Origin of the sequence: Streptomyces cinnabarinus (assembly GCF_027270315.1) — a bacterium.
In the GTDB taxonomy this organism is placed as follows: Bacteria; Actinomycetota; Actinomycetes; order Streptomycetales; family Streptomycetaceae; genus Streptomyces; species Streptomyces cinnabarinus.
Genome location: NZ_CP114413.1, coordinates 4,609,751 through 4,837,849, shown reverse-complemented (window position 1 = coordinate 4,837,849; position 228,099 = coordinate 4,609,751). Strand labels below are relative to the sequence as shown.

The 228,099-nt window shown below is 71.2% G+C and carries 201 protein-coding genes, 3 tRNA genes and 3 pseudogenes (2 of these 207 only partly in view); 81 read left to right on the top strand and 126 right to left on the bottom strand.

What is annotated here, in order from left to right; all coding sequences use genetic code 11:
• Window positions 1–2,564, bottom strand: the 5' portion of a protein-coding gene (gene clpB / locus STRCI_RS21855; protein ID WP_269660643.1) for an ATP-dependent chaperone ClpB. 49 nt of this gene lie to the left of the window's left edge; only the first 2,564 of its 2,613 coding nucleotides appear in the window; its start codon is at window positions 2,562–2,564; the stop codon falls past the left edge of the window.
• 132 nt (window positions 2,565–2,696) lie between these two features.
• Here clpB and STRCI_RS21850 point away from each other — a divergent pair, with 132 nt between their 5' ends.
• A complete protein-coding gene (locus STRCI_RS21850) occupies window positions 2,697–3,107 on the top strand; it encodes a pyridoxamine 5'-phosphate oxidase family protein (RefSeq protein ID WP_269660642.1) in 411 nt (136 codons plus the stop codon).
• 142 nt (window positions 3,108–3,249) lie between these two features.
• Here the strand turns inward: STRCI_RS21850 and STRCI_RS21845 are convergent, their stop codons facing one another.
• Window positions 3,250–3,588, bottom strand: coding sequence for a Rieske (2Fe-2S) protein (locus STRCI_RS21845; RefSeq protein WP_269660641.1), 339 nt, complete (start codon window positions 3,586–3,588; stop codon window positions 3,250–3,252).
• A 393-nt stretch (window positions 3,589–3,981) separates the two neighbouring features.
• Here STRCI_RS21845 and STRCI_RS21840 point away from each other — a divergent pair, with 393 nt between their 5' ends.
• From STRCI_RS21840 to STRCI_RS21830, 3 genes are read left to right on the top strand one after another with little or no spacing between them, the layout of a single operon-like run.
• The gene (locus tag STRCI_RS21840; RefSeq protein WP_269664611.1) at window positions 3,982–4,953 is read left to right on the top strand and encodes a helix-turn-helix transcriptional regulator; all 972 of its coding nucleotides are present in this window, start codon (window positions 3,982–3,984) and stop codon (window positions 4,951–4,953) included.
• Window positions 4,950–5,924, top strand: coding sequence for a helix-turn-helix transcriptional regulator (locus STRCI_RS21835; protein WP_269660640.1), 975 nt, complete (start codon window positions 4,950–4,952; stop codon window positions 5,922–5,924). Before STRCI_RS21840 ends, STRCI_RS21835 begins: the two co-directional genes overlap by 4 nt.
• 4 nt (window positions 5,925–5,928) lie before the next feature.
• A complete protein-coding gene (locus STRCI_RS21830; protein ID WP_269660639.1) occupies window positions 5,929–6,915 on the top strand; it encodes a helix-turn-helix domain-containing protein in 987 nt (328 codons plus the stop codon).
• On the opposite strand, the gene STRCI_RS21825 is transcribed toward STRCI_RS21830, so the two are convergent.
• Both STRCI_RS21825 and STRCI_RS21820 read right to left on the bottom strand, forming a co-directional pair.
• The gene (locus tag STRCI_RS21825) at window positions 6,875–7,918 is read right to left on the bottom strand and encodes a helix-turn-helix transcriptional regulator (protein ID WP_269660638.1); all 1,044 of its coding nucleotides are present in this window, start codon (window positions 7,916–7,918) and stop codon (window positions 6,875–6,877) included. The two genes, STRCI_RS21830 and STRCI_RS21825, sit on opposite strands and share 41 nt — an antisense overlap.
• A 221-nt stretch (window positions 7,919–8,139) precedes the next feature.
• Window positions 8,140–9,246 (bottom strand): substrate-binding domain-containing protein, encoded by a 1,107-nt coding sequence (locus tag STRCI_RS21820; RefSeq protein ID WP_269664610.1) that lies wholly within the window; start codon window positions 9,244–9,246, stop codon window positions 8,140–8,142.
• 260 nt (window positions 9,247–9,506) lie between these two features.
• Between STRCI_RS21820 and STRCI_RS21815 the strand changes: the two genes are divergently transcribed.
• Window positions 9,507–10,901, top strand: coding sequence for a fibronectin type III domain-containing protein (locus STRCI_RS21815; protein WP_269660637.1), 1,395 nt, complete (start codon window positions 9,507–9,509; stop codon window positions 10,899–10,901).
• An 11-nt stretch (window positions 10,902–10,912) separates the two neighbouring features.
• On the opposite strand, the gene STRCI_RS21810 is transcribed toward STRCI_RS21815, so the two are convergent.
• From STRCI_RS21810 to STRCI_RS21785, 6 genes are all read right to left on the bottom strand, one after another.
• Window positions 10,913–14,416 (bottom strand): DNRLRE domain-containing protein, encoded by a 3,504-nt coding sequence (locus STRCI_RS21810; protein WP_269660636.1) that lies wholly within the window; start codon window positions 14,414–14,416, stop codon window positions 10,913–10,915.
• A 163-nt stretch (window positions 14,417–14,579) separates the two neighbouring features.
• Entirely contained in the window at window positions 14,580–15,029 is a 450-nt protein-coding gene (locus tag STRCI_RS21805; RefSeq protein WP_269660635.1) for a heat shock protein transcriptional repressor HspR, read from the bottom strand.
• A 6-nt stretch (window positions 15,030–15,035) separates the two neighbouring features.
• Entirely contained in the window at window positions 15,036–16,217 is a 1,182-nt protein-coding gene (gene dnaJ, locus STRCI_RS21800) for a molecular chaperone DnaJ (RefSeq protein WP_269660634.1), read from the bottom strand.
• A gap of 24 nt (window positions 16,218–16,241) precedes the next feature.
• Complete coding sequence (gene grpE, locus STRCI_RS21795; RefSeq protein ID WP_269660633.1) at window positions 16,242–16,895, bottom strand: nucleotide exchange factor GrpE; 654 nt, start codon at window positions 16,893–16,895, stop codon at window positions 16,242–16,244.
• A complete protein-coding gene (gene dnaK, locus STRCI_RS21790) occupies window positions 16,892–18,736 on the bottom strand; it encodes a molecular chaperone DnaK (protein WP_269660632.1) in 1,845 nt (614 codons plus the stop codon). The genes grpE and dnaK overlap by 4 nt, the downstream gene beginning before the upstream one ends.
• A gap of 94 nt (window positions 18,737–18,830) precedes the next feature.
• Window positions 18,831–19,850 (bottom strand): MraY family glycosyltransferase, encoded by a 1,020-nt coding sequence (locus STRCI_RS21785; RefSeq protein WP_269660631.1) that lies wholly within the window; start codon window positions 19,848–19,850, stop codon window positions 18,831–18,833.
• A gap of 205 nt (window positions 19,851–20,055) precedes the next feature.
• Here STRCI_RS21785 and STRCI_RS21780 point away from each other — a divergent pair, with 205 nt between their 5' ends.
• Both STRCI_RS21780 and STRCI_RS21775 read left to right on the top strand, forming a co-directional pair.
• Window positions 20,056–22,338, top strand: a complete 2,283-nt coding sequence (locus tag STRCI_RS21780) for a (Fe-S)-binding protein (protein WP_269660630.1) — start codon at window positions 20,056–20,058, stop codon at window positions 22,336–22,338.
• A 116-nt stretch (window positions 22,339–22,454) separates the two neighbouring features.
• The gene (locus tag STRCI_RS21775) at window positions 22,455–22,736 is read left to right on the top strand and encodes a zinc-ribbon domain-containing protein (RefSeq protein WP_269660629.1); all 282 of its coding nucleotides are present in this window, start codon (window positions 22,455–22,457) and stop codon (window positions 22,734–22,736) included.
• Window positions 22,737–22,783: 47 nt separating this feature from the next.
• Here STRCI_RS21775 and STRCI_RS21770 read toward each other — a convergent pair whose 3' ends face one another.
• The gene (locus tag STRCI_RS21770) at window positions 22,784–23,134 is read right to left on the bottom strand and encodes an SCO4225 family membrane protein (RefSeq protein WP_269660628.1); all 351 of its coding nucleotides are present in this window, start codon (window positions 23,132–23,134) and stop codon (window positions 22,784–22,786) included.
• 22 nt (window positions 23,135–23,156) lie between these two features.
• On the bottom strand, window positions 23,157–23,492 hold the full coding sequence (locus STRCI_RS21765) for an SCO4225 family membrane protein (RefSeq protein WP_269660627.1): 336 nt from the start codon (window positions 23,490–23,492) through the stop codon (window positions 23,157–23,159).
• 235 nt (window positions 23,493–23,727) lie between these two features.
• Between STRCI_RS21765 and STRCI_RS21760 the strand changes: the two genes are divergently transcribed.
• From STRCI_RS21760 to STRCI_RS21735, 6 genes are all read left to right on the top strand, one after another.
• A complete protein-coding gene (locus tag STRCI_RS21760; RefSeq protein WP_269660626.1) occupies window positions 23,728–25,050 on the top strand; it encodes an FG-GAP repeat domain-containing protein in 1,323 nt (440 codons plus the stop codon).
• 196 nt (window positions 25,051–25,246) lie between these two features.
• Window positions 25,247–26,719 (top strand): FG-GAP and VCBS repeat-containing protein, encoded by a 1,473-nt coding sequence (locus STRCI_RS21755; RefSeq protein ID WP_269660625.1) that lies wholly within the window; start codon window positions 25,247–25,249, stop codon window positions 26,717–26,719.
• 68 nt (window positions 26,720–26,787) lie between these two features.
• Window positions 26,788–28,212 carry an FG-GAP-like repeat-containing protein gene (locus tag STRCI_RS21750; protein WP_269660624.1) on the top strand — a complete coding sequence of 475 codons (1,425 nt, stop codon included), beginning with the start codon at window positions 26,788–26,790 and terminating at the stop codon, window positions 28,210–28,212.
• A gap of 25 nt (window positions 28,213–28,237) precedes the next feature.
• Complete coding sequence (locus STRCI_RS21745) at window positions 28,238–29,560, top strand: FG-GAP and VCBS repeat-containing protein (RefSeq protein WP_269660623.1); 1,323 nt, start codon at window positions 28,238–28,240, stop codon at window positions 29,558–29,560.
• Window positions 29,561–29,632: 72 nt separating this feature from the next.
• Complete coding sequence (locus STRCI_RS21740; protein ID WP_269660622.1) at window positions 29,633–30,589, top strand: Yip1 family protein; 957 nt, start codon at window positions 29,633–29,635, stop codon at window positions 30,587–30,589.
• A 98-nt stretch (window positions 30,590–30,687) separates the two neighbouring features.
• Window positions 30,688–31,014 carry a GYD domain-containing protein gene (locus STRCI_RS21735; RefSeq protein WP_269660621.1) on the top strand — a complete coding sequence of 109 codons (327 nt, stop codon included), beginning with the start codon at window positions 30,688–30,690 and terminating at the stop codon, window positions 31,012–31,014.
• Window positions 31,015–31,034: 20 nt separating this feature from the next.
• Here the strand turns inward: STRCI_RS21735 and STRCI_RS21730 are convergent, their stop codons facing one another.
• Both STRCI_RS21730 and dcd read right to left on the bottom strand, forming a co-directional pair.
• Window positions 31,035–31,544, bottom strand: coding sequence for a phosphoribosyltransferase (locus STRCI_RS21730; protein WP_269660620.1), 510 nt, complete (start codon window positions 31,542–31,544; stop codon window positions 31,035–31,037).
• Window positions 31,541–32,116, bottom strand: coding sequence for a dCTP deaminase (gene dcd, locus STRCI_RS21725; RefSeq protein WP_015658996.1), 576 nt, complete (start codon window positions 32,114–32,116; stop codon window positions 31,541–31,543). Before dcd ends, STRCI_RS21730 begins: the two co-directional genes overlap by 4 nt.
• A 510-nt stretch (window positions 32,117–32,626) precedes the next feature.
• Here dcd and STRCI_RS21720 point away from each other — a divergent pair.
• Window positions 32,627–32,700 (top strand) — tRNA-Gly (locus tag STRCI_RS21720).
• Here the strand turns inward: STRCI_RS21720 and STRCI_RS21715 are convergent.
• The 11 genes and pseudogenes from STRCI_RS21715 to STRCI_RS21665 all read right to left on the bottom strand — a co-directional run.
• A complete protein-coding gene (locus tag STRCI_RS21715) occupies window positions 32,689–33,942 on the bottom strand; it encodes a tyrosine-type recombinase/integrase (RefSeq protein ID WP_269660619.1) in 1,254 nt (417 codons plus the stop codon). The two genes, STRCI_RS21720 and STRCI_RS21715, sit on opposite strands and share 12 nt — an antisense overlap.
• The gene (locus tag STRCI_RS21710) at window positions 33,942–34,157 is read right to left on the bottom strand and encodes an excisionase family DNA-binding protein (protein WP_269660618.1); all 216 of its coding nucleotides are present in this window, start codon (window positions 34,155–34,157) and stop codon (window positions 33,942–33,944) included. Before STRCI_RS21710 ends, STRCI_RS21715 begins: the two co-directional genes overlap by 1 nt.
• The gene (locus tag STRCI_RS21705) at window positions 34,154–35,455 is read right to left on the bottom strand and encodes a replication initiator (RefSeq protein WP_269660617.1); all 1,302 of its coding nucleotides are present in this window, start codon (window positions 35,453–35,455) and stop codon (window positions 34,154–34,156) included. Before STRCI_RS21705 ends, STRCI_RS21710 begins: the two co-directional genes overlap by 4 nt.
• A 131-nt stretch (window positions 35,456–35,586) precedes the next feature.
• Entirely contained in the window at window positions 35,587–35,832 is a 246-nt protein-coding gene (locus STRCI_RS21700; protein ID WP_269660616.1) for a SpdD protein, read from the bottom strand.
• A 14-nt stretch (window positions 35,833–35,846) separates the two neighbouring features.
• Complete coding sequence (locus STRCI_RS21695) at window positions 35,847–36,041, bottom strand: hypothetical protein (protein ID WP_269660615.1); 195 nt, start codon at window positions 36,039–36,041, stop codon at window positions 35,847–35,849.
• 12 nt (window positions 36,042–36,053) lie between these two features.
• Window positions 36,054–36,245, bottom strand: coding sequence for a mobile element transfer protein (locus STRCI_RS21690; protein WP_269660614.1), 192 nt, complete (start codon window positions 36,243–36,245; stop codon window positions 36,054–36,056).
• Entirely contained in the window at window positions 36,245–36,436 is a 192-nt protein-coding gene (locus tag STRCI_RS21685; protein ID WP_269660613.1) for a hypothetical protein, read from the bottom strand. The genes STRCI_RS21690 and STRCI_RS21685 overlap by 1 nt, the downstream gene beginning before the upstream one ends.
• Before the next feature lie 20 nt (window positions 36,437–36,456).
• On the bottom strand, window positions 36,457–37,068 hold the full coding sequence (locus tag STRCI_RS21680; RefSeq protein ID WP_269660612.1) for a DUF2637 domain-containing protein: 612 nt from the start codon (window positions 37,066–37,068) through the stop codon (window positions 36,457–36,459).
• The gene (locus STRCI_RS21675; RefSeq protein ID WP_269660611.1) at window positions 37,068–37,334 is read right to left on the bottom strand and encodes a hypothetical protein; all 267 of its coding nucleotides are present in this window, start codon (window positions 37,332–37,334) and stop codon (window positions 37,068–37,070) included. Before STRCI_RS21675 ends, STRCI_RS21680 begins: the two co-directional genes overlap by 1 nt.
• Before the next feature lie 70 nt (window positions 37,335–37,404).
• A pseudogene (locus STRCI_RS21670) lies at window positions 37,405–38,779 on the bottom strand (FtsK/SpoIIIE domain-containing protein).
• Between the two features lie 5 nt (window positions 38,780–38,784).
• Window positions 38,785–39,021, bottom strand: a pseudogene (locus tag STRCI_RS21665) (SCO3933 family regulatory protein); the annotation flags it as partial.
• A gap of 80 nt (window positions 39,022–39,101) precedes the next feature.
• Here STRCI_RS21665 and STRCI_RS21660 point away from each other — a divergent pair.
• The 6 genes from STRCI_RS21660 to STRCI_RS21635 all read left to right on the top strand — a co-directional run bounded on the left by STRCI_RS21660 (window position 39,102) and on the right by STRCI_RS21635 (window position 46,925).
• Entirely contained in the window at window positions 39,102–40,853 is a 1,752-nt protein-coding gene (locus tag STRCI_RS21660; RefSeq protein ID WP_336298816.1) for an alkaline phosphatase family protein, read from the top strand.
• Between the two features lie 341 nt (window positions 40,854–41,194).
• Window positions 41,195–41,719, top strand: coding sequence for a hypothetical protein (locus STRCI_RS21655; protein ID WP_269660609.1), 525 nt, complete (start codon window positions 41,195–41,197; stop codon window positions 41,717–41,719).
• 1,620 nt (window positions 41,720–43,339) lie between these two features.
• Complete coding sequence (locus STRCI_RS21650) at window positions 43,340–44,194, top strand: caspase family protein (RefSeq protein ID WP_269660608.1); 855 nt, start codon at window positions 43,340–43,342, stop codon at window positions 44,192–44,194.
• Complete coding sequence (locus tag STRCI_RS21645) at window positions 44,095–46,017, top strand: HD domain-containing protein (protein ID WP_418953471.1); 1,923 nt, start codon at window positions 44,095–44,097, stop codon at window positions 46,015–46,017. Before STRCI_RS21650 ends, STRCI_RS21645 begins: the two co-directional genes overlap by 100 nt.
• Complete coding sequence (locus STRCI_RS21640) at window positions 45,995–46,363, top strand: hypothetical protein (protein WP_269660606.1); 369 nt, start codon at window positions 45,995–45,997, stop codon at window positions 46,361–46,363. Before STRCI_RS21645 ends, STRCI_RS21640 begins: the two co-directional genes overlap by 23 nt.
• Window positions 46,296–46,925: a DUF3806 domain-containing protein gene (locus tag STRCI_RS21635; protein WP_269660605.1), complete on the top strand. Its 630-nt coding sequence runs from the start codon at window positions 46,296–46,298 to the stop codon at window positions 46,923–46,925. The genes STRCI_RS21640 and STRCI_RS21635 overlap by 68 nt, the downstream gene beginning before the upstream one ends.
• Window positions 46,926–46,959: 34 nt before the next feature.
• On the opposite strand, the gene STRCI_RS21630 is transcribed toward STRCI_RS21635, so the two are convergent.
• From STRCI_RS21630 to STRCI_RS21620, 3 genes are all read right to left on the bottom strand, one after another.
• A complete protein-coding gene (locus STRCI_RS21630; protein ID WP_269660604.1) occupies window positions 46,960–47,403 on the bottom strand; it encodes a PIN domain-containing protein in 444 nt (147 codons plus the stop codon).
• A complete protein-coding gene (locus tag STRCI_RS21625) occupies window positions 47,400–47,666 on the bottom strand; it encodes a ribbon-helix-helix domain-containing protein (RefSeq protein ID WP_030734427.1) in 267 nt (88 codons plus the stop codon). The genes STRCI_RS21630 and STRCI_RS21625 overlap by 4 nt, the downstream gene beginning before the upstream one ends.
• A 201-nt stretch (window positions 47,667–47,867) precedes the next feature.
• Window positions 47,868–48,272, bottom strand: coding sequence for a MerR family transcriptional regulator (locus STRCI_RS21620; RefSeq protein ID WP_269660603.1), 405 nt, complete (start codon window positions 48,270–48,272; stop codon window positions 47,868–47,870).
• Window positions 48,273–48,631: 359 nt separating this feature from the next.
• Between STRCI_RS21620 and STRCI_RS21615 the strand changes: the two genes are divergently transcribed.
• Window positions 48,632–50,113 (top strand): SulP family inorganic anion transporter, encoded by a 1,482-nt coding sequence (locus STRCI_RS21615; protein WP_269660602.1) that lies wholly within the window; start codon window positions 48,632–48,634, stop codon window positions 50,111–50,113.
• Between the two features lie 21 nt (window positions 50,114–50,134).
• Here the strand turns inward: STRCI_RS21615 and STRCI_RS21610 are convergent, their stop codons facing one another.
• From STRCI_RS21610 to STRCI_RS21570, 9 genes are all read right to left on the bottom strand, one after another.
• Window positions 50,135–51,391: a Na/Pi symporter gene (locus STRCI_RS21610; RefSeq protein ID WP_269660601.1), complete on the bottom strand. Its 1,257-nt coding sequence runs from the start codon at window positions 51,389–51,391 to the stop codon at window positions 50,135–50,137.
• 103 nt (window positions 51,392–51,494) lie between these two features.
• A complete protein-coding gene (locus tag STRCI_RS21605) occupies window positions 51,495–54,221 on the bottom strand; it encodes a cation-translocating P-type ATPase (RefSeq protein WP_269660600.1) in 2,727 nt (908 codons plus the stop codon).
• Between the two features lie 22 nt (window positions 54,222–54,243).
• Window positions 54,244–55,221: a polyphosphate kinase 2 family protein gene (locus STRCI_RS21600; protein WP_269660599.1), complete on the bottom strand. Its 978-nt coding sequence runs from the start codon at window positions 55,219–55,221 to the stop codon at window positions 54,244–54,246.
• The gene (locus tag STRCI_RS21595) at window positions 55,181–55,489 is read right to left on the bottom strand and encodes a three-helix bundle dimerization domain-containing protein (protein ID WP_269660598.1); all 309 of its coding nucleotides are present in this window, start codon (window positions 55,487–55,489) and stop codon (window positions 55,181–55,183) included. Before STRCI_RS21595 ends, STRCI_RS21600 begins: the two co-directional genes overlap by 41 nt.
• 87 nt (window positions 55,490–55,576) lie before the next feature.
• Window positions 55,577–56,119, bottom strand: a complete 543-nt coding sequence (locus STRCI_RS21590) for a hypothetical protein (protein ID WP_269660597.1) — start codon at window positions 56,117–56,119, stop codon at window positions 55,577–55,579.
• A complete protein-coding gene (locus tag STRCI_RS21585; protein WP_269660596.1) occupies window positions 56,116–57,591 on the bottom strand; it encodes a sensor histidine kinase in 1,476 nt (491 codons plus the stop codon). The genes STRCI_RS21590 and STRCI_RS21585 overlap by 4 nt, the downstream gene beginning before the upstream one ends.
• On the bottom strand, window positions 57,588–58,271 hold the full coding sequence (locus STRCI_RS21580; protein WP_015659047.1) for a response regulator transcription factor: 684 nt from the start codon (window positions 58,269–58,271) through the stop codon (window positions 57,588–57,590). The genes STRCI_RS21585 and STRCI_RS21580 overlap by 4 nt, the downstream gene beginning before the upstream one ends.
• Window positions 58,272–58,423: 152 nt before the next feature.
• Window positions 58,424–60,115 carry a murein biosynthesis integral membrane protein MurJ gene (gene murJ / locus STRCI_RS21575; RefSeq protein WP_418953365.1) on the bottom strand — a complete coding sequence of 564 codons (1,692 nt, stop codon included), beginning with the start codon at window positions 60,113–60,115 and terminating at the stop codon, window positions 58,424–58,426.
• Window positions 60,040–61,227 carry a lipid II:glycine glycyltransferase FemX gene (locus tag STRCI_RS21570; RefSeq protein ID WP_269660594.1) on the bottom strand — a complete coding sequence of 396 codons (1,188 nt, stop codon included), beginning with the start codon at window positions 61,225–61,227 and terminating at the stop codon, window positions 60,040–60,042. The genes murJ and STRCI_RS21570 overlap by 76 nt, the downstream gene beginning before the upstream one ends.
• A gap of 206 nt (window positions 61,228–61,433) precedes the next feature.
• Here STRCI_RS21570 and STRCI_RS21565 point away from each other — a divergent pair, with 206 nt between their 5' ends.
• A complete protein-coding gene (locus STRCI_RS21565; RefSeq protein ID WP_269660593.1) occupies window positions 61,434–62,633 on the top strand; it encodes a L,D-transpeptidase in 1,200 nt (399 codons plus the stop codon).
• 36 nt (window positions 62,634–62,669) lie between these two features.
• Here STRCI_RS21565 and STRCI_RS21560 read toward each other — a convergent pair whose 3' ends face one another.
• Window positions 62,670–64,220, bottom strand: coding sequence for a serine/threonine-protein kinase (locus STRCI_RS21560; RefSeq protein ID WP_269660592.1), 1,551 nt, complete (start codon window positions 64,218–64,220; stop codon window positions 62,670–62,672).
• 214 nt (window positions 64,221–64,434) lie between these two features.
• On the opposite strand from STRCI_RS21560, the gene STRCI_RS21555 reads away from it, so the two are divergent.
• Complete coding sequence (locus STRCI_RS21555) at window positions 64,435–65,196, top strand: polysaccharide deacetylase family protein (RefSeq protein ID WP_269660591.1); 762 nt, start codon at window positions 64,435–64,437, stop codon at window positions 65,194–65,196.
• Here STRCI_RS21555 and STRCI_RS21550 read toward each other — a convergent pair.
• From STRCI_RS21550 to STRCI_RS21540, 3 genes are all read right to left on the bottom strand, one after another.
• The gene (locus STRCI_RS21550; RefSeq protein WP_269660590.1) at window positions 65,156–65,662 is read right to left on the bottom strand and encodes a carboxymuconolactone decarboxylase family protein; all 507 of its coding nucleotides are present in this window, start codon (window positions 65,660–65,662) and stop codon (window positions 65,156–65,158) included. The two genes, STRCI_RS21555 and STRCI_RS21550, sit on opposite strands and share 41 nt — an antisense overlap.
• Window positions 65,663–65,664: 2 nt before the next feature.
• The gene (locus STRCI_RS21545; protein ID WP_269660589.1) at window positions 65,665–66,747 is read right to left on the bottom strand and encodes an NAD(P)H-dependent amine dehydrogenase family protein; all 1,083 of its coding nucleotides are present in this window, start codon (window positions 66,745–66,747) and stop codon (window positions 65,665–65,667) included.
• Between the two features lie 64 nt (window positions 66,748–66,811).
• On the bottom strand, window positions 66,812–68,164 hold the full coding sequence (locus STRCI_RS21540) for a DUF5933 domain-containing protein (protein WP_269660588.1): 1,353 nt from the start codon (window positions 68,162–68,164) through the stop codon (window positions 66,812–66,814).
• Window positions 68,165–68,480: 316 nt separating this feature from the next.
• Between STRCI_RS21540 and STRCI_RS21535 the strand changes: the two are divergent.
• Window positions 68,481–68,666, top strand: a pseudogene (locus tag STRCI_RS21535) (glycoside hydrolase family 11 protein); the annotation flags it as partial.
• A 25-nt stretch (window positions 68,667–68,691) separates the two neighbouring features.
• Here the strand turns inward: STRCI_RS21535 and STRCI_RS21530 are convergent.
• The 5 genes from STRCI_RS21530 to STRCI_RS21510 all read right to left on the bottom strand — a co-directional run bounded on the left by STRCI_RS21530 (window position 68,692) and on the right by STRCI_RS21510 (window position 74,693).
• The gene (locus tag STRCI_RS21530; RefSeq protein ID WP_269660587.1) at window positions 68,692–69,639 is read right to left on the bottom strand and encodes a LysR family transcriptional regulator; all 948 of its coding nucleotides are present in this window, start codon (window positions 69,637–69,639) and stop codon (window positions 68,692–68,694) included.
• Between the two features lie 32 nt (window positions 69,640–69,671).
• Window positions 69,672–70,367 (bottom strand): type 1 glutamine amidotransferase domain-containing protein, encoded by a 696-nt coding sequence (locus STRCI_RS21525; RefSeq protein ID WP_269660586.1) that lies wholly within the window; start codon window positions 70,365–70,367, stop codon window positions 69,672–69,674.
• A gap of 100 nt (window positions 70,368–70,467) precedes the next feature.
• The gene (locus STRCI_RS21520; RefSeq protein WP_269660585.1) at window positions 70,468–71,133 is read right to left on the bottom strand and encodes a response regulator transcription factor; all 666 of its coding nucleotides are present in this window, start codon (window positions 71,131–71,133) and stop codon (window positions 70,468–70,470) included.
• Window positions 71,130–72,344 (bottom strand): sensor histidine kinase, encoded by a 1,215-nt coding sequence (locus STRCI_RS21515; protein ID WP_418953470.1) that lies wholly within the window; start codon window positions 72,342–72,344, stop codon window positions 71,130–71,132. Before STRCI_RS21515 ends, STRCI_RS21520 begins: the two co-directional genes overlap by 4 nt.
• A gap of 111 nt (window positions 72,345–72,455) precedes the next feature.
• On the bottom strand, window positions 72,456–74,693 hold the full coding sequence (locus STRCI_RS21510) for an MMPL family transporter (protein ID WP_269660583.1): 2,238 nt from the start codon (window positions 74,691–74,693) through the stop codon (window positions 72,456–72,458).
• Between the two features lie 288 nt (window positions 74,694–74,981).
• On the opposite strand from STRCI_RS21510, the gene STRCI_RS21505 reads away from it, so the two are divergent.
• Window positions 74,982–75,902, top strand: coding sequence for a peptidoglycan-binding protein (locus STRCI_RS21505; protein ID WP_269660582.1), 921 nt, complete (start codon window positions 74,982–74,984; stop codon window positions 75,900–75,902).
• Between the two features lie 130 nt (window positions 75,903–76,032).
• The gene (locus STRCI_RS21500; protein WP_269660581.1) at window positions 76,033–77,358 is read left to right on the top strand and encodes a lipase family protein; all 1,326 of its coding nucleotides are present in this window, start codon (window positions 76,033–76,035) and stop codon (window positions 77,356–77,358) included.
• Window positions 77,359–77,373: 15 nt separating this feature from the next.
• Here the strand turns inward: STRCI_RS21500 and STRCI_RS21495 are convergent, their stop codons facing one another.
• Window positions 77,374–78,132, bottom strand: a complete 759-nt coding sequence (locus tag STRCI_RS21495; RefSeq protein WP_269660580.1) for an MBL fold metallo-hydrolase — start codon at window positions 78,130–78,132, stop codon at window positions 77,374–77,376.
• 81 nt (window positions 78,133–78,213) lie between these two features.
• Between STRCI_RS21495 and STRCI_RS21490 the strand changes: the two genes are divergently transcribed.
• Window positions 78,214–78,816 carry a CGNR zinc finger domain-containing protein gene (locus STRCI_RS21490; RefSeq protein WP_269660579.1) on the top strand — a complete coding sequence of 201 codons (603 nt, stop codon included), beginning with the start codon at window positions 78,214–78,216 and terminating at the stop codon, window positions 78,814–78,816.
• Here the strand turns inward: STRCI_RS21490 and STRCI_RS21485 are convergent.
• The gene (locus STRCI_RS21485) at window positions 78,810–79,268 is read right to left on the bottom strand and encodes an FxLYD domain-containing protein (protein ID WP_269660578.1); all 459 of its coding nucleotides are present in this window, start codon (window positions 79,266–79,268) and stop codon (window positions 78,810–78,812) included. The genes STRCI_RS21490 and STRCI_RS21485 overlap by 7 nt on opposite strands.
• Window positions 79,269–79,454: 186 nt before the next feature.
• Here STRCI_RS21485 and STRCI_RS21480 point away from each other — a divergent pair, with 186 nt between their 5' ends.
• Window positions 79,455–79,982, top strand: coding sequence for a DUF7144 family membrane protein (locus STRCI_RS21480; RefSeq protein WP_269660577.1), 528 nt, complete (start codon window positions 79,455–79,457; stop codon window positions 79,980–79,982).
• Between the two features lie 55 nt (window positions 79,983–80,037).
• Here STRCI_RS21480 and STRCI_RS21475 read toward each other — a convergent pair whose 3' ends face one another.
• Window positions 80,038–80,406 carry a DUF6479 family protein gene (locus tag STRCI_RS21475; protein ID WP_269660576.1) on the bottom strand — a complete coding sequence of 123 codons (369 nt, stop codon included), beginning with the start codon at window positions 80,404–80,406 and terminating at the stop codon, window positions 80,038–80,040.
• 120 nt (window positions 80,407–80,526) lie between these two features.
• Here STRCI_RS21475 and STRCI_RS21470 point away from each other — a divergent pair, with 120 nt between their 5' ends.
• On the top strand, window positions 80,527–81,651 hold the full coding sequence (locus STRCI_RS21470; protein ID WP_269660575.1) for an aminopeptidase P family protein: 1,125 nt from the start codon (window positions 80,527–80,529) through the stop codon (window positions 81,649–81,651).
• 12 nt (window positions 81,652–81,663) lie between these two features.
• Here the strand turns inward: STRCI_RS21470 and STRCI_RS21465 are convergent, their stop codons facing one another.
• The 3 genes from STRCI_RS21465 to STRCI_RS21455 form a co-directional block, all read right to left on the bottom strand.
• A complete protein-coding gene (locus STRCI_RS21465; RefSeq protein ID WP_269660574.1) occupies window positions 81,664–82,383 on the bottom strand; it encodes an Ig-like domain-containing protein in 720 nt (239 codons plus the stop codon).
• Between the two features lie 101 nt (window positions 82,384–82,484).
• Window positions 82,485–84,149, bottom strand: coding sequence for a glycoside hydrolase family 13 protein (locus tag STRCI_RS21460; protein WP_269660573.1), 1,665 nt, complete (start codon window positions 84,147–84,149; stop codon window positions 82,485–82,487).
• Window positions 84,150–84,218: 69 nt separating this feature from the next.
• Complete coding sequence (locus STRCI_RS21455; RefSeq protein WP_269660572.1) at window positions 84,219–85,004, bottom strand: hypothetical protein; 786 nt, start codon at window positions 85,002–85,004, stop codon at window positions 84,219–84,221.
• Between the two features lie 260 nt (window positions 85,005–85,264).
• Between STRCI_RS21455 and thrS the strand changes: the two genes are divergently transcribed.
• Window positions 85,265–86,509, top strand: a complete 1,245-nt coding sequence (thrS, locus tag STRCI_RS21450; protein WP_269664609.1) for a threonine--tRNA ligase — start codon at window positions 85,265–85,267, stop codon at window positions 86,507–86,509.
• A 37-nt stretch (window positions 86,510–86,546) separates the two neighbouring features.
• A complete protein-coding gene (locus STRCI_RS21445) occupies window positions 86,547–87,512 on the top strand; it encodes a nucleoside hydrolase (protein ID WP_269660571.1) in 966 nt (321 codons plus the stop codon).
• Window positions 87,513–87,534: 22 nt separating this feature from the next.
• Here STRCI_RS21445 and STRCI_RS21440 read toward each other — a convergent pair whose 3' ends face one another.
• The 4 genes from STRCI_RS21440 to STRCI_RS21425 all read right to left on the bottom strand — a co-directional run bounded on the left by STRCI_RS21440 (window position 87,535) and on the right by STRCI_RS21425 (window position 91,710).
• Window positions 87,535–88,458, bottom strand: coding sequence for an LAETG motif-containing sortase-dependent surface protein (locus STRCI_RS21440; protein WP_269660570.1), 924 nt, complete (start codon window positions 88,456–88,458; stop codon window positions 87,535–87,537).
• Between the two features lie 239 nt (window positions 88,459–88,697).
• Entirely contained in the window at window positions 88,698–89,393 is a 696-nt protein-coding gene (locus STRCI_RS21435) for a GAF domain-containing protein (protein WP_336298815.1), read from the bottom strand.
• A 72-nt stretch (window positions 89,394–89,465) separates the two neighbouring features.
• On the bottom strand, window positions 89,466–90,809 hold the full coding sequence (locus STRCI_RS21430) for a helix-turn-helix domain-containing protein (protein ID WP_269660569.1): 1,344 nt from the start codon (window positions 90,807–90,809) through the stop codon (window positions 89,466–89,468).
• Between the two features lie 244 nt (window positions 90,810–91,053).
• Window positions 91,054–91,710 carry a Uma2 family endonuclease gene (locus tag STRCI_RS21425; protein WP_269660568.1) on the bottom strand — a complete coding sequence of 219 codons (657 nt, stop codon included), beginning with the start codon at window positions 91,708–91,710 and terminating at the stop codon, window positions 91,054–91,056.
• A gap of 162 nt (window positions 91,711–91,872) precedes the next feature.
• On the opposite strand from STRCI_RS21425, the gene STRCI_RS21420 reads away from it, so the two are divergent.
• The gene (locus tag STRCI_RS21420) at window positions 91,873–93,066 is read left to right on the top strand and encodes an amidohydrolase (RefSeq protein ID WP_269660567.1); all 1,194 of its coding nucleotides are present in this window, start codon (window positions 91,873–91,875) and stop codon (window positions 93,064–93,066) included.
• Between the two features lie 47 nt (window positions 93,067–93,113).
• Window positions 93,114–95,075: an NHL repeat-containing protein gene (locus STRCI_RS21415; RefSeq protein WP_269660566.1), complete on the top strand. Its 1,962-nt coding sequence runs from the start codon at window positions 93,114–93,116 to the stop codon at window positions 95,073–95,075.
• Here STRCI_RS21415 and STRCI_RS21410 read toward each other — a convergent pair.
• Together STRCI_RS21410 and STRCI_RS21405 are read right to left on the bottom strand one after the other, a co-directional pair.
• A complete protein-coding gene (locus STRCI_RS21410) occupies window positions 95,065–96,117 on the bottom strand; it encodes a hypothetical protein (protein WP_269660565.1) in 1,053 nt (350 codons plus the stop codon). The genes STRCI_RS21415 and STRCI_RS21410 overlap by 11 nt on opposite strands.
• Before the next feature lie 90 nt (window positions 96,118–96,207).
• Window positions 96,208–97,383, bottom strand: coding sequence for a PP2C family protein-serine/threonine phosphatase (locus STRCI_RS21405; RefSeq protein WP_269660564.1), 1,176 nt, complete (start codon window positions 97,381–97,383; stop codon window positions 96,208–96,210).
• A 105-nt stretch (window positions 97,384–97,488) separates the two neighbouring features.
• Between STRCI_RS21405 and STRCI_RS21400 the strand changes: the two genes are divergently transcribed.
• On the top strand, window positions 97,489–97,932 hold the full coding sequence (locus tag STRCI_RS21400) for a hypothetical protein (RefSeq protein ID WP_269660563.1): 444 nt from the start codon (window positions 97,489–97,491) through the stop codon (window positions 97,930–97,932).
• A gap of 67 nt (window positions 97,933–97,999) precedes the next feature.
• Here the strand turns inward: STRCI_RS21400 and STRCI_RS21395 are convergent, their stop codons facing one another.
• Window positions 98,000–98,572 (bottom strand): SH3 domain-containing protein, encoded by a 573-nt coding sequence (locus STRCI_RS21395; protein WP_269660562.1) that lies wholly within the window; start codon window positions 98,570–98,572, stop codon window positions 98,000–98,002.
• Window positions 98,573–98,726: 154 nt separating this feature from the next.
• Here STRCI_RS21395 and STRCI_RS21390 point away from each other — a divergent pair, with 154 nt between their 5' ends.
• From STRCI_RS21390 to STRCI_RS21380, 3 genes are read left to right on the top strand one after another with little or no spacing between them, the layout of a single operon-like run.
• On the top strand, window positions 98,727–99,575 hold the full coding sequence (locus STRCI_RS21390) for a hypothetical protein (protein ID WP_269660561.1): 849 nt from the start codon (window positions 98,727–98,729) through the stop codon (window positions 99,573–99,575).
• A gap of 29 nt (window positions 99,576–99,604) precedes the next feature.
• Window positions 99,605–100,588 (top strand): endonuclease/exonuclease/phosphatase family protein, encoded by a 984-nt coding sequence (locus STRCI_RS21385; protein WP_269664607.1) that lies wholly within the window; start codon window positions 99,605–99,607, stop codon window positions 100,586–100,588.
• 22 nt (window positions 100,589–100,610) lie between these two features.
• Window positions 100,611–102,551 (top strand): FUSC family protein, encoded by a 1,941-nt coding sequence (locus STRCI_RS21380; protein ID WP_269660560.1) that lies wholly within the window; start codon window positions 100,611–100,613, stop codon window positions 102,549–102,551.
• Between the two features lie 63 nt (window positions 102,552–102,614).
• Here STRCI_RS21380 and snpA read toward each other — a convergent pair whose 3' ends face one another.
• A complete protein-coding gene (gene snpA, locus STRCI_RS21375; RefSeq protein WP_269660559.1) occupies window positions 102,615–103,286 on the bottom strand; it encodes a snapalysin in 672 nt (223 codons plus the stop codon).
• Window positions 103,287–103,458: 172 nt separating this feature from the next.
• Here snpA and STRCI_RS21370 point away from each other — a divergent pair, with 172 nt between their 5' ends.
• Window positions 103,459–104,487, top strand: coding sequence for a LysR family transcriptional regulator (locus STRCI_RS21370; protein ID WP_269660558.1), 1,029 nt, complete (start codon window positions 103,459–103,461; stop codon window positions 104,485–104,487).
• On the opposite strand, the gene STRCI_RS21365 is transcribed toward STRCI_RS21370, so the two are convergent.
• Window positions 104,427–106,496: a PhoX family protein gene (locus STRCI_RS21365; RefSeq protein ID WP_269660557.1), complete on the bottom strand. Its 2,070-nt coding sequence runs from the start codon at window positions 106,494–106,496 to the stop codon at window positions 104,427–104,429. The genes STRCI_RS21370 and STRCI_RS21365 overlap by 61 nt on opposite strands.
• A gap of 225 nt (window positions 106,497–106,721) precedes the next feature.
• On the opposite strand from STRCI_RS21365, the gene STRCI_RS21360 reads away from it, so the two are divergent.
• The 3 genes from STRCI_RS21360 to STRCI_RS21350 all read left to right on the top strand — a co-directional run bounded on the left by STRCI_RS21360 (window position 106,722) and on the right by STRCI_RS21350 (window position 110,777).
• Window positions 106,722–108,470: a VWA domain-containing protein gene (locus STRCI_RS21360; RefSeq protein WP_269660556.1), complete on the top strand. Its 1,749-nt coding sequence runs from the start codon at window positions 106,722–106,724 to the stop codon at window positions 108,468–108,470.
• 124 nt (window positions 108,471–108,594) lie between these two features.
• A complete protein-coding gene (gene metG / locus STRCI_RS21355; RefSeq protein ID WP_269660555.1) occupies window positions 108,595–110,319 on the top strand; it encodes a methionine--tRNA ligase in 1,725 nt (574 codons plus the stop codon).
• Between the two features lie 92 nt (window positions 110,320–110,411).
• Window positions 110,412–110,777, top strand: coding sequence for a PH domain-containing protein (locus STRCI_RS21350; protein WP_269660554.1), 366 nt, complete (start codon window positions 110,412–110,414; stop codon window positions 110,775–110,777).
• A gap of 44 nt (window positions 110,778–110,821) precedes the next feature.
• Here STRCI_RS21350 and STRCI_RS21345 read toward each other — a convergent pair whose 3' ends face one another.
• Both STRCI_RS21345 and aspS read right to left on the bottom strand, forming a co-directional pair.
• Window positions 110,822–111,751, bottom strand: coding sequence for an intradiol ring-cleavage dioxygenase (locus tag STRCI_RS21345; RefSeq protein ID WP_269660553.1), 930 nt, complete (start codon window positions 111,749–111,751; stop codon window positions 110,822–110,824).
• A gap of 119 nt (window positions 111,752–111,870) precedes the next feature.
• On the bottom strand, window positions 111,871–113,634 hold the full coding sequence (gene aspS / locus STRCI_RS21340) for an aspartate--tRNA ligase (RefSeq protein WP_269660552.1): 1,764 nt from the start codon (window positions 113,632–113,634) through the stop codon (window positions 111,871–111,873).
• A 150-nt stretch (window positions 113,635–113,784) separates the two neighbouring features.
• Here aspS and STRCI_RS21335 point away from each other — a divergent pair, with 150 nt between their 5' ends.
• On the top strand, window positions 113,785–115,929 hold the full coding sequence (locus STRCI_RS21335) for a SpoIIE family protein phosphatase (protein WP_269660551.1): 2,145 nt from the start codon (window positions 113,785–113,787) through the stop codon (window positions 115,927–115,929).
• On the opposite strand, the gene STRCI_RS21330 is transcribed toward STRCI_RS21335, so the two are convergent.
• From STRCI_RS21330 to STRCI_RS21315, 4 genes are all read right to left on the bottom strand, one after another.
• Complete coding sequence (locus STRCI_RS21330; protein ID WP_269660550.1) at window positions 115,902–116,957, bottom strand: AI-2E family transporter; 1,056 nt, start codon at window positions 116,955–116,957, stop codon at window positions 115,902–115,904. The two genes, STRCI_RS21335 and STRCI_RS21330, sit on opposite strands and share 28 nt — an antisense overlap.
• A gap of 76 nt (window positions 116,958–117,033) precedes the next feature.
• Entirely contained in the window at window positions 117,034–118,005 is a 972-nt protein-coding gene (locus tag STRCI_RS21325) for a pirin family protein (protein WP_269660549.1), read from the bottom strand.
• 115 nt (window positions 118,006–118,120) lie between these two features.
• Window positions 118,121–120,067: an NHL repeat-containing protein gene (locus tag STRCI_RS21320; protein ID WP_269660548.1), complete on the bottom strand. Its 1,947-nt coding sequence runs from the start codon at window positions 120,065–120,067 to the stop codon at window positions 118,121–118,123.
• Window positions 120,068–120,256: 189 nt separating this feature from the next.
• Window positions 120,257–120,730, bottom strand: a complete 474-nt coding sequence (locus STRCI_RS21315) for an SseB family protein (RefSeq protein WP_269660547.1) — start codon at window positions 120,728–120,730, stop codon at window positions 120,257–120,259.
• A gap of 96 nt (window positions 120,731–120,826) precedes the next feature.
• On the opposite strand from STRCI_RS21315, the gene STRCI_RS21310 reads away from it, so the two are divergent.
• The 4 genes from STRCI_RS21310 to STRCI_RS21295 all read left to right on the top strand — a co-directional run bounded on the left by STRCI_RS21310 (window position 120,827) and on the right by STRCI_RS21295 (window position 125,259).
• The gene (locus STRCI_RS21310) at window positions 120,827–121,627 is read left to right on the top strand and encodes a dioxygenase family protein (RefSeq protein ID WP_269660546.1); all 801 of its coding nucleotides are present in this window, start codon (window positions 120,827–120,829) and stop codon (window positions 121,625–121,627) included.
• A 128-nt stretch (window positions 121,628–121,755) separates the two neighbouring features.
• Window positions 121,756–123,582 carry an acyl-CoA dehydrogenase gene (locus tag STRCI_RS21305; protein ID WP_269660545.1) on the top strand — a complete coding sequence of 609 codons (1,827 nt, stop codon included), beginning with the start codon at window positions 121,756–121,758 and terminating at the stop codon, window positions 123,580–123,582.
• A gap of 80 nt (window positions 123,583–123,662) precedes the next feature.
• The gene (locus STRCI_RS21300; protein WP_269660544.1) at window positions 123,663–124,955 is read left to right on the top strand and encodes a M18 family aminopeptidase; all 1,293 of its coding nucleotides are present in this window, start codon (window positions 123,663–123,665) and stop codon (window positions 124,953–124,955) included.
• Between the two features lie 61 nt (window positions 124,956–125,016).
• Window positions 125,017–125,259: a DUF6458 family protein gene (locus STRCI_RS21295; protein WP_269660543.1), complete on the top strand. Its 243-nt coding sequence runs from the start codon at window positions 125,017–125,019 to the stop codon at window positions 125,257–125,259.
• 19 nt (window positions 125,260–125,278) lie between these two features.
• Here the strand turns inward: STRCI_RS21295 and STRCI_RS21290 are convergent, their stop codons facing one another.
• Window positions 125,279–125,677: a cupin domain-containing protein gene (locus STRCI_RS21290; RefSeq protein WP_269660542.1), complete on the bottom strand. Its 399-nt coding sequence runs from the start codon at window positions 125,675–125,677 to the stop codon at window positions 125,279–125,281.
• 52 nt (window positions 125,678–125,729) lie between these two features.
• On the opposite strand from STRCI_RS21290, the gene STRCI_RS21285 reads away from it, so the two are divergent.
• On the top strand, window positions 125,730–126,734 hold the full coding sequence (locus tag STRCI_RS21285; protein ID WP_269660541.1) for a GlxA family transcriptional regulator: 1,005 nt from the start codon (window positions 125,730–125,732) through the stop codon (window positions 126,732–126,734).
• On the top strand, window positions 126,731–127,228 hold the full coding sequence (locus STRCI_RS21280; RefSeq protein WP_269660540.1) for an LURP-one-related/scramblase family protein: 498 nt from the start codon (window positions 126,731–126,733) through the stop codon (window positions 127,226–127,228). The genes STRCI_RS21285 and STRCI_RS21280 overlap by 4 nt, the downstream gene beginning before the upstream one ends.
• A 60-nt stretch (window positions 127,229–127,288) precedes the next feature.
• Here STRCI_RS21280 and STRCI_RS21275 read toward each other — a convergent pair whose 3' ends face one another.
• Window positions 127,289–128,062 (bottom strand): carbon-nitrogen family hydrolase, encoded by a 774-nt coding sequence (locus tag STRCI_RS21275; RefSeq protein WP_269660539.1) that lies wholly within the window; start codon window positions 128,060–128,062, stop codon window positions 127,289–127,291.
• Window positions 128,063–128,242: 180 nt separating this feature from the next.
• Here STRCI_RS21275 and STRCI_RS21270 point away from each other — a divergent pair, with 180 nt between their 5' ends.
• Both STRCI_RS21270 and STRCI_RS21265 read left to right on the top strand, forming a co-directional pair.
• Window positions 128,243–129,067, top strand: coding sequence for a maleylpyruvate isomerase family mycothiol-dependent enzyme (locus STRCI_RS21270; RefSeq protein WP_269660538.1), 825 nt, complete (start codon window positions 128,243–128,245; stop codon window positions 129,065–129,067).
• A 66-nt stretch (window positions 129,068–129,133) separates the two neighbouring features.
• Window positions 129,134–129,880, top strand: coding sequence for an SAM-dependent methyltransferase (locus tag STRCI_RS21265; protein ID WP_269660537.1), 747 nt, complete (start codon window positions 129,134–129,136; stop codon window positions 129,878–129,880).
• A gap of 1 nt (window position 129,881) precedes the next feature.
• On the opposite strand, the gene STRCI_RS21260 is transcribed toward STRCI_RS21265, so the two are convergent.
• Both STRCI_RS21260 and STRCI_RS21255 read right to left on the bottom strand, forming a co-directional pair.
• Window positions 129,882–131,177, bottom strand: coding sequence for an MFS transporter (locus STRCI_RS21260; protein WP_269660536.1), 1,296 nt, complete (start codon window positions 131,175–131,177; stop codon window positions 129,882–129,884).
• The gene (locus STRCI_RS21255) at window positions 131,174–131,848 is read right to left on the bottom strand and encodes a GntR family transcriptional regulator (RefSeq protein WP_269660535.1); all 675 of its coding nucleotides are present in this window, start codon (window positions 131,846–131,848) and stop codon (window positions 131,174–131,176) included. Before STRCI_RS21255 ends, STRCI_RS21260 begins: the two co-directional genes overlap by 4 nt.
• Before the next feature lie 223 nt (window positions 131,849–132,071).
• Between STRCI_RS21255 and STRCI_RS21250 the strand changes: the two genes are divergently transcribed.
• Both STRCI_RS21250 and STRCI_RS21245 read left to right on the top strand, forming a co-directional pair.
• Window positions 132,072–132,971 (top strand): D-alanyl-D-alanine carboxypeptidase family protein, encoded by a 900-nt coding sequence (locus STRCI_RS21250; RefSeq protein ID WP_269660534.1) that lies wholly within the window; start codon window positions 132,072–132,074, stop codon window positions 132,969–132,971.
• Between the two features lie 22 nt (window positions 132,972–132,993).
• Entirely contained in the window at window positions 132,994–133,932 is a 939-nt protein-coding gene (locus STRCI_RS21245; RefSeq protein WP_269660533.1) for a D-alanyl-D-alanine carboxypeptidase family protein, read from the top strand.
• Window positions 133,933–134,006: 74 nt separating this feature from the next.
• On the opposite strand, the gene STRCI_RS21240 is transcribed toward STRCI_RS21245, so the two are convergent.
• Genes STRCI_RS21240 through pdhA (STRCI_RS21230) form a run of 3 tightly spaced genes read right to left on the bottom strand, consistent with a single transcriptional unit; the run spans window position 134,007 to window position 137,554 of the window.
• Window positions 134,007–135,398 carry a dihydrolipoamide acetyltransferase family protein gene (locus STRCI_RS21240; protein ID WP_269660532.1) on the bottom strand — a complete coding sequence of 464 codons (1,392 nt, stop codon included), beginning with the start codon at window positions 135,396–135,398 and terminating at the stop codon, window positions 134,007–134,009.
• A gap of 10 nt (window positions 135,399–135,408) precedes the next feature.
• The gene (locus STRCI_RS21235; protein WP_269660531.1) at window positions 135,409–136,401 is read right to left on the bottom strand and encodes an alpha-ketoacid dehydrogenase subunit beta; all 993 of its coding nucleotides are present in this window, start codon (window positions 136,399–136,401) and stop codon (window positions 135,409–135,411) included.
• A 1-nt stretch (window position 136,402) separates the two neighbouring features.
• A complete protein-coding gene (gene pdhA, locus STRCI_RS21230; protein ID WP_269660530.1) occupies window positions 136,403–137,554 on the bottom strand; it encodes a pyruvate dehydrogenase (acetyl-transferring) E1 component subunit alpha in 1,152 nt (383 codons plus the stop codon).
• A 535-nt stretch (window positions 137,555–138,089) separates the two neighbouring features.
• Between pdhA (STRCI_RS21230) and STRCI_RS21225 the strand changes: the two genes are divergently transcribed.
• Window positions 138,090–139,085: a phosphotransferase gene (locus tag STRCI_RS21225; protein ID WP_269660529.1), complete on the top strand. Its 996-nt coding sequence runs from the start codon at window positions 138,090–138,092 to the stop codon at window positions 139,083–139,085.
• A 22-nt stretch (window positions 139,086–139,107) separates the two neighbouring features.
• Here STRCI_RS21225 and STRCI_RS21220 read toward each other — a convergent pair whose 3' ends face one another.
• The gene (locus STRCI_RS21220; RefSeq protein ID WP_269660528.1) at window positions 139,108–140,682 is read right to left on the bottom strand and encodes a protein kinase domain-containing protein; all 1,575 of its coding nucleotides are present in this window, start codon (window positions 140,680–140,682) and stop codon (window positions 139,108–139,110) included.
• A gap of 356 nt (window positions 140,683–141,038) precedes the next feature.
• Between STRCI_RS21220 and STRCI_RS21215 the strand changes: the two genes are divergently transcribed.
• A complete protein-coding gene (locus STRCI_RS21215) occupies window positions 141,039–142,658 on the top strand; it encodes a protein kinase domain-containing protein (protein WP_269660527.1) in 1,620 nt (539 codons plus the stop codon).
• 64 nt (window positions 142,659–142,722) lie between these two features.
• Here the strand turns inward: STRCI_RS21215 and STRCI_RS21210 are convergent, their stop codons facing one another.
• Window positions 142,723–143,268 (bottom strand): bacterial proteasome activator family protein, encoded by a 546-nt coding sequence (locus tag STRCI_RS21210; protein ID WP_015659125.1) that lies wholly within the window; start codon window positions 143,266–143,268, stop codon window positions 142,723–142,725.
• Window positions 143,269–143,403: 135 nt separating this feature from the next.
• Between STRCI_RS21210 and STRCI_RS21205 the strand changes: the two genes are divergently transcribed.
• Entirely contained in the window at window positions 143,404–143,793 is a 390-nt protein-coding gene (locus STRCI_RS21205; protein ID WP_269660526.1) for a hypothetical protein, read from the top strand.
• Between the two features lie 4 nt (window positions 143,794–143,797).
• Here STRCI_RS21205 and STRCI_RS21200 read toward each other — a convergent pair whose 3' ends face one another.
• Window positions 143,798–144,778: an NAD(P)H-quinone oxidoreductase gene (locus STRCI_RS21200; protein ID WP_269660525.1), complete on the bottom strand. Its 981-nt coding sequence runs from the start codon at window positions 144,776–144,778 to the stop codon at window positions 143,798–143,800.
• A gap of 163 nt (window positions 144,779–144,941) precedes the next feature.
• Here STRCI_RS21200 and STRCI_RS21195 point away from each other — a divergent pair, with 163 nt between their 5' ends.
• Both STRCI_RS21195 and STRCI_RS21190 read left to right on the top strand, forming a co-directional pair.
• Complete coding sequence (locus STRCI_RS21195) at window positions 144,942–145,940, top strand: ATP-binding cassette domain-containing protein (RefSeq protein ID WP_269660524.1); 999 nt, start codon at window positions 144,942–144,944, stop codon at window positions 145,938–145,940.
• Window positions 145,937–146,785 (top strand): ABC transporter permease, encoded by an 849-nt coding sequence (locus STRCI_RS21190; RefSeq protein WP_269660523.1) that lies wholly within the window; start codon window positions 145,937–145,939, stop codon window positions 146,783–146,785. Before STRCI_RS21195 ends, STRCI_RS21190 begins: the two co-directional genes overlap by 4 nt.
• A 4-nt stretch (window positions 146,786–146,789) precedes the next feature.
• Here STRCI_RS21190 and STRCI_RS21185 read toward each other — a convergent pair whose 3' ends face one another.
• The 6 genes from STRCI_RS21185 to pdhA (STRCI_RS21160) are packed head-to-tail and all read right to left on the bottom strand — an operon-like array spanning window position 146,790 to window position 153,721.
• Entirely contained in the window at window positions 146,790–147,887 is a 1,098-nt protein-coding gene (locus STRCI_RS21185; RefSeq protein ID WP_269660522.1) for a potassium channel family protein, read from the bottom strand.
• Window positions 147,884–149,248, bottom strand: coding sequence for a molybdopterin molybdotransferase MoeA (locus tag STRCI_RS21180; RefSeq protein ID WP_269660521.1), 1,365 nt, complete (start codon window positions 149,246–149,248; stop codon window positions 147,884–147,886). The genes STRCI_RS21185 and STRCI_RS21180 overlap by 4 nt, the downstream gene beginning before the upstream one ends.
• Window positions 149,245–150,144, bottom strand: a complete 900-nt coding sequence (locus STRCI_RS21175; RefSeq protein ID WP_269660520.1) for an NTP transferase domain-containing protein — start codon at window positions 150,142–150,144, stop codon at window positions 149,245–149,247. The genes STRCI_RS21180 and STRCI_RS21175 overlap by 4 nt, the downstream gene beginning before the upstream one ends.
• 54 nt (window positions 150,145–150,198) lie before the next feature.
• Entirely contained in the window at window positions 150,199–151,590 is a 1,392-nt protein-coding gene (locus tag STRCI_RS21170) for a dihydrolipoamide acetyltransferase family protein (protein WP_269660519.1), read from the bottom strand.
• Window positions 151,590–152,594, bottom strand: a complete 1,005-nt coding sequence (locus tag STRCI_RS21165) for an alpha-ketoacid dehydrogenase subunit beta (protein ID WP_015659134.1) — start codon at window positions 152,592–152,594, stop codon at window positions 151,590–151,592. The genes STRCI_RS21170 and STRCI_RS21165 overlap by 1 nt, the downstream gene beginning before the upstream one ends.
• A complete protein-coding gene (gene pdhA, locus STRCI_RS21160; RefSeq protein WP_269660518.1) occupies window positions 152,591–153,721 on the bottom strand; it encodes a pyruvate dehydrogenase (acetyl-transferring) E1 component subunit alpha in 1,131 nt (376 codons plus the stop codon). Before pdhA (STRCI_RS21160) ends, STRCI_RS21165 begins: the two co-directional genes overlap by 4 nt.
• 190 nt (window positions 153,722–153,911) lie before the next feature.
• Here pdhA (STRCI_RS21160) and STRCI_RS21155 point away from each other — a divergent pair, with 190 nt between their 5' ends.
• Window positions 153,912–154,394, top strand: coding sequence for an Lrp/AsnC family transcriptional regulator (locus tag STRCI_RS21155; protein ID WP_269664606.1), 483 nt, complete (start codon window positions 153,912–153,914; stop codon window positions 154,392–154,394).
• Between the two features lie 2 nt (window positions 154,395–154,396).
• Here STRCI_RS21155 and STRCI_RS21150 read toward each other — a convergent pair whose 3' ends face one another.
• Window positions 154,397–154,987: a TetR/AcrR family transcriptional regulator gene (locus tag STRCI_RS21150; protein WP_269660517.1), complete on the bottom strand. Its 591-nt coding sequence runs from the start codon at window positions 154,985–154,987 to the stop codon at window positions 154,397–154,399.
• A complete protein-coding gene (locus STRCI_RS21145) occupies window positions 154,984–156,510 on the bottom strand; it encodes a 3-hydroxyacyl-CoA dehydrogenase (RefSeq protein WP_269660516.1) in 1,527 nt (508 codons plus the stop codon). Before STRCI_RS21145 ends, STRCI_RS21150 begins: the two co-directional genes overlap by 4 nt.
• 159 nt (window positions 156,511–156,669) lie before the next feature.
• On the opposite strand from STRCI_RS21145, the gene paaN reads away from it, so the two are divergent.
• Window positions 156,670–158,361: a phenylacetic acid degradation protein PaaN gene (paaN, locus tag STRCI_RS21140; RefSeq protein WP_269660515.1), complete on the top strand. Its 1,692-nt coding sequence runs from the start codon at window positions 156,670–156,672 to the stop codon at window positions 158,359–158,361.
• On the opposite strand, the gene STRCI_RS21135 is transcribed toward paaN, so the two are convergent.
• Genes STRCI_RS21135 through STRCI_RS21125 form a run of 3 tightly spaced genes read right to left on the bottom strand, consistent with a single transcriptional unit; the run spans window position 158,358 to window position 161,034 of the window.
• Window positions 158,358–159,101 carry a TrmH family RNA methyltransferase gene (locus STRCI_RS21135; protein ID WP_269660514.1) on the bottom strand — a complete coding sequence of 248 codons (744 nt, stop codon included), beginning with the start codon at window positions 159,099–159,101 and terminating at the stop codon, window positions 158,358–158,360. The two genes, paaN and STRCI_RS21135, sit on opposite strands and share 4 nt — an antisense overlap.
• Window positions 159,098–160,300: an HTTM domain-containing protein gene (locus STRCI_RS21130; RefSeq protein WP_269660513.1), complete on the bottom strand. Its 1,203-nt coding sequence runs from the start codon at window positions 160,298–160,300 to the stop codon at window positions 159,098–159,100. The genes STRCI_RS21135 and STRCI_RS21130 overlap by 4 nt, the downstream gene beginning before the upstream one ends.
• Window positions 160,297–161,034, bottom strand: coding sequence for a DUF5819 family protein (locus STRCI_RS21125; protein WP_269660512.1), 738 nt, complete (start codon window positions 161,032–161,034; stop codon window positions 160,297–160,299). The genes STRCI_RS21130 and STRCI_RS21125 overlap by 4 nt, the downstream gene beginning before the upstream one ends.
• Before the next feature lie 281 nt (window positions 161,035–161,315).
• Here STRCI_RS21125 and STRCI_RS21120 point away from each other — a divergent pair, with 281 nt between their 5' ends.
• Window positions 161,316–162,449 carry an acyl-CoA dehydrogenase family protein gene (locus STRCI_RS21120; RefSeq protein ID WP_269660511.1) on the top strand — a complete coding sequence of 378 codons (1,134 nt, stop codon included), beginning with the start codon at window positions 161,316–161,318 and terminating at the stop codon, window positions 162,447–162,449.
• A 39-nt stretch (window positions 162,450–162,488) separates the two neighbouring features.
• Here STRCI_RS21120 and STRCI_RS21115 read toward each other — a convergent pair whose 3' ends face one another.
• From STRCI_RS21115 to STRCI_RS21005, 23 genes are all read right to left on the bottom strand, one after another.
• Complete coding sequence (locus STRCI_RS21115; protein ID WP_269664605.1) at window positions 162,489–162,818, bottom strand: rhodanese-like domain-containing protein; 330 nt, start codon at window positions 162,816–162,818, stop codon at window positions 162,489–162,491.
• Window positions 162,819–162,883: 65 nt separating this feature from the next.
• The gene (locus STRCI_RS21110; RefSeq protein ID WP_269660510.1) at window positions 162,884–163,684 is read right to left on the bottom strand and encodes a J domain-containing protein; all 801 of its coding nucleotides are present in this window, start codon (window positions 163,682–163,684) and stop codon (window positions 162,884–162,886) included.
• A gap of 123 nt (window positions 163,685–163,807) precedes the next feature.
• Window positions 163,808–165,289 (bottom strand): DUF2252 domain-containing protein, encoded by a 1,482-nt coding sequence (locus STRCI_RS21105; RefSeq protein ID WP_269664604.1) that lies wholly within the window; start codon window positions 165,287–165,289, stop codon window positions 163,808–163,810.
• 74 nt (window positions 165,290–165,363) lie between these two features.
• Window positions 165,364–165,639 (bottom strand): hypothetical protein, encoded by a 276-nt coding sequence (locus STRCI_RS21100; RefSeq protein WP_269660509.1) that lies wholly within the window; start codon window positions 165,637–165,639, stop codon window positions 165,364–165,366.
• Window positions 165,640–165,769: 130 nt separating this feature from the next.
• The gene (locus tag STRCI_RS21095) at window positions 165,770–167,191 is read right to left on the bottom strand and encodes a nitrosuccinate lyase (protein WP_269660508.1); all 1,422 of its coding nucleotides are present in this window, start codon (window positions 167,189–167,191) and stop codon (window positions 165,770–165,772) included.
• A 74-nt stretch (window positions 167,192–167,265) separates the two neighbouring features.
• Window positions 167,266–169,218 (bottom strand): FAD/NAD(P)-binding protein, encoded by a 1,953-nt coding sequence (locus STRCI_RS21090; protein WP_269660507.1) that lies wholly within the window; start codon window positions 169,216–169,218, stop codon window positions 167,266–167,268.
• Window positions 169,219–169,220: 2 nt separating this feature from the next.
• Window positions 169,221–170,012 carry a 4'-phosphopantetheinyl transferase family protein gene (locus tag STRCI_RS21085; protein WP_269660506.1) on the bottom strand — a complete coding sequence of 264 codons (792 nt, stop codon included), beginning with the start codon at window positions 170,010–170,012 and terminating at the stop codon, window positions 169,221–169,223.
• The gene (locus STRCI_RS21080; protein WP_269660505.1) at window positions 170,009–172,222 is read right to left on the bottom strand and encodes an anthranilate synthase component I; all 2,214 of its coding nucleotides are present in this window, start codon (window positions 172,220–172,222) and stop codon (window positions 170,009–170,011) included. The genes STRCI_RS21085 and STRCI_RS21080 overlap by 4 nt, the downstream gene beginning before the upstream one ends.
• A gap of 315 nt (window positions 172,223–172,537) precedes the next feature.
• A complete protein-coding gene (locus STRCI_RS21075) occupies window positions 172,538–174,148 on the bottom strand; it encodes an FAD-dependent monooxygenase (protein WP_269660504.1) in 1,611 nt (536 codons plus the stop codon).
• Window positions 174,145–175,686, bottom strand: coding sequence for a class I adenylate-forming enzyme family protein (locus tag STRCI_RS21070; protein WP_269660503.1), 1,542 nt, complete (start codon window positions 175,684–175,686; stop codon window positions 174,145–174,147). The genes STRCI_RS21075 and STRCI_RS21070 overlap by 4 nt, the downstream gene beginning before the upstream one ends.
• Window positions 175,687–175,691: 5 nt before the next feature.
• Entirely contained in the window at window positions 175,692–175,949 is a 258-nt protein-coding gene (locus tag STRCI_RS21065) for a phosphopantetheine-binding protein (protein ID WP_269660502.1), read from the bottom strand.
• Between the two features lie 83 nt (window positions 175,950–176,032).
• Complete coding sequence (locus tag STRCI_RS21060; protein WP_269660501.1) at window positions 176,033–178,285, bottom strand: MMPL family transporter; 2,253 nt, start codon at window positions 178,283–178,285, stop codon at window positions 176,033–176,035.
• Window positions 178,286–178,351: 66 nt separating this feature from the next.
• Window positions 178,352–179,350: a transglutaminase-like domain-containing protein gene (locus STRCI_RS21055; RefSeq protein ID WP_269660500.1), complete on the bottom strand. Its 999-nt coding sequence runs from the start codon at window positions 179,348–179,350 to the stop codon at window positions 178,352–178,354.
• Entirely contained in the window at window positions 179,347–180,912 is a 1,566-nt protein-coding gene (locus tag STRCI_RS21050; protein WP_269660499.1) for a class I adenylate-forming enzyme family protein, read from the bottom strand. Before STRCI_RS21050 ends, STRCI_RS21055 begins: the two co-directional genes overlap by 4 nt.
• The gene (locus STRCI_RS21045) at window positions 180,912–181,193 is read right to left on the bottom strand and encodes a phosphopantetheine-binding protein (RefSeq protein ID WP_015659158.1); all 282 of its coding nucleotides are present in this window, start codon (window positions 181,191–181,193) and stop codon (window positions 180,912–180,914) included. Before STRCI_RS21045 ends, STRCI_RS21050 begins: the two co-directional genes overlap by 1 nt.
• Window positions 181,194–181,333: 140 nt before the next feature.
• Window positions 181,334–182,479, bottom strand: a complete 1,146-nt coding sequence (locus tag STRCI_RS21040; protein WP_269660498.1) for an SDR family oxidoreductase — start codon at window positions 182,477–182,479, stop codon at window positions 181,334–181,336.
• A gap of 166 nt (window positions 182,480–182,645) precedes the next feature.
• A complete protein-coding gene (locus STRCI_RS21035) occupies window positions 182,646–183,542 on the bottom strand; it encodes an alpha/beta fold hydrolase (RefSeq protein WP_269660497.1) in 897 nt (298 codons plus the stop codon).
• Window positions 183,543–183,708: 166 nt separating this feature from the next.
• Window positions 183,709–185,649 (bottom strand): AfsR/SARP family transcriptional regulator, encoded by a 1,941-nt coding sequence (locus STRCI_RS21030; protein ID WP_269660496.1) that lies wholly within the window; start codon window positions 185,647–185,649, stop codon window positions 183,709–183,711.
• A complete protein-coding gene (locus STRCI_RS21025) occupies window positions 185,646–185,852 on the bottom strand; it encodes a hypothetical protein (RefSeq protein WP_269660495.1) in 207 nt (68 codons plus the stop codon). The genes STRCI_RS21030 and STRCI_RS21025 overlap by 4 nt, the downstream gene beginning before the upstream one ends.
• Window positions 185,849–186,787: a helix-turn-helix domain-containing protein gene (locus tag STRCI_RS21020; protein WP_269660494.1), complete on the bottom strand. Its 939-nt coding sequence runs from the start codon at window positions 186,785–186,787 to the stop codon at window positions 185,849–185,851. Before STRCI_RS21020 ends, STRCI_RS21025 begins: the two co-directional genes overlap by 4 nt.
• Before the next feature lie 177 nt (window positions 186,788–186,964).
• Complete coding sequence (locus tag STRCI_RS21015; RefSeq protein ID WP_269660493.1) at window positions 186,965–188,335, bottom strand: class II 3-deoxy-7-phosphoheptulonate synthase; 1,371 nt, start codon at window positions 188,333–188,335, stop codon at window positions 186,965–186,967.
• A gap of 470 nt (window positions 188,336–188,805) precedes the next feature.
• Window positions 188,806–189,156 carry a LysR family transcriptional regulator gene (locus tag STRCI_RS21010; protein WP_269660492.1) on the bottom strand — a complete coding sequence of 117 codons (351 nt, stop codon included), beginning with the start codon at window positions 189,154–189,156 and terminating at the stop codon, window positions 188,806–188,808.
• A gap of 48 nt (window positions 189,157–189,204) precedes the next feature.
• Window positions 189,205–189,870 carry a ScbR family autoregulator-binding transcription factor gene (locus tag STRCI_RS21005; protein ID WP_269660491.1) on the bottom strand — a complete coding sequence of 222 codons (666 nt, stop codon included), beginning with the start codon at window positions 189,868–189,870 and terminating at the stop codon, window positions 189,205–189,207.
• A gap of 159 nt (window positions 189,871–190,029) precedes the next feature.
• Between STRCI_RS21005 and STRCI_RS21000 the strand changes: the two genes are divergently transcribed.
• On the top strand, window positions 190,030–191,031 hold the full coding sequence (locus tag STRCI_RS21000; protein ID WP_269660490.1) for a ScbA/BarX family gamma-butyrolactone biosynthesis protein: 1,002 nt from the start codon (window positions 190,030–190,032) through the stop codon (window positions 191,029–191,031).
• Between the two features lie 536 nt (window positions 191,032–191,567).
• Here the strand turns inward: STRCI_RS21000 and STRCI_RS20995 are convergent.
• Window positions 191,568–192,332, bottom strand: coding sequence for an SDR family NAD(P)-dependent oxidoreductase (locus STRCI_RS20995; RefSeq protein WP_269660489.1), 765 nt, complete (start codon window positions 192,330–192,332; stop codon window positions 191,568–191,570).
• Window positions 192,333–192,482: 150 nt separating this feature from the next.
• Here STRCI_RS20995 and STRCI_RS20990 point away from each other — a divergent pair, with 150 nt between their 5' ends.
• The 5 genes from STRCI_RS20990 to STRCI_RS20970 all read left to right on the top strand — a co-directional run bounded on the left by STRCI_RS20990 (window position 192,483) and on the right by STRCI_RS20970 (window position 198,957).
• Entirely contained in the window at window positions 192,483–193,460 is a 978-nt protein-coding gene (locus STRCI_RS20990; protein ID WP_269660488.1) for an NAD-dependent epimerase/dehydratase family protein, read from the top strand.
• Between the two features lie 330 nt (window positions 193,461–193,790).
• Window positions 193,791–195,014: a beta-ketoacyl-[acyl-carrier-protein] synthase family protein gene (locus STRCI_RS20985; RefSeq protein WP_269660487.1), complete on the top strand. Its 1,224-nt coding sequence runs from the start codon at window positions 193,791–193,793 to the stop codon at window positions 195,012–195,014.
• Window positions 195,015–195,222: 208 nt separating this feature from the next.
• Window positions 195,223–196,584, top strand: a complete 1,362-nt coding sequence (locus STRCI_RS20980; protein WP_269660486.1) for a streptophobe family protein — start codon at window positions 195,223–195,225, stop codon at window positions 196,582–196,584.
• A gap of 49 nt (window positions 196,585–196,633) precedes the next feature.
• Complete coding sequence (locus STRCI_RS20975; RefSeq protein ID WP_269660485.1) at window positions 196,634–197,320, top strand: response regulator transcription factor; 687 nt, start codon at window positions 196,634–196,636, stop codon at window positions 197,318–197,320.
• Complete coding sequence (locus tag STRCI_RS20970) at window positions 197,317–198,957, top strand: HAMP domain-containing sensor histidine kinase (RefSeq protein ID WP_269660484.1); 1,641 nt, start codon at window positions 197,317–197,319, stop codon at window positions 198,955–198,957. The genes STRCI_RS20975 and STRCI_RS20970 overlap by 4 nt, the downstream gene beginning before the upstream one ends.
• A 54-nt stretch (window positions 198,958–199,011) precedes the next feature.
• Here STRCI_RS20970 and STRCI_RS20965 read toward each other — a convergent pair.
• A tRNA-Leu gene (locus tag STRCI_RS20965) sits at window positions 199,012–199,095 on the bottom strand.
• 452 nt (window positions 199,096–199,547) lie between these two features.
• Between STRCI_RS20965 and STRCI_RS20960 the strand changes: the two genes are divergently transcribed.
• The 7 genes from STRCI_RS20960 to STRCI_RS20930 all read left to right on the top strand — a co-directional run bounded on the left by STRCI_RS20960 (window position 199,548) and on the right by STRCI_RS20930 (window position 208,960).
• Entirely contained in the window at window positions 199,548–200,411 is an 864-nt protein-coding gene (locus STRCI_RS20960) for an FhaA domain-containing protein (RefSeq protein ID WP_269660483.1), read from the top strand.
• Between the two features lie 10 nt (window positions 200,412–200,421).
• On the top strand, window positions 200,422–200,937 hold the full coding sequence (locus tag STRCI_RS20955) for an FHA domain-containing protein FhaB/FipA (protein WP_269660482.1): 516 nt from the start codon (window positions 200,422–200,424) through the stop codon (window positions 200,935–200,937).
• A 98-nt stretch (window positions 200,938–201,035) separates the two neighbouring features.
• Window positions 201,036–202,613 (top strand): Stp1/IreP family PP2C-type Ser/Thr phosphatase, encoded by a 1,578-nt coding sequence (locus tag STRCI_RS20950; RefSeq protein WP_269664603.1) that lies wholly within the window; start codon window positions 201,036–201,038, stop codon window positions 202,611–202,613.
• 27 nt (window positions 202,614–202,640) lie between these two features.
• The gene (locus STRCI_RS20945; protein ID WP_269660481.1) at window positions 202,641–204,083 is read left to right on the top strand and encodes an FtsW/RodA/SpoVE family cell cycle protein; all 1,443 of its coding nucleotides are present in this window, start codon (window positions 202,641–202,643) and stop codon (window positions 204,081–204,083) included.
• Window positions 204,080–205,555, top strand: coding sequence for a peptidoglycan D,D-transpeptidase FtsI family protein (locus STRCI_RS20940; protein WP_269660480.1), 1,476 nt, complete (start codon window positions 204,080–204,082; stop codon window positions 205,553–205,555). Before STRCI_RS20945 ends, STRCI_RS20940 begins: the two co-directional genes overlap by 4 nt.
• A gap of 171 nt (window positions 205,556–205,726) precedes the next feature.
• Entirely contained in the window at window positions 205,727–207,733 is a 2,007-nt protein-coding gene (gene pknB / locus STRCI_RS20935; protein ID WP_269660479.1) for a Stk1 family PASTA domain-containing Ser/Thr kinase, read from the top strand.
• 171 nt (window positions 207,734–207,904) lie between these two features.
• Complete coding sequence (locus STRCI_RS20930; RefSeq protein WP_269660478.1) at window positions 207,905–208,960, top strand: restriction endonuclease; 1,056 nt, start codon at window positions 207,905–207,907, stop codon at window positions 208,958–208,960.
• A 51-nt stretch (window positions 208,961–209,011) separates the two neighbouring features.
• Here STRCI_RS20930 and STRCI_RS20925 read toward each other — a convergent pair whose 3' ends face one another.
• Genes STRCI_RS20925 through STRCI_RS20900 form a run of 6 tightly spaced genes read right to left on the bottom strand, consistent with a single transcriptional unit; the run spans window position 209,012 to window position 213,139 of the window.
• Window positions 209,012–209,755, bottom strand: coding sequence for a class E sortase (locus tag STRCI_RS20925; RefSeq protein ID WP_269660477.1), 744 nt, complete (start codon window positions 209,753–209,755; stop codon window positions 209,012–209,014).
• A 13-nt stretch (window positions 209,756–209,768) separates the two neighbouring features.
• The gene (locus STRCI_RS20920) at window positions 209,769–210,797 is read right to left on the bottom strand and encodes a class E sortase (protein ID WP_269660476.1); all 1,029 of its coding nucleotides are present in this window, start codon (window positions 210,795–210,797) and stop codon (window positions 209,769–209,771) included.
• Window positions 210,794–211,432, bottom strand: a complete 639-nt coding sequence (locus STRCI_RS20915) for an aminodeoxychorismate/anthranilate synthase component II (RefSeq protein WP_269660475.1) — start codon at window positions 211,430–211,432, stop codon at window positions 210,794–210,796. The genes STRCI_RS20920 and STRCI_RS20915 overlap by 4 nt, the downstream gene beginning before the upstream one ends.
• Window positions 211,429–211,590 (bottom strand): hypothetical protein, encoded by a 162-nt coding sequence (locus STRCI_RS20910; RefSeq protein WP_015659211.1) that lies wholly within the window; start codon window positions 211,588–211,590, stop codon window positions 211,429–211,431. Before STRCI_RS20910 ends, STRCI_RS20915 begins: the two co-directional genes overlap by 4 nt.
• A gap of 54 nt (window positions 211,591–211,644) precedes the next feature.
• On the bottom strand, window positions 211,645–212,340 hold the full coding sequence (locus STRCI_RS20905; RefSeq protein WP_269660474.1) for a class E sortase: 696 nt from the start codon (window positions 212,338–212,340) through the stop codon (window positions 211,645–211,647).
• 19 nt (window positions 212,341–212,359) lie between these two features.
• Complete coding sequence (locus STRCI_RS20900) at window positions 212,360–213,139, bottom strand: DUF881 domain-containing protein (protein ID WP_269660473.1); 780 nt, start codon at window positions 213,137–213,139, stop codon at window positions 212,360–212,362.
• Window positions 213,140–213,280: 141 nt separating this feature from the next.
• On the opposite strand from STRCI_RS20900, the gene crgA reads away from it, so the two are divergent.
• Complete coding sequence (gene crgA, locus STRCI_RS20895) at window positions 213,281–213,535, top strand: cell division protein CrgA (RefSeq protein ID WP_269660472.1); 255 nt, start codon at window positions 213,281–213,283, stop codon at window positions 213,533–213,535.
• Between the two features lie 277 nt (window positions 213,536–213,812).
• On the opposite strand, the gene STRCI_RS20890 is transcribed toward crgA, so the two are convergent.
• Both STRCI_RS20890 and STRCI_RS20885 read right to left on the bottom strand, forming a co-directional pair.
• Complete coding sequence (locus tag STRCI_RS20890) at window positions 213,813–214,700, bottom strand: rhomboid family intramembrane serine protease (protein WP_269660471.1); 888 nt, start codon at window positions 214,698–214,700, stop codon at window positions 213,813–213,815.
• A 113-nt stretch (window positions 214,701–214,813) separates the two neighbouring features.
• Window positions 214,814–215,341 carry a peptidylprolyl isomerase gene (locus STRCI_RS20885; protein ID WP_269660470.1) on the bottom strand — a complete coding sequence of 176 codons (528 nt, stop codon included), beginning with the start codon at window positions 215,339–215,341 and terminating at the stop codon, window positions 214,814–214,816.
• Between the two features lie 304 nt (window positions 215,342–215,645).
• Here STRCI_RS20885 and STRCI_RS20880 point away from each other — a divergent pair, with 304 nt between their 5' ends.
• The gene (locus STRCI_RS20880) at window positions 215,646–216,353 is read left to right on the top strand and encodes a DUF5324 family protein (protein ID WP_269660469.1); all 708 of its coding nucleotides are present in this window, start codon (window positions 215,646–215,648) and stop codon (window positions 216,351–216,353) included.
• A 151-nt stretch (window positions 216,354–216,504) separates the two neighbouring features.
• Here STRCI_RS20880 and STRCI_RS20875 read toward each other — a convergent pair.
• A tRNA-Ala gene (locus tag STRCI_RS20875) sits at window positions 216,505–216,577 on the bottom strand.
• A gap of 183 nt (window positions 216,578–216,760) precedes the next feature.
• Here STRCI_RS20875 and STRCI_RS20870 point away from each other — a divergent pair.
• Window positions 216,761–217,309 (top strand): helix-turn-helix domain-containing protein, encoded by a 549-nt coding sequence (locus STRCI_RS20870; RefSeq protein ID WP_015659234.1) that lies wholly within the window; start codon window positions 216,761–216,763, stop codon window positions 217,307–217,309.
• Window positions 217,310–217,484: 175 nt separating this feature from the next.
• On the top strand, window positions 217,485–218,747 hold the full coding sequence (locus STRCI_RS20865; protein ID WP_269660467.1) for a serine/threonine-protein kinase: 1,263 nt from the start codon (window positions 217,485–217,487) through the stop codon (window positions 218,745–218,747).
• 22 nt (window positions 218,748–218,769) lie between these two features.
• On the opposite strand, the gene STRCI_RS20860 is transcribed toward STRCI_RS20865, so the two are convergent.
• Together STRCI_RS20860 and STRCI_RS20855 are read right to left on the bottom strand one after the other, a co-directional pair.
• A complete protein-coding gene (locus tag STRCI_RS20860) occupies window positions 218,770–220,116 on the bottom strand; it encodes a hypothetical protein (RefSeq protein ID WP_269660466.1) in 1,347 nt (448 codons plus the stop codon).
• Between the two features lie 92 nt (window positions 220,117–220,208).
• Complete coding sequence (locus tag STRCI_RS20855) at window positions 220,209–220,337, bottom strand: DLW-39 family protein (RefSeq protein WP_003999697.1); 129 nt, start codon at window positions 220,335–220,337, stop codon at window positions 220,209–220,211.
• A 329-nt stretch (window positions 220,338–220,666) separates the two neighbouring features.
• Between STRCI_RS20855 and STRCI_RS20850 the strand changes: the two genes are divergently transcribed.
• The 3 genes from STRCI_RS20850 to STRCI_RS20840 all read left to right on the top strand — a co-directional run bounded on the left by STRCI_RS20850 (window position 220,667) and on the right by STRCI_RS20840 (window position 222,575).
• Window positions 220,667–221,110, top strand: coding sequence for a DUF6344 domain-containing protein (locus STRCI_RS20850; protein WP_269660465.1), 444 nt, complete (start codon window positions 220,667–220,669; stop codon window positions 221,108–221,110).
• Window positions 221,111–221,232: 122 nt separating this feature from the next.
• Window positions 221,233–221,817: a UTRA domain-containing protein gene (locus tag STRCI_RS20845; protein WP_269660464.1), complete on the top strand. Its 585-nt coding sequence runs from the start codon at window positions 221,233–221,235 to the stop codon at window positions 221,815–221,817.
• Between the two features lie 8 nt (window positions 221,818–221,825).
• Window positions 221,826–222,575 (top strand): glycosyltransferase family 2 protein, encoded by a 750-nt coding sequence (locus STRCI_RS20840; RefSeq protein WP_269660463.1) that lies wholly within the window; start codon window positions 221,826–221,828, stop codon window positions 222,573–222,575.
• Here STRCI_RS20840 and STRCI_RS20835 read toward each other — a convergent pair.
• Window positions 222,563–222,763 carry a ferredoxin gene (locus STRCI_RS20835; protein WP_269660462.1) on the bottom strand — a complete coding sequence of 67 codons (201 nt, stop codon included), beginning with the start codon at window positions 222,761–222,763 and terminating at the stop codon, window positions 222,563–222,565. The genes STRCI_RS20840 and STRCI_RS20835 overlap by 13 nt on opposite strands.
• Window positions 222,764–222,813: 50 nt before the next feature.
• Window positions 222,814–224,028, bottom strand: coding sequence for an amidohydrolase family protein (locus tag STRCI_RS20830; protein ID WP_269660461.1), 1,215 nt, complete (start codon window positions 224,026–224,028; stop codon window positions 222,814–222,816).
• Between the two features lie 431 nt (window positions 224,029–224,459).
• Between STRCI_RS20830 and STRCI_RS20825 the strand changes: the two genes are divergently transcribed.
• A protein-coding gene (locus STRCI_RS20825; protein WP_269660460.1) for a WD40 repeat domain-containing protein crosses the window boundary here: on the top strand, window positions 224,460–228,099 show its 5' portion. Its footprint extends 317 nt past the window's final position; the window shows 3,640 of its 3,957 coding nt (coding positions 1–3,640); its start codon is at window positions 224,460–224,462; the stop codon falls past the right edge of the window.

Here is a 228,099-nt window from a genome sequence, read left to right as displayed (position 1 = left end):
GCGTCGACGCGGACGGTGTCGCCGTCCTTCACCTCGCCGGAGAGGATCTCCCTGGCGAGCCGGTCGCCGATGGCCGTCTGGATCAGCCGGCGCAGCGGCCGGGCGCCGTAGGCCGGATCGTTGCCCTCGTCGGCGAGCCAGGCCAGGGCCTCGTCGGTGATCTCCAGGGTGAGCCGGCGCTCCGCGAGGCGCTTGGCCAGGCGGTCGATCTGGAGCCGGGCGATCCGGCCCAGCTCGTCCTTGGACAGCGCCGAGAAGACGACCAGGTCGTCGAGCCGGTTGAGGAACTCCGGCTTGAAGGCGGCCCGCACCACCTCAAGGACCCGCTCCTTCTTCTCCTGCGCGCCGGCGAGCGGGTCCGCGAGGCTGTGTTCACTCAGGAACTGGCTGCCCAGGTTGGAGGTCAGCACCAGGATCGTGTTGCGGAAGTCGACGGTACGGCCCTGACCGTCCGTCAGCCTGCCGTCGTCCAGCACCTGGAGCAGGATGTCGAAGACCTCCGGGTGCGCCTTCTCGACCTCGTCGAGCAGCACGACGCTGTACGGCCGCCTGCGCACCGCCTCGGTCAGCTGGCCGCCCTCCTCGTAGCCGACATAGCCGGGAGGCGCGCCCACCAGCCGGGCCACGCTGTGCTTCTCGCCGTACTCCGACATGTCGATGCGGACCATGGCCCGCTCGTCGTCGAAGAGGAAGTCGGCCAGGGCCTTGGCGAGTTCGGTCTTGCCGACGCCGGTCGGGCCGAGGAAGAGGAAGGAGCCGGTGGGCCGGTCGGGGTCGGCGATGCCCGCGCGGGTGCGCCGTACCGCGTCCGAGACGGCCTGCACGGCCTCCGCCTGGCCGATCAGCCGGCGGCCCAACTCCTCCTCCATGCGCAGAAGTTTCTGCGTCTCGCCCTCCAGCAGACGCCCGGCCGGGATGCCGGTCCAGGCGGCCACGGTGTCGGCGATGTCGTCGGAGCCGACCTCCTCCTTGACCATGGTGTCCTTGGCGGCCTCCACCTCGGCCTCGGAGGCTTCCTCCAAGTCCCGTTCCAGGGTGGGGATCTCGCCGTAGAGCAGCTTGGAGGCGGTGTCGAAGTCGCCGTCGCGCTGGGCCCGTTCGGCCTGGCCGCGCAGTTCGTCGAGCTTCTCCTTCAGCTCGCCGACCCGGTTCAGGGACTGCTTCTCCTTCTCCCAGCGGGCGGTCAGGCCCCGCAGTTCCTCCTCCTTGTCGGCGAGGTCGCGGCGCAGCCGCTCCAGGCGCTCCCGGGAGGCCGGGTCGGTCTCCTTGCTCAGCGCCAGCTCCTCCATCTTCAACCGGTCGACGGAGCGCTGGAGTTCGTCGATCTCGACCGGGGAGGAGTCGATCTCCATCCGCAGCCGGGAGGCGGCCTCGTCGACCAGGTCGATGGCCTTGTCGGGCAGGAAGCGGGAGGTGATGTAGCGGTCGGAGAGGGTGGCGGCGGCGACCAGCGCGCTGTCGGCGATCTGCACCTTGTGGTGGGCCTCGTACCGGCCCTTCAACCCGCGCAGGATCGCGATGGTGTCCTCGACCGTCGGCTCGGCCACCAGCACCTGCTGGAAGCGCCGCTCCAGGGCGGGGTCCTTCTCGATCCGCTCGCGGTACTCGTCCAGGGTCGTGGCGCCGACCATCCGCAGTTCGCCGCGCGCGAGCATGGGCTTGAGCATGTTCCCGGCGTCCATGGCGGAGTCCCCGCCGGCGCCGGCGCCCACGACGGTGTGCAGCTCGTCGATAAAGGTGATGATCTGCCCGTCGGAGTCCTTGATCTCCGCGAGGACGGTCTTCAGCCGCTCCTCGAACTCGCCCCGGTACTTGGCCCCGGCGACCATCGCGCCCAGGTCCAGCGCGACCAGCCGCTTGTCCTTCAGCGACTCGGGCACGTCCCCCTTCACGATCCGCTGGGCGAGCCCCTCCACGACGGCGGTCTTGCCGACGCCGGGCTCCCCGATCAGGACCGGGTTGTTCTTGGTACGGCGGGACAGCACCTGGACGACCCGGCGGATCTCCTGGTCCCGGCCGATGACCGGGTCGAGCTTGCCCTCGCGCGCGGCGGCCGTGAAGTCGGTGCCGAACTTCTCCAGCGCCTTGTACTGCCCCTCCGGGTCGGCTGTGGTCACCCGGCGTCCTCCCCTTGCTTTCTGGAACGCCTCCAGCAGCTTCTTCGCGGTGGCGCCGTGCTGGGAGAGTACGTCGCCGGCCTGACCGCCCTTCGCGGCGATCCCGATCAGCAGGTGCTCGGTGGAGAGGTATTCGTCGCCGAGCTCCTTGGCCTTGGCGCCCGCCTCGGCGATGACGGCGAGCAGCTCCCGGTTGGGCTGCGGCGGCGCCACGGTGGACCCGGTCACGCTCGGCAGCCCGGCCAGCACCTTCTCGGCCCCGGCGCGGACGGCGGCCTGATCTGCCTCGACGGCGGCCAGCAGGTCGACGATGTTCTCGTTGTCCTGCCCCTGGAGCAGAGCCAGGAGCAGATGGGCGGGCGTGAGGTCCGGATTGCCCTCCGTCAAAGCCCGGTTACTGGCCGCGTTGATGGCGTCCCGGCTCCGGTTGGTCAGCTCTGCGTCCACGTTCGCAATCTCCTCCTGTCGACAGCCGGGCGAGCAGCCCTCATCCACGCTGACTCATCCAACGTACACAAAGTTGAGTCTATTCCACTCAAGTATGTGCTCGGGAGACTCCGGCGGCTAAGTTCCGACGGCATGAGCTACTCCGTGGATCCCGCCGCCCCCGACGCCGCGTATCTCAGCTTCTGGCGGGAACGGCACCTGTGCACCCTGACCACGCCGCGCCCGGACGGGAGCCCGCACGTGGTGCCGGTGGGGGTGACCTACGACCCCGGGGCGGGGCTGGCCCGGGTGATCGCGAACAAGGCGAGCATGAAGGTCGCCCATGTGCTGGCCGCCGGTCCGGACGGGGCCCGGGTGGCGGTGTGCCAGGTGGCCGGGCGGCGCTGGGCGACGCTGGAGGGGCGGGCGCGGGTGCGCACCGAGCCGGAGCGGATCGCGGAGGCCGAGCGGCGGTACGCCGAGCGCTATGAGCGCACTCCCTCGCCGAACCCGGCGCGTGTGGTGATCGAGATCGAACTGGAGCGGGCCATGGGGCGCGGCTGACCGATACTTTTCGGCCAGCGCGGCATCCGGCAGATGCCCGGAAATGTCCCGTAAAACTGCAGCGGCGTCACCGTGTTCAGGTCACGGTGACGCCGCTGCGGGGGGAAGCACCTGAGCGATCTGTTACGACGGGGGAATCGCGTCAGGCACTGCGGGGGGTGGCTGAGACTGTCCGGGGGGCCGGGACCTCCGGGTCCACCAGTTGCTGGTGGTCGCGCTGGTCCAGGTTCACAAAGATCATTCCGTATCGGATGGCACACCGCACGGGCTGTGGCGCCCCGCGGGGCCGCCGCAGGCACCGATAGGCGCGCACGTCCTCGTCCTCGTCCCGCGTGACGACAACCGGCTCTCCGAAGACCGTCACCATGAGCGAGTCACCAGCGTGGGGGATGGCGGTGACCAGATCGATGAAGTGCCAGCCGGATCGGTAGGCGGTGGCCATTTCGCGTCGGAAGGTTCGGTCGTCCGGTGGGGTGGTCATGACTCGGCGACCCAAGTGCTGTCGTCCGTAGACCCACCGCCCGCCGGGTCGGATGCGGCCACCACCCACGTACTGTCGCCAGGCACGGCCGCCGCGGCATTCGTGCGCCAAGTACTGTCCGCCCGGGCGTCGCCCTTCGCCTCCGCCAGGCCACTCAGCACCCCGAAAGCCACAACGGCGGAGAAGGCGGCGGCAAGCGCCGAGCGAAGCATCTTCTTATGCATAGTCGGCTTCGTCCTCATCTGAAGGTCACCTCTCCCCCGTCGATTAAGACGATGGCCCATTCCGGCACGTCATGGCCACACGATCGGTGCATCATGTTCCTGCACGTTCAGGACCCTGGGGGGTGGAGAATTGGCCACGAATGAGACTAAGGGGACACATTCGCACGCGCTGACCGAGCTGTGTGACGAGGGTCGCCGTCTTTATGGGATCGCACTCCGGACGGGACGTATCGCGCGAACGGACGTGGAGACCGCTCCTTGCCTCATGGAGTTCGCCCTTCTTCACCCCGACCCGGATGACGCGAACTGGCTGCGTCCGGTCGCCCCTTCGGTCGCACTGGCTCAGCGGCTCAGCCCGATCGAGCACGAGATCACCCAACGGCGGCGGCTGTCGATCGAACTCGCCGAAGCATTCGAGCCGTTCATGACGCTCAGCGCGCAGGCACCGGCGACCACCCACTCGATCACCGTGCTGGAGGGCATCGACCGGATCAACGCGGCACTCGATCTGGCCACCGCCCAGTGCACGACCGAGATGCTCACGGTCCAGCCGATGCGCCGCCGGCCCGAACACACCCTCGCCCAGGGGCTGGAGCGCGACCGGCCACTGATCGAGCGCGGCTGCCGCATCCGGACCCTCTATCAGCACACGGCCCGCTACAGCCCCGAAACGCTGGCCTACGTCGCCCAGTTCGCCAGCGGCAAGGTGGAGTACCGCACCATCGACGAACTCGTCGAGCGGCTGATCATCTGCGACGAGACCGTCGCCTTCATCCCCACCCGGTCCGACGGCGAGGTCGCTCTCGAACTCCGCCATCCCGGCCTCGTCCGCTACCTGATCAAGGTCTTCGAGTTCATGTGGGGCCGCGCGGTGCCGCTGAGCACGGGCGCCCCCTACGAGACCGACACCGACGGCATCACGGAGATCCAGCACTCCATAGCGAAGCTGCTCGTCGAAGGACACGTCGACGAGGCCATCGCCCGCCGCCTGGGGATGAACGTCCGCACCTGCCGGGCCCACATAGCCAAGCTCGCGACCGCCCTCGGCAGCGGCAGCCGCGCCCAACTCGGCTACCTCATCGCCCAGTCGGGGATCCTGAAGCCCGACCAGCCGATCGCGGGAGGTGACGGCCACCCGTGACCGAGCCGCACACGCACGGAGCGGAGGAACTGTGTGAGGCGGGCCTGAGCCTGTACGCGCGCGCTCTGCGCGAAGGGCGGGTGCCCGCCGAGGCGGCGGACGCGGCGCCGTGCCTGGTCGACCTCGGGCTGCTGCAACCGGACCTCGCGGACCTGCGCCGGCTGCGGCCCGTCACACCGGCCTTCGCGTTCCACCGGCTGCTGCGCGATGTCGAGGACCGCATCGCGGACGAGCGGCGGCGCGAGGCCCGGCTGGCGGACATGTTCGACCCCCTGATGGACATCGCCGGGCAGTACACGGCCATGGCGGACGCTCCGTCGGTCAGCGTGCTGAACGGCGTCGCCCGGATCAACCAGGCCATCGAGGCGGCCCTCGCGAAAGCCTCGGGCGAACTCCTCACCATCCAGCCGTTCACCGGCCAGGACGTCGGGACCCGCCTCGCCGCGTCGCTGAGCCGCGACCAGGCCCTGCTGGACCGCGGCGGCCGTATCCGCACCCTCTACCAGCACACCCTCCGGCACTCCCCCGCCGTGATCGCCCGCTACGAACAGCTCAGCGGCGACGCCGAGGTGCGCACGCTGGACGAGGTCACCGACCGTCTCATCGTCATCGACGGCGTCGTCGCCTTCATCCCGGCCAGCAAGGACCGCACCCTCGCCGTCGAGGTCCGCCATCCCGCCCTGGTCACCTTCTACGTGACCGTGTTCGACCGCTTCTGGCGCCTGGCCACGCCCATGTACCCCGACGCGGTCCGGCAACCGGTCCGCGACGGCATCACGCCCCGCCAGCGCGCCATAGCCGCCCTTCTCGTCGAGGGCCACACCGACACGGTCATCGCCGACCGGCTCGGCCTGAACGTCCGTACCGCCCGTGTCCACATCGCCAAACTCGCCGCCGCCCTCGGCAGCGAGAGCCGCGCCCAACTCGGCTACCTCATCGCGGCATCAGGCATCCTCAATCAGGGGGAGTGACCGAATGATCCCGGCGCCGCACCTGAAGCACGGCCTGGAAGACCTGTGCGAGGCAGCGACCGAGCTGTACGAACGGGCCCTGCGCGAAGGGCAGGTGAGCGTCGCCGATGCCGAGGCCGCGCCCTGCCTGGCCGAACTCGGCCTGCTGCATGCCGGCGTGACGGCCCCCAACCGGCTCGAACCGTTGGCCCCGGCCGTGGCTCTCCACCAGTTGCTGCGCACGGCGGAGGAGCGCATCGCGGACGAACGCCGCCGGGAGGAGCGGCTGGCCGCGATGTTCGAGCCTCTCATGCGGATCCCCGGCCCCGGCGGCGGACCGTCGGACATCCCGTCGGTCACCGTCCTCAGCGGCCTCGACCGCATCGGCAGGACCATCGCCGGGGCCATGTCCGGATCCTCCGAGCTGCTCGCCGTACAGCCGCACGTCACGCACACTCTGGCGCCGCCCAACGTGCACGTCGAGGCCCTGGCCCGGGACCAGGCCCTGCTGGACCGCGGCGGCCGTATCCGCACTCTCTACCAGCACACTCTCCGGCACGCGCCGACCGTCATCGCCCGCTACGAGCGGCTGCGCGGGGACGCGGAGGCCCGCACCCTGGACGAGGTGACGGAGCGTCTCATCGTCATCGACCGCGCGGTGGCCTTCATCCCGGCGAACGCCGACCGCACGCTCGCCCTGGAGGTCCGCCACCCCGCGATCGTCGGTTTCCTCGCCACCGCCTTCGACCGCCTCTGGCGCCTGGCGACCCCCATGTACCCCGAGGCCGTCCAGCAACCCGTCCGCGACGGCGTCACCCCCCGCCAGCGCGCCATAGCCGCCCTGCTCGTCGAAGGGCACACGGACACGGTCATCGCCCACCGCCTCGGCCTGAACGTCCGCACCGCACGCGTCCACATCGCCAAGCTGGCGGCGACGCTGGGCAGCGCCAGCCGGGCCCAGCTCGGCTATCTCATCGGGCGGTCCGGGATCCTCGATCAGGCAGGCTCATAGCCGACGGCGACACATCCGCGGCCCGCGCCGGACCGACCAGGCCCACCTGGGCGATCCGCACGCCCAGTTGAGTGCGGCTCGCCGCGCCCAGCGTCTCCGAGAGCCTGGCGATATGGGCCCGGCAGGTGCGCACGCTGATGCCGAGGCGCTCGGCGATGACCGCGTCCTGGTGCCCCTCGGCGAGCAGCGCGGCGATCGACCGCTCCCGGTAGGAGATGCCCTCGATGCCGGTCTCGGGCAGCGGCGCGGTGAGCGGGATCGCGAGCCGCCACAGCCGCTCGAAGACGGTGACCAGGTAGTTCACGAGCGCGGGATGGCGCAGCTCCAGGGCGAGGGTGCGGTCCGCGTTCGCGGGGATGAAGGCGACCGTACGGTCGAACAGGATCAGGCGGTCGATGACCTCCTCCAGGGTCCGCGCCTCCACCGCGTCGCCCATCAGCTCCAGGTAGTTGAGCAGCCCCTGCCCGTGCCGGGCCACATGCGTGTACAGGTCGCGCATCCGGACCCCGCGGGCGCGCAGCGCCATCGCCCGGTGCAGGCCCTCCGTCAGCTCGTGCTCGGGGCGGATCCCGCCCGGCTGGACGGTGAGCACCTCGGTGGTGCAGGCGTCGGTGGCCGCGTCCATCGCGGCCTGGATCCGGGAGAGCCCGTCCAGGACCCGGATCGCGCTGCCCTCCGCGACGGCGTTCTGCGGCAGCGGGCCGAGTCCGGCGTACCACTCGAAGGCGGCCACCGCCGAGCCCATCCGCCGCTGGCTCGCGCTGACTTCGTCGTACACCCCGCGCAGCAGCCGGGTCATGACCTCCTGCGGGGAGGTCGGCACCAGCCAGGCCATGTCGTCGGGGTCCGGGTGCAGCAGGGCCAGCTCCAGCAGACAGGGCACCGCCTCCGCCTCGGCCCGGGGCACACGGCCGCGCCGTACGGCCCGGGAGTACACCCGATCCCCGGCCTCGCACAGCCGGTCAGCACCGTGTGGATGCCCGTCCGTCCCGCGCCCGGCCATCGCCCATCCCACCCCCGGTTTCCGCGTCTTCCGCAGCGCAACTATGCGCGGACGGGACGTGCTCCGCAACACGCCTCAGGGGCCCGGGAGGCCCGGCTGGCCCTGGTGTGTCCGCTTATGGAACCCGCTCACCCGAACACGGTTTCCGGACACGACGCGGACGCGCCGGAGGGCCCGGTCCGCACGGAACCGAGCCCTCCAGCACACCTGGGCCGTGACCACTACTTGAGCCCGAGCTCCTCGCACGCCGCCTTGTACTTGCCGGCGCAGATCTCGGCGATCTTGTAGATGCCGTCATTGACGACGGTGTCGTTGATGTTCTCCGTCGTCAGCGCGACCACCGGGACGAGCTGGGCGGGGATGTCCTTGGTGGTGGGGCTGTCGACCCGGTCCGCGGTCAGGGAGTCGAACTTGATGTCCTTGCCCTGGACCTTGGCCACCGCCATCTCGGCGGCCGCCTCGGCCTCCTCGGGGTAGGACTTGTAGACGCTCATGTACTGCTCGCCGGCGACGATCCGCTGCACGGCGTCGAGTTCGGCGTCCTGACCGGTGATCGGCGGCAGTTCGGTGACGCCCGCGGCCTCCAGGGCCTTGATGACACCGCCGGCCATTCCGTCGTTGGCGGAGTACACGGCGGCGATGTTGTTGACACCGATGTCTTCGATCGCCGCGGTCATGTTGGCCTCGGCGTTCTCCGGCTTCCAGTCCTTGGTGTCGTAGGTCTTCGCGATCGTCACCTGGCCGTTGAGCTCGGAGAGCGCGCCCGCCTTGAACTGCTTGGCGTTGGGGTCGGTGGGCGAGCCGTTCATCATGACGATCTTCGTCGAGGTGTCGACGTCACCGCCGAGCGCGGACATCAGGGAGCGGCCCTGCACCTCGCCCACGAGCTCGTTGTCGAAGGAGATGTACGCGTCGATCGGGCCCTCGGCGAGACGGTCGTAGGCGATGACCGGGATACCGGCCTCCTTGGCCTTCTCCACCTGGGTCGCGATGGACGTGGAGTCCACGGCGTCCAGCAGGATGACGTCGACGCCGTCGTCGATCATCTTCTCCATCTGGGTGCCCTGCGTACCGGCGCTCGCGTCGGCGTTGGCGTAGACGACCTGACCCTTGTTGTCGGTGAGCTCGGCCACCTTCGCCCGGATGATCGGGTGGTCGAACTTGGCGTACCGGGTGTTCGCCGTCTCCGGCAGGAGCAGCCCCACCGTGATGTCGTTCCCCTTGGTCGGACTCGCGTCGGCGCTGTCTCCCGACACTCCCAGGGCGCCACAGGCGGACAGCGAAAGGGTCATCGAGGACGCGGCCACGCATATGGCGATACGACGCATTGGGGAGCTCACTTCTGGTGCCTTCCGGACGCGGGCGCAGCATTGCGACCCAGGTGACTGAAAAGCCAACGCGGCACCGCCCCCCAGCGTCAAGCGGAATCACTTAACGAACCCGCAACACCACGCTCCGCTTGGCTTGTGAAGGTATGGCGGAATCCCCTCCAAACACCCGTTACGCCCCCTCCGTACAACCAACCCCACCCCTCGCGAGTCGTGATCACGACAGCTTCCCGGCTGTTCCGCACCGCTCAGAGGACCGAATGAACCCAGCCAGAGGCACGGCCGCCGCGGTCGTGCTCGCCACCACGGCCGCATTGCTCACCGCCGTCGCCGCTCCCGCATCCGCCGCGGTCACCTGCACCTCCCCGGTGTTCAAGCGGACGTTCTACGCGAACACCACCTTCTCCGGCACGCCGAGGAAGACCGACTGCGACAGCGCGATCGACCAGAACTGGGGCACCGGCGCCCCGGCCTCGGGGCTGCCGGCCAACGGCTTCGGGGTGCGCTGGACGCTCAACCGGGACTTCGGGTCCGGCGGTCCCTTCACCCTCAGCGCGTCCGGGCTCGACGGCATCCGGGTCTACGTCGACGGCCTGCTGAGGATCAACCTCTGGAAGAACGTCTCCACGACGGTGTCCAAGACCGTCGACCTCGACCTCGCCAAGGGCAAGCACACCCTGCGCGTCGAGTACGTCAACTGGACCGGGTCCGCCAAGGTCAGGTTCGGCTACGCGCCCCGCACCTCGGCCACCGTCGACAAGGTCGCGCCGCTCACCCCGGCGGGCGCCGCCGTCTCCTACGACCAGGCCACCGGCAAGGCGAAGACGGCCTGGGCGAGGAACAAGGAGATGGACCTCGCGGGTTACCGGGTCTACCGGCGGGTGAAGGGCGGCTCGTTCCCCGGCACCCCGCTGGCCACCACGACGTCGACGTCGTACACCGACGGCACCCTCCCGGCCACCGGCGCCGGCTACGAGTACGCCGTCCGCGCCTACGACAAGGCGGGCAACGTGTCCCCGTGGACGGCGGCCCTGCCGGTCACCACGGCGGACCGCACCGCGCCCGGCGTGCCGGCCGGGCTCAGCACCGGCTCCGAGCCGCAGGGGCTGCGGGTCGGCTGGGACGCCGTCGAGGGGGCGTCCTCGTACCGGGTCTACCGGGCGGACACCGCGGACGGGACGTACACCCGGGTCGCGAGCGGCTCCGCGGACTCGTACCTGGACACCACGGCCGCCGAGGGCGCCACCTACCACTACCGGGTGAGCTCGCTCGACGCGGCCGGCAACGAGTCCGCGCGGTCCGCCGCCGTCGGCGGAACGCGCAGGGACCTCACCCCGCCGTCCGCGGTGACCGGCGTCGAGGTCACGCCGACCGAGTACGGCTTCCTGGTGACCTGGGACGCCAACCCGACGCCCGACCTGGCGCGTTACGTGGTGCGCCGGGGCTATCTGTGGGGGGACGAGGAGCAGCGGGTGTGCTCCCTCTCCCCCGGCTACTACGTGAGCGCCGGGACCACGTCCTACGCCTACGAGACCGTCCCGGACGGCGAGGAGTCCTGCTTCATCGTCGACGCCGTCGACGACGACGGGAACTCCGCCTTCGAGGTGACCGGCGAGGCCCAGATCGTCGTCGCGACCGAACTGGACCTCGCCTGATCACATCGGCCTCAGTACCACTTCGGCTGCGGCCGGTAGATCCAGATCTTCATCCTGGGCTCGGCGCTCTTCTGCGCCGCCAGGCTGCGGTACTTGTAGTTCTTGTTGTGCTGGGTGACGTAGATCTTGCCGTTGCTGATCTTGGTGATGATCGAGGCGTGGTTGATGACCCCGTTGTTGTCCCAGTCGTAGAAGATGATGTCGCCCACGTAGGCGTTGCTGGTGTTGCGCTTGGAGTGGAGCATGTTGCGCTCCGTGAACTTCTTGAGCCAGCCCGAGACGACCCAGGTGTACGTCTCGTCCGGGCCCAGGATGCCCTTCTTCCGCCACCAGGCGTCGACGCTGTAGGGACGGTCCCCGATACCGCCCTTCATCTTGACGCTGCCGCCGAAGTGGACGGCCCGGGAGACGAAGTTCGTGCAGTCCTGGGCGTACATGGCGGGCGCGTCCCAGTTGGACACGGCCCAGGTCGCGGCGCCGGTGCGCAGGTACGTGCCCGCCTGGAGGGCCTCGTGGGAGACCGCGGTGGCGCCGGTCTCGGTGCCGTCGTCGGTGGAGTCGCCGTCGAACTCCGAGGGCACGAGGTCGGTGGGTTCGGCGGACTCCTCGTTGATGTCGTTGGCGAAGTCGGCGAACGCGGCCCGGGTCGGCCGCACCACGACCTCCTTGGCGGCCGCGGTGACCGCGGAGAGCAGCACCGGGTCCGCGCCGGCGGAGAAGGTGTAGCGCATCTCCGTCTCGCCGGTCTGGTCCGTCGGGTCGGCGGTGGCGGTGCTCACGTCGGTCACGATGGTGTCCGAGGTGTGCACGGTGGCGCGCAGGGTGACCTGCCGGCCGTCGGCCGACGGGATGGCCAGGACATCGCTGAAGGTGGCGTCGGGCGAGACGTTGTCCGAGTCGTCCGCGGAGCCCGCGACCCGCTCGCGCAGCAGCGCTTCCTGGTCCTTGGCGAGGAGAGAGGCGAACTGGGCGCCGTACGCGCTGTTGGCGGCGGCGTCGCTCGCGTCGACATAGCTGCCCTGGACGAGGCCGCCCCGGGCGAAGTGATAGGCCTGCACGGCGGTCGAGTAGGCGTCCGTGCCGCCCGTCACGGCCACCGGCGCGATCGCGGCGGACGTGGTGGACGGTCCGGTGCCGTAGTCGTTCGTCCCGGTCACCTGGAAGGTGTAGGTGACGTCCCCGGCGTCCGCGGCGAGGTCGTCGAAGACGGCGGACAGGCCGGTGGTCGTCCTGGTGCCGGCGGTCGTGCCGTCGGAGGCGACCGCGGTGACGGTGTAGGTCACCGCGTCGTCCACCTCACCGGTGAACTCCGCCGCCGACCAGGTCACCAGCGCACCGTGCTCGCCGGGCACGGCCCTGAGGTCGGTCACCGCCTCGGGCGCGGTGCCCGTGGTGCCGGAGGACCCGGGCTCCTCGGTCACGTCCGGCGTGAACGACTGGAGCGCGGTGTAGGCGGAGCACACCGCGTCCGCGCAGGCCCGCATCTTCCAGCGGTAGGCGGTGCCGTCGGTGAGCAGGCCCTCCGGGACCTTCACCACGGCCCGGTCGCCGTCCTGGACGGTGGCGGTGAGGGGGGAGCCGACCGCGTTGCCCGCGGTGTCCTGGAGCAGGTACTCGGCGGACACGGCACCCTGGCCCGCGGCCGTGACGACACCGGTCAGCAGCGGCGTGGTGGTCTCGACGGCGCCGGTGGCGAGGTCGAAGGGCACGTCGGGCGCGGGGGCCTTGGCGGTGTCGACCGAGAAGTTCTTCCAGGCGCTCCACGCCGTGGAGTAGTCGGTGCCGTCGTAGGTGCGGGCCCGCATCCGCAGGTGCTTGCCGTCCGGCAGCGACGACTCCTCGGGCACGGCGAGGGCCGCGACCTCGGCGGTGTCCACGTACGGGGTGTCCGTGGTGAGCGCATACGTGGTGTCGTTGTATGCCGGGTCCGGCTCGATGGCGTACTGGACGCGCACCCGCTGCGGGTCGCCGTCGTTCACGAACGTCGACAGCACGGGCGTGCGCGAGGTGACCACCCCGGCGCCGGTGGACGGCGACAGGGAGGTCGCGCCCGGCACCTCGGGGTAGGAGTTGTACGTGATCGTCAGGTGCGGTTCGGTGGAGCCGTCACCGGAGACGTGGTTGGCGGAGTGGAAGCGCCGCCAGGTGTAGGAGTCGGTCTCGTCCACACCGCGGACCATGAGGCCGTAATTGGCGGTGCCGCCGGTCCACGCCCTGACGATGGTGTCGATGTCGAAGTTCATCGTGCCGGCCGGGCAGTCCGCCGAGTAGCCCTTGGCCGCGGTGTTGACGACCTGTCCGGTGGTGGTGGAGGCGGGCGGGTCGGCCCAGGTGATCGTGGACGACGACCAGGACTCGGTGACCCGGCGCACGGCCGTGCCGGTGCCCACCGTGCAGGCGGAGGACCAGTACGAGTACAGCGCCAGGTTGGTGTCGATGACGTGGACGCCCTCGTAGCCCGAGACGTCGAACTTCAGGAACGAACGCGCCACCGTGCTGCCGCCGTTGTACGTGCCCGACTTCAGCTCGGTCGAGGAGACCTGCGAGTCCGGGTAGTTGGTGGCGACCCAGGTGTCCGTGGTGACCGCCAGCGTGCTGGTCGGGTCGACGGTGACCGGGTAGGTCAGGTCCTGCGCGAAGTAGTCGGCGTCCGGGCGCAGTACGAGCGTCTGGGTGCCGTCGGCCGCGGTCTCGATCTCGGTGTCCACGGCGGCGAGATGCTTCGACTCGCCGGACCTCCTGTCCACCGAGGAGTCCCACATCATCGGCGCCGGGGCCTCGGCGACCAGCTTGCCCGCCCCGTTCTTCAGCAGCAGCCGGCCGGAGTCCGTCTCGGAGAGGGTGAGGCCCTTGAGGGAGACCGGCATGCGGTAGACGAGGGCTCCGCCCGGCGCCTCGTCGAGCACCACGTTCTGCGAGAAGCCCTGCTTGAGGGCGGTGACCGTCAGGGTCTGGCCCTCGCCCAGGTCGTAGGAGGCGGTGTCGTCCCGCACCGTCGGCGTGGGCAGGGTGTCCTCCCAGCCCAGCGCCATGGAGACGCCGCCCTGGGAGACGGAGGCCAGCTTCTTGTCGCCGCCGTCCGAGACGGTGATGTCGGCGGCCGCGGCCTCGGGCTCCAACGCGGCGCCCTCGTCGGCGAGTTGGGTGTCGATCGGCTGCCAGGAGCCGTCTTCCCGCTGGACCCGCACGGGGCCCGCGTACGACTCGGCGGTCAGCGTGCCGTCCGGGTTCACGTACACGGTGGAGGTCCCGGTGCGCTGGGAGACCAGCTCGATGCGCCGGTTCTGGATCTTCGCGTTGCGCCGGGCGGCCTCCTCCTCGCTGAGCCCGAGCAGCTTCGCGATGTCCGGGTCGTCGTCGCCGAGGGTGACGGCCTTCGCGGGGCTGTTCACGATGCGGTCGCTCTGCGCGGTGAGCGTGGCCGACGGGTCTCCGGCGAGGGAGGCGGTCAGCGAACCCGCCAGCGTCATCGCCGCGGTGGCCTGTATCCACCGTCTTCGGTTGGTGCGTCGCACTCCAACTCCTTTTCGGGGCCCCCGAGATGGTTCCGGGGGTGGAGTGCGAGATATACAACTGATCTTCGAAATTCAACGGTCATGTGATCAAAAGGTGATCATGACGTGAAGAGGGCCGGGAGGTTCGACCACCTCCCGGCCCTCTTCATGTGCTCGACGTCGCTCAGTCCGACTGCTGCCGCTTGGGCCGCCACACCACCAACGCGCTGGTCTGCTGGACCTCCTGATACGGCACCAGGTCACGGCGGTACGAGGCATGCACCGCCGCCTCCCGCTGCTGCATCGCCGCCGCCGCGCCGTCCAGCGCCGACTGCATCTCGGCGACCCGGGACTGGAGCGCGGCGACCTGGTTCTCCAGCTCGATGATCCGCTTGATGCCGGCCAGGTTGATGCCCTCGTCCTGCGACAACTGCTGGACGGTGCGCAGCAGTTCGATGTCGCGGGCCGAGTAACGGCGGCCCCGTCCGGCGGTGCGGTCCGGAGACACCAGGCCAAGGCGGTCGTACTGGCGCAGTGTCTGCGGGTGCAGGCCGGAGAGCTGGGCCGCCACCGAGATGACGTAGACCGGGGTCTCCTCGGTCAGTTCATACGGATTGCGTCGACGGCCGTCCATCTGGCATCAAGCTCCCTTCGCGGCCTGGAACAGCTCCGCCCGCGGGTCCTCGCCCGCGGTCGCCTCGCGATACGCCTCCAGTGCGTCACGAGCCTTCCCCGTCACGTCCTTCGGGACACTCACCTCGACGGTGACCAGCAGATCCCCGCGGGTGCCGTCCTTGCGGACCGCGCCCTTCCCACGGGCGCGCATGGTGCGGCCGTTGGGCGTGCCCGGGGGCAGCTTCAGCGTGACCGGCGGGCCGCCCAGGGTCGGGACCCTGACCTCACCCCCGAGCGCCGCCTCCGGATACGTCACCGGAACCGTCACCGTCAGGTTGTCGCCCTTGCGGCCGAAGACCGGGTGGGTGTCCACATGCACCGTGACATACAGGTCACCGGAGGGGCCGCCCCGCTCTCCGGGCGCCCCCTTGCCGCGCAGCCGGATCCGCTGACTGTCGCTGACCCCGGCCGGGATGCGCACCTGCATGGTCCGCGAGGACTTGGCCCGGCCGCTGCCCTTGCAGATCTCGCAGGGCTCCTCCGCGATCAGACCGCGGCCCTTGCAGTCCGGGCAGGGGTCAGTCAGCGAGAAGCCGCCGCCGGAGCCCCGGGCGACCTGTCCGGTGCCGACGCAGGTCGGGCAGACCCGGGGGTTGCCGTTCTTGTCGCCGGTGCCGGAACAGGCCTTGCACGGGGCCTGCGAGGACATCCTCAGGGGCACGGTCGCGCCCTCGATCGCCTCGGTGAAGGTGAGCGTGACCTCGGTGTCGATGTCCTGGCCGCGCCTGGGCTGCACCCGGGTGGTACCCGAGCTGCCCCGGTTGAACAGTCCCCCGAAGACGTCACCGATCCCGCCGCCGAAGCCGCCGGAACCCCCGCCGCCGCCCTGGGCGCCGCCTCCGAAGAGGTCGCCCAGGTCGAAGTTGAAGTTGCCGCCGCCCGCGCCCGGCCCCGGGCGGAACCCGCCGTTGCCGAAGAGGGCGCGCGCCTCGTCGTACTCCTTGCGCTTCTTGGGGTCACCGAGGACGTCGTTCGCCTCGGAGATCTCCTTGAAGCGCTCCTCGGCCTTGGCGTTGCCCTTGTTGGCGTCCGGGTGGAACTCGCGGGCGAGCTTCCGGTACGCCTTCTTGATCTCGGCCTCGGTGGCGTCCTTGGGGACGCCGAGGACCTTGTAGAAGTCCTTCTCGATGAAGTCCTTGGTGCTCATCCCCGACGTCCCTCCTTCCCTCGGTCAGGCCCCTTCAGGGCCGTTGTCCTTCTCCTCGCCGGTCTCGGCGGCGTCCTCTGCCTTGACCGTCTGCGCGCCCGGCTGCGGCTCGGCGACGGCCACCCGCGCGGGGCGGATGGTGCGCTCGCCGATGCGATACCCCGGCTGGAGGATCGCGACGCAGGTCGTCTCGGTGACGTCCGGTGCGTAGGAGTGCATCAGGGCCTCGTGGATCGTCGGATCGAAGGGCTCGCCCTCCTTGCCGAACTGCTGCAGACCCATCTTCGCCGCGACGGTCTCCAGCGACTCCGCGACGGACTTGAATCCGCCGACGAGTTCGCCGTGTTCCCGGGCGCGGCCGATGTCGTCGAGCACGGGCAGGAGCTCGGTCAGGAGGTTCGCGATGGCGATCTCCCGCACCGTGATCCGGTCCCGCTCCACGCGGCGGCGGTAGTTCTGGTACTCGGCCTGGAGCCGCTGGAGGTCCGCGGTGCGCTCACCGAGCGCGGTGCGTACCTGGTCCAGCTGGGCGATCAGGCCGGCGTCTGGGGTTACGTCCCCGGCCGGGGCCGCCCCCTCAGTGTTCGACTGGGGTGCGGCCTTCGCCTCGGCGTCGTCGGGGGTGGCGCCGGAGGGGACGTCGGGCTTCTCCTCGAAGCCCGGGGTCTCCTCCGTCACGCGGCACCGTCCTTGCGCTCGTCGTCGACGATCTCGGCGTCGACGACGTCGTCGTCGGCCTTGGGCTGCTCGCCCGCGGCACCGGCGTCACCGGCGGCCTGCGCGCCCTGGGCGTCGGCGTACATCGCCTGGCCGAGCTTCTGCGAGACCGCGGCGACCTTCTCGGTGGCGGTGCGGATCTCGCTGATGTCCTCGCCCTTGAGCGCGGCCTTCAGCTCCTCGACGGACGCCTCGACCTCGGTCTTGATCTCGCCCGGGACCTTGTCCTCGTTGTCCTTGAGGAACTTCTCGGTCTGGTAGACGAGCTGCTCGCCCTGGTTGCGGGTCTCGGCGGCCTCGCGGCGCTTGTGGTCCTCCTCCGCGTACTGCTCGGCCTCCTGGCGCATGCGGTCGACCTCGTCCTTCGGCAGCGAGGAGCCGCCGGTGACGGTCATCTTCTGCTCCTTGCCCGTGCCGAGGTCCTTCGCGGTCACGTGCATGATGCCGTTGGCGTCGATGTCGAAGGCGACCTCGATCTGCGGGACACCGCGCGGGGCCGGCGGCAGACCGGTCAGCTCGAACATCCCGAGCTTCTTGTTGTACGCCGCGATCTCGCGCTCGCCCTGGTAGACCTGGATCTGCACGGAGGGCTGGTTGTCCTCGGCGGTGGTGAAGATCTCCGAACGCTTCGTCGGGATCGTCGTGTTCCGCTCGATGAGCTTGGTCATGATGCCGCCCTTGGTCTCGATACCAAGCGACAGCGGGGTGACGTCGAGGAGCAGGACGTCCTTGACCTCGCCCTTGAGGACACCGGCCTGCAGGGCGGCGCCGATGGCGACGACCTCGTCCGGGTTCACGCCCTTGTTGGCCTCGTTGCCACCGGTCAGCTCCTTGACGAGCTCGGCGACGGCCGGCATACGGGTCGAGCCACCGACGAGAACGACATGGTCGATCTCGGAGAGGGCGATCCCGGCGTCCTTGATGACGTTGTGGAACGGCGTCTTGCAGCGCTCCAGCAGGTCCGCGGTCAGCTGCTGGAACTGGGCGCGGGTGAGCTTCTCGTCGAGGTGCAGGGGGCCCTCGGCGGAGGCCGTGATGTAGGGCAGGTTGATCGAGGTCTCGGTGGACGAGGACAGCTCGATCTTGGCCTTCTCGGCGGCCTCGCGGAGGCGCTGGAGGGCCATCTTGTCCTTGGACAGGTCCACACCGTGGCCGGACATGAACTGCTTGACCAGGTAGTCGACGACGCGCTGGTCCCAGTCGTCACCACCGAGGTGGTTGTCGCCGTTGGTGGCCTTCACCTCGACGACGCCGTCACCGATCTCCAGGAGGGACACGTCGAAGGTGCCGCCACCGAGGTCGAAGACGAGGATCGTCTGGTCGTCCTTGTCGAGGCCGTAGGCGAGCGCGGCCGCGGTGGGCTCGTTGACGATGCGAAGGACGTTGAGACCGGCGATCTCACCGGCTTCCTTGGTCGCCTGGCGCTCGGAGTCGTTGAAGTACGCCGGGACGGTGATGACCGCGTCGGTCACCTTCTCGCCCAGGTAGGACTCCGCGTCGCGCTTCAGCTTCTGAAGGATGAACGCGGACATCTGCTGCGGGTTGAAGGGCTTCCCGTCGAGCTCGACCTTCCAGTCGGTGCCCATGTGGCGCTTCACCGAGCGGATGGTCCGGTCCACGTTCGTGACCGCCTGGCGCTTGGCGACCTCGCCGACCAGCACCTCACCGTTCTTCGCGAAGGCGACGACGGACGGCGTGGTCCTGGCACCCTCGGCGTTGGTGATGACGGTGGGCTCGCCGCCCTCCAGAACGCTGACGACCGAGTTCGTCGTGCCCAGGTCGATGCCGACCGCACGTGCCATGGTTGATTCCTCCAGCTGACTTGAGTGGAACGGACTCAAGTGTGCATGACTCCCCCCGCCCGGTCAACAGACCTGAGTCTGTGAGGCTCAACTCTTATCCGTTCCTTACACGCAACTGGGCCCTGACCTGTACAGAAGCAGTCCGCCGGGGCCGCGCCCGCTTCACCTTCAGGAGCAGGAGTACGGCCGCCAGGGCGCCCGCGCCGACCCACAGCGCCCCCGACGCGGCGATCCACCCGAGGTGCGCCAGCACCCCCACGAGCACCCCGCCGAAGGCCCCGGCGCCGAGCACGACGGTCGCGCCCTGCGGGGTGAGCCCGAGCCGCCGCAGCCGGTGGGCGAGATGATCGGGCCCGCCCCGCAGCAGCGGCCGCCCGCCGAGCCGCCGGGCCAGGACGACCAGCACGACATCGGCGCTCGCGACCGCCGTGAGCGCGAACAGCACACCCGCGCTGGCGCCCCCTTCGTACCCCGTCCGGGTCAGCACGGCCGCCGAGGCGAGGGTGAACCCGGCGAAGAGCGAGCCGCAGGCGCCGAGCCCCACGCGCGCGGGATGCCAGTTGTGCATCAGGAACCCGGTGAGCGCGGCGGCCAGCACGCTCAGCAGCACCGCGAGCCCGTCCATCACCTCCGCCGCCGCACAGGCGCCCACCCCGAAGGCGGTGACCACCCCGACGGTCCCGGCGAGGGCGTCGGCGTGGTCCAGCGCCCGGAAGGCGAGGGTCACGGCCACGATCCAGCAGACGGCGGCGAGCCCGCCCAGCACCCCGGTCTCCTCGTACGGCACCGCGGCGGCCGCCGCCACGGCCGTACCGCCCAGCAGGAACCGGGCCTTGACCCGGCGGACGTCGGCGACCAGGCCGAGGGCGGCGACGGCCGCGCCCGCGACGAGCAGCCGGGGGATGCCCGTACCGAGGGGGGCGAGGCCGGTCCAGTCGCCGGCCGCGGCGATGAGACAGGTGACCACGACGACGGCCGCTCCGCCGCCCAGCGGCAGGGGCCGCTGCCGCCGTCGGTCGAGCAGCCCGAGGCGCAGCGCGGGCGCCCTGACCAGGGCGGTGAGGACGGCGGAGAGGAGCAGGGCGGCGGTGGCGGCGGCGATCCCGTAGAGCACGGATCTAAATTAGTGCTGTATGTACTAATTTGACGTGAATAACACGATCGGTTCTTAAGGCAACCCTCAGCGACACAGATCACCGAGGCGCTGACTACAGTGCGACGGAGGATGAGGGTAGTCTCAGACGGACTGCATAAGTTACCGCTTAGTAATAACGCTAGGCATCTCCCCGAAGAACCTCGCAGGCCCGAGGAGCCCCGAAATGCAACTCGCCGCGATCATCGTGTCGATGGTCACCATGGCAGTCGGCGTCGCCCTGTTCGGCCGAGCCATCCTGCAGATCGTCCGCTTCATGATGCTCGGCCAGCCGATCCCGGCCGGAGCCCGGACCAACGACCCCGTCCTGCGGACCATCACCCTGGCCAAGGAGTTCCTCGGCCACACCCGGATGAACCGCTGGGGCGTCGTCGGTATCGCGCACTGGTTCGTGGCGATCGGCTTCTACACGCTGCTGCTGACCATCGTGAACGCCATCGGCCAGCTCTTCCAGGCCGACTGGCTGCTGCCGATCATCGGCGAGTGGGCGCCGTACAACGTCTTCGTCGAGTTCATCGGCACCATGACCGTGGTCGGCATCCTGGTGCTGATCGCCATCCGGCAGCTGTCGCGGCCGGGCGGGGCGGGCCGCAAGTCCCGCTTCGCTGGCTCCAACACGGGCCAGGCGTACTTCGTCGAGACCGTCATCCTGACCGTCGGCGTCTGCATCTTCATGCTGCACGCGCTGGAGGGCGCCCAGCACCACGTCGACAGCTACGAGGCCTCCTTCTTCATCTCGTACCCGGTCGTCTCGGCGCTGGAGGGCCTGGACCTCTCCACGCTCCAGAACCTCACCTACTTCTTCGCCGGCCTGAAGATCGCGACCTCCTTCACCTGGATGATCGTGGTCGCGCTGAAGACCGACATGGGTGTGGCCTGGCACCGCTTCCTCGGCTTCCCGAACATCTGGTTCAAGCGCAACGCCAACGGCGAGACCTCGCTGGGCGCGCTGCTGCCGATGACCTCGGGCGGCAAGCCGATCGACTTCACCGACCCCGGCGAGGACGACGTCTTCGGTGTCTCCCAGGTCGAGCAGTTCTCCTGGAAGGGCCTGCTGGACTTCTCCACCTGCACCGAGTGCGGCCGCTGCCAGTCGCAGTGCCCCGCCTGGAACACGGGCAAGCCGCTCTCCCCGAAGCTCCTCATCATGTCGCTGCGCGACAACGCGCACGCCAAGGCGCCGTACCTGCTCGCGGGCGGCGGCAAGACGATGGAGGGCGAGGAGAAGGCGTCCGAGGAGCAGCTGGCGGGCGTCCCCGCCGCCGCCCTCGCCGAGGCCGAGCGCCCGCTGATCGGCACCGCCGAGGAGAACGGCGTCATCGACCCGGACGTCCTGTGGTCCTGCACCACCTGCGGCGCCTGTGTCGAGCAGTGCCCGGTGGACATCGAGCACATCGACCACATCGTCGACATGCGCCGCTACCAGGTGATGATCGAGTCCGCGTTCCCGTCCGAGGCGGGCACGATGCTCAAGAACCTGGAGAAGAAGGGCAACCCCTGGGGCCTGGCGAAGAAGCAGCGCCTGGAGTGGCTCAAGGAGGTCGACTTCGAGGTCCCGGTCGTCGGCAAGGACATCGAGGACCTGACCGAGGTCGAGTACCTGTACTGGGTCGGCTGCGCGGGCGCGCTGGAGGACCGCGCCAAGAAGACGACGAAGGCCTTCGCGGAGCTGCTCCACATGGCGGGCGTCAAGTTCGCGATCATGGGCGGCGACGAGAAGTGCACCGGTGACTCCGCCCGCCGCCTCGGCAACGAGCCCCTGTTCCAGGAGCTCGGCATGGAGAACGTCATGTCCCTCAACGCCGCCTTCGGCGAGGAGATGGACGAGGACGGCAAGGTGACGCCGGAGTCGGCGAAGCCGAGGTCCGCGAAGAAGATCGTCGCGACCTGCCCGCACTGCCTCAACACCATCGGCAACGAGTACCCGCAGCTCGGCGGCGACTACGAGGTCATCCACCACACCCAGCTGCTCCAGCACCTGGTGGACGAGGGCAAGCTGGTCCCGGTGACCCCGGTCGAGGGCATCATCACCTACCACGATCCCTGCTACCTGGGCCGCCACAACAAGATCTACACGCCTCCGCGCGAGATCATCGCCAGCGTCCCGGGCATCCGCAACGAGGAGATGCACCGCCACAAGGAGCGCGGCTTCTGCTGTGGCGCCGGTGGCGCGCGGATGTGGATGGAGGAGCGGATCGGCAAGCGCATCAACAACGAGCGCGTCGACGAGGCTCTCTCCCTGAACCCGGACATCGTGTCCACCGCCTGCCCGTTCTGCCTGGTCATGCTGACCGACTCGGTCAACGGCAAGAAGAACGAGGGCAAGGCCAAGGAGTCCATCCAGGTCGTCGACGTCGCCCAGCTCCTGCTGGAGTCCGTGAAGACCCCGGTCGACCCGCAGGGCGCGGCGGAGCCGGAGAACGAGCCGGAGCCGGAGCCGGTGAAGTAGTCCCGCGTACGGCAGTTCCGCGTACGGCGGCACGGATGCCCCCCGCCCCTCCCGGGCGGGGGGCATCCGTCATCCCGGACACTGTGAGGAAGGAACCGACCGGGAGGCAGTGCGAGATGATCATCTTTGGCACCAAGGGGTACCTGTACCAGCTGGCGATCCTCACCCTGGTCTGCGGGCAGTGCGGCAACCCCGCCGCGCACACCCTGCGCAGGCGGGTCACCAAGTTCACGCTGTTCTTCGTGCCGTTGTTCCCGGTGTCGACGAAGTACGCGACGCAGTGCACCTTCTGCGGCGCCGAGCAGAAGGTGACCAAGGAGCAGGCGGAACAGCTCCAGGCGCAGTCCGCCGGGACCGCCCAGCCGTACGGGCAGCCGCAGGGGCAGCCGTATCAGTGACAGCCGTTTTGGTGAGCCCTGTGAGTGAGCCCTGTGAGTGAGCCCTGTCAGTGCGCCGCGGGGCGCGGCTGCGGGGTGCCCAGCCGACGGACCAGCAGGCCCAGCAGCGTGGCGTTGACCAGCCCGGCCGCGGCCGCGCCGACGGTGAAGACCACCGAGCTCAGCCACTCGGCCCCCGGGAGGGGAGCCGCGAGCAGCAGGGCGGCCATGCCGAACGGCGCCGTGGTGATCATGGGCCAGATCGCGGCGAAGCCCGGGTCCGGGGAGAGGTGGACGGCGTACAGGAAGAAGCCGATGGACGCCGTGACCGCCGCGAGGTAGCCGCGCGAGAGCCAGTTGTCCGTGGCCGGTGCCAGCAGGGCCCTCAGGCTGCGGCGGGGGCGGGCAGAACGCTCCATGTCTGTTCCTTTCCTGGGCTGTTCACGCGTGCCGCGCGGCGCGGCTGTCGCGGACGTGGTGGGTGAGGGCACCGAGCGCGGCGGCGTTCACCAGCGCGCTCAGCAGCAGCGGTACGGCCGCGAGGGCCGTGGCGAACACCTCGGCCGCCCCGCCGCCCCCGGTGCCGGGGCCGACCGGAAGGACCATCGCCATGGTGGACAGCGGCGCCGTGAGCAGCAGCGGGGCCGGGGCCAGGGAGCCGTCCGGGAAGGCGAGGGCGGCTCCCACCGAGGCGGTGAGGAGCGCCCAGTAGCCCCGGGCGGGCCAGTTGTCCGTGGCCAGGGCGAGCAGTCGGCGCGGTCGAGAGTCCTTCGGCATCGCGGGTCCCCCTGGTAGTTCGGTCCGTGTCTCGGTGGTCTCCACGATGGACCGGCGGGCGCGGCCGGACATGAGTACCCGTACTCAACGGCGGGACAGGTATCCGGACGCGTCGGTGGGGCAGGTATCCGGACACATCGGCGGGACCCGGTATCCGGAACGGCATCCCCCTGTTGCCCCGTCTCGAACACATGCATCATGTCGAAGTCGTTGCCCGGTGATGCCGACGGAGTGAATGGTGCGCGTGCGAAGCGGTAGGACCTGCTGGGCGGCCGCCCTCGGCTGTTCCGCCCTGCTCCTGTTCACCGCCTGCGGCCCCGGCCCGGACGCCGCGGCCCCCGCCCCTTCGTCCTCCCCCTCCCCCTCGTCCTCGCCCTCGGTGCGGGTCGCCCAGGGTGCCGCCCTGCTCCCCGTCCCCCGGGGCGATGGCAGCAGGACCCCCGACGACTTCAACGGCGACGGCCACCGCGACCTCGTCCTCGACGAACTGGTCAAGGCGCAGGCCCACGCCGACGACCCGGGCATCGGCATCGTCTACGGCGGCCCCCGCGGCCTCACCGGCGCCCGCCAGCTCCTCGGCCCCGAGGAGAACGCCGCCGCCACCGACGGCCAGCTCCCCGCCCTGTTCGAGGCGGAGGCGTCCTGCGACCTCGACGGCGACGGCTTCACCGACCTGCTCGTCTCCACGGATCCGCCCTACGACGGCCAGGGACAGCCCCCGGTCCCGCTCCAGGTCCTCTTCGGCTCGCCCAAGGGCCTGACCGGCAAGGCCGTGCACCTCACCGTCCCCGGCCGGGCCCGCGTCGGCAACGACTGGCCCGACCAGCCGGTGTGCGGCGACTTCGACGGCGACGGCGCGAAGGACCTGGTCCTGCACGCCTCGGGCGGCCGACTGAGCTTCCTGCACGGCCCGTTCAGCCGTAAGGGCGCCCCCCGCTCCGCCGCCGCGCCGGTCGCCTCCCCGGGCAACGTGCCCACGGGCCCCGCCGCCGACGTCGACCGGGACGGCTACGACGACCTGCTCGTACGGACCGCGGAGGGCACCGGCGCCTCCGCCGTCGTGCTCGGCGGTCCCGAAGGACCGACCCGCACCGGGGCCCTGCTGCCCGCCGGGATCGACGTCGCGTTCGGCGCGTTCGGCCGGGGCAAGGCGCTGGACGCCGCCGTCGGAGCCATGGGTGAAACGTCACTGCGCTATGACCTGCCGACCGCCGCCCGCGCCGCTCTCGCCTCCCCCGGCTCGATGCTCGACGCCGCCGACTTCGACGGGGACGGACTGAGCGAGCTCCTCTCCAGCGGCGCCCGGCTGCGCCTCTTCCCCGGCCGCGCGGCGGGCCTGTCGGCCACGGGTCCGGTGACCGTCGAACCGCCCGGGACCGGCACCACCCGGGTGGTGTCCGTGGCCGATCTCGACGGCGACGGACGGGCCGATCTGACGGTGCGGACGTACCGCGGCGAGACGCGGGACATCGTGGCCGTGTACCCGGGGACGAAGCGGGGCCTGGTCGCGCGCGAACCGGTGGTCACCTTCTCCACGGCCGCGTTCCTGAGCCACTGACGCCCCACCGAACCGCCCGGTCGCAGATGGTTCAAAGATTTACCGAACGCACGTACAACCCTTGGACACCAGTACGGGTCTCCTGATCGCCGACCGAGACGTGAAGCCAGGGACAACTCCCGGCGAACACCACCGGACGCACCCCATTGACTGCGGATGCCCCGCCAGGCATCCCGCATGCAGCAGGAGAAACCGCATGCATCAGACGCTGCGACTCACCCTCGCGACGGCCACCGCCGCCGCTCTGACGGGCGGGCTGCTCACCTTCACGGCCACCACCGCGACGGCCGCGGACTCCACCGCCGTGGCCAAGGCCGACTTCAACGGCGACGGCCGTGGCGATGTCGCCTTCTCCGCGGACAGCGCTTACGTCGGCGGCAAGAAGGAGGCCGGCCAGCTCGTCGTCCTCTACGGCTCGGCCTCCGGCGTGTCCTCGACCAACCGCGTCACCATCAGCCAGAACACCACCGGCACTCCGGGCACCGCCGAGAGCGGCGACCACTTCGGCATCGACACCGCCTTCGCCGACTTCAACGGCGACGGCTACGACGACATCGCCGTCGGCTCCCCGGGCGAGGACGTCGGCGGGGACACCGACGGCGGCGGCCTCGCCATCCTGTGGGGCTCGGCCTCCGGCATCACCGGCAAGGGCACGACCGTGGCCGACCCGGCCCCCTCCCAGCACGACTACTGGGGCCAGAACCTCGCGGCCGGCGACTTCGACGGCGACGGCAAGGCCGATCTGGCCGTCGGCACCAACATCGCCACCGTCCACGTCTTCAAGGGCGGCTTCTCCGCCACCGGCACCGCGGGCGGCCGCTACACCGTCAAGCCCCCGATCATGGGCTCGGACGCGGGCGGCCCGCTGAACCTGACCGCCGGTGACGTCAGCGGCGACGGCCGCACCGACCTGGTCGTCGACGGCTACGAGTACCAGACCGAGTACGGCTGGAACAGCAACTACTACATCCCCGGCTCCTCCGGCGGCCTGGCCATGGCCAACATCCGGCAGATCAAGCCCGGCATCATCACCGCCATCGGCGACATCGACCAGGACGGCTTCGGCGACATCGTCAGCGGCGCCTACTGGAACGCCACCACCAGCAACGGCACCCCCATCCCCGACTCCGCCAACGGCGGCAAGGTCTGGGTCACCTACGGCACCGTGGACGGCCCCGGCACGGCCACCGGCATCACCCAGAACACCGGCAACGTCCCCGGCACCGCCGAGGGCAACGACTTCTTCGGCCATGAACTCGACCTCGGCGACATCGACGGCGACGGCTACCTCGACCTGGCCGTCGGCGTCGCGGGCGAGAACATCGGCGCCGCCACCAACACCGGCACGGTCACCGTCCTCTACGGCACCGCGACCGGCCTGGACACCGTCTCCGGCGCCCAGTCGTTCGCCCAGTCCAGCGCGGGCGTGCCCGGCAGCGACGAGGACAACGACTACTTCGGCATGGACGTCAAGCTCGACGACCTCACCGGCGACGGCAAGGCCGACCTGGTCGTCGGCTCCGCCGAGAACGCCGGCAACGGCGCGGTGACCTACCTGCCGTCCAACGGCACGAAGATCACCACGTCCGGCTCCCGCACCATCGCGCCGAGCACCGCGGGCGTCTCGACGACGGGCTCGCCGTACTTCGGCGCGAACTTCGCCGACTGATCCACCGTAGAACCACCCTTCGGGCCCGCACCCACCCGGTGTGCGGGCCCCCTTACCGGAGCCCCGTCTTGAAGCGCACTCTCGTGATCGCCGCCGCCCTCACCACCGGCGTGCTCACCGCCCTGCCCGCCGCCCCCGCCGTCGCCGCGCCCTCGGGCCTGGCGAGCGACTTCAACGGCGACGGCTACCGCGACCTCGCCATCGGCGCGATGGGCGCCGACGTCGGCTCCGCGCACGGCGCCGGTGCCGTGGTCGTGCTGTACGGCTCGGCCTCGGGAGTGCCCGGCACCAAGAAGGCCGTGCTCACCCAGAACTCCACCGGCGTCCCCGGCACCGCCGAGTCCGACGACCGCTTCGGCGCGAGCCTGGCCGCCGGCGACCTGAACGCCGACGGCTACGCCGACCTGGTCGTCGGCTCCGAGTTCGAGTCCATCGGCACCCGCCAGGGCGTCGGCAGCGCCACCGTCCTGTGGGGCGGCTCCGCCGGCCTGACCGGCGGCTCGGCGCTCCCGCAGCCCCCGGCGGAGGAGCTGAACGAGTGGGGCGGCTACTCCCGCGGCGTCGCCACCGGCGACTTCGACGGCGACGGCAAGACCGACGTCACCGTCACCGGCCAGACCTACACCGCGCTCTTCCGCGGCCCCTTCACCCGTACCGGCACCCCCCTGAGCCACACCCGCGTGGGCGAGGTGGGCACCACGTACGAGGTCATCGCGGGCGACCTGACCGGCGACAAGGCGGCCGAGCGGGTGTACCCGCTCGCGCACGACGGCGATCCGGGCGGGGACATCCGGTACTTCCGCCACGACCTGGGCGGCTGGGACGACCACCCCGAGTCCGACTACGCCATGGTCGGCCTGCCCAACGCCGACGGCTCCCTCGGCGCCACCGGCGACATCAACGGCGACGGCTACGGTGACCTGGTCCTCGGCGACTACGCGGGCCCCACGAGCCGCAAGGGCGGCCAGATCACCGTCTGGTACGGCGGCCCGAACGGCCCCGACCCGCAGCAGACGCCCACCGTCGTCCACCAGGACACCCCAGGCGTGCCCGGCGCCGACGAGTCGGCCGATCTGTTCGGCTCCGCCGTCGACGTCGGCGACATCAACGGCGACACGTACGCCGACGTCGTCGTCGGCGCCTGGGGCGAGGACATCGGCTCGGCGCGCGACGCGGGCTCGGTGACCGTGCTGTTCGGCTCGGCCACCGGTCTGCTGACCACCGGCGCCAAGTCGTACTCCCAGAACACCGCGGGCGTCCCCGGCACCGCCGAGAGCGGCGACGCCTTCGGCATGGCCGTGCGCCTGCTCGACCTCGACAAGACCGGCAAGGCCGACCTGGTCATCGGCGCGGGCTACGAGAACCAGAACGGTTCCGTCACCTACCTACGCGGTACCGCGAGCGGCCTGACCATGACCGGCGCCAAGTCCCTCACCGCCGCCGGCGCGGGCCTGAAGGGCAGCGCGGCCTTCGGCTGGGACCTCGCCAAGTGACGTACCGATGGGAGACGACCTCGTCATGACCCGCCGCACCGCCGCCGCACTCGCCGCGACCCTCGTAGCGACCGGCGTCACCCCGCTCCTGCTCACCGCCCCCGCCTCGGCGGCGGTCGCCAAGCACTACGACGACTTCAACGGCGACGGCCACCGCGATGTGGCCTACGGCGGCCAGAACGCCGTAGGCGTGTCGGGCGGCACCGTCACGGTCGTCTACGGCACCGCGACCGGCCTGGACACGGCCCACCCCCGCTCCCTCCACCAGGACACCCCCGGCATCCCCGGCTCCGGCGAGGAGGACGACCAGTTCGGTGCCTCCCTCGCGAGCGCGGATCTCAACAAGGACGGCTACGCCGACCTGGTCGTGGGCAACCCGACCGAGCACGTGGGCAGCAAGCAGTACCGCGGCTCGGTGACCGTCGTCTGGGGCTCGAAGACCGGCCTCTCCGGCGGCACCGACGTGACCCCGAAGGCGGGTGCGCAGAGCCACTTCGGCCGCGATGTCGCCACCGGTGACTTCACCGGCGACGGCTCGCCGGACCTCGCGGTGGTCGGCGGCTCCGAGACCTGGCTGTACCGGGGCGGCTTCACCAAGTCCGGCACGACCGGCACGGTCAGCAAGATCGACAAGGCGGGCGCGGGCTGGTACTCGTACGGCCTCGCCGCCGGGAAGGTCGACGGCGACGCGAAGACCGACCTCGTCGTCCTCGGCGAGCAGTTCGTCGACGGGCAGCCGGTCGAGCGCGCCTGGTACCTCAAGGGCGCCTCGGGCGGCCTGACCTCCGGCCCGTCCAAGACGGTCACCGCCACGACCGCCGCGATCGGCGACTTCGACAAGAACGGCTACGGCGACATCGCCTTCGGCAGGCCCGACTCCCACGACGGCAAGGGCTCGCTCCTGGTCTGGCGCGGCACGTCCGCCGGGCCGAGCGGCTCGGCCATGTACAACCAGGCGAGCTCGGGCGTCTCGGGCAGCCCCGAGGCGGACGACAACTTCGCCTACGCGCTCTCGGCCGGGGACGTCGACGGCGACGGCTACTCGGACCTCGCGGTCGGCGTCCCGCACGAGGACGTCAGCGGCCAGGAGGACCAGGGCGGGGTGCACCTCTTCCGCGGCGGCCCGGGTGGCCTGACCGGCGAGCGCACCTCCTGGATTCCACAGACCGTGACCGGCCCCGCCGAGGAGTACGCCTCCTTCGGCCACACCGTCCGCCTGCGCGATGTGACGAAGGACGGCAAGGCGGACGTGGGCGTGGGCGCGGCCGGCACGTCCGTGATCCTGCGGGGCGCGTCGGGGACGGGCGCGTTCGTGCTGCCGGAGTTCGGCGGAGCGTTCGCGGACTGAGGCGGACTGGGGCCGGCGGACCGAGGTTGAGCGGGAAGCACCCTTGCTCAACCCCCGTTCGTCCCTTAGGGGATGTCACAACTCGACAGCAAAGCCGGGCCCGAACCGCCGGGCCCCGCACGTCACTCTCCGGGACCAGGTACGTTCGAAGACGTGGCTGGATTCAGGATCGGACGAGGCGGCCGGGACAACCGGACCCCGCAAGCACGCCCGCAACAACCCCCGTACGGGCAGCAGGGCCCGTCGTACGGCTACCCCCCGCAGGGCGGTGGCCACGGCGGTCAAGGTGGTGGTGGCTACGGCGGCCATGGCGAGCCGGAGTACTTCGGCGACGGCGGACACCACCCGCACCCGCACGGCCATGGCGGCGCCCCGGACCCGTACGCGGCGAACAACCCGGGCCACACCCAGGCCTTCTCGGTCCACGATGACCCGTACAACCAGGGCCAGACGTACCAGGCGGGCGGGGCCCCGGCGGCCCCGATCGGCCCGCGGCTGCACTGGAAGCCGCTGCTGAGCGGGATCCTCTTCTCCCCCGCCCGGACCTTCCTCCAGATGCGGGACTACGCGATGTGGGGCCCCGCCCTGATCGTGACGTTCCTCTACGGCCTGCTCGCGGTCTTCGGCTTCGACACGGCCCGCGAGGACGCGATCAACGCGACCCTCTCCAACGCGGTCCCGATCGTGCTGACCACGGCCGTGGCGATGGTCCTGTCCTCCTTCGTGCTGGGCGTGGTCACCCACACCCTGGCCCGCCAGCTCGGCGGCAACGGCGCGTGGCAGCCGACGGTCGGCCTCTCCATGCTGATCATGTCCCTCACGGACGCCCCCCGCCTGGTGGTGGCCATGTTCTTCGGCGGCGACGCGTCCTTCGTCCAGCTCCTCGGCTGGGCCACCTGGGTAGCGGCCGGCGCCCTCCTGACGATGATGGTCGCCCGCTCCCACGACCTCCCCTGGCCGAAGGCCCTCGGCGCCTCGGCAATCCAGCTGGTGGCACTGCTGTCGATCGTGAAGCTCGGCACGTTCTGAGCCCCTTGCGGCCGTTCGGGGGATACGCGGGCGGCCGCTGGGGCGTTCCCACCCCGCGAGGGCATCTCTTTGCCGGGACGGGATGAAAGGGAGACGTGATGCCGCTCTATCTGTCGAGGTTCAGCTACACGCCGGAGACCTGGGCCAGGCTCATCAGCCACCCCGAGGACCGCGCGAAGGCCGCTCGGTCGTACATCGAATCCGTCGGCGGCAAGCTGCACGGCTTCTGGTACGCGTTCGGCACCCGCGACGGCTACAACCTGTGGGAGGCCCCCGACAACGTCTCCATGGCCTCGGTCGCCCTGGCGATCAGCGGAGGCGGCGCACTCAGCTCGTTCGAAACGACGGTGCTCCTGACCGTCGACGAGACCCTGGAGGCCCTGAGCAAGGCAGGGCAGATCCAGTACCGGCCTCCCGGCGCGTAGCCGTCAGACAAACGCGCAGGTCAGAGCGCTTCCTTGTTCTCCCTGGGCCCCTCGCCCGACTTGCTCACCGGGGGCAGAACGCTCCACGGGAAGTTGATCCAGTCATCGGTGCGCTTCCACACGTACTCGCACTTCACCAACGAGTGAGACTTCTCGTAGATGACGGCGGAGCGGACCTCGGCGACGTGGTCCAGGCAGAAGTCGTGGACCAGCTTGAGCGTCTTGCCGGTGTCGGCGACGTCGTCGGTGATCAGGACCTTCTTGTCGGAGAAGTCGATGGCGTTGGGGACGGGCGCCAGCATGACCGGCATCTCCAGGGTGGTCCCCACGCCGGTGTAGAACTCCACGTTCACCAGGTGGATGTTCTTGCAGTCCAGGGCATAGGCGAGTCCGCCGGCCACGAAGACGCCGCCGCGGGCGATGGAGAGCACGACGTCGGGCTCGTAACCGTCATCGGCGATCGTCTGGGCGAGCTCGCGGACGGCGGTGCCGAAGCGCTCGTAGGTGAGGTTCTCCCGTACGGCGCTCATACCTGGGTCCGGTGGAAGTTGAGGAAGGAGCGGGAGGCGGTGGGGCCTCGCTGGCCCTGGTAGCGGGATCCGTAGCGCTCACTGCCGTACGGGGACTCGGCCGGCGAGGTGAGGCGGAACATGCACAGCTGGCCGATCTTCATACCCGGCCACAGCTTGATGGGGAGCGTGGCGAGGTTGCTGAGCTCCAGGGTGACGTGCCCGGAGAACCCGGGGTCGATGAAGCCGGCGGTGGAGTGGGTGACCAGTCCGAGGCGGCCCAGGGAGCTCTTGCCCTCAAGCCTCGACGCGAGATCGTCGGGCAGGGAGATGACCTCGTAGGTGGAGGCGAGGACGAACTCACCGGGGTGCAGGATGAACGGCTCGTCCCCCTCGGGCTCCACGAGCCGCGTGAGGTCGGCCTGCTCGATGGAGGGGTCGATGTGGGGGTACCGGTGATTCTCGAACACCCGGAAGAAGCGGTCGAGCCGTACGTCGATGCTCGACGGCTGCACCATGGATTCGTCGTAGGGATCGATCCGTACCCGCCCGGCGTCGATCTCGGCCCGGATGTCCTTGTCTGAGAGAAGCACGTCCCGAGGATACGCAAGGCGCGCGGACCGGCCACCATCGGACGGCACCGCGCGCCTGCTTCCACTCCCTGCCGCTACTGCTGCTTCTCCAAGGTCACCGGCACGACGCTGCGAAGCCGGGCACACCGTGGACACCGGACCAGTCGTCCGGGACCGAGCCGCTCGGCCTGCTGCATCGGGAACGAAGCGGTGCTGAACACGTGCCCATCGGCACATCGGACGACGGTGCGCTCCATCAAGTCCTCTGGATCCCTTCCCCAAGAGCCGCACCCGGCTACTGCCCGCCGGGCGACGAAAGGCCACATTACGGGATGAAAGGGACGGCCCTCCAGGCGGCACTCCGGTCCCGCCCGAACCCTCTCCCAGGCCCCCACCGTACGCCCCAACTCCGGCCGCCCGCAGCCGCATCCCGCCCCTGAAACAGCGTCAGACCCCGCGGTCCGAGCACCGGGGGTCTGCCATGAGGTACAGTGAGCGAGCATTCGACACCGACCGCAGTCGGAGTCTTACGCGGGTGTAGTTTAATGGTAGAACATCAGCTTCCCAAGCTGAGAGCGCGAGTTCGATTCTCGTCACCCGCTCCATGTGAAACCCCCAGGCCAGAGGCCCGGGGGTTCTTTGTTGTCTAGACCGGTGCACGGGGCGCGCACCATAACCGCACCATTAGCTCTCGGCGACCTCTTCATTGTGGTGCGCGGGGTTGCCCTTGTGGTCGCGCGCTCGGCGCGGACCAGGTCATCGAGGCCGGCGGCCACCTCGTGCTGTCGCTCCTGGTCGGAGTGCTGATAGATCAGCGCGGCTTTCTCGGAGGACTGTCCCGCGCGGACCATCGTGTCCTTGAGGGTGGCCCCGGACCGGGTCGAGAGGGTGTGTCCGGTGTGACGAAGGTCGTAGAAGCGAAAGCCGTCTGGGAGACCGGCGGCAGCACGAGCGCGTCGCCACTTCCGGCCGAAGGAGGTTCGACGGAAGGGGGCACCCTTCTCACCGACGAACACCAGGCCATCGGGCCCCTTCTCGGCGTACCAGGCGAGATGCCGCTTCAACTCCTTGTGGAGAAAGGCGGGGAGGACGACGGTACGAACGCCCGCATCGGACTTGGTCTCGCCAGGGGCGCGCTTGCCGTTGGTGCGCTCCGGCTCGGCGACGCGGACGCGGATGACGAGGCTGTCGGCGTCGACGTCTCGGCGACGGAGGCCCGCGAGTTCTTCGGGGCGCATCGGGCCGTAGGCGCCGAGGTAGACCATCAGACGCCAGCGGATGCCGATCGCGTCGGCGAGGGCGTCGACCTGGGCGACGGTGGCGATACGACGTTCGGCGGCTGACTCCTTCCCCGCGCCCTTGATTCGGCACGGATTGCGGCTGATCAGGTCGTCGTCGACGGCCGTCTCCAGGATGCCTTTGAGGAGGCGATACGCCTTGGCGACGGTTGTCTTGGCTTCGGTGGTGCGGAGCCGTTCGGCACGCCACTCGCGGACGCGGGGTGCGGTGATCTCGTCCAGGTCGAGAGGGCCGAAGGTCGGGAGGATGTACAGCCGGAGAAGGTGCTTGTACAGGTCCTCGGTACGAACGGCCAGCTCCCGCTCCTCGACCCACTTCTCGGCGTAGACACCGAAGTTGACTGCTCCAGCGTCGGGAGCGCGCCAGTCTCCTCGGGTGAGATCTGCCTCGACCTGAGACAGCCAGACCTCCGCGTCCTTCTTGGTCTCGAACGTCTCCTCCGCGCGGATGCGCTCACCGTCAGGACCGAGGTACGAAGCCGTCCAACGGCCGGACCGGTACTGCCGAACGGCTCCGAAGCGGCGACGTCTCCCCTTCTTGTTTGCCATCAGGCCACCCGCCGGAGTGCAGTGCGCCGGAGCCTGATCGGCTCGACGGTCCGGGACCGTATGAACTCCTCGACCGCGCTCTCCGGGATGCGCACATGCCGGCCGACCTTCACGTACCGGATGCGCCGCTCCTCGATAAGCCGCCGGGGGAAGCGGGCGGTCGTGCCAAGCAGCTCGGCAACCTGGTCGACCGAGAGATGACGGTCGATGGTCATGTGGTGGGTTCTCCTTCCGTTCCGGGCGCGGGTGCGAGGGAGGCCGCGAGCCAGGTCTCGGCAGCGCTGAGGCCGGTTCCGGCGAACACCCAGTGAGCGAGGACGAGCGTGGCTTCGCCGTCCTGCGGGACGGGCGGGGAGGTCTGGGCACGGCGCCATTCGGCGCGGGCGTCGCGGAGGGCGCCGAGGGTGGTGGAGTAGCGGCGGGACTTGGTGGAGAAGTGGCCGCGGAAGCCGAGCATGTGGGCCCAGGCCCGTAGGCGAAGCTTGGCCAGCTCGGGGCGCGCGCCGAGCTCCCAGGCGGTGCGGATCATCCGTCGGGCGTGGTCGGTGATCCGCGCTTGGGCCAGTTCGGCGAGGAATCGGATCGGCCGGTCCAGGGTGCCCGTCGCCGTCTCCGCGCCCTTGGTGGCGTACTTGGCGACGTACGCCGCTACGGCCCGATCGGTCAGCTCCTGACCGTCGCTGAAGTCGGCGGAACGGATCGGGCGGACATCGATCTGACGGCCGAAGACGAAGCGGTGCGTACGGCCGTCGATCTCCGGTCCGTCGATGCGCGCAGCGGTGGCGGCGGCTTTGATGGCATCGGCGAGCAGTTCGGCGGACGCCCACGGCGGGGGCGTGGTGTCGCCTCCCTCGGGGCCGTCGAGGCGGATGACCGCGTGGAAATGGACCGCCCCGCGCTTCTGGTACTCGGCCACCTTCGCGAAGGAGAGCCTGGCGTGGTGCCGGAACGCCCGCTGCGTGAGGCCAGCGCGCTTTGCGACCTCCCGGCGCAGGTAGATCGAGAAGCGCCGCCACAGGGCACCGGCGTGCGCGTTCCAGAGGACGGCCGCTTCGTAGTCGTAGGTGTCCAGGTCGAGGGGCGAGCCGAGCGCCGGGTCTCCGTCGTCGTGCCGGATGCCGCAGCGACAGTCCCGCCCGCCTGAGGGGCGGTTGTGGACCGGGCCGAAGCTCGGGGCGGTAAAGGTGGCGAAGACGCGTGGGTGGGTGCCGACCTGTTCAGGGGTTCCCTTGCCGCCCCGCAGTCCGGCGGTGATCAGGTGGAAGGTGTCGCGGCGGTACGTCTCGGCGCAGGCCGCGCAGCGCGTGGCACGGCGGTTGTTGCAGCGGATGAGGAGCTGTCCGGCGGGCAGCGTGGCGGAGTCCAGGTGGCGCAGGACGTTGCCGATCTCGCCGGTTGCCGTGTTGACGGCGTACTCCGTGCGATGGCCGTCGAGGCGGACGGGCTGCGTGCAGCCGCCCAGGCCGGAGAGTTGGCGGCCCAGCTCGGGCATGGTGCCGAGGGAGGCCAGCATGGAGAGTTCCGCCAGTGGGGGCGGAGTCTGCCGGGTGATGATGGGAGTTCCTTTCGGCTGTTTCGGCGGTTGGGAGGGACGGCCCCGGGGCGGCGGGATGCTTGGCGGCTTGTTGCCGCCCCGGCGGCCGGTCAGCGCTTGTTCGCGCCGTTGAAGAGGGAGCGCAGGACCACGGAGGCGATGGCCACGGACACGGCCGATATGGCGACGGCCGCCAGGAGCGCGGTGAGCACGACACCGACGACGACCACGGCCGCGACGGCCCCCACGTACGGGGCGACCGGACCTCCGGCGGCAGGAGCCGGGACGTGGTTCTGCGGAACGTGCGTGGTGATGCTCGGGACGTACGGGGTGTCAGGCAGTTTGGGGCGGAACATCACGGGACTCCTTCTCACTTGTTGGTGCCGTTGACGACGTCGACCCCGGAGCGCGTACCGGACTCGATGGCGGGGGCCACGAAGGTGTCGGAGAGCCAGAAGCCGAACAGCGCGATCACGACGGCGACCCAGAGGCGGACGCCGAGGAACTTGATCGCGGTCCAGGTGACGACGCCCAGGACGAAGACGAGCGGGAGCGAGACGGTCACGGCGTTCTCTCCTCAGCGGACGGGGCAGCGGTGGGTGCGGGCGGCCAGCTCGGCGGCGGCGCGGCTGTCGTAGTCCGTGGAGAAGCCGCAGCGCGGGGCGGTGCAGGCGGCGGTGTGTTTCTCGTGGCCCCGGCCGTCGTAGTACGTGCCGACCTGGACGGGGCCGATGCGGACGACGTTGCGGAAACGGCGGTTGGTGGGCATCAGGCGATCTCCTTCTTCGTTTCGCCCGTGAAGTCGGTGATGTGGTCGGCGAGCCAGCGCAAGATCTCGTCGCTCTCGTAGCGGTCGGCGGCGAGGATGACCGGTTCGGCGATCAGTACGGCTTCGGTGAGGCGGTGCTGGCGGGTCAGCTCGGCTGCGCGTTTCAGCGCGCGGAGCGTGGTCGGGCGCATGCGGGGAAAGTCCTCCGGGTTCAGGTGAGTTGTGTGGCGATGGCTTCGGCGAGCGGCATCGGGACGCCGAGCCGGGCGCGAAGCGTCGTGGTGTCGATGGCGGTTCCGGTCCGTGCGCGGTGTTCGTCGGCGACCTTGCGAGCGAGGGCGACAAGTGCCGGCGGGACGGGAGCAATTGAGGGCGGAGCCGATTCCGGCTCCCGAATGGGCAGTTCAGGGACGGAGAGAGACGGGATCGCGTGTTCCTCCACTGCCGGTTTCTCTTGGGGCGTCGCCGGTCCATGAGCGAGGAGCGTTCCGCCGAGGAAGGCGACAGCGGGCCATCCGGCGACGAGGATGCGCAGCCAGGCCGGTACGGCGTCCAGGTCGAGCAGTCCGGCGGTGGCGACGTTGGCGCCCAGAGACGCGGTCAGCGCGACCAGGAACCAGCACCACCCGGCCGCTCTCGCCCCGCCGGAGCGCAGTCGCTGCCAGGCCGCCACCAACAGCAGATCGACGGAGACCGGGTAGGCCCACGCCTTCCATCCGTGCTGACCGGCAGCCGAGGCCAGGTCGTGCAGGTGGGCGAACGACAGCGCGGCGGCGATCAGGGCTTGGACGAGGACAGCGTCGATTCGGACGGGCAGCCTCATTACTGCCCCTCGCCCAGCTCCTGGTCGCCGTCGCCGTCGGACATGGCGGCGGCATAGGTTTCCAGCGCCTTGACGTAGTCGGCGCAGGCGGCGGCCAGCTCTCGGGCAAAGGTCAGGTGATCGGCGATCGGGACGTGGTCGAAGGCCGAGACGGTCAGGGTGTGGTCCTCACCGTCCAGGGCGAGGATCGGGGCATTGCGCGTGCCGTACTTGCTGAGGCGAACGGTGGTGTGGGTGTCCGCGTAGAAGGACATCGAGGCAGTCACGAGGATTCCTCTCCTGTTTCAGGCAAGGCGGAGGTAGGGACTTGGCGGCGGACGGCCGCGAGGCAGTGGGTTACTCGGTGACCGGGCGAGGAGCCGTCAGCGGCCCGGAGTCCTGCGCAGGCATGGGCGGGACGTAGGGCCGGAAGGGCGTGAGAGCCGGTACGTCCGGGGCAAGGTGAGCCGTTTCCCGGCAGATGGCCGCTGCATCGGCGAGGGAGAGATAGGGAGTGCGGATGCGGGACCAGCCGCCGGAGGTGTCGCCGACGACGGCCAATCCGGGCAAGTTGGCGGCGATGGCGCAGGCGGCGTGGACCGCCTCGGGGGCGATGTCGCCGAGCGCCATCTTCGCGGAGGCTTCGTCGTTGACGCGGTGGCAGACGCGGCCGGTCAGCTGCGCGCGGAGCATGGTCGCTCCCTTGCCCAGTTCGGCGCCGAAGCGCTGCCCGCATACCTCCAGGTAGATCCCGGCCGCACGGCCGAGCTGGGCGAGGCGGATGAGCTGAGTGACCATCTCGTCCCGCCGTTCCTCCTCCTTCCTGGTGGCGACGAGGAAGAGTTCGGCCACTTCATCAATGAACAGGACGACGGGAGCCGGTCGTTCGCTCTCGGGGAGCCCCCAGACGTCCGAGGTGATCAGCTCATCGGGCGTACCGGGCGCGATGCCCTGCCGAGCCTTGATGAGGTCGTATCGGTCCTCCATCTCCTTCACGAGGACGGGCAGCAGGTCGGCCGCCTGGTCCGGGTCGGTCGCCAGCGCGGACAGGCGAGGCGCGAACGGCGCCAGTTCGACCCCCCGCTTGCAGTCGATGCCGACCAGGACCACGGGCTGAGCCGCAAGGCCAGTGAGCAGGTTCCGCAGGTACATGGACTTGCCGGACAGGGTGGCGCCGAGGACGAGTTCATGCGGGACGGCGCGGAAGTCGCGTACGACCGCGGTTGCGTCCTCCCGCAGAGCCACGGGTACCCGGAGGTGTCCGCTGTCGGTCCGGCGTGGCATCCGCACCTTCCGCAGGACATCGAAGCCAACGAGCCGGAGTTCGACGACACCGGGCTTGACGTCCCGGACGTACACGGCGTGTACGCCCCAGGCATGCCGGAGCCGCTCGGCCGAGGCCGCCACGTCCGCCGGTTCCTGGCCCGGAGCCAGCCGAAGCCGGATCCGAAGGCCGGTCGCGGTAGGCCGGATCATGCCCCGGCGGGGCGGGACGGGCCGTACGTCACGGCGAGTGGTCGCCTTGACGGCCAGCGCCCGCCAGCGGGACGGCTCGACAGTCAGGCCGCACGCGTCCATCGTCGAGGAGTACGAGGCCACGAGCCGGACCACCGAGACCGGCAGTCCGACCGTGGACCAGTACGCCCGCCGGGTGGGCGTGCCGGGCAAAGGCCGCGCCGCCTAACGCAGCGAGCGCCCCGCCCAGCTCGGCCAACGTCACCAGGTCGGTCATGCCGGTCAGCCCGCCTGAGCCAGCGGGAAGGCACCGGGAGCAATGGCCGTAGCCCGATAAGCGATGCCGTGCCGCTGCTGACCGTTGAACACGCTCTCCCACGGACGGGCAACGAGCCCCGGCAGCGAGACCGGAGCACCGACGGTCAGTCCGTCCGTCACACCGCTCTCGGGAATAGTGACCTGGACCAGCGACGACTCGCCCTCGTCGATGTAGACGACGCCGACGGTCATCAGCGCCTCTGACCGGCAGACCGGTGAGATCGCCAAGGACGCCGTGAGCGGTCAACAGACTGCCCGACGCGCCGGAAGCTTACGGGGCCATGATCACTCGCGCCAAAGCAGCTCCAGTCCAAAGTCGTTCCACCGACCTCTGGGAGAGCGCGCTACTTCGTCCAACATCACCAACTGCGCATGATCCGCGCGATCGCCCACGTTTTGACACCTATGTCTGGGCTGACAACAGTGGAATTGACTTCTCGGGGCGAGTGACGTGCACCGATCGGAGGTCGACGATGCCCACTACCGACCGCAGCCACGCTCTGGATCACGTGGTCGCTCTGATGTTTGAGAACCGGTCGTTCGACAACCTGCTGGGGCAGCTGTATGAGCCGGGCGAGGTGGCCAGCTTCGAAGGGGTCCTCGGGAGGGAGCTGTCGAACCCCATCCCAGACTGGGCCGAGGACCGCTCAGGCCGGCAGGCCATGCCGTTCGGGGTGGCTGACACGATGGACACACCGAACCCGGATCCGGGCGAGGAGTACCAGCACGTCAACACCCAGTTGTTCGGTGTGATCGACCCGGACGGCAATCGGGGAGTACTGGCCGAGCACATGGCCGCCCCCTTCAACGCTCCTCCTCCGGGGCGTACGCCAACGATGGACGGCTTCGTCGCCGACTACATCAGTGCGTTCTGGGCGGAGATGGGCCGTCAGCCGAAGTTCCAGGAGTACGCGCAGATCATGGCCGGGTACACCCCGGATCAGCTGCCTGTGACGTCGACGCTGGCGCGCGGATTTGGCACGTTCGATCACTGGTTCGCGGAGGTGCCCTCGCAGACGTTCACCAACCGATCGTTCTTCCACGCCGCGAGCTCGTCGGGCTTCGTCGTCAACGCCCCATACTCCACGTTCCCGCTGGAGAACACGGCGGAGACGGTCTTCGAGCGGCTGGAGGCCCAGGGCCTGGCCTGGCGGGTCTACGTGGACGCGCCGAGCCCGATCCCGTTCACCGGGCTGATCCACGGCCCACGGCTGCGGGAGCGGTTCGCCACACACTTCGTCACCACGGACCGGTTCCTGGAAGACGCCGCCGCCGGCACACTGCCGACCTACTCGTTCATCGAGCCCAACCTGTGGCACGGCCACAACGACATGCACCCGCCCGAGTCCGCCCTGCTCCAGGGGATCCCCTTCGACGCCCCCTCGTCCCTGCTGGGCGGCGAGGCACTGCTGGACAAGATCTACAACGCGGTCCGTTCGTCGACCTCATCCAACGGGTCGAACGCCTTCAACACGCTGCTGATGGTCGTCTTCGACGAGCACGGCGGCACCTACGACCACGTACCCCCGCCGGCCGCCGTCCCCCCTGCCCCCGGCGCACAGCCCGGGCAGATGGGCTTCACCTTCGACCGGCTCGGAGTCCGCCTGCCCGCAATCGCGATCTCCGCGTGGGTACCTGCTCAGACCGTCGTCAACGGTGTCCACCACCACACGTCCGTGATCCGCACACTCCGCGAACGCTGGAACCTCGGCAGCCCTCTCACGTCCCGGGACGCCGACGCCCCCGACCTGGCCGCCGTCCTGAGCCTCGACCGGCCACGCGACCCGCAGGACTGGCCCGACGTCGCTGCCCAGCCGGTCCCCGAGTTCAATCAGGCCATGGTCCCCCCTGAGGCGCCCCTCAACCCGCTGGCCACCGCCATGTTCCACGGCTACCTCGCACTCGTCGAGCAGCTGGGCGCCACCGTCCCAGCGATCGGCGACGAGGCCCGGCTGAAGGGACGCGAAGCGATGGAGATCGTGCACGAGACCGCACACACGCTCTTCCCCGGCCTCCGGCCATCGACAAGCTGACCAGTCCAGACGGGAACGTCGGAGCCTTCCTTCGGGCCGCCCTCGGGCCGTGGAAGGGTACTCAACGATGACCGGCACCGACAGCCATCGACAGCTCAGCCGCAGGTCAGAGCGTCACCCGGATGCGCAGGCGCAGGTCAGAGACCCGGCTCTTCACTTTTTCGGCTACTGATCGCCCGCGGCGGCACTTGACTCAGACCTTGAGACTCCACCGAGCTACATCCGTCGACTTCCGACTGAGCCATACAGAGCCCATTCACGCACGCCTGAGCCCGCACCGGGGAAGCGTGAACACTTCGCCCGATTTTCAGAATGGTGAGGACTGGGAGACAATCGACCCTATGGCAGACAGCACTCTTTGGGTCGCTGCTATAACAGGCGGAACTGCGGTCGTCGCCAGTTGGATGACTGGACAGTATACGACACGTGCCGCTCGCGAGCAAGCACAGTGCTCCGCAGATGCTCACCGTCAGGAAAAACTCAGAGAGATTCAACGGACGGCATACTTGGATCTAATTCAGCATGCACAATCTCTGGCCCCTATGGAGCGCAACATTTCCGAGCTCATCGAGCTGCCAGCCAGCGAAGAGCGCACGGCGGAGCTGAAGAAGCAGATAGTCGTGGCCCATAAGGCGCGCTTCGATTTTCTGGCCCTCAAGCGTGTGATCTTCCTTGAGGGTGCACCTCAGGTGAAAAAGTGCGCCGATGAACTGGATCACCTTTTTCGTGATTACTGCGTAACCTTGGAGCAAGCAATTAATGGCGATGAAGGCGCGCCATATCGACTGGATCTCCTGTACAAGCAAGGAGATGAGGCACTACAACGCCTCATCCTCGAAGCAGGAAGATCCCTCCACTCCATGTAGTGCTCGCCGGGCCGCCTCTGGGCTGTCCGAGGGCAGCCAACGACCACAGACGACGACAGTTGCCGACCGCTCTCCGCCTACTCAGAGACGGCACGCTGGGTACCGTGGCAGGCGCCAATCCCCGAAGGCAAGCTGAGGAAGTTCACGGGTTCCCCGTGCCACGCCCGTGCCAGATCCAGCGGGGAGCCACGGGGAACGGCAGTGGCCGGCGGGTAACTACCCCTCGATCCGCCCATGTGGACAGTTCGCAGGTCAGAGCAGCAGTCGCCCCACCTCGCTCCTAAAGTGGTTGTCCAGCCCGCTCACCGAGGCCGCACCCATTGGAACTCTTCGGCCGGGATGGTCTCCAGCGGGTCTCAGGGTCGATCGCTTGGTCTGTCAGGAAGCCGTGCTCGTCCTCCAGGTGCTCCCAGCTGCACCGGTGGAGTTGGCCCCCCACCGCTTTGAGACGGTCGGGCCACATGTGCCCGTACGGGGGCGAGCTGTCGCCCGGCATGCGCCGTCTGCTCGTCGATTTGCAAGCCGCCCCGCTCCAGCCCGCGTGAGCAGCCCTCATGCCAAGTCCCCGCCTACGCTGCCGCAGGCGGGGACTCCGCCCTGTGTGTTAGTTCCTCCGGCGACGCCCCTGCGCATAGGGGCCGTGGCGATCATGTTCCCGCCATTCCTCGTCACGGGGGTCGCGGTCTTCGCCGTCCGCGTTGTCTCCCGGAGTCGAAATGTGTTCCCCATTGTTGACCTTGGCCAGCAGCGAGGCGAGGGGATCAGGGGGATCGTCGCTGAAGCGATCGGAGCCGCGCTCGGGCGGCGGCTCCGGCTCTATCCTGTCGTGACGCGACCGTGATGCACCGCTCATGAGCAGCCCCCTCCGGCTCACTGAGATGTACTCGAGATCCTTCCCTGGAAGGTCGCGGGCAACCCGACTTCGACCTTGCCAGTGCTGTGCCATCCTGCCGCAATCCGACCGCCTTTGGACACACTCCAGACCTCAACTGCTGTCCGTACCTTGTGCGTTGGCTTCGCTGGCGAGGCTGGGAATGTGCGCCGTCAACGCCGGAAGGCCTCGCGGTTCCGATTGATCGCGCAGACGCAGCACGAACGACAGCACGGGGTCGTTGTCGAGTAGTCCGTGGCTCAAGGCAGACGTACAGATCGGACGGCCGATCCCGTGCCAGACACGTGCCAGATCGTGCGGGGAACCACGGGGAACGGCGGGGACCATGCCACCGGTCAGTCAGGCCCCGCACCCGCTCCGCCGCAGTTCAGCCAAGCAGCCCCCCACCGAGAACCCAAGCTTCCCAAGCTGAGAGCGCGAGTTCGATTCTCGTCACCCGCTCCACTTCGAACCCCCAGGTCGTCGACCCGGGGGTTTTGTTGTTCCAGACCGGCGGCCGGGATGCGCGCCACAACCGCACCATTGGCTGCCGGTGACCTCCCCGTCGGGGTGCGCGGGTCCCTCGGGACCATCCTCAGGGTGCTTCGCACGCTCTCCATGGGCCCAGTCGTCAAGGCCGACGACTACCTCGCGCTGCCGCTCGTCCGCCGGCCACCCGACCGATCCGCCCCCCGTGGCCCGGTGAGGGTGAAAATATGGGCGACTCGGAAAGGGGAACGAGGGCCGAGTTGGAAGAGAACAGACGCATAGCCCTGCTCATCGGGGTGCGTGAGAATCCGGGAGCGGAGCACCTTCTTCCCTCTCTGGCCGCGGCGGTCGACGCGGATCTGCACGTGCTGGGCGCTTCCCTGGAGGGCAGTGGCTACGGGGTAGAGATCCTCCTGGATCCCACCCGCAACGCGATCACCGAACGTATCTCCGCCCTCTTCGCGAGCGCACCCCCTCACAGCACACTGCTCCTCTACTACACCGGGCACGGCATCCGGATCGGCACCTCCGAGTACTTGGTGCCCTCCGACGCCTGCGCCCATGCCGACCGCACCGACGGCGCGGCCGGGTGGGAGCAGCCCCACGTGCGCGAGTCGCTCCTGGAGGCCGACATCAGCCGTTATCTGGCCAACTGCTCGGCCGGCACCGTGCTGTGGTTGATAGACGCCTGCCGCTGGACCGGGGCCGACCAAGGAGCCGCCTTCGGCAGCAATGTCGTCAAAGGTCCCCCACACAGCGGTTTCGCCATGATGACAAGCCGCGGCCCAGGTGAACACAGCGGCTTCGCAGAGGCAGGCAGCTTCTTCACGTCGGCGCTCGCCCGGGCCTTCGACCCGCTGACCGAGGCCACGACCGTGGCGCAGGTGTACGAGAAGACCAGACGCGATACCCAGGCCCTCGCCCTACGGGCTCAGGCCGACCCGCAGAAGGTCCTGATCCGCTATGGCAACGATCTGGCGGAGCAGACCAGAGCCTCGCCCACTTTCAGGTCTGCCTGTCGGAACTGGCCGCGCAGGCTGCCCGCCACGTCCACCGTGCTCAGGAACGGCTGCCCGATCCATGGGCCGACGAGGACTACGCAGTACGGCTGCTGACCGACCGCCTCCCACAACTCCTGCCCAACGACGCTGAGCTGTCCGCCTTGGAGGTCACCTCGCTGATCGCCGGTGTCCTGCTGCACGAGACGGCCTGGGCCGAGCGGTTGAGCCAGGCCGCCGAGTTCCGTCCGCACGTCGTGCGGCGCTGTGCCGAGGCCGACGACCGGCGACGGCACTACGAACAGATCACCGAGCACTACCCCCAGGTCACCGAGAAGCTCGCGGACTGGTACCTGTGGCTGGCGGACCCCGCGGACGACCGCCACGCCGTCACGCTGTGGCTGGTCCACCGCTGGATCGAGGAACGGTTCTCGACCGATGAGGAAGCCGTGCCCGCGGTGCTGGCCGACGGCTTCGTGGCCCGCCTCCTCGACGTGGCGCCGTCGATGACGGGCCAGCCGCTCGGCGGCCGGGCGGAAGCACTCTCCACGGCGCTGCGCACGGTCGCCGCGGGCCTCGCCGTCGGAGCCCCCGCGGAGGACCAGCGGCTGCCGCCGGACCAACACGTCATCCGCAGAACACCGTGGCACTTACGGGCACGCCCCCTCGCAGCGCTGCTGCGGCGCGCGGGGCTGCTCGCCTTCGACGCGCGTTGTCTCCCGGAAGTCCTCGCCGAGCATCTCGCCGTCTCCGATCCGGTAATGCCGAGCGAAGTGGTCACCGTCCTCCGGGACGCCTTCTGGTACCTCGACCAGGACGGGAGCACTCAGTATCTGCATCTGGACGCGCTCTGCCCTCATCCGGCGATCCACGCGGCGCTCGCCTCGGTCGTCGAGGACGCCGACGACCTCGGGCACCTGCTGCGGGAGTCGGTCCGCCGCCTCCCGCACGATGAGGCCGCGCTGCTGCGCGGACTCCCCGCGCGGCTGTCCGACCACCGTCTCCGGCCCGACCGCGAGCATGGCATGGACGCGTACGACGTTCCGCTCGCCAGGTTCTCGCTGGCGCAGACGGAGATCCGCCGTCTCCTCATGGGCGAGCAGCTGTACGAGGGCGAGCCCGAACTCGCCCTGCGGGAGCTGTACCAGAACGCCATGGACGCCTGCCGCTACCGGGAGATGCGCGTCCGGTACCTACGGGATCTCGGCCGGGAACCGGCGGAGTGGGCCGGCCGGATCCGCATCGAGGTGGGCGAGGACAGCCGCGGTCATTACGTCGAGTGTGTGGACACCGACGGCCACCCCACGCTGCCCTGGGCTGCCACCATCGAACTGGCTGCGGAGTCGGACACGTCCGTGTGGGGGGCCGAGCGCGTTCTCGCCCGCGAGGCGGAGCGCCTCGGAGTGGCCCACCGTCGGCGCTACACCGAGCGCTCCTCCGGACGTGACGTGGTCCCCTCACCCGACACGGGAAACCTCGTACGGTGGCTGCACCAGGAGCACATCCGCCTGGAGGAAGGCGTCTCGCTCCGGGACCTCGCCTGCGTCCGCTCGCACGAGACCTCGTCCGACGAACTGTCCTGGTACCTGGACGAGTTGAGGGAGACCTCGGTCGATCTGCCGGACGCGGCAGAACTGCTGCGCGCCTGGGACGATCTGGCCGACGCCGAGCAGATACGCATTCTCCGGGGAGGACCCCAGCTGGGAAGGTGCCGACTATCCCGTGCCGGCGACCTCAGCCGTGCTGTTCACCGGAAGCCGGCGGCTCCGGCAGCAGTTGTCGGTGCTGTGGAACACCGCGCAGCGGGAAGCCCAGAACCTGGGGTTGGGCGCCGAACTCGTGGCCCCAGGCCCGCCAAAGCTGCTGAGGAAGTTCGTCCCGACGTGGGACGAGGTCGCCGCGCTGGTCGACGAAGGCATGCGCGAGGACGTGGACTATGAGTGGTTCGAGACCGCTCGCTGGATCCCGCTCACCGCGCATCGGCTGGTGGGCTACGCCCGCGCACGCACGCTCGGTGTCCGGGCGGCGTACCGGGCTCTGGCGCCCTTGCGGGCCATTGGCGCTCTCGTACCGGAACTGACCGCCGAGGCAGAGGCGGCACTGCCCGACGAGGTGCCCACCGTGCACGATGCCGTGGCGGTCGACCCGGCGTACCGCGTCTCCGAGCCCGGCACCCCGCTGCTGCCTCTCGACCTGGTCAGCATCGCGGGGCGGCTCGGTGAATCGGTACGACACACCTGGCAACGGCGCATCACGCCGTACCTCTTTTGCCGAACTCGCCCGTGAACTGGAGTTCACCAGGCTTCCGGAACTGCGCAGACAGGCGGAAGGGTGGCGTAACGGCCTCACGGGACTCACAGCCCTGCTCGCGGTCCTCGTACTGCTGAAGGGACGCGACAACCTCGGCGACCTGCCGGGCTCGGCCCGCGCGACCGCCACCGGGCTACTGATGACCGCCTTCGTGCTGTTGGTCACGGGCTCACTCCTGGCCGCGCGAGCCGCCCACGGATCCTTGGAGCGAGAGGTCCTCCTGGGTGGGCAGGCTCTGCGCCGCTGGACCGAACAGGAAGTGGCCCGAGTGACACGAGCACTGGCTTGGGCCCGCCTGTCCTGCATCCTCGGAGTGATCCTCGTCGTCGGCGCGCTCATGGTCGCATGGGTGACGACCCGTGATTCCGGCACGCAACCGGTGGTGGTGCGGACGAACACGGATGTGGTGTGCGGCGAGTTGATCCTGGCAGACCGGCATCACGTGGAGATCAGCTCCGAGACGGACGGCGAAGTCTCCTTGCCATGGGCAGCCGTGGTGAGCATGACACCTGGCAAGACCTGCGACGGAGTCCCGTAGCGTATTGCCGTGAACGCACGAAGAGGGTCCCGCGTCAGAGCGGGAGGTCGTCGGGGAGTACCCGGAACGCCTTGTAACGGCCCAACGGACGTACGACCCGGAAGTCTCGTCGGTCGAGGGTGAGAATCGCGTCCGTGTCGTAATCGGCGGCAAGCGCCACGTTCACCGCGTCGGCGAGGTCGAGGTCAAGCGCGCGATAGCGGACACGGACGGACTGGGCAGCGCCCAGGTGGTCCTCCGTGATCTCCGGCAGGACCACACGACCCCGGCTCATCCAGCGCCGCAGGTCGTCGACCGCGCTGACGGCAGCCTCCCTGCCGAGCTCACGCGTCGCCACGTGATCCAGTTCGGCCAGCAGGAGCGGGGACATGACCAGCAGGCCCGCCGCCATGATGGCCTCGTTCGCCGCCTGGTGTTCCGGGTGAGCCGAGTCCAGGGCTGCCAGAAGGCCGGACGTATCGGCGATGACAATGATCACGCGGCGGATCCGGAGCCCGAGCCTGTCTCACGCCGGACGGCCTCGGCGACCGTGTCACGGACCTCCGACTTGGGCAGCGTGCGCCCCGGCCCCTCAAACGTGCGCGAGAACAGCGGCTCGTCCCACACTCGGTTCGCCATGGCCGCAAGGTGGATGCCCTGGCGGATGATCTCGGCCTCGCTTATGCCTCGGCGCTTGGCGGCCTCCTTGATGATCGCCAGGTCCTCGGGGTCCGCGTAGACATTGGTGCGCTTCATGGACATGTACCAAGAGTAGTCCATGTACCGGATTGATGTATCCGGACAGACGGACAGACGGACAGCCGGAGGCCGAACTGGCAGTCCTCCCGATGTCCGTCGCTCCATCCACGGTCAACAGCGGTGCAATCTGACCCGCACGACCGCCTCAAGGACCGGGTGGCTGCGCTGGTCAGGGCGGCCGAGTCGCTTGCGGGCAGCGGCAGTTCAGGCGATGGGGGACCTCGTCAGGTGTCCGGCGAGCGTGGCTGCGAACTCCTCGGCTCGGGACAGTTGGGTGCGCAGGTCCTCGACCCGGCGCTGGGCGGCCTGTTCGAAGCCGCGGATCCGCTCCAGCAGTTCCGCGCGCTCCTCGGGGGGCAGTTCCAGGCCGGAGTCGAGCCGGTCGGTGGCGTCGAGCAGGGCGCGCATCTCGTCGAGGGTGAAACCGAGCGGCTTCATCCGGCGGATGACCATCAGGCGGGCGACGTCGGACTCGGTGTAGAGGCGGAAGCCGCCCTGGGAGCGGGCGGAGGGGAGGACGAGGCCCGTGTCCTCGTAGTGCCGGATCGTGCGCAGCGACAGCTCGGTCCGTGCGGCGACCTCGCCGATCTGCATGTGCTCGCTGCTCACGCGGGGTGCCTTCCTCGTCTCTCGCCACGGCCGCGGACGGCCGGCGCCGATCTCTACCCTAACGTCAGGGTAGAGTTGCTGGGCGTCGGGTCGCTGCCCCGGCAGCCGTGCCGGGGCCGACGGAGCCCCCAGCGAAGATCCTTGTCCGCGGAGGAGAGCGTGCGCATGTCCGCGATGCCCGGCGTCGCCGCTGTCTGTCCGCCGTGACCGTGAGCCTTCGCCCTGACGCAGCGCCGATTCCCTCGCGGATCGCCTGACCGCTGCGCCCGGACCTCGTGGGGGACTGTCCGGCCCGCCACTCCTTCCCGCGCGCCCGCCGTGATGCCGGGTGTGCCCGAGCACGACAGGTTCTCTTCGTCTTGCCTTCCTCCGCACCGTCCCCGGCCGCCCGGCTGTCCGACCCGAGGGTGCTGCGCACCGAGGTGCTCGCCGGTCTGGTGGTCGCCCTCGCCCTGGTCCCGGAGGCGATCTCGTTCTCGGTGATCGCCGGGGTCGACCCCGCGATCGGCCTGTTCGCCTCGTTCACCATGGCCGTGACCACCGCCGTCGTCGGCGGCCGACCGGCCATGATCTCCGCGGCCACCGGCGCCGTCGCCCTGGTCATCGCCCCCGTGAACCGCGAGCACGGCTTCGGCTACCTGATCGCCACGGTGATCCTGGCCGGTGTCCTCCAGATCGCCCTCGGCGCCCTCGGCGTGGCAAGGCTGCTGCGGTTCGTGCCGCGCAGCGTGATGGTCGGCTTCGTCAACTCCCTCGCCATCCTCGTCTTCATGGCCCAGGTGCCGGAGCTGACGGACGTGCCCTGGCCGGTCTACCCCCTGCTCGCCGCGGGCCTGGCTCTGCTGGTGTTCCTCCCGAGGCTGACCAAGGCGGTCCCGGCGCCCCTGGTGTCGATCGTCGTCCTCACCGTCATCACCGTGGCGGCCGGTATCGCGGTGCCGACCGTGGGCGACCGGGGCGAGCTGCCGTCCGCCCTGCCCGTGCCCGGGCTGCCGGACGTGCCGTTCACCCTGGACACCCTGACGACGATCGCGCCGTACGCGCTGGCGATGGCGCTCGTCGGCCTGATGGAGTCGCTGATGACGGCCAAGCTGGTCGACGACATCACCGACACCCGCTCCTCCAAGACCCGCGAGTCCGTCGGTCAGGGTGTGGCCAACATCGTCACCGGGTTCTTCGGCGGCATGGGCGGCTGCGCCGTGATCGGCCAGACGATGATCAACGTACGGGTCTCCGGCGCCCGGACCCGGCTGTCCACCTTCCTCGCGGGCGCCTTCCTGATGGTGCTGTGCGTCGTCTTCGGACCGGTCGTCTCCGACATCCCCATGGCCGCGCTCGTCGCCGTGATGATCATGGTGTCCTTCGCGGCCTTCGACTGGCACTCCATCGCCCCGAAGACCCTCAGGCGGATGCCGGCCGGAGAGACCACCGTCATGGTCGTCACCGTCGCCTGCGTGGTCCTCACCCACAATCTCGCCGTCGGTGTCGTCGTCGGCTCGATCACCGCGATGGTCGTCTTCGCCAAGCGCGTCGCCCGCTTCGCCGAGGTCACCGCCGTCACCGATCCCGACGGCACCACGGTCGTCTACCGGGTCACGGGCGAGCTGTTCTTCGCCTCCGCCAACGACCTCGTCGGTCAGTTCGGCTACGCCACCGATCCCGACCGGGTCGTCGTCGACCTGTCGGCGGCCCACATCTGGGACGCCTCCTCCGTGGCCGCCCTGGACGCCATCGAGACCAAGTACGCCCAGCGCGGCAAGACCGTCGAGATCATCGGGCTGAACGAACCGAGCGCCCGCATCCACAAGACGCTCAGCGGCGAACTCACCGGCAGCCAGTAGCCCGTCCGCCCGGGGCCGTCGTCAGAGCACGCCCACCAGCACGATGACCAGCGCCGGTACGGCGATGAAGACCGTGCCGATGTAGACCGCCAGGACCCAGCGGTGTTCGGAGGCGACGCGGGCCAGCTTCTCGGCGCAGAACAGGGGGACGGGGCGCAGGAACGGGATCACGTAGATCGCGATGATGGCGAAGAGGTTGTAGATCAGGTGAACGAAGGCCGCCTGGAGGCCGATCTTCGCGTCCTGGCCGACTCCTGCGAACGCCGCGAAGACCACCGTGAAGGTGGTGCCGAGGTTGGAGCCGACGACCACGGGATACACCTGTGCCGGGGTGAGGATGCCCGTTCCGGCGAAGGGGACCAGGACGGATGTGGTGATGGTCGAGGACTGGGTGACGACGGTCACGCCCATGCCCGACGCCATGGCGAGGTAGGCGTTGCGGCCCACGGCCTTGATCAGGATGTCGCGGGCCCTGCCGACCATGAGGAGTTTGAGCAGGGTTCCCAGGTAGCGGACGGCGACCAGGATCAGCAGGGCGCCGATCAGGATGGTGAAGAGGGGGCCCAGTGAGCTGCTGACGTGCGAGGTCGCCTGGATCACTCCGTGTTCCACCGGCCTGGTGGCGGCGCGGACGAAGTTGAAGTGGGCCGGGTTCGGCAGCCAGTCCGTGTCGTACAGCGCATCGGTGAGCGACTCGCTGATGTGCTGCAGCGGATGCCAGATCAGCTCGATCGGGAAGAAGATCAGCAGCGCGAGCCAGTTGTAGAAGTCATGGACGGTCGAGGCGCCCAGCGCCCTGCGGAACTCCGTGCGGTTGCCGATGAAGGTCAGGGCGACCAGGCTCGTCGTCACGGTGGTGCCGACGTTCGCGCCCAGGATGATCGGGATCGCGCCCTCGATGGGCAGCGCGCCCGAGCCCACGGCGGTGACGGCGACGGCCGTCGTCGTGGTCGACGACTGGATCAGGACCGTGCCGAGGATGCCGACGCTCAGGCCGACCCACGGGTGCTCGGCGAAGGCGAACATGGTGTGCGCCGCGTCGCTGCCCAGGCCCGCGAAGCCTCGGCTGATGATGCTCACGGCGCAGATCAGCAGGTAGATCAGGCCGACGACACCGCACCAGCCGAGGGCCTTGGTCCATGCGGGGAGGTGGATGGCTTCGGTGTCGCTCTCGGCCGCGTGGGTCTTGAGCGCCGAGCCGCCGGAAGGAGTTCGCCCGGGTTCGTCTCCCTTGTCGTCCCCGCTGTCCGGCCCGCTGTCGGATGTGGCTTCCGCCATGAACCAAGGCTACGAGCACCTGACCAGGGGCGCGCGCGGCCTGGCGCCGTACGTGTGGGACGACGGCCGGGGTGGCGCACGGGACCGGCGCCCCGGTCACCCGCTAGCTGCCGCGCCTCGCCCCGCGGGCCATGAGCTTGCCGAGTTCCCACAGCACCAGGAGGGCCACGGCGGACAGCAGGGCCCAGCCGAACTGGCGGATGTCGAGCTCGGTCGTGCCGAGGATGCGGCGGAAGCCGTCCATCTGGGTCGCCAGCACCGCGAGCACGAACTGGGCCAGCGCCACCCAGTTCATCTGCTTGCTGTCGAACGTGCTCGGGGTCAGCACCGAGTCGGTCTCGCTGCGGCACTCGAACGCGGCCACGATCAGGCAGAGCGCGAACGCCGTGAACGCCGTCGACTGGCCGATCGCCTCGCTGTCGTAGCGCTCGGTGCCCAGCTCGATCAGGCCGAGCAGGATGAGCGTGATGGCCAGGCCGGCCAGGCCGACCGTCAGCAGCACGGGCCTGGTCAGGACCGATTCGCCCCTCGGGCGCGGGGTGCGGCGCATCAGTCCCGGGCTCTCCTGGTCGAAGCCGAGGGCGAAGCCGAACGAGGCGTTGACCACGAAGTGGATCCACAACACCTGGGGCGGGGTGAAGGGTTCACCGGCCGCGATGTTGAAAATCGTGGCGCCCAGGAAGGTCAGCACGAAGGTGACCAGCAGGAGCAGAACGAAGCGGATGTACTTCGTCAGGTTGTCGTAGAGCTTTCGGCCCTGCTCCACCGCGTACACGATCGTCGCGAAGTTGTCGTCGGAGAGGATCATGCGGCCGGCGTTCTTCGCCACGTCCGTGCCGCTGCCCATGGCGATGCCGATGTCGGCGGACTTGATGGCGGGGGCGTCGTTGACGCCGTCGCCGGTCATCGCCACGACGTCGCCCTTCTTCTTTAGCGTGTCGGCGAGCAGCACCTTGTGCTCCGGCGCGACCCGCCCCACCACCCCTATGCCGTCGATACGGGCCAGTTGCTCGTGCTCCGGGAGCGCGGCGAAGTCGGCGCCCAGGACGGCCTCCCCCGGGATCCCGAGCTGCCGGGCGATGGCGGCGCCGGTGGTGACGTCGTCGCCGGTCACCATGCGGACGCGGATATGGGCGGCCTGGGCGCTCGCCACGGCGGCCCGGGACTCCTCGCGCGGGGGGTCGACCATGCCGACCAGGCTGGTCATCCGCAGGTCGGTGACGTACCCGAGCAGGTCGGCGTCGGGGTCGAAGGCCGCCGGGTCCAGGTCTCTCGTGGCGGCCGCCATCACCCGGCGGCCCTCACCGCCCATGCGTTCGCCGGCCTCGTCGGCGCGCCGCGCCAGGGCGGCGTCCCACGGGACGGTCGCGCCGGCCGAGAGCGCGGTGGTCGCGCGGGCCGTCACCGCCGGGGCCGCGCCCTTGACGAAGCAGCGCACCACCGGCCGGCCGGTGTCGTCGACGGTGGAGTTGAAGGTGGCCATCAGCTTGTAGCCCGGATCGAACGGCAGCGTGGCGAGGCGGGGCAGCCGTTCGCGGGTGGCCTCGATGTCGAGGCCCGCCTTGTGCGCCAGGACGAGGAAGGCGCCCTCGGTGGGGTCGCCCACGACCTCGCCCTCCACCAGCTTGGCGTCGTTGGCGACGAGGTACGGCAGGATCGCGTCCTCGATGCCCGGGGCGGAGCCCGCGGCGTGGTGGACCTTGCCTTCGAGGCCGTAGCCCATGCCCGAGACGGTGTAGCGGTCGGTGGGCGTCAGGACCTCGACCGCCGTCATCTGGTTCATCGTCAGGGTGCCGGTCTTGTCCGAGTTGATCGCCGACGTGAACGCCAGGGTCTCGACCGACGGCAGCTCCTTCACGATGGCGTTGCGCTTGGCCAGGTTGAGGCTGCCGACGGAGAGGATCGCCTGGGTCACCGTCGGCAGGGCCTCGGGAATGGCGGCGATGGCGAGCGAGACCGCGCTGACGAACAGGGCGTCCCACGCCTGGTCGCGGCTGCGGCCGAGCGCGAACATCACGATCATGGTCAGGCCCGCGGCGCCGGTGATCCACAGGGTCAGCCGGTCCAGCTCCCTGGTGAGCGGCGGCTCCTCCTTCTCGGTCGCCGACAGCATCTCCGAGATCTTGCCGAGCTCCGTGTCCCGGCCGGTCCCGGTGATGACGAGGACTCCGCTGCCGTGCGTGACCGGGGTGTGCATGAACGCCATGTTCGACTGGTCCCCGGGGCCCAGCGGGGCGTCCGGCAGCGTCACGGCGTCCTTCGCGGCGGGGACGCTCTCGCCGGTGAGAGCCGACTCGTCGATCTGGAGCGCATGGGCCTCGATGATCCGTCCGTCCGCCGGGACCTGGTCCCCGGCGGAGATGAACACGACATCGCCCGCGACCAGTTGTTCCGCCGGGAGCTCCGCCTCGGCCGCGTCCCGCCGTACCCGGGCCGTCGCCGTCATAAGGGACTTCAGCGCGTTCATCGCGCTTTCGGCCTTGCCCTCCTGGCGCAGGCCCACGATCGCGTTCAGCAGCGTCAGCACGATGAGCAGGATCGCCGTGCTCCACTCCGCGATCAGCAGGGAGACCACGGCCGCCGCCACGAGGACGAGCTGCATGTAGCTGCGGTACTGCGCGGCGAACCGCCGCCAGGCGGGCGGCGGCTTCTCCTCCGGCAGCGCGTTCGGGCCGTTCGCGGCCAGCAGTTCGGCGGCGCGGGCGGCGGAGAGTCCGGACGCCGGGTCGACGCCGAGCGCCGTCGCCACGTCCTGCGGGGACCGCGCGTACCAGGCTGTCCGCGGAGCACCGGGCCGCCCGGCGGCCGGCTGTCTCGACTGCGTCACCATCGTCAGGTCTCCGATCCGGCCGTCAGCGCCGTCTGCCCTTCCCGCCCTTCGCACGCCTTCTGGCGCGCTGCGCCGCCGCGTACGGATCGGCCGGCGCGCCCTCGGGTGCGTCCGCCTCCAGCAACCGCCGGGCGGCCCGGAGGTCCTTGCGGGCCGCCTTGCCGAGCACGGGATAGCGCGGGTCGATGTCGATCAGCGTGTGCGCCAGCACCGCCGCCGTGCAGATCCGCGCGAACCACTTCCGGTCCGCCGGTACGACGTACCAGGGCGCCCACGGGGTGCTGGTCGCCGAGAGCATCTCGGAGAAGGCGCGTTGGTAGTCGTCCCAGCGGGCGCGCTCGCGGACGTCGGCGGCGGAGAACTTCCAATTGTTCTCCGGCACGTCGAGGCGCTTCATGAAGCGGGTGCGCTGCTCCTCCTTGGAGAGGTTCAGGAAGACCTTGACCACCTTGAACCCGTTGTCGGTCAGATAGCGCTCCCAGGCGTTGATGTCCCGGTAGCGGCGGTCCCAGAAGTCCGCGCCGCGCACGTCCTCGGGCAGCCGCTGCCGGTCGAGGACCTCCGGGTGCACCCGTACGACGAGGACCTCCTCGTAGTGCGAGCGGTTGAAGATCGCGATGTCGCCGCGGGCCGGCAGCCGGGCGGCGTAGCGCCACAGATAGTCGTGGCCGAGCTCTTCGCTGGAGGGCACCTTGAAGCTGCTGACCTTCACGCCCTGCGGGTTCACTCCGCTCATGACGTGCCGGATCGTCCCGTCCTTGCCGCCCGCGTCCAGCGCCTGGAGGCAGAGCAGCACGCCGTACGTGTCCTGCGCGGCCAGCCGCTGCTGGTACTCGGCGAGCAGCGACACACCTGTTTGCAGCAGCTCCACGCCGTGCTTCTTCTTCAGGTGGGCCTTGTACCGGGGATCGAAGTCCCGGCCGAGCCGCACCCGCGATCCCGGCTCCACCCGCAGCGGCTCAATGAGCTTCGCTATACGTTCGGCCCTGACGTCCGCCATCACGACCAGCCTCGCTTTCCTGTCGGGCGGCGTCACGGGCGACGGCGCCGAGCAGGATCCGGGCCCGTCGCTCGACCAGGATCGGGATGTAGACCCTGACCCTCGCCTCGCGGAAGGCCTCGTACGCCGAGGCGACGGCCGCGTCCACGACCTCCGGGTCGAGCGCGGGGTAGGCGGTCCTCAGCCCCGCCGCCACCCGGAGCAGGGCAACCGCCTCCTGCGCTGGAGCACTGTCGTCATCCAGGGATGCCAGCTCGTCCGTCGTCATCTCACAACCCCAGGAAGGCTCGACGCGCGGCGCGGACCGCCTACCTCATTCTGGGGCCAACCCGACAAAACCGCCCGACGGGCGAGGTCACCACGAGGTTCTGAGGCCGAACCCGCAGGTGCCGGACCTCGTCGCGCCGTCCTGGCCGGTCAGTTCCACGACCACCTGGCCGCTGGTGTCCTGGCTGTAGGCGATCGTGCAGATCAGCTGGCGCAGCGCCATGTCGCTCAGGCCCTTCACGGCCAGCGGGAGCCGGGTGCCGACCTTGCCGTCCGAGGAGGGGTCGACCTCGATGGCCGGGATGGAGCCGGCGGCGGGGAGATCGGTGCTCAGGTCGACGGCCCGGTCCTCCTCGTTCGGGCCGTTCAGCAGGGCCAGGACCGCCTGTTCCGTCGGCACCGGATCCGTGGCGTTCACGGCGCCGACCGTCCGGACCACGGGGTTCAGCCGTCCGTCGGCGGAGCGGAAGAAGAGCAGAACGTCGTAGTCACGGTTGAAGAAGGCCTGGAAGCTGGCGGGACCGCCCGCCTCGATGACGTCGGTCTCCTGGATACCGCAGCCACCGAGCAGCGGTATCGCCGCCGCCAGGGCCACGGCCACCGCTCTTCGGCGCCTCCGCGCACGCCTCATCCCCCGGCCTCCTCCGCGTGAAGCGGTATGTCCACGGTGAAGACGGCACCGCCTCCGGGCAGGTTCCCGGCGTGGATCGTGCCGCCGTGCAGCCGGACGTTCTCCCGGGTGATCGCCAGGCCCAGGCCGCTGCCCGCCGAGCGGGTACGGGCCGCGTCGGCCTTGTAGAAGCGATCGAAGATGTGCGGGAGCGTCTCGGGGCGGATGCCGGGTCCGCTGTCCATGACCTCGATGGTCAGCACCGGCGGGCCCTCGGAGCGGGCCGCGGTGCGCAGCCGTACCGTCACCGGCGCGGCACCGTGCCGCAGGGCGTTGCCGACCAGGTTGGCGACGACCAGGTCGAAGCGGCGCGGGTCCAGCCGGGCCCGGATGCCGTCGGGCAGGTCGCGGGTGACCCTGTCGTCGGTCCAGTGCCGGCTCTCCAGGGTCTTGCGGATGGCCTCGGCGACATCGACCTCGTCGGTGTTCAGCTCCGCCGCGCGGGCGTCGAAGCGGGAGATCTCCATCAGGTCCTCGACGAGCACGGCGAGCTTCCCGGTCTCGGCGCTGACCAGCCGGACGGCCCGCGCGGTGTCGGCGTCCAGCCGGTCGGCGTCCTCGTCGAGGACCTCGGTGACGGCGAGCATTCCGGCGAGGGGGGTGCGCAGTTCGTGCGAGACGTCGGAGGCGAAGCGGCGGGCGCGCTCCCCGGCCTCGCGCAACTCCTGCACGGAGCGCTCCAGTCGGCCCGCCGACTCGTTGAAGGTGCGGGCCAGGTCAGCCAGTTCGTCGCTGCCGCGCACCCGGATCCGGGTGTCGAGCTGCCCGCTGCCCATGCTGTGGGCCGCGTGCCGCAGTTCCCGTACCGGGCGCAGTACGCTGCGGGCGGCGATCAGGCCGGGGATCAGCGCGATGACGAGGCCGGGCACGGCGCCGTCCCGGGCGGCCATGAGCAGGGCGTCGACGTTGATCTGCTCCTCGGTCAGCGGCATGACGGCGTACAGCACGAGTCCGCTGGGCACCAGGTCGTCCGGGCCGGTCTTGAAGACCATCGGCATGGCGATGGTCAGATAGGGGACGCCGTCCTTGACGACCCGCTCGAAGCTGCCGTGCGGGTTGGCCCGCGCGGTGCGGCGCAGTTCGGCCGTGATGACGCTGGAGACGGGGTTCTCGCCCGAGGAGGCGCGCAGCGAGCCGTACTCGGCGAACACCACCCAGGGGTGCGGCTTTCCCTTGCGGGCGACGTCGCGCAGGACCTCCTCCAGGCCCGCACCGCCGCGCAGGGGCAGTCCGAAGGCCGTCTGCTGCACCTGGTCGCGGAACGAGGAGACGGCCGTGTCCTGGGCGGTCTCCAGCAGCGCGTTGCGGGCCTCGCGGTAGGTCAGCGCGGACGTCGTGCCGGCGCTGACCGCTGCGACCAGCAGGAAGGCCAGCAGGAGCCGGGTGCGCAGGCCGAACGCCCGGAACCGGCGGGGGCGGGGGCCGCCGATCACAGCGGCCCGAAGCGGTAGCCGAAGCCCCGCAGCGTCTGGACGTAACGGGGGCTGCCGGCCTCCTCCTCGATCTTGCCGCGCAGCCGGGCGACACAGGCGTCGACCAGCCGGGCGTCGGCGTGGAAGCTGTGCTCCCAGACGTGCTCCAGCAGTTGCTGCCTGCTGAAGACCTGCTCGGGGGCGGCGGAGAGGTACAGCAGGAGCTTGAGCTCCGAGGGGGCGAGCGCGAGCCGCCGGCCGGCTTTGGTGACGGTCAGTCCGACCCGGTCGATGGTGAGTTCGCCGTAGAGCTCGATGGCCGGGCGGCCGGGGCCGCTGTCGTCCAGGCGGCGCAGGACGGCGCGGATGCGGGCCTCGATCACCTCGGGGCGGGCGGGTTTGACGATGTAGTCGTCGGCGCCCGCCTCCAGGCCGATGACCACGTCGAAGTCGTCGCCGCGCGCGGTGAGCATGATGATCGGCAGCTGGCTGTGCTCGCGCACCTGGCGGCAGACCTGGACGCCGTTCATGCCGGGCAGCATCAGGTCCAGCAGCAGCAGATCGGGGCGGAACTCGGCCATGGCGGCGAGTCCGGCCTCGCCGGTCGCGGCCGCCCGGACCTCGTGGCCGCGGCGGCGCAGACCGAGTTCGACCCCCTCGCGCACGGAAGGGTCGTCCTCGATGAGGAGCACGCGGGACATCGGCGGTTCTCCCTCGGTGGGGAGAGCCTGTGGACAAACCCCCGTCGTCCGCCCGAAGGGCGGGCGCTGCGGCGTCCGGTGCGTGCGAACGCGGCGAGCGTGCGTGCCGGGCGTCGCAGCGCAGGCGAGGGTTTGTCCACAGGCTCTCATGGTCAGGTCCGGGTCGCTCTGCGGCGCAGGCCGGTGAGCAGCGCGTCGAGTTCGGCCAGGCGCAGCGGGCGGGCGAGCAGGGCGAAGGTGAGGACGACGACGGCCGCGCCGCCCACGGTGGAGACCACCGCACCCGCCGACGCGGTTCCCACGGCGGCGAGATGGCCGAGCGCGGTGGCGGGTACGGCGGCCAGCAGCAGCCGGGCGTGCGCGCCGACGGGCGACGAGCGCAGCGGGCGTTCGACGCCGAGCCGGCGGCTGAGCACCCGGGCGGTCAGCGCCCAGCCCGCGCACAGCGCCAGGGAGTACGCCGCCGCCATGCCCGTCACCGCCCAGCGCGCGGGGAGCAGCTGCGCGGCGGCCAGGGACAGCCCCGCGTTGCAGGCGACGATCACCAGGTTGAGCAGGAACGGCGTACGGGTGTCGGAGAGCGCGTAGAAGGCGCGGGACAGGACGTACTGGCCGGACAGGGCGACGAGCCCCGGCGCGAACGCCATCAGGATCCCGGCCATGGCGGCGGTGTCGTCGGCGCTGGTCCTGCCGTACCCGAAGACCAGGGCCATCACCGGGTGGGCGAGGGCGAACAGCATGCAGGCGGCGGGGATGACGGCGGCGGCACAGGTGCGCAGGCCGTGGGAGACGTCGCGGCGTACGGCGGCGGTGTCCCCGTCGGCGGCGGCCGCGCTCATCCGGGGCATCAGCGCGGTCACCACGGAGACCGTGACGATGCCGTGCGGGACGACCCACAGGGCGTAGGCGTTGTTGTAGGCGCCGTATCCGGGGCCGCCGTCGAGGCCCGCGGTGGTGGCCAGACGGGTGGTGACCCAGTAGGCGGCCTGGTTGGCGAGGACCAGCAGGACCAGCCAGCCCGCCGAGCGCATCGGGCGGGTCAGTCCGCTGCCGCGCCAGTCGAAGCGGGGCCGCCAGCGGAAGCGGGCCGCGCGCAGGGCGGGGACGAGGGCGAGGGCCTGGGCGGCGATCCCGGCGGTGGTGCCCCAGCCGAGTACGGCGGTCTCGGTCGCGGTGAGGGTGTCGCCGCCGCCCAGGGACAGCGCCAGGTAGAGGCCGAACACGCTCATGACAACAAGGTTGTTGAGGACCGGCGCCCACATCATCGCGCCGAACCGGCCGCGCGCGTTGAGCACTTGGCCGAGGAGTGTGAACAGTCCGAGGAAGAAGATCTGGGGCAGGCAATAGCGGGCGAACGCGGTGGTCATGGCCGCCTGTTCGCCGGTGTAGTCGGTGTACGCGTCGATGATCGCGGGCGCTGCCCAGACCGCGGTCGCGGTGATCACCAGCAGGGCGGCCACGCAGACCGTGACGAGCCGGTCGGTGTACGCCGTACCCCCGTCGGCGTGCTCCTTGGCGGCCTTGACCAGCTCGGGCACGAAGACGGCGTTCAGGGCGCCGCCGAGGAGCAGCATGTAGACGATGGTGGGCAGGGCGTTGCCGACCGCGTAGCCGTCGGCGGTCGGCCCGATGGTGCCGATCGCCGCCGCGACCACGGCGGAGCGGGCGAAGCCGGTGGCCCGGGAGACGACGGATCCGGCGGCCATCACGGCGCTGCCGCGCGCGGCGGAGGGGGCCTCGGGCTCCGCCTTCGTCAACTCCGGCTGCTTCACCGGCGGTTCAGGTACGCCTGGAAGGCGCGGTAGAGCGTGTGGTTGGCGCTGCCGCCCAAGGGTCTCTCCCATTCCCCCAACGTCTCGACGACCTGTCCCCCGGTGCCGAGCTTCCACCGCAGCAGTCCGTACGCACGTTCGTCTGGATCGAGAGTGGAGGGTACCCCGCGCATGTCGTAGACATCGGCGCCGAGGGCGTGGGCGTCCTGGAGCATCCGCCACTGAAGGGCGTTGGAGGGCCGGACCTCGCGGCGGTGGTCCGCGGAGGCGCCGGTCTGGTACCAGGCCCGGCGGCCCACGGTGATCATCGTGTGGGCGGCGAGGATCTCGCCCCCGTGCCGGGCGAGGTACAGCTTCATCCGGCCCGGTTCCTCGGCGTTGAGGGCCGCGTACTGGCGCTCGTAGTAGGCGAGCGAGCGGCCGAGCCGGAAGCCGTCGCGGCGCTCGGTGATGCCCAGCAGCCGGTAGAACTCGGGGAGTTCGGCCGCGCTGCCGACGACCACCTCGACGCCCTCCTTCTCGGCCCGGCGGACATTGCGCCGCCACTCCTGGTTGAGCCCGGACCACAGGTCCTCGCGGGTGCGTCCGGCGAGCGGTACGTGGAAGACGTGCCGGGGCTGGGCGTCCCCGTCCTTGTCGTCCCCGCAGCGGTGCCAGCCACGGGACCGCAGCCGATCCGCCACGGCGGTCCCGAGCGGGTCGACCTCGCTGGCGAGGACGTCACCGAGGCGCAGGCCCGGACCGGTGAGCGGCTTGAGGTGGGCGGCGTTCCAGCGCCGGTAGGCGGGCGAGGGACCGATGCGTACGGCGAAGACGCCCGCGCGGCGCAGGTGTTCGAGCAGGGGGCCGAGCCAGCCGTCGACGTCGGGGTCGCTCCAGTCCGCGACGGGGCCCTCGGGAAGGTAGGCGAAGTACCTGCGGGTGCCGGGGAACTGCCGTAGCAACACCAGTGCCACCCCGGTCAGTTGACCCGCCTCCGGGTCAGGCCCCCAGCCGAGGAGCTGGGCCCGCCAGCCCTCCTTGACCTCGGCCCAGGACGGGCATTGCAGGAACCCGGCGCCGAGGGCGGCGCCGGCGGGGGACGCGAGGAAGGCGCGGTAGGTCTCCGCGGTGACGGGACGCAGGGTGAAGCCGCGGTCCCCCGCTCGGCGTGAGCGGCTGGGCGGAACGAGCAGCGCTGACACGGTCTGGGCCTCTCCTTCTCCCCGGGCCTGTCGCGGGGACACTCAGGAGATTCACAGCGGCCCATGACGGCCCCGTCCGGCGAATGTGACCGGACCATGACCGTTCCGCACCAGTCGCCATCATGTTGCTCCACAGCGGCTGACCTCGGGTTTTACGGCTCTACAGTCACGGCATCGCCGTCGTTCCCGCCCTCCTGGAGGTCCCGTTGTCGCGTCCACGTGTACTCGCTCATGCCCGCGTCCGGGCCACCGTGGTGGCCGCGCTGCTGGTGCCGCTCGCCGCGTGTTCGTCGAACGGCTCGTCCGGCGGCCCGGGCTCCGCGAAGGAGAAGCCCGACGACCGCCCGGTCACGGTCACCGTCACACCCGAGGGGAAGCAGGTCCCGGCGGGCGACCCGGTCCGGGTCGAGGCCTCGGGCGGCAGGCTCACCTCGGTGACCGTCACCGACGGCGAGGGCCGCCGGCTCGCCGGGAAGGTCGCCGCCGACGGCCGCTCCTGGGCCTCCGACCGCAAGGCCGTGCCCGGCGCCTCGTACAAGGTGACGGCGGCGACCAGGACCGAGGGCGGCACCGCGAAGACCACCAACGCCGCCTTCACCACGGCACCGGCGGCCAAGGTCAACAAGGTCGACTGGCGGCCGGGCGCCGACGCCACCGTCGGTGTCGCCCAGCCGATCTCGCTGGTCTTCGACCACCCGGTGAAGAACAAGGCCGAGGTCGAGAAGCAGCTGAGGATCACCACCTCGAACGACACCGAGGGCTCCTGGGGCTGGATCCGCGACTGGTCGGGCCGCGACCGGGTGGACTGGCGGCCCAAGGCGTACTGGAAGCCCGGTACCGAGGTCACGCTCGACGCCCGGCTGAACGGCACCGATTCGGGCCCGGACGGCGGCTGGTTCGTCCGCGACTACACGACGAGGTTCACCATCGGCGCCGAGCAGATCGTCAAGGTCGACCTCGACACCCATCGGCTCACGCTGGTGCGCGACGGGAAGACGGTGCGGCGCATACCGGTCTCCGGCGGCACGCCCGGCGGGGACAAGCGCTCCTGGCGCGGTACCGCCGTGCTCATGGCCAAGGAGGGCACGATCAACATGAACTCCGAGACGGTGGGCCTCGGTGACGCCTACGACAAGATGGTCGACTACTCGATGCGGCTGACCTGGTCGGGGATGTACGCGCACGCCGCGCCGTGGAACGCCGCCTGGTTCGGCAACGCCAACCGGAGCTCGGGCTGCATAGGGATGAGCGACGCGAACGCGGCCTGGTTCTACGGCCAGGTGCGGCCCGGCGACCCCTTCGAGATCTCCGGCGAGGAGACCAAGGGCGTGGTCGATCCCGGGAACGGTTTCGGCGCGTGGAACCTGTCGTGGGCGGAGTGGCAGGGGAAGAGCGCGGTGCGCTGACGGAGCATCAGAGCCGCTGCTTCTCCCGTGGGCGCGTCACTGTTGCCCGGGGCGCGTGCACCGTCCGGTCGGGCTGGTCGCCGGGGGCCGGCACTGGAGGGAGAAATCGGCCGCGTTCTTGCTGAGATAGCGGCCGATGCAGGTGGTGGCCGTGGTACGGCCCCGCTCGGCGCAGAACCTGAGGGCGGCGCGCCCGTCGGCGAAGGGGCCCGGGGCGTAGATGACCCAGTAGCCCGGCCGGAGCGAGGCGAAGTTGTCGCTCCGGACGTACACCGCACCGGGCACCGTCGTCCGAATACGGGCGAGGCGTTCGTCCCGGGCCGCCGTGCCGGAGGAGACCGGCTCCGAGTAGAGCTGGGCGATCCACTGGCCACCGGCTGCCGGGGGTTTGGGGCGCACGGTTCTGGACGGGGTCACTGCTGTCGGGCTCGCGCTCGGGCTCCGCGTCGGTTCCGTCGGTGCACTCGCCGAAGGTGAGGGCGTCGGCGAGGCCGGCTGTGTCGCGGAGGCACTGGTGGATGTGCCGACCCGGGCGTCGTCGGTGGTTCCGGTCTCGTTCGATGCGCGGAGCGCCAGGACCACGGCCGTTGCCGTCGCCAGCACCACCAGGGTCGCCGCCGCGGCAACCAGGACGGTGGTGCGTCGTCGGATGGCGCCCGGCCCCTGCCCACGTGCGGCATCCGGTCGCGTCGGCGGATCCGGGGGTCCAGGTACCCCCTGCGGCAGAGGCGGCATCGGCGCCGCGGTCACCGTGGGCGCCGTGGGCGCCGCCCACCCCGGCGTCGCCCCCGACTCCACCGCCGCGAGCATCGCGTCCAGTCGAGCCGCGTCCGGGCGAGCCGACGGGTCGCGGACGAGCAGGGCCTGCAGTACGGGGGACAGCGGGCCCGAGCGGACCGGCGGTGGTACCGGGTCGTCCAGCACCGCCGCCAGCGTGGCCAGCGTGTGCGCGCGGCGCAGTGGGCTCACGCCCTCCGTGCACACGTACAGGACCAGACCGAGCGCCCACAGGTCGGAGGCCGGTGTGTCACCGTGCCCGCGGATGCGCTCCGGCGCCATGTACTCGGGGGAGCCCACGAGTTGACCCGTGACCGTCAGCGAGGTCGTGCCCTGGAGGGCGGCGATGCCGAAGTCGGTGAGTACGGCCGTACCGTCGGGACGGAGCAGGATGTTCGCCGGCTTCACGTCCCGGTGCCGGATGCCCGCGTCATGCGCGACCCGCAGCGCCGTCAGCACCTGGCGCCCGATCCGCGCCGCTTCCGCCGGCTGCAACGTGCCGCCGTCCAGCCGCTGTTGCAGCGATACGCCGGGCACCAGCTCCATCACGATCCACGGATGCGGGTCCGCCTCGACGATCTGGTGGATCGCCACCACATGCGGGTTGGAGAGCCGCGCCAGCGCCCGCGCCTCGCGCAGCACCCGCTCCCGTACCGTGTCCGAGGCCTCCGCCTCGGGGCGTACGGCTTTCAGCGCCACCTCGCGTTGCAGCACGGTGTCCCAGGCCCGCCACACCGTCCCCATGCCGCCGCTGCCGAGCCGCTCGATCAGCTCGAAGCGTCCACCGACCACGTCCCCCGCTGCGTCCATGCGCGACAGGTTAGGGCAGCCCGGACCCGGCCGAGGCCACCCAGCCCGGCCAGGTCGGGCCGTGACACCGGTGGCTGGTGAGTTGTCCGGGAACTCCCCCGGAATTGTCCGTGATCGGCAACAGCGGGATCCCCCGGGCAACTTTTCTCGTCCTGCCAGGTGGTCGCAAGGCGGCCCGGGGGCGGGCGAGCAACTAAGGGAAAGCGGGACGGACATGGCGCGGCACGGTGCGGGGCGGGGCTGGTACACCAAGGTGGTCGGGGCGGCGCTCGGGGTGATGGTGCTGGCCACCGGGGCCTCGGTGTGGTCGGCGCAGGCGGATGCCGTGGACTCGGCGGCGCAGGCGACCACGCCGGAGCGCAAGGTCAAGGCGGTCGAGAAGAGCATCGCGCACGCCTCGGAAGCGGGCGCCCGCGGCGTCAACATCACCATCGACGACGGCCCCGACCCCAACTGGACCCCCCAGGTCCTGGACGTGCTGCGGGAGAACGGCGTGAAGGCCACGTTCTGCATCGTGGGTACGCAGGCCGAGGCCCACCCCGACCTGGTGAAGAAGGTGGTCGCCGAGGGCCACCGCCTGTGCAACCACTCCGTCTCCCACGACACCACCATGGACCGGCAGTCCAAGGCCTACCAGCGCTCGCAGATCCTCGACGCCGAGCGCATGATCACCGAGGCGTCCGGTGGCGTCCGGCCGATGTACTACCGGGCGCCGGGCGGTGCCTTCACCCCGTACAGCCGTGAGCTGGCCGCCTCCCGGGGCATGCGTCCGCTGGGCTGGAACGTGGACACCAAGGACTTCGAGCAGCCCGGCGCGGACGCCATCGTCGCCACCGTCGAGCGGGAGCTGCCCAACGGGCCGACGCTCCTCTTCCACGACGCGGGCGGCGACCGCGCGCAGACCGTCGAGGCGCTGCGCCGGGTGCTGCCCTCGCTCAAGGAGCAGGGCTACTCCTACGGCTTCCCGGTGCGCTGAGCACACACGTGCTGTCCAGCCCCAGCACATGGTTGAGCCGGCCGAACGCCAGCCACGATCCGAGGCACATGGTCAGCTCGACGATCTCCGCCTGGCTGTAGTGCGCGGTCATGCGCCCCCAGAAGCCGTCGTCCAGTCGGTGGTGGTCGAGGACGTAGCGCTCCGCGTACTCCGCCGCCAGCCGGGTCCGCTCGTCGAAGGAGTCCGCCGTACGCCAGTCGGCGACCGCGTCGAGGAAGCCGTCCTCGACCTTCTCCCCGTCGCGTTCGGTGCGCCAGTCCAGGCAGAACAGGCAGCCGTTGAGCTGCGCGACGCGCAGGCGGGCGGCCTCGAACTCGCGCAGGCCGAGGGTCGTGTGCTCGTAGACGGCGAGCGAGAGAGTCGCTGCCGCCGGGCCGATCCCGGGCACCAGCTCGCCCCAGACGTACGCGAGGGGATCGGCTCCCTCGGGAATGTCGATCCGCATGGTCACCTCTTTCCCAGCCGTCCCGCCGCGGGGCGCAGCGGGACGTCGAGTGCGTCGTAGAGACCCGGCTCGGCCTCTACGAGCCAGTCGATGGCGTTGACCAGCCGCCCGGCCGCCGTCGCGTTGCCCCCGGCGGCCCGGTTCTCCCCCTCGTCCGTCGCCTCGACCGTGACCTCGATCCGGGGCCGCCCCTCGATGATCACCCGGTGCGCCCCGGCCCCGCCGCCCGGCGGTACGGGCCAGTCCGGGGCGCAGTCGGGATGAATACGGGTGATGTGCTCGACGACGATGCGCGGTTCCCCCGCGACCATGCCCCGCACCTCAAGCCGGATCGCGCCCTGGGTACCGGCCGCGAACTCCCCCATGGTGCCGGTGACGACGGAAGCCTCAAGAGGCCGCCGTTCCAGAACCTCATCGATCCCGTCGAGTACGGCGCCCAGGGCCCGCGCCATCATCCGCAGCTGCCCGCCCCAGATCATCGTCGGAATGCCCTCGGCGAGCATCAGCGGCTGGTAGTTGAGCGGATGCCCCATCCCGATCAGCCCGCGGACCGCTTCCTCCTGGTCGTACGTCGAGTAGTCGAAGATCTCCTGGCAGCGGACGGTGTCGATGTCCGAGCCGAGCCCGCTGACCAGGAGCGGGAGCACGTCGTTGGCCCACCCCGGGTCCACACCCGAGACGAACAGCGAGCCGCCGCCGTCCGCCGCGGCGGCGAGCAGGGGGGCGCGGATCTCCTCCGGGGCGTTCGTGCAGTCGTACATGCCGTACAGGGACGGCGTGACGACGACCGCGCCCGCGCGGAGTGCGCGGCTGATGTCCTCGATCGCGCCGTCGGGGCGGACGTCGCCGGAGGCGGCGTACACGAGCGCGCGGGGGCCTTCCTGGAGTTGAAGCACCCCCTCCACATCATCGGTCGCCGTCACCCCGAGGCGCCGGCCGAGTCCGGCGAGCTCGCCCGCGTCCTTGCCGACCTTGGCGGGGCTGGACACCAGCACGGCCGCCAGGCTGAGCAGCGGGTGGGCCGCGACGGCTCGTACGGCCGCGCGTCCGACGTTCCCCGTGCCCCAAACCACCGTGGGAATCATGGCCGGAGGGTAACGACGCGCCCCGGAACTTCCCATAGCCGTGCACGAGGAATAGCGGTGCGCGTCAGATGAGTTCGGGCTCCGGTTCCGGCTCGGGCTGCTTGACGGGAGCGGGGGTGCGATCCCATGCCGCGAGCGTCTGTACGTATGCGTAGACCACGGACGCCATGGCCAGGAGCAGCAGCGGCCCGGACACCCAGGGGTGCTCGGCCAGCTCCACGGACAGGAAGCGGTACGACAACAGGAGCGCGGTGAAGACGGTCGCGCCGTAGGCAGTGAGCCGGAGCCCGGTGCGGTCCCAGTCGCGGTCGTAGGTGCGCAGGCCGGCCTCGATGGTGAGGGTGAAGACGACACCGGCGATGAGGTCGGCGCCGTAGTGGTAGCCGAAGCCCAGGGTCGCGGCGAGGGTGGCGATCAGCCAGAAGGTCCCGGCGTAGCGCAGGGCTCGGGGGCTCTTGCGGGTGTGGAGGAAGATCGCGGTGGCCCAGGCGGTGTGCAGGCTGGGCATGCAGTTGCGCGGGGTGATCTCGTCGAAGGAGAACGGCTGCGGGGTGCTGATCGACGGCATGGTGTCGGGCCAGATCGTCGCGACCGCCCACGGTGTGGTGGGGGGCGATTCCGGCGCCCAGAAGCTGACGTCGGCCCAGTGCGCGTTGCCGGTGCCGTAGGCGTAGAGAGGGCCGACGACGGGATAGATCATGTAGATCGCGGGACCCAGCAGCCCGATCACCAGGAACGTACGGACCAGATGATGACGGGGGAATCGGCGCTCCGTCGCGACATTGCGCAGCTGATAGAGAGCGGCGATGACGGCGGCGACCGCGAGCTGGCCGTAGACGAAGTCCAGGAGGTTGAAGCCGACGGGACCGCTGGCCGTGACGATCCGGCCGACCAGCCAGGAGGGGTTGCCGAGTGCGTGGTCGGCCATCGCGACGTACTGGTCGAGGACCGTGGGGCGGGTCTTGGAGGTGATGAGCAGCCAGGTGTCCCCGGTCTTGCGCCCGGCGACGAGGAGCAGGGCGAGCCCGACGCCCTTGAGCAGCAGGACGCGCTCACTGCCGCTGCGACGGGTGAGGGCGATGACCCCGTGGGCCAGGATCACCCACAGGGCGCCGGTGCCGTAGGGATGGCCTTCGGTGATCTTGAGATCGAATACCCACCGGACGGCGACGATGACGAGGTCGATTCCAACCGCGGTGGCCAAGGAGATGAGCCGCTGCCGCCAGCTGAGCACGACCATCATCAGGGCCATACCGGCATAAAGCAGGCCGCCCGATTTAGGCGCGAATATCACCTCTCGCGCCTGATTGGTGAGCGGCCCCGGCAGCCCGTATCGCCGCGCGGCGAACTCCAGCGCTATGAGGAATCCCAGAGCCACGACGCCCACCGCGGCCCAGAGTCTTGGTATTCGTCTCAATTTCAGCCAATTTACTAGTCCCGAACCACAGGCCGACGCCCGACCGACCAAGACGGAATAATCGCACTTCGGGTTCCGCCCCTGTTAGGGGTGTGTCCAAGAACGCGTCGCCGACTGTTGGCTCCACGCGAAACCCCCGGGGCTAAGACCCGGGGGTCTGGATGCGCGCTCGTTCGACGCGCCGGGACGGCCTCAGGCCGTGGCGGGCTGTTGAACCCGGTCTCGGCGTTTCCGCGGCCGCTGCCCATTCCCTTGAAGACGTTCATGGTGACGGTCCAGTTGGAGGAGCCGGTGACGGAGACGTTGAGGTTTTAGCGGTCGCTCCACTGCTGCCAGCGGTGGTGGAGGTGGCGGCACCGGGTGCTCCGCGACTCTCTCCGCCGGTTACCCCAGTTCACAAGTTCTGACCGCCAAACCCGACGCCAGCGGCAACAACTGGGGCGTCACCATCCAGCACAACGGCAACCGCACCTGGCCCTCGGTCACTTGCACTGCGACCTAAAACGAATGGTCTGGGCCCCGCCCTCTCACCAGGTGGGGCCCAGACGCAGGAGCACGTCCCGTACCTCCCCGACGTGCGGGTTCTCGGACGTCCCGGGGCGTTGGACCAAGTACCCCGTATTGATCGGCGCATCCTCCGGCTCGTGCAGAGGCATCAACGCACCCTCCGCCAGCTCCCGTTCGCACAAATACCGCGGCAGGACCGAGAAGCCCGCCCCCGAGGTCACCGCCGTCAGGACGCCCCGCAGGTCCGGCATCGTCACTGCGGCCCGGCAGTTCAGGCGCTGGTCGAAGACGTGGCGCCAGTAGCGGCGGAGGATCGGGAGGTCCTCGGCGTAGGAGACCAGGGGGACGGTGTGCAGGACGCCGGGGCCCTCGGTCGTCACCCGGTCGCCGATCCGGTCCGCCCACACCGGCGCCGCCGCCAGGACGAACTCCTCGTCGAGCAGCGGCGTCGACAGCAGGGTCCGGCCCCGGGGGCGGTGGGTGGCGATGACCAGGTCGTGGCGGCCCGCCCGCAACTCCTCCAGCAGCGGATCCGTCAGCCCGGGGCTCACCCGCAGCCGTACGCCCTCGGCGACCAGCGGGGCCAGTGCGGGCAGGATCCGCAGGCAGAGGAGTTCGGCGGGACCGGCCAGATGGACCGGGGCCGGCGGGCCCGCCTCCGCCGGGTCGTGCCCGGTGGCCGCGAGCAGCGCGTCCAGCGGGGCGGCGACCCTGGCGGCCAGGTCATGGGCGTACGGCGTGGGCGTGACGCCCCTGGGCAGCCGGGCGAACAGCTCGCGGCCCGACTGCCGCTCCAGGGCCTTGACCTGGGTGGTCACCGTGGGCTGGGAGATGCCCAGCAACTGCGCGGCGGCGGTGAAGGAGCCGGAGCGGTAGACGGCGAGGAACGTCCGGACCAGGTTCAGGTCCTGGGTGACCGGGCCGGGGGCCTGGGCACCCTGCGCTCCATTGGCTTCCTTATGGCTCACACCCGCGAGCCTAATGCGCCCGTATGGCCGGATCAGGCCAGCTTCTTCAGCAGCTCGGCCGCCAGCGGGGCCGAGGAGGCGGGGTTCTGGCCGGTCACGAGGTTGCGGTCGACGATGACGTGCGGCGCCCACGGCTCGGCGGCCCGCACGTCCACGCCCGCCTCGACGAGCCGGGTCTCCAGCAGCCACTTCGCCTTGGGGGCGAGACCTGCCTGGGTCTCCTCGTCGTTGGTGAAGGCGGCAACCCGGTACCCGGCGAAGGCGTTGGCGCCGTCCTCGCGGGTGGCGGCGAGCAGCGCGGCCGGTCCGTGGCAGACCACGCCGAGCGGCAGTCCGGCGTCCAGGGCGTCGACGAGGATCCGGCCGGAGACGGCGTCGACCGCCAGGTCCTCCATGGGGCCGTGGCCGCCGGGGTAGAAGACGGCGGCGTAGTCGCCGAGGTTCACGTCCTCCAGCCGGATCGGGTTCTTCAGCTCGGTCATCGCGGCGAGCCCGGCCGCGACCGCGTCCGCGTTCTCCTGGCCGCCGTTGACCTCGGCGGCGAGGCTGCCCCGGTCGACGGTGGGCACGACACCGCCGGGCGTGGCGACGACGATCTCGTGGCCCTCGGCGGTGAACCGCTGGTAGGGGGCGACGGCCTCCTCGGCCCAGAAGCCGGAGGGGTGGCGGGTGCCGTCGGCAAGGGTCCAATAGTCGACGCCGGTCAGCACGAAGAGAATCTTCGACATGGGGAGAACTCCAGAGGGTGCGAGCAGTGCAGGACCTCGAACGTAAGCCCGCCCACCCATTGGTTTCCAATGAGGAATCCAATCCCGGCCATTGATATCCCTATGGCTGCACCAGACCCGTCTGGTACGCGATGACGACGAGCTGCGCCCGGTCCCGTGCGTTGAGCTTGGTCATCGCCCGGTGGATGTGGGTCCGTACCGTCAGCGGGCTCACGACCAGCAGCTCGGCGATCTCGGCGTTGGACTTGCCCTCCGCCGCCAGCGCCATGACCTCCCGCTCCCGGCCGGTCAGCTCGGCCAGCCGCTCCGGGGGCGCCAGCTGGGTGCCCGGTGCCGGGGAGGTGAGGAAGCGGGTGATGAGGGTGCGGGTGGCGCCGGGGGACAGCAGCGAGTCCCCGGAGGCCACCGTGCGGATCCCGGCCAGCAGGGCGTCCGCGGTGACGTCCTTGCCGAGGAAGCCGCTCGCCCCGGCCCGCAGCGCCTGGGCGACGTAGTCCTCGGTCTCGAAGGTGGTCAGGATCAGCACCCGGGTCGCGGCGAGCGCGGGGTCGGCGCAGATCGCGGAGGTGCCGGAGAGTCCGTCGGTGCCGGGCATCCGGATGTCCATGAGGACGACGTCCGGGTGGTGGGCGCGGGTCAGCTCCAGCGCCTCCGCGCCGTCCGACGCCTCCCCGACCACCTCCAGGTCGGGACAGGAGTCGATCAGTATCCGGAAGGTGGCCCGCAACAGGGCCTGGTCGTCGGCGAGCAGCACCCTGATGGTCATGGGCCCTCTCCTTCTACGGCGGCGGCGGACGGCTGGAGCGGCAGCGCGGTGGTGACCTCGAAACCGCCCTCGGGGCGGGGGCCCGCGCAGAGTTCGCCGCCGATGGAGTGGGCGCGTTCCCGCATGCCCATCAGCCCGAAGCCGCCGGTCGCCGGGGAGCCGGTGGCGGGGCCGTCGTTGCTGACCGTGATGACCAGCCGGGCGTCGGCGTAGGTGAAGCGGACGTGGGCGCTGTGCGCGGCGGCGTGCTTGGAGACGTTGGTGAGGGCCTCCTGCACGATCCGGTACGCGGTCAGGTCCGCGCCCGGCGACAGCGGCCGGGGCACGCCGTCCGTGGTGACCATGACGTCGAGGCCCGCCGATCGGTAGGTCGAGATCAGCTCGGGCAGCCGGGCGAGACCGGGGGCGGGCTCAAGGCCCTCGCCCGGCGGGTGGTCGTCCTGGCGCAGCAGGCCCAAGGTGGCCTTGAGCTCGCGCAGCGCCGAGGAGGTGGTGCCGGTGAGGTCGTTGAGGATCCTCTCGCTCTGCTCGGGGTTGCTGCGCGCGAGGTGGGCGGCGGTACCGGCCTGCGCGTTGGCCAGCGCCAGGTGGTGGGCGACCACGTCGTGCAGTTCCCGGGCGATCCGCATGCGTTCCTCGGCGACCCGCAGCCGGGCCTCCTCCTCCCGGGTGCGCTCGGCGTGCTCGGCGCGGGCCTGCACGGACTCCAGGTAGTCGCGCCGCAGCCGGGCCATGTTGCCGGCGACGATCGGCAGGGCCAGCCAGAAGACGGGTCCGATCACCGTCAGGACGATGGAGAGGTCGGGGATGTTCTCGCTGGCCACGTTCACGGTCAGCAGCGCCACGGCGACGACGGCGGCGTACGCCCGGACGGTCCTGCGGTCGCACAGGACGGCGAGCCAGTACATCGCCGCGAGCAGCGGGGCCAGCAGCAGCGGGGTGAGCAGATAGCCGCGCGCGATGGCGGCGACCGTGACCAGGGCGACCACGACGACGACCGTGCGCGTGTGGGTGCGGTACTTCAGCAGCACGAAGCAGGACAGGCCGAGCATGATCTCCAGGGGCTTGCCCGAGTCCGGGGTGCTGGTGCCGGGGAGGCTGAGCTGGGTGCCGAGGCTCGCGCAGCCGATCAGGGCCAGCACCATCACCACGTCGAGGGCGCGCGGGAAGCGTGCCGCGTAGCGCTCGATGCGGTCGGCGTAGCTCTCCATGTTGGTGATCACGGGCTGCTCTCTCGGTCAGTGGTGCAGACATCCATGGTGGACGATGCGGGGCCGCCCGGGTCGGTGACGACGACCCGGGCGGCCCCTCCGCCGCACGCCTCAGGCGCGCGCGACCTCCTTCTCGGCCGGTACGGCGGACGGCTCCACCGGACGGTTCAGCGCCTCGCCCTCCACATCGACCCTGGGCAGGATCCGGTCCAGCCACTTCGGCAGCCACCAGGCCTTGTCGCCGAGCAGGGCGAGGACAGCCGGGACGATCGCCATCCGCACCACGAAGGCGTCGAGGAGGACGGCCGCGGCGAGCCCGAACCCGATCATCTTGATCATGGAGTCGCTCTCGCCGATGAACCCGGCGAAGACCGCGATCATGATCAGCGCGGCGGCCACGACCACCCGGGCGCTGTGCCGGAAACCGGAGGTCACGGCCTGGGCGGGGCTCTCGCCGTGGACGTACGCCTCGCGCATCCGGGAGACCAGGAAGACCTCGTAGTCCATCGCGAGTCCGAAGACGATGCCCACCAGGAAGATCGGCATCAGGCTCATGATCGGGCCGGTGGTCTCCACGCCCAGGAGTTCGGCGCCGTGGCCCTGCTGGAAGACCACGACCACCGCGCCGAGGGAGGCGAGCACCGAGAGCAGGAAGCCGAGGGCCGCCTTCAGCGGGACCAGGACCGACCGGAAGACCACCAGCAGCAGGATCACGGCGAGCCCGACCACGAGGATCAGATACGGCACCAGCGCGGACTGCACCTTGTCGGCGATGTCGATGTTCATCGCGGTGGTGCCGGTGACGTCGAAGGTGGCCCCGGTCGCGGACTCCATGTCCGGCCGCTCGCCGCGGATGGAGGTGACCAGGTCCTTGGTCTTCTCGTCGGTCGGCGCGGTGGCCGGGACGACCGAGAAGACGGCGGTGTCACCGGCCTCGTTGAACTGGGCGGGGGACACCGACACCACGCCCTCGGTGCCGCCGATCTCCTGGGAGATCGTGTCGGCGGCGGCCTTCGGGTCGTCGGCGCCCTTGGCGTCCACGACGACGGTCAGCGGCCCGTTGAAGCCGGGCCCGAAGCCCTCGGCGAGCGCGTCGTAGGCCCGGCGCTCGGTCGTGGACGTCGACTTGGCCTCGTCGCCCGGCATGCCGAGCTGGAGGTCGGTCATCGGTATCGCCAAGGCGCCGAGGCCCACGACGCCGAGCAGCAGCACGGGCAGCGGGCGGCGCAGCACGAAACGGGCCCAGCGGGTGCCGCCGTTGTCCTTCTTCGGGGCTTCCTCGGTCGTACGGCCGGCCTTCGGGGTCTCCTCGGTCGTACGGCCGGCGCGGCGGGCCTTGCGGGCCAGTACGGCGTTGGGCCAGAAGCCGAGCAGGGCCGGGACGAGGGTCAGCGCGATCAGTACGCCGACGACCACCGCGCCCGCGGCGGCCAGGCCCATCTTGGTCAGCATCGGGATGCCGACGACGGAGAGCCCGGCCAGGGCGATGACGACGGTGAGACCCGCGAAGACGACCGCGGAACCCGCGGTGCCGGTGGCGAGGGCGGTGGCCTCCTGGGGCGCCCGCCCCTTGGCCCGCTCCTCGCGGTAGCGGGAGACGACGAACAGGGCGTAGTCGATGCCTACGGCGAGACCCAGCATCGTCGCCAGGGTGCCGGTGGTGCTGGACAGTCCGAGGGCGGTGGACAGGGCGAGGATGGTGGCCATGCTGACGCCGACGCCGATGACGGCGGTGAGCAGCGGCAGTCCGGCGGCGGCCAGCGAGCCGAAGGTGATCAGCAGCACGACCGCGGCGATGGCGACGCCGATCGCCTCGGCGGCGCCGCCGGGGCCGCCGGTCTCCTCCAGGGCGGTCCCGCCGGCCTCGACGGTGAGCCCGGAGTCCTGGGCGTGGTCGAGCGCCTCCTCCAGATGCGTCTTGCTCGCGTCGGTGAGATCGACGGCGCCGACCTTGTAGGTGACGGTGGTGTACGCCGTGGAGCCGTCCTCGCTGACCGCGCCGGCCTTGAAGGGGTCCACGGCGCTCGCGACCTGCGAGCCGTCCCCGAGTTCGGCGACCGCCGCCTCGACGGCCGCCTTGTGCTCGGTGGCGGTGACCTTCTCGCCGCCCGGCGCGACGAAGACGACCCGGGCGCCGGCGCTGTCGCCGGTGGTGCCGGGGAAGCGCTCCTCCAGCAGGTCGAACGCCTGCTGCGATTCGATCCCCGGCATGGAGAACTCCTCGTCGACGGCGCCCGAGGAACTCATGGCGCCGAACCCGACGGCGGCCAGGACGGCGGCCCAGACCAGGGCGACGCGCCAGCGCCGCCGGAAGGCCAGGCGGCCCAGTCGATACAGGAAAGTAGCCACGAGGAGGGGTCTCCAGATCTGGATGTCGAAGGTTCCTCAAGGCTCCCGGGGCAAGGGGTGCCGTGTCGTCGTGCGGCTGCCGACACTGCGCGGTACTGAAATCGCAGTACGGCCCCCCGTGCGGCTCCCACCCGGGGACGACGGCGCATCGCCCTCAGGTCGCGCCCCTCCCCTGACTGTCCACAACCTGTGAATGCCTCGCGCCTTCTCCGGCGGCGCGCTCAACTCCCCTAGGTTCTCCTGTGGTTGGGCATGACAGCCCTTCGAACGCACAGCGCGGGAGCGAGCATGAGCACGAAGACCGGACCCCAGCGATACCCGGGCGCGAGCCGGGCCAACTGGTACCAGGACGACTTCGGCGGCGACGCCATGCAGGTCAACGTCGTCGTCCTGCACACCACCGAGGGCCGCTCACTGCCCGGGTACGGCGGTGGCGGCTCCGCGCCGAACCTGACGGCGGTGCCGGACCTCGGGGCGAAGAAGCTGAAGTGGTACCAGCACTTCGACATCGAGACCTCCTCCCGGGCGCTGGTCAACCTCGGCGGCGGCGTCGAGACGAACACCCTGAACGTCTGCCAGGTCGAACTGGTCGGCACCTGCGACCCCAAGACCCACGCCAAGTGGAAGAAGTCCGGCGACGCCCACCTGTACTGGCCGGAGGCCCCGGACTGGGCGCTGCTCGGCGTCGCCCGGTTCCTCTCCTGGATGCACGAGGAACACGGCGTCCCCCTGTCCGGCCCGAAGTCCTGGCCCGCCTATCCCTCGTCGTACGCCAACGGCGGCGGCCAGCGCATGTCGGGCACGAGGTGGGAGGCGTTCAAGGGGGTGTGCGGGCACATGCATGTACCCGAGAACGCCCATGGCGACCCTGGCGCCGTCGACTTCGCCCGGCTGCTGAAGCACGCCAAGGCCGACCTGGACCTCGGGGGCGACAAGGAGCCGGCGGAGACCGGGACCGTCGAGCCGAGGGTGCCCGCCTTCCCCGGACGCAAGTACTTCCGGGCGGGTGCCGTCAACGAGCATGTCCTCAAGCTCGGCAAGCGGCTGGTCGAGCGTGGTTTCGGTGATCACTACAAGGTCGGCCCCAGCAGGGCCTGGGGTGAGGCGGACCGGCTGAACGTGCGGGACTTCCAGAAGTCGCGGCCCGAGCTGCGCGGGGACGCCGACGGGCACCCCGGGCCCCTCACATGGCGGTTGTTGTTCTCGTGAACACTTCAATGAGAACTTAAATTACTGAACCGTAACCTACCGACCAGTATTGACCCGGTGGTTACCGACGGTACGGTCCTGGCGAACCAACCCGCACTCTCCTGCCAGCCGCTTCAACAGGAGGTTCGCCATGCCCGTACGCAGACGGCTCCTGGCCGCAAGCGTCATCGCCGCCGCAAGTCTCGGCGCCCAGGCCCTCTCCGGGACCACCGCCACGGCCGCGGACGAGGTCGTGTCCCGGGGCGTCACCATCCCGGCGTTCTACAACCCGCCCACCACCCTGCCCGCCGCGGACGGCGCCCTCGTCCGCACCGAGCCGCTCAAGCTGGCCCTGAGCCTGCCGAGCCTGAACGGCCCGCTGCCGGGCAAGGCGACCCGGCTGATGTACAAGTCCACCGACGCCGGCGGCAAGCCCGTCGCCGTCACCGGCGCCTACATCGAACCCTCGGCCGCCTGGAAGGGCGAGGGCCCCCGACCGCTGGTCGCGCTCGCCCCCGGCACCATGGGCCAGGGCGACCAGTGCTCCGCCTCCATGGGTCTTGAGCACCCGATCCGGTTCAACGGCGAGACCGTCTCCGTCGGCTACGAGGACCTGGCGATCTACCGCCTCCTCTCCAAGGGCGCGGCCGTCGTCGTCACCGACTACGCGGGCCTCGGCGCCACCGACCGCCTGCACACCTACGTCAACCGGGTCGACGAGGGGCACGCCCTCCTCGACGCCGCCCGTGCCGCCCGCAAGGTCGCCGGGGCCTCGGTCACCGCCGAGTCCCGGGTGGGCGTGTTCGGCTACAGCCAGGGCGGCGGGGCCAGCGCCTCCGCCGCCGAACTCCAGCCCTCCTACGCGCCCGACGTCAACCTCGTCGGCGCCTACTCCGGGGCTCCGCCCGCCGACCTGACCGAGGTCACCCGGGCCATCGACGGCAGCGAACTCGCCGGTGCGCTGGGCTGGTCCCTGAACGGCTTCGTCCAGTCCGAACCTGCGCTGAAGCCGATCGCGGACGCCCATCTGAACGCGGCCGGCAAGGCGGCGCTGGCCGACCTGTCGACGATGTGCGTGGGCGACGCTCTGTTCAAGTACGGCAACGCCGACAGCACGGACTGGACCAACGACGGCCGCTCGGTCAGCGACATCATCGCCGCCACCCCGGAGCTGAAGGACTACCTGAACACCCACCGCATCGGCACCATGAAGCCGGCCGCGCCGGTCCGCGTGGTCACCGGCATCAGCGACGACCTGGTCCCCCACGGCCAGGCCCGGCGGCTGGCGACCGACTGGTGCGCCAAGGGCGCGAACGTGACCTACGAGGCGGAGCTGATCCCGCCGCTGGGCAGCTCGCTCCTCAACCACCTCACCCCCCTGCTCACCGACCAGGGCGACGCGGTGGACTGGATCACGGACCGGCTGAACGGCAGGTCCGCGCACTCCAACTGCTGGAGCATGCCGCTCCAGCCGTGACGGCCCCGAGCGGGCTCAGTCCAGGCGGTCGGCGAGACCGGCCGCCTGGAACGCGGTCACCACGTCCTCGCGCCCTTCCGTGAAGTGGGCCCAGCTGTCGCAGTGGACCGGCACGACCCGGCGGGCGCCGAGGATCCGCGCCGCCTCGGCGGCCTGGGCGCTGTCCAGGACGAGGGGCGCGTTGTCGAAGAGGACCGGGAAACGGGGAGCGCCCGCGAAGAGGACGGCGGTGTCGACCGGGCCCAGCCGGTCCGCGATCTCCTTCACCACGTCCAGCGAGGCGTTGTCGCCGCTGACGTAGACCGAAGGCAGCCCCTCGCCGGTGAGCACGAAGCCGACCACCTGGCCCGTGACGGGCTCGACGGTCTCGCGCGGGCCGGGGCCGTGGATGGCGGGTACCGCCGTGACCGTCACCGTGCCGCCGCCGGGCCGGTCGAGATCCAGCGTCTCCCAGTCCGCCATTCCCTTGGCGTTGCCGCCGAGCCGGGCGCCCCCGCCGGGGGTGGTCAGGGTGAGCGGGACCTCGGCGAGCAGGGCGCGGCCCGCGTGGTCGAGGTTGTCCGCGTGCTCGTCGTGGGAGAGCAGCACCACGTCTATCCGGCCCAGTTCCGCGGGAGCGGCAGCGGTCGGGGCCAGCTTGCGCAGCGTCGGGCGGCCCGGGTTCGCGTACTCGCCGGGGGCGTCGAAGGTCGGGTCGGTGAGGAAGTTCAGGCCGCCGTACTCGAAGAGGGCGGTGGGGCCGCCGAGGACGCGAATGGGCAGGTTGCTGGGCATGGATCAGGCTCCTCACGGATGAGAGATTGGCTATCCGTGAGAGAAGGTAGTCGCTTCTCACGGATGGGCGCAACACGTACCATGAGAGTCATGAGAGAGACCGTGGCCGCCGACGGCAGCGCGCCGCCGCCCGCACCCGGCGCGGAGCAGTACCCGGCACTGGACTTCGCCAACAGCACCGTCGCCCTGCCCGGCGGGCACTACCTGGACTTCCTCGGTACGGCCGAGGGGGCCGGGCAGTGGCTCGCGGACCATGGGCTCGCGCCCGTCGACGCGGGCATCCGGGAGATGTGCGCGGCCCAGCTGCGGTCGTTGCGCGAACAGATCCGGGCGCTGCTCGCCACCCGGCTCGACGGCGCCCCCGCGCCCAAGGGAGCGCTGGCCGCGGTGAACGACGCGCTCACCCGGGCACCGGCCGCCTCACTCCTGCACTGGAACGCCGACCGGGGCCTCTTCCGGGCCGCCGCCCACCCCACCGACCAGATCCTCGACCACGCCCTGGCCGCCCTCGCCGCCGATGCCGCCGACCTGCTGACCGGCCCCGACGCAGACCGCCTCACGGCCTGCGGCTCGCCCCCCTGCAACCGCTACCTGCTGCGCCACGGCCGCCGCCACTGGTGCTCCACCCGCTGCGGCGACCGGGCCAGAGCGGCCCGCGCGTACGCGAGGAAGACCGCTCAGTAGCGCACCGCCCGCGCGACCTCCGCCTTCACCTCACCGGTGAGATCACGGTTGCTGCGGGCCGTCGCCTCCTTGGACTCGCCCGGCTGGACGTCGGAGATCGTCACGACGACCACGTCGAGGCGGTTGCCGCCGCTGTCGGTGAAGTCGACCTGCACGGCGAAGGACTTGGCCGAGTCGGCGGTGTTCTCCACGGTGACGGGGACCGTGGCGCGGCCGTCGGTGACGGGGTCGCCCAGGGTCACCGCGTCCTTGGCGTCGACGCCGTTCTTGATGTCGTCGATCCTGTTCTGCGCCTCGGTCGCGAGCGACTCGGCCGCCTCCGAGACTCTGCTCGCCACGCTCGACGCCACGCTCGACGGGGTGTCGTCGTCGGAGCACCCCGTCAGGGCGACCGACGCCGCGAACGCGACGGCCGACAGCAGGGTCAGAGAGCGGATGCGGTGGCCGGGCATGACGCCTCCCAGTACGGCGGTTCCCTTCATTGAAGGCCCGCCGACCCGCGCCCGCACCTCGGCGCCCGCTTCACCCGGACGGCCCACCCCCGTGGTGGCCACCCGCCCCGCGGCGGAGGGTGGACGCGACGATCGACCGGCGGCCCGTGCTCACGCGCCGGCCGCCCCGGAAGAACGGGACGCCCCATGACCCAGCAGCCGCATCAGCAACCGACCGCCGAGGGGCAGCAAGGGCAACAAGGCCAGCAGCCCCCCGTCTGGGGCGAGACCAACCGGCCCGCCGGACCGTCGACCGGGACCAGCGGCTACGCCGGACCCGTCCCCGGCGCCACCCCCTGGCAGACCGGCGGCCTTGTCTTCGCCGGTGTCCTGCTCATGGTCAACGGCGTGGTCGCGATCCTCCAGGGCATCTCCGCCATCGCCGCGGACGACGTGTACGACCGCATCGGCGATTACGTGTACAAGATCAGCCTCACCGGCTGGGGCGTCATCCTGCTCTGCCTCGGAGCCGTGGCCCTGGTGGTCGGCTGGGGCGTCCTCCAGGGAGCCTGGTGGGCCCGGATCACCGGTATCTTCCTGGCCTCGCTGAGCCTGATCGCGAACTTCCTGTTCCTGCCGTACCAGCCGGTCTGGTCGGTCCTCATGGTCGCGCTGGACTTCTTCGTGATCTGGGCCCTGGCCACGGCGCCGGACAAGGAGAAGGCGGCCTCGTAGGCAGGTACCCCGGAGCGGGGGCCGCCCCTGGTCGGCGGGGCGGCCCTCCGGTCACTCAGGTATGTCCGAGACCACCACTGCCGAAGGACCCACTGGACCCCGGCAGCCAGCGCTTGCGCTTCTGGTCCTCTCCTCTCCGGCTTCCCGCATGGCGGAGCTCGTACGGCATGAGCCGTTCGCCCCCCTCCGTCTGCGGCACCTCGTCGGGCTCCCGCATCTCCCGCATCTCGTGGACCGGCCCGCCCTCGGGCATCTTGGGATGGTCCTCGGGACTGGGATGCGGCAGCTCACGATCCATGACCCGCATGCCGAACTGCACGGCCCACACCAGTGCGCCGGCAATGACCAGGCCGCCGACAAACGCGGCGATCACGTTGAGTACTTCACTCGACGTGGCCGCAAGAACAACCGTCGTCGTACTCATGCTCCAATTATCACCCAATCGGACGATTAGGCTCCTCCTGTGCGTGCCGCCGCCCGCCGCCCGCCCCTCCAATGGACAGGTCAGGGCAGGTCAGCGCAGGCGACGGCGACGGGGTTCGACATGACCGAGGTACCCGCGGGCTTCACCGAGCAGGACCACGCGGACCGGATGGACCGGGCCACCCGGGACGCCGTCGCCGCCGGACTCGCGGGGCTGCTGATCACCCCGGGACCCGATCTGACCTGGCTGTGCGGCTACCGCCCGACCGCGATCACCGAGCGGCTGACCCTGCTCGTCCTCACCCCCGGGTCCGAGCCCCGGCTGCTGGTCCCCGCGCTGGAGCGCCCGGACGCGGAGGCGGCGCCCGGCGCGGGCGCGGTACGGATCTCCGAGTGGCGCGACGGCCAGGACCCCTACGCGGCGGCGGCCGGACTGCTGCGCCCGCAGAGCCGCTACGGCGTCTCCGACTCCACCTGGGCCCTGCATCTGCTGGGCCTCCAGGAAGCCCTCCCGCTGACCGCGTACCGCGCGCTGACGACCGTGCTGCCGATGCTGCGCGCGGTGAAGGACGCGCACGAGGTGGCCCGGCTGGCGGCGGCGGGCGCGGCGGCCGATGCCACCTACGAGGAGATCCTCTCGGTCCGCTTCGCCGGGCGCCGGGAGCGGGACGTGGCCGGGGACCTGGCGCGGCTGCTGAAGGAGCACGGCCACTCGCAGGTCGACTTCACGGTCGTCGGCTCCGGGCCGAACGGCGCCGACCCGCACCACGAGGCGGGCGGCCGGCTCATCCTGCGCGGCGACATGGTGGTCCTGGACTTCGGCGGCCTCAAGGACGGCTACGGCTCCGACACCACCCGCACGGTCCACGTCGGCGAGCCCACCGAGGAGGAGCTGCGGGTGCACGAGATCGTGCGCACGGCCCAGCAGGCGGCCTTCGAGGCGGTGCGCCCCGGGGTGGCCTGCCAGGAGATCGACCACATGGCCCGCTCGGTCATCGAGGACGCCGGGTACGGCGAGTACTTCATCCACCGCACCGGGCACGGCATCGGCGTCACGACCCACGAGCCGCCGTACCTGGTCGCGGGGGAGGAACTGCCGCTGGTGCCGGGCATGTGCTTCTCGATCGAGCCGGGCATCTATCTGCCGGGCCGCTTCGGCGTGCGGATCGAGGACATCGTGACCTGCACGGAGGACGGCGGCCGCCGGCTGAACAACACGGCCCGGGAGATGGCGTTCGTGGAATGAGGGTCCGGGCGCTCAGGGACCGTCGACCGTCACGGCGATCTGGTCGCTCAGCGCGGTGACGCCGTTCAGGGTGGCCGTCGCCTGGAGCAGACCCGCACCCGGGGCGAGCGGCAGGTCCGGGACGCAGGACCAGGTGCCGTCGCCCGCGGTGGTGGTGGCGCAGACCTCGTTCTCCAGGCCGTCCCGCACGGTGATCTGCGCGCCGGGATGGGCGGTCCCGGAGGTCTGCGGACGCGCGCCGAGCGGTACGCCCGACTGGGGCCGCAGCAGCGTCGGCGCGGGCAGTCCGACGGTCACCGCACAGGCGCCGCGGGCCTTGGGCGCCCCGTTCTCGTCCGCGAGCACCATCGCGCACCCGGCGATCCGGGTCCCGGGCACCGCCCCGGCCGGCACGGCCAGCACGAACGGGAACCGGCGCCCCGCCCAGGGCTCCTTGGCCGGGCCCCCGACGAACGTGTACGACCCACTGCGGCCGCCCGGGCCGACGACCCCGCGATAGTCACGGTCCGCGAGCGGCACCCCCGTGACCCGGACCGCCCCGGGCGCCGTCAGGGTCAGCACGGACCCCTCCCCACCGAACCCGGCGACCTCCACGACCCCTTCCCGCCCCGGCGCGATGGTCACGGCACCCCACAGCACACCGTCACCGCCGTCGGCCGCGACGGCCTGCCCCGGCGCGGCCCACACCGGGGCCAGCGCCAGCACCACGACGGCCTTCCTGAACCAGTTCATCGCCGCCAGAGCTCCTCAGGGCCGGGGACCGGAACACGCACCCCCCACGGCGATTCTCACGGCCCGTCCCGGCCGCGACGCCCCGAGTTCGGCCGTACGGCCTACGTCAGCCACACCGTCGTATCGGCGCCCAGCCGTCCGTCCGGCTCCAACGGCGCGCTGCTGACGACGACTTCGCCGGGCGGCAGCGGTACGGGCGCGCCGGACAGGTTGGCGACGCAGCGCCATCCGTCGGACCGGGCGAACCCGAGGACACCGTCCGGGGTCTCCTCGGCCCAGGTGAGGGTCTCCCCCGCCAGCAGCTTGCGCCGCAGTCGCAGGGCGCGCCGGTACAGCTCCAGGGTGGACTCCTCAACCCCCTCCTGCGCCTCGACGGAGTACGCCCCGAACCACTCCGGCTGCGGCAGCCAGGCGCCGCCCGCGCCGAAGCCGTGCGAGGGTCCGTCGACCGTCCAGGGCAGCGGCACCCGGCAGCCGTCGCGGCCCTTGCGGACATGGCCGGTCTGCTCCCAGATCGGGTCCTGGAGCACCTCCACGGGCAGGTCGGCGACCTCGGGCAGGCCGAGTTCCTCGCCCTGGTAGAGGTAGGAAGAGCCGGGCAGCGCCAGCATCAGCAGGGTGGCGGCGCGGGCCCGGCGCAGTCCGGCCGCCCGGTCCACCTCGGGGGCGCGGCCGCCGGACAGCAGCCAGGCGTTCTCCTCCGTGCCCGGGGGCAGCGTCAGCCGGGAGGCGTGCCGGACGACGTCGTGGTTGGAGAGCACCCAGGTGGCGGAGGCGCCGGCGGCATGGGCGTCGGCGAGCGAGTCGCCGATGATCCGCCGGAGCCGGCCGGCGTTCCAGGAGGTTTGCAGGTACTCGAAGTTGAAGGCCTGGCCGAGTTCCTCCGGGCGGGCGTACAGCACCCGGCGGGAGCCCGGGACCCAGGCTTCGGCGACGGCCATGCGGGGCGGGGAGTAGGCGTCGAGGATCGTGCGCCAGTCGCGGTAGATCTCGTGGACCTCGTCGCGGTCGTAGAGGGGGTGGCTGCCCGGGGGTATGGCGGCGAGGGCCTCGTCGCCGCTGAGCGCCGGGGTGCCCAGGTCGCGCAGCGGCTCGGTGAGGTCCTTGGCCAGGGCGTGGGCGACGTCGACCCGGAAGCCGTCGACGCCCCGGTCGGCCCAGAAGCGCAGGGTGGTGCGGAAGTCGGCGCGGACCTCGGGGTGGGACCAGTTCAGGTCGGGCTGCTCGGGGGCGAACAGATGCAGGTACCACTGCCCGTCCGGGACCCGGCGCCAGGCGCTGCCGCCGAAGACGGACTGCCAGTCGGTGGGCGGGAGTTCACCGTGCGCCCCGCGTCCGTCCCGGAACACGTACCGCTCCCGCGCGGCGGAGCCCGGACCGGCCGCGAGCGCCTCCCGGAACCAGCTGTGCCGGTGGGAGGTGTGGTTGGGCACGATGTCGACCATGATCTTCAGCCCGAGGCGATGGGCCTCCTCGACCATGGCGTCGAAGTCGTCGAGGGTGCCCAGGCGCGGGTCGACGTCGCGGTGGTCGGCGACGTCGTATCCGCCATCGGCGAGTTCGGAGGGGTAGAAGGGGCTGAGCCACAGGGCGTCCACGCCGAGCCCGGCGAGATGGGTGAGCCGTTCGGTGATCCCCCGGATGTCGCCGAGCCCGTCGCCGTCCGCGTCGCCGAAGCTGCGCGGATACACCTGGTAGACGACGGCCTGCCGCCACCAGTTCGGGTCCTTGAGGGAGAGATCGGGCGCGGTGGGGCGAGCGGTCACGCGGTCTCCTCTGCGAGAGGGTTCTGGAGCAATCCCTGCCACCGCTGCCCCGTCCTCAACCCGGGAATCTCAGACCTGGGCCCGCCCCTGCTTGCGTACCTCCGCCAGGCGCCGGGCGCCGATCTCGGTGGCCGCCCAGGTCGCTTCGGCGGGGACGTCGCCGAGGCCGCCGTTGGTGAGGACGATGGCGTCGTCGCCCACCCGGACCGCGGCGAGGTCCAGCGTGAGGGTGGTCGCGTCGCCGTCGTCGGTCGGCGCGGTGAGGGTGACGCGCAGGCCCTGGCGGGCGTCCCCGGCCTTCTCCGGCAGCTCCGTCTCGGTGACCTCGGCGTACTCCCGCGCGCCGGTCGCGGTGACCGCCGTGAACTCGCCGCACTTCTTCGGCAGCGACCTCAGCCAGTCCAGGGTCCGGCCGGCCTCCTTCGGCGGATGCGCCACGACCTGGTAGCGGATCTGCGCCCCGTCCCAGTCGTCGTCCAGGCCGGTCACCGCGCGCGTGCGGGCGTCCGGGCCGAAGAACTCCTCGGTGTACAGGGTGTCCAGCAGCCGTCGGCAGTCGGCCCGCTCGGTGCTCGCCTTGAGCATGCCGTCCCGCCAGGTCGCCGCGCCCTGGGTCGCCGACCAGGGCTCCCCGAGGTCGGCCTCGGTGATCAGCGCCGCCTGTGCCTGCGCCTCGGTGAGCGCGGGAGCGGACGCCGGGGAGGGGGCGGCGCTGCTCCGGGCCGGGCTCGGCGAGCCGGACGCCGTCGGCCCGGCGGCGTCCGGCCCCTCGGCGCCACCACAGGCGGTCGCCGTCAGCAGCACGCCCAGCGCGAGAACCGGGACGGCGAGAACACGGGCCGGGGGTCGGGGCATCGGGGGCCTCCTGAGGCTTCCAAGATCGGCGTGCGTGCTTTCAAGGCACCACCCCGCACGCCCCTCCACCAGTGCGCCGGTCCGTCCGGGTGAGGAAAACCCCTTGGCCCCGCACGCGATCCCTCGCTACGGTCCCCCCATGAAGCGCGCCTTCCCGTCGAGCACGACGACGCCGGACACGGTCCCGGCGCGCTGACACCTGAGCAGTGACGAAGCCCCGGGGCGAGTGCCCCGGGGCTTCGTCGTTTCGCGCGGCCCGGGTGCTCGCCCTCCAGACTTGGGAGTACGAGATGCACGACCACCGCCGGCTCGGCCGGGAACTGGGCCTGTTCGACACCGATCCGCTGATGGGCGCGGGGCTGCCGTACTGGCTGCCGGACGGCGCCGTCGTCCGGCACGAACTGGAGGAGTACATCCGGGGGATGGAGCGGGCGGCCGGGTACCGGCACGTGTACTCGCCGGTGCTCGGGAAGCGGAAGCTGTACGAGACCTCCGGGCACTGGTCCCATTACAGCGACGACATGTTCCCGCCGATGCCAGTGGGCGCGGAGGAGGTCGTGCTGCGCCCCAGCCTCTGCCCGCACCACGCGCTCATCTACCGCTCCCGCTCCCACAGCTACCGCGAACTACCCCTGCGCATGGCCGAGTTGGGCGACATGTACCGCTCCGAGCTGTGGGGCGCGCTCGGCGGGCTGACCAGGGTCCGCGCGATCCGCCTCAACGACGCGCACATCTTCTGCACCCTGGAGCAGGCGGCCCAGGAGGCCCGCGCCGCCCTGGAGCTGATCGGGCGGGCCTACGCCGACCTCGGCATCCGAGCGGCCCGGTACCGGCTTTCCCTCCCCGGCGAGGGCGGCAAGTACGTCGCCGACCCGGAGCTGTGGCGCCGGGCGACCGCGCTGCTGCGGGAGGCGCTGGAGGGCGTCGAGTACGAGGCGGTCGAGGGCGAGGCCGCCTTCTACGGCCCCAAGATCGACGTACAGATCACCGATCCCGCGGGCCGTGAGTCCACCCTGTCCACCGTCCAGATCGACTTCCACCAGCCCGAACGCTTCGATCTGCACTACATCGGCCCCGACGGCGCGAAACACCGGCCGGTCATGGTGCACCGCAGTGTCATCGGCAGTGTGGAACGGGCCGTCGCCCACCTCATCGAGACCCACGGCGGCGCCTTCCCGGCCTGGCTGGCCCCGGTGCAGCTGATGGTCCTGCCGGTCGCCGACGACCAGGTGGAACAGGCCGCGGAGGTCGTACGGCGGGCCTGCGCGCTCGGGCTCCGGGCCGAACTGGCCGCTCCGGCCGACGGCTCCCTGGGTGCCCGGATCCGGGCGGCGCGGCTGGTGCCGTACCAGGCGGTGATCGGGGAGCGGGAGGCGGACGGCGACCTGGCGGCCCTGCGGCTGAGGGACGGGCGGCGGCCGGGGGCGCTGCCCGTGGACGAGTTGCTGCACCGGATCGGCGAGCGGGTGCGGGCTCGCGGGGCCGAACTGTGGGCGGCTGCGTAAGGTCGGTGGGAAGACGCTCGTCGACGAGGGAGCCCCCGTGAACGGTCAGCCCATCCCGGTGATCATCGACTGCGACACCGGCGTCGACGACGCCCTGGCCCTGCTGTTCGCCGTACGGCATCCCGGTCTCGATGTGCGGGCGGTGACCTGCGTGGCCGGGAACACCGATGTCGAGGGCGTCGTCCGCAACACGCTCACCGTGCTGGAGCAGGCCGGGGCCAAGGACATCCCGGTCGCGCGGGGCGCCGAGCGGCCGCTGATCGAGCCGGTGCGCACCGCGAGCCATGTCCACGGCGCCGACGGGATGGGCGACCTGGGGCTGCCCGCGCCGGCCCGGCGCCCGGTGGACGTGGACGCGGTGACGCTGCTGCGCCGCGAGATCCTGGCCTCGCCCAGGCCGGTCACACTCATCCCGACCGCGCCGCTGACGAACATCGCCCTGCTGCTGCGCACGCACCCCGAGGTGGTCCGGAACATCGAGCGGATCGTGTTCATGGGCGGGGCGGTGGAGGTCGGGAACGCCACGCCGGTCGCGGAGTTCAACGTCTGGCACGACCCGGAGGCCGCGGCGGTCCTGCTCACCGCCGGGGTGCCGATCACGATGTACGGCCTGGACGTCTTCCAGCGGGTGCTGGTCCCGGCCGCGGATGTGCGGCGGCTGCGGGCGAGTTCCGAACCGCGGCTGCGGCTGGCCGGTGAACTCCTCGCCCACCGGCCCTCGGCGCCCGACCCCGACGGCGACGACCCGGCCGGCGGGCTCGGCGACGCGGGCGCGGTGTGCGCGGTCGTCGACCCCGGCGGCATCACCACCGGCCTGCTCCCGGTCGAGGTCTCCCTCGCCCCCGGCCCCACCCGCGGCCAGACCATCGTCGACCGCCGCGCACGCCCCGGCGAGGCGGAGATCCATCACGGGGAGCGCGAACTCCAGTTGGTGGACGTGGCGTTGGACGTGGATGTGGACCGGTACGTGAAGCTGTGGCTGTCGGTGGTTGAGGGCGCCTAGGCCCTAGGCGCCCTCTGGACCGCTACGCCCGCGACGACGCGCGGCGCTTGCGCGTCGCGACCACGATGCCCGCGCCGCCCGCCAGGAGCACGGCCGCGCCGATGGTGATCGGCAGGGTGCTGCTGTCGGCGCCGGTCTCGGCGAGGTCGCCGCCGCCGCCGTTCGGGGTGGGGGCCGGGGCGGTGGTGGAGTCGGCCGGGGTCGGCTCCGACGGGGTCTCCGAGGCCGGGGGCTCGGACGCCGGAGGCTCGGACGCCGGGGTGGACTCCTCGGGCTCCGAGGGCGCCGGCTCGGTCGGTGTGGCCGGGGGCGTCGTCTCGGGGACGGACGTGCAGTCCTTGGTGCCGCCGTTCCAGGCCGCGATCAGCTTGTCCTTGATGACCGGACGGTCCGGGCCCTTGGGCACGTCGCCGTGGACGAAGCCGTCGTTCGCGTCGAGCTTGCCGTCGAACTTCACGGCACCGCGGTAGAGGTCGACCTGCGCGAAGCAGCCCGCGTCCGGCACCGCGATGTCGAGGGAGTCGGCGGCGCCCGGCTTCACGGTGACCGTGTCGAAGTCGACGAAGACCTGCTCGCCGGAGGTGGCGAAGGTCGAGCCGTGGGCCAGGTAGGAGGCGAGGGAGGCGGTGCAGGTGGTGGCGTCGCCCGCGGCGCGGACCTGGATGTGCACCTTGCCGTCGCCGGTCGGCTTCAGGCTCTGGTCGTCGACTTTGACGGAGTCGTAGAAGTCCGTGCCGTTCAGCGAGAACTGGCACCGGTCGGTGGCGGTCTCGGTACCCGCGCCGGTACCCGGCTGGTACGTGCCGCCCGACTTCCAGCCGTCGCCGCCCGGAGTCCCGGTGGCGTGGGCGCCGGACGCGGCGGCGACAGTGGCGGCGCACAGGGCGAGCGACGCGGCGCCCGTCCCCAGGAGGCGTCGCGCGATGACACGTCTCGCTATGGACATGCGGTTCCCCATCTTGACGTGAGCAGAACCCGGGTGACGGCAGGCGGGCAGCGCGCAGCGACGGCGGGCCGTGCCGTACCGGGGTGGTGGTCGAAGAAGCACTGGGCTCATTGGTCACATGTGCCACAGCGCGAGGCCCATGGTGGTGTGGCCCTTGATCCCCTGTCAACCTGCGGGAACAGATACGGAGTTCACGCCTCCATCACTATTTCGCCACACAGGGAATGATCTGCTCCGCCTCAGTAGTCCCGCGGGAAGCGCAGCCGGTGCTCCACCACCGCCCGCGCCATCTCCGTCACCGTGCGGCTGTCGGCGAAGGCACGGGCGCGCAGCAGTGCCAGCGCCTCCGCCGCGCCGACGCCCCGCTGCGCCATGACCATGCCGATGGCCTGGTAGACGCCGTCATGGCCGTCGATCAGCCCGTCCAGCCAGTCGGTACGGTCCAGCTCCCCCTCCGAGGCCCGGTCCACCGCGTCCCGCGCCATCGCCATCAGCGCCATCGTCACCGCCGCGGCCAGCGACCGCGCGGTGCGCAGCTGCCCGGCGGTGAGCGCGCCGGGGCGGTCGCGGTAAAGGTCGAACGTGCCCACGCACACCGTCTCATCCCCCAGCGGCAGCGAGTACGCCGCCCGCACCCCCGCCCCCGTGGCCTCCTCCGCGAAGACCGGCCAGCGCTCCGCGTCCCGCCCGGCCGTCAGATCGCAGGCGAGCACGGGCCGCCCGCTGCGCACCGCGCTCTGGCAGGGCCCGTCGCCCAGGGTGGCCTGGATGTCCGTCACATACGCGGCCTGCGCGCCGCTCGCGCACAGCCGCACCGGCATGTCGTGGTCGTGCAGGGAGACACTGGCGCCGGTCACGGGCAGCACCTCGAGCGCCACCGCGCACAGCCGCCGTGGGATCTCACCGGGCCCACCGTCCGAGGGCCGCACAGTCACCGCCTCCTCGCACCTGAGGGCGCGGCACCCGACTACCCGGCGGCGCGGTGCCGAAACCCCGGAAGCCGGAGGTCACAGAGGGGGCTGCGCGGGTGCGGGGCCGAGCGTGGTGGTGCCGGGGGCCGTACGGTGGCCGAGCCCCGTCCGGTACGCGTCCAGGGCCGCCTCCACCCGGCCGGTACGCCGCAGCAGATCGCCCAGCAGCCGGCACAGATCGGCCAGGTCACCGGCCGCCCCGGCCCGCTCCAGCAGGCTCAGCGCACGGACGTAGTGCTCCTCGGCGGCCTCGGTGTCGCGGGTGTCCTCGGCGATGATGCCGAGCAGCCGGTGGGCGGCGGCGGAGTGCAGGGCGCCGCGTTCGGAACTGAGGTCGGTCAGCACCTCCTGGAGGAGCGCGGCGGCCTCCTCGGACTTGCCGCGCCGGTGCAGTACGTCGGCCAGCTCCACCGCGACCTGGCTGGTGTAGAGGGCGGCCCGCTTGGCCGACAGCATGGCCCGCGCCTCCCGCAACTCCCCCTCGGCGCGGTCCAGCTCGCCGTTCTGCGCGCAGACGTACCCGCGCATCCAGTGGCAGTGGGCCAGTTCGGTACGGATCTGCAGGCCCCGGTACAGCTCCGCCGCCTTCGCCAGCGAGGCGTCCGCCTCCGCGATCCGCCCCTCCGCCAGCAGCGTCCGCGCGACGGACCGGTGCATCCGGGCGACCAGCGCCGGGTCCCCGGCCTGCGGCGCGAGGGCGAGGGCCAGTTCGGCGGCCTGCGCGGCGCGGGCGTGGGCGCCCATGTCCATGTACGGGCCGATGACACTGGCGTACAGCAGGAGCAGTGCGTCCGGGTCGTGCAGTCCGCCCCGGTTCAGCTCGTCGAGGGTGGACTCCAGCAGGTAGACGGCGTACCGGAGTTCACCGGCGAGGTAGTGCGCGGTGGCACGTCCGCGCAGGGCCGGGACCCGGGCGGTCAGGGGAGCCCCGGCCAGCGCCTCCTCGGCCTGCTCGAACCGCTGCCGAGCGGTGTCCAGATCCCCGGTGTCGAGCCCGCACTCCCCGAGCCCGAGCAGCGCCGCCACCCGCTCCTCGACGAGCCCCTGCGGCTGCGCCTCCGCGAGGATCGCCGCGAACGACTCGGCGGCGGCCTCGGTGGCACCGGTGGCCAAAGTGCGCTGCGCGCCGGTGAGTTGCAGCCGCAGCTCGGTGGCGAGCCGTGCCGACCGCCCCGTGATCAGCTCGTCGAACGCCACGCCGAGCCGTTCGGCGATGTGCTTCAGCGCCTCGTCGGAGGCCCGCGCCCGGCCCGCCTCCAGGGTGGAGATGTAGGCGGGCGTGTACGCGGGCTCGGCCAGCTGTTTCTGCGTGAGCCCGCGCTCGGCCCGCCACTGTTGCACCCGGCGACCGATGGTCAACGGATCGTCGCGCTCCGACATGGCCCAACTCCCCAAGTGCCTCTTGCCGTTCGACTCCGACAGCCCCTAGGTTAAACCGGGAATTAAGCCTGATTACCGAGCCCGCTTAATACATCGCGTCAATACACCGTTGCGAGGTCGCCGTGCTCGAACGAACCAGCACAAGCGTGCGCTATGCCCGCGGTATCGCCGCCGCGATCGTGGCCGTGGCCACGCTGGTTCTGGCGGCCAACGCGGGCCCGGCGCGGGCGGCGGATCCGGTTCTTCAGAACGCCGAGGTGTCCAGCTCGAACCCGAAGGGAGCGGGGAGCGGGACCGGCAGACCGACCTTGAACTTGTGGCTCTTGCCGTACTCGTCGCCGGAGGGGTCGGAGTAGACGACGACTTCCGCTTCTTCGCGGTCGATCAGCAGGTAGACCGGGACACCGGCGCGGGCGTAACCGCGGATCTTCTTTTCGCGATCACGGTCGGCCGTACCGGGGGAGGTCACTTCGGCGACCAGCAGGACGGACAGGGTTTCGTGCCACTGCTTCTCGTCGTCGAAGCTCCCTTCGGGAGCGACGACGAGGTCGGGGACGACGTTGCCGGTCTGGGACGCACCGGGAACCTTGAGGCCGATGCCGGTGTAGGTGAACAGGAAGTCGTCGGGGTCTTTGCGGATGATCTGGCGGTTGACCTTCGACACGATCTCCTCGTGCTCCCCATTGGCCGGTGGCGTCACGCAGATCTCTCCCTCGATCAGCTCCACGCGCCAGCCCTTCGGGGCCGCCGCACTGAAGAGCTCGAAGACCTGCTCCACGCTCGCGCCCGTGTGGTCGGGCACGCCACTGTCCGCGTCGCTGTCGCCGTCAGGGTCGTCATACGGCCCCTGAATGGCCTCGCCCTGGTACCCCGGCATGATGATCGGCTCCGCCGTCGCCATGACAGACCTCCTTCGCTCAGCGCGACGGTCCCAGAGTAGACCGGCACCGCAGATCCGGAACCTGGAGCCGTTCACTCGAACGAGCGTGCCGCTACGTTTCCGCGCTGAGAGTAACCACGCCATTACACCCTCGTACCGGAAATCAGCAAATAACCTGCCCCCATGACCTCCGACCTTGAGGACTTCTACAGGGACCTCCACCGGCACCCCGAACTCTCCTTCCAGGAACACCGCACGGCGTCCCTGCTCGCGGCGAAGCTCAACGCGGCGGGGTTCGAGACCGCGGAAGGCGTCGGCCGTACCGGAGTCGTCGGGATGCTCCGCAACGGCGACGGGCCGACCGTACTGCTGCGGGCCGACATGGACGCGCTGCCCGTACCGGAGGAGACCGGGCTGGCGTACACCTCCACCGTGCCCGGCGTGATGCACGCGTGCGGGCACGACATGCATGTCACGTGGCTCGTGGGCGCCGCCGAGGAGTTGGCGGCGCGGCGGGACTCCTGGTCCGGCACGCTGCTGGTGGTGGGGCAGCCCGCGGAGGAGGTCGGCGGCGGGGCGGCGGCCATGGTCGCGGACGGGCTGTACGAGCGGTTCCCGCGCCCCGACGTCCTGCTCGGGCAGCATGTCGCGCCGGGACCGGTCGGCGGGATCGCGCATGTGCCGGGGCTCATCATGGCGGCCACGACCGACGTCGACATCGTCGTGCACGGGCGGGGCGGGCACGGCTCGCGGCCCGAGACCACCGTCGATCCCGTCGTCACCGCCGCCTTCCTCGTCACGCGGCTCCAGACGATCGTCAGCCGGGAACTGGCCGCGCGGGAGCAGGCCGTGCTGACCGTGGGGCGGATCGAGGCGGGGACGGCGGCCAATGTCATCCCCTCCACCGCCCGGATCTCCCTCAACCTCCGTACGCAGTCGGAGGGTGTCCGGGACCGGATGGTCGACGCGATCCGGCGGATGGCGCAGGGCGAGTGCCTGGCGGCCGGGTGTCCGCGGGAGCCCGAGGTGACGCTGGGGAGCTCCTTCCCCGTGACCGTCAACGACGCCGACACCGACCGCCGGGTCGCCGCCGCGCACCGCGCGGAGTTCGGCGCCGAGGCCGTCTTCGACCCGGGTCCGGCGATGGGCAGCGAGGACTTCTCGCACCTCGCGGACGGCAAGCTGCCGTACTCCTACTGGTTCGTGACGAGCACCCCGCCCGCGACCTGGGACGCGGTGCCGGGGGACGATCCGGTGCGCCGGTCGGAGTCGGTGCCGAGCAACCACAGCCCGCACTTCGCGCCCGACCTCGCCGTCGTGCCGACGGGGGTGCGGACCCTGGTGTCGGGGGCGCTGACTTGTTTGTTGAAGACATGACTTAATCTCTGCGCACATTCCATTCGTTCCGGGGGGTTCGAAACAGCGTGCGCAGACGCACTCTCACGACGGCCGCCACCGCACTGGCGGTCCTCATCAGCTCGGCGGCCCTCGCCGCCGTACCGGCCGCCGCCGACTCCGTCCGGCCCGTCGAGGCCCTGGAGGACGCGACGGACATGGTCGTGGACGGCGCCCACCAGCGGGTGTTCATCGCCGACCGGTACGGCGACCGGATAGCCGTCACCGACTCCAAGGGCGCCCCTCTCGGCACCCTCACCGGGCTGCCCCAGGTGGGGGACCTCGAACTCAGCCCGGACAGCGGCACGCTGTACGTCGCGGTGCGAGGGGCCGACAAGATCGTCGCGTTCGACACGGCGACGCTCACCCGGACCGCCGAGTACCCGACCGGTGCCCAGACCATCCCCTCCCGGGTGGCCTACGCCGACGGCCGGCTGTGGTTCGGCTACGGCGACCAGTGGGACTCCGAGCTCGGCATGGTCGACCTGACCGCCGAGACCCCGACGGTCACGCTCGACCTGGCGGGCCACAACTTCTCCAGCCCGCCGCAGCTGTACGCCGACCCCGACAACCCCGGCACGCTGCTCGCCCTGGACGCGCACATCAGCTCCGGCCCGATGGTCGTCTACGACACCTCCTCCGGCACCCCGGTGATCAGCGCCTCCGCCGAGAAGGGCGGCTTCTACAACGACGCCGCACTCACCCCCGACGGACAGAACGTCGTCGTGGCCGGGCCCGGCAACCGCGCGCTCACCGAGTACCGCCTCTCCGACCTGGCGCAGGTGCGCACCTACCCGGTGCCCTCCGAGCCGGAGACGGTAGCCGTCGCCCCGGACGGCACGGTCGCGGCCACCGTCCTCGACACCGACGACGTGGGCGACACCTATGTCTTCCCCACCGACCCGGCCCTGCCCGTCAACGTGCGCAACCTGTCCCGCGACTGGATGCCGTGGGGCGGCCACACCACGAACTGGTCGGCCGACGGCAGCGAGCTGTTCGTCATCACGGACACCTACTACACGCCCCAGTTCCGCGTCGTCGACGAGCCCCGCAAGTACGCCGCGACGCTGAAGGTGACCGCGCCGGCCACCGCCCCGCGGGCCAAGTCCCTCACCGTGAGCGGCACCCTCACCACCGGTCTGGCCCTGCCCTCCGGCACCCCGGTCAAGGTCACCCGCACCGACATGGAGTCACCGGACGGCAAGTCGCTCGGCACCAAGTCCCTCGGCACCGGCGGCAAGTTCAGCTTCACCGACACCCCGCCGGCCGGCGGCAAGGTGACGTACACGGTGACCTACCAGGGAGACGCCGCCCACACCTCGGCGACCGCCTCCGACACCGTCGAGGTCTCCCGCGCCAAGCCGACGCTGACGCTGAACAACAACGGCAAGGTGTACAACTACGGCGCCGACGTGAAGTTCACGGCCCACCTGGGCACGACCTACAAGAACCGCAAGGTCGAGATCTGGGCCAACCCCTTCGGCTCGGACAAGCCCAACAAGCTGGTGAAGTCCGGCACGGTCGACTCCTCCGGCAACCTGTCGGTGGTCGTCGACCTCAAGCGCAAGACCACGCTCACCGCGAAGTTCGCGGGGGACGCCCGCTACCAGCCCCGGTCGGTGACCAGCACGGTCGGCGCCAAGGTGTCGATCTCGACGGTGCTCAGCGGCCACTACAAGACGAAGTACGCCTGGAACCACACCTACCACTGGTTCAAGGTGTCCAAGGACCCGGTCGTCACCGCGACCCTGCCGCCGTACGGGGGCCGCAAGCAGAAGCTCCAGATCCAGGTGTACTCCGGGGGCGTCTGGCAGACCACGTACGCCGAGTACTTCAAGCTCGACTCCGCCGGCCGGTCCGCCGTCCAGCTCACCGGCACCCCGCCCACCGGCTACCGCTTCCGGGTGCGCAACTCCTACATCAGCGGTTCGGGCGACAGCGTGAACACCACGACGTACGGCACCTGGAAGTACTTCACGTTCACGAGCTGAGGCGCTGGAGCTGCCGCTGGACATGGTCCAGCGCGCCCTGCCGCCGCCCCGGCACCCGCGTCCTCAAGTCGGCCAGCGCGAGCCCGAGTTCCTGGGCTCGCGCCGGGTCGGCGATCCGGCCCCACTGGTGGTGGGCCCGGTCCACGGCGGACTCCACATGCGGGTCCTGGGGCGGCTGCCCGGCGGCCAGCCGGGCCGACGCCACCCCGAGCCAGGCCCGGCAGCTGCGCACGGCGTCCCCGGCGAACATCCCCAGGTCGGCCCGTACTTCGGCCCAGTGCAGGGCCTCGGCCGAACCCGGCCCGTACGTCTGGAGGGCGATCCGCTCGTGGTGGGCGGCGAGCGCGTCGGCGTCGCCGTGCCGACCGGAGTTCACGGCCTCGGTGATGGCGGAGTGCGGATCCACCACCGCGACCCCCGGCGCGCCCAGCACCAGGTCCGCGCGCTCCTCGTCCCCGAGCCGCGCCAACGCCTGCTGATGCAACTCCGCGAGCTCGGGCCGCCGTCCGCTGCGCAGGATCGTCGCCACCGCCTTCATGTACGACGGCACCGCCACCACCCGTCTGCCCGGCGGCGGCGCGATACGGCCGTAGACGGCGCTGTCGCGGCCCGAGTCCAGCGGTCGGGTGCGCAGGTGCTCCCAGGTCTCCGGGTCCGCGTGCAGATCGAGGACCAGGCTCGTCGTGCCCGGCGGGCGCAGCCGCAGCTCCTCCCGGACCCAGTGCCAGGGCAGGGCCGTGTAGCGCACCGTCGAGGGCGTGGTGCGGGCCAGCGCCAGGTGCACCAGCCTTTGCCTGCGGTCGAGTTGGAGCTGGCCGGTGATGAACACGGTGAGCGGTCCCGGGGCCGCCGCGGCGGCGCGCAGCCGGGTCAGGACGGCCTGCGGTTCGAGGGGGTCGGCGAGTTCGACGACGTTCGCCGTCTCCGTACCGGCGAGCACCGCGGGCGGCACCGCCGCCAGGACGGGGAGCACGGACGCCGCGTCCACCAGACATCCCTTGCCCGCCGGTGAGACGGCGAGCAGCAGCACGGTTCCGGGCATCGGTCCCTCCCCATCCCCCGTCGATCACGTACGTCAGCACCGTAACCGCTGCGGCTGCAAAGGGGGGCCTCCGCAGTGCAAACGTCCCCTTCACCCGGCCCGCCGTACCGCGAACACCGTGGTGTCGTCGGCCAGCCGCCCGCCGCTGTGGCGCAGGGTGCCGTCGCGGACGTAGGCGACCAGGCGTTGCGGGTCGGTGAGCCGGGGGTCGGCGGCCACGCCCCGGGCGACCTCGTCGGCGAGGGGGTAGAAGGCGCCGATGCCGTCCCTGGCCTCGGTGACACCGTCGGTGGTCAGCAGCACCGTCTCGTCCGGACCGAGGCGGGAGCGGAGGACCACGGGCGGTCCCGAGCCGGCGGTGAGCTCGCCGAGGCCGAGCGGGAGCGCGCCGCCCGGCGGCAGCTGCCGTATCCCCGAGGGACCCACCAGCAGGGGCGGCTCATGGCCGAACACGACCGATTCCAGGGCGGTGGGGTCGTTCGCCGGGAAGTTCAGCAGGACCGCGGTGGCGAAGCGGTCGCCGTCGTCCCGGCCGAGGGCGGCCAGGTGCCGGGTGTGCCGGACCATCCGGGTCTCCAGCCGCTCCGCGACGACCGCGAGGTCCGACTCGTGGAAGGCGGCCTCCCGGAAGGTGCCGAGCAGCGCGGCGGCCGCCTCCACCGCGCCGAGCCCCTTGCCCTGGACGTCACCGATGAGGACCCGGGTGCCCTGCGGGCCCGGCTGGACGTCGTAGAAGTCGCCGCCGACCGCCGCCTCGACGTCGGCGGTGAGATACACCGCGGCATGGTCCAGGCCGCCCCAGGGGGACGGCAGCGGGCGCAGCACGGTGCGGCGGATGGTCTCGGCGACGTCCCGCATGTGCAGCATGCGGGCCTCGCCGCGGACCCGGACCGCGCAGGCCAGCGTGGCCAGGACACCGCCGATCGCGGAGAGCGCGAAGTCGGCGGGCCCGGCCTGGTACTCGTTGGGCAGGATGCTGTCCGCGACCAGATAGGTGAACGTCGAGAGCAGGGCGAACGCGGCCGTCCCCCACACCCCGCAGATCGCGGCGGCGATACCGGGAACGAGGACCAGCCAGGAGATGATCCGGAAGTCCCGCGCCGTGTGGTAGTCGATCACCACGATGGCGATGAGCAGCACCAGCGGCGGCATCCAGGCCACGCTCCGGCCGCCCACCCGCAGCATCTGGTGACGCCGGACCGGGTCCCCGGGCAGCAGACGGCGGGCCGGACGACCGCTCGCCGGTCTCAGTCCGCGCCCGCTCATGCCGCCAGCGAAACACGGGGGTGCACGGCCCGCATCTTCGACTTGCCAGGGCCCCCGCCCCGGGTGTGCTCTGGAGTTCGGGGGCGAGGAGGAAGGAGTCCTCTCATGGCTCACGCGGCACCCACACCCGGCCGGATGGCCAGGGCGTCCGCCCCGTCGGACATCTTCAGCGAGCGCACGCACACCATGGCGCGGTTCGGGATCCCGGTCGTCCTCGGGCTCGTCTACGGCTACTGGGCTGCGGCCAACCGGCGCGGCGGCGGCGAGATCACCGGCTGGAACATCCTGTTCGGGTTCGTCACCGCGATCGCCTTCATGGTGCTGTGCATCGCGGTGGCCACGCTGGCGCCCATGATGAAGCGGGAACTGCACTCGCTGACGAAGTCGGCCTTCGCCGGCGCCGCCTTCGGTTTCCTCTACAGCCAGACCGGCGCGAGCGTCCTGCGGTCCGTGGTGATGAGCCTGGTGATCACGGCGGCCATCTTCGCGGTGTTCTTCTACCGCTACTACACCAATGAGGACGCCGAGGGGAACCGGCTGCCCCGCTGACCGGTCATGGACCACGCGTGGGCCCCGGCTGCAGCGGCCGGGGCCCACGCGCTCCCTCACCTTTCCCTCACCAGCCGCCCAGCAGGCTCCAGCCGCTGGACGACGATCCGGAGGCGCTCCAGCTCCACGAGCCGGACGCGCTCCACGAGCCGGACGCGCTCCAGGAGTCGCTCGTGGACGTGTCATGGGTGGCCGAGCCGCTGGTGAACGGCTGGTCCCAGTTGTGCCAGGAGCCGTCCTTCCACTCCGGACACGGGTCCGAGCAGGTCGGCACCCGTGCGCCGCCGGTGTCGACGAAGGCGGCGCTGGCCCAGCCCTGGGCGCCCACGAGCCAGTACCAGTGCGGGTTTCCGTTGACGCTCTGGCCGCGGACCTTGCAGTCCACGCGGTCCTGGCTGCCCGGGGCGAGCCAGGTGACGGCGGGCGAGTGGGTGGTCGGCGCCTGCCGGACGTTGAGCTTCGTGTGGGAAATGACGGTGCCCCAGATCGGACCGTGATGACCGCCGCCGCCTCCACCGCTACCGTCGGCGAATGTCGGCGGGGCCGGCGCTGCCGCCGTCGCGCCTGCCGTCGCGGCGACCAGGGAGCCGCCGGTGAGCAGGGCCACGGCCAGGGTCCGCAGGGCCGGAGTGGTGCGCATGATCGGCCTCCTTCTCCCCAAACCCAGGAAACACCCGTTCGGGTGAACCCTCCACCGGAGAGCCGGGAGCCCGGTTCCCCCAAGGGGTGCGGCCCCTCGGCCATCCGGCCGCGCAGCGCTGGCGGGGCCGGTCGCGGCCGCTTTCGCTGGAGCCGTGTCCTCCCGTCTGCGGAACGCCGTCTCGGCCGCGCTGATCGCGCTGGCCTGTCTGCTGGTGCCGTTCGGCGCGCTGGCGGCCTGGGCGTCGTACGGGCTCGCCGACACCGGCCGGTACGTCACCGCGATGGCGCCGCTGGCCACCGATCCGGCCGTGCGGGAGGTGGTGGTGGAGACGGTCGGGGACGGGATCGTCGCCGAGACGGACGCCGAACCGCCGCTGCGGCCCTTCGTGCGGGACGCGGTGCGCTCCTTCACCGGCACCGACGCCTTCCGCACCGCCTGGGACAGCGGCAACCGGGCCGTCCACGACGCGGTGCTGCGGGCCGTGCGGGACGGCGGCGGGGGCGAGGTCACGGTCGATCTGGCGCCGGTGGCCGCGGAGGTGAAGGAGCGGCTCGCCGCGGACAACGTGCCGTTCGCGAGCCGGATCCCGGTCGAGCACACCGAGGTGGCGGTGCTGCCCGCCGCCGAACTGGAGCGGCTGCGCAGGGGGTTCCGCGCGCTGGAGGTCGCCGGGTTCTGGCTGCCCGTGTCGGCCGCGGTGCTGGCGGTCGGCGGGATCGCGGTGGCGGCGTGCCGCCGTCGGGCGGTGACCGCGATCGCGCTCGGTACCGCGCTGGGCGGCGCCTTCCTGGCCCTCGCCGTCGCCCTCGGCCGCCGGCTCACCCTCGCCGACCTCCCCGACGACGTCCACCGCCCGGCCGCGGGAGCGGTGTACGACGCCCTGACCCAGACGCTGCGCACGGTGTCCTGGCTGCTGGTGGCGGTGGGCCTCGCGGTGGCCCTGGGCACCTGGCTGCTGACGCGCCGACGGCAACCTTCGGCGGCGGGGACTCGTCCTTGAGGGAAGGGTCTTGAACGAGGGGCTGGGTGTTGGGCACTGCGGTCGAGGAACGGGCGGAGGCCCGGGCGGACGGGCGACGGTTCCTGGCGTGGTGCGCGGGGCTGCTGCTGGCCGGGGTGAGCGTCGTACTGGGCTGCCGGGCCGCGGACACCGACGGGATCACCCCCGTACCGCAGTTGCTCGCCTTCCTGCCGTGGCTGCTCGCGCCCACCGGACTCGCCCTGGCCTGCGCGCTGCTCGCCCGCTGGTGGACCGGGCTGGTGTGGGGCGTGGTCGCGCTCGGGCTGCTGGCCTGGTTCATCGAGCCGTACGGCCGGACCGGCGGCCCCGAGGGTCCGCCCGTCGCCTCCCTGAGGGTGCTGGTCTCGAACGTGGAGTTCGGACAGGCCACGGACGCGCTGATCGCCGCCGTCCGCCGGGAGCGGCCGGACGTGGTCTTCGTCGCGGAGTGCGAACAGACCTGCGACGCCCGGCTGAAGGAGAACCTCGGCGCGGACTATCCGCACCGGGAGGGCGAGGCGGCGGCGGGCTCCGACGGCTCGCTGATCCTCAGCCGGTTCCCCCTGCGCGGCACCGACGGCGTCCCCGGCACGATGCGCATGCCCGGCGCGATCGCCGACGTCCGCGGACACGCCGTACGCCTCCAACTCGCGCACGCCATGCCGCCGCTGCCCGGCCAGGTCGACGTCTGGCGCCGCGAACTGGGCGGCCTGCGGGACTTCGCCGCCGAGGACGACTCGACGCCCACGATCCTGGCCGGTGACTTCAACGCCTCCCAGGACCACGCGGCCTTCCGCGGCATCCTGGACACGGGCCTGCGCGACGCGGCCCGCCTCACGGACGCCTCCCGCACCCCGACCTGGCCGTCCCGCACCTCCCCGACCCTGGGCGTCCAGATCGACCACGTACTGCTGTCGCGGGACTTCTCCGCCCGCGGGGTCCGCTTCCTGGACCTGCCCGACACGGACCACCGAGCGGTCCTGGCGGACATCACCCTCCATGAACCGGGGTGACCCGCCTGCTCATAATGAGCGCATGCCCCGCGAGTTCCCCGTAGGTCTCACGCCTCCCGACTGGCTGGTCCGGAACCTTCAGCCGCAGGTGGCGCCGGTGAACCGGGCGGCCGTGGGGCGGGCGGCGGTGGGCATGGCGTTGCCGTTGGCGGTGGGGCTGGCGGTCGGGGAGCCGGAGTACGGGGCGCTCGCGTCGATGGGGGCGCTGTCGGGGGTCATCGGGGACACCGCGGACGCGTACCGGATGCGGATCCTCAACATCGCGGTCCCGCAGCTCTTCGGTGCCGTCGGGATCGCCGTCGGCTCGCTGGTGTTCGGGCACGGCTGGGTCGCGGTCGCCGTGCTGACCGCGGTCGCCCTGGTCTCCGGGATGATCTCGACGATCGGGGCGGTGGCCTCCGTGTCGGGCCTGCTGTTGCTGCTGAACGCCGTCGTGGGCGCGGGCCTGCCGATGCCCGGCGAGTGGTGGCTGGCGCCCCTGCTGGTGTCCGGCGGCGGGCTCCTCGTCCTGCTCCTCGCGCTGCTCGCCTGGCCGCTGCGGGGCGGGGTCCCGGAGCGGGCCGCGGTCGCCGACACCTACCGCACGGTCGCCGACCTCCTCGCCGTCACCGACCGCCCCGAGGCGTACGACGAGGCCCGGCACACCGTCACCCAGTCCCTGAACCAGTCGTACGACCTCATCCTCGCCCGGCGCACCCGCCACCACGGCCGCAGCCCCGAACTGACGCGGCTGCTCGCCCAGTTGAACGCGGTCATCCCGGTTGTGGAGGCCGCCCCCGCCGTCCACCTGAGCGGCCGGCCGCTGCCGCCCGAGATCCCCGAGGGCGTCCGGCATCTCGCGCAGGCCGTGGAGACCGGGTACACCGGCCCGACCGGGCTGAAGCTGCCGACGCCGACCACCGAGACCACCCGCGCCGTCGACCACGCCCTGCGCCACGCCGCCGATGTGGTCGCCGCCCCCGACGTGGACCCGCGCGGCATCGACGACCGCCTCGGCCGCCCCGCCGCGCTCGGCATCCGGGCCGCCCGCGCCGCCCGAAACGTCGCCCTGTCCGCCGCCTCCTGGCGCTACGGACTGCGCCTGGCCCTGTGCATCGGCGTGGCCCAGGTCCTGGTGTCGATCGTCGCGGTGCCCCGCTCCTACTGGGTCGCCCTGACCATCACTTTCGTCATGAAGCCCGACTTCGGCTCGGTCTTCTCCCGCGCCCTGCTGCGCGCCCTCGGCACGGTCGCCGGTCTGGTCGTCGCGGCCGCAGTGCTCTCACAGGTGCCGCGGGGCTGGTGGGACGTACCGGTGATGCTGCTGCTGGCCCCGCTCATCCCGGCGTTGACCCCGCGCGGATACGGCTACCAGACCGCCGCCATCACCCCGGTGATCCTGCTCCTGTCCGACGTGCTGAACCACGAGGGCACCGACCTCCTCCTGCCCCGCCTGCTGGACTCCCTGATGGGCTGCGGGATCGCCCTGGTCGCCGGGTATCTGCTGTGGCCGGAGAGCTGGCGCACCCGGGTCGGCGACCGGCTCGCGGACGCGGTCGCCGACACCGCGCGCTATGTGGAGGGCGCGTTCGGCGCGGAGGCGGTGGACCCGCCGGCCCGCGCCCGGATGCGCCGCCGCCTGTACCGCGACCTCTCCGTCATCCGCACCGAGTTCCAGCGCGCCCTGACCGAACCACCGCCCACCGGCCGCCGGGCCGCCGCCTGGTGGCCGCTGGTCGTCGCGGTGGAACGCATCGTCGACGCGACCACGGCCGCCCGGGTCCGCGTCAAGCACGGCGCCCCGCCCCCGTCCCAGGCGGAGACCGTCCAGGTCGCCCGGCAACTGCGCGAGCTGTCGGAGGGACTGCGCGAGGCGGACGTCCTGTACGAGGTCCGCACCGACCTCACGGGCCCGTCCGGCAGCGTCCTGGAGCCCTTGCGCCAGGAGGTGGCGGCGGCAAGAGCCATCGCGTCCCCCCGCTGAACGCCCGGCACACAGGTGCGGCCGCCCTGTGCAGGAGGGCGGCCGCACCGGTGGGGGGTGGGATCAACGACCCGACTTCTCCAGAGCCTTGTCCATCGCGGCCGCGAGACCGTTCGCCCACAGCTGGTTCACCCGGGCCCGCTCATTCGCGTTCGGGTTGGCGTTGCGGCACGACGTGCCCGGACCGCCGCCCGACATCAGCTCGCTGCACGGGCCCGAGTAGTGGTCGGGCAGACCGAGGACATGACCGGTCTCGTGGGAGGTGACGCGGGTGGAGTCGTACTGCTGGTTCTGCCGGTAGTCGAGGAAGATGTAGCCCCGGCCGTGCCCGTCCGTCGAGGCGTACGAGCCGCGCGAGTCATTTCCCTCGTAATACCTGAAGTCGGCGTTGGAGCCCTGCTGGAGCCGGACGTTGGACACCGAGCTGTTCCAGATCTGGGTGGAGCGGGCTATCTGGGCGCTGAACGTGGGCGCACGCGAGGCGTCGTAGACGACGGTGACCGCGGCGGTGCTGCTCGGGTTCGCCGCGCGCTTCTCGGCGACCGACTCCAGGACGGCCTGGAAGAAGGCCCGGTTGGCGGCGGCCTCGGCGGCGGTGCCGGTGTACCCGGCGTGCGGGGCGGGGATCGGGGCGGGTGCCGCGGTCGCCGGGGCCGCGGTGGCCAGCCCCAGGGCCGCCAGACTGACGGCGACGGCCGCGGCCGAACGCGCTGACAGGGAAAGGGAGATACTCATCGAGGACTCCTTGGTGGGGGTGAGTCGTCCTCGGTGAGTCTCGACGCCTGTACGGCGGCTGTGATGATGGCAACCGGCGATAGGACCGGGCTATCGGGCGCCCGATTCGCGTGTGTCAACCGGTGTTCATGCGTCTGGTGAAACCCCTGAATCCGCTTTAGGCTTCAAGGACATGGAGCTTGAGGTCAGGCACCTCCGCGCGCTGTGCGCCATAGCCGACACCGGCAGTCTGCACCGCGCCGCGCGTCAACTCGGCGTCGCACAGCCGTCGTTGAGCACGCAGTTGCGCCGGATCGAGCAGGAGCTGGGCGGCGCGCTGTTCCTGCGGACCCGCACCGGCTGCCGCCCCACCCCGCTGGGCCGCCTGGTGCTCAGCCGGGCCCGCCCCCTGGTGGCCGAGATGCGCTCCCTGGTCACCGAGGCCCGCTCGGCCGCCGCGGGCGGCCCGCGCCTGAGGGTCGGCTCCACCGCGAGCCGGGCCCTGGCGGGCTGGCTGCGCCGGCTGCGCGGCGACGGCCGGGAGCCCACGCTCCACATGGACGTCTCCGCCAACACCCTGCTGCGCATGGTCGCCGACGGCCAGCTCGACGTCGCCTTCGTGCACGAGGTGGAGGGCACCCCGCTGCACTTCCCCGGCGAACTGCGGCTGCGGGTCCTCATGGAACGCGAACCGCAGTTCGTCTCCCTCCCCGCCGACCATCCGGCCACCGCGAAGACCGAGGTCGAGCTGTACGACCTGGCGGGCGACCGGTGGATGGTCGACCCGAGCGTGGACGGCGAGTGGGACGGGGTGCGCCGGATGTTCCGGGACGCCGGGGTCGCCCCGGACGTCCTGCACGGCGACTACCACACGGCCGCGGCGCTGGTCGCCATCGGCGAGGCCGTCACCGTCTGCCAGCCCACCGCCCTGCCCCGCCCCGACATGGCGGTACGAAGACTGCGCGGCGACCCCTTGGGCGTACGGCTGCTGCTCGCGGCCCGCGCGGACGCCGATCTGAACGGGGCGTTCCCCGCGCTGGAGGAGGCGTACTGGGAGGCGGCGCGGAACGCCCCCGAGTACCGGAAGTGGCTGGAACACGACGGCACGCGAAGCCCGCCCGTTCCAGCCCCTCCGCAGCCCACCGCGTCGGCCGGCCAGGCTCAGACGCCGATGTCGCAGCCGTCCTTGCGCCACACGGCCACCACGGCCGGGCGGACGTAGGTGCCGGGACCGTCGGGCCAGGTGCTCTCCGGCTTCTCCACGGTCGCGCCGGTGATCTCACCCGGGTGCTGCACGGCGACCACGACACGGCGGTCCTGAACCAGCGGGCCACAGGTCTCGGCGCCGCGCGGCACGGTCAGGAACTGCTTCAGCTCACCGCGCCGGTCACCGCGCGTAGCGACCCCGAAGAGGCCGTCGTGCGAACCGAGCTGGGCACCGTCGGTGGAGATCCACAGGTTGCCGTGCGGGTCGAAGGCGACGTTGTCCGGGCAGGAGATCGGGCTGACCTGGTCCTTGGGGAAGCCCGCGAAGTAGGTGGCCGGGTCGTTGGGGTCACCGGCGACCAGGAACAGGCTCCAGGCGAACCTGGTGCTGTCGGCGCGGTTCCAGCGCTCGGTCAGCTCCAGGACCTGGCCGTGCTTGTTGGCGTTGCGCGGGTTGGCCTCGTCCGCCTTGGCGTTGGCGCCGACACCGCGGTTGGAGTTGTTGGTGAGGGCGACGTACACCTTGCCGGTGTGCGGGTTGGGCTCGACGTCCTCGGGGCGGTCCATCTTCGTGGCACCCACCTTGTCACCGGCGAGCCGCGTGAAGACGAACACCTCCTCGGCGCTCATGCCCTCGACGTGGCTGACGGCACCCTTGGCGGTGGCGGTGGCCAGCGGGATCCACTCACCGGAGCCGTCGAACTCACCGTCGGCCGGGAGCTTGCCGGTGCCGTCGATCTCGATGGCGGGCGAGTCACCGGTGAGCTTGGCGACGTAGAGGGTGCCCTCGTCGAGCAGCGAGAGATTGTGCTCACGGGCGGCCCGCGAGCTGCCCTTCATCATCCGCTTGCTGCCGACGAACTTGTAGAAGTAGTCAAAGCGCTCGTCGTCACCGGTGTAGACGACCGGACGCCCGTCGCCGGTCAGCCGCACGGTCGCGCCCTCGTGCTTGAAGCGGCCGAGCGCGGTGTGCTTGCGGGGCGTGGAATGCGGGTCGTAGGGGTCGAGCTCGACGACATACCCGAACCGATGCACCTCATTCGGCTCCTGAGCGACATCGAACCGCTTGTCGAAGAGCTCCCAGCGGCGCTCGGTGGCACCGGTGCCGATGCCGTACCGCTTGTCCGTGGCGCGGCTGCTGTTGGCGAAGTACTGGTTGAAGTTCTCCTCGCCGTGCAGCGTGGTGCCCCACGGGGTGGTGCCACCGGCGCAGTTGTTGAGCGTGCCGAGCGCCTTGGTCCCGGAGGGGTCGGCGGAGGTCTTGAGAAGATCGGACCCGGCGGCGGGCCCGGTGATCCGGAACTCGGTGCTCGCGGTAATGCGCCGGTTCAGCGGATGCCGGGGAACGGGCTTGAGCCGCCCCGTCTTCCGCTCACCCTCCACGACAACAGCGGAAAGCCCGTGCGCGGCCCACGCAATCTCGACCTGCTCACGCGTCGGATTGGCGGCGTCATAACCACGGAACATCAGAATCTCGTCGGTGTACTCGTGGTTGGCGACGAGGATCTGCCGGTTGTGCTCACCGGGAAGCGGGAGCAGCGCGAGGAAGTCACAGTTGTAGCCGAACTGCTGGGCCTGCGCCTTGGCGGTCTGATTCTCCGGGTCGAAAGCGGGCGCACCCCGCAGAATGGGCTCACCCCAGCGAATAACCACATTCTGGCCATAGCCGTCGGGCACGGTGACGGCATCGTCGGTGTTGGGCGCGACGGCGGTGAACCGCAGACCACGGGCACCCTTGCTGGTGGGCTTGTGCTTGTCGGCACCGCTCGCGGCCTCGGCGGCGGGCGCGGCGGCGACGGAGGCGGCGGTACCGGCGGCGGCAGCGGCGGTCACCACGGCGGCGGCACGCATGACACTACGGCGGCTCAGGGCGCCGGCGATGATGTCGCCGACGTACGGGTTTGCGGTGGTGTTGGGCACCTCGTGGAAACAGGCGTCACCACACCGGAAACGGCAGGTCATGGCGGAACGGCCACCAGGATGGGAACCGTCCGACGTTCTGATGAGCGGCAGCGGAATGCGCACTTTGTTCTCCCCTTGCTTCCCCTTGAATCCAGCCAGACGGACGGTAAAGGGACGGCTGTGCGAAAGCGGGGACGCGCGATGAACGAAGGGTGAACTGGAGGTATCGGTAGCTGAGTTGGCCCAGCAGGCGATCCCGGCCGAAGATCACGCTCCGGGGCGGCTAACCTTACGTGTCCGTCCTGGCCAGGGATTGACGGGATACAACTCATGCGAAGGGTTGCGCACATGGGCATTCTCACTCTCCTGCGGAACGCATTCGGCCGCTCCCGAAAGGAGCGCACGGCCGAGGCAGAGGGTGCCCCCGGCACGCCTTCCCTGGATCCGACGCCGGCACCGACCCCGGAAACCAAGCTCCCGGACCCCCGCCCGGCAACGGACGACGACGAACACGAACTGGTCTCAGCAGCCTTCGACAACGTCGCGGTCCCCAAGCAGGGGGGCGCCCCGGAGCCGACGGCGACGGCGACGGCCGAGCCGACGGCGAAGACCGAGGCAGCGGCGATGGCCGAGGCAACGGAGACCGAGGCTGAGGCTGAGCCGACGGCGGAGGTTGCGCCCGTGGCGGAGCCCGAGCCGGTCGTCGAGCCGGAGCCGGCCGCGGAGCCGGTGGCCGAAACGGACCCGGTCGTCGAGCCCGAGCCGGAGCCCGTGCTGGAGCCGACGGCAGAAGCCGAGCCGGTGGCGGAGCCCGAGGCGAGTGTGGAGCCCGAGGCGGTCGTAGTCGCCGAAGCGGAGCCGGTCGCAGAGCCCGAGCCCGTCATCGAAGCCGACCCCGAGCCCGAGGCGGAGGCTACGACGGAGCCGGTCCCAGCGGCCGAGCCCGTCATCGAAGCCGAGCCCGAGCCGGTCGCGGAGCCCGAGCCCGCGGCGGAGGCTACGACGGAGCCGGTCCCAGCGGCCGAGCCCGTCATCGAAGCCGAGCCCGAGCCGGTCGCGGAGCCCGAGCCCGCGGCGGAGGTTGCGGCGGAGCCGGTCGCGGAGCCCGAGCCCGTCATCGAAGCCGAGCCCGAGCCAGTCGCGGAGCCCGAGCCCGTCATCGAAGCCGAGCCCGAGCCGGTCGCGGAGCCCGAGCCCGTGGCGGAGGTTGCGGCGGAGCCGGTCGCGGAGCCCGAGCCGGTGGCTGAGGTTGTGGCGGAGTCCGTCGTGGAGCCGTTGGCTGCTGACGTGGCGGAGGCGCGGGCCGAGGAGCCCGCGGTCGCCGACGGCGAGGTCGCCCCTCAGGGGCCACCCGCGGTCGACGACGAGAGCGGCACCGGTGGTGCGGGTGGGAACAACCCGGCCGAAGGCGCAGCCAAGGCCGAGGCCGAGCCCGCCACCACCCTCGCCCGCCTCAAGACCCACGCCCCCAGCCTCGCCACCGCGTACCGCGCGGCCACCACCGCCCTCAAGAAGCACGACCTCACCGGCACCCGCGCCAAGACCTACCTCGTCCTGGACCGCTCCGCGAGCATGCGCCCGTACTACAAGGACGGCTCCGCCCAGGCCCTCGCCGAGCAGACCCTCGCCCTCGCCGCCCACCTCGACACCGACGCCACCGTCCACGTCACCTTCTTCTCCACCGAACTGGACGGCACCGGCGAGCTCACCCTCACCGAGCACGAGAACAAGATCGACGAGCTGCACGCCACCCTCGGCCGCATGGGCCGCACCAGCTACCACGTAGCGGTGGAGGACGTCGTGGCCACCCACGACAAGACGGCCCCCGACGCGAAGACCCCCGCCCTCGTGATCTTCCAGACCGACGGCGCCCCCGACGCGAAGACCCCCGCCACCCAGGCCCTCGCCGACGCCGCGAAGACCCACCCCCACATCCACTTCGCCTTCGTCGCCTTCGGCGAGCACGACAACAAGGCCTTCGACTACCTCCGCAAGCTGAAGACCGGCAACACGTCCTTCTTCCACGCGGGCCCGACCCCCCGCGAGCTCACCGACACCGAGCTCTACACGGGCGTACTCGCGGACTGGCGACCGTAGGAAACCGCCGGAAAGACGAACGGGCCGCCCCCTTCCCACCCCTTAAAACGGGAAGCGGGCGGCCCACCCATGTCGGCTACGATTTCAAGGTTCGTAAACCGACCGACCCGGGAGCAGCCAAGCCATGGCTCGACACCTCATCACCAGCGCCCTTCCGTACATCAACGGGATCAAGCACCTGGGCAACATGGTGGGGTCCATGCTCCCGGCGGACGTGTACTCCCGGTACCTCCGCCAGCGCGGCCATGACGTCCTGTACATCTGCGCCACGGACGAGCACGGCACCCCCGCCGAACTGGCCGCGAAGGAGCGGGGCCTCCCGGTGGACGAGTTCTGCGCGCAGGCACACGACGCGCAGAAGGCGGTCTACGACGGCTTCGCGCTGGCCTTCGACTACTTCGGCCGCAGCTCCAGCCCGCAGAACGTCGAGATCACCCAGCACTTCGCCCGCCGCCTCCACGAGAACGGCTTCATCGAGGAGCGGGCGATCCGCCAGGTGTACAGCCCCACCGACGGCCGCTTCCTCCCGGACCGCTACGTCGAGGGCACCTGCCCCCACTGCGGCTACGACAAGGCCCGCGGCGACCAGTGCGAGAACTGCACCCGCGTCCTGGACCCGACCGACCTGATCAACCCGCGCTCGGCGATCTCCGGCTCCACCGACCTGGAGGTGCGCGAGACCAAGCACCTCTTCCTCCTCCAGTCCAAGCTGGAGAACGAGGTCCGCGAATGGGTCGCCCGGCACGACGGCCAGTGGCCGCACCTGGCCTCCTCGATCGCCCACAAGTGGCTCACCGAGGGCCTGCACGACCGCGCGATCACCCGCGACCTCGACTGGGGCGTCCCCGTCCCGGCCGACACCTGGCCGGAGCTGGCGGCCGAGGGCAAGGTCTTCTACGTCTGGTTCGACGCCCCGATCGAGTACATCGGCGCGACGAAGGAGTGGTCGGACGCGGCGCCCGCCGGGGAGACCCGCGACTGGAAGTCCTGGTGGTACGAGGCCGACGACACCGTCCGCTACACCGAGTTCATGGCCAAGGACAACGTCCCGTTCCACACGGTGATGTTCCCGGCCACCCAGCTCGGCGTGCGCGAGCCGTGGAAGAAGGTCGACTACGTCAAGGCCTTCAACTGGCTGACGTACTACGGCGGCAAGTTCTCCACCTCCCAGAAGCGCGGTGTCTTCACCGACCAGGCGCTGGAGATCCTCCCGGCCGACTACTGGCGCTACTTCCTGATCGCCAACGCCCCCGAGTCGGACGACTCCTCCTTCACCTGGGAGCACTTCACGGCGACGGTCAACAAGGACCTCGCCGACACCCTCGGCAACTTCGTCAACCGCGTCCTGTCCTTCTCCAAGAAGCGCTTCGGCGAGGAGGTCCCGGCGGGCGGCGAGCCCGGCACGGCGGAGGCGCGGCTCGGCGAGGAGATCGCCCGGCTGCTCGCCGAGTACGAGGAGCACATGGAGGCCCTCCAGTTCCGCAAGGCCGCGGCCGCCCTGCGCGCGCTGTGGTCCGCGGGCAACTCCTACCTGGAGGAGAAGGCCCCCTGGCTGGAGATCAAGACCGACAAGGACGGCGCCGCGCTCACGCTGCGCACCGCGATGAACCTGATCCACCTGTACGCGGTGGTCTCGGAACCCTTCATCCCGGCGTCCGCGGCGGCCATGCGGCAGGCGTTCGCGCTCGCCGACGACACCGCCACCTGGGTCTCGGCGGACGAGGCGAAGTCCCTGACCGCCGTCCCGGTCGGCACCCCCTTCACGGTTCCGCCGGTGCTGTTCGCCAAGCTCACCGACGACGACCTGGAAACGTACAAGGAGCGCTTCGGCGGCGTAACCGCCGAGTAACACCCCTTCTCGGACCCCTCACTCACCAGGTATATCTGGCCATGATCATGCGGTCGGTCAGGCCGCATGACGTTCGAGTGGGGGGTCCTCTCATGGCTCTTTTCGGCAACGCGCACCCGATCGACCCGGCGCAGGCGGCGCAGGACTACGCCAAGCTGCTCGGCCAGGGCGAGACGGTGCACACTGCCTACCTGCTGATCCGCGACACCATCCTGTTCACCGACCGCCGGCTGATCCTGGTCGACAAGCAGGGCATCACCGGTAAGAAGACGGAGTACCACTCCATCCCCTACCGCAGCATCACCCACTTCGCCGTGGAGACGGCCGGCACCTTCGACCTCGACGCCGAGCTGAAGATCTGGGTCTCCGGCACCCAGCTGCCGATCACCAAGACCTTCACCAAGGGCGTGGACATCTACGAGGTCCAGGCGATCCTCACGCAGTACGTAGCCCGGTAGGCCTCAGCGACCGGCACGCGTCCGACGGACAGACGGACCCCGGGTCAGGTACCGGTGTTCGTCGCGTCCGGGTCGACGCCCATCGTGAGGGAGCCGACGACGCCCTTGGCGATGTTCTTCTTGTTGTACTTCAGCTTGAGCAGGCCGCCCGCGGTGCCGGACTGGTCGTAGATCGTGTCCTGTTCGAGCGTCGTGCGCTCGGTCGTCGAGGTGGAGTACGGCTCGACCTCGGCGGAGGCGAGGACGGACTCCTCGTCGAAGAAGAACTGGCCGGTGTGGCAGGTGTGGCCGCCCTCGTAGCCGGCGTCCGTCCACTCTCCGTCCACATGCACCTTGGTGTGGATGTGGACGGTACGGCCCCGGTACCAGCCCGGGAGGATCGTCCGGAAGGTGACCCGGCCCTGCTTGTCGGTCTTCCAGGTGCCGCGCAGATAGCGCTCGTCGTCGGTAGGCTCCTCGTGCATCCCGCCGCCGGTGCCGCCGGAGGGAGCCCCGGACGGCGGCTCGCCGGTCGGTGTGCCGGAGGGCATGTCGGTCGGCGCGTCCGTCGGGGGCGTGCCGCCACCGCCGCCGGTCGACAGGCTCTCGTAGCCCGAGTAGATGCCGAGCGCGTCGCAGTGCCAGATGTCCACGGCGGCGTTCGCGATGGGCTTGCAGGTCTCGTTGTCGATCACCTTGAGGTTCAGGACGAGCGGGATGCCCTCCTTGTCCTCGGTGATGTCCCGGCGGATCTTGTCGGCGTCGATGTAGTACGGCCCCTCGGTGGTCTCCGAGGTGAGCTTGTAGCAGCCCTCGGTCGCCGACTCCGAGGCCGAGGCAGCGGCCGTACCGCTGGTCTCGTCCGCGAAGGCGCCTGCCGCGAAGGCACCGCCCACGCCCACCGCGGCGACCGCCCCGGCTCCGCCGACGACGACCTTACGCCGCGTCAAGTCCCTTTTGTGCTTCGGCCCTTCGGCCGTGTGGTTTCCCGTCATGCCCCAGGACGCTAGGTAGGGCGGCTGTAAGGAGCATGGGCGTGGCCTGTGGTTACCTTTGGAAACGACAAAGGGCCCGGAACCCATCCCCGGGTCCGGGCCCTTCGCTCAACCGACCACTACTTCGGCTGCGGCTTGCGCACCGACAGGTGCAGCTCCCTCAGCCGGGTCTCGTCCAGCTCCGTCGGCGCGCCCATCATCAGGTCCTGGGCGTTGCCGTTGAGCGGGAAGGCGATGGTCTCGCGGATGTTCGGCTCGTCCGCCAGCAGCATGACGATACGGTCCACGCCGGGGGCGATGCCGCCGTGCGGCGGGGCGCCGAAGCGGAACGCGCGGAGCATGCCCGCGAACTGCTCCTCGACGGTGTCCCGGTCGTAGCCGGCGATCTCGAACGCCTTGAGCATGATCTCCGGCTCGTGGTTCCGGATCGCGCCGGAGGACAGCTCGACGCCGTTGCAGACGATGTCGTACTGCCAGCCCAGGATGTCCAGCGGGTCCTGGTTCTCCAGGGCCTCAAGGCCGCCCTGCGGCATCGAGAACGGGTTGTGCGAGAAGTCGATCTTCCCGGTGTCCTCGTCCTTCTCGTACATCGGGAAGTCGACGATCCAGCAGAACCGGAAGACGCCGTCCTCGAAGTGCCCGGCGCGCTTGGCAGCCTCGACCCGGACCGCGCCCATGATCTTGGAGACCTCGTCGAACTCGCCCGCGCCGAAGAACACGGCGTGACCGGCGGCCAGGGAGAGGCGCTTGGTCAGCTCGGCGACGTTCTCCTCGGTGAGGAACTTCGCGATCGGGCCGGACAGCGAGCCGTCCTCGGCCACCCGCACCCAGGCGAGGCCCTTCGCGCCCTGCGAGACCGCGAAGTCACCGAGCTGGTCGAAGAACTTCCGGGGCTGCGCGGAGACGTCCGGCACCGCGAGGGCGCGCACGTGCTTGCCCGCGAACGCCTTGAACTCCGAGCCCTCGAAGACATCGGTGATGTCGACGAGCTCCAGCTGGGCCCGCAGGTCCGGCTTGTCGGAGCCGTACTTCAGCATCGCCTCGCGGAACGGGATCCGCGGGAAGGGGGAGGTGACGTGGCGGCCGTTGCCGAACTCCTCGAACAGCTCCGTCATGAGCTTCTCGATCGGCTGGAAGACGTCCTCCTGCTCGACGAAGCTCATCTCCACGTCGAGCTGGTAGAACTCGCCCGGCGAACGGTCGGCGCGGGCGTCCTCGTCGCGGAAGCAGGGCGCGATCTGGAAGTACCGGTCGAAGCCGGAGATCATCAGCAGCTGCTTGAACTGCTGCGGCGCCTGCGGGAGGGCGTAGAACTTGCCCGGGTTCAGGCGGGAGGGCACGACGAAGTCGCGGGCGCCCTCGGGGGAGGTGGCGGACAGGATCGGCGTCGCCATCTCGTTGAAGCCCAGCGCCGTCATCTTGTGACGGATCGCCGAGATGACCGCCGTACGCAGCATGATGTTCTTGTGCATGCGCTCGCGGCGCAGGTCCAGGAAGCGGTACTCAAGGCGCCGCTCCTCGTTGACCCCGTCCTCGGCGTTGATCGTGAACGGCAGCGGGGCGGCGGCGCCGAGCAGCTCGACCTCGCCGACCTCGACCTCGATCTCGCCAGTGGGCAGCTCGGGGTTCACGTTCTCGGTTCCACGTGAAACAACCTTGCCGTCCACCCGGACCGTGGACTCCTTGGAGAGCTTGTCCAGGGCCTCGTAGGCGGGCGTGCCGGGGCGGGCGACGAGCTGCGTGATGCCGTAGTGATCGCGCAGATCGATGAAGAGGATGCCACCCAGGTCGCGCCGATTGTGCAGCCAGCCACTCAGCCGGACGTCGCTCTCGACGTCAGAGGCGCGGAGCTCGCCGCAGGTGTGGGACCTGTACCGATGCATCGTCGTTCATCCAGCCTTCGCGGATCGGGAATCTCCGGGGCCCAGTGCCCGGACCTCCCAAGGGTACCGGCCACCCAATGATCGGCTCCCCACCATTAACGGCGGCCCCTTCGGTGGCAGGCTCGGTTGACCTCTTCTTAGAGTGGGGCAATGCGCACTGGTGAGCCCCTGCCCGCCGTGCAGGAGGTTCTCGCCGCCCTGGCGACGGGCCAATGGCACTGGTCCACCGCCACCGGGCTGGTCACGGTCGATGCCGAGGCGGCCCGGCTGCTCGGGCTGCCCGAGGAACGGGCCACGCTCCGGGAGTCCCAGGTGCGCGCCCGGCTGCACCCGGTCGACTGGAACGAGATCGCCGGAGTGATCCAGCTCGCCGTCGCCGAGGGCACGCTGGGCGAGGTGCGGGTGCGGATCATGGACGAGCGGGGCCAGGTCGTCCGGATCACCCGCAGCCGCTTCAAGCCCGCCTTCGACCCGCAGAAACGGGCCTACGAGGTGATCGGCACCCTCCAGGAGGTCACCGAGCCCACGCCGGGCACCCCGGCCGGACGGGGTGCGGTCACCGGGGACTGGCGGCGCTCCCGGGAAGCCTTCCTGCTGGACGCGGGCCGGGCGCTCGCCGAGGCCCGGTCCACGGCGGAGGTGCTGCGGGTCGCGGCCGGGCTGTCGATGCCGGGCTTCTCACCGGACGGGCTCGCGGTGTTCGGCGTGGAGGCCGACCGGCTGACGATCATCGGCCACCACGGTCAGGACGCCGGGGACGAGGACCCGTTCACCCACCTGTCCCTGCAGACCGACTATCCGGCCGCCGAGGTGGTGCGCACCGGACGGGCCGTCTATCTCTCCACGCCCGAGCAGTACCGCTCCCGCTACCCGGTGACCTGGCCGCTCGCGGCGCACTTCGGGCGCCGCTCCTGGGCGTTCCTGCCGCTGACGGTGGCCGGGCGGACGATGGGCGCCTGGATGGCGGCCTTCACCTATCCGGTGGCGTTCACGCCCGACGAGCGCTCGGTGCTGACGACGGTGGCCCGGATGCTGGCGCAGGCGCTGTCCCGGGCCGGCGCCGCGGAGACCCAGCGCGAGCTCACCGACGGGCTCCAGCGCTCCATGCTGCCGACGCTGGGCCCGCAGGAGATACCGGGCATGAGCGTCGCCGCCCGCTATGTGCCCACCGGCGGCGGCCTCCAGGTCGGCGGCGACTGGTACGACATGATCCCGCTGCCGGGCGGGCGGTTCGCCCTGGTCATCGGGGACGTCCAGGGCCATGACGTGCGGGCGGCGGGCCTGATGGGGCAGCTCCGGATCGCCCTGCGCGCCTACGCCTCCGAGGGCCACCGCCCGGACGCCGTGCTCTCCCGGGCCTCCCGCTTTCTGCACGGCATGACGGACGACGACGATCCGGAACTGCTCGACCTGCGCTTCGCGACCTGCCTGTACGTCGAGGTGGACCCCGCCTCGGCGACCCTGGACGTGGCCCGCGCCGGGCACCCGGACCCGGCGATCCGGATGGCGGACGGCACGGTGCTGACCCGGCCGACGGCGGGCGGGCTGCCGCTCGGGATCGACCCGGACGCGGACTACCCGACGACCCGGCTCACCCTGGAGCCCGGCGAGACGATGCTGCTGTGCACGGACGGTCTGATCGAGACCGGCGGCCATGACCTGGAGACCGGCTGGAAGCGGATCCGCTCGATCCTGGAGGACCACCAGGGCGATCTGGAGGCCCTGTCCGACGCCCTGGTCCAGGCGGTGCACGGGCCCTCCTCGCACCACACCACCGGCCCGCTGGCGGACCGGCGCGAGGACGACATAGCGGTCCTGCTGCTGTGCCGCGAGGGGGAGGGCTGCGGCTGCGGCGAGACGGTGACGGCCGTGCGGCCGACGGTCCGCCGCGCCATGCTGACGGTGGCCCAGGACGAGCCCGAGCGGATCGCGGTGGCCCGGCACCAGCTCCGTGAGCTGCTGCACGACTGGATCTCCGCCGACCAGGTCGACTCCGCGGTCCTGCTGCTCTCCGAGACGCTGACCAACGTCCTGGTGCACACCGACGCGGACGCCCTGCTGCGGGCGGAGGTGCACGGCGAGGCGGGCAGACGCCGGATGCGCGTGGAGGTCACCGACACCAGCGACGACCTCCCCCACAAGCGGCGCCCCGGGGAGCTGGCCTCCTCCGGCCGGGGCCTGATGCTGATCGAGCTGCTCGCCGACACCTGGGGGGTCGATCCGCGGGGCGAGGGCAAGAGCATCTGGTTCGAGCTGGCGGAGAGTGCTCAGGACGGCTCGGCGGAGGTGCCGTAGCGGGTCCGCAGCTCCTCGGCGACGCCGAAGGCGGCCGCGGTGAGCGGTACGGCCAGCAGCATGCCGAGGATGCCGGCCACCGAGGCGCCCGCGGTGATCGTCACCATCACCATCGCCGGATGCATCTGCACGGTCCGGCTCTGGATCATCGGCTGGAGCACATGCCCCTCCAGCACCTGCACCCCGAGCACCACCCCGAGCGCCCACAGGGCGATCACGAACCCCCGGTCGGCGAGCGCGACCAGCACGGCGACGGCACCGGAGAGAAAGGCGCCGAGGTAGGGGATGTAGGCGCCGACGAAGACGAGCGCGCCCAGCCCGGCGGCACCGGGCACATCGAGGATCAGCAGCCCGATGGTGATGAGGATCGCGTCGATGAACGCGATGAAGGTCGTCCCCCGCATAAACCCCTCGACCGCCTCGAAGGCGCGCCGCGCCATCGCCTCCAGGGTGTCGGCGGTACCGCGCGGCGCCATCGAGCGCAGCGTCCCGGCGGCCCGGTCGGAGTCGCGCAGGAAGAAGAAGACCAGCAGCAGCGCCAGTACCGCCATGGCGATGCTCTCGCCGACGACACTGACCCCGCTGATCACGCCCGAGGCGGCGGTCCCGCCGAACTTGGTGAGGAGTTCCTGGGCGTTGGAGGCGATGTCGTCCAGGGAGGTGCCCGCGGCCCCGAAGTGATCGGCGAGATCGTTCCCCGCGGTCCGGAGCGAGGTGACGATCTGGTCCCCGCTGTCGATCAGCGCGGCGACGACGATGTACACGGCGCCGCCGACCACTCCCACCACGGCGACGCAGGTCAGCGCGGCGGCCACGGACCGGTTGACCTTCGCCTGCACCAGCCGTCGGTGCAGCGGCCCCAGCAGCGCGGTCCCGAGCAGCGCCAGCAGCACGGGCACCACGGCCGTCCGCAGCGCCGCGCACAGCCGGATGCCGACGTACACGACCCCGGCGGCCAGCAGAATGACGGCGCACCAAGCCGCCACCCGGCGCACGGGTTCGGGGAGCAGCGATCGGGAGTCCGGCACGCTCCCACCCGATCACGCGTCGGGCGGGCCCACCTTCCGGCAGGCCCACCCGGGTGACGGGGTGTCAGTACCCGTTCTACAGACCGCCCTCGGTCATCCCGTGCACGGCGGGGATGGTGCCGAGGCGGCCCTTCTGGAAGTCCTCGAAGGCCTGCTGGAGCTCTTCGCGCGTGTTCATCACGAACGGGCCGTAGTGCGCCATGGGCTCACGGATGGGCTGTCCGCCCAGCAGCACGACCTCAAGGTCCGGGGTGTGGGAGTCCTGCTTCTCGTCCGCGCGCACGGTCAGCGAACCGCCCGCGCCGAAGACCGCGGTCTGGCCCAGCTGGACCGGACGGCGCTCGGCACCGACCGAGCCCTTGCCCGCGAGCACGTACGCCAGGCCGTTGAAGTCCTCCCGCCAGGGCAGCGTGATCTCCGCGCCCGGCGCCAGGGTGGCGTGCACCATCGTGATCGGGGTGTGGGTGATGCCGGGGCCCTGGTGGCCGTCCAGCTCACCGGCGATGACGCGGAGCAGCGCGCCGCCGTCGGGCGTGGTCAGCAGCTGCACATGACCGCCGCGGATGTCCTGGTAGCGCGGGGGCATCATCTTGTCCCTGGCCGGCAGGTTCACCCACAGCTGGAGTCCGTGGAAGAGCCCGCCCGACATCACCAGCGACTCCGGCGGGGCTTCGATGTGCAGCAGCCCGGAGCCCGCCGTCATCCACTGGGTGTCGCCGTTGGTGATGGTGCCGCCACCACCCTGGCTGTCCTGGTGGTCGAAGATCCCGTCGATGATGTAGGTGACGGTCTCGAAGCCGCGGTGCGGGTGCCAGGGGGTGCCCTTGGGCTCGCCCGGCGCGTAGTCCACCTCGCCCATCTGGTCCATCATGATGAACGGGTCCAGATGGCGGTAGTTGATCCCGGCGAACGCGCGGCGCACCGGGAAGCCCTCGCCCTCGAAACCGCTGGGCGCGGTCGTGACGGCGAGTACGGGACGGGCCACGGCCTCCGCGGGCGCGGCGACACGGGGCAGCGTCAACGGGTTCTCGACGGTCACTGCAGGCATGTCGGTACCTCCTTGTGCGTCCAGTTTAGTTGAGCATTGAACTTCTTGCCACCCCTAACGGGAAGAGCCCGGAGGGCATTCCCCCCGGGCTCCCGCCGTCCGAGTGCCGACGGCGTCAGTTGCTGAAGTACAGGTACTTCCAGGACCCGTACGCCGTCGAGTTCACGGTGTCGCCGGACGAGCCGTTGACGTACACCGACCGCATCCGCGCCCGGATGCCCGACTCACCGGGGGCCCCCAGGGTCACGGCCGACTTGCCGTTCGTGCCGAGCGGGAAGTACTCCGAGTCCGCCGAGTACCACGAGCCCTGGTAGTAGACCTGCAGGTCGAAGCGCTGCTGACGGCCCGCGTAGTAGTTCATCGTGGTGGTGAGCAGCGGGTCGGTGTTCTTGTGGAACCAGTAGTACGTGGTCGAGCCGATCTTCGCCGTCTTGTAGTGCTTGGAGACGGCGGTGGAGACCTTGGCCTTGCCGTAGGCCGTGACCTTGACCGACTTCGGCTTGTAGCGGGCGTCCCCCTTGAACACCGCGGTGACCGTGGTGTCCCGGGTCATGTCGACCCAGCCGGCGATGTTGCCGTCGGCGTTGACCGTCCCGCTCTTGATCAGCTTGTTGGGCTTGTCCGAGCCGAAGGGGTTGGCCCAGATCTCCACCGAGCGGTTCTTGTACGTCGTGCCGAGGTGCGCGGTGAACTTGACGTCGGCACCGTAGCTGTACAGCTTGCCGTTGTTGTTCAGGCTCAGCGAGGTCGAGGCACGGGAGACCTCGACGGCGTCGGAGGCGCTCACCGCGGTGTGCGTGGCGTCGCCCGCGTACTGGACCTTGTAGGTGACCTTGCCACCGGCCGGCGGGACGTCCTTGAAGGAGTAGGTGCCGTCCGCCTTCGCCGTGACGGGCGCCAGCGCCTTGCCGCTCGGGCTGTCCAGGTCGGTACGGGTGACCGAGAGCTGCACGCCCGTGGGCAGCGGGACCGTCGCCGAGATCTTGCCGGTGACGGTGAGCGTCTTGGCGCGGGTGGCGGTGGCGGGCGCGTTGACGGTGAGCGTGGGGACGTTCAGCGTCGGCTGGGTCAGCGGCTTGAGCGTGTAGCCGTTGCCCGCCGGGACCAGGGCGAAGACCCGGGAGGAGTCCGGCGCCCAGGCCACCGCGACGGCCCCCTGGGTGCCCAGGCTGTACGTCCGCACGGGCTGGGCGGCGTCCGGGCGGTAGATCGCGACCTTGGTGCCCGTGATCTGGGCGATCATGCCGCTGCGCCCGACGTCGGCCCGCTGCCCGGCCGGGTAGGCCCCGGAGTCGGTCAGGGTGCCGTTCGCCCAGGCGTGCCGCTCGGTGCCGTTGACCAGCACCTGGTCGCCGCCCGCGACGAGGTCGATGTCCCCGAGGCCGTCGTTCAGGGCATAGGAGCTGTCGTGCCAGGCGACCACCTGCGGCGTGCCGCCGGACACGTCGAACACGGCCTCGGTGCCGGTGGAGTCCCCGGTCTCGCCGACCGCCAGCAGGCCCGGCCGCAGCGGGTCGGTGTCCAGCAGGGCCTGGCCCCACATCCCGGACCCCGTGCCCTCGGCCGGGATCTGGGCCAGCGCCACCGGGTCGGTGCCGCTCGCCGGGTCCACCGCCGGGTCGACCGAGCCGAGGTCGCCGTCCCACTGGTCGCCGTAGCTGAACCAGACCTTGCCGCCGGCGAACTCGACGTACACCGGGCCGGTGCTGGTGGCGACCGGGTAGCGGGCCTTGATGTCCAGGGTGGCCGCGTCGAGCGCCACGATCTCGTGGCTGACCCGCGCGGTGGCGTACAGGGTGCTGCCGTCGTCGGAGAGCGCCAGGTCGAAGACCCCGTTGATGCCGCTCACCGTGTCGACCCGGTTGCCGTTGTAGTCGGCGGCGATGATCTGCCCGGTCGCGTCGTCGCCGAGGTAGACCCGCTCACGGGCCCCGTCGACGACCATCCCGCCGTACGAGCCGACGGCGGCCGTCACGGCCGAGGCCGGTCCGGCCGTGACGACGCTCAGCGCCGCCGAGCTGAACAGGACCGCGAGCGCCGTCGCGGCCGAAGTGCTGCGCATGCGCACAGTGATGAACCCCCACAGAAGACCCCGGCCAGGCCGGGAGACGAGAGAGCGCCGCGCGGCACCCGGACGTGAACCGCGGAAGAGCGGTGGCGTGCGGGGCGCGGCTGCCTGGGAGGCACTCTATGGCATGGCTGTGACAATCAAAGGGGGAGTTTTCCGCCGCCGGGCGGCCGGAACCCGCTGCTATCCGTACATCCTGCGCATCGCGAAGTCGACCATCTGCTCGACCGCCTTGGCGTCGAAGACCATGCGGTGCTCGCCCTCCATGTCCAGGACGAAGCCGTAGCCGGTGGGCAGCAGGTCGATCACCTCGGCGCCGGTGATCACGAAGTACTTGGACTCCTTGCCCGCGTACCGGCGCAGTTCCTTGAGCGAGGTGAACATCGGGATCACCGGCTGCTGGGTGTTGTGCAGGGCGAGGAAGCCGGGGTTGTCACCGCGCGGGCAGTAGACCTTCGAGGTCGCGAAGACCTGCTGGAAGTCCTCCGCGGTCACCTGTCCGGTGGTGAAGGCCCGCACCGCGTCCGCGAGCGAGGGCTGGGACGGCTCGGGGTAGAGCGGTGGCTGCTGGCCGTAGCCGCCGGACATGGGCTGCTGCGGAGGGGCGTAGCCCGCCTGAGCGGCCCCGGCGTCCATGGGCTGGCCGTATCCATACATGGGCGCAAGCCTAGTACCGAGGCCCCGGCAAACCGACAGCCAGTTGACATGCCACTGCCCTGGCTTTCCCGCCGCCACCGCTCGTAGCGTCCTGTCATGCGGAGCCATCACGCCGACGAGGCCCACGAGCACGACCGCGGGCTCTCCCACGACCTTCCCGTCCTCGCCCGCCGCCGGATGATCCGGCTGATGGCGGGGGCGGGGCTGATACCGCTGGTGGGCTGCACGTCCGAGGAGGACACGGCCGCACCCTCCGCCGGTGAGTCCTGCGCCGCCGTCCCCGAGGAGACCGCCGGGCCCTTCCCCGGGGACGGGTCCAACGGCGTCAACGTCCTGAAGGAGAGCGGAGTCGTCCGCTCCGACATCACCTCCAGCTTCGGCGACTCGGCCGGCGGCACCGCCGAGGGCGTACCGCTGACCGTCACGCTGACGGTCGTGGACGCGGCCTCGGGCTGCGGGACGCCGAAGCGGGGCGCCGCCGTCTATCTGTGGCAGGCGGACCGGGACGGCGCCTACTCGCTGTACTCGGCGGGCGTCACGGACGAGAACTATCTGCGGGGCGTGCAGGAGACGGACGACCGGGGCCGGGTCACCTTCACGACCGTGTTCCCCGGCTGCTACCCGGGCCGCTGGCCGCACCTGCACTTCGAGGTCTACGACAGCCTGGCCGACGCGACGGCGGCCACCGGCGTCACCAGCACCTCGCAGCTCGCCTTTCCCCAGGAGGTGTGCGAATCGGCGTACAGAACGGACGGCTATAGCGAGAGTGTGACCAACCTCAGCCGACTCTCGATCGAGACGGACACCATATTCAGCGATGGCCACGACCGGCAGCTGGCGTCCGTGCAGGGCAGCGCCCAGGCGGGATATCGCGCCACGCTGGTGGTTCCGGTGTGACCCGTCACAGATCGCCGGATGGGGGTTGCGGCTTATTACTGGCGGGTAGCATCATCGTAGCTACTTGTTGGTACGTGAACTAGCGCGAGGATCCAGTGCCTCGCCGATATCTCTACGGAGCCATCGCCATGGGGCACTACAAGTCGAACCTCCGCGACATCGAGTTCAACCTCTTCGAAGTACTCGGGCGCGACAAGCTGTATGGCACCGGGCCCTTCGCAGAGATGGACACGGACACCGCGAAGAGCATCCTCGAGGAGATGACCCGCCTCGCGGAGAACGACCTCGCGGAGTCCTTCACCGACGCCGACCGCAACCCGCCGGTCTTCGACCCGGAGACCAACACCGCGCCGGTTCCCGCGTCCTTCAAGAAGAGCTACAAGGCGTTCATGGACTCCGAGTACTGGCGCCTCGGCCTGCCGGAGGGGATCGGCGGCACCACCGCCCCGCCGTCGCTGATCTGGTCGTACGCGGAGCTGATCCTCGGCGCCAACCCGGCCGTGTGGATGTACTCCTCCGGTCCGGCCTTCGCCGGGATCCTCTACGACGAGGGCAATGACGTCCAGAAGAAGATCGCCCAGATCGCCGTCGAGCGGACCTGGGGCTCCACCATGGTGCTGACCGAGCCCGACGCGGGCTCCGACGTCGGCGCCGGGCGCACCAAGGCGATCCAGCAGGAGGACGGCTCCTGGCACATCGAGGGTGTGAAGCGCTTCATCACCTCCGGTGAGCACGACATGGAGGAGAACATCCTCCACTACGTCCTCGCGCGTCCCGAGGGCGCCGGCCCCGGCACCAAGGGCCTGTCCCTCTTCATGGTCCCGAAGTACCTCTTCGACTTCGAGACCGGCGAGCTGGGCGAGCGCAACGGCGCCTACGCCACCAACGTCGAGCACAAGATGGGCCTCAAGGCCTCCAACACCTGCGAGATGACCTTCGGCGACCAGCACCCCGCCAAGGGCTGGCTGATCGGCGACAAGCACGACGGCATCCGCCAGATGTTCCGCATCATCGAGTTCGCCCGCATGATGGTCGGCACGAAGGCGATCTCCACGCTGTCGACGGGTTACCTCAACGCCCTCGAGTACGCCAAGGAGCGCGTCCAGGGTTCGGACCTCGCCGCCTTCGGCGACAAGGCCGCGCCCAAGGTCACCATCACCCACCACCCCGACGTCCGCCGCTCGCTGATGACGCAGAAGGCGTACGCCGAGGGCATGCGCGCCCTGGTGCTCTACACCGCCTCGGTCCAGGACGCGATCGCCGTCAAGGAAGCCGCGGACGAGGACGCCAAGGCCGAGCACGCGCTGAACGACCTGCTCCTGCCGATCGTGAAGGGCTACGGCTCCGAGAAGGGCTACGAGCAGCTCGCGCAGTCGCTCCAGACCTTCGGCGGCTCCGGCTTCCTCCAGGAGTACCCGATCGAGCAGTACATCCGGGACTCCAAGATCGACACCCTCTATGAGGGCACCACCGCGATCCAGGGCCAGGACTTCTTCTTCCGGAAGATCGTCCGCAACCAGGGCGCCGCGCTGAACTCCCTCGCCGAGGACATCAAGAAGTTCCTGGCGCTGGGCACGGGCGGCGAGGAGCTGTCCGGTGCCCGCGAGCACCTCGCCAAGGCCGCGGTCGAGCTGGAGGCCATCGTCGGCCTGATGCTCACCGACCTCGCCGCCACCGAGCAGGACGTCAAGAACATCTACAAGGTCGGCCTCAACACCACCCGCCTGCTCATGGCCTCCGGTGACGTCGTCGTCGGCTACCTGCTGCTCAAGGGCGCCGCGGTCGCCGCCGAGAAGCTGGAGACGGCCTCCGCCAAGGACCAGGCCTTCTACACCGGCAAGATCGCGGCGGCGAAGTTCTTCGCGGCCAACGTCCTGCCCGGCGTCACCGGCGCGCGCAAGCTCGCCCAGGGCGTCGAGCTGGACCTGATGGAGCTGGACGAAGCAGCGTTCTAGGCACAACTCCCCTTTCCCACCAGGGCCCGCCCTCCCCATCAACGGGGGGCGGGCCCTGGTACGTCGTTAAGGTGAACCCCATGAGCGAACCCTCCCGCTTCGACCGCGGCCACACCGACGACCTCATGACCTTCCTCGCGGCCAGTCCGTCGCCGTACCACGCCGTGGCGAACACCGCCGAGCGGCTGGAGAAGGCCGGGTTCCGCCAGGTCGCCGAGACGGACGCCTGGGACGGGTCGAGCGGCGGCAAGTACGTGATCCGCGGCGGCGCGATCGTCGCCTGGTACGTGCCCGAGGGCGCCGCGCCGCACACCCCGTTCCGCATCATCGGCGCGCACACCGACTCCCCCAACCTGCGCGTCAAGCCGCTGCCCGACTCCGGGGCGCACGGCTGGCGCCAGGTGGCCGTGGAGATCTACGGCGGACCGCTGCTCAACTCCTGGCTCGACCGCGACCTGGGCCTGGCCGGCCGGCTGACCCTGCGCGACGCCTCCACCCGGCTCGTCGACATCGACCGCCCGCTGCTGCGCGTCCCCCAACTCGCCATCCACCTGGACCGCGCGGTCTCCTCGGAGGGCCTCAAGCTCGACAAGCAGCGCCATCTCCAGCCCATCTGGGGGCTCGGTGACGACGTGCGCGACGGCGATCTGATCGCCTTCCTGGAGCAGGAGAACGGCCTCGCGCCCGGCGAGGTCACCGGCTGGGACCTGATGGTCCACTCCGTGGAGCCGCCCGCCTACCTCGGCCGCGACCGCGAGCTGCTGGCCGGTCCGCGCATGGACAACCTCCTGTCGGTGCACGCGGCGACGGCCGCACTGACGGCGGTCTCCACCGCCGAACTCCCCTACATCCCGGTCCTCGCCGCCTTCGACCACGAGGAGAACGGCTCCCAGTCCGACACCGGCGCGGACGGACCGCTGCTCGGCGGGGTGCTGGAGCGTTCGGTGTTCGCCCGCGGCGGCTCCTACGAGGACAAGGCCCGCGCCTTCGCCGGCACGGTCTGCCTGTCCTCCGACACGGGCCACGCGGTGCACCCCAACTACGCGGAGCGGCACGACCCGACCCACCACCCCCGCGTCAACGGCGGCCCCATCCTCAAGGTCAACGTCAACAACCGCTACGCCACGGACGGTTCGGGCCGCGCGGTCTTCGCCGCCGCCTGCGAACGGGCCGGCGTCCCCTTCCAGTCCTTCGTCTCCAACAACGCCATGCCCTGCGGCACCACCATCGGCCCGATCACCGCGGCCCGCCACGGCATCCGCACCGTCGACATCGGCGTGGCCATCCTCTCCATGCACAGCGCCCGCGAACTGTGCGGCGCGAACGACCCGTTCCTACTGGCGAACGTACTGGTGGCGTTCCTGGAGGGGTAGTTCGGGGGCGCGGGGGTACCCGCCTCCCGACCGGAACCACCACCGGAGGGAGGCGACACTCATGGGCCTCGGCGGGTGCATCATCCTGATCGCCGTGGGAGCCATCCTCGCGTTCGCGACCGACTGGGAGATGGAGGGTGTCAATCTCGACCTGGTCGGGATCATCCTCATGATCGTCGGCCTGATCGGCGTCACCACGTTCAGCAGCATCGCCCGGCGCAGGCGGGTGGTGGTGCCACCGAGCACGCCGGTCATCAGCGAGGACCATCATCGCCGGGACGGCTACGACGGTTACGGCTCCTGATCGTCAGAACCGGAGGGCGTCACCCCAGCGCGTGGCCCGTGGTCACGTCCACATGGCCCGGGACGTCCTCGTGGCGGTCGCCGACCGTCGAGGTGCCGGAGGGCTCCAGGAGCAGGATGTCGGTGGGGACCGGGGCGTAGGGCTTGTGCTCGGTGCCCCGGGGGACCGTGAAGACGGACAGGGGCGGCAGGACGACCGTCCGCTCGCCGGCGCCTTCGCGCAGGGAGATGTGGAGTTCTCCGGAGAGGACCAGGAAGAACTCGTCGGTGTGGTCGTGGGTGTGCCAGAGGTGCTCGCCCTCGACGTGGGTGACGCGGACGTCGTAGTCGTTGACCGTGGTCGCGATGCGGGGGCTCCACCGCTCGGCGAAGGAGGCGAGGGCGGCGGGCAGGGAGACGGGTTCCCGTTGCTGAGTCATGCCGTCATCGTCCGGGGTGGCCGCGGTGGTCCGCGAGTGCTAGGAATCGCATATGGCGCAAGGATCCTCTCAGCACCGTCGGGCCCATCGGGTCGCCGTCATCGTCGACGAGGGCACCAATCCCTTCGAGGTGGGCGTCGCCACCGAGCTGTTCGGGCTGCCGCGGCCCGAACTGGGGCTGCCGGGGCCGCTGTACGAGGTGGCGCTGTGCACGCCCACGCGTGAGGTGCGCATGAACCACGGGTTCTTCACGATGACCGGGACGGCCGGACTGGATGCCGTCGACGGTGCCGACACCCTCGTCGTGCCGGGGCGGCCCGACAATGTCGTCCCGCGTGCCGCCGCCGTCCTGGACGCCATCCGGCGCACCCACGCGCGCGGGGCGCGCGTGCTGAGCTTCTGCACGGGCAGCTTCGCGCTCGCCGAGGCCGGGGTGCTGGACGGGCTCCGGGCCACCACGCACTGGATGTGGGCCGACACCTTCAGGGCACGGCATCCGCGGGTGCGGCTGGAGCCCGACGTGCTCTTCGTGGACGAGGGACGGATCCTCACCGCCGCGGGCAGCGCCGCCGCGCTCGATCTGGGGCTCTGCCTCGTCCGGCGGGACCACGGCGCCGAGATCGCCAACGCGGTCTCCCGGCGGCTCGTCTTCGCCGCGCACCGGGACGGCGGGCAGCGCCAGTTCGTGGAGCGGCCGGTGCCCGAGATCCCGGACGAGTCACTGGGCCCGGTGATCGCGTGGGCGCAGGAGCGGCTGGGCGAACCGCTGACCGTGGCGGATCTGGCGGCGCGGGCCGCGGTGTCCCCCGCCACCCTGCACCGGCGCTTCCGCACGCAGCTCGGCACGACCCCGCTGGCCTGGCTGACCGGTGAGCGGGTGGCGCTGGCCTGCCTGCTGATCGAGCGCGGCGAGGAGCGGCTCGACGTGGTGGCGGCGCGCTGCGGGCTCGGTACGGCGGCGAACCTGCGGGCGCGGCTGCGGCGCGAGACCGGACTCAGCCCGTCGGACTACCGGCGGCGTTTCGGACCGCGTGCCGGGGAACCCCTGCTGTCATGAGATTCCTCGTACGCGACCGGATCCTCGGCATCGGTGACGACTATTGGATCGAGGACGACCGGGGCAACAAGGTCTTCCTCGTCGACGGCAAGGCCATGCGGCTGCGGGACACCTTCGAGCTGAAGGACCTGCAGGGACGGGTCCTGATCGACATCCGCAAGAAGATGTTCGCGCTGCGCGACACGATGCTGATCGAGCGGGACGGCGAGTCGCTCGCCACGGTCCGCCGCAAGCGGCTGTCACTCCTGCGCAACCACTACCGGGTGGCCCTCGCCGACGGCAGCACCGAGCTCGACGTCAGCGGCAAGATCCTCGACCGGGAGTTCGCGATCGAGTACGACGGTGAGCTGCTGGCGGTGGTCTCGCGCCGCTGGCTGCACCTCCGGGACACCTACGGCGTCGACGTCGTCCGGGAGGACACGGACCCGGCGCTGCTGATCGCGGTGACGGTCTGTGTGATCCATCTGGCGGAGAAGGAGCGGGCGGGCGACTGACCCGAGGGCGAGCGACTGGCCCGAGGGCGAGCGACTGGCCCGAGGGCGAGCGGCCCGGGGTCAGAGCACCCGGTCCTTCAGCGCCGGGAACTGCTCCCGGGTCGTCGCGACCTTCCCCGGATCGAACTCCACGGTGAGGATCTCCTCGCCGGCGCCCGCCTCGGCGAGGACCTCGCCCCAGGGATCCACCACGATCGAGTGACCCGCCTGCGGAACTCCCGCGTGCGTCCCGGCCGTTCCACAGGCGAGCACGAACGCCTGGTTCTCCACCGCCCGCGCCTGAGCCAGCAGCGTCCAGTGCGCCCGGCGGCGCTCCGGCCAGCCCGCGGGGATGACCAGGGTCTCGGCGCCGGCGTCGACGAGACCGCGGAAGAGTTCGGGGAAGCGGAGGTCGTAGCAGGTGGCAAGGCCGAGGGTGGTCCCGGGCAGCCGGACCGTCACCAGGTCCCGCCCGGCGCCCATCAGCACGGCCTCGCCCTTGTCGAAGCCGAAGCGATGGATCTTGCGGTAGGCGGCGGCCGGCTCGCCGGAGGGAGAGAAGACCAGGGAGGTGTTGTAGAGCGGTCCGGAGGGGTCCCGTTCCGGGATCGACCCCGCGTGCAGCCAGACGCCCGCGTCGCTCGCGGCCTTCGCCATCGCCTCGTAGGTCGGTCCTTCGAGCGGCTCTGCCTCGGTGCCGAACTCCTCGTAGGCGAAGGCGCCGGTGGTCCACAGCTCCGGCAGGACGACCAGATCGGCGCCCGCCTGCTCCCGTACGAGAGCGGCTGCCCGTGCCCGGCGCGATTCGACCGATTCGCCCTCGTCTACGGCGATCTGGATCAGAGAGGCGCGCACACTACCACCGTCCTGGCATTCGACCCGCTCAACCGGGCCTACGATCGTCACACGAAAGCACTGCCGGGGTGCCTCTCAGCAGCGTAACTTAGCGTCTCAAGACACCCGACGACAGCCACCTCCCACTGGCATCGCCGCCACCACCTGCCCGTGTACCGACCGCCGAGGGGTCCCGTTCCCGTGAGTCTGCATCCCACCCTCCAGCCCTACGCCGACGCCTGGACCCACTCCATCGACGCGATATCCGAACTGGTGCAGCCCCTCGTGGAGGGCGAGTGGAACCGGCGTACTCCGTGTCCCGGCTGGTCGATCCGTGATGTGGTCTCCCATGTCATCGGCCTGGACTGCGAGATGCTCGGCGACCCGCGGCCCATCCACACCCTGCCGCGCGACCTCTTCCACGTCACCAACGAGGCCCAGCGCTACACCGAGATGCAGGTCGACGTCCGCCGTCATCACACGGCACCGGAGATGACCTCGGAGCTGGAGTACACGATCATCCGCCGCAACCGGCAGCTGCGGAACGAGTCCCGGGACCCCGGGGCGAAGGTGCGCGGCCCGCTGGGCAAGGAGCTCACGCTGGAGGCGTCCATGCGGGGGCACGCCTTCGACGTGTGGGTCCATGAACAGGATCTGCGTGCCGCGCTCGGCCGGCCCGGGAACCTCGACTCGCCGGGTGCGCTGGTGGCCCGGGACGTGCTGCTGGCGGCGCTGCCGGACGTCATCGCGGACAAGGCGAACGCGCCCCGGAGTTCGGCGATCGTGCTCGATGTGCATGGTCCGGTGGAGTTCCTGCGGACGATCCGGATCGACATCCAGGGGCGGGGGACGCTGGAGACGGCACCCGCGCTGGGGCCCGCGGCGACGCTGACGATGGACTGGGAGACCTTTGTGCGGCTCGCCTGCGGGCGGGTCACGCCGGAGGCGGTGTCCGACCGGCTGAAGACCGAGGGGGACGTGGGGCTGACGGGGGCGATTCTGCGGAACTTCACGGTCACGCCGTAGCGGGGGCCGCCCCGCACCCCTAAAAGCACTACAGCGGGCCGGAGTTCACCTCCTACCCTCACCTTCATGACCGACACCGACGGGCCTCCCCGTCTCACCCGGCTCACCTTCCACAGCCCCCTCTCGGAGGAGCGGGCCGAGCGGATGGTGCGGCGGCTCGCTGCCGATGCCCCGTCCTCCGTGCTCGACATCGGCTGCGGCTGGGGTCAGTTCATGATGCGGGTGCTGGACGCCGCGCCGGGGGCGAAGGCGGTCGGCGTCGACATCAATGGCGAGGATCTCGCTCGCGGGCGCCGGGAGGCGGCGGCGCGGGGGCTCGGGGAGCGGGTGGAGTTCCTGGAGAGGTCCGCGCGGGACACCGGCCTCGGACCGGCCGATCTGGTGCTGTGCATGGGATCGAGCCAGGCGTTGGGCTCGACGTCCGAGGAGGCGCTCGGGGCGCTGCGCGGGCTGGTGCGGGACGGCGGGCGGGTACTGCTCGGGGAGGGGTTCTGGGAGCGGACGCCCACCGCCGGGGAGCTGGCCGGGATGTGGCCGGGGGCCGCCGTGTCGGATCACCACAGCCTGGCGGACCTGCTCGACCTCGCCGTGGCCGCCGGTTTCCGGCCCGAGTGGACGGAGACGGCGAACCGCGATGAGTGGGAGGAGTTCGAGTCCGGGTACCAGGCGGACGCGGAGGTGTGGCTCGCCCGGAACCCCGGGCACCCCTCGGCGAAGGAGACCCGGGAGCGCCTGGACACCCATCGTGGCCGGTGGATGACGTACCGGGGCGTGCTGGGGCTCGCGTATCTGACGCTGGTGCCCGCCCAGTAGGTCACGCCGGGACGTGCACCGTCTCCACCCGGCTCGCCACCAGCCGTTCCCGCTCCCGCCGGGCCGCCCGGCCGCGCAGCCGCAGGATCTGGCTGATCCCGAGGGCCTGCAGGACGAACACGGCCGAGAAGGCGATCGTGTAGTCGTCCCCGGTCGCGTCGAGGAGGACTCCGACCGCGAACAGGGTCGTCATGGAGGCGACGAAACCACCCATGTTGGTGATTCCTGAGGCGGTGCCCTGACGCTCCGGCGGGTTGGCGGGGCGGGCGAAGTCGAAGCCGAGCATGGAGGCGGGGCCGCACGCGCCGAGCACCGTGCACAGCACGATGAGCAGCCACATGGGGGCGTGCTCGGCCGGGTAGCCGAGGGTCGCCGCCCACACCAGCGCGGTCGCGCCGACCGTGCCGAGGGCCAGCGGGAGCCGCGCCCCGTGGTGCCGGGCGACGACCTGGCCGTAGACCAGGCCGATCACCATGTTGGAGAGCACGACCAGGGTGAGGAGTTCGCCGGCGGTGGCGCGGGACAGGCCCTGGGCCTCGACCAGGAAGGGCAGGCCCCACAGGAGCAGGAACACCATCGCCGGGAACTGGGTGGTGAAGTGCACCCAGAGGCCGAGCCGGGTGCCCGGTTCCTTCCAGGAGGCGGCGATCTGGCGGCGGACGTAGGCCGCGCCCTGGTGCGGGAAGGGCTCCGGTTCGTGGCCCTCGGGGTGGTCCTTGAGGAAGAGGAGCAGCAGGACGAGGACGACGGCCCCGGCGAGGGCGCTGCCCGCGAACGCCGCCGTCCAGCCGACGCCGTGCAGCAGCCGGGCCAGGAGCAGGGTCGAGACCAGGTTGCCGGCCATCCCCGCCAGGCCCGCGAGCTGGGCGACCAGCGGTCCGCGCCGGGCGGGGAACCAGCGGGTGCCGAGCCGCAGCACGCTGATGAACGTCATCGCGTCACCGCAGCCGAGCAGCGCCCGCGAGGCGAGGGCCATGCCGTACGTCGGGGAGAACGCGAAGCCGAGCTGGCCCGCCGTGAACAGCACGACGCCGATGGTCAGCACCTTCTTGGTGCCGAGCCGGTCGACCAGCAGTCCGACGGGTATCTGCATGCCCGCGTAGACGAGGAGCTGGAGGATGGAGAAGGTGGACAGTGCGGAGGCGTTGACGTCGAAGCGGTCCGCCGCGTCGAGTCCGGCGACGCCGAGCGACGTACGGAAGATGACGGCGACGAAGTAGACCGAGACGCCGATCGACCAGACGGCGACGGCGCGCCGGCCGCCCGGCGGATCCCCCGGGAGCGCGCCCGCGGTCATCGGACCTCACCCCGGGCCAGGTGCGAGAACCAGCCGACGTGCCGGTGAACGACACCGACGGCCCGTTCGGCGTCGCCGTCGCGCAGCGCTTCGAGGATCTCCTCGTGCTCGGTGAGGGTCTTGGCGATCCGGTCGGGGTGCGAGTGCATGATCGCCACGCCCATCCGCAGCTGGCGGTCGCGGAGTTGGTCGTAGAGGCGGGAGAGGATCTCGTTGCCGCCGCTGCGGACGATCTCGGCGTGGAAGCAGCGATCGGTGACGGCGGCCGCGGCCAGGTCGCCGGCGGCGGCCTCGGCCTTCTGCCGGGCGAGCAGCCGCTCCAGTCGTTCGATGAGCCCGGCGGGCGCGGGGACGGCCTTGCGTGCCGCGTGCTCCTCGACCAGCAGCCGGGTCTCCACCACGTCGGCGATCTCCTGCGCCGAGACCGGCAGGACCAGGGCGCCCTTCTTGGGGTAGAGCTTGATCAGCCCTTCGGCCTCCAGGCGCAGCAGCGCCTCGCGCACGGGGGTGCGGGAGACGCCGGTCGCCTCGGCCAGTTCGCCCTCGGTGAGGAGGGTGCCGCCCTGGTAGCGGCGGTCCAGGACGCCTCGCTTGACGTGGCTGTAGACGCGATCGGCGGCGGGGGGCTGCTTGACGGGGGCGGCAGGGGCGGTGGGCGAGGCGGACGGCATGCGCACATCTTAGATACAACACGTACGCATGAGAGGCCGTCGTCCATCATGCGGACCCCCTTCGGGTGACACCTCGGCGACGATCTCAGGCCCGGACAACATTCACCCCAGTTACCGCACAACCTTGTGTGCTACTTACGTGTCACACACGTGCGGCCCCACCTTCTTTCCCCTTCAACTCGGCCGCACATCAGGGGCATTCGACATATACGGGGTATTTGTGTTGATAACCGCACATAAGGGCTTCCGGGTCCGCAGAGCCGCGGCCGTCGTGGTCACGACCGGCGCGATGTTCGTCACCGGAGCCCTCACCGCGGCGCCGGCGCAGGCCGCCACGACGCCCAGCGTCACCGCCAAGGGCGCCTACCTGATGAACGGCGCCACCGGCAAGACGCTCTACTACAAGTCCCCCAACACCAAGCGGCTCACCGCTTCCACCACGAAGATCATGACCGCCAAGGTCGTGCTCGCGCAGTCGAACCTGAACCTGGACGCCAAGGTCACCATCAAGAAGGCGTACAGCGACTACATCGTGTCCAAGGGAGCTTCGTCGGCCCGGCTGATCGTCGGTGACAAGGTCACCGTCCGTCAGCTGCTGTACGGGATGATGCTGCCGTCCGGCTGCGACGCCGCCATGGCCCTCGCCGACAAGTTCGGCACCGGCTCGACGGTCGCGGCCCGCACCAAGAACTTCATCGCCAAGATGAACAACAAGGCCAAGCAGCTCGGCATGACGAACACGCACTTCGACTCGTTCGACGGCATCAGCAACGGCTCGAACTACTCCACGCCGAAGGACCTGACGCTGCTCGCCCGCAGCGCGATGAAGCACTCCACCTTCAAGTCCGTGGTGAAGACCAAGTCCTACACGGCGAAGACGATCACCAGCAGCGGTACCACCCGAACCATGGGTGCCTGGAAGAACACCAACACGCTGCTCGGCTGGAACGGCACGCTCGGCATCAAGACGGGCTCCGGCACGTCGTCCAAGTACTGCCTGGTCTTCGCCGCCACCAAGAACGGCGAGTCGGTGATGGGCGCAGTCCTCACGTCGTCCTCCGCGGCCAACCGCACGACGGACGTGCAGAAGCTCATCAACTACGGCTACGCCAAGATCAGCTGACACCCACTCGGAGCGTAAAACAGTGATAACCGGCATCAAGGGCGTCCGCGTCCGCCGCACCGCCGCCGTCGTGGCCACCACCGGTGTGCTGGTGGCGGGCGGCGCCCTGGCGGCACCCGCCCAGGCCGCAACCGCCCCCACGGTCAGCGCCAAGGGCGCCTTCATGCTCGACAGCGCGACCGGCTCCACGCTCTACAGCAAGGCCGCCGACACCAAGCGGCCGATGGCGAGCACCACGAAGATCATGACGGCCCGGGTCGTGCTGGCCATACCGGGCGTGAACCTGGACACCAAGGTCACCGTCAAGCAGGCCTACCGCGACTACGTCGCCAAGGTGGGCGCGAGCAGCGCGGACCTGAAGACCGGCGACAAGCTCACCGTCCGGCAGCTGCTCAACGCGCTGATGCTGCCGTCCGGCTGCGACGCCGCCATGGCGCTCGCCGACAAGTTCGGCACCGGCACCACGGTCGCGGCCCGCACCAAGAACTTCATCGCCAAGATGAACAAGAAGGCCGAAGCCCTCGGCCTGACGAACACGCACTTCGACTCGTTCGACGGCAACTCCACGCAGAACACGAACTACACGACGCCTCGCGACCTCGCGAAGCTCACCCGCAGCGCGATGACGTTCTCGACGTTCTCGGGCATCGTGAAGAAGCCGTCGACCGTGCACTACGCGCCGACCAGCACCGGCGGCACGCGCAAGTACACCTGGTACAACACCAACAAGCTGATCGGCTCCTACACCGGCGCGACCGGTGTGAAGACGGGCACCAACACCCCCTCGGGGCCCTGCCTGGTCTTCGCCGGAACCCGTAACGGCAAGTCGGTGGTGGGTGTGCTGCTGAACGACACCAACCGCTTCACGGACGCGGGCAAGCTGATGGACTACGCCTTCGGTACGACGACGGCGTCCACGATGCAGCTGCGGCAGCTGCCCTCGGGCGCTCCGCGCGACTGACGCGTACGCGAGCACGCAAGCGGAAGCACGGAAGGGGCCCGCCACGATCCCGTGGCGGGCCCCTTCCCGTTGTCCTACGCCCAGGTGATCAGCCGCTTGGGCTGCTCCAGGATCGCCGCCACGTCGGCCAGCACCCTGGAGCCCAGTTCGCCGTCGACCAGCCGGTGGTCGAAGGAGAGCGCCAGGGTGGTGACCTGACGGGGCTTGACCTTGCCCTTGTGGACCCACGGCTGGAGCTTGATCGCGCCGACCGCGAGGATCGCGGACTCGCCGGGGTTGAGGATCGGCGTACCGGTGTCGACGCCGAAGACGCCGACGTTGGTGATGGTCATCGTGCCGCCCTGCATCGCGGCGGGGGACGTCTTGCCCTCCCGCGCCGTCGACACCAGCTCACCGAGGGACCCGGCCAGCTGGGGCAGGGTCTTGTCGTGCGCGTCCTTGATGTTCGGCACGATCAGACCGCGCGGGGTGGCCGCGGCGATGCCCAGGTTGACGTAGTGCTTGACCACGATCTCCTGGTTCGCCTCGTCCCAGGAGGCGTTGATGTCCGGGTTGCGCTTGATGGCGACCAGCAGGGCCTTGGCGATCAGCAGGAGCGGGTTGACCCGCAGGCCCTGCATGTCCTTGTCCTGCTTCAGCTCCTCGACCAGCTTCACGGTGCGGGTCACGTCCACCGTCACGAACTCCGTGACATGCGGGGCCGTGAACGCCGAACCGACCATCGCCGCGGCCGTCGCCTTGCGCACACCCTTGACCGGGATCCGGGTCTCGCGGGCGCCGTCGTACGTCGCCACGGGCGCCGGCGCGGCGGGGGCGGGGGCCGCCACCACCGGTTCCGGGGCCTTCGGCGGGGCCGCCGCCGCGTGCACGTCCTCGCGGGTGATGACGCCGTCGCGCCCGGTCGGGGTGACGGTCGCCAGGTCGACACCGAGGTCCTTGGCGAGCTTGCGCACCGGCGGCTTGGCCAGCGGGCGCTCCTTGACGGCCGCGGGACCGTGCCCGTGGCCGTTCAGCTCGGACTGGACCGCGGCGGACGCCTCCGGCACCGCGACCGTGGGGCCCTTGCGCGGGCGGCGCTTGGTGGAGGAGGCGGCCACGCCGTAGCCGACGAGCACCGGCTGGCGGCCCTGCGGCTTCTCCTCCTCCGGCTCGGGGGCGGCGGCGGGGGCCGGTGCGGCCTCGGCGGGCGCCGGAGCCGCGGTGCCGCCCGAGACGTCGACCGCGATGATCGACGTGCCCACGTCGACCGTGGTGCCCTCGGGGAAGTGCAGCGCGCGGACCACACCGTCGTAGGGGATGGGCAGCTCGACGGCGGCCTTGGCCGTCTCGACCTCGCACACCACCTGGCCGTCGGTGACCGTGTCACCGGGCTGGACGTACCACTTGAGGATCTCGGCCTCGGTGAGGCCCTCACCGACGTCCGGCATCTTGAACTCGCGTACGGACGCTTCCGTCATCGTCGTCACGACCCTCTCCTCAGTACGCCAGGGCACGGTCGACGGCGTCGAGCACCCGGTCCAGGCCCGGCAGGTACTCCTCCTCCAGACGCGCCGGCGGGTACGGGGCGTGGTAGCCGCCGACCCTGAGCACCGGGGCCTCCAGGTGGTAGAAGCAGCGCTCGGTGATCCGGGCGGCGATCTCCGCGCCGGAGCCGAAGAACACCGGCGCCTCGTGCACCACGACCAGGCGGCGGGTCTTCTCCACCGAGGCCTGGATGGAGTCGAAGTCGAGCGGGGAGACCGAGCGCAGGTCCAGGACCTCGAGGTTCCTGCCCTCCTCGGCGGCCGCGGCGGCGACCTCCAGGCAGGTCTTCACCATCGGGCCGTAGGCCGCCAGGGTCAGGTCGGTGCCCTCGCGGACCACCCGCGCCTTGTGCAGCGGGCCGGGGATCGCCTCGGTGTTGACCTCGGCCTTGTCCCAGTAGCGCCGCTTGGGCTCGAAGAAGATCACCGGGTCGTCGCTCTGGATCGCCTGCTGCATCATCCAGTAGGCGTCGGACGCGTTCGACGGGGAGACGATCTTCAGGCCGGACACATGCGCGAACAGCGCCTCGGGGGACTCCGAGTGGTGCTCGACGGCGCCGATGCCGCCGCCGTAGGGGATGCGCACGACGACCGGGAGCTTGACCTTGCCCAGCGAGCGGGCGTGCATCTTGGCGAGCTGGGTGACGATCTGGTCGTAGGCCGGGAAGACGAAGCCGTCGAACTGGATCTCCACCACCGGGCGGTAGCCGCGCAGCGCGAGGCCGATGGCGGTGCCGACGATGCCGGACTCGGCGAGCGGGGTGTCGATGACCCGCTCCTCGCCGAAGTCCTTCTGGAGCCCGTCGGTCACCCGGAAGACGCCGCCGAGCTTGCCGACGTCCTCGCCCATGACGAGGACCTTGGGGTCGGCCTCCAGGGCCTTGCGCAGCGATTCGTTGATCGCCTTGGCGAGAGCCATGCTCTTGGATGTCGCGGTCTCGGCCATGTCACTTGCCCCCTTCGGCGTCCGCGAACGACGCCTGGTAGGCGGCGAACTGGGCTCGCTCCTCGTCGACGAGCGCGTGCCCGTCCGCGTACACGTTCTCGAAGATGGCGAAGTGGTCCGGGTCCGGCATGGCACGGACCGCCTCGCGTACTCGCCTGCCCAACGCTTCGGACTCGGTCTCCAGTTCCGCGAAGAATCCCTCGTCCGCGTGGTTTGCGGACTCCAGGAACTGGCGAAGGCGCTGGATCGGGTCCTTGGCCTCCCAGGCCACCCGCTCCTCGTCGCCCCGGTAGCGGGTCGGGTCGTCGGAGGTGGTGTGCGCGCCCATGCGGTAGGTGTACGCCTCGACCAGGGTCGGGCCCTCGCCGCGGCGGGCCCGCTCCAGGGCCCACTTGGTGACCGCGAGACAGGCCAGCACGTCGTTGCCGTCGACCCGGACGCCCGGGAAGCCGTAGCCCTGCGCGCGCTGGTAGAGCGGGACGCGGGTCTGCTTCTCGGTCGGCTCGGAGATCGCCCACTGGTTGTTCTGGCAGAAGAACACCACCGGCGCGTTGTAGACGGCCGAGAAGGTGAACGACTCCGCGACATCGCCCTGGCTGGAGGCGCCGTCGCCGAAGTAGGCGATCACCGCGCTGTCCGCGCCGTCCTTGGCGATGCCCATGGCGTAGCCGGTGGCGTGCAGGGTCTGCGAGCCGATGACGATCGTGTACAGCTGGAAGTTGTTGCTGTTCGGGTCCCAGCCGCCGTTGTTCACACCCCGGAACATGCCCAGCAGGTTGGTCGGGTCGACCCCGCGGCACCAGGCGACGCCGTGCTCGCGGTAGGTCGGGAAGACATAGTCGTCATCGCGCAGGGCCCGGCCCGAACCGATCTGGGCGGCCTCCTGGCCGAGCAGCGAGGCCCACAGGCCCAGCTCGCCCTGACGCTGCAGCGAGGTGGCCTCGGCGTCGAACCGGCGGGTGAGCACCATGTCGCGGTACAGACCGCGCAGGTCTTCGGGGGTGATGTCGGCGACGTACTTGTCGTACTCGGCGTTCCTGACGCGCTTGCCCTCGGGCGTCAGCAACTGAACGAGCTCGGGCTTGGGGCTCGGGGACTTTTTGGTCCCGGCGCTGCGTCGCGGCTTGCGCGCGGCAGTGCTCTCCACGGTCACGTGTGCTCCTCCGTCGGTCCGGTCCCCGGGGTTGCCGGGATGACCAGTGCGGCTCAACCTGGTCCGACACCCGTGCACGGGGTGGGTGTCACTCGGCCGGAACAGGCGTGACAGGTGCCCCGGCGAGCGCCCTGCAACAATCACGTTACCCAGTGCTCCACATTTCTGTGAAACCCCATTTGACCTGCGATTTTGCTTGGATTTCCAAGTAAATCGCGAGGACCTCGAAGGGCGCTGGTCACAGCCTTGCAGGAGGCCGGAGCAACGGCACGTTATCCCGGCCACCCAGGCCACCGGAAGACTTTTCGGGTTTCAGTTACCGCGAGAACGAAGGCGTAGAGACAGGGGCATTTACGGCAGACGGCCTCGGTGTGGCCACTACTTCCCGACGGCATTCAGGGCCTTGGAAAGCCACTTCGCGAGCATCCCGTGACCGAATGCGACTGACGCCGACTTTCTGTGACAACGCCCAGCTCACGGGCCCGGCTCGTGCCCTAGCATCTGGCGCGTGCCGCGCCCTTGTGTACCACCCCCCGTGCATCCCGCGCCCCCGCTGGGCGCCCTGCTGCGCCAGTACGCCGCCGGATGCGCCGTCACCTGCGAACCGGTCGACCAAGGGCTGCTGAACCGCGGCTACCGGCTCCGCACCACCCATGGCCGCTACTTCCTGAAGCACCACTTCGACCCCGAGACCGCCGACCCCGCCGCCATCGCCCGCCAGCACCGGGCCACCGAGCGCCTGGCCGGCCTCGGCGTCCCGGTGGCGCCGCCCCTGCCCGCGCGGGACGGCCGTACGGTCGCCGTGATCGGCGGCCACGCCTACGCCCTGCACCCCTGGATCGACGGCCGGCACCGGCACGGCGGCCAGCTCACCCAAGGGCAGTGCACCCGGCTCGGCGCGCTGCTCGGGGCGGTCCACGCGGGCCTGGAGCGGGTGATGCCGCCGGAGCGGCGGGAGCCCGGGGTGGGCGCCGACCCCGCCGACACCTTCGCCCTCATCGCCGACCTGCTCGCCCGGGTGCGCCGGCACCGGCCCGCCGACTCCTTCGACGCGCTCGCCCGGTACCGGCTGCTGCAGCGGCGCGCGCTGCTGGAGCGGCACGCCGACCGGCGTCCCCCGCGCGGGGGCCCGGTGGGCTGGGTGCACGGGGACTTCCACCCCTTCAACGTGCTCTACAAGGGCGACGCGCCCGCCGCGATCGTCGACTGGGACCGGCTCGGCGTGCAGCCCCGCGCGGAGGAGGCGGTACGGGCCGCCGCGATCTTCTTCGTCCGGCCCGCGGGCACCCTGGACCTGCCGAAGGTACGGGCCTACACGCGCGCGTACCGGCGCACGGCGAACGCCACGCCCTCGGAGCTGGCGGCGGCCGTGCACCGGGTGTGGTGGGAGCGCCTCAACGACTTCTGGATGCTGCGCTGGCACTACGAGCGCGGCGACACCCGCGCCGACCCGCAGTTCCCGGCCGCCTCGGCGCTGGTGGTGTGGTGGACGCGGGAGTACGACGCGGTGTGCGACGCGTTCGTGGACTGAGCGGCGGGCCGGCCCTGCGGGGTCAGTCCCCCGCAGGGTCCCCGCCGGTGGCGCCCTCGACCGTGCCGTCCGTCGGCTCCGGCGGATCCGTCGGCTCCGGGTCCGTCTCGGTCGGCTCCTCGGTCGGCTCCGTCGGCTCGGTCGCCGTGTCCGTCGGCTCCGGCTCCTCGCTGGTGGCCGTCTCGGACGGGGTGTACGTCGGCGAGGTCGACGGGGTCCAGCCCGAGCCGCCGTCCGTGCTGGAGCCGTCGTCGGTGGTGTCGTCGGTCGGCTCTTCGGTGTCGTCGTCGCTCGGCGACTCGCTGGCCGTCTCGTCGTCCTTGGACTCCGTCACGCTCGGCGACTTCGTGGTGTCCGTGCCGGGGTTCTTGTCGTTGTCGCCGTTCAGCGCGAGGGCGACGCCCGCCGCGATGGCGATCACCGCGAGCACGGCGAGGATCCACAGCTTGCCGCGGCCGCTGCCCTTGTTGCCGTGTCCCTCGAAGCCGCCGTCGTCCCCGCCGCCGTACCGGCCGCCCGGCAGGATCGGCTGCGGGATCTGCGTGGTGCCGGAGGCGTCCGCGCCCGCGTGGCCCATCACGGCCGTCTGCGCGAAGCCCCCCGAGGGGGTGTGCCGGCCGTCGTGCGTGTCGACCGGGCCGGTGTTCCAGGTGCCGGTGTGGCCGCCCTGGTCGTAGAGCATCTGCAGGCCGTACTGGACCAGTCCGCGCATCTCCTCGGCGGTCTGGAAGCGGTCGTCGGGCTCCTTGGCGAGGGAGCGCATGACCAGGCCGTCCAGCTCCGGCGGCGAGGCGTCGGAGGCCTCCGACGGGGGCGTCGGGATGTCCTGGACGTGCTGGTAGACCACCGAGAGGGGGGTCTCGCCGGTGAACGGGGGCCGCAGCGCGAGGAGTTCGTAGAGGAGGCAGCCCGTCGCGTACAGGTCGGAGCGGTGGTCGACCGCCTTGCCGAGCGCCTGCTCCGGGGAGAGGTACTGCGGGGTGCCCATGACCATGCCGGTCTGGGTCATCGTGGTGGACGCGCCGTGCAGGGCGCGGGCGATGCCGAAGTCCATCACCTTGACCGCGCCGTTGTTGGTGATGATGACGTTCGCCGGCTTGATGTCGCGGTGCACGATGCCGTGCTGATGCGAATAGGCGAGCGCCTCCAGCACCCCGGAGACGATGATCAGGGCCTGCTCGGGCCCGGGCGCCTCGGCGTTGATGAGGAGATCGCGGATGGTGCGGCCCTCGACCAGCTCCATGACGATGTACGGCACGCTCTGACCGCCGACGAAATCCTCGCCGGAGTCGTAAACGGCCACGATCGCATGGTGGTTGAGGCCGGCCACCGACTGGGCCTCGCGCGTGAAGCGGGCCTTGGAGACCGGGTCCTCGGCGAGGTCGGCGCGCAACAGCTTGACCGCGACGGTCCGTCCGAGCCGGACGTCCTCCGCGGCGAACACCTCAGCCATACCGCCCCGGCCGAGTCTGCGGGTGAGCCGGTACCGGCCGTCCCCGACCAGCCCGCCGTTACCCCACAGCTCCGGCGCATCTGACATACCGCCGCCAGTCGCCTCGGGGTCGGACGGGCCCTGAGCGCGCTGCTGCTGTGCCATCGGTCCTCGCCGTCGTTTCTGCCCGCGGTGCGCGCGGTGTTGTTACGGTCTCCGTCGGCCACGCTACAGCCTCCGCGCGGGCCGCCGGTCCGGGACGGTGCCCCCGGCCGGTCCGTGACGGACCGGCCATGAAACCCGCAAGCCCGTGCGTCGTGCAAATTCTGTGTACCGGGCGTACGCCCCCTGTAACGCTTGCGCGACGCTTCTTTCGCGTACGGTCACGGAACGGGCACCGAGCTTGACGTGTCAGTGCCCTGGGGCAGACTTGGCCGGGAATCGCACTTTCGATCAACGACGGATCACCGACGGATCCACGCATATCGCCGGCGCCGACGGGCTATGGGGGACACGGAGACATGAGCCAGGACGGCGCACAGGGGCGGTACGCGGGACGGGCGCTGGCGGACGGCCGCTATCAACTGCGCGATCTGCTCGGCGAAGGCGGCATGGCCTCGGTGCATCTGGCGTACGACGCCGTGCTCGACCGCCAGGTCGCGGTCAAGACCCTGCACACCGAGCTGGGCCGGGAACAGGCCTTCCGCGAGCGGTTCCGCCGCGAGGCCCAGGCCGTGGCCAAGCTCACGCACACCAATATCGTCTCGGTCTTCGACACCGGCGAGGACAGCCTCGACGGCATGACGACTCCGTACATCGTCATGGAGTACATCGAGGGCCGTCCGCTCGGCTCGGTGCTGGACGAGGACATCCGGCAGCAGGGCGCGATGCCCGCCGACAAGGCGCTGAAGATCACCGCGGATGTGCTGGCGGCGCTGGAGATCAGCCACGAGATGGGTCTTGTCCACCGGGACATCAAGCCGGGCAACGTGATGATGACCAAGCGTGGCGTGGTCAAGGTGATGGACTTCGGCATCGCCCGCGCCATGCAGTCCGGCGTCACCTCGATGACCCAGACCGGCATGGTCGTCGGCACTCCGCAGTACCTCTCCCCGGAGCAGGCGCTCGGCCGGGGCGTGGACGCGCGTTCCGATCTGTACTCGGTCGGCATCATGCTGTTCCAGCTGGTCACCGGGCGGCTGCCGTTCGAGGCGGACTCGCCGCTGGCCATCGCGTACGCGCATGTGCAGGAGGAGCCGGTGGCGCCCTCCTCGGTCAACCGCTCGCTGCCGCCGGCGGTGGACGCGCTGGTCGCCCGCGCGCTGCGGAAGAACCCGAACGAGCGTTTCCCGAGCGCCGAGGCCATGCGCGACGAGTGTCTGCGGGTGGCGTCCTCCTTCCAGGCCGCCGCGCCGAGCATCGTGCCGGGCGCGCAGACCGCCAGCGGCGCCGGTGTCGGCGCCTCGGTCTTCCCGCCGGTCGACCAGTCGACCCCGGCGCCCTCCGGTCAGGTCCAGACGCCGTACCAGCCGGCTCCGACGCCGAACCCGTACGGCGCCCCGACGCCCGCGCCCGCTCCGGCGTACGGCTATCCGCAGCAGCCGGGCTACCAGACCCCGGCGCCGGCCGGGTACGCGTCGACGCCGCCGCCGTACAACCTGACCCCGCAGACCAGCGTGTCCGGTCCCGGGGGCGGTGGCGGCGGCCGGAACAGGCCGGTGATCATCGGCTCGATCGTGGTGTCGGTGCTCGCGGTCGGCGGTCTGATCGCCGCGCTGATACTCAACGGCGGCACCGACGACGACAAGCCCGAGGGCTCGGGCAGCGCGTCCCCCTCGGTGGTCGAGGGGCACCGGGGTCCGGACAGGACGAAGGTCATCGACACCGAGAAGTGCACCGAGCCGGTGGAGTCGTACAACGACCCCGACAAGGTGGAGCTGCCGGACTTCACGTACAAGAACTACGAGTCGGTGCGCGCCTGCGCCCGGGCCGCGGGCTGGCAGGTCGAGCGCAAGGACGTGGACGAGAACACCTTCGGCCAGGACACGGTGATGGAGCAGTTCCCGACGGCGGGCACGGACATCGACCCGGAGAACCCGCCGAAGATCACCCTCAACGTCTCGACGGGCAACCCGGCCTGACACAAGGACGGACAGAAGGGCCCGGCGGTCGGAAGACCGCCGGGCCCTTCGTCGTCGTGGGTGGTTACAGGTACGGTCCGCCCGAGCGGCCGCCGGTGCGCGGGTCGTCGCCGCCCTCCTCGTGGCCGACGCCCGGCGGGAGGGCGCGGCGCATCTGCTCCAGCTGGGCGCGGGCCGCCATCTGCTGGGCGAACAGGGTGGTCTGGATACCGTGGAAGAGGCCCTCCAGCCAGCCCACCAACTGGGCCTGGGCGATCCGCAGTTCCGAGTCGGACGGGGTCGCCTCGTCGGCGAACGGCAGGGACAGGCGCTCCAGTTCCTCGACCAGCTCCGGGGCGAGTCCGTCCTCCAGCTCCTTCACCGAGCTGGCGTGGATCTCCTTGAGGCGGACCCGGCTGGCCTCGTCGAGCGGAGCCGCGCGCACCTCTTCGAGCAGCTGCTTGATCATGCTGCCGATCCGCATGACCTTCGCCGGCTGCTCGACCTGCTCCGTCACGGGAATCTCGCGGGAGTCCTCGTCCGGGTTGCCGCCGCTGAGCGCCATGCCGTCCTGGCCCACGACCAGGATCTGCGGGTTCTCCGGCGACCTTTCGTTCCTCGGCATCTCCATGCCGCCATTCTCTCGCACCCCTACATCTCATCAGCGTGGTGCCCCCCGTGCAGGGTGATCCACCGTTTGCGTCGGGTTCGACCCGGTGGCGGCGTATGAAATGCCCGGATCTTTCGCCGATGTGAGGCTTGTTCCGTGACTCCATGGCTGCGGACAGTACGGACGGCGGGACTGCTCGTCGTGCTCATGGGGGGTTTCGGGGCCGGGACGGCGTACGGCGTGGAGGGCGAGCCGTCGGCGTCCCCCTCGGCCTCGGCGTCCCGGGCGGGCAGCGGGGCCGGGGAGGGGCGGGAGCGGCCCGGACGGCCCTACGCGGGGCTGCCCGAGGCCGCGGAGGAGGAACCCGTCGCGGCCTCCCCCGCGCCCCCGGACCCCGTCGCCCCGCACTCCGAGGCGCCCGCGCGGGGCGCCGCCGTGCCGGACGGGCCCGTGATCCAGGTGCTGCCGCTGGGCAGCGGCCTCGTGCTGATCGGGCTCGGCCTGGGGCTGGCCTTCGTGGGCCTGCGACTGCGCCGCGCCGACTGAGCGCTCAGGGGGTGACCAGCAGGACCTTGCCGATGTGCCCGCTCTCCTCCACCACCCGGTGCCCGGCCGCCGCGTCGCTCATCGGGAGCTCCCGGTCGACCACCGGACGCACATGACCGGCGTCGAGCAGCGGCCACACATGCTCCCGTACAGCCGCGACGATCGCCGTCTTCTCGGCGATCGGGCGGGCCCGCAGCGAGGTCGCGCTGACCGCGGCGCGCTTGTTCAGCAGGGCCGCGAGGTTCAGCTCGCCCTTGACACCGCCCTGGAGGCCGATGATCGCGAGCCGGCCGTTGACGGCGAGGGTCCGGACATTGCGGTCCAGGTACTTGGCGCCCATGTTGTCGAGGATGACATCGGCGCCCGCGCCGTCGGTGGCCTTCGCGAGCTCCTCGACGAAGTCCTGCTCCTTGTAGTTGACCAGGATGTCCGCGCCCAGCTCCGCGCACCGGTCCAGCTTCTCCCGGGTGCCGGCGGTGACCGCGACCTTGGCGCCGACGGCCTTGGCGAGCTGGATCGCCATGGTGCCGATACCGCTGGAGCCGCCGTGCACCAGCAGGGTCTCGCCCGGCCGCAGGTGGGAGATCATGAAGACGTTCGACCAGACCGTGCAGACCACCTCGGGCAGCGCCGCCGCCTGGACCAGGCCGACGCCCTTGGGCACCGGCAGCACCTGCCCGGCCGGGACGACGACCTTCTCGGCGTAGCCGCCGCCCGCGAGCAGCGCGCACACCTCGTCGCCGACGGCCCAGCCGGAGACTCCGGGGCCGAGCGCGGCGATCCGCCCCGAGCACTCCAGGCCCGGATAGGGGGACGCGCCGGGCGGGGGGTTGTAGAAGCCCTGCCGCTGCAGGAGGTCGGCCCGGTTCACGGCGCTCGCCGCCACCTCGATGAGGACCTCGCCCTCGCCGGGCACCGGATCGGGGACCTCGGCCCACACCAGCGCCTCGGGTCCACCGGGTTCGTCAATCGTGATCGCATGCATGGCGCCGACGCTACTCCTCGGTCCCCGTTCCTCGGCCGATGGTCCCGGCCCTCCTCGGTCCTTGGTCCGGTTCCCCCGGAAAACCCTGTGCGGGACCGATGAGTTTGAGCGACGGTAAAGGTCTCCCCATGCGTAACCCACGTACGCGGAAGGACATCCCACCATGAGCCAGCACACGCCGGCCCTGGCCATCGAGACCGCGGGCCTGGTGAAGACGTTCGGCGAGACCAGGGCCGTCGACGGGGTCGACCTGTCGGTTCCGGCCGGCACGGTCTACGGCGTCCTCGGGCCGAACGGCGCCGGAAAGACCACCACCGTGAAGATGCTCGCCACCCTGCTGCGCCCGGACGGCGGTGAGGCCCATGTGTTCGGCCACGACGTCGTGCGCGAGGCCGACGAGGTGCGCGGCCGGGTCAGCCTGACCGGCCAGTACGCCTCCGTCGACGAGGACCTGACCGGCACCGAGAACCTGATCCTGCTGGCCCGTCTGCTCGGCCACTCCAAGCAGGCGGGCCGCATCCGCAGCGAACAGCTCCTGGAGGCCTTCGGGCTCAGCGATGCGGCGGCGAAGCAGGTCAAGCACTACTCGGGCGGTATGCGGCGCCGGATCGACATCGCCGCGTCCATCCTCAACACCCCCGATCTGCTCTTCCTCGACGAGCCGACGACCGGGCTCGACCCGCGCAGCCGCAACCAGGTGTGGGACATCGTGCGCGCGGTGGTCGCCCAGGGCACCACCGTGCTGCTGACCACGCAGTATCTGGACGAGGCCGACCAGCTGGCCTCCCGGATCGCGGTCATCGACCACGGCCGGGTGATCGCCGAGGGCACCAAGGGCGAGCTGAAGGCGTCCGTGGGCGCCGGGTCGGTCCACTTGCGGCTGCGCGACGCCGGACAGCGGCCGGACGCCGAGCGGGTGCTGCGGACGGCGCTGACCGCGGAGGTGACGCTGGAGCACGACCCGGTGGCGCTGACCGCCCGGCTGTCCTCCGCGGCCGGTGACAGCGCGGCGGAGCAGGCCTCGCGGGCGCTCGCCGAGCTGGCCCGGACGGGCATCACCGTCGACAACTTCTCGCTGGGCCAGCCCAGCCTGGACGAGGTCTTCCTCGCCCTCACCGGACACGACACCGGCCACGACACCAAGGACGAGGTGGCGGCATGAGCACCGCGACAACCCCCGAGGCCAAGGACCTCGCCCCGGTCAGCGCCGAGTCGCTCGCCGAGCTGCTCGTCGCCGGGGAGCGGCCGCCGCGGCCGAGCGCCCTGTCGGCCTCGCTGACCTTCGGCTGGCGGGCGATGCTGAAGATCAAGCATGTGCCGGAGCAGCTCTTCGACGTCACCGCGTTCCCGATCATGATGGTGCTGATGTACACCTACCTCTTCGGGGGCGCCCTGGCCGGGTCCCCGGAGGAGTACATCCAGTTCCTGCTGCCGGGCATCCTGGTGATGTCGGTCGTGATGATCACGATGTACACCGGTGTCTCGGTCAACACGGACATCGAGAAGGGCGTCTTCGACCGGTTCCGGTCGCTGCCCATCTGGCGGCCGTCGACGATGGTCGGCTATCTCCTGGGCGACGCCGTGCGCTACACCATCGCCTCCGCGGTGATGCTCACCGTCGGGATCATCCTCGGCTACCGGCCGGACGGCGGGATCGTGGGCGTGCTCGCCGGGATCGCGCTGCTGGTGGTGTTCTCGTTCGCGTTCTCGTGGATCTGGACGATGTTCGGGCTGCTGCTGCGCACCGAGAAGTCGGTGATGGGTGTCAGCATGATGGTGATCTTCCCGCTGACCTTCCTGTCCAACGTCTTCGTCGACCCGAAGACCATGCCGGGCTGGCTCCAGGCGTTCGTCAACAACAGCCCCATCACCCATCTGTCCTCCGCGGTGCGGGAGCTGATGGCGGGTGACTGGCCGGCCGACGAGATCGCCTGGACGCTGGGCTGGGCCGCGGTGCTGATCCTGGTCTTCGGGCCGATCACGATGCGGCTGTACAACCGCAAGTAGCCGGTCAGTCCTGGGAAATGGGGCGGATGTCGGGCGCGACCTGGATGCTCGGCGTGGCCCGGACGATGGTGATGACCCGGTCCGTCGCTTCGAGCGAGCCGACGGCCGGGTCGTCGTATCCGAGCACCCGGTGGCCGCGGACGACGCTGACCACCAGGTCGGACGTCTCCCGCGGCCCCTTGCCGACCTCGGCCTTTATGACCGGCCGTTCGACGATGTCGAGCCCGCTGCCCTGCTGGATCAGGTCCTCCATCACCATGCCGGCGGCGGGGCTGAGCACCGACAGACCGAGCAGCCGGCCGGCCGCGCTGGCGCTGGTGATCACCGCGTCGGCGCCGGACTGCTTCAGCAGCGGGGCGTTCTCCTCCTCGCGCACCGCGGCCACGATCTTCGCCCCACGGTTCATCTGGCGGGCCGTCAGTGTGACCAGGACGGCGGTGTCGTCCCGCTGCGTCGCGATGATGATCTTCCGGGCCTTGTGCACCTCGGCCCGCTTGAGCACATCGCTGCGGGTCGCGTCGCCGATGATCCCCGCGTAGCCCTCGGCGGTCGCCGCCTCGATCACCTTGCTGCTGGGGTCGACGACGATGACCTGTTCCTTCCTCAGCCCCGTGGCACAGACGGTCTGGATCGCCGAGCGCCCCTTGGTGCCGAAGCCGACGACGACGGTGTGGTCGCGCAAGGCGGACCTCCAGCGGTTCAGACGCCATTCCTCCCGGGTGCGCTCGGTGAGGACCTCCAGCGTGGTGCCGACCAGGATGATCAGGAACAGCACCCGCATGGGCGTGATGACAAGGATGTTGGTGAGCCGAGCCGTGTCGCTGACCGGCGTGATGTCGCCGTAGCCCGTGGTGGAGAGGGTGACGGTCGCGTAATAGAAGGCGTCGAGGAAGTCGAGGCTGCCGTCGGAGTTGTCGTTGTAGCCGTCGTGGTCGGCGTAGACGATGAGGGCGCACACCACCAGGAGCGTCAGCGCCATGATCACGCGCTTGGCGACCTGACGGAACGGATGCTCCACCACCTTCTTCGGCAGCTTGACCCGATGGGTCACCAGGTGTTCGTCCGGCTGGCGCGCGATGGCGTCGTGGCCCGGAAGTTTCACGTGAAACACACCCCGATCCCCGAGGACGCCCACGGCAGATCCAGCAGCTCCGCCTCCTCACCGGCCCGGATGCCCCCAGGCGGTACGACGGCCAGGGCGTCGGCGGCCGCCATGCCCCGCAGCATCGCGGGGCCGTTGTAGTGCAGCGGCACAGCCCCGTCGCCGCGCAGCACGACGGGGACGAGCCGGGTGTCGTGCGGATGCCCGTGCGCCGCGTCCCGCAGGGGCAGGGTGTACGGCTCGGGAGCCGGGCGGGCGGCGAGGGTGCGCAGCAGGGGCTCGGCGAGCGTGAGCAGGCCGGAGACGGCCGCGAGAGGGTTGCCCGGCAGGCCCACCAGGTGCTGGTTCGCCTTGATCCGGGCCAGCAGCATGGGGTGGCCGGGACGCACCTTGACGCCGTCGACGAGGAGTTCGGCGTCGAGGCGGCGCAGGGTGGGGTGGACATGGTCCACGGGTCCGAAGGCGGTGCCGCCGGTGGTGACGATCAGGTCGGCCTCGGAGTAGGCGAGGGCCTTGTACAGGGCCTCGGCGTCGTCGCCGAGCCGGCGCACGGTGGTGACCTCGGCGCCGAGCGCCCGCAGCCAGGGCGGCAGCATCGGGCCGAGGGCGTCCCGGATCAGCCCGTCGTGCGGCAGGCCCTCGGTGAGCAACTCGTCGCCCAGGATCAGCACTTCGGCGCGCGGCCGGGGAACGGCGGTGACGGCGTCGTAGCCCGCGGCGGCGGCGAGGCCGAGGACGGCCGGGGTCACCAGGGTGCCGACGGGCAGGAGCTGGTCGCCGGAGCGGCACTCCTGGCCGCGCGGGCGGATGTCCTGGCCGTGCTGGAGCTCGCGGTCCGCGTGCAGCCGGCCCTTGTCGTCGCTGTGGCCGTGCTCGCTGCGCAGCACGGCGGTGGTGTCCAGGGGGATCCGGGCGCCGGTGGCGATCCGGACCGCCTCGCCGTCGGCGAGCGACTCGGGCTCGGCGTGCCCGGCGAGGACGCCGGTCTCCCGTACGTCCCAGGGGCCCGGTCCGGCGACCGCCCAGCCGTCCATCGCGGAGGTGTCGAAGGAGGGCAGGTCGGTGAGGGCGGTGAGGGGGGCGGCCAGGGTGAGGCCGAGCGCGGTGTCGAGGGGGGCCTGGACGGGGGGACGGCGGGTGCCGGGGCCGCGTCCGGCGCGGGCGGCGATCGCGCGGGCCTCGGGCCAGGCGGTGGCCCTGTGGTGCGCGGTGTGGTGTCCGGCCCGGTCCTGCGGGGCGTCGGCCCGGTGCCTCGGGGCGGGTGTGGGGCCGCCCTTGGGGTTCTCGTTCACGAGGGCGAGCACCTCCTCGACATCGAGGTCCTCGGCGTCCTGGTCGTCGCGGACACTGCGGGGGGTCATCCGGCGTCCGGGGCGGCGTCCGGCCCGGCGTCCGGGTTCTGCTCCCGCGCCCAGCGCGTGGCGAGGTCCGCGGCCTTGCGGGCGGCCTCGGCGACCGCCTCGGGGCTGCCGTCGGCGCGCGCGGCGGCGTAGCCGACGAGGAAGGTGGTCAGCGGGGCGGCCGGGCGCGCCACACCGTGGGCGGCGTCCCGGGCGAGGTCCAGCAGGACCTTGATGTCGACATCGAGGTCGATGCCGAGCTCGTCCTTGACTGCGGAAATCCATTCATCCAACACGTGCCCATGCTCCCTGATGCGTGCCCTGGCGGTGGCGATGTCGTCCCAGGTGTCGCAGTCGAAGGACGCGACGGGGTCGGGGACGCGGTCGAGGCGGAGACCGGCGGTGAGCCGGCGCAGCGGCAGGCCGGTGAGGGTGCCGTGCTCCGCGGTGAGCGCCGCGAGGGCCTCGCGCAGCACGGGTGCGCGGTACGCGGCGACGAGCGGCTGGTCACGGCCTTCGGCGTCGGTGAGCAGCGCTCCGTCGGCGCCGCTCGCGCCGAGCGCGGTGAGCAGGCGCCGAACCGTGGCGGCGTCGAGGAACGGCAGGTCGGCGGAGAGCAGTACGAGCCGGTCCGCCGTGGTGGCGCGCAGTCCGGCGCCGAGGGCGGCCAGCGGGCCGCCGCCGGGCGGGTCCTCGCGTGCCCAGGCCACCGGGCGGGCGGTGGGCCGCTCGTCGGCGACGACGACGGTGGTGCGCGCGTCGGCGCAGGCGGCGAGCACCCGCTCCAGCAGCGGGCGTCCGCCGACGCCGATGCCGGGCTTGTCCGCACCGCCGAGCCGCCGGGCGGCACCCCCGGCGAGCACGACGGCGTCGTACGCCTCGGTACCCGGTTCGTCCGGGGGCTCGTACGCGGTCACCCCCTGAGTATGCGGGTCCCGGCGATCACAGGGAACGCGGGGGAGGTCCCGCACTCACAGCGTGCGCAGCAGCACCGCCGGTTGTTCCACGCAGTCCGCCACATAGCGCAGGAAGCCGCCCGCCGTACCGCCGTCGCAGACCCGGTGGTCGAAGGTGAGCGAGAGCTGGACGACCTGGCGCACGGCCAGCTCGCCCTCGTGCACCCACGGCTTGGGGATGATCCGGCCGACGCCGAGCATGGCCGCCTCGGGGTGGTTGATGATCGGCGTGGAGCCGTCGACGCCGAACACGCCGTAGTTGTTCAGCGTGAAGGTGCCGCCGGTGAGGTCCGCCGGTGTCAGGGCGCCGGTGCGCGCCGACTCGGTGAGCCGGGCGAACTCGGCGGTCAGCGACTCCGCGTCCCGCGCGTGGGCGTCCCGGACCACCGGCACGACCAGGCCGCGCTCGGTCTGGGCGGCGAAGCCCAGGTGGACGTGGTCGAACCGGACGATCTCCCGGGCCTCCTGGTCCACGGTGGCGTTCAGCTCGGGGAACCTGGCCAGGGCGGCGGTGCAGATCCGGGCCAGCAGGGCCAGAAGGGAGACCTTCGGGCCCCCCGCGGCGTTCATCGCGGTGCGGGCGCGCATCAGCTCGGTCGCGTCGGCGTCCACCCAGCAGGTCGCGTCCGGGATCTCACGCCGGCTGCGGGAGAGCTTGTCGGCGACCGCGCCGCGGACGCCCTTGAGGGGCGTACGGGTCTCGCCGCGCCCGGCGACAGGGGCGGCGGCGGGGGCCTGCGCGGGCGCCGGAGCCGCGGGGCGTGCCTGTACGGCGGCGGCCCGCAGGGCGTACTCGACGTCCGCGCGCAGGATGAGCCCTTCCGGGCCGGAGCCGTGCAGCTCCCGCAGGTCCAGGCCGTTCTCGCGGGCGAGGCGGCGGACCAGCGGGGAGATCACGGGCACGGGGCCGTCGCCACGGGTCCCGGTGTCGGCGGGTGCCGTGTCGCGGCCGGTGCCGTGGCCGTGGGGTCCGTGCCCGGCCGCGGTGCCGACGGGTCGCGCCACGCTCTCGGCCGGCGCCGCGGTCTCACCGGGGGCGGCCGTGCCGTTCGCCGGCGGCGGCTGGGCCGGGCGTACCCGCCTGCGTCGCGCCGGGGCCTCGGAGGTGCCGTAGCCCACCAGGACGTTGCCGGAGCCCGCAGCCTCGCTGTCGGAGGGCGGGGCGCCGACGGCGACCGTGATCAGCGGGGCGCCCACGGGCAGTTCGGAGCCCTCCTCACCGAAGCGGGCGGTGACCACACCGGCGTAGGGGCAGGGGACGTCGACCATCGCCTTGGCCGTCTCGACCTCGACGACCGGCTGGTCGACGGCGACGACATCGCCGACCTGGACCAGCCAGCGCACGATCTCCGCCTCGGTGAGCCCCTCGCCGAGGTCGGGGAGCTTGAACTCCAACACCTGTGCCATCAGCTCTCGGCCTCCCATTGCAGACGCCCCACGGCGTCCAGGATCCGGTCCACGCCGGGCAGGTGGTGACGCTCCAGCATCGGCGGCGGATAGGGGATGTCGAACCCGGCCACGCGGAGCACCGGTGCCTCCAGGTGGTGGAAGCAGCGCTCCGTGACGCGGGCCGCGATCTCCCCTCCCGGGCCGCCGAAACCGCCCGACTCGTGCACGACGACCGCTCGTCCGGTCCGTCGTACCGAGGCGCAGACCGTCTCGTCGTCGAACGGCACCAGCGAGCGCAGGTCGACGACTTCCAGGTCCCAGCCCTCCTCGCGGGCCGCCTCGGCGGCTTCGAGGCAGACCGGCACGGACGGACCGTACGTGATCAGCGTGGCGCTCCGGCCCGAGCGCCGCACCACCGCACGGCCGATCGGTTCAACGCTCTGCGGCTCCTCGGGGTTCCAGGAGTCCTTCGACCAGTACAGCCGCTTGGGCTCCAGGAAGACGACCGGGTCGTCGGAGGCGATGGACGCGCGCAGCAGTCCGTAGGCGTCGGCGACGGTGGCGGGGGTGACGACATGGAGGCCCGGGGTCGCCATGTAGTACGCCTCGGAGGAGTCGCTGTGGTGCTCCACGCCGCCGATGCCGCCGCCGTAGGGGACGCGGATGGTGATGGGCAGGGGCATGGCGCCGCGGGTGCGGTTGCGCATCCGGGAGACATGGGAGATCAGCTGCTCGAAGGCCGGGTAGGCGAACGCGTCGAACTGCATCTCCACCACCGGCCGCAGGCCGTACATGGCCATGCCGACGGCGGTGCCGAGGATGCCCGCCTCGGCGAGCGGGGTGTCGGTGCAGCGGTCCTCGCCGAACTCCTTGGCGAGTCCGTCGGTGACCCGGAAGACACCGCCGAGGGTGCCGACGTCCTCGCCCATGACGTGCACGGACGGGTCGTCCGCCATGGCGTCGCGCAGCGCGCGCGTGAGGGCCTGTGCCATGGTGGCGGGTTTCACCGCGACGGTGGTCATCGCTCGTCTCCCTCGGCGTCCAGCTCGGCGCGGAGCTGGGCCTGCTGCTCCCGCAGTTGCGGGGTGGGCTCGGCGTACACATGGGCGAACAGGTCCATGGGGTCGAGCACCGGGTCGGCGTTCATGCGCTCGCGCAGGTCGGCGGCCATCGTCTCGGCGGCGTCCTTCGCGGCCTGGATGCCGGCCTCGTCGATGAGGCCGCGCTCGGTGAGCTCGTGCTCCAGGAGGGCGATCGGGTCGTGGCCGCGCCAGGTCTCCACCTCGGAGTCACCGCGGTAGCGGGTGGCGTCGTCGGCGTTGGTGTGGGCGTCGATCCGGTAGGTGATCGCCTCGATCAGGGTGGGTCCGCCGCCCGCACGCGCGTGGCGCACGGCGTCGGTGAGCACCTCGTGCACGGCGGCGGCGTCGTTGCCGTCGACCAGGCGGCCGGGCATGCCGTAGCCGACGGCCTTGTGGGCCAGCGACGGGGCCGCGGTCTGCTTGGCGAGCGGTACGGAGATCGCGAAGCCGTTGTTCTGGACCAGGAAGACGACCGGCGCCTGCCAGACGGCGGCGAAGTTCAGCGCCTCGTGGAAGTCGCCCTCGCTGGTGCCGCCGTCGCCGACCATGGCGAGCGCGACCACGTCGTCGCCCTTGAGGCGGGCGGCGTGGGCGAGGCCGACGGCGTGCGGGAGCTGGGTGGCCAGCGGCGTGCTCAGCGGGGCGATGCGGTGCTCGCGCGGGTCGTAGCCGGTGTGCCAGTCGCCGCGCAGCAGGGTGAGCGCCTGGACGGGGTCCAGGCCGCGGGCGACGGCCGCGAGGGTGTCGCGGTAGCTCGGGAAGAGCCAGTCGCGCTCCTCAAGGGCGAGCGCGGCGGCGACCTCGCAGGCCTCCTGTCCGGTGGTGGACGGGTAGACGGCCAGGCGGCCCTGCTTGGTCAGGGCGGTGGCCTGGGCGTTGTACCGACGGCCGCGCACCAGTTCGGCATAGAGGCGGCGCAGCAGACCGGGGTCGGCCTTGGCCGCCGCTTCCGTGCCGAGGACGCGGTAGGGCTCCGCGTCAGGCAGCAGCGGCGCGGGGTCGGTACGGGGCTGCCAGGCGGGCGGCGGCGATGGCCGGTACGCGCCCCGCTGCTCCATGACCGTCATGACGGCACCTCCTCGTGGGAGTGGCTACGGGAGACGTGTCGGCTGTGACCCGCCTCACCTACCGATTGTTCGGTCGTCGGCACATTTTGGCTACAGGCACCTCCAGGCTGTGGACAAACGGTTCTCCACAGCCTGCAATGAACGCAGTACGTCCACGACAGGGAGGCGGGGGGACATGGCACCTGAACAAATGGCCGAGGGCCCCGACGGCGGCGCCCTGCCGCCACCCCGTCCCCTCGACGCCATCGATCAGGACATCCTCCAGATGCTCCAGGCGGACGGCCGCGCCTCCATACGGTCCGTCGCCGAGCGGGTGCACGTCTCGCGCGCCAACGCCTACGCGCGCATCAACCGCCTCATCGAGGACGGCGTCATCCGGGGCTTCGGCGCCCGCGTCGACCATGAACGCGCGGGGCACGGGACGTCGGCGTACATCACGCTGAAGATCGTGCAGAACACCTGGCGGACCGTGCGCGAGCAGCTCAGGCAGCTGCCCGGGGCCTCGCACATCGCGCTGGTGGGGGGCGATTTCGACGTCCTGCTGCTGGTGCACACGCCCGACAACCGGGCGCTGCGCGAACTGGTGCTCACCCGCCTCCAGGCCATCCCCGAGGTGCTCAGCACCCGCACCCTGCTGGTCTTCGAGGAGGAGGACCTGGAGCCGCAGGGCTGACATCAGGCCGCTCTGCGCAGTCCCCCGAACACCACCTGCACCACGGCGTCGGCGACCTCGCGCTCGCCCATGCCCCGGCCGTCCGGCCGGTACCACTCCACAATGGAGTTGATCATCCCGAAGACCAGCCGGGTGGCGAGCCGCACTTCCACGTCGCCGCGCAGGTCCCCGTCGGCGGCCGCCGCCTTCAGCAGCTCGGCGACCTCGTGGTCGAAGTCGCGGCGCCGCTCCAGCGCCCACCGCTCGGTGTCGGTGTTGCCGCGCACCCGCAGCAGCAGCGTCACATAGGGCAGGTCGGTTATGAGCACCTCGACCATGCGCCGGACGACATGCTCCAGGCGGTCCGAGGCACGCCCCACGCGCGCGTGCTCCTCGTCGAGGATGCCGAACAGCTCGTCCAGCGCCCGGCTCACCGCGCGGCGCAGCAGCTCCTCCTTGCCGGAGACGTGGTGGTAGATCGACGACTTGGAGATCCCGGCGGCCCGGGAGAGATGCTCCATGGAGGTGCCGTCGTAGCCGCGTTCGTTGAAGACCCGGACGGCGACCGACAGCAGCGTCTCCGGGGTGTACGTGTCGCGCTTGGCGGTGGTCATGAGCCGTTGCCCTCCCGCTTGTCGGTGGCGTAGGCGTGCCGGTACAGCGCGAGGGAGGGGGCGTACCGCCCGGAGGGGTCGCGCAGGTGAAGGTCGTCGAGGAGGGAGTAGGCCCAGTTGCGGCCGAGCCTGCGGCTCCACTCGAAGGGGCCGAGCGGGTAGTTGACGCCGAGCCGCATGGCCGTGTCGATGTCCTCCTCGGTGGCCACGCCCTTGGCGACGGCGTCATGGGCGAGGTCGACGATCCGGGCGACCGTACGGGCGACGATCATGCCGGGCACGTCCCCGATGACGCTGACCTGCTTGCCGAGCGCCTGGAACAGGCCGACGGCCTCGGCGAGGGTCTGCGGGGAGGTGTCCTGGGAGGCGGACAGGGCGATCCGGGTGGCCCGGCGGTAGTCGAGCGCGAGGTCGAAGTAGACGACGTCCCGGAACTCCACCGAGGTCTGTCCGTCGGCGAGCGCCAGCTGGCCGCCGCTGGGCAGGACCAGGCGGGTGCCGTGGTCCTCGTCCTCCTCGCGCACCGGGACGCCCGCCTCGCGCAACAGCGTGAGCAGTTCGGCGGCGGGACCCAGGTCTCCCTCGACGACGACATACGCGGGCGCCCGTTCCGGCTCGGCGGTGTGCGGTTCGGGCCGCTCGGCAGCCCCGAGCTCATCGGAGTAGTCGAACCAGCCGTGTCCGCTCTTGCGGCCGAGGCGGCCGGACTCCACCAGGCGGCGCTGGGACAGCGAGGGCGTGAAGCGGACGTCCTGGAAGAAGGACTGCCACACGGAGTGGGTGACGGACTCGTTGACGTCCTGGCCGATCAGGTCGGTCAGTTCGAAGGCGCCCATCCGGAAGCCGCCGCACTCGCGCAGTACCGCGTCGATGGTGGCGGGGTCGGCGCCCTGGGCCTCGTGGACCGCGAAGGCCTCGGCGTAGAAGGGCCGCGCGATGCGGTTGACGATGAAGCCCGGGGTGTCGGCGCAGGCGACCGGGGTCTTGCCCCAGGCGCGGGCGGTCTCGTACGCGCGCGTGGCCGAGGTGACGTCGGTGGCGAACCCGGAGACCACCTCGACCAGCGGCAGCAGCGGGGCCGGGTTGAAGAAGTGCAGGCCCACGAAGCGGCCGGGGTTCGCGAGGGCGCCGCCGATGGCGGTGACGGAGAGGGAGGAGGTGTTGGTGGCGAGCAGACAGTCCTCGCCGACGATCTCCTCCAGCGCCCGGAACAGCTCCTGCTTGATGTCCAGGCGCTCCAGGACGGCCTCGATCACCAGGGCGCAGTCGGCGAGGTCGGTGAGCGCCTCGGCGGGCATCAGCCGGGCGCGGGCCGCGACGCGGTCGGCGTCGCTGAGCCGGTCCTTCTCGACCAGCCGGTCGAGGCGGGCGCCGATCGCGTCGGCCGCCTCCCGCGCCTTGCCGGGCACGGCGTCGTAGAGCCGGACCGGATGGCCGGCGATCAGTGCGACCTGGGCGATGCCCTGGCCCATGGTGCCGGTGCCGACGACGGCCACGGGGCTGCTGAGGTCGAGTGCTGTCATGTCCGCGATCCTCCCGCACGGGGTTTTCCACAGATGCGGCGGACCCCCTTGAACCGACCGATCGTTCGGTTACTCTAACTCTGACTGGCTGTTCCTGCCCATGTTTCTGCCAGGTCATGAACTCGACGAAGAGTTCTTGAGACTAGGAGTTGGTCCCGCATGGCCGCCGCCCTCACCGCCCACGACCTGATCGCCAAGCACCGGCCCACCCTCGACCAGGCGCTGGAAGCGATCCGCACGCGCGCGTACTGGTCCCCGCACCCCGAGCACCCCAAGGCCTACGGCGAGAACGGCAGCCTGGACATGGCGGCGGGCAAGGCCGCCTTCGACGCCCTCCTCGGCACCCGGATCGACCTCGGCCAGCCCGGTACCGACGGCTGGGTGGGCGGCGAGGTCTCCCCGTACGGCCTGGCGCTGGGCGTGGAGTACCCGCACGCGGACGTGGACGTGCTGCTGCCCGCCATGAAGGCCGGACAGCGGGACTGGCGGGACGCGGGCGCGGAGATCCGCGCGGTGGTCTGCGTGGAGATCCTCAAGCGGATCAGCGACCGCACCCACGAGTTCGCGCACGCGGTCATGCACACCTCCGGGCAGGCGTTCATGATGGCGTTCCAGGCGGGCGGCCCGCACGCCCAGGACCGCGGCCTGGAGGCGGTGGCCTACGCGTACGTGGAGCAGGTCCGCACCCCCGACACCGCGGAGTGGACCAAGCCGCAGGGCAAGAAGGACCCGCTCGCCCTGACCAAGGCGTTCACGGCGGTACCGCGCGGGATCGCGCTGATGATCGGCTGCAACACCTTCCCGACCTGGAACGGCTACCCGGGCCTGTTCGCCTCGCTCGCCACGGGCAACGCGGTGCTGGTGAAGCCGCACCCCCGCGCGGTGCTGCCGCTCGCGCTGACCGTGCAGGTCGCTCGCGAGGTGCTCGCCGAGGCCGGGTTCGACCCGAACCTGGTCGCGCTCGCCGCCGAGCGGCCCGGTGAGGGCATCGCCAAGACGCTCGCCGTGCGGCCCGAGATCCGGATCATCGACTACACCGGTTCGACCGCCTTCGGCGACTGGCTGGAGGCCAACGCCCGCCAGGCGCAGGTGTACACGGAGAAGGCCGGCGTCAACACGGTGCTCGTGGAGTCCACCGGCAACTACAAGGGCATGCTGTCCAACCTGGCGTTCTCCCTGTCGCTGTACAGCGGGCAGATGTGCACCACGCCGCAGAACCTGCTGATCCCCCGGGACGGCATCCGCACCGAGGACGGGCCGCGGAGCTTCGACGAGGTCGTCGCGGACCTCGCCCGCGCGGTGGACGGGCTGCTCGGCGACGACGCCCGCGCGAACGCGCTGCTCGGCGCGATCGTGAACCCGGACGTCAAGGCACGCCTTGAGGCCGCGGCGGGGCTCGGCGAAGTCGCCCTCGCCTCCCGCGAGGTCGCCAACCCGGACTTCCCCGAGGCGGTCGTCCGTACGCCGGTCATCGTCAAGCTGGACGGGGCCAAGCCGGACGACGAGGCCGCGTACATGAACGAGTGCTTCGGGCCGGTGTCCTTCGCGGTGGCGATGGACTCCGCCGCGGACGCGGTGTCGCTGCTGCGGCGGACGGTCCGGGACAAGGGCGCGATGACGGTGGGCGCGTACACCGTCGACTCCGAGGTGGAGCAGGCCGTGCAGGACGTCTGCCTGGAGGAGGCGGCGCAGTTGTCGCTGAATCTGACGGGCGGGGTGTACGTCAACCAGACGGCCGCCTTCTCCGACTTCCACGGGTCGGGCGGCAACCCGGCGGCGAACGCCGCGCTGTGCGACGGGGCGTTCGTCGCCAGTCGCTTCCGCGTGGTCGAGGTTCGGCGGGAGGCCTAGGAACCCCTGAAGGCGCTCCAGTGGTAGAGCGTCATCCCCACGCTCGTCGCCAAGTTGTAGCTCGACACCTGGGGGCGCATCGGCAGGGACAGCAGGTGGTCCGCTCGTTCGCGGACCTCTGGTGACAGGCCGGTGCGCTCCGAGCCGAAGGCGAGGACGGCGTCGTCCGGGAGCTTCATGTCCCGGATGTCGTCGCCCTCGGGGTCCAGGGCGAAGAGGGGGCCCGGAGGGAGTTCCTCCGGCGTGACGCGCTCCACCGCCGTCGCGAAGTGCAGGCCCGCGCCGCCTCGTACGACCGTGGGATGCCAGGGGTCCAGCGTGCCGGTGGTGACGACGCCCGTCGCGCCGAAGCCCGCGGCCAGGCGGATGACCGCGCCCGCGTTGCCCAGGTTGCGGGGGTGGTCGAGCAGAACCACCGGGGTGGGGCGCGGCCGCGCCGCCAGCAGCTCCAGATGCGCCGCGCGGGACGGACGTACCGCCAGGGCCGCCACGGCTGTGGGGTGGGGGCGCGGGACCAGGGCGCGGTAGGTCTCCTCCGGGACCTCCATGAGGAGGCCGGACAGACGGTCGCGTACGTCGGCGGCCAGTTCGTCGGCCAGGGCGAGGGTCGCCTCCCGGTCCACCGCCACCGCCACCGGGACCTCGGCGCCGAAACGCACCGCGTGCTTGAGGGCGTGGAAGCCGTCCAGGAGTACGGCGGTGCCGGCGAGGCGGTGCCAGGTGGTGACGGGGCTGGTCATGGAGCGGAGCCTACGTGGGTCTGTTCCGGGTTCTCCGGGCTCTCGGGGTTCTCCGGGCCGCGGGGCTCGGGCACTGCCGTATCGCCGTCCTTGCGTGGGCCCGGCATCCGCGCCGCCAAGGCGCCCAGGCGGCGCAGGAAGGCCGTCGGCAGGAAGACCGCGTCCGCCGCGATCATCGCCAGCGAGAAGAACGGCAGGCCGAGGACGACCGCGATCACCGCGTGCTCGAACATCATGGCGGCCAGCAGGACGTTCTTGACCCGCCGGTTGAACAGCGTGAACGGGAAGGCGACCTGGACCATTACCGTCCCGTACGTCACCAGCATCACCATGACGCCGCTGGCCGAGAGGGCGTCCGCGAGGGCCGGCCAGGGGGAGAAGTAGTCCAGGTGCAGGGGGTAGTAGACGGCGGTGCCGTCCTGCCAGCGGGAGCCCTGGATCTTGTACCAGCCCGCGGTGGCGTAGATCAGACAGGCCTCGGCCATGATTACGAACAGGGCGCCGTTGTGCACGATGTTCGCGATCACATCGAGCAGGACCCGCGGCTCGGCGGTGCGGGTGATCCGGCCGGCCAGCCACCACACCGCCTGCGCGATCCACACGGTCCACAGGATCAGCGGCACGGTCACGTCGCCGTCGAGCCGGCCCCCGAGCCAGGCCAGGATCAGGACGAGTCCGAGCACCCCCCACAGAACCGGACCCACCCGGTCGGCCCTGTCCCCCCGGCGTTCCGCCCGGCGCGCGTCCAGCGACCAGACCCGGCCGCAGCGGGTGAAGACCAGGTAGATCGACATCAGGTGCAGGACGTTGTCGCCGCCGTCGCCCATGAAGACGGACCGGTTCTGCACGGACAGCACGCCGACCATGAACAGCACGGACATCGTGCGGGTCCGCCAGCCGAGCAGCAGCAGGACGGCGAAGAGGACGGCGAGGGCGTAGACCAGCTCGAACCAGATCCGGCCGTCGGTCCAGATCAGGGCCGTGAAGGCGCCGTTCGCGGTGATCAGCTGCTCGGCGAGCGCGAAGCTCCAGGGGCCGTCCGGGCCGTACAGCTCATGGCGGTGGGGCAGCTCGCGCAACAGGAAGAGCAGCCAGGTCGCGGCGAAGCCGATCCGGACCACCGCCGTCTGGTACGGGCCGAGCGCGGACTCGGTGACCCGGGCGATGGCGGCCGAGACGGCGAGGGCGAAGCGGCTCATGCCCGCTCCTCCCCGGCCTCGTCCGCGGCCTTGCCGGCCTCGTCGGTCCCGTCCCCGGTCTCGTCCGCGGGCAGCTCCCACCAGGGCAGCTGTCGGTACACCGGGTTGTCCGGCACCTTTTCCTCGCTCCAGTCGGGCGGCGGCACGTTCGTGGTCCGCGAGCGGACCTGGACGCGCTGCACGAGCCCGCCGGGTCCGGCCGCGTCCTCGCGGTCCAGGCGCAGGACCACGATGCGGCGCAGGTAGGACTCGGCCAGATCGCCGCGCAGGCCCACCGGGCGGTTGTCGTCGTCGTGCGTGGCGACCAGGAAGTCCCAGGCCCGGCGCAGCTCGTTCTGCTGGGTGTGGCTCGGCAGCAGATTGCCGTCGATGTCCCGGCCGTCCTGGGCGGACAGGTCGTACCAGCCGGTGGTGCGCATCTCGCCGTCCGCCTCGCGGACCTCGGCGCGGACCTCGACGGCGATGTTCTGCTGGAGCGGGTTGGGCGCGAAGAGCTTCCAGTTCTGCTCGAACTCCGGATAGACCCAGTCCTCGATCGCCGAGCCGTGCCGCTTGCTGACCGTGTTGGAGGGGGCGACATGCAGGAAGACCATGCCGATGTGGACGCAGACGGCGACCGCGACCACGGCCAGGGCGAGGGCGGCGGCGATCTGGTAGCGCAGGGACAGGGCGGCCACACCGCTGCGGGGCTCCGGCCCGTGCCGGGCCTCGCCCACTGCGTCGTACGCGTCCATTCCGCCCCGTTCCCCCATTCCGGTCCCCGGCAGAACCTCCCCGGGCGGCCCTGTCTCGGGGGGACACCTTACGGCGCCCCGCTCACGGCAAGGTCACATCTGCGAAGCGGTTGGCAGGAGCCGAAGATCCACTGGTGAGGGGGGTGAAGATCCATGGGGAAGGGCGTGAAGATCCAGGAGACGGCCCCCGTCCGCCCCGTTCCCTTCTTCTAGAACCTGTTCTATCTTGACGCACCGTCAGATCACTGTGGGCGGGACCCTGGGCGCGGGAGGGCAGCACCGTGGACTTCACCTTCACCGAGGAGCAGCAGGCGGCGGCCGAGGCGGCGCAGGGGGTGTTCGCCGGGGTCGAGCCGGACGCCGTGCCGAGCCCCGCGCTCACCCGGGGCGCCGTGGCCGAGGACTTCGACCGCGCGCTGTGGTCCCGGCTCGCCGACGCCGATCTGCTGAGCCTGCTGCTCGCCGAGGAGCACGGCGGCGCCGGTCTGGACGCGGTGGCGCTCTGTCTGGTGCTGCGGGAGGCGGCGGGGGTGCTGGCGCGGGTGCCGCTGCTGGAGCACAGCGCGGCACTGGCGGTCCTTCAGGCGTACCGCGGCCAGGACCTGGAGTCCGGGCTGTTGGCGCGGGCCGGGCGGGGCGAGCTCGCACTGACCGTCGCCGCGCACGGCCGCAGCGGGCACGACCCGGCGGAGCTGGCGGTGACCGCGCGGCGGGACGGTGCGGGATGGGTGCTGGACGGTGCGCAGACGGCCGTTCCCTGGGCGTACGACGCCGATCTCCTCGTCGTACCGGCGAGCGCGGACGGCGACCGGGCCGTGCTGGCGCTGGTGTCGCACGAGCGGGCCGGGGTGGGGCTGGCCGAGCAGTACTCCACCACCGGGGAGCGGCTCGGGGAGCTGCGGCTCGACTCCGTGCGGCTCGCGGAGCGGGAGGTGGTGGCGGCGGAAGGCGCCTGGGAGCGGCTGCGGGAGCTGCTGACGGTCGGGACCTGCGCGCTGGCGCTCGGGCTCGGCGACCGGGTGCTGCGGATGACGAGCGACTACACCGGCAAGCGGGAGCAGTTCGGCCACCCGCTCGCCACCTTCCAAGCGGTCGCCGTGCAGACCGCCGACCGGTACATCGACCTGCGGGCCATGGAGGCCACCCTGTGGCAGGCCGCCTGGCGGATCGCGGCGCGGGCGCCGGGCGCGCTGCCGGTCGCAGCGGACGTCGCCGTGGCCAAGATCTGGGCCGCGGAAGGGGTACGGCGGATCGTGCAGACGGCGCAGCATCTGCACGGGGGGTTCGGCGCGGACGTCGACTACCCGCTGCACCGGTACCACGCGTGGGCCAAGCAACTGGAGCTGTCGCTCGGCCCGGCGGCGGCGCACGAGGAGGCGCTGGGCGAGCTGCTGGCCGCGCATCCCCTGGGGTGATGTGCCCTGCTCGGAGTGCTCAGAGCAGGGCAGAGCAGCTCAGAGCACGAAGCCGGGCTTGCCCTCGGCCGTGACGACGGGTCGGCCCGCGGCTGCCCACACCTGCATGCCGCCGTCGACGTTCACCGCGTCGATGCCCTGCTGGACCAGGTACATCGCGACCTGCGCGCTGCGGCCCCCGGAACGGCAGATCACATTGACCCGGCCGTCCTGCGGGGCGGCCTCGGTCAGCTCGCCGTAGCGGGCGACGAAGTCGCTGATGGGGATGTGCAGCGCCCCCTCGGCGTGGCCTGCCTGCCACTCGTCGTCCTCGCGGACGTCCAGAAGGAAATCGCCGTCCTTGAGGTCCGTGACCTCGACCGTGGGCACGCCAGATCCGAAATGCATGCCACCGACGGTACCCGGTGGCACGCGCGGTCCGGCCGCCTCCCTCGTCACCCGAGCAGTTCCGCCAGCTCCGCCTCGCGCGCGGACACATCGGCGAGCAGTTGCTCGGCGATCTCCTCCAGCAGCGTGTCCGGGTCGTCCGGGGCCAGCCGCAGCATGGAGCCGATCGCGCTGTCCTCCAGCTCCCGTACCACCAGGGTGAGCATCTCCTTGCGCTCGGAGAGCCACTCCAGGCGGGCGTAGAGCTCCTCGGCGGGGCTCGGCTGCCGCTCCTCGGGGACCGGACCCGCCGCCCACTCCTCGGCCAGCTCCTTCAGCAGGGCCTCGTCGCCCCGGGCGTACGCGGCGTTGACCCGGGTGATGAATTCCTCGCGGCGCGCCCGCTCCCCGTCCTCCTGGGCCAGGTCGGGGTGGGCCTTGCGGGCCAGCTCGCGGTAGAGCTTGCGGGCCTCCTCGCTCGGGCGGACCCGCTGCGGGGGCTGTACCGGCTGGTCCGTGAGCATCGCCGACGCCTCCGGGAAGAGACCGTCGCCGTCCATCCAGCCGTGGAACAGCTCCTCGACACCCGGCATCGGCATGACCCGGGCGCGGGCCTCCTCCGCCTTGCGGATGTCCTCCGGGTCGCCGGAGCGGGCCGCCTTCGCCTCGGCGATCCTTGCTTCCAGGTCGTCGAGGCGGGCGTACATCGGGCCCAGCTTCTGGTGGTGCAGCCGGGAGAAGTTCTCGACCTCCACGCGGAAGGTCTCGACGGCGATCTCGTACTCGATCAGCGCCTGTTCCGCGGCCCGTACGGCGCGTTCGAGTCGCTCTTCCGGGCGGGGGGTCTGATCTTCTTCCGGGGTTGTCACCCGACCAGAGTAGTAGTTCCCTCGGCGCGGCAGGTCGTGTGTGGGCTGTCGCGCCATCGTGGCTGGTCGCGCCCCGCGGCGGAGCCGCAGATCGATACAGCCCGCGCCCCTGAGGTCCGCCGCTCATACCCCTTCTTCTGCGGCGATCCTCCCCTCCCGCACCGCCTTCACCAGGTCCGCGTGGTCCGCCTCCGTGCGGTCCGCGTACGCCACCGCGAAGGTCGCTATGGCCTCGTCCAGTTCCTCGTTCTTGCCGCAGTAGCCGGCGATGAGGCGGGGGTCGGCGCTGTGGGAGTGGGCCCGGGCGAGGAGGGCGCCGGTCATGCGGCCGTAGTCGTCGAGCTGGTCGGGGGAGAGGGCGGCGGGGTCCACGCTGCCCTTGCGGTTGCGGAACTGGCGGACCTGGAAGGGCAGGCCCTCGACCGTCGTCCAGCCGAGCAGGATGTCGCTGACCACCTGCATGCGCTTCTGGCCGAGGACCACGCGGCGGCCCTCGTGCTCCGGCTTCGTGGTCTCGAAGCCTGCCGTCGCCAGGTGCGGGAGGAGCGCGGAGGGGCGGGCCTCCTTCACCTGGAGGACGAGCGGCTCGCCCCGGTGGTCCAGGAGCAGGACGACGTAGGAGCGGGTGCCCACGCTGCCGGTGCCGACCACGCGGAACGCCACGTCGTGCACCGCGTGCCGGGCCAGCAGCGGGAGCCGGTCCTCGGAGAGGGTGCCGACGTAGTCCTCCAGGGAGGCGGCGACCGCCGCCGCCTCCTCGTCCGGGACACGGCTCAGCACGGGCGGCGCGGCCACGAAGCCACGGCCGCCGTCCTCGGTCGGCTCCGTGGACTTCGCCGCGAACCGGCCGCTGGTGTTGGAGCGCGCCTTCTCGGCCACCCGCTCCAGCGTGCCGAGCAGGTCATGGGCGTCGGTGTGGGAGACCAGCTCCTCGTCCGCGATGGCGTTCCAGGCGTCCAGGACCGGGAGCTTGGCGAGCAGCCGCATCGTGCGCCGGTACGCGCCCACCGCGTCGTGCGCCGCCTTGCGGCAGGTGTCCTCGGCGGCGCCCGCCTCCCGTCCGGCCAGCACCAGCGAGGCCGCGAGCCGCTTCAGGTCCCACTCCCAGGGGCCGAGCAGCGTCTCGTCGAAGTCGTTCAGGTCGATGACGAGGCCGCCGCGCGGGTCGCCGTACAGGCCGAAGTTGGCCGCGTGGGCGTCGCCGCAGATCTGGGCGAGGACGCGGGTCATGGGGGTGCGGGCGAGGTCGTGGGCCATCAGGCCCGCCGATCCGCGCAGGAAGGCGAAGGGGGTGGCCGCCATCCGGCCGACCCTTATCGGCGTCAGCCCGGGGATCCGGCCGCGGTTGGACTCCTCCACCGCCGTGAGGGCGTCGGGGCGGGCGGGGTCCAGGTCGAGGAGTGCGTGCGTGCCGCGCGGGACGCGCTCCCGCAGGGACTTGCCCTCCTCCTTCGGGGTGCCGTTCCCGGGCCACTGGGCGAATCCGCGCACCCGGGGCAGCCGCCGGGACAGCGAGCTCCGCCCGCCCGACTCCTGCGCCGCACCAGCGTCGACCACACCGACCGCCTCCCCCGAACCCCGGCCGTCTCCGGCCCGCACGAACATCAACTCGTGCCGACGGTACAGCGCGGTGGCCGAAACGCGTCAGCCCTGTGGACAACCCTGACGATGTGCATACCTCACCGTGGCCCGGCCGGGTCCCCGCGCGCGCTCAGGAACGCCGTGAACGCCTCGATCACCAGGCGCAGCGACGCCTCCACGGCCGCGTCCCCGTGCGGGGTCCCCGGGGCACGGGCGGGCGGGGTGCCGGACCCGCTGCCCCGGCCGGTCTCCAGATACCCGAGGACGTCCTCGGCCCGCGGCGGCCGCCCGTCGGCCGGGTGCGGCAGGGCGTCGAGCAGACCCTGGAGGGTGTCGAGCAACTGCCTTCGTTCCGCGGCGGGTTCGGGATTCATACCCCCAGGCTGCTGAAGAGCGGTCAAGGACGGTTCAAGGGCCCGCCAACGCCCCCGGCCGGCTCATACCCGCGGCCCGCTCATGCCGCCGTCAGGCTCATGCCCTCGGCCCGCTCATGCCCCGGCAGGCTCAAGCCGCCGGCCGCTCCGGTACCGCCGGATCCGGGCCCACCGCCCGGTCCACCAGACCCGGCGCCGCGCCCAGGTAGCAGGTCGGGTCCAGCAACTCCTCCAGTTCCGCCGCAGTCAGATGCCGGGTCACCTCCGGGGCCGCCGACAGAACCTCCGCGAGGTCCGTCCCACGGTCCGCCGCCTCGTGCGAGGCCCGGGTCAGCAGCGCCCTGGCCTGCGCCTTGCCGAGCAGCGGGGTCAGTACGGCCGCCACCCGCTCGGAGACGATCTGTCCCCCCGTCAGGTCGAGGTTGGCGCGCATGCGGTCGGCGTCGACGGTGAGGCCCGTCAGGAGTTCCACCGCCGTGTGCGCGGCGCCGCCCGCCAGCCGCAGACACTCCCGCAGGGGCTGCCACTCGGCGTGCCAGGCGCCGCCCGAGCGCTCGTCCTCCGCGAGCATCGTGCCGTACAGCACGGCGGCGAGCTGCGGTACTTGGAGCGCGGCCGAGCGGATCAGCGTGGCGAGGACCGGGTTGCGCTTGTGCGGCATCGCGGAGGACGCGCCCCGGCCGGCCACCGCCGGTTCGGTGACCTCGCCGACCTCGGTGCGGGCCAGCGACTGGACGTCGACCGCGATCTTGCCGAGCGCCGAGGCGAGGAAGGCGCACACCGCCCCGGTGTCGGCGATCGGGGTCCGCAGCACATGCCAGGGCAGGGTGGCCGGGGCCAGTCCGGTCTCGTGCGCGTACGCCTCGACCAGGCGGTCGGCGTAGTCGTCGCCGGGGTGGTCCGCGTGTTCCAGGTAGCCCGCCAGCGTGCCCGCCGCGCCGCCCAGTTCGACCGGGAGGGCGGCGGCGAGCGCGGCCGTCCGGCGGTGGGCCTCGGTCACCAGGTGCAGCCAGCCCGCCGCCTTCAGGCCGAAGGTGGTGGGCACCGCGTGCAGGGTGAGGGTGCGCCCGGCCATCGGGGTGGCCCGGTGGGTGCGGGCCAGCGTCTCCAGGGCGGCCGCGCACCGGTCGAGGTCGGCCCGGATCAGCACGGTGGCCCGGCGGACGACCAGCATGGCGGCCGTGTCCAGGATGTCCTGGCTGGTGGAGCCGCGGTGCACATACTCGGCGGCCTTGGGGTCCGCGGCGGCGACCACGGCGGTCAGCGCCTTCACGAACCCGACGACGGGGTTGGCCGTCTCGCGGGACGCGCGGGCCAGCGCCACCAGGTCGAGCCGCTCGGGGCGGGCCGCCTCCATGATCGCCGCCGCCGCGGACTCGGGCACGGTGCCGAGGCGGGCCTGCGCCCGGACGAGCGCGGTCTCGGCCTCGACCATGGCCGCGAGCCAGGCCGCGTCGGACACCGCCGCCTCCACGGGCGTGCCCGCGCGCACCGGGGACAGCAGCCCGGAGTCCACCACGGCGGCGAGCTCCGGGGAGAGTTGGAAGGTCATGGGTGGTCCTCTTCCGGGAAGGGTCGGGGGCGCCTGCGGCCCGCGCCATCGGACACGGGCCGCAGGCCAGAGCATCACGCAGCCGTCCGCTCCAGACTGTCCCGCTGCTCCAGCACCGCCCCCAGCGCCGCCTGCGCGATGGCGTCGGAGTCGGTCAGGGTGACCGAGTTGACGCCGGGCCGGATGCCCGCCGCCGTCACCCAGTGCACCGACTCCGTGGGGACCCCGAAGGCGTACCGGCGCGGGTGCGGGCGCCGGGCGGCGTCCAGGAGCTGGAAGGGGCGCGCGGTGACCGCGACGCCCTCGGTGTGGATCCAGGTGCCGTTGCGGGTGGCGATCCGGTGCGTGGCGCACTGGCCGCTGTCCAGCAGCCGCCGCAGCAGCGGGTCCTCGGTGCGGCTGAGCGTGATGTCGGGCAGCCGCGCCTCGATCAGCACCTCGGCGCTGATCCGGGAGCCCGGCACCAGCGGCGAGTGGGCGTGGAAGCCCTGCCGGTCGACATCGACGCGCAGATCGGGGCCGACGATGTGCAGCACGCCCGCCTCGATCAGCGCGGCCGCCTCCTCGATCCGGGACGCGGGCGGCCCGATGGACAGGAACGCGTTCAGCGGCGTGTACCAGCGGTCCAGGTGCTCCCGGTGGGAGTCGCCGTGCAGCCCGCCGTGGTCGACGACCAGCCGGATCTCGTTGCGCAGATCGCGCAGCACGTCGAGGGCGGCCTTGAGCGGACCGCTCACATTGCCGCTGCGGGCCTCGGCGACGTCCTCGCGCAGATGGTCCAGCAGCCAGGCCGTGAAATCCTCCGGGCTGCCGAACTCCTGGTCCTGGTACGGCCGGGAGAGCCGGTCCCAGTCCCAGCGGTCCTTCTCCCCGATCTCGTACGCGTCGAGCACCGTCTCCTCCGCGGACGTGCCCGGCAGCGCGCGCAGGAAGGCCCGCTGGAACGCCTCCGCCCGGTCCCCGCGGCCGCGGGCGGTCAGCAGCGTCCGGTAGTAGACGGTCTCGACCTCCTTGGCGACCAGCGGCCACACGTCCCGCAGGAAGTCGGCGCCGTCGGCGCCGCGCGCGGCCCGCATCCGGGCGATCCGGGCGGGGGTGAGCAGCAGCGGCTCGTGCCGGCCGTGCGCACCCTTCTCGTTCTCGCCGCGCGCCTGGTAGGGCACCCCGCGCCGGGAGCCGGCGTACATCCGGGGCTCCCGGCCGGAGGGCAGGTAGACCAGGCGGCCGTAGACGCGGGTGAAGCTGCCACCGCGGCCGGTGGTGAGCAGGGCCATGTAGTCGAAGAAGTTCAGGCCGAGCCCGCGCAGCAGCACGGGCTGACCGGGCTGGACGCACTCCAGGTCGGTGTCGGCGGGGTTGGCGGGCGGGAGGTGGGTGTGGCCGTGCTCACGGGCCAGCTGGGCGAACTGCTCCTCCACCGCGGTCGGCCGGGCGGGCAGGTGGCCCTGGGAGAGGACGACCGCGTCGAGGTGCTCCAGGACGCCGCCGTCCTCCAGCGTGACGCGCTGGCGTGGCGGATGACCGGTGGCGAGGGCGGCGGCCTCGTCGTCCAGGGCCACCGCGCGGGACCGGTGCCAGGTGACGGTCACGCACTCCGGGGCGCCCGCGACCGTACGGTCGAAGGCCCAGCGCAGGTAGTGGCCGTAGAAGGCGCGGGTGGGGTAGGTGTCGGGGCCCAACGCGCGGGCCTCGTCGAGGACTTGGTCGGGGTAGTGGCCGGGGATGTTCCCGGCGAGCAGGGCCTCGGCCCAGGCGTGCAGGCTGGGGCCCGGTTCCAGGGGGCCGGTCAGTTCGACGCTGGCGTCGGTGAACACCGAGATCTGTCCGGCCACGGTGTTCATCAGCAGGTGCGCGGACTGGCTGGTGCGCCAGACCTGCCCGGCGCCGGGCGCGTGCGGGTCGACGACATGGATGCCGATCGCGGTGTCGGGGGCGGCGGCACGGGCGGCGGCGCAGAGCCGTTCGATCACGGAGAGACCCCGCGGTCCCGCGCCTATCACGCACACGGTGTGCTGTCTGGTGGTCATGTCTACAGTCCGTCCTGCTGGATAGGGGGATCGAGGCGGGGATCGGGGCGGGTACAGGAGCGGGAGCGGCGCGGCCAGGACACGGCGACCGCCGCGATCATCCGGCTGCCGAGGACGGCGCAGCGGCCCTCGGTGCCGGGCGCCGGGCCGCGCGCCACGCGCAGCAGGACCGGCTCGCCCGGGTCCCGCCCGGCCGGCGGCTCCTCCCACTCCAGGTCGACGGACTGGAAGGAGACGCCGTCCTGGGTGTCCGGCGGCAGCGCCTTGTACAGGGCCTCCTTGACGCAGAACAGCCGGAGCACGGCACGGGCCGGGTCGGGCACGTCGCGCAGCCGCTCGCTCTCCTCGGGGGTGCACACGTAGTGCAGGGCGGAGAGCAACTCCGGGCCCGTCTCCAGGGGTTCGATGTCGATGCCGAGCCCGACGCCGTCGGCGGGCCCGGTCACGCACAGGGCGACCCGGTTGGTGTGACTGAGCGAACCGGCCACTCCGTACGGCCAGCTCGGCGCCCCGCGGGCGTCCGCGCTCAGCCACCGGGGCATCCCGGTCAGCGCGGCGGTGGCGCGGGCCGCGGCCAGCCGGCCCGCGGTGAACGTCTCGCGGCGCAGCGGCGCGGTGTAGCCGCGCAGCAACCGCCGGGTGGGCTCGGGCAGTTGGGCGAAGTCCAGTTCGCCGGTGTGCGCCTGCGCCGCGATCACGCGCGGCTCGAACAGGGCCGTCACGGCGGCCAGGTCGACGGGCTCGGGGTCACCGCTCGCCGACACCGACACCGGGGCCGGGAGCACGGCGCTCACCGCAGGGCTCCGATCGGGGTACGGGTCAGGTGCGCGACCGCGTTGTGCACGACCTGCCGGCCGGTGTGCCCGGCGAACGTCATGATCGACTCGGGGTGGAACTGGACCGCGGCGAACTGGTGCCGGGGCGCCTCGACGGCCATCGCGACCCGCCCGTCCTCGGTGGCCGCCGTGACCCGCAGGGAGTCGGGCAGGGTGGCCGGGTCGGCGTAGAGGGAGTGGTAGCGGCCCACGGTGAAGCTCTTGGGCAGTCCGTCCAGCAGCATCGAGTCGGCCTCGGTGCGGCGGACCCGGGAGGGCTTGCCGTGCACCGGCTCGGGCAGCACGCCGAGGGTGCCGCCGAGGTACTCGACGATGCCCTGGAGGCCGAGGCAGACGCCGAAGACGGGGATGCCGAGCCGCTCGGCCTCGGCGAGCGTGGCCGCGGTGCCGAAGTCGGACGGCGTGCCGGGTCCGGGCGAGAGCACCACCAGGTCGGGGCGCTGCTCGGCGAGCAGGGGCAGATGGCCGCCGCTGCGGTACGTCCCGACCTCGGCTCCGGTCTCGCGCAGATACCCGGCGAGGCAGTGCACGAAGGAGTCACGGTGGTCGACGAGCAGGATCCGGCGTCCGGCGCCCGGCCCCTCGTCGACGCGGAGCCGAGCCGCACGTACGACCGTGGCGGGCTCGTCCAGGACCCCGAGCAGGGCCTTCGCCTTCAGCTCGGTCTCCAGCTCCTCGTCCTCGGGCGAGGAGTCGTGCAGCAGGGTGGCGCCGGCCCGGACCGTGGCCACGCCGTCGTGGAGGTGGATGGTGCGCAGCGTCAGGACGGTGTCCAGGCCGCCGTCGAAGCCGATCCGGCCCACCGCTCCCCCGTACCAGCGGCGCGGGGAGCGCTCGTGCCGTTCTATGAACTCGATCGCGGAGAGCTTGGGCGCCCCGGTGACGGTGACCGCCCACAGGTGGGCGAGGAAGGCGTCGAGCGCGTCCCGGTCGGGGCGCAGGACGCCCTCAACACGGTCGACGGTGTGGATGAGAGTGGAGTACTTCTCGATCCGGCGGCGGGCGGTGACCTGGACGGTGCCGGGCAGGCAGACCCGGGACTTGTCGTTGCGGTCGACGTCCGTGCACATCGTCAACTCGTGCTCGTCCTTGGCGGAGTTGAGCAGCGTGCGGATCCGCTCGGCGTCCTCCAGGGCGTCCCGGCCGCGGGCGATGGTGCCGCTGATCGGGGAGGTCTCCACCAGGGCGCCGGCCGCGCCGCGCGGGGTGACCCGGACGAACATCTCCGGTGAGGCGCCGACCAGGTACTCGTCCTGGGCGAGGTTCATCAGCAGGCTGTGCGGGGCGGGGTTGCGCTCGCGCAGGGTGCGGAAGAGCCGGGACGGGGGGCGCCGGACGACCCGGTGGAAGGACTGGCTGGGCACGACCTCGAACAGGTCGCCGGAGCGGAAGAGCGGACGGGCCCGCTCGACGACCCGGGCGTACTCGCCGGGCGCGTGGTCCCGCTCGGGGGCCTCGGCGGCGGGCACGAAGGGGCGGGCCGGAGTGGCGCGGTCCAGGCCGTCGGTGCGGGAGGCGCCGACGCGGAACTCGTAGTCGTGCCGGATCGCCTCGTCGGCCTTGAGGTCGAGTTCGTAGACGGTGTCCGGCAGATGCAGCACCATGTCCCGGTCCTCGGGGTCCCGCCGCTGGCCGAGCGTCACGGGGTCGACCTGGAAGATCAGGTCGTAGCCGAAGGCGCCGTAGAGGCCGAGGAGGTGGTCGTCGGGCAGGGCGAGCCCCTCGACGACGGACCGGATGGCCGCGAAGACGCCGACCTGGCGGGTGCGGTCCTCCTCGGCGAAGGTCCCGTCCGGGACGCCGCCGCGCACGCGCAGGGTGTCACCGTCGGCCTCGGCGCGGCCGCCGGGGCCGATCGCCCGGGAGAACAGCGCGAGCAGGGCGGGGAGCAGGACTCGGCCGCGCGCGTTGAGCGCGGTGGCCCGTATCTCCTGGCCGGTCGCGGTGATCTCGACCGGCGGGTCGGTGTAGCCGATGATCCGGTCGGGACCGCGGAACAGCAGCATGCCGCGGCGCTCGTCGAGGGTGTCCTCCAGAGCGGTGCGCAGGCCGGCGGCGGAGCCGAGGAGCTCGGTGGTGCGGACGACCTCGACGCCGACGGGCGTGGTCCACCGCCCGGACGGGGCTGCCCGACCGGTACGCGGCCGGGAGGTTTCCAGCTGGGGCATCCCCCAAATTCCTTTCTCGAACCCGGTGGTGTCCGGGGCTGGGAGCATTCGGCCCGCGGCGGGGTCGCGGGGTCGGGCGCCGGTGGTTACGTGGGATCGGGCGCCGGTGCTGTCGTGGGAGGGGGGCTTACCGGCGCCTGGGTGGCCGTGGGTGCGGTGTGACCCGGCGTCGGGGTTGCCGCTGCGCCCACCCGTGCCGCCCTGCGGCACGACTGCCCGCAACTACGGCGGAGGGGGCGGGACAAGCAGCGCGTCAAGCGGGCGGGGGCGGTTGGGCGGTGTGGTCGGTCTCCGGCCGGGCCGGTGAGCGGCCCGTCAGGCTTCCGTCGTCCAGACCACTGCGGCGCGGCCTGAGCGGACGTGGGTCCAGCCCTGGCTCAGTTCGTTCGGGCGGCACACGTAGGCGGTGCGTGTGCCGGTTGCCGTCAGGCGTTCGGCGAGGGCCGAGCGGGCGGTGCGGTCGGCGGCGGGGAGTTCCGTGCCGGGAGCGACGGCGACGACATCGAGGGGTACGGCGGCGGCGAGCGCGGCGACCGAGTCGACCGCACGGGCCACCGGCTCCTCCGCGGGCGCCGGTGCCCGGACCAGCAACCCGAGGGCGGCGTCGGGCTGTTCGAGCCGCAGCGCCCGCAACCGCTCACCGGCTTCTCGTACGGCCGTGGCGTCGGCGTCCGTCGTGACCAGCACCGTGCTGTCGTGACCGAGGAGCACCGCGGTGCCAGGCCGCTCGGCCGGCTCGACCAGCGTGGGGACCGGGCCCTCGGGAAGGGCCGTCACCCCGTCGCCGATCTTCGCGAGCTGGGGATCGAGCCGCAGCAGCACATCCGCCGAGGACTGGCCGGTGCGGGTCAGCAGGCGGAGCATCAGGGTGGCCGGGTCCAGGGACCGGTGCTCCTCGGCGTGGGACCACATCCGCTGGCTCGCCCAGGCGGCCTGCTGGACCGACTCCACGATCGGCCGGCGGGTCGCCTCGTACGCGGCGAGCGTCGCGTCGAGATCGTCGCCGTCCTGGTGCTCGGCGAGCCGACGGGCCAGTTCGACCGCGTCCTCCAGGGCCATGGTGGTGCCCGAGCCGACGGAGAAGTGCGCGGTGTGGACGGCGTCGCCGAGACCCACCAGGCGGCCGGTGGACCAGCGGGCACTGGAGATCTTCGGGAACATCAGCCAGCGCGACCCGTTGCCGAGCAGCTTCGCCCCGCGCAGATGCTCGGCGAACACCTCGGCGCAGAACTCCATGGCCTGCTCGTCGTTCCAGCCGGGCGGCCTGCTGCTGCCCTCGGTGAAACCGGACCGCTGCCACGCCTCCTCGCCCAGCTCGACCAGGAACGTCGAGCGGTCCGGCGCGTACGGGTACACATGGGCGCCGACCGGGCCGTACTCACTGTCCGCGAAGAGGAACGTCATCGCGTCGAAGGCACGGTCCACCGCGAACCAGGCGTACCGGCCGGAGCCGGGGGCGACGTCGGCCCCGAACTCCCCGGCGTACGCGGTCCGGGTGCGGCTGCCGGCACCGTCCGCGGCCACGACCACGTCGTACCGCCCCAGCAGGTCGGCCGCGTCCGCCTCGGTGCCGAAGTGCAGCCGGGCGCCCGCCTGTTCGGCCAGTTCGGTCAGCGCGGTGAGCAGGGTGCGCCGCTCGACCGCGGCGAAGCCGTGGCCGGAGGAGCGGATCCGCTCACCGTCCCGGCACACCTCCACGTCGTCCCAGCGGGCGCCGCGGTCCAGCAGGGCGGCGACCGCGTCGGGGGCGGCGCGGCGCAGCCGGGCCAGGCTGAAGCGGGAGAAGACGACACCGAAGCCGTACGTGGCGCCGGCGGGGCTGCGTTCGAAGACATCGACCTCGTGGCCGCCGAGGCGGCGCAGCAGCAGGGCCAGCATCAGACCGCCGGGCCCCGCGCCTATGCAGGCGACTCGCACCGCGCTCACGCTCCCCGCTCGCCGGGCGGCACCGGGGCAGCGCCCGGCATCCCGTCGGCGAATCGCTCCCGCAGCTTGCGGCGCAGGATCTTGCCGGCCGCGCTGCGCGGGATCTCGGACACGAACTCGATGCGCACCGGCCGCTTGTAGCTGGCCAGTTCACTGGCGCAGGCCTTCAGCAGCCCGGCGGCGGACACCTCTTCGCCCTCGGCGACCACGAACGCGACGGGGACCTCGCCCCACTCCTCCGAGGGGGCGCCCACGACCGCCGCGTCGGCGACACCGCGCTGGGCGCCCAGGACCCGCTCGATCTCGGCCGGGTAGACGTTCTGCCCGCCGCGGATGAGCACGTCGTTGATGCGGTCGACCAGGTACAGATAGCCGTCGGCGTCGGAGTAGCCGAGGTCACCGGTGCGCAGCCAGCCGTCGCGCAGGGTGGACTCGGTGGCGGCCGGGTTGCGCCAGTAGCCGCGCATCAGACCGTCGCCGCGGACGCAGACCTCGCCGATCTCGCCCGGGGGCAGCGCGCCGCCCTCCTTGTCCTGGACCTCGATGTGGCAGCCGGGCAGCATCCGCCCGGCCGAGCGCAGCCGGAGCTCCCGGGCCGCGGCGTCGGCGCCGTGGTCCTCGGCCCCGCCGAACAGCACGGTGGCGATCGGGCCGCCGCCCTCGGTGATGCCGTAGATCCCGCGGAACGGGCAGGGGAAGCGCTCCAGGGACTCGCGCAGCAGCTCCTCCGACATGGGGGCGCCGCCGAACATGACGTCGACGAGGGTGGACAGGTCGGTGGAGTCGAACGCCTTGGTGCGCATCGCGAAGCGGACCATCGACGGCACCAGGAAGGCGCGGGTGGCGCCGCGCTGCTCGGCCTCGGCGAGGAAGCGCTGCGGGGCGAACTCCCGCTGGAGGACGAGGGTTCCGCCCGCCGCGAGCAGGGCCAGGCCGATCACCATGGAGCCGTGGAACAGCGGGCACGGGTTGAGCATCACGTCGTCCGCGGTGAACCGGGCCTCGGCGGCCAGCGCGGTGTAACAGGCGGACACCGAGCGGTGGGTGACGGCGACGCCCTTGGCCCGGCCGGTGGTGGCCGAGGTGTGCAGGATCGCGAACAGGTCGTCCATCTGCGGCAGCGGCAGCGCCCGGCGCGGAGTGGCGAGCATCTCCTCGTAGGCGGCACTGTCCAGGGCCAGCTTCCAGCTGTCGCCGAAGGCGTCCCCGAGCCGGTCCAGCACGCCCTGCTCGGCGATCACACCGCGCGGCGCGGAGTTGGAGACGACGTGTTCGACCTCAGGGGCCGGGAAGGAGTGGTTGACGGGGCAGACGATCGCTCCGGCCTTGCCGGCCGCGATGTACAGCTCCAGCACCTCGACCCGGTTGGGCGAGCTGACGACGAGCCGCTCACCGGGGCCGATCCCGCGGTCGATCAGCGCGGCGGCCAACGCGTCGGTACGTTCGTCGAGTTCACGCCAGGTGAGCGAGAGCCGCTCGTCGGCGAGGGCGAGTGCGTCGGGGCGCTGTCCGGCGTGCCGCCGGACGAAGTGGGCCATCCACATCAGCGGGCCTCGCTCACGGACGCGGCGCGCGCGGTCAGCACCTGGTCGATGCCGGCGACGGTGTGCAGCGCGGTCAGCTCGTCGTCGTCGAGCGGGTTGCCGGTCTGCTCCTCGATGGCGAGGGCGAGCCGGATCAGGTCGCCGGAGTTCAGCCCGGCCGTCGTCAGATCGTCGTCACGGCCGATGCCGTCGAGCAGTTCGGGCAGATCGACGAACTCCAGCAGGAGCGCGTGGCCCGGGGTGAGCTGGTCGGACATGGGAGTTCCCCTCGAAGTAGTGGGGTGGGAAGAAGGCCCGGCGGGGCCCGGGTGGCCATGGGCCCCGCCGGAGTCGGGGTGCGTCAGCGACCGACGTCCGCGGGCTCGCGCCCCGGGGTGTTCACGGTCTTGCCGCCGGAGGGGGCGTCGTCCTCGCCCTCGCTCAGCCCGAACCGCTCGTAGATCCGGGTCAGCGGGCGCGGCGCCCACCAGTTGTAGCGGCCGGCCATCCGCATGAACGCCGGCACGAGGATGCCCCGCACCAGCGTGGCGTCCATCAGGACCGCCAGCGCCAGACCGAGGCCCAGCAGCTTCATATAGGTGATGCCGGAGACCAGGAAGGAGGCGAAGACCAGGGCGATCAGCGCGGCGGCCGCGGTCACCAGACCACCCGTGCGCTGGAGGCCCAGGGCCACGGCCCGGGTGTTGTCACCGCCCCGGTCGTACTCCTCCTTGATCCGCGAGAGCAGGAACACCTCGTAGTCCATGGAGAGCCCGAAGGCCACGCAGAACATCATGATCGGGGTCGTCGCGACGATGCCGCCGGTGACGGTGAAGTCGCCGGTCAGCCACATCAGGTTGCCGTCCTGGAAGACCCAGACCATGGCGCCGAAGGTGGCGGTGAGGCTCAGCAGGTTGAGCACGAACGCCTTCACCGGCATCAGCACGCTGCCCGTCATCAGGAACAGCAGCACGAACGTGGAGACGGCGATCAGCAGCAGTGCCCACGGCATCCGGTCGGTCAGCGAGGTCATCGTGTCCTTGAAGGAGGCGGCGGTACCCGCGACCTTCACGTCCTCGAACGGCGCCTTCGCGTCCCGCACGTCGACGACCAGGTCCTGGCCCTCGTCGGTGTAGGAGCCGACCTCCGGGATCACCGAGAGCCAGGTGCCCTCGCCCTTCTCGTAGCGCTCGTTGATCGCGCCGGCCGGGGCGATCTGCTTGCCGTCCGTGTAGGAGCCGGTCAGGGCGTCCACGCGAGCGACGTTGTCGAGCTCGGACAGGGTCTCGGCGTAGGCCGCGACCTTGGATTCCAGGTCGCCCGCGCCTCCGGCGTCCTCGGCGACGACCATGAGCGGTTCCATCTCGCGGGCCGAGTAGTCCTCGATGAGGACCGTGCCCACCTGGTGCGCCTCGGCGTCCGAGGGCAGCGTGCGCTCGTCGGCGAGGTTGAGCTTGATGCCGAGGAACGGTGAGCCGAGGAAGAGCAGGATCACGATGACACCGGTGGCCAGCGGCAGCGGGCGGCGCATCACCAGCGTGGCGAGCCGGTGCCAGAAGCCGCTCTCCACCGACTTCTCGGCCTTCTTGCGGTTCCAGGACCACTTGTTGATCCGGGTGCCGATGACCGCGAGCAGCGCGGGCAGCAGCACCAGGGCCGCGACCACCGCGAAGGCGACGACCGCGATACCGGCGTAGGCGAAGGAGCGCAGGAAGTACATCGGGAACAGCAGCAGCGCGGACAGCGACAGGGCCACGGTGATGGCCGAGTACAGGACGGTACGGCCGGCGGTGCGCAGGCTGGTGGCGATGGCGTCGTTGACCGCGACGCCCTTGCTCAGTTCCTCGCGGTACCTGCTGACCACGAAGAGGCTGTAGTCGATGCCGAGGCCGAGTCCGAGGCCGGTGGTGAGGTTCATCGCGAAGACCGACACATCGGTCAGCTCCACCAGCACCCTGAGCACTCCGAGCGCGCCGATGATGGCGACGATGCCGACGGCCAGCGGCAGCAGGGCCGCGATGACCCCGCGGAAGATGAAGACCAGCAGGATCAGGGTGAGCGGCAGCACCAGGGTCTCGGCGAGCGCCAGGTCCTCCTGGGTCTGCTCGTTCATCTCCGCGTAGGCCTCGGCGCGGCCGCCGAACTGGATCTGGAGGCCCTCGAAGCCCTCCTCGTAGTGCGGGCGGAGCTTCGCGAGATAGTCGTCGACCTCATCCTCGTTGCCCTCAAGATGGGCGAGGACGAGGGCGGAGTCGGACTTCTCGGCGCGCAAGCTGGGCGCCTTGTCCAGGGTCCAGTACGAGGCGGCCTCCTGGACGCCGTCCTCGGCGCCGAGCTTCTCGGTCAGCTCGGCGCCCTTGGCCGCGGTGTCCGGGTCGTCGACTCCCTTCGGCGTCTTCACCAGCAGCACGAGATTGGGCTCACCGGTGCCGAACTCCTCGCTGAGGATCGCGTTCGCCTGCGTCGACGGTGCGTCGGGCACCTCGTAACCACCGGAGGACAGCTTGCTGTTGACCGCGCCGCCCAGTCCTCCGGCCACGACGCAGAACAGCAGTCCCAGCCAGAGCACCAGCTTTCGGCGGCCGGTCGCCAGCGCGGCCAGCTTGTTGAACATGGGTATTCCTCCAGAAAAGACGGGGCGGGGCGTCGCCCCGATGGGGGGATGTGTCCGCCCGTACGCTCAGGCGGGGGTACGGGCGGCGGGGATTTGACGACAGTCGACGCGAACGTGTCCGCCGGCCACGCAGTCGTGGTCGGCCAGCGACTCGTCGACGGACCGGTCCCAGGCAAGGAGCCGGTTGTGCACCGAACCTCGGGTGAAGTCGGCGAACTCTGGGTGGGTGGCCCGGTGGCGGGAGCCGAGATACCCCAGCACCGGGTCCAGGAGCAGCCAGCGGCCCTCCTCGAACACCTCGGTCCAGGCGTGCTCGACCCCGACCAGACCGAGCAGGAAGCCCCGGCGGGTACGGGCGCGGACGCCCGCCTCCTCGGCCCACCGCTGCATCTGCCAGGCGGCCACGACACAGTCCACGGTGCGGTGTTCGATCGCGGCCGCGGGCCGGGCCCGCAGCGCCTCGGGCACCCAGCCGTACTGGTACTCGCCGGACACCAGCCGGTCGAGCAGATCGTCGTGGATCCGGCGGACGGCACCGGTGCGCGGGGCGTCCCGGTGGCCGCGGGTGGTGACGGTGGCCACCATCGAGCCGGCCTCCTCCCGCGCCCACTCGGTCAGCCGGCCCTCGTACAGCTTGGGGGCGGGCTCTGCCGGGGCCGGGACGGTGACGCAGCTGGTGCAGCCGGCGGCGGAGCAGGCGGCGGTGAGCCTCAGCCGGGTGACCCGCTCGGTCAGCCAGCTCTCGGGCTGTCCGGCGGCCAGCCGCATGCACTGGCGTTCGCCCAGCTCGGCCAGGGAGCGGCCGAGGCCGGACTGGAGCCCGAGGTTCATCACGTCGTGGTAGTCGTAGCGCAGCCCGTCGGGGGTGTCCTCGGCGGGGAAGCCGGCGCCGACCAGGTTCTCCAGGACGCCCTCGTCGATGGCGAGTTCGCGGGCCGCCTCCTGGTGGGCGAGCGTGGCGACCCGGAACTCCGCGGGCACCGGGACGAGCCGTTCCACCGCCGGGAGCCAGTTCCGCCAGAGTTCCGCCGCCGTGGTGGTCCGGCGCGGAGCCGCGGTGGTCATCGTTCCTCCCCGGCCGTGGCCAGTACCGGCAGATCGCCCGCGGCGAGCCGGCGGGCCACCTCAAGGCGCTTGACCTTCCAGGTCGCGGTGTGCGGGATGTCGTCCCAGCGGCACTGCACCGGCTCGGCCAGCTCGGGCAGTCCGGCGACCGCGGCGCGCCAGGCGGCGAGGTCCAGCGGGGCGTCGCCGCGGGTGACCACCAGCGGGATCGCGGGGCCGCCGTCGGACATCGGGATGAGCACGGCCTCGGTGAGCTGCGGCAGCGCTTCGAGGATGTCGTCCTCGGCCGCCAGCAGGCTCTCCACGCCGCTGCCCCGGTCCACGATCCGGTCGAACAGGTGCAGACAGCCGCGGGCGCTGACCAGGCCGTAGTCGCCCATCGCCCACCAGCCGTCGACCCGCTGGTCGGGGGAGCCGAGGTAGCTGGGGGTGACTCCGGAGGACCGGGCGAAGATCTGGCCGGGTACGCCCTTGGGGGCCCGGTCGCCCTCGTCGTCGAGGACCCGGATCCTGGTGTGGCCGAGGACGCCCCGGCCGACGCAACGGCCGTGGTCGCAGCGGCTCTTGAGCTTGTGCGACTTGACGGTGACGGGTCCGGTCTCGGTCTGGCCGTACGCCTGCATGTAGCGGGCGCCGGGCTTGGCGGCGCCCAGCAGGGTGCGGATGGTGCGCGGGTGGGCGGCGTCGAAGGAGCTGACGAACAGCCGCGTCTGCGCGAACAGTTCGGGCTGCCGCTCGGCCACCTCCTCCCAGCGGATGAAGGCGTTGGGGACGGTCTCCACCACGCCCGGCCGGACCGCGGCGAGGAGTTCGGCCGCGTTCTCCGGGCCGGTGTCGGTGAGGAAGCCCAGCGGCAGGCCGAGCGCGAGGATGGCGAGCATCCCGGACATGCAGCGGGCGTGCACCGGCGACAGGCACATCAGGTACGGGTCGCGCACCCGCAGCACCTTGCCGATGGTGATCTGCGGCCGGGCGTGCCCGGCGAAGCTGTGCACGGAGTGCAGCACCAGCTTCGGCACTCCGGTCGTGCCCGAGCTGTGGGTGACCAGCTGCGGGGTGTCCTCGCGGGGCACCGAGGCGGGCGGGACCTCGCCGCGCGGGGCGTCCTGCAGGGACAGGCCGTGCTCGCCGCGCTCACCGACGTACCAGCGCGGCAGCGTCGCGTCGACGGAGTCCAGCACGCCGGCCGACTCGGTGGCGGCGTCGGTGAGGATGGCGGCCGGGGCGGCGCGCCCGGTCATGACGCCGAGCGCCTGGAAGCCGACGGCCGAGTGCACCAGCACCGGGACGGCGCCGACCCGGGCGCAGGCGAAGGCCAGCAGCGGGATGTCGAAGTTGGACTGCTTGACGATCAGGACGCGCTGACCGTGGCCGATGCGGGCCCCGGCGAGCCGGGCGGCGGCCTCCTCGACCAGCTCGGCGAAGGTGGCGTAGTCGAAGGTGCGGCCCGCCTGCGGGAACAGGTCGAGGGCCTGGTCGAGGCGGATCGGCACCGAGCCATGACGGCGGGCGGCCTCGGCGGGGGCGGTGGCCAGCGCGAGCCGGCGGTTCACGCGAGCCATCACGCACCCCCCGCCTTGGCCGCACGGCGCTCCAGGTGCGCGGTGACGTGGGCGAGCAGCGCGTCGTAGGACGAGAACGCGTCGGTCGGCTCGTCCAGGTCCCACTCGATGCCGAAGGCGTCCTCGGCGTCGGCGAGCAGCCGCATGAAGCCCGCCGACGTGAGTCCCAGGTTCCACAGCGACGCCGCACGGGCCGCCGGGTCGTCCAGCGGCAGCGGAGCGCCGACCGCGTTCTCCAGCAGGCCGCGCAGGTGCTCCGCGACCGTCGTGCTGTCGTACATATCTCCTCCAGTGACGGCCCGCGGGGTGGCGCAGGCTCGGGGGTTCTGTGTCTCGGACGGAAGGTCAGCGCCGGGAAGGGGCGCGGGGAACTGCGCGACCAGCCACGACGGCGCCGCGCAGGCCCTACGACCTGTCCTCGCTAGGCGGCGATCTCGTGCACGACCCGCTCGTTGCCGGTGTTCTCCTGGAAGCCGCGCAGGGTGCGCAGGTAGTAGAGGAGGTACTCGGCCATGTCCTCCTCGCCGGTGGGGGCGAAGGAGGCGTCGTCGCCGCAGACCGCGGCGGTGTTGGTGAGGTCGAAGCGCTTGTTGTAGCGCAGGTAGGAGCGGTAGAAGTTCATGCCGCCGTCGAGGGCCTCGTCGATCGCGGTGAACCCGTCACGGTCGTCCACCCACAGCGGCTCGCGCAGCCCGATCAGCTCGAAGATCTGGGTGATGATGTCGCGGACCTTCGGCCCCGCGGAGTTGCCGAGGTGGAAGTACGTCTCCGGGGAGTCCGACAGCGAGATGGCGACCGCGTTACGGGCCACGATGTCGACGGGGACGATGTTGATGACCGTGTCGGGGTCGGCGAGCAGCCGCACCCGGGCGTGCGAGAGGAAGGTGCCGAGCTTGCGGGCGGCGGTCTTCTTGAAGACCAGCACCTGCCGGGCGAAGCCGTACATGCCGGACCAGTTCAGCCCGTGCCGGGTGACGCTGTGCCCGATGACGACGGTGGGCCGCAGGATGCGGATCCGCATGTCGGCGGCGGCCTCCTCGACGAGGGCCTCGGCCCGCATCTTGGTCTGCTCGTAGCAGTTGTTGGCCACCGACTGGTCGGTCACCGGGCCCTCGGCGATCAGGTCGGTGCGGGAGCCCGCGACATAGGCGGTGCTGACGTAGTTGAAGATGCCCGCGCCCAGCGACTTGGCGAGGGCGAGGACGTTGGCGGTGCCCTGGACGTTCTGCGCCTCGATCTCGGTGCGGTACTCCTCCTCGTAGCGCAGCGAGGCGGCGCAGTGCCAGACCTCGTCGACCGGCGGCAGCGCGGTCGGGTCGACCCCGCAGCCGTCGACGGTCATGTCGCCGTGCACGGCCAGGGTCCGACGCAGGATCTCCGGGTGCAGGTCGGAGCGGCCGTAGCCGTCCGCCATCGCCGAGAGCGTGTCGTGCAGTCGCTGCGTCGCCTCGGCGTCGTCCTTGCCGCGGACCAGTGCGAGGACGGGGTCGTCGGTCTTGTCGAGGAGTTCGAGGACCACGGCTCCGCCGACGAAGCCGGTGGCCCCGGTCAACAGACGTGTTGTCATGAGTGCTTGTCTCCAGCGTCGGGACGTCGTGTGCGTCGGTGGGGTGCTGCGGTGGTGCAGCGGTTTCGGGAAGCGGGGGCTGGGCGGTGCGGGGCGGGCGGCGCGGAGGGGGGCCGGCGGGTCCGGGATCTCCGGGCCCCGGCCGCCTCCCGTACCGCCGCCCGCGCTACGCGGCGCCGGTGACCGCGGTGGCGGTGTCGGCGGCGCCGCGCGCCTCCAGCTCGTGTACGAACTCGGAGACGGCCGTCTGGAAGCCCTGCGGGTCGTCGAAGAAGGGCACGTGACCCGCGCGCGGGAGGGTGATCGCCTTGCTGTCCGGGATGCGGTCGAGGGCGTCCTCGATGACGGACTGACTCCAGGCGAAGTCGCCGTCGCCGTTGATGATCAGCGTCGGGGCGGCGAGGCGGGCGAGCTCCTCGGGGTCGTCCTCGATCTCCAGGGAGGCGAGGAGGTTCTCGCGGATGGAGCCGACGGAGAGCAGGGACAGGAAGTTGTCCTTGAGCGCCAGGTAGGCCGCGGTGCCGCCCTCGTGGATCATCTGGTCCGGGAAGACCAGCGGGTAGAGGTGGCCGAACAGCTGCTGGGTGCCGCCGGACTCCAGGCTCGCCAGCCAGGAGCGGCTGACCAGCTTGCGGCGCAGGGTGCCGTTGGGCGAGAACGCCGGGCCCACCAGGACCAGGCCGGCCACGCGCTCGGGGTACTTCAGCGCGAACTCGCGGGCGATGAGGGTGGATATGGACGTGCCGACCAGGTAGGTCTTCTCGATGCCGAGGTGGTCCAGCAGGCGGCGCACGTCCTCGACGTGGTCCATGAACTTGACCGGCTCGGGGCCCGGGTTGGAGGCGCCCTGGTTGCGCAGGTCGTAGTGGACGAGCCGGAAGTCGTCGGCCAGTTCGGTGGTGAAGTTCCGCCAGATCGGGCTGACGATGTAGAAGTTGTTCAGCAGGGTCACCGCCGGGCCTTCGCCGCTGTCCTCGTAGTACAGCTCCCCGCCGCCGGGCAGGGCGAGCGCGGAGTGGTTGAGGTAGCGGACATCGAGCTGGCCGAACTGCTGGTCCGTCATGAGGTCTCCTTGGATGGTTCGTTCCGTCGCCGTTGTCCAGGCTCCGACGACCCGTTCAACACCCGCCCAAGGCGTGTCCAAGGGTGGGAAAACGTGCTGGTCAGAGCGGTTTTTCAGGGGGTTCGCGGGGGCCTTCGGAAGGCCGGTCGCACAGGCCGGGAAGCGGTCATCGCGCACCGCCCTGCCGGACCACGGACAGCGCCGTCCGCGCGGGGCGTCCGCAGCCCGTGGCGGGCAGCGGGCCGAGGGGTGTCGGCTCCGCCGCCGGAGCCGCCCGCACGCCCTCCGCCGCGTGCGCGAGGACACCGAACCGGATCAGTTCCGGCACCCGGAACGTGGCGGAAGCGCCCGGCGGCGCGTCGGCGAGCACCAGCACATGCCGGTCCAGCAGCCGCCCCACCACCGACTGGGCGCTCCAGGTGTCGAGGTCCAGCACCTTCTTGACCTGTTCGGTGCCGAAGGGCCCGGGGCCCGCCGCGGCGAGCAGGAACACCGACCGGCGCAGCCAGGGCGCGAGCCGGTCCAGCGCGCTGTCCGCGCGGGCGGGCGCGGCGCAGGCCTCGTCCTGGAGTTCGGCGACCAGCCGGTCGTCGTCGAGCAGTCCCGCGGCCAGATCGCTGAGCGTCCACATGGGCCGGGCCGCGTACAGCTCGCCCACGGCCCGCAGCATCAGCGGGTGTCCGCCGAGCCTGCCGACCACGTGCCGCAGTGCCGGCCGGTGCCCGGTGACCCGCTCCTCGCCGACCAGGCGGACGAAGAAGCCGGCCGCGTCCTCGGCGCCGAGCGGGCCGAGGGTCAGCCGCCGGGCGCCGGGCAGGGACAGCCGGACCCGGGAGGTCACCAGGGTCAGGCAGGAGTCGCCGCCGGGCAGCAGCGCGAGCACCTGGTCGGGGGCCGCCGCGTCGTCGAGGAGCACGAGCAGCGAGCGTTCCCGGGCGGCGGCCCGGAACAGCGCGGCGAGCGACTCGGTGTCCTCGGGCTGCCGCGGGCGGCCGATGCCGAGCCCGTCCAGCAGCGACCGCAGCACGGCCTCCGGGGAGCGGGGCCGGTCGGACGCGTCGTGCAGGGAGGCGTACAGCAGCCCGTCGGGGAACCGTCCGGCCATCGCGCGGGCGGCCCGTACGGCGAGCGCGGTCTTGCCGACACCGGCCGGTCCGAGCAGGGTGACGACCGGGGCACCGGGCTCGTCGACGCGGTCCAGTTCCCGCTCGCGCCCGACGAAGTCGGGGGTCTCCAGCGGCAGTTGGTCCACGGCGGGGGCGACACGCTTGAGTGGCGCAGGCGCCGGGGGCGCGGGACGCCGTACGACCGGCTGCTCGGGCTTGGCGGCGGGGGGCAGAACCTCGCGCAGGATGTCCTGCTGGAGCTTGCGCAGCCGCTCGGAGGGCTCGATGCCGAGCTCGTCCACGAGCCGCCGGCGCAGCCGCAGATAGGCGTCGAGGGCGGTGCTGCGCTGCCCCGACCGGTGGGCTGCGATCATCAGCTGGGCGGTGAACCGCTCGTCGATCGGGTGGTCCACGGTGAGCCGGCGCAACTCCGCCACCAGCGCCTGGTGGCGGCCCAGTTGCAGATCGGCCTCGATCCGCAGCTCCAGCGCGCCGAGCCGGGCCTCGCCGATCTGCGCGATCCGCGCGGTGAGCAGCGGACCGGCCTCAAGACCGGCGAACGGCTCCCCGCGCCACAGCGCGAGCCCCTCGCGCAACAGCCGGGCGGCGTCCTCGGGCGCCCCGGCGGCGAGTGCGGCCCGCGCTCTGGTCACCCGCTGCTCGAACTCCCAGAGGTCCAGCTCTCCTTGACCGGCCGTCAGGCGGTATCCGCCCGGCCCGGTCTCCAGCCGCTCCTCACCGCCGGGGGACTTGAGCGCCTGGCGCAGTTGGTAGATGTAGGTCTGCACGGTCTTGCGGGCGAGCCGCGGCGGCTCCTCGTCCCACAGCTCCGCCATGAGCGCCTGCGTGGACACCAGGTGGTTGGCGTCCAGCAGCAGTACGGCCATGGCCCGCCGCGCCATCGGGGCGGTGAGGGTACGGGGCTCGCCGCCCACGTGGATCTCCAGCGGGCCGAGCACCTTGACGCGCAGGCCGGGCAGGCCGGTGGCGGTCGCGGTCATGTCTTCCTCCTGCGGCCGGGGGCCTTGCCCCGCTCCCGTCCGGCCGCGCGCGGCGCCGGGTTCTGGTGGGTCACCGTCCGGGCGGAGACCAGCCGGCCGGGGCAGGAGTCCTCCGGCGGCAGTCCGCCGGGCAGCAGCAGGCCGAGGAAGTGCTCGACCGTTCCGTAGGCCGCCGTCGGGGCGGCGCTCGTGTTCGCGCTCATCGGCGTTCCTTCCGGAACTCGCTGGGGGTGACTCCGTACCGGCCGCGGAAGAGGCGGCTGAAGTGGGACGCGCCGTACAGGCCGGCCCGCTCGCCGATCAGCGCCACGGGCAGGTGGTCGAGGGAGGGGTCGGCCAGTTCCGTACGGCAGCGGGCGAGCCGCTCGGCGCGGATCCAGCGGGCGGGGCTGACGCCGTACTCCTGGAAGATCTTCTGGAGGTAGCGCAGCGAGATGTTGTGGCTGCGGGCCACCTCGATCGGGCTGAGGCCCGGCTCCGCGAGGTGTTCGCGCACATGGGCCTGGATCCGGAGCATCAGCGCCTGGCGGGCGATCTCGGTGTCCGGCGCGACCTCGCGCATCCGCTCGGCGAACAGGACCGCGGTGAGTCCGGCGACGCTGCCGCCGAGCAGGTCGACGGCCGTCTCCACCTCCTCGCCGTGCCGGCCGAGCCCGTCGAGCAGGCTGCTCAGCAGGGCGGCGGCACCCTGGTCGCCGCTCCAGGCGCGGGCGGTGAGCCGCTGGGTGTCGGTGGCGGTGAGGCCGACCAGGGAGTGCGTCACCATGACGTCGACCATCCGGAACTCCTCCGGCATGATCACCTTGAACGGGCGGCCGGTATCGAAGGAGATCAGCTGCGGCGGTCGTACGACGCCGTGCCGGCCGTCCTGGAAGACCCAGACCTCGCCGTCCAGCGGGCGGCACATCCGCAGCCGGGCGTGCCGGTCGTCGGCGATCAGCCGGCCCGGCCGGACCAGCTCCCGGGGACCGCCCTGGACGAGCGAGACGGTGACCTCACCGAAGTGGTGCCGGGCCGTGGTCCCTTCGAGGATCTCCTGGTGGCTCCTGACGATCTGGAGGCCACCGCGTTCCGCGGGTGGCGGATCGGCGGTGCACCTGCGTACCTGACGGGGCTTCACCTCACTGACACGTTGCATCGCGTACCCCCTGTCTCGATGTCGGAGCTCTCGATGAAGCACCACCAGGGAAACATACCCGCATGCGGGTTTTCTACTTCGATCGAGAGTTTCGATGGATGACGTGGAGCACACACCGATGAGGCCGGGCCGCCGTCAGCCCGGCCTCACTGCCGGAGTTCAGAACAGATGCGCTGGTCAGGCCGCCTGTGCGATACGCGGGCGGGGGATGGCCGGCACCGCGCGGTCGGCGTACAACTCCGCGACCTGGAAGGCGAGATCGAGCGCCTGGTAGCGGTTGAGCCGGGGGTCGCAGGCGGTCTGGTAGCGCCGGTGCAGGTCCGTCAGGCCGATCGGGTGCCCACCGCCCACGCACTCGGTCACGTCGTCGCCGGTGAGCTCGATGTGGATGCCGCCGGGGTGGCTGCCGAGCCCGCGGTGCGCCTCGAAGAAGCCGGTCACCTCGTCCAGTACGTCGTCGAAGTGCCGGGTCTTGTGGCCGCTGGCGGCCTCGAAGGTGTTGCCGTGCATCGGGTCGCAGATCCAGGCGATGGGGGCCTCGGCCTCGGCGGCGATCTCGATGAGCGAGGGCAGCACGTCGCGCACCTTGTCCCGGCCCATGCGCGTGATGAACGACAGCCGGCCCGCCTCGCGGGCGGGGTCGAGCCGGTCGATCAGCGCGAGCACCTCGTCACGGGTGACGGACGGACCGAGCTTGACCGCGACGGGGTTGCGCACGGACGCGGCGAACTCCACGTGCGCGTGGTCGAGTTGGCGGGTGCGCTCACCGATCCACACCATGTGCCCGGAGACGTCGTAGGCGTGGCCGGTGCGGGAGTCGGTACGGGTGAGCGCGGCCTCGTAGTCGAGCAGCAGCGCCTCGTGGCTGGAGTAGAACTCGGCGAGGTGGAACTCGCCGGGGTCGGCGCCGCAGGCGGCGAGGAAGGTCAGGGCGCGGTCGATGTCCCGGGCCAGGGCCTCGTAACGGGCGCCGATGGGGGAGTTGTTGACGAAGTCCCGGTTCCACTCGTGGACCTGCCGCAGATCGCCGTAACCGCCGGTCACGAAGGCTCGGATGAGGTTCAGGGTGGAGGCGGAGGCGTGGTACATCCGTTTCAGGCGTTCCGGGTCCGGGCGGCGGGCCTCGGCGGTGAACTCCTGGCCGTTGACGGCGTCGCCGCGGTAGACGGGGAGCGTGAGATCGCCGCGGACCTCGATGGGGCGGGAGCGCGGCTTGGAGTACTGTCCGGCGATCCTGCCGATCTTCACGACCGGGACCGAGGTGGCGTAGGTCAGTACGGCGCCCATCTGCAGCAGCGTCTTGACCTTGTCCCGCACCTGGTCGGCGGTGATCGCGTCGAAGGTCTCGGCGCAGTCGCCGCCCTGGAGCAGGAAGGCCTCGCCCTTGGCCACGCGGGCGATGCGCTCGCGCAGCTGGTCGCACTCCCCGGCGAACACTAGCGGCGGGTAGGACGCCAGTTCCTCCAGGACTCCCTTGAGGGCGTCCGGGTCGGGCCAGTCGGGCTGCTGGGCGGCAGGAAGCAGGCGCCAGGAATCCACGTCCGTCATGCGCTGATCAGCATTCATGTTGAGCTGAGCCTCACTCTTGTCCGGGGACGGTGTCGGGTGGGTGTGCGAAGGGGTTGGCCGCGGGGTCCGGGCGCCACCGCGCCGCGGACGCGGGCCCTGGGGTACGGATCGGCCCTCCCGACGCCGGGGCGCTCCTCGCCGGGGGATGTACGAGGAGGGCGCCGGCCGACGGGAGGGCCGCGACTTCGGGGCGAGCGGCATCCGGCCCGCCTACGGCCCCGGACTCACCGCGATACGCCGACTCTACGAACGCCTCCGCCGCCGTGGTTGCCGCACCGCGCACCGCCCTTTGCCGAAACACGCGCGAACGGGCAACGCCCCCGGAATTTCATATTCCGGGGGCGTGCGATCTGCACAGCTCAAGAAAAAGCTGCCCAACGATTTCTTCCGGCCACTCCTCACTCAGCGGAAACCCCATGAATGATCAATTCCGAACACCGCCGAAGGGCTCAACCGCCGTGCCGCGCACCGCTCCTGACAGGTTCGCGCACACCGGGACGCCGGGTCCGCGGGCGCCGGTGCCCGACCGCGCACACCGGCAGGGGCTCGGCGGCGACGGCCCTGCGCCCCGCCTCCGCCGCGTCGATGATGAGCTGGGCGTACGGCAGCAGCCGTGCCCCCGCCTCGGTCAGCGTCAGCCGGCGGTGACTGCGGTCGAAGAGCGCCGCTCCCACCGATTCCTCCAGGTTCTGGATCTGCGCCGTCACCGTGGACTGCGCGTAGTTGAGGTTGCGCGCCGCCCGGGTCACGCTCGACTCGGCCGCCACCTCACGAAATGCGCGTAGCTGCTGGATCTGCACGTGCCGCTCCCTTCAGGCGGGCCCTGGCGGGCCGCACGGAAAACCGCCTCAGACGGAGGTGTGCAACGCGGCCCCGCGCGACAGGGCCTTGCCGCGCTCCGCGGTGATGTCGAGCCGGGCGTACACCTCGGGCCGGGCCAGTGACCGGGCCATCAGGTCGTAGAGAACGGCGATCCGCTCCTCCACGTCCGCCCGGTTCGTCATGATCTCCGACAGCAGCTGCACGCCGGTGAAGGCACCCACCGCCGCCTCGGACACGGTCGTGACATCGATGCCCGGCACCAGCTCGCCCTGCTCCTGGGCCTCCCCCAGCAGCCGGCTGCTCACCTCGATCCAGGCCTGGTAGGGCACCTTGCGGTCGATGACGTCGTGCCCCTGGTCCACCGCGAGCCGGATGCTGCCCTGGAGCATCCGGTCGAAGGTGAGCCGGTGCGCCACGAGCAGCGTCACGTCCACCCACTCCTGGATCTTCGGCGCGCCCTGTTCCTGCGGCGGGGCGAAGTACCGGATCTGGTCCGCCACCTGCTCGTCCAGCACCGCCTGGGCCAGTTCCGCCTTGGAGGTGAAGTGGAAGTAGAAGGCGCCCTTGGTCACACCGCACCGCTGGTAGACGTCCGAGATCCTCGTGGCGGCGTAGCCGCACTCCGCGAAGACCTCACCGGCCGCTTCCAGAATCGCCTGACGTGTCCTGATGGCTCGATCCTGCTGTGCCACTGGGCCCCCTTTCTTCGTCGTTGTTGATGATGAGTGCGAGCGGGGTCGTATGCGGAACCACTCGCTCTCATTGAAAAACATACCCGCATGCGCGTATCTTACCGGCGGGGTTGGAACCAGTCACCCGTCATGCACCTTCTCGTTCCAGAAGGAAGAGCAATGACCACCAACATTGGTATTCACAGGGGCCGACGCCGCCACGGGGGGATAAGGAAGACGGCGTTTCCGGTCCGGCCGGTCGCACCGGTCAGGCCGCACATCCTGCCGCCCGCGGCGACGATCGACACCAGGCTCGTACACCGCACGCACCGGAAGGACGTACTGCCCACCGGCATCACCCAGTTCGACGAGCGTCACTACACCGTCTCCACCCAATGGCCCGCCGACCACCGCCGTTTCACCGACGCGGGGGGCAACTTCCTGCCCTCACTGGTCATCGAGTCCATCCGCCAGGCCGTGATCCTGGTCGCCCACGACGGACTGGGCGTCCCGCTCGGCCACCAGTTCCTGGTCTCGACGGCACACCACCGCGTCGACCCGGCCCGGCTGCTCGCACCCGACGCGCCCGCCCGGCTCGACCTGGACGTCTCCATCCACGATCTCAAGCACCGCCGCGGTGTTCCGTCGTCCCTGGAGGCCAGGGTTGTCCTCCGGGTGGACGGCGAGATCATCGGCACCGGCGGCGGCGAGTGCGCGGTCATGACCTCCGAGGTCTACCGCCGGCTGCGCCGCGGCCGTACCGACACCGCCTGGGCCGCCGCGCTCACCGCGCCGCTGCCCGCACCCGTGCCGGCGCACTCCGTCGGCCGGACCCACGCCTGCGATGTGACGCTGGCCCCCGGGGACGTCCCCGGACAGTGGCTGCTGCGGGCCGATGTGTCGAACGAGCTGATGTTCGACCACCCAAACGACCATATGCCGGCGATGGTTCTCCTCGACGCCGCGCAGCAGGCCGCGCACACGGTCTTCGGACCGCGCCCCTTCCGGCCCGCGTCCTGCGTGGTCTCCTGCTCCCGGTACGTCGAGTTCGACTCGCCCTGCACCATCCGGGCCGACCTCAAGGAAGAGGCCGGACGCGGATACGTGCTGTCCGTCACGGGGCACCAGGACGGCGAGCAGGCCTTCGAGGTCCGCTTCGAGGAACTGCCCTGCGCGCGCTAGCCCGTTGAGGCCCGATCCCACTCCCGGCCCCGACCGGACCGTGGGATCTAGTACGCGCACAGCCTGCCCCCTCGCCCGCACCCCGCCGGATCCCCACCGGCCGCACGGCGCGCCTCCGGGCAGCGCCCTCGCGACGCTCCGCGACCGACAGCCAGGCGCTCACGCCGTCCGATCCGCACATCCGTACCCCGGCATGTGTGGTCCTGTACGCGGCCCTCACGCACCGGGTCCTCCTCGGCGTGACCTCGCCGGCATCCGCCCATCCGCCCGCACCGCCCTTCTGCCTCGATCCATCGCCCGCTTCGGTCCCGCCGGTCGGGACCCGCTTCCGTTCACCCGCCCGAACCCGTGAACCGCCGTGTGTGCGCGGCGGCCCGGGCGGGCGGCACCCCGGCGCACGCCGGGCACGCACCGCGTTCCGCCTCAGCTCAGGAGCTCGTCCCATGACCCGCACCGACGGAGACCGCGCCGGACGACCCGCGCCCGCGGCCCCTCCGCCTCCCGCTCCGCCCGCCCTGCCCCGCTCACCGCACCGCTCACCGCACCGTCCACCCGCCGTCCACCGGCACCGTCGCGCCGACCACGAACGAGGCCCGGTCGCTGCTCAGCCAGGCCGCCGCCTCGGCGATCTCCTCCGGCACCGCGATCCGCGGCAGCAGCGCCGCCCGCACCAGTTCCTCCGCGACACCGGGGACCTGCGCCATCCACGCGTCCGTCATGTCGCTGTGGGTCGCCCCGGGAAGAATCACATTGACCCGAATTCCGCGCGCCGCATATTCCGCCGCGACCGCCTTCGTCAATCCGATGACGGCGTGCTTGGCGGCAATATAGGGAGCGGCCACCGGGGTCGCCACAAGCCCCGCCGTACTGCTGGTGTTCACAATGGCGCCGCCGTGTTCCAGCATGGCCGCGATTTCATGGCGAAGACAGTTCCACATTCCGCGGACATTGGTGTCCATGACGGTGTCGTAGACCTCATCGCTCATCGTGTGCATGGGCGTGCCCGCGGCCGCGACGCCGGCGTTGTTGAACGCCACGTCCAGACTCCCGAACCTCTCCACGGCCTGGGCCACCCCCTCCGCTACCTGCTCGTTCCTCGCTACGTCGACCACCACGTACTGGGCCTGGAAGCCCTGCCCGCGCAGCTCGTCGACCAGCGCCGCGAGCCGTTCCTCACGGCGGGCCGCCAGGGTGACCGCGGCGCCCTCCCGGCAGTAGACCCGGGCCGCAGCCGCCCCGATCCCACTGCTGGCACCCGTGATGAACGCGTGCTTTCCCTGAAGAAGTCCGCCGTACCGCATGGCCTCACATTACCCGTTTTATAAGTCCCTGATTCGTGCCGTACTCGATTCTGGCTCGAATTTCCGTCCCCCCACTCGGATTCCTGTTCGCCGCTTTTCCTCCCCCCTCCGTTCCGCCTATTCCCGAGACGAGATCGGAATGAAATCCACATGGCACCGACGCGACGGATACTCATCACCGGCGGGACCGGCTTCGTGGGCTCCCACGTCACCGGCCTGCTGACCGCCGACCCCGGCACCGCCCACGTCCGCCTCCTGGTCCACAACCGCCCGCCCGCACCCGACGACACCGGCCGGGTGGAGGTGCGCCACGGCTCGCTCCGCGACCCGCGCTCGCTGCGCGGGGTCTGCGATGGCGTGGACACCGTGCTCCATCTGGCCTCGCTGATCGGGGGCAGTCCGGCGGACTGCGCTGCCGTCAACGACACGGGGACGAACGCCCTGTTGGCGGAGGCCGCTCGCGCGGGGGTCGAGCGGATCGTCCAGTTGGGAACGACCGCCGTGTACCGGGACGAGCCGCACACCGGGGCCAGGGAGGGCGAGCCGGTGCTCGGCCCGTCCTCGCCGACGAGCGTCAGCAGGCTGGCCGGAGAGGAGCGGGTGCTCGCGGCCGGCGGTCTGGTCCTGCGCCCGCATCTCGTCCACGGCCCCGGAGACGTCTGGGTGGTCCCTGCCCTGGTGGACTTCCTCACCGCCTTCCCCCGTTGGATCGACGGCGGACGTGCCCGCACGTCCGTCATCGGTGTGCACGATCTGGCCCGGGTCGTGGCCGCGCTGGCCCTGCGGCCCGAACTGCCGCGTGGTGCGGTCCTGCACGCGGCCCGGCCGGAGCCGGTCCTGGTGCGGGACCTGATCGGTACGGTCTGCCGGGAGCTGCGGATCCCCCTGCCCGAGGGCGAGGTGTCCTTCGACCGGGCGGCCGCCCTGACCGGCGCCGACCGGGACGCCTTGGTCCGGCGGCGTCTGTCGTTGCTGGCGGTGGACCACTGGTACGACAGCTCCCGTCTGTGGCAGTTGCTCGACATGGCGCCCACGGACGGCTTCGCCCGTGACTTCGCCGTCGGTGCCACCTGGTACCGGTCGCTCCTGTCCCGCCGTACGGACGGCGAGTTGTTCCCCACGAGGTGACGACCGGCTCGGTCGGCGCAGACGGCCGCGAACCCCACCGGACTGTCCCCGGCCCGGTGGGGTGCCGCTGCACCGGTGCCACGCTAGGCGGCCTTTACGCGATCTTTTCGCCGGGTCGCGCACACGCTGTGGCACATCCGCGCACGACGACGGGGTTGCCGGAACGCCGGTTTGACCGGCCGGAACCCGGTGCCACGTTCACGCAGGATCTCTTGCCCGTTCGCGTCCCGCGGGCGCGTCCGGCCGACGGCCGGGCGATGGTGAGGGGACGTATCGACGACAGGCCCCAGACGACAGGCCCCAGCCCCGCCGCATCCGAGGAGACATGAGATGGCCCCGCACGGTGATGACGTACTGGTGACGGGTGTCGGTGCGCTGACCCCGCTGGGCGCGACCGCCGCCGAGTCCTGGGACGGCCTGCTGGCCGGGCGTTCCGGCATCCGCGACCTCGGCCCCGACTGGCCCGAGGAGCTGCCGGTGCGCATCGCCGGCACCGTCGAGGCCGACCTGACCGCGGCGATCGGCCGGGCGCAGGCCCGCAAGCTGGACCGGGGCGAGCAACTGGCCGTGGTCGCCGCTCGCCAGGCCTGGGAGGACGCCGGGGTGCCGCGGGTGGAGCCGGAGCGGCTCGCCGTCGTCGTCGGCACCGGCATCGGCGGCGTCCTCAGCACGCTCGGCCAGGACGACCTCTACGAGGGCTCCGGGATGCGGCGCCTGTCGCCGTTCGCGGTGCCGATGCTGATGCCCAACGGCCCGGCGGCGTGGGTCTCCATGGAACTCGGCGCGCGGGCCGGCGCCCGCGCCTGTGTGAGCGCCTGTGCTTCCGGCGCCGAGTCGATCGCGCTGGGTCTGGACCTGATCCGTCTTGGCCGCGCCGACGTGGTGGTCGCGGGCGGCACCGAGGCCGCCCTGCATCCCTTCATGATCGGCGCGTTCGCGCAGATGAAGGCCCTGTCCGTGCGGGACGGCGACCCGGCCGCGGTCTCCCGCCCCTTCGACGCGGCCCGCTCCGGGTTCGTGATGGCCGAGGGCGCCACCCTGCTCGTCCTGGAGCGCGCGGAGTTCGCCCGGGCCCGCGGGGCGCGCGTCTACGGCGCGGTCGCGGGCGCCGCCGTGCACTCCAGCGCGCACCACATCACCTCCTCCGACGCGGAGGGCCAGGCGCAGGCGATGCGCACGGCGCTGGCGGACGCGGGCGTCGAGGCCCGGGACCTCGGGCACGTCCACGCGCACGCGACCTCCACCCCGAGCGGGGACATCGCGGAGGCCGAGGCGCTGGCGAAGGTCGTCGGCGAGGGCACGGCGGTCACCGCCACCAAGTCCATGACCGGCCACATGCTGGGCGCCTCGGGCGCGTTCGGCGCCATGTCCACGCTGCTCTCGCTGCACCACGGGGTCGTCCCGGCGGTCCGCAACCTCGACGAGCAGGACCCCGAGGTCCGCCTGGACGTGGTGCGCGGCGAGAACCGCACCGGCTCCTGGGACGCGGCACTCGCCAACTCCTTCGGCTTCGGCGGGCACAACGTCAGCCTGGTGCTCAAGCGCGCCTCCTGATCTGGGAACTTCCTGAGAACGGCACCGGCGGTCAGCCCGCGGGAACGCGCTGACCTGCCCGTTCTCCCCCAGGCCCACAGGAACCTCCCAGAACCTCCCGGGAACGTCGGACCCGCGACCGCCAGTGTGAGCGGGTCCCCAGACGTGCGGCGCCGGAATCCCCCGTCCGGCGCCGCACCTTTCCCGCGAGCGATGCGGAGTGTTCCCGATGGCCACCACCACCCGTGCCCGCACCAAGGACCAACCCCGCACCGCACCGCTGCGGTTGATCGGGCCGTGGGAGAACGCCCTGGAAGGGGCGGTGGCCGCACTGTGCTCGGTGGCCGCGATGGCCGCCGTGTCCGCTCTCGCGCTGACCCTGCTGGACGCCGGGTCCGTCGGTTCGCCCTGGCCGCTGACGGCGGCCCTGACCACCATGGCCGTGGGCGGCACGGTCGGCACGGCGTCCGCCCCCGCCACGGGCTCCGGCGGCGGCCTGGCCGAACTGCTCGGCGGCGGAGGTGGGATGGGCCCGCAGCTGACCGGCTCGGCCGCAGCCGTCCCCCTCGGCGTGACGCTGGTCGGCGCCGTCGTCCTGTGGCTCACCTTCTCCCACCGCCTCCGCAAGCCCCAGCAACGCCGCTTCACCGCAGGCGAGTTGGCCGTACGCACGGCCGGAGCGGCGGCAACCGCGCTGCTCACCCTGATGACCCTGGCGGCCCTCGCCAAGGGCACGGCGACTCTCCCCGAGTCGGCAATGAGCGAAATACGCGCGAACGAAAGCGGAAACGGCCCCCTCCGCGACCTCATGGGCGGCAACGGTACGACGCAACTGACCTACCAAGTCGGCCCGGTCACCACGGCTTTCGGCGCCGTCGTCTGGGTCGCGGTGGTGATCGGGGCGGGCTGCCTGATCAGCCGTGCCGTACGGATCCCGCTCGGCGGAACACTGGACGGACTGCGCAGCACCTGGGGCCGAACCCTCTCTACGCTGACTCGCACCCTCCTGATCCTGTCGGCCGTACCCCTGGCCTTCGTCTTTGTCGGGGCAGTGGTCGGCGGCCGGGCCTCGACAGCCGCGGGCGCCACCCTGCTCCTCTCCCCGAACGCCCTCGCGGTCCTGCTCACCCTGGGCCTCGGCTCCTCCTGGACGGCCGCGGTGCACCGGGAGCGCGGCGAGGGCGGCGGCCTGGCCGGACTCCTCGGCGGCCGGGCCCAGACCGAACGCCCGGACCGTACGGAGCACTTGGCCTCCCTGTCCCTGGGCGGCTGCCCGCTGTGGCTCGCCGCCCTCACCCTGCTCCTGTTCGTCCTGCTCGCCTGCGCCTACCGGACGGCCCGCACCACGAACCCCGGACACCTGGGCACGGCCGGGCGGTTCGCCGTGGTCACCGCCGTCGTCCTCGGAGCGGGGGCCTGGCTGTCCGGGGCGTCCGGCGAGTTCGGCGTCAGCGTGTTCGGCAGCCCGATGGGCGGTGTGCAGGCGGAGTTGAGCGGCGACGTCCTGGGCCCGGTGCTGCTCGGGCTGCTCGCGGGCGCCGCCGCCGGAGCCGCGGGCAGTACCCTGGCGGCGCTCCGTGGACCCCGCTGACCTGGGGCTTTACGCCGGGACGACGGACTCGCCGCATAGCCTGCCCGGCGTGAATCTTCTGGTCGTAGACGACGAGCCCACCGTCCGCGAACTGCTGTGCGCGGCCCTGCGCCACTCCGGTTTCACCGTCACCGCGGCCGCCACCGGCCAGGAGGCCCTGGACCGGGCCCACGAGACCCGCCCCGACCTCGTCCTCCTCGATGTGATGCTCCCCGACCTGGACGGCTTCGAGGTGATCCGCCTCCTGCGCGAACGGCACCGCCCGGCCACCGGTCACATCCCGGTCGTCTTCCTCACCGCCCGGGACGCCACCCAGGACAAGATCGAGGGCCTGGTCCTCGGCGGCGACGACTACGTCACCAAGCCGTTCGACCTCCAGGAACTGATCGCCCGTATCCACGCCGTACTGCGCCGCACCAGCGGCGACCCCACCGCCCTGCTGCGCGTCGCCGACCTGGAACTCGACCCCGACGGCGTCCAGGCGACCCGCGCCGGCGAGCCCCTGCGCCTGTCACCCACCGAATTCCGGCTCCTGCACTACCTGATGAGCAACCCCGGCCGCACGGTCTCCAAACCGCAGATCCTCGCCCAGGTCTGGAAGTACGACTTCAACGGAGACACCGGCATCGTCGACACCTACATCAGCTACCTCCGCCGCAAGATCGACAACGGCGGGCCCAAGCTCATCCACACCGTGCACGGAGTGGGCTACGTCCTGCGCGGACCGAAGCCGTGACGCGCGCCCCGTGGACGCGGGCGTCGCTGCGCGGCCGGGTGCTGGTGCTCGCCGTCGCCCTGCTGACGACCGGGTTCACCGCGTTCGCCCTGGTCACCGGCAACTCCCTGCGCGCCTATCTGGAGGACCGGGTCGACTCCCAGCTCCGGGCCGCGGCCCAGGTGTTCGCGGTGCTGCCGCCGCAGGTGGCGCGGACCGGCGCCGAGCGCAGACCAACGGAGGGCCTGCGCGACTTCAGCACCGACGTCCTCGGCAACCCCGTCATCACCTACGTCTCGGCCGACGGCACCGTCGAGAGCAGCATCGACTCCCTCGGCGGCACGAACCGGACCGAGGACGCGCGCGGCCCCGCGCTCGCCCCGCTGGACTCGGCCGCGGTCACCGCGCACGGGGGCCGCCCGTTCACCGTCGGGAGCACCTGGGGCGAGGAGCGCTGGCGGGTCGTCGCGGTGCCCAGGGTGGGGCTGCGGGGCACCGAGGTCTCCGGGAGCGTGGTCGTCGCGACCTCGATGGACCAGGTGGACGCCACGGTGGGCCGCATGTGGCGGACGTACCGCAGCACCGGCCTCGCTCTGCTCGCCGTCCTCGCCGTGGCCTGCTGGTTCGCCGTCCGCTCGGGGCTGCGCCCGCTGTCCCGCGTCGAGCGGACGGCCGCGGAGATAGCGGGCGGCGACCTGTCCCGCAGGGTCCCCGAACTGGCCGCCCCGCACACCGAGTTGGGCCGCCTGTCCACGGCCCTGAACGGCATGCTCGGCCAGCTGGAGTCCGCCTTCGCCGCCCGCGCGGAGTCGGAGGCCCGGATGAGCCGCTTCGTCGCCGACGCCGGCCACGAGCTGCGCACGCCCCTCGCCGGCATCAAGGGCCTGACCGACCTGCACCGGATGGGCGCCCTCCCCGACCGGGAGGACGTGGACGCCACGATGGCCCGGATCGCCCGGGAGTCCGAGCGGCTGACCCGGCTGGTCGAGAGCATGCTCCAGCTGGCCCGTCTGGACCACCACGCCCTGACCACGACGCCCCCGGGCCACCCCGGGCCCACCGGCCTGGACCTGGCCCCCACGGACCTGCGCACCCTGGCCGCCGACGCCCTGCACGACGTACGCGCCCTGGACCCGGCCCGTGCCGTCACCCTCACCGGCCCCTGCGGCGACGGCCCGCCCGCCTCCGCCCCGGCGCTCGCCGACGAGGCCCGGCTGCGTCAGGTGGTCAGCAATCTGGTCGGCAACGCGGTCGCCCACACCCCGCCCGGCAGCCCCGTCCGGATCGGCGTCGGCACGGTCGGCGGCCACGCGGTCCTGGAGGTCGCCGACGAGGGCCCGGGGCTCACCGCGGAGCAGTGCGGCCGTATCTTCGAGCGCTTCTACCGCGCCGACGCCTCCCGCAACCGGGCCACCGGCGGCGCGGGCCTGGGCCTGTCCATCGTGGACTCCCTGGTGACCGCCCACGGGGGCCGCGTCCAGGTGGACTCGGCGCCGGGCCGGGGCGCGACCTTCCGGGTCCTGCTGCCGAAAGCACCGCATCCCGCTGAAAGCGCTGTCTCACCCGATCGCCACCCCTGCCGTGAGATACCTCACGGCCTCCGACCAGGCGGTGTGATGACTCAGCTGTGCGATGACTCACAAGGACCGGACCAATGAGAAACGGGCCCCTGCCGGTGACTTCCGTCACCTGCAGAGACCCGAGTCTCGCTGTGCGCGAGGGGGGAGTTGAACCCCCACGCCCTTGCGGGCACTGGAACCTGAATCCAGCGCGTCTGCCTATTCCGCCACCCGCGCATTGGGTGTGTCCTCGGGCCCCGTTCCTTGCGGTGTGGCGCCTTCCGACATCCAGAACATTAGCACGCTGGACGGGGTGGATTCACATCCCTTATCGCCGGGCAGCCGCCCACCTGGGCCGCAGCCGGCGGCCCCGCAACCGGGCGGTCGTTCCCACGTATCAGGGCGTATCTGTTCACGTATCAACCTCGTACCGGTCCGGCCCGTCTCCGCACGAGCCGGTCCAGGTCCACAGTCAGGTGCGGGACACTGGTCTGCGGCCGCCTCTACGATCCTTGGCAGGAGGACCTCCGAGAAGCGTTCGAAGGGCGGCACCACAGGGAACTTCGTCAGGCGTCGACATCCGTCGACTGGGCCGACAGGGGGAACCAGCCGATTTACCGGCGCGTGGATACGATCAGTAAGCAGTACGAGGTTAGAGACAGCGGCAGCAGCTACGGAGGAGGTGCCCCATGGGAGTCCTGAAGAAGTTCGAGCAGCGTCTCGAAGGTCTGGTCAACGGCACCTTCGCCAAGGTGTTCAAGTCCGAGGTCCAGCCCGTGGAGATCGCCGGCGCACTCCAGCGCGAGTGCGACAACAACGCGACCATCTGGAACCGCGACCGCACGGTCGTCCCCAATGACTTCATCGTGGAGCTCAGCACGCCCGACTTCGAGCGCCTGAGCCCCTACTCCGGCCAGCTCGGCGACGAGCTCGCCGGCATGGTCCGCGACTACGCCAAGCAGCAGCGCTACAGCTTCATGGGCGCCATCAAGGTCCACCTGGAGAAGGCCGAGGACCTCGACACCGGCCTGTACCGCGTGCGCAGCCGCACCCTGGCCGGCTCCACCGACCAGCAGGGCGGCGGCGGCCCCCAGGCCCCCGCGGCGGCCGGACGGCCCGGTGGCTACGGCTACCCGCCCGCCGCCCCGCCCGCGCCCGCCGGAGCCCCGCCCATGCCGAGCGCGCCGCCCCCCGGCGGCGCCCGCCCCGGCGGCTACGGCTACCCGCAGCCCGCGGGCGGCCAGCGCCCCACGGCACCCGCGGCCGGCGGCCGCACCCGCTACTGGATCGAGATCAACGGCACCCGCCATCAGATCTCCCGCGCGACACTCGTGCTGGGTCGCAGCACCGAGGCCGACGTGCGGATCGACGACCCCGGCGTCTCGCGCCGGCACTGTGAGATCCGGACCGGAACGCCCTCGACGATCCAGGATCTCGGGTCCACCAACGGCATCGTGGTGGACGGGCAGCACACCACCCGCGCTACGCTCCGCGACGGCTCGCGGATCGTCGTGGGCAGCACCACCGTTATCTATAGGCAAGCCGAAGGGTGAAGCGGGGGCAATGTCAGAGCTGACCCTCACGGTCATGCGGCTGGGTTTCCTGGCCGTCCTGTGGCTGTTCGTGATCGTGGCCGTGCAGGTCATCCGCAGCGACCTGTTCGGTACGCGCGTCACCCAGCGCGGAGCGCGCCGGGAAGCGAACCGGCCGCAGCAGGCGGCCCGGCAGAGCGCGCCCCCACAGCAGCGCCAGCAAGCGGCAGGGGGCGGCCGCCAGCGCCGTAACGCCCCCACCAAGCTCGTGGTCTCCGAGGGAATCCTCACCGGCACCACGGTCGCGCTCCAGGGCCAGACCATCACACTGGGCCGGGCGCACGACAGCACGATCGTGCTGGACGACGACTACGCCTCCAGCCGGCATGCCAGGATCTACCCGGACCGCGACGGCCAGTGGATCGTCGAGGACCTGGGTTCCACCAACGGCACGTACCTCGACCGAACGCGGCTGACGACCCCCACACCGATTCCGCTGGGCGCGCCGATCCGTATCGGCAAGACCGTCATCGAGCTGCGGAAGTAGTGCTACATCATGAATGAGCGCGAGCGGAGCGAGCACGCAGCGGCGGCCCTCACCACGGGCCCCGGCGCGCTCCCGACCGGAGGGTGGGCACCGTGCGGATGTACCCGGAGCCGACGGGCGAGGTGCGCATGAGTCTGTCACTGCGCTTCGCCGCCGGATCGCACAAAGGCATGATCCGGGAGGGCAACGAGGACTCCGGTTACGCCGGACCCCGGCTGCTCGCCATCGCCGACGGCATGGGCGGCGCGGCCGCGGGCGAGGTCGCCTCGTCGGAGGCGATCTCCACGATCGTCGCCCTCGACGACGACATCCCGGGCTCGGACATCCTCACCTCGCTCGGCACGGCCGTGCAGCGCGCCAACGACCAGTTGCGCTCGATGGTCGAGGACGACCCCCAGCTGGAGGGCATGGGCACCACGCTCACCGCCCTGCTGTGGACCGGCCAGCGCCTCGGCCTGGTGCACGTCGGCGACTCGCGCGCCTATCTGCTGCGCGACGGCGTGCTGACCCAGATCACCCAGGACCACACCTGGGTGCAGCGCCTGGTCGACGAGGGCCGGATCACCGAGGAAGAGGCGACCACGCACCCGCAGCGGTCCCTCCTGATGCGCGCACTGGGCAGCGGCGACCACGTCGAGCCCGACCTGTCGATCCGTGAGGTCCGCGCCGGCGACCGGTACCTGATCTGCTCCGACGGCCTGTCCGGCGTGGTGTCCCACCAGACCCTGGAGGACACCCTCGCCAGCTACCAGGGCCCGCAGGACACCGTCCAGGACCTGATCCAGCTCGCGCTGCGCGGCGGCGGCCCCGACAACATCACCGTGATCGTCGCGGACGTCCTCGACCTGGACACCGGCGACACCCTGGCCGGGCAGATCTCCGACCAGCCCGTCATCGTGGGCGCCGTCGCCGAGAACCAGCTCCAGCTGCACGACAACGGCATCATGCAGACCCCGGCGGGACGCGCCTCCGGGCTCGGCCGCCAGGTGCCCGGACAGGGCGGCGGGGGCGGCGAGTTCGGCCCGCCCGGCTCCGGCGACGTCACCGGCTACATCGACACCTCCGGCTTCGGCCCCTACTCCGACGACGACCTCGTCAAGCCCCGCAAGCGCAAGTGGCTGAAGAGATCCTTCTACTCCGCCCTCGCGCTGGCCGTCATCGGCGGCGGCCTGTACGGCGGCTGGAAGTGGACGCAGACCCAGTACTACGTCGGCACCAACGGCGAGCACGTCGCCCTGTACCGCGGCATCAGCCAGGACCTGGCCTGGGTCTCGCTGTCGGAGGTGGAGAAGGACCACCCCGAGATCGAACTCAAGTACCTCCCGCCGTACCAGCAGGAGCTGGTCGAGGCGACCATCGCCGAGGGCGGGCTGAAGTCCGCCCAGGCGAAGATCGACGAACTGGCCCTGCAGGCGTCCGCGTGCAAGAAGCAGGCCGAGCGGCAGGCCGCCGAGAGCGAACAGAACTCCAAGACCGGCGAGGGCGAGGCCGGAGGCACCACGGGAACCACACGGACCTCCCTCACGTCCAAGGCGTCACCGACACCCAACGCGTCGGAGAAGCCGTCGGGCTCCCCGTCGACCTCCCCGTCCCCGTCCACCACCGCCACTCCCACTCCCGGCCCCACACTCTCGGAGGAAGAGCAGAAGGTCGTCTCGAAGTGCGGTACGCAGTAGGCAAGCCGTGAGAGGCCCCGTCACACGATGAGCAGTACTTCCAACACCTCGACGCACCACACGTCCACGATCGGCTCCATCGGAGCGCCGAGCCGACGCAACACCGAGCTCGCGCTGCTGGTGTTCGCCGTCGTCATCCCGGTCTTCGCCTACGCCAACGTGGGCCTCGCGATCAACGACGAGGTGCCGGCCGGTCTGCTCGGCTACGGCCTGGGGCTCGGCCTGCTCGCGGGCGTCGGCCATCTCGCCGTACGGAAGTTCGCCCCCTACGCGGACCCGCTGCTGCTGCCGATCGCCACCCTGCTGAACGGCCTGGGCCTGGTCGCCATCTGGCGCCTGGACCAGTCCAAGCGGCTCAGCAACTACGCCGAGGCCGCACCGCGCCAGCTGCTGTACTCGGCGATGGGCGTCGCCCTGCTCGCGGTCGTACTGATCTTCCTCAAGGACCACCGCGTCCTGCAGCGCTACACGTACATCTCCATGGCCGGCGCGATGCTGCTGCTGCTCCTGCCGCTGGTGCCCGGCCTCGCCGCCCCCACCTACGGTGCCAAGATCTGGATCAAGATCCCCGGCCTCGGCACGCTCCAGCCCGGCGAGTTCGCGAAGATCGCCCTGGCGGTGTTCTTCGCCGGCTATCTCATGGTCAAGAGAGACGCCCTGGCCCTGGCCAGCCGCCGCTTCATGGGCCTGTACCTGCCGCGCGGCCGCGACCTCGGGCCGATCCTCGTGGTCTGGGTGATGTCGATCCTCATCCTGATCTTCGAGACCGACCTCGGTACCTCCCTGCTGTTCTTCGGGATGTTCGTCATCATGCTGTACGTCGCCACCGAGCGGACCAGCTGGATCGTCTTCGGTCTGCTGATGTCCGCAGTCGGCGCCGTCGGTGTGGCGAGCTTCGAACCCCACATCCAGACCCGAGTGCAGGCCTGGCTCGACCCGATGCGCGAGTTCACGCTCAGCCGCGAGGGCGTCCAGGACGGCGTCGTCCACTCCGAGCAGGCCATGCAGGCCCTGTGGGCCTTCGGCTCCGGCGGCACCCTCGGCACCGGCCTCGGCCAGGGCAACTCCGACCTCATCGGCTTCGCCGCCAACTCCGACTTCATCCTCGCCACCTTCGGCGAGGAGCTCGGCCTGGCCGGCGTCATGGCCATCCTGCTGCTCTACGGCCTGATCATCGAGCGCGGCATCCGCACCTCGCTGGCCGCCCGCGACCCGTTCGGCAAGCTGCTGGCGGTCGGCCTGTCCGGTGCCTTCGCCCTCCAGGTCTTCGTCGTCGCCGGCGGCGTCATGGGCCTCATCCCGCTGACCGGTATGACGCTGCCCTTCGTGGCCTACGGCGGCTCGTCCGTCATCGCCAACTGGGCCCTGATCGGCATCCTGCTGCGCATCAGCGACACCGCGCGCCGCCCGGCGCCGGCCCCCGCCCCGAACCCCGACGCCGAGATGACCCAGGTGGTCCGCCCGTCATGAACAAGCCCCTGCGCCGGATCGCCATCTTCTGCGGACTCCTGATCCTCGCCCTGCTCGTCCGCAACAACTACCTCCAGTACGTCAAGGCCGACGACCTGGCCGACGACGACGAGAACCGCCGCGTCAACATCGAGCGCTACTCGACCCCGCGCGGCAACATCATCGTCGACGGCAAAGCCATCACCGGCTCCGCGGAGTCGGAGAGCGGCGACTACAAGTTCAAGCGGACCTGGACGAACGGGCCCATGTGGGCGCCGGTCACTGGCTACTCCTCGCAGGCCTTCGGCGCCAACCAGCTGGAGAAGCTGGAGGACGGCATCCTCACCGGCAACGACGACCGGCTGTTCTTCCGCAACACCCTCGACATGTTCACCGGCAAGGAGAAGGCCGGCGGCAGCGTCGTCACCACCCTCAACGCCGCCGCGCAGAAGGCCGCGTACGAGGGCCTGGGCGACAAGAAGGGCGCCGTCGCCGCGATCGACCCGGCCACCGGCAAGATCCTCGCACTGGTCTCCACACCCTCGTACGACCCCTCGAAGTTCGCCGGGACCTCCGACAAGGACGCCAAGGCCTGGAGCGCGGTCCAGAAGGCGAACAACCCCGACGACCCGATGCTGAACCGGGCGCTGCGCGAGGTCTACCCGCCCGGCTCCACCTTCAAGGTGGTCACCGCGGCCGCGGCCCTGGAGAACGGCGAGGTCTCCGGCATCGACGACGCCACCAAGACGCCGGACCCGTACCAGCTGCCGCAGACCACCGGTGACCCGCTGACCAACCAGCACGGCGAGTGCGAGAACGCCACCCTGAAGTACGCGCTCATGGTGTCCTGCAACACCGTCTTCGCGAAGATGGCCGACAACGTCGGCAACGAGAAGATGATCGAGCAGGCCGAGAAGTTCGGCTTCAACAACGCCGAGCTGGACACCCCGGTGCGCGCCGCGGAGAGCATCTACCCCGAGGACAACCCCCCGCAGAACGCCATGGACGGCATCGGCCAGGCCTCCAACCGGGCCACCCCGCTCCAGATGGCCATGGTCGCCGCCGCCATCGCCAACGACGGCAAGCTGATGAAGCCGTACATGGTGGACCAGCTGACCACCCCCGACCTCGACGCCCTCGCGACCACCGACCCCGAGGAACTGTCCGAGGCGGTCTCCCCCGACACCGCGCAAAAGCTCCAGCAGATGATGGAGGCGGTGGTCAACGAACCGCAGGGCACCGGCTCCAGCGCGAAGATCGACGGCGCCACCGTCGGCGGCAAGACCGGTACCGCCCAGCACGGCCTCAACAACAGCGAGAAGCCGTACGCCTGGTTCATCTCCTACGCCAAGGTCGCCGACGGCAGCTCGCCGGTGGCCGTCGCGGTGGTCGTCGAGGACGGCGCCGCCAACCGAGACGACATCTCCGGTGGCGGTCTCGCCGGTCCGATCGCAAGGGACGTGATGAAGGCAGTCATCGACAGCAAGAAGTGACCCCGCTCACGCCGCCTTCACATCGGTGCACGTTGTGATACCGGTCCTGTATCGGGTGACGGGCTTGGCCAGGTCACACAAAGCGAGCCGGGTACGGTAGGCCCGGACGGCAGCCTCCGAACCGTACGAGCGTACGGATCGGGACCGACGGAGAGGGCTGGTAGGTAGCTTATGGAAGAGCCGCGTCGCCTCGGCGGCCGGTACGAGCTGGGCCAGGTGCTCGGCCGTGGTGGCATGGCGGAGGTCTACCTCGCGCATGACACGCGCCTCGGCCGCACCGTGGCGGTGAAGACGCTGCGCGCGGATCTCGCGCGCGACCCGTCCTTCCAGGCCCGCTTCCGCCGGGAGGCCCAGTCGGCCGCCTCGCTCAACCACCCCGCGATCGTGGCGGTCTACGACACGGGCGAGGACTACATCGACAACGTGTCGATCCCGTACATCGTCATGGAGTACGTCGACGGTTCCACCCTGCGTGAGCTTCTGCACAGCGGCCGCAAGCTGCTGCCGGAGCGCGCGATGGAGATGACCATCGGCATCCTCCAGGCGCTGGAGTACTCGCACCGCAACGGCATCGTCCACCGTGACATCAAGCCGGCCAACGTCATGCTGACGCGCAACGGCCAGGTCAAGGTCATGGACTTCGGCATCGCCCGCGCCATGGGCGACTCCGGGATGACGATGACGCAGACCTCCGCGGTCATCGGCACCGCCCAGTACCTCTCCCCGGAGCAGGCCAAGGGCGAGCAGGTGGACGCACGGTCCGACCTGTACTCGACCGGCTGTCTGCTCTACGAGCTGCTGACGGTACGGCCGCCCTTCGTGGGCGACTCCCCGGTGGCGGTGGCGTACCAGCACGTCCGTGAAGAGGCCCAGCCCCCGTCGGTCTTCGACCCCGAGATCACGCCCGAGATGGACGCCATCGTCCTGAAGGCACTGGTCAAGGACCCGAACTACCGCTACCAGTCCGCGGACGAGATGCGGGTCGACATCGAGGCCTGCCTCGACGGCCAGCCCGTCGCGGCCACGGCGGCGATGGGCTCGGTCGGCTACGGCGGCTACCCCGACGACCAGCCGACGACCGCGCTGCGCTCCACGGACGCCGGCGCGACGTCGATGCTCCCGCCGATGAACCCGGACGACGGGAGCTTCGGCTACGACGACCGCCCGGACCGCCGCCGCCAGAAGAAGTCGAACACCTCGACGATCCTGCTCGTGGTAGCGGCCGTCCTGGTACTCGTCGGCGCGATTCTGATCGGCAAGTGGATCTTCGGCGGGGACGGCGTGGGGAACACCTCCACGAAGGCGCCCGCGCTGATCGGCCTGACCGTGCCGGAGGCCGAGAAACTGGCCAAGAACGCCGAGCTCGAACTGGAGCAGACCCAAAAGCCCTGCGAGGACCAGACCAAGGGCAAGATCTGCTCGCAGACGCCGACTCCGGGCACCACGGTCGACAAGAACTCCACGATCGAGATCGTGGTGTCGACCGGGGCGCCGAAGGTGGCGGTGCCGAGTGTGCTCGGGGACGACTTCGAGGACGCCAAGGCGACGCTGGAGGGCGACAAGTACGCCTTCGTCGTCAAGAAGAAGGAGGAGGTGTCGTCGGAGCCCGAGGGCACCGTCACGGCACAGGACCCCGAACTCGGCGAAGAGGTCGAGAAGGGCTCCACCATCACCCTCACCGTCGCCAAGGCCGAGGAGAAGACGACGGTCCCCGACGTCCTTGGCCAGACCTGCGACGCGGCGAAGGCCCAGATGACGGCCAGCGACCTGGTGGGCGAGTGCACCGAGGTCGAGACCCAGGACCCGAACCAGGTCGGCAAGGTCATCACGACGACCCCGTCTGCGGGCCAGTCCGCCGACCCCGGTTCCAAGGTCAACATCCAGGTCGGCAAGCAGGCGGCGAACGAGCAGGTCCAGGTCCCCCAGATCGTGGGCCAGAAGCTCAAGGACGCCAAGAAGATGCTGGAGCAGGCGGGCCTGACCCCCGGCAACATCCAGGGCTCCCAGAACGACGAGGCCACCGTCTTCAGCTCCAACCCGACCCCGGGCACCACGGTCAACAAGGGTCAGACCGTGGACATGATCGCCGTGGAGGACGGCGGCGGAGACAACGGCGGCAACGGCAACGGCGGAATCTTCGGCGGCGTGAACGGCGTGAGCTTCCGCACGGAGGACTGACCCGAACAGGCCCATACGAAGGCCCCGGCTCCCCCCAGGGAACCGGGGCCTTCGCACGCCCGCGCGAACTTCCGTCGTGTCTTCATATGTGACTACTCGTTGATCGGGTGGGGTGGGGACTCACAGCTCTGCCCTGGCCATACGGCCACGACACGACAGAACGGGCAGAACATGATCAACGAACAGGCCCTCCTGGAATCACCGGCCCTGCGCGACAGCGTGCTCGACCGCACGGACGTACTCGACAAGGTGAAGGCACTGTCACTGCTACCGGACGGAATGCATGTGACAACGGCGATGGTGGCGACGTACTTCGGGGTCACCGTCGACGCGATCCGCCAGCTCAAGGCACGGCATCGCGAGGAGCTGTCATGCAACGGCATGGTGACGCTCCAAGGCCGTGACCTCGCAGAATTTAAGCGTGACGTCTTGTCACGCTTTCCCAGCGGTCATCCACAGCCTCGGTCCAGCCTCACCCTCTACTCTCGCCGCGCCGTCCTCAACGTCGCCATGCTCCTGCGCGACAGCGATGTCGCCCGCCAGGTGCGTACGTACTTGCTGGACATGGAGTACCTCGCCCGCACACAGCCTGTGGAAAACCCTGCCCAGCCGGACACCCTCTCCCTCGACGACCGAATCGACCAACGCATCACCCACATCCTCGGCAAGACCGTCGTCCCCATGTTCAACGCCCTCATCGAAACGTCGGGCGAACACCGCAGGGAGCTGACCACTCTCCGCACCGGCATCCAGCGCATCGAAAAGCGACTCCAGCAGCACCACGCTCGACTCCAGAGGCTGGAGAGCCCACAAGAGGGCCGCCCCCTGGCCGGAGTCATGACCGCCATGGACGCCATGAACGGACGGGAATTCGAGGAACACGTCGCCACGCTGCTCAGGCGCGACGGCTGCACCGACGTCCTGGTCAAAGGCCGCGCCAGGGACCGAGGTGTCGACATCACCGCGCGCACCCCCGATGGACGACTCCTCGTCGTCCAATGCAAGAGGTTCGCACCCCACCTCTCCATCACCAGCCCCGAAGTCCAGAAGTTCGCCGGTGCGGCCAAGGTCCTCCACCGGTCCGACGTGGCCCTGTTCGTGGCAACCTGCCCCTTCACCCGCGACGCCCTGAACATCGCCGCCGAGAGCGGCATCACCGCCGTACATCGTGGCCGGCTGGAGGAGTGGAGCGCCGGAGAGCCGCTCAAGGTCCTGAGGCAGCCGTGAGGTGACCCACCCAAAGAGGCCCTGGGTGACCGCCCCCTGCGAGGAGGCCCGTCAGCGGAGTTCCTTCGGCAGGGTTCGCTGGTCGTCGACCTTCTCCACCCGGTCCAGTTCGCCCCACACCACGTACCGGTACCGGCTCGTGTACACCGGCGTGCACGTCGTCAGAGTGATGTAGTGGCCCGCCTTGGACCTGCCCGACTCCTTCGGGACCGCGCCCAGGACCTTGACGTTGTACTTCGAGGTTTCCGGGAGAGTGGCGTAGATCTTGTAGATGTACCAGTTGTCCTTGGTCTCGAAGACGATCGGGTCGCCTTCCTCCAGCTTGTCGATGTTGTGGAACTTCGCGCCGTGGCCGTCGCGATGGGCGGCGAGGGAGAAGTTGCCCTTCTTGCCGGAGGTGGGAAGCGCGGACTTGACCGGGTCGGTGTAGTAGCCGGCGACACCGTCGTTGAGGGTCTTCGACGCCGTGCCCTTCTCGACCAGGATCTCGCCCCTGCTCATGTCGGGGACATGCAGGAAGCCGATGCCGCTCTTGGAGTCGTAGGCCGCCGGGCCACCGTCCTCGGCCTCCTGGGCCCAGCCGTCACGGACCTTGTCGCCCTGCTGATCCGCCTTGCGGTCCGCTATGACGTTCGTCCACCACAGGGAGTAGACGACGAACAGACCCAGCACCAGGCCCGCCGTGATGAGGAGTTCACCGAAGACGCTGATCGCCGCCGCGATACGGCCGGTGCCCCGGCGCCGCGGGGAGGCGGGGATGTCCGTCAGCTCTTGCTGATCGGCGGTCGCTGCCACTGTTCATCTGCCCTTACTGCACGAGCGCATCCGGCTTGCCCTTGCTGCGCGGCCGTTCCTCGACCATCTTGCCCCACACGATCATCCGGTACTTGCTGGTGAACTCCGGCGTGCAGGTGGTGAGCGTGATGTACCGCCCCGGCCCGGTGAACCCCGACTCCGGCGGCACCGGCTCCAGCACACTCACATTGCTCGGCGCCGTCACCGGCAGGATCGACGCCATCTTGTAGACGTAGTAGTCGTCCTGCGTCTCCACCACGATCGGATCCCCCGGCTCCAGCCTGTTGATGTACCGGAACGGTTCTCCATGCGTGTTGCGATGCCCCGCGAGACCGAAATTCCCCGCCTTCGCATCAGGCATCGCCGTCTTCAGCTCACCCTCGCCGTAGTGCCCGACCATCCCCCGGTCCAGCACCTTCTTGTTGCTGATCCCCTCCGCGATCGGGACCACCACATCCAGCTTGGGAATGTGCAGGATCGCGAAGCCCTGGCCCGGCTCGAAGGTCCCCGGGTTCCGCTTGCCGCTCTCCCAGTCCTCCTGGAGGCTGTTGCGCTCCTTGTCGGCCTGCGCGTGCGCCCGGACATTCGTCCACCACAACTGGTAGCTGACGAACAGCAGCATCAGCACACCGGTCGTGATGAACACCTCGCCGATCGCCCGGCTCGCCACCACCCCCGCACTGGGCTTCCGCGCCCGCGCCTGCCGACGCGCCTCGACCCGCGACAGCGGCCGGCTCCCCGACTCAGCCACGGACGCCGCCTGCGCTCCGCCCCCATGACGCCCATGACGCCGCTTGGCGGCCTTTCTACGGGCCGCACGGCCCCCGACCGGGGTTCCGGCAGCCGAAGCGGCGGACGAGCCTCCAGAAGCGGACACGGACTCGCCCGCTACCCGCAGCGCCACCGTCTCCTCATCGGGCGGCTGCGCCCACGCCTCACCCGCCCCCGCACTCCCGTACCACTCCCCGAGCGCACCGGAACCCTCGTACGGCTGCTCCCCGTACGAGGCACCGGACTCGCGCTCGGGGCGCAGCTGGGTCACGCCGAGGCCCTGCCCACCACCGGGGCCAGCCCCACGGAGCGCGCCACCGCGTCCTGATCGCCGCACTCCACCAGCCAGTTCGCCAGCATCCGGTGACCGTGCTCGGTGAGCACCGACTCCGGGTGGAACTGCACCCCCTCGACCGGGAGTTCACGATGCCGCAGCCCCATGATGATGCCGTCGTGGGTGCGGGCGGTCACCTCCAGCTCGGCGGGAACGGTGTCCGGCTCGGCCGCCAGCGAGTGATAGCGGGTCGCGATGAAGGGCGACGGCAGACCCGCGAAGACACCCATGCCCCCATGCTCGACCGGCGAGGTCTTGCCGTGCAGCAGCTCCGGCGCCCGGTCCACGACTCCGCCGTACGCCACCTGCATCGACTGCATACCGAGACACACACCGAAGACGGGGACACCGGTCGCGGCGCAATGGCGGACCATCTCGACGCAGACACCCGCCTCCTCCGGCGTACCGGGACCGGGCGACAGCAGGACTCCGTCGAAACCGTCCTGAGCATGCGCGGTGGACACCTCGTCGTTGCGCAGGACCTCGCACTCGGCGCCCAGCTGATACAGGTACTGAACCAGGTTGAAGACGAAGCTGTCGTAGTTGTCGACGACGAGAATGCGCGCGCTCACTGGTTGTCCACCGTCACATCGTTGAAGGGAAGCAGCGGCTCGGCCCACGGAAAGACGTACTGGAACAGGACATACACCGTGGCCACGACCAACCCGAGCGAAAGCAGCGCCCTCACCCACGCGTTTCCCGGCAGATGCCGCCAGATCCAGCCGTACATGCCGTTCCTTCCGTAGCGCCACGGCACCAGACACACGCCGTACCGCCCACCAGACTAACGGCGCAGGGCCGCTGGTTTCCCTGCCTCCACAGGCTGTGTGGAGTCCAGATGCGCCCACACGATCAGCCGGTGACTGTGCCCCCACTCCGGATCGCACGTAGTGAGTGTCAGATAGCGGCCCGCACGCGTATACCCCGACTTACGTGGCACAGGGTCGATCACCTCAATGTCCGTCGGCACGGTTTTGTAGGGACCCTTGTCGATGCGATACGTGAACCAGGTCGTCCCGTCCGTCAGCACCACCGCGTCCCCGGCACGCAGCCTGGGGAAGTCCTTGAAAGGATCGCCGTACGTCCGCCGATGGCCCGCGACGGAGAAGTTGCCCTTCTGCCCGAGCCGCGCGGTCCGCGCGTAGTGGCCCAGACCCTTCTTCAGCGTGCCCGTCCTGGTGCCCTCCAGGACCGGCTTGTTCCACGTGAAACCAAGCCGCGGGATGTACATGATCGCGAAAGGCTTGCCGTCCCGGTACGGCCCCGGCACGGGCGCAGTCGTCACGGAGGCACCCGGCGCCCCGCTCGCCGTGGGCCGCACGCTCCCCCGCGCCCACTGCTCCTCAAGCTGGTCGATCTGGTCGTCCATGACATGGTCGGCCTTCACACCGGTCCATAACAGCACATAGACGACAAACAGAACGATCACGGTACCGGCGGTGATACACAGCTCGCTGACGGTCCTGACCACAAAGCGCACCGGCGGCTCCCGGTCGGTCTCACTCCACGGGCTGGGCGTACTGCAGATCCACTGTGCCCGAGTAACCGGGAAGAGTCACCGCCCCGTCCTCGGTGACTTTCCAGCCCAGTCCGTACACATTCACGTAGACCATGTAGTTCTGGATCGCCGCGCTCTCCGCGAGCGCCTGCTGAAGCTTCCCGGGCTCACCCACCGCGGTGATCTTGTACGGCGGTGAGTAGACGCGGCCCTGAAGGATCAGGGTGTTGCCGACGCAGCGCACGGCGCTGGTGGAGATCAGCCGCTGGTCCATGACCTTGATGCCCTTGGCACCGCCCTGCCACAGGGCGTTGACCACGGCCTGCAGGTCCTGCTGGTGGATGACCAGGTAGTCGGGCTGCGGCTCGGGATAGCCGGGGAGCTTGGCGGTGGCGTCCGGCGGGGCGTCGTTCAGCGTGACGGTGATCGCCTCGCCCTTGAGCTTCTGGGTGCCCGCGCTCTTCTCCAAGCCCGCGAGCTTCTCGTCCTCGGCCTTGGTACTGCCGTCGTCCCGCTCGGCCAGCGTCTCGACGTCCTCGCGCAGCGTGGCGTTGGACTCGTCCAGTTCGCCGTTCTTCAGGCTCCGCTCATGGATCAGGTCCGAAAGCTTCAGCAAGGACGCGTCCGTACGGATATTGGTGCCCTTGGCCGTATTGAAACTCGTGAAGAAGATGAGGCCCGCGAGAGCGAAGACGGCAGCCGTGAGCAGCCGCACGGGCTTCAGACGACGCCCGCGGGCAGGACTGGATCCCGACGGGGGGAAGTCGGCAGAATTGCTCAACGTACCCTTATCTCCTTCAGCGCCACGGAAGCACTACGCTAACGGACGCCCGGGGGAGCACTCAGAGTCCCCAGTTACGCTGCCCCGAGCCAGCCACAGTTCCCTGCGCGGCCACGCAGCGCATCGACAGGAGAGACCCTCGTGCCGAAGTCACGTATCCGCAAGAAGGCCGACTACACGCCGCCGCCGGCGAAGCAGGCGACCGCCATCAAGCTGACCAACCGCTCCTGGGTCGCACCCGTGATGCTGGCCATGTTCGTCATCGGGCTGGCCTGGATCGTGGTGTTCTACGTGACCGACGGCTCACTGCCCATCGACGCTCTGGGCAACTGGAACATCGTGGTCGGCTTCGGGTTCATCGCCGCCGGATTCGGCGTCTCCACACAGTGGAAGTAACGGCCACCACCGGGTGAACCCAGCTCTGCCCAGGGTTATCCCCTGAGTTATCCACAGAGGTTTTCCACATGGGGAAAAGAAAGACGATCTGTGGATAACCCCTCGGAGGTTGACGCCGGTGTGACGGAAGTACCGGCATTCGAAAGTCTGTTCGCCCCCTGCCTGACCTGCGGAAACACCGGTCAGTGACAGGGGGCACAGCTGTTCCCGCACCGTGTGCACAAGATCCGCCACTAGCTGTGGACAACACTGCCGCTCACCTGTGGAAACGCTCGGCTCAGGTGAGCTGGGCGGTCCTCAGCAGGGTGAGGCCGATGACCACCGCCAGCACCAGCGCGACGGTCCCGTACTGGACCAGCGCCCGCCGCTCGCGCGGGGCGTGGACCATGCCGTAGCCGATGACGACGCCCGCGACGAGGCCGCCGATATGGGCCTGCCAGGAGATGTTGAAGCCGGGGCTGAAGGTGAAGATCAGGTTGATCGCCAGCAGGGCGATGATGGGCCGCATGTCGTAGTTCAGGCGGCGCATCAGCACGGCGGTGGCGCCGAAGAGGCCGAAGACGGCACCGGAGGCGCCGAGGGTGGCCGTGGTGGGGGAGGCCAGCAGATACGCCAGCATGCTGCCGGCCAGCCCGGACACCAGATAGAGCGCGAGATAGCGGGCCCGGCCCAGGGCCGCCTCCAGCGGGCCGCCGAGCCACCACAGGCTCAGCATGTTGAAGCCGATGTGCCAGATCGCCTCATGCGTGAACATCGAGGTGACCAGGCGGTACCACTCGCCGTCGGCGACGCCCTGGGTGGGGGTGAAGGGTGCGGGCGGCCAGGCGCCGAGGAGATAGAGGTCGTTCAGCAGCGACGGCCGGGCCTGCACGGCGAGGAACACCGCGACGTTGATACCGATCAGGATCTTGGTGACCAGATGCGGGTCGGCGGTGAGGGTGCCGCCCGCGAGCGTGCGGGGCTGGGCCGCGGCGGGTGGATGTCCGGTGCCGGAGCCGGTGCGGACGCAGTCGGGGCACTGGAAGCCGACGGAGGCGCTGACCATGCACTCGGGGCAGATCGGGCGCTCGCAGCGTGTGCAGCGCACGCCGGTCTCGCGGTCCGGGTGCCGATAGCAGCCGGGCAGGCCCTGGGCCTGCTGCGCACTGTCTGGCGCCTGGTCCATGAGACCCCCTGAGTCGTCGTCCGACGTGCGTTCGCCCCGCTTCATGACTACGGATGAGCGGGGCGATTGGTTCCCTTCGGACAGGTCCGGGCGGCTTGGCGCCGGGGGCTGTCCTACCGGGTCTCGACCACCACGGACTCGATGACGACGTCCTGGACCGGGCGGGAGGTGCGCGGGTTGGTCACGGTGACGGCGATGGCGTCCACGACCTTCTGGCTCGCCGGGTCGACGACCTCGCCGAAGATGGTGTGCTTGCGGTTCAGGTGCGGGGTCGGGACGACGGTGATGAAGAACTGCGAGCCGTTGGTGCCGGGGCCTGCGTTGGCCATGGCCAGCAGATACGGCCGGTCGAAGCGCAGGTCGGGGTGGAACTCGTCCTCGAATTCGTAGCCGGGTCCGCCGATGCCGGTACCGAGCGGGTCACCGCCCTGGATCATGAAGCCGCTGATCACCCGGTGGAAGATCGTGCCGTCGTAGAGGTGGCCGCAGGACCGCTCGCCGGTGGCGGGGTGTGTCCACTCCCGTTCGCCCTGGGCGAGTTCGACGAAGTTCCGGACCGTCCGCGGCGCGTGATGGGGTAGCAGCCGGAGTTCGATATCGCCTTGGCTGGTCTTCAGGGTGGCGTAGAGCTGCTCGGCCACGATGTGCCTTCCGTCGTCCTCTGGTGACTTCCCCGATCCTCGCACGGTCCCCGCCCCACGTCCCCGGACGTTCTCTTCCGGGGGCATTCCCGGGGGTTTCGCTTGCGGAAATCCGGCCGAGTGGCCCCGGGCCGGGCGCGCCGACCGCCGATCCGTGGCATTGTCGACGACAAGCTCCTGTTGCCCTGTATTCAACTCTGTGACCCGGATGCCCGCCCTCACATGCTCGCGGGCTCATTGACAGGCATGATCCCTAAAAGGGTGGAAAGTCGAAATATAGAACGCCACCGAGGAGGAGGATCCCGTGACCCGCAAAGACAGCGTGCGCGCCGCAGCCGGCTCGGCGAAGGACAGCGTGCGGCACGCCGCGGAAGTGGTGGCGCCTTACGCCGGTACGGCCAAGGACCAGGCCGCGCACTACGCGCACGAGGCGCGTGTACGCATCGCGCCGAAGGTGTCCCAGGCCGCCGGGCTGGCCGCGGAGCAGGCCCGTGTGCAGTACGACGCGCATGTGGCGCCGCGGCTGGAGCAGGCCCGTACGCATGTACCGCCGAAGGTCGACCACGCCGCCCAGGAGGCCGCCGTCCGTACTCGTGTGGCTGCCCGGCAGGCGGCGGAGTATTCGCGGCCGAAGCTGGAGCATGCCGTGGCGGTGGCCGTGCCGGTGAGGGACGAGGCCGCTGCCCGGAGCATGGCCGCACTGGTTGCGTTGCGCGGCCAGGTCCCGGCCGAGGAGATTCAGAGGCTGGCCCGGAAGCACGACCGTGGGTCGAGGGCCGGACGCTTCGCGAAGGCGGTGCTGGTGGTGGGTGTCCTGGCGGGCGCTGCCTTCGCCGCCTGGAAGTGGTGGGACAAGCAGGCCAACCCGGACTGGCTGGTCGAGCCCCCGGCCGCCACTGAGGTCCCGGAGGCGAGCCACCTGACTTCGGTGGACGGCAGCGAGCCTCTCCTGGACCCCGAGGTCGAGGCGAAGGAGGCCGAGGAGGCCGCGAAGCGCGACGAACGCCCGTGATCCAAGGGCGCTTTCGCGCACCACGCCCCGTGGGGCGGGAGACCTGTCGGGGGTTTCCCGCCTCGCGGCGTCGTTTCACGTGAAACCGGCCGCCCAGGTCTGACAAGAACGCCCTCGACCTTGCGTTTCCGCAGGTCGGGGGCGTGTTTTGTGGAGCCTAGGGGAGTCGAACCCCTGACATCTGCCATGCAAAGACAGCGCTCTACCAACTGAGCTAAGGCCCCTGGAAGGGGACGTCCCGCCGGAAGAACCGCGTATCCGGTGGGCGTCGCGAACCAGAGTACCGGGTCGCCCCCCGTATCTCGCAAAAAGATTGGGGGTCCCGATGGACGACCACTCTCCGTAAGATGCTCCAGCGTGGTTCGCTACAGCGAACCGCGGTTCTGGGGAAGCGATGGGGAGACGCAATGGACGCCGCACAGCAGGAAGCCACCGCAAGAGCGCGGGAACTGCAGCGGAACTGGTATGGGGAGCCGCTGGGGGCGCTCTTCCGTAAGCTCATAGACGATCTTGGTCTCAACCAGGCGCGTCTGGCGGGGGTACTGGGACTGTCCGCACCGATGTTGTCGCAGCTGATGAGCGGTCAGCGGGCGAAGATCGGCAATCCGGCCGTGGTGCAGCGGGTACAGCTGCTCCAGGATCTGGCCGGACAGGTCGCGGACGGCAGTGTGAGCGCGGCCGAGGCCACCGAGCGCATGGAGGAGATCAAGAAGTCGCAGGGGGGCTCGGTGCTCAGCAACTCCACGCAGACGACGAGCAGTTCGGGGGCTCCTACGGTCAAGCGGGTGGTGCGGGAGATCCAGTCGCTGCTGCGCTCGGTCGCTGCCGCTGGTGACATCATCGACGCCGCGGACACGCTCGCCCCGAGTCATCCGGAGCTGGCGGAGTTTCTGCGGGTGTATGGCGCCGGCCGTACCTCCGACGCGGTGGCGCACTACCAGTCCCACCAGAGCTGACCGTGTGTCCCGGTCGCCGAGGGGGTTCGGCAGCCGGGAAGACGGACGGGTAGGCGGAGGGGACGGCGGGTTGGGGGCACAAGGGGGTTGTGTCTCACAGCGCGAGGGGGAGTCGTATCGCTCGTCCTGGGGGAAGCAAGGGGGGTAAGCGGAGGGGGAGGAGCGACGCACAGCCATGGGTGAGGTCTTCGCCGGGCGGTACGAACTGGTCGACCCGATCGGGCGCGGAGGGGTGGGCGCGGTATGGCGTGCCTGGGACCACCGCCGCCGCCGGTATGTGGCCGCCAAGGTGCTCCAGCAGAGCGACGCGCACTCCCTGCTGCGCTTCGTGCGTGAGCAGGCCCTCCGGATCGATCATCCTCATGTGCTGGCCCCCGCCAGCTGGGCCGCCGACGACGACAAGGTCCTGTTCACCATGGATCTGGTCGGCGGCGGTTCGCTGGTCCATCTGGTCGGCGACTACGGCCCCCTTCCGCCGCCCTTTGTGTGCACGCTGCTCGACCAGCTCCTTTCGGGGCTCGCCGCGGTGCATGCGGAGGACGTGGTGCACCGGGACATCAAGCCCGCCAATGTGCTGCTGGAGGCCACGGGCACGGGCCGGCCTCGGCTCAGGCTGTCCGACTTCGGTATCGCGATGCGGCTGGGCGAGCCCCGGCTGACCGAGACCAACCTCGTGGTGGGTACGCCGGGTTATCTCGCGCCCGAGCAGATGCTGGGGGCGGAGCCGGACTTCCCCTCGGATCTGTTCGCCGTGGGGCTGGTGGCGCTGTATCTGTTGGAGGGGGCCAAGCCGGACGCCAAGGCGTTGATCGAGTACTTCGCCGCGCACGGCACTCCGGGGGCGCCCAAGGGGATACCCGAGCCGCTGTGGCAGGTCGTGTCGACGCTGTTGCAGCCGGATCCGCTGGCGCGGTTCCGTACGGCGAACGGTGCCCGCAAGGCGCTCGCCTCGGCGGCCGAGCTGCTGCCGGAGCCGGGCCCCGACGACGAGTTGATCGAGATCTTCGACCAACTCGGTCCCCTGCCCAAGGGGTTCGGGCCGAACGGGCCGCTGAAGAGGGCGCCGGGGGTGGAGACCACCCCTCCCCAGCCTCAGCAGCTCCCAGAGCAGCCCCCACAACCGGAGCAGACCCCGTACAACCCCACTCATGTCCTGACCACCCCCCAGCCGTACATCCCGCAGTACCCCGCGCAGCCTCCGACGCCGACGCCGGTGCCGCACCTGCCCCAGCGTCCGCCGCAGCATCAGCCGTCCGAGACAGCCTCTACTGCTTCGTACACCGCCCGGGTCCCGGAGGTTCCCCCTCCGATTGGTCATCGCACGGCCCGCCGTCGCGCCGCCCGCCGGCCGGGGCCGCCCGCGAAGATCGCGATCCCGCTGCTGCTGCTCGCCCTGGCCTGCTACGCCGCGGGGTTCTGGGCCCTGGCCCAGCTCTGAACCACAAGGCGGCTCAGGGCACTCAGGACGACGAGACCCTCCGCCGCCCTGCGGCCGTCCACACCCCGAGCACGGTCAGGATGACCGTCCCCCCGCCGATCCCGCTCACCGCGACGACGGTCATGGCGGTGTCGTCCTTCTCGTCTGCGCCGCCGGAGGTCCCCGCATCCGACGACTCCCCCGCACCGGCGACCGGCGCGAACACGCCCTGCGGGATGAACCGCCCGTCGTAGGCGGGCCCCAGCTCCCCGGAACCCTCGACCCGCACCCGCAGCGTCATGGTGAAGGGCCCGTCCCCGAACCGCTCGGCCATCTGCGCGGACAGATGCGCCACCAGGTAGTACGAGCCCCCGAAGCGCATCCCCTTGATCTGGTCGGAGTTCCCGTACCGGTTCTCGTACGCCACCGGCGCCAGCGGTTCGAGGGCTGTGGAGCGCCGGCTGCCGTCGTAGTTGAGGTTCGCGTCGTCGAGCGGGGCGCGCACCGGGTTATGCAGCGACAGTTCCAGTGCGCCCACGACGATCCGGGAGCCCTCCGCCGTACCGGCCAGTTCGGCGGCGGCGTACACCTGCTGGCCCCAGCCGACCGGCACCTTGTAGAAGACGGTCTGCCCGGGTGAGAGGTCGGAGCGCCAGACGCCCTGGTCGACGGCGACGGCCGAGGCGAACCCCGCGCCGCCGGCGCGCCGTACGGCATCGCCCGTCACGGGCTCCGGGGGCTCGGAGTTCCAGGTCCGGGGGGCCTCGGTCGACGCGCGACCGGCCGGGGGCGGCTCCGAGAACGTCGCGAGTTCCAGGTCCCAGGCGGTGTCGGCGGCCGTGGTCGTACCCACCCGCTCGACGACGACGTAGTACGTGCCCGCCTCGGCGCAGCGGGTGCGCGCCGCGGACAGCTCGCGCAGGGCGACCGCCGTGATCGGGCGGGCGCTGCTGCCGCCGCCGAAGTTCTCCGTCTCGGAGTTGCAGGAGCGGCCGTCGGCGTCCTGCACGGACACCCGGATGCCGTCGGAGGCGGAGAGGTCGGCGTCCGCCGGGGGCACCGCGGTGGCGGAGACGTAGGCGTTGGTGGTGGCGTCGAGTTCGAGGCGGTAGTGGACGGCCTCGCTCACCGGGAGCGAGCTGCGGTACGTCCGTCCGGGCTCCAGCCGGGCGGCGTCCGCGGTGCCCGCCACACCCGGGACGGTGGTCGCGTCCGGGGAGAAGCCATACGGCGTCGGCGTCCCTGCCGCAACCGCGGAGGGCGCCCAGGCGCCGAACCCGGTACCGGCCCCCGCACCCAGCAGCGCCACCGCCACGGCCCCGCGGCACACCGCACGCCACCACGCCGTACCCCGCCCCATGACCCGCCCCCTCGTCGTCGTCGCACTCATCCTGCCCACCTCGGCGGCACCGCGCAGCAGCAACACAAAACCCCGACCGCAACCACGGCCGGGGTCTGTTTTTCAGTTCGACTTGTCGGTACTCACGAACCCGTGGGCACGGAGTCGGTCGCCTCCGTCCACAGATCCTGCTCGGCGCGATCCGCCTGGATCTGGCGGTACACGAGGAGCCCGCCGATGGCGGCCAGTGCGACCAGGAGAAGCTTCTTCACCGCGCGACCTCGTCTTTCCTTGACGTAGGGGACCTCTGGCGCCCGACTATACACACCGACCGATATCGATCGGTGACCTGTACTGAGGGCCCCAACTCCCCTCCGGGGGGCCGCAGTAGAACGGACGCCGCCGTTCCGATCTGAGGGTGATCACATCCCTACGGACGGTTACTTTGGGCGCTCTTCTCCACTTTCCTCACTCCTTGCACCCATCCGAGTGGTGTTCATCTGAACATCGACGCGCCACGGGCGCAGGTCCACCACTTCTCGGCCCCCATACACATCATGAGGAAAGTACGCAAATCCGCCCAACCCGAAAGTGAGGGACCATGGCCCGGAACAAGGTCATGACGCTGTGGACCGCCATCGTCACCGCCTTCCTCGCGCTGTGCACGGCGCTCGGACTCATCACCACGACCGCCGCCGCGGCGGTACCGCAGACCGAGTCGGCCCGCAACAGCGACAGCGACAGCACCGAGCAGTCCGTGGCGCCCGCGATGTCCTACTGGGCCTGGGCGACCCATGCCAGGTCACTGCCCCCCACGATGAAGCAGCGCATCCGCGCCGAGGCACACGGCAAGACCCCGAGCTGCCGCCACCGCTCACTGACCGACACGGAAGCCGAGTCGGAAGCCGAATCGCAGGTCGCATCACAGGCCGGAGCGGAAACCGGAGCGGAAACCGGACCGGAAGCCGGACCGGAAGCCGTCCACTGTGCCTCGACCACCATTCCGGCCCAGGCCAAGGCCGCCCCCATCCCGCTGCAGCGCTGACAGCGCGAGCTCCCTTGCATCCCCTCTTGCTTCACCCATACAACTCCTTTCACGTACACCCCAGGCCCCACACCGGCCCGGCCACTCGAAGAAGCGGCAGGCCCTCGTCGTAGCCTGATCCCATGCCTCGCACGCCCGCCGTCCGCGACAGCCGTCGTCATCAGTGGGAGAAGAACCGGGTGCACCACCCCCGGTCCGAGCGAGCAGGCATAGGAGCCACCGAGCACGACACCGGTCTGGACTGCTCCGACCTGGTCTTCCACGCCGACTACCACCACATGGGCGCCACCGATGAACTCGCCGACGCGTTCGGCGTCCCGGTCGGCACCCCGCTCCTGAAACGCGCCTACCGCACCCGCCACGCCACCGAGAGCGCCCCGTTCTCTCTGGTCACCTCGTATCTCCTCCGCGACCTGATCGCCGCCAACCCCGCGCTGCTGGACCCGGCCAACGAGCCCTGGCCCGGCGGCACTCAGCATCAGTTGCACACGGTCGGCATCGAAGTGGATCGCGTCGAGGAACGGGTGACCGCCCGTCAGCCCACGCCTGTTGAGACCGCCGCACTGGAACTGCCGTGCGGCGCTCCGGTCCTGGCGCTGCGCAAGACGTCGTACGACATCCGGGGCCGCGTCGTGGAGGTCTGCCGCGTCACGCTGCCGGGCGACCGCACGGAGCTGCTGTTCACCACGTGTCTGGAAAGGTGGTGAGGGCCGCCGTGCGCCGGCGCGTCAGCATCGTCACCGCGGTCCACGGCCCCTCGGCCCGCTTCCTGCCCGAGGCGCACGCCTCCCTGTGCGCGCAGGAGCTGCCGGCGGGATGGGAGTGGCACTGGGTCGTGCAGGAGGACGGGACGGGCGACGCCGTCACCCCGTACCTCCCCGACGACGACCGTGTCACCTTCCGCCAGGGGCGGCCCGGCGGTCCCGGGGTCGCCCGCACCATCGCGCTGGCGCACGCGGACGGCCCGTACGTGAAGGTGCTGGACGCCGACGACCGGCTCACCCCGGGGGCGCTCGCCCGGGATCTGGCCGTCCTGGAGAGCGGGCACGGCATCGGGTGGACGACCTCGCGGGCGCTGGACCTGCTGCCGGACGGCTCCACCGCCGGTTTCCCCGACCCCGACGAGGGTCCCGTCGAGCGGGGCGCGGTGCTCGACTTCTGGCGGGCCAACGGCTTCCGCGCCCAGGTCCATCCGGCCACGCTGTGCGTGCGCCGGGACCTGCTGCTCGCTCTCGGCGGCTGGATGGCGCTGCCCGCCTCCGAGGACACCGGTCTGCTGCTCGCGCTGAACGCGGTGAGCCGCGGCTGGTTCAGCGCCGAGGCCGGACTGCTCTACCGCAAGTGGGAGGGGCAGGCCACCGGCCAGGCGGCGCATGTCGATCCGGCGGAGCGGGCGGCGCGGATGGCGGTGGCGGAGGCACGGGCGCGGGCGCTCGCGGCCACGTACTGGACCTACGCGGGCTGACCGCCGAGGACAATGGCCTGTGACGGGCACTGCTCCGCGGCCTCCCGCACCTCCGGCTCGGCCCCGCTGTCCTCGCGCCCGGCGATGACGGCTCCGAACCCGTCCGCCGCGGTGAAGACGGACGGCACGCGGTGGACGCACTCACCGGATCCGTAACACAGCTCGGGGTCCACGGAGACCTTCGTCATCTGCACTCCCGTCTCTCACCGGGTGACTGCCCCTGCCACGGGGCCGTCAATCAGCGGTCGAAGGGCAGATCGAGCATGCGGATCGCATTGCCGCGCAGCAGCTTGTACGTCACCTCGTCGGACAGGCCCGCCACATGCTCGGCCGCGACCTGCTTGGTGTGCGGCCAGGTCGAGTCGACGTGCGGGTAGTCCGTCTCGAAGGTGGCGTTGTCCACGCCCACCGTGTCGATCGCCTCGATGCCGTGCCGGTCCCGGAAGAAGCAGCAGAAGATCTGCCGGTAGTAGTACGTCGACGGCGGCTCCGGAATCAGGTCCTTCACCCCGCCCCAGGCCCGGTGCTCCTCCCAGACGTCGTCGGCGCGCTCCAGGGCGTACGGGATCCAGCCCATCTGGCCCTCGCTGTAGGCGAGCTTCAGCCGCGGGAACTTCACCAGGACTCCGGAGAAGAGGAAGTCCATCATCGAGGCCATGGCGTTGTTGAAGCTCAGCGAGGCCTGGACGGCGGGCGGCGCGTCGGGGGAGGCGGCCGGCATCTGAGAGGAGGACCCGATGTGCATGTTCACGACCGTGCCGGTCTCCTCGCAGGCCGCGAAGAAGGGGTCCCAGTAGCCGGAGTGGATCGAGGGCAGTCCCAGATAGGTGGGGATCTCGCTGAACGTCACCGCGCGCACCCCGCGGGCGGCGTTGCGGTGGATCTCCGCGACGGCCAGGTCGATGTCCCACAGCGGGATCAGGCAGAGCGGGATCAGCCGCCCGCCGCTGTCGCCGCACCACTCCTCGACCATCCAGTCGTTGTAGGCGCGCACACAGGCGAGCCCGACCTCCTTGTCCTTGGCCTCGGCGAAGGTCTGGCCGCAGAAGCGCGGGAAGGTGGGGAAGCAGAGCGAGGCCTCGACATGGTTCATCTCCATGTCCTCCAGGCGGGCCTTGGGGTCCCAGCAGCCCCGCCGCATCTGCTCCCGGGTGATCCCGTCGAGCGTCATCTCGTCCCGGGAGAACCCGACCGCCGCGATGATCCGCTTGTACGGGAAGAACTCGCCCTCGTACTCCCACCAGTCGGTGATCTGGCCGTCCGGATCGGTGGTGAACCGGTACTTCCCGCCGACGTACTCCAGCTCACCGATCCCGGCGGTGAAGGGTTTGGGGCCTTTGTCCCGGTACTTGGCCGGAAGCCAGGTCTCGAAGAGATGAGCGGGCTCGATCACATGATCGTCCACGCTGATGACCCTGGGCAGCTCCCTGGCACCGTTCACGACCTCGGCCACTGCGGCCACCTCCCGGCTCGCATCTGACGGTTCGTCAGAAACGAAGGTACGGCCCCGGGAGGAAAGCGGCAAGCGCCGGGCGCCGGACGACGGGAACGAGGAAGCCGCGTCGTTCGGCACCGGTCCCTCCCCTCGCGGGGACCGGTGCCAAACGACGCGTCGGTGTCGGTCCCGCGCGATGACGCGGACCGAGGTCTCGGAAGGCCGGGAAGGGCTCGCGGGCGGACGATCGGGCATCCGTCACCGCGGCCGGGGCGGCAGGCGCCGGCAGCCTCTCCGGACGACGCGCGGTCAACTGGCTACGCGGTGTGATCCTGCCAGTTGAGGCCCGCCCCGAGGAGGTTCCGGTTTCCCGCGCAGGGCTTACGCCCAGGTCAGCCGTATAAAGTGAGTTTTCCGGTCCGGACGTCCAAGTGCGGGGAAAGTAAGGGGTGGAGGCCTTGAGTTCCGACTCAGGGGCACGCACAGCCTTCGCGGAACGCCTTGCCCTGCTGTACCGGGAGGCCGGGAACCCACCCCTCAAGCGGGTGTCCGAGGCGGTCGTCCAGCTCCAACGGGTGGACGAGCGGGGGCGTCCGGTACGGGTGTCCGCGCAGCGCATCAGCGACTGGCGGCGGGCGAAGAACGTACCCGCCCAGTTCGCCGCCCTGGCCGCCGTCCTCCATGTCCTCGTCCCGCACGCCCGGCGCGCCCGGCCCTCGCCGGTGTCCCCCGGGCTGTACGACATGGTGCAGTGGCAGCACCTGTGGGAGCGGGCGGTGGCCGACCCGGTCGGGGCGCCCGAGGAGCCCCCGGCCGAGGCACCGGCCGTCCCGGTCGTCTGCCCGTACCGGGGCCTCGCCTCCTACCGCCAGGAGGACGCCCGCTGGTTCTTCGGCCGGGAGCGCAGCACCGCCTCCCTCATCGCCGGACTACGGGCCGCGGAGCGCTCCGGCGGACTGCTGATGCTGGTCGGCGCCTCGGGCGCCGGGAAGTCCTCCCTGCTCAACGCCGGTCTGGTGCCCGCCGTACGGGACGGCGCCCTGGACACCGGGCGGGAGGTGCTCCAGCTGGTCCCCGGTGCCGATCCGGTCGCCGAGCTGACCGGGCGGATCCCCGAACTCGCCGGGGCGGCCGGGGAGCGGGCGGGCACCGGGCGCTTCACCCGGGCCGTGCGCGCGGCCGTCGCCGCCTGGGCCGGGCGGACCTCGCCCGCCGGTGGCCGCCCGGTCGTCATCGTCGACCAGTTCGAGGAGACCTTCACCCTCTGCGCCGAGGAGCGCGACCGGCACACCTTCATCCAGCTCCTGCACGCCGCGTCCGCCCCCGACGAGGACGGCGGGCCCGGCCCCGCCCTCGTCGTCCTCGGCATACGGGCCGACTTCTACGAACAGTGCCTCGGCTACCCCGAACTCGCCGACGCCCTCCAGCACCGGCACATGGTCCTCGGCCCGCTGTCCGGCGCCGAACTGCGCGAGGCGGTGAACGGGCCGGCCAAGGCCGTCGGCCTGGAGCTCGAACCCGGCCTCGCCGAGCTGATCGTCCGCGAGGTCAGCGCCGACGGCCCGCGCGGCGCCCATGACGCCGGGGTGCTGCCCCTGCTCTCGCACGCCCTGCTCGCCACCTGGCAGCGCCGCAAGTCCGGTCGGCTGACCCTGGCCGGCTACCGGGCCGCCGGCGGGATCCAGGGCGCGGTCGCGGCGACCGCCGAGCGGGCCTGGTCCGGTCTGGACCCGGCGGCCCGTACGGCGGCCCGGTTACTGCTGCTGCGGCTGGTGCGCCTCGGCGAGGACACCCAGGCCACGCGCAGACGCGGCACCCGGCGCCAGCTCGCGGCGGAGTCGACGGACCCCGACAAGACGGAGGAGTCCCTCGAAGCGCTGGTCCAGGCCCGTCTGGTCACCCTCGACGCGGAGACCGTGGAGATCACCCACGAGGCGCTGCTGCACGCCTGGCCCCGGCTGCGCGAGTGGATCGACGAGGACCGCGGCGGCAACCTGCTGCGCCAGCGCCTGGAGGAGGACGGCCGGGCCTGGGATGACTCCCACCGCGACTCCTCCCTGCTCTACCGGGGCTCGCGTCTCGACCAGGCGCACACCTGGGCGAAGTCCGCCGGTGACACCTTCCTGACCCGCAGCGCGGTGGAGTTCCTGACCGCCTCGGTACGGCTGCGCCGGCGCTCCCTGCTGATCAGCCGGGGCGCGGTGTCGGCGCTGGTGGTGCTGGCGCTGGTGGCCGTGGGTTCGGCGGTGGTGGCCTGGCAGCAGCGCAACGACGCCGTGTTCGAGCAGGTGGTCGCCGAGGCGGACCGGGTCCAGTACACCGACCCGTCGCTGTCGGCGCAGCTCGACCTGGTGGCGCACGGGCTGCGCCCCGACGACGAGGGCACCGCCAACCGCCTGCTCTCCATCGTGAACGCCCCGCTGGCCACCCCCCTCCTCGGCCACACCGGCGCCGTCTACCTGACCTCCTTCAGCCCCGACGGCAAGCTCCTGGCCACCGCCAGCTACGACCGCACGGTCCGCCTGTGGGACGTCAGCGAACCCGGCCGCCCGAAACCCCTCGGCAAGCCGCTGTTCGGCCATACGAGCTGGGTGAGCAGCGCGGTCTTCAGCCCCGACGGCCGCACCCTCGCCAGCGCCTCGGACGACGGCACGATCCGCCTGTGGGACATCCGCGACCCCCGTCACCCCATGGTCCTGCGCACCCCTCTGACCGGGCACAGGGCCACGGTCTACCTGATCGCGTTCAGCCCCGACGGCAGCACCCTGGCCTCCGCCGGCGAGGACCGCACCGTCCGCCTGTGGGACGTCGACGGCCCGGACCGCCCGAGGCCGGTCAGCACCCTGACCGGCGCCGGCGCCGCCGTGCGCTCGGTGGCGTTCAGCCCGGACGGCGAAACCCTGGCCGCGGGCGGCGACGACGACACGATCCGCCTGTGGAACATCACCGACCCGAGCCGCCCCACGCCGTACGACAGGCGCCTGACCGGGCACACGGACCTGGTGCACTCCGTCGCGTTCAGCCCCGACGGCCGCACCCTGGCCAGCGGCGGCGCCGACGACACCGTACGGCTGTGGGACGTCGCCGACCCGGGGCGCGGCAGGGCGCTGGGCTCGCCGCTGACCGGCCACACCGGCCCCATCTGGTCGGTGGCGTTCAGCCCCGACGGGGCCACCCTCGCCGCCGCCAGCGCGGACAGCACCGCGAGCCTGTGGAACGTCAGCGACCCGGCCTATCCCTCCCAGGTCGGCGAGCCGCTGGCGGGCAGCAGCGGCGAGATGTACGCGCTGGGCTTCAGCCCGGACGGCCGGACCCTGGCCACCGGCAGCGGCGACAGCAAGGTGCGGCTGTGGTCGGTCCCCACCTCCGACATGTTCGGCCGCAGCGGCGCCTTCCGCCCCGACGGACGGGTCCTCGCCACGGCCGCCCGCGACGGCAGCGTCCGGCTGTGGAACGTCCGCGACCCGCTGCACCCCATGGCCCTGAACAAGCCGTTCATGCCCGACGACGGCGGCCAGCGCTCCCTGCTCTTCGCCCCCGACGGCCGCACCCTCGCGGTCCTGACAGGCAACCGCGCCGTGTACCTGTGGAACGTCTCCGACCCCGCCCACCCAACCGCGTACGGCCCACCCCTGGCCCTGCGCACCCGCTTCATGGGCCCCGACGCCCTCGCGTTCAGCCCCGACGGCCGCACCCTCGCCACCGCCTACGACGACCGCACACTCCAGCTGTGGAACGTCTCCGACCCCACCCGCCCGGCCCCGTACGGCGCCCCGCTCACCGGCCACCGCGGCTATGTCAACGCCCTGCGCTTCTCCGCCGACGGCCGCACCCTCGCCAGCGGCAGCGCGGACGGCACGGTCCGCCTGTGGAACACCGCCGACCCCCGCCGTACGAAGTCCCTGGGCGCCGCGCTCAACGCCCACGAGGGCCCCGTCAACGTGCTCGCCTACAGCCCCGACGGCCGCACCCTGGCCAGCGGCAGCGACGACGACACGGTCCGTCTGTGGGACGTCACCGACCCCTCCGGGACACACACCCCGGCCGCCACGCTGACCGGGCACACCGAGGCGGTGGTCTCCCTGACGT

Bases quoted from the DNA above. Each gene is read 5' to 3' on its own strand.
- STRCI_RS21850 (WP_269660642.1), top strand. From the start codon at position 2,697: ATGAGCTACTCCGTGGATCCCGCCGCCCCCGACGCCGCGTATCTCAGC.
- STRCI_RS21845 (WP_269660641.1), bottom strand. From the start codon at position 3,588: ATGACCACCCCACCGGACGACCGAACCTTCCGACGCGAAATGGCCACC.
- STRCI_RS21830 (WP_269660639.1), top strand. From the start codon at position 5,929: ATGATCCCGGCGCCGCACCTGAAGCACGGCCTGGAAGACCTGTGCGAG.
- STRCI_RS21825 (WP_269660638.1), bottom strand. From the start codon at position 7,918: ATGGCCGGGCGCGGGACGGACGGGCATCCACACGGTGCTGACCGGCTG.
- STRCI_RS21820 (WP_269664610.1), bottom strand. From the start codon at position 9,246: ATGCGTCGTATCGCCATATGCGTGGCCGCGTCCTCGATGACCCTTTCG.
- STRCI_RS21815 (WP_269660637.1), top strand. From the start codon at position 9,507: ATGAACCCAGCCAGAGGCACGGCCGCCGCGGTCGTGCTCGCCACCACG.
- STRCI_RS21805 (WP_269660635.1), bottom strand. From the start codon at position 15,029: ATGGACGGCCGTCGACGCAATCCGTATGAACTGACCGAGGAGACCCCG.
- dnaJ (WP_269660634.1), bottom strand. From the start codon at position 16,217: ATGAGCACCAAGGACTTCATCGAGAAGGACTTCTACAAGGTCCTCGGC.
- dnaK (WP_269660632.1), bottom strand. From the start codon at position 18,736: ATGGCACGTGCGGTCGGCATCGACCTGGGCACGACGAACTCGGTCGTC.
- STRCI_RS21780 (WP_269660630.1), top strand. From the start codon at position 20,056: ATGCAACTCGCCGCGATCATCGTGTCGATGGTCACCATGGCAGTCGGC.
- STRCI_RS21775 (WP_269660629.1), top strand. From the start codon at position 22,455: ATGATCATCTTTGGCACCAAGGGGTACCTGTACCAGCTGGCGATCCTC.
- STRCI_RS21770 (WP_269660628.1), bottom strand. From the start codon at position 23,134: ATGGAGCGTTCTGCCCGCCCCCGCCGCAGCCTGAGGGCCCTGCTGGCA.
- STRCI_RS21765 (WP_269660627.1), bottom strand. From the start codon at position 23,492: ATGCCGAAGGACTCTCGACCGCGCCGACTGCTCGCCCTGGCCACGGAC.
- STRCI_RS21760 (WP_269660626.1), top strand. From the start codon at position 23,728: ATGGTGCGCGTGCGAAGCGGTAGGACCTGCTGGGCGGCCGCCCTCGGC.
- STRCI_RS21755 (WP_269660625.1), top strand. From the start codon at position 25,247: ATGCATCAGACGCTGCGACTCACCCTCGCGACGGCCACCGCCGCCGCT.
- STRCI_RS21745 (WP_269660623.1), top strand. From the start codon at position 28,238: ATGACCCGCCGCACCGCCGCCGCACTCGCCGCGACCCTCGTAGCGACC.
- STRCI_RS21740 (WP_269660622.1), top strand. From the start codon at position 29,633: ATGTCACAACTCGACAGCAAAGCCGGGCCCGAACCGCCGGGCCCCGCA.
- STRCI_RS21735 (WP_269660621.1), top strand. From the start codon at position 30,688: ATGCCGCTCTATCTGTCGAGGTTCAGCTACACGCCGGAGACCTGGGCC.
- STRCI_RS21730 (WP_269660620.1), bottom strand. From the start codon at position 31,544: ATGAGCGCCGTACGGGAGAACCTCACCTACGAGCGCTTCGGCACCGCC.
- STRCI_RS21715 (WP_269660619.1), bottom strand. From the start codon at position 33,942: ATGGCAAACAAGAAGGGGAGACGTCGCCGCTTCGGAGCCGTTCGGCAG.
- STRCI_RS21710 (WP_269660618.1), bottom strand. From the start codon at position 34,157: ATGACCATCGACCGTCATCTCTCGGTCGACCAGGTTGCCGAGCTGCTT.
- STRCI_RS21705 (WP_269660617.1), bottom strand. From the start codon at position 35,455: ATGCTGGCCTCCCTCGGCACCATGCCCGAGCTGGGCCGCCAACTCTCC.
- STRCI_RS21700 (WP_269660616.1), bottom strand. From the start codon at position 35,832: ATGTTCCGCCCCAAACTGCCTGACACCCCGTACGTCCCGAGCATCACC.
- STRCI_RS21690 (WP_269660614.1), bottom strand. From the start codon at position 36,245: ATGCCCACCAACCGCCGTTTCCGCAACGTCGTCCGCATCGGCCCCGTC.
- STRCI_RS21685 (WP_269660613.1), bottom strand. From the start codon at position 36,436: ATGCGCCCGACCACGCTCCGCGCGCTGAAACGCGCAGCCGAGCTGACC.
- STRCI_RS21680 (WP_269660612.1), bottom strand. From the start codon at position 37,068: ATGAGGCTGCCCGTCCGAATCGACGCTGTCCTCGTCCAAGCCCTGATC.
- STRCI_RS21660 (WP_336298816.1), top strand. From the start codon at position 39,102: ATGATCACTCGCGCCAAAGCAGCTCCAGTCCAAAGTCGTTCCACCGAC.
- STRCI_RS21655 (WP_269660609.1), top strand. From the start codon at position 41,195: ATGGCAGACAGCACTCTTTGGGTCGCTGCTATAACAGGCGGAACTGCG.
- STRCI_RS21640 (WP_269660606.1), top strand. From the start codon at position 45,995: ATGCGCGAGGACGTGGACTATGAGTGGTTCGAGACCGCTCGCTGGATC.
- STRCI_RS21625 (WP_030734427.1), bottom strand. From the start codon at position 47,666: ATGTCCATGAAGCGCACCAATGTCTACGCGGACCCCGAGGACCTGGCG.
- STRCI_RS21610 (WP_269660601.1), bottom strand. From the start codon at position 51,391: ATGGCGGAAGCCACATCCGACAGCGGGCCGGACAGCGGGGACGACAAG.
- STRCI_RS21605 (WP_269660600.1), bottom strand. From the start codon at position 54,221: ATGGTGACGCAGTCGAGACAGCCGGCCGCCGGGCGGCCCGGTGCTCCG.
- STRCI_RS21600 (WP_269660599.1), bottom strand. From the start codon at position 55,221: ATGGCGGACGTCAGGGCCGAACGTATAGCGAAGCTCATTGAGCCGCTG.
- STRCI_RS21595 (WP_269660598.1), bottom strand. From the start codon at position 55,489: ATGACGACGGACGAGCTGGCATCCCTGGATGACGACAGTGCTCCAGCG.
- STRCI_RS21590 (WP_269660597.1), bottom strand. From the start codon at position 56,119: ATGAGGCGTGCGCGGAGGCGCCGAAGAGCGGTGGCCGTGGCCCTGGCG.
- STRCI_RS21580 (WP_015659047.1), bottom strand. From the start codon at position 58,271: ATGTCCCGCGTGCTCCTCATCGAGGACGACCCTTCCGTGCGCGAGGGG.
- murJ (WP_418953365.1), bottom strand. From the start codon at position 60,115: ATGGGAGAGACCCTTGGGCGGCAGCGCCAACCACACGCTCTACCGCGC.
- STRCI_RS21560 (WP_269660592.1), bottom strand. From the start codon at position 64,220: ATGGACGCAGCGGGGGACGTGGTCGGTGGACGCTTCGAGCTGATCGAG.
- STRCI_RS21555 (WP_269660591.1), top strand. From the start codon at position 64,435: ATGGCGCGGCACGGTGCGGGGCGGGGCTGGTACACCAAGGTGGTCGGG.
- STRCI_RS21550 (WP_269660590.1), bottom strand. From the start codon at position 65,662: ATGCGGATCGACATTCCCGAGGGAGCCGATCCCCTCGCGTACGTCTGG.
- STRCI_RS21545 (WP_269660589.1), bottom strand. From the start codon at position 66,747: ATGATTCCCACGGTGGTTTGGGGCACGGGGAACGTCGGACGCGCGGCC.
- STRCI_RS21525 (WP_269660586.1), bottom strand. From the start codon at position 70,367: ATGTCGAAGATTCTCTTCGTGCTGACCGGCGTCGACTATTGGACCCTT.
- STRCI_RS21520 (WP_269660585.1), bottom strand. From the start codon at position 71,133: ATGACCATCAGGGTGCTGCTCGCCGACGACCAGGCCCTGTTGCGGGCC.
- STRCI_RS21515 (WP_418953470.1), bottom strand. From the start codon at position 72,344: ATGGAGAGCTACGCCGACCGCATCGAGCGCTACGCGGCACGCTTCCCG.
- STRCI_RS21505 (WP_269660582.1), top strand. From the start codon at position 74,982: ATGAGCACGAAGACCGGACCCCAGCGATACCCGGGCGCGAGCCGGGCC.
- STRCI_RS21500 (WP_269660581.1), top strand. From the start codon at position 76,033: ATGCCCGTACGCAGACGGCTCCTGGCCGCAAGCGTCATCGCCGCCGCA.
- STRCI_RS21495 (WP_269660580.1), bottom strand. From the start codon at position 78,132: ATGCCCAGCAACCTGCCCATTCGCGTCCTCGGCGGCCCCACCGCCCTC.
- STRCI_RS21490 (WP_269660579.1), top strand. From the start codon at position 78,214: ATGAGAGTCATGAGAGAGACCGTGGCCGCCGACGGCAGCGCGCCGCCG.
- STRCI_RS21485 (WP_269660578.1), bottom strand. From the start codon at position 79,268: ATGCCCGGCCACCGCATCCGCTCTCTGACCCTGCTGTCGGCCGTCGCG.
- STRCI_RS21480 (WP_269660577.1), top strand. From the start codon at position 79,455: ATGACCCAGCAGCCGCATCAGCAACCGACCGCCGAGGGGCAGCAAGGG.
- STRCI_RS21475 (WP_269660576.1), bottom strand. From the start codon at position 80,406: ATGAGTACGACGACGGTTGTTCTTGCGGCCACGTCGAGTGAAGTACTC.
- STRCI_RS21470 (WP_269660575.1), top strand. From the start codon at position 80,527: ATGACCGAGGTACCCGCGGGCTTCACCGAGCAGGACCACGCGGACCGG.
- STRCI_RS21465 (WP_269660574.1), bottom strand. From the start codon at position 82,383: ATGAACTGGTTCAGGAAGGCCGTCGTGGTGCTGGCGCTGGCCCCGGTG.
- STRCI_RS21455 (WP_269660572.1), bottom strand. From the start codon at position 85,004: ATGCCCCGACCCCCGGCCCGTGTTCTCGCCGTCCCGGTTCTCGCGCTG.
- STRCI_RS21440 (WP_269660570.1), bottom strand. From the start codon at position 88,458: ATGTCCATAGCGAGACGTGTCATCGCGCGACGCCTCCTGGGGACGGGC.
- STRCI_RS21430 (WP_269660569.1), bottom strand. From the start codon at position 90,809: ATGTCGGAGCGCGACGATCCGTTGACCATCGGTCGCCGGGTGCAACAG.
- STRCI_RS21425 (WP_269660568.1), bottom strand. From the start codon at position 91,710: ATGGCGACGGCGGAGCCGATCATCATGCCGGGGTACCAGGGCGAGGCC.
- STRCI_RS21420 (WP_269660567.1), top strand. From the start codon at position 91,873: ATGACCTCCGACCTTGAGGACTTCTACAGGGACCTCCACCGGCACCCC.
- STRCI_RS21410 (WP_269660565.1), bottom strand. From the start codon at position 96,117: ATGCCCGGAACCGTGCTGCTGCTCGCCGTCTCACCGGCGGGCAAGGGA.
- STRCI_RS21405 (WP_269660564.1), bottom strand. From the start codon at position 97,383: ATGAGCGGGCGCGGACTGAGACCGGCGAGCGGTCGTCCGGCCCGCCGT.
- STRCI_RS21400 (WP_269660563.1), top strand. From the start codon at position 97,489: ATGGCTCACGCGGCACCCACACCCGGCCGGATGGCCAGGGCGTCCGCC.
- STRCI_RS21395 (WP_269660562.1), bottom strand. From the start codon at position 98,572: ATGCGCACCACTCCGGCCCTGCGGACCCTGGCCGTGGCCCTGCTCACC.
- STRCI_RS21380 (WP_269660560.1), top strand. From the start codon at position 100,611: ATGCCCCGCGAGTTCCCCGTAGGTCTCACGCCTCCCGACTGGCTGGTC.
- snpA (WP_269660559.1), bottom strand. From the start codon at position 103,286: ATGAGTATCTCCCTTTCCCTGTCAGCGCGTTCGGCCGCGGCCGTCGCC.
- STRCI_RS21370 (WP_269660558.1), top strand. From the start codon at position 103,459: ATGGAGCTTGAGGTCAGGCACCTCCGCGCGCTGTGCGCCATAGCCGAC.
- STRCI_RS21360 (WP_269660556.1), top strand. From the start codon at position 106,722: ATGGGCATTCTCACTCTCCTGCGGAACGCATTCGGCCGCTCCCGAAAG.
- metG (WP_269660555.1), top strand. From the start codon at position 108,595: ATGGCTCGACACCTCATCACCAGCGCCCTTCCGTACATCAACGGGATC.
- STRCI_RS21350 (WP_269660554.1), top strand. From the start codon at position 110,412: ATGGCTCTTTTCGGCAACGCGCACCCGATCGACCCGGCGCAGGCGGCG.
- STRCI_RS21345 (WP_269660553.1), bottom strand. From the start codon at position 111,751: ATGACGGGAAACCACACGGCCGAAGGGCCGAAGCACAAAAGGGACTTG.
- aspS (WP_269660552.1), bottom strand. From the start codon at position 113,634: ATGCATCGGTACAGGTCCCACACCTGCGGCGAGCTCCGCGCCTCTGAC.
- STRCI_RS21335 (WP_269660551.1), top strand. From the start codon at position 113,785: ATGCGCACTGGTGAGCCCCTGCCCGCCGTGCAGGAGGTTCTCGCCGCC.
- STRCI_RS21325 (WP_269660549.1), bottom strand. From the start codon at position 118,005: ATGCCTGCAGTGACCGTCGAGAACCCGTTGACGCTGCCCCGTGTCGCC.
- STRCI_RS21320 (WP_269660548.1), bottom strand. From the start codon at position 120,067: ATGCGCAGCACTTCGGCCGCGACGGCGCTCGCGGTCCTGTTCAGCTCG.
- STRCI_RS21315 (WP_269660547.1), bottom strand. From the start codon at position 120,730: ATGTATGGATACGGCCAGCCCATGGACGCCGGGGCCGCTCAGGCGGGC.
- STRCI_RS21310 (WP_269660546.1), top strand. From the start codon at position 120,827: ATGCGGAGCCATCACGCCGACGAGGCCCACGAGCACGACCGCGGGCTC.
- STRCI_RS21305 (WP_269660545.1), top strand. From the start codon at position 121,756: ATGGGGCACTACAAGTCGAACCTCCGCGACATCGAGTTCAACCTCTTC.
- STRCI_RS21300 (WP_269660544.1), top strand. From the start codon at position 123,663: ATGAGCGAACCCTCCCGCTTCGACCGCGGCCACACCGACGACCTCATG.
- STRCI_RS21295 (WP_269660543.1), top strand. From the start codon at position 125,017: ATGGGCCTCGGCGGGTGCATCATCCTGATCGCCGTGGGAGCCATCCTC.
- STRCI_RS21290 (WP_269660542.1), bottom strand. From the start codon at position 125,677: ATGACTCAGCAACGGGAACCCGTCTCCCTGCCCGCCGCCCTCGCCTCC.
- STRCI_RS21285 (WP_269660541.1), top strand. From the start codon at position 125,730: ATGGCGCAAGGATCCTCTCAGCACCGTCGGGCCCATCGGGTCGCCGTC.
- STRCI_RS21280 (WP_269660540.1), top strand. From the start codon at position 126,731: ATGAGATTCCTCGTACGCGACCGGATCCTCGGCATCGGTGACGACTAT.
- STRCI_RS21265 (WP_269660537.1), top strand. From the start codon at position 129,134: ATGACCGACACCGACGGGCCTCCCCGTCTCACCCGGCTCACCTTCCAC.
- STRCI_RS21260 (WP_269660536.1), bottom strand. From the start codon at position 131,177: ATGACCGCGGGCGCGCTCCCGGGGGATCCGCCGGGCGGCCGGCGCGCC.
- STRCI_RS21255 (WP_269660535.1), bottom strand. From the start codon at position 131,848: ATGCCGTCCGCCTCGCCCACCGCCCCTGCCGCCCCCGTCAAGCAGCCC.
- STRCI_RS21235 (WP_269660531.1), bottom strand. From the start codon at position 136,401: ATGGCCGAGACCGCGACATCCAAGAGCATGGCTCTCGCCAAGGCGATC.
- STRCI_RS21220 (WP_269660528.1), bottom strand. From the start codon at position 140,682: ATGGCACAGCAGCAGCGCGCTCAGGGCCCGTCCGACCCCGAGGCGACT.
- STRCI_RS21215 (WP_269660527.1), top strand. From the start codon at position 141,039: ATGAGCCAGGACGGCGCACAGGGGCGGTACGCGGGACGGGCGCTGGCG.
- STRCI_RS21210 (WP_015659125.1), bottom strand. From the start codon at position 143,268: ATGGAGATGCCGAGGAACGAAAGGTCGCCGGAGAACCCGCAGATCCTG.
- STRCI_RS21200 (WP_269660525.1), bottom strand. From the start codon at position 144,778: ATGCATGCGATCACGATTGACGAACCCGGTGGACCCGAGGCGCTGGTG.
- STRCI_RS21195 (WP_269660524.1), top strand. From the start codon at position 144,942: ATGAGCCAGCACACGCCGGCCCTGGCCATCGAGACCGCGGGCCTGGTG.
- STRCI_RS21190 (WP_269660523.1), top strand. From the start codon at position 145,937: ATGAGCACCGCGACAACCCCCGAGGCCAAGGACCTCGCCCCGGTCAGC.
- STRCI_RS21180 (WP_269660521.1), bottom strand. From the start codon at position 149,248: ATGACCCCCCGCAGTGTCCGCGACGACCAGGACGCCGAGGACCTCGAT.
- STRCI_RS21170 (WP_269660519.1), bottom strand. From the start codon at position 151,590: ATGGCACAGGTGTTGGAGTTCAAGCTCCCCGACCTCGGCGAGGGGCTC.
- STRCI_RS21165 (WP_015659134.1), bottom strand. From the start codon at position 152,594: ATGACCACCGTCGCGGTGAAACCCGCCACCATGGCACAGGCCCTCACG.
- pdhA (WP_269660518.1), bottom strand. From the start codon at position 153,721: ATGACGGTCATGGAGCAGCGGGGCGCGTACCGGCCATCGCCGCCGCCC.
- STRCI_RS21155 (WP_269664606.1), top strand. From the start codon at position 153,912: ATGGCCGAGGGCCCCGACGGCGGCGCCCTGCCGCCACCCCGTCCCCTC.
- STRCI_RS21150 (WP_269660517.1), bottom strand. From the start codon at position 154,987: ATGACCACCGCCAAGCGCGACACGTACACCCCGGAGACGCTGCTGTCG.
- STRCI_RS21145 (WP_269660516.1), bottom strand. From the start codon at position 156,510: ATGACAGCACTCGACCTCAGCAGCCCCGTGGCCGTCGTCGGCACCGGC.
- paaN (WP_269660515.1), top strand. From the start codon at position 156,670: ATGGCCGCCGCCCTCACCGCCCACGACCTGATCGCCAAGCACCGGCCC.
- STRCI_RS21135 (WP_269660514.1), bottom strand. From the start codon at position 159,101: ATGACCAGCCCCGTCACCACCTGGCACCGCCTCGCCGGCACCGCCGTA.
- STRCI_RS21130 (WP_269660513.1), bottom strand. From the start codon at position 160,300: ATGAGCCGCTTCGCCCTCGCCGTCTCGGCCGCCATCGCCCGGGTCACC.
- STRCI_RS21125 (WP_269660512.1), bottom strand. From the start codon at position 161,034: ATGGACGCGTACGACGCAGTGGGCGAGGCCCGGCACGGGCCGGAGCCC.
- STRCI_RS21105 (WP_269664604.1), bottom strand. From the start codon at position 165,289: ATGTTCGTGCGGGCCGGAGACGGCCGGGGTTCGGGGGAGGCGGTCGGT.
- STRCI_RS21100 (WP_269660509.1), bottom strand. From the start codon at position 165,639: ATGAATCCCGAACCCGCCGCGGAACGAAGGCAGTTGCTCGACACCCTC.
- STRCI_RS21095 (WP_269660508.1), bottom strand. From the start codon at position 167,191: ATGACCTTCCAACTCTCCCCGGAGCTCGCCGCCGTGGTGGACTCCGGG.
- STRCI_RS21090 (WP_269660507.1), bottom strand. From the start codon at position 169,218: ATGACCACCAGACAGCACACCGTGTGCGTGATAGGCGCGGGACCGCGG.
- STRCI_RS21080 (WP_269660505.1), bottom strand. From the start codon at position 172,222: ATGCCCCAGCTGGAAACCTCCCGGCCGCGTACCGGTCGGGCAGCCCCG.
- STRCI_RS21070 (WP_269660503.1), bottom strand. From the start codon at position 175,686: ATGGCCCACTTCGTCCGGCGGCACGCCGGACAGCGCCCCGACGCACTC.
- STRCI_RS21065 (WP_269660502.1), bottom strand. From the start codon at position 175,949: ATGTCCGACCAGCTCACCCCGGGCCACGCGCTCCTGCTGGAGTTCGTC.
- STRCI_RS21060 (WP_269660501.1), bottom strand. From the start codon at position 178,285: ATGTTCAACAAGCTGGCCGCGCTGGCGACCGGCCGCCGAAAGCTGGTG.
- STRCI_RS21055 (WP_269660500.1), bottom strand. From the start codon at position 179,350: ATGACCACCGCGGCTCCGCGCCGGACCACCACGGCGGCGGAACTCTGG.
- STRCI_RS21050 (WP_269660499.1), bottom strand. From the start codon at position 180,912: ATGGCTCGCGTGAACCGCCGGCTCGCGCTGGCCACCGCCCCCGCCGAG.
- STRCI_RS21045 (WP_015659158.1), bottom strand. From the start codon at position 181,193: ATGTACGACAGCACGACGGTCGCGGAGCACCTGCGCGGCCTGCTGGAG.
- STRCI_RS21040 (WP_269660498.1), bottom strand. From the start codon at position 182,479: ATGACAACACGTCTGTTGACCGGGGCCACCGGCTTCGTCGGCGGAGCC.
- STRCI_RS21035 (WP_269660497.1), bottom strand. From the start codon at position 183,542: ATGACGGACCAGCAGTTCGGCCAGCTCGATGTCCGCTACCTCAACCAC.
- STRCI_RS21030 (WP_269660496.1), bottom strand. From the start codon at position 185,649: ATGACCGCGACCGCCACCGGCCTGCCCGGCCTGCGCGTCAAGGTGCTC.
- STRCI_RS21025 (WP_269660495.1), bottom strand. From the start codon at position 185,852: ATGAGCGCGAACACGAGCGCCGCCCCGACGGCGGCCTACGGAACGGTC.
- STRCI_RS21020 (WP_269660494.1), bottom strand. From the start codon at position 186,787: ATGCAACGTGTCAGTGAGGTGAAGCCCCGTCAGGTACGCAGGTGCACC.
- STRCI_RS21015 (WP_269660493.1), bottom strand. From the start codon at position 188,335: ATGACGGACGTGGATTCCTGGCGCCTGCTTCCTGCCGCCCAGCAGCCC.
- STRCI_RS21000 (WP_269660490.1), top strand. From the start codon at position 190,030: ATGACCACCAACATTGGTATTCACAGGGGCCGACGCCGCCACGGGGGG.
- STRCI_RS20995 (WP_269660489.1), bottom strand. From the start codon at position 192,332: ATGCGGTACGGCGGACTTCTTCAGGGAAAGCACGCGTTCATCACGGGT.
- STRCI_RS20990 (WP_269660488.1), top strand. From the start codon at position 192,483: ATGGCACCGACGCGACGGATACTCATCACCGGCGGGACCGGCTTCGTG.
- STRCI_RS20985 (WP_269660487.1), top strand. From the start codon at position 193,791: ATGGCCCCGCACGGTGATGACGTACTGGTGACGGGTGTCGGTGCGCTG.
- STRCI_RS20980 (WP_269660486.1), top strand. From the start codon at position 195,223: ATGGCCACCACCACCCGTGCCCGCACCAAGGACCAACCCCGCACCGCA.
- STRCI_RS20960 (WP_269660483.1), top strand. From the start codon at position 199,548: ATGGGAGTCCTGAAGAAGTTCGAGCAGCGTCTCGAAGGTCTGGTCAAC.
- STRCI_RS20955 (WP_269660482.1), top strand. From the start codon at position 200,422: ATGTCAGAGCTGACCCTCACGGTCATGCGGCTGGGTTTCCTGGCCGTC.
- STRCI_RS20950 (WP_269664603.1), top strand. From the start codon at position 201,036: ATGTACCCGGAGCCGACGGGCGAGGTGCGCATGAGTCTGTCACTGCGC.
- STRCI_RS20945 (WP_269660481.1), top strand. From the start codon at position 202,641: ATGAGCAGTACTTCCAACACCTCGACGCACCACACGTCCACGATCGGC.
- STRCI_RS20940 (WP_269660480.1), top strand. From the start codon at position 204,080: ATGAACAAGCCCCTGCGCCGGATCGCCATCTTCTGCGGACTCCTGATC.
- pknB (WP_269660479.1), top strand. From the start codon at position 205,727: ATGGAAGAGCCGCGTCGCCTCGGCGGCCGGTACGAGCTGGGCCAGGTG.
- STRCI_RS20930 (WP_269660478.1), top strand. From the start codon at position 207,905: ATGATCAACGAACAGGCCCTCCTGGAATCACCGGCCCTGCGCGACAGC.
- STRCI_RS20910 (WP_015659211.1), bottom strand. From the start codon at position 211,590: ATGTACGGCTGGATCTGGCGGCATCTGCCGGGAAACGCGTGGGTGAGG.
- STRCI_RS20890 (WP_269660471.1), bottom strand. From the start codon at position 214,700: ATGGACCAGGCGCCAGACAGTGCGCAGCAGGCCCAGGGCCTGCCCGGC.
- STRCI_RS20870 (WP_015659234.1), top strand. From the start codon at position 216,761: ATGGACGCCGCACAGCAGGAAGCCACCGCAAGAGCGCGGGAACTGCAG.
- STRCI_RS20865 (WP_269660467.1), top strand. From the start codon at position 217,485: ATGGGTGAGGTCTTCGCCGGGCGGTACGAACTGGTCGACCCGATCGGG.
- STRCI_RS20860 (WP_269660466.1), bottom strand. From the start codon at position 220,116: ATGAGTGCGACGACGACGAGGGGGCGGGTCATGGGGCGGGGTACGGCG.
- STRCI_RS20850 (WP_269660465.1), top strand. From the start codon at position 220,667: ATGGCCCGGAACAAGGTCATGACGCTGTGGACCGCCATCGTCACCGCC.
- STRCI_RS20845 (WP_269660464.1), top strand. From the start codon at position 221,233: ATGCCTCGCACGCCCGCCGTCCGCGACAGCCGTCGTCATCAGTGGGAG.
- STRCI_RS20835 (WP_269660462.1), bottom strand. From the start codon at position 222,763: ATGACGAAGGTCTCCGTGGACCCCGAGCTGTGTTACGGATCCGGTGAG.